At 35.2% G+C, this 230,686-nt stretch carries 197 protein-coding genes, 4 tRNA genes and 3 pseudogenes (1 of these 204 cut by a window edge); 91 read left to right on the top strand and 113 right to left on the bottom strand.

Annotated features, from left to right (window positions below; all coding sequences use genetic code 11):
- The 3 genes from E4T88_RS13145 to E4T88_RS13130 form a co-directional block, all read left to right on the top strand.
- Nucleotides 1-708 carry the end of a P-loop NTPase fold protein gene (locus tag E4T88_RS13145; protein WP_135106149.1) on the top strand. 834 nt of this gene lie to the left of the window's left edge, so the window shows 708 of its 1,542 coding nt (coding positions 835-1,542); its start codon lies beyond the left edge, outside the window; the stop codon is at nucleotides 706-708.
- 361 nt (nucleotides 709-1,069) lie between these two features.
- Nucleotides 1,070-1,699, top strand: a complete 630-nt coding sequence (locus E4T88_RS13135; protein ID WP_135106147.1) for a Crp/Fnr family transcriptional regulator — start codon at nucleotides 1,070-1,072, stop codon at nucleotides 1,697-1,699.
- A 57-nt stretch (nucleotides 1,700-1,756) separates the two neighbouring features.
- On the top strand, nucleotides 1,757-2,086 hold the full coding sequence (locus tag E4T88_RS13130) for a DMT family transporter (RefSeq protein ID WP_135106145.1): 330 nt from the start codon (nucleotides 1,757-1,759) through the stop codon (nucleotides 2,084-2,086).
- Between the two features lie 170 nt (nucleotides 2,087-2,256).
- On the opposite strand, the gene E4T88_RS18005 is transcribed toward E4T88_RS13130, so the two are convergent.
- The 5 genes from E4T88_RS18005 to E4T88_RS13110 all read right to left on the bottom strand — a co-directional run bounded on the left by E4T88_RS18005 (nucleotide 2,257) and on the right by E4T88_RS13110 (nucleotide 5,411).
- Nucleotides 2,257-2,409, bottom strand: a complete 153-nt coding sequence (locus E4T88_RS18005; RefSeq protein WP_167755459.1) for a hypothetical protein — start codon at nucleotides 2,407-2,409, stop codon at nucleotides 2,257-2,259.
- A 26-nt stretch (nucleotides 2,410-2,435) separates the two neighbouring features.
- A complete protein-coding gene (locus tag E4T88_RS13125) occupies nucleotides 2,436-3,707 on the bottom strand; it encodes a PcfJ domain-containing protein (protein WP_135106143.1) in 1,272 nt (423 codons plus the stop codon).
- A gap of 3 nt (nucleotides 3,708-3,710) precedes the next feature.
- Nucleotides 3,711-4,121 carry a PcfK-like family protein gene (locus E4T88_RS13120; protein WP_135106141.1) on the bottom strand — a complete coding sequence of 137 codons (411 nt, stop codon included), beginning with the start codon at nucleotides 4,119-4,121 and terminating at the stop codon, nucleotides 3,711-3,713.
- A 5-nt stretch (nucleotides 4,122-4,126) separates the two neighbouring features.
- Complete coding sequence (locus E4T88_RS13115) at nucleotides 4,127-5,146, bottom strand: fusion protein (RefSeq protein WP_135106139.1); 1,020 nt, start codon at nucleotides 5,144-5,146, stop codon at nucleotides 4,127-4,129.
- A gap of 70 nt (nucleotides 5,147-5,216) precedes the next feature.
- Nucleotides 5,217-5,411 (bottom strand): hypothetical protein, encoded by a 195-nt coding sequence (locus E4T88_RS13110; protein ID WP_228093916.1) that lies wholly within the window; start codon nucleotides 5,409-5,411, stop codon nucleotides 5,217-5,219.
- A gap of 344 nt (nucleotides 5,412-5,755) precedes the next feature.
- On the opposite strand from E4T88_RS13110, the gene E4T88_RS13105 reads away from it, so the two are divergent.
- Genes E4T88_RS13105 through E4T88_RS13095 form a run of 3 tightly spaced genes read left to right on the top strand, consistent with a single transcriptional unit; the run spans nucleotide 5,756 to nucleotide 8,188 of the window.
- Complete coding sequence (locus E4T88_RS13105; RefSeq protein WP_135106137.1) at nucleotides 5,756-6,190, top strand: LexA family protein; 435 nt, start codon at nucleotides 5,756-5,758, stop codon at nucleotides 6,188-6,190.
- 10 nt (nucleotides 6,191-6,200) lie between these two features.
- Nucleotides 6,201-6,938, top strand: a complete 738-nt coding sequence (locus tag E4T88_RS13100; RefSeq protein WP_135106135.1) for a DUF559 domain-containing protein — start codon at nucleotides 6,201-6,203, stop codon at nucleotides 6,936-6,938.
- On the top strand, nucleotides 6,938-8,188 hold the full coding sequence (locus tag E4T88_RS13095; RefSeq protein WP_135106133.1) for a Y-family DNA polymerase: 1,251 nt from the start codon (nucleotides 6,938-6,940) through the stop codon (nucleotides 8,186-8,188). The genes E4T88_RS13100 and E4T88_RS13095 overlap by 1 nt, the downstream gene beginning before the upstream one ends.
- Nucleotides 8,189-8,217: 29 nt before the next feature.
- Here E4T88_RS13095 and hxsC read toward each other — a convergent pair whose 3' ends face one another.
- From hxsC to hxsA2, 4 genes are read right to left on the bottom strand one after another with little or no spacing between them, the layout of a single operon-like run.
- On the bottom strand, nucleotides 8,218-9,087 hold the full coding sequence (hxsC, locus tag E4T88_RS13090; RefSeq protein WP_135106131.1) for a His-Xaa-Ser system radical SAM maturase HxsC: 870 nt from the start codon (nucleotides 9,085-9,087) through the stop codon (nucleotides 8,218-8,220).
- Nucleotides 9,084-10,493, bottom strand: a complete 1,410-nt coding sequence (gene hxsB, locus E4T88_RS13085; protein ID WP_135106129.1) for a His-Xaa-Ser system radical SAM maturase HxsB — start codon at nucleotides 10,491-10,493, stop codon at nucleotides 9,084-9,086. The genes hxsC and hxsB overlap by 4 nt, the downstream gene beginning before the upstream one ends.
- On the bottom strand, nucleotides 10,493-10,840 hold the full coding sequence (hxsD, locus tag E4T88_RS13080; protein ID WP_135106127.1) for a His-Xaa-Ser system protein HxsD: 348 nt from the start codon (nucleotides 10,838-10,840) through the stop codon (nucleotides 10,493-10,495). The genes hxsB and hxsD overlap by 1 nt, the downstream gene beginning before the upstream one ends.
- A gap of 1 nt (nucleotide 10,841) precedes the next feature.
- On the bottom strand, nucleotides 10,842-11,540 hold the full coding sequence (gene hxsA2 / locus E4T88_RS13075; RefSeq protein ID WP_135106125.1) for a His-Xaa-Ser repeat protein HxsA2: 699 nt from the start codon (nucleotides 11,538-11,540) through the stop codon (nucleotides 10,842-10,844).
- Between the two features lie 201 nt (nucleotides 11,541-11,741).
- On the opposite strand from hxsA2, the gene E4T88_RS13070 reads away from it, so the two are divergent.
- From E4T88_RS13070 to E4T88_RS13060, 3 genes are read left to right on the top strand one after another with little or no spacing between them, the layout of a single operon-like run.
- Nucleotides 11,742-12,029 carry a putative quinol monooxygenase gene (locus E4T88_RS13070; RefSeq protein WP_135106123.1) on the top strand — a complete coding sequence of 96 codons (288 nt, stop codon included), beginning with the start codon at nucleotides 11,742-11,744 and terminating at the stop codon, nucleotides 12,027-12,029.
- Nucleotides 12,030-12,037: 8 nt separating this feature from the next.
- Nucleotides 12,038-12,643, top strand: a complete 606-nt coding sequence (locus E4T88_RS13065) for an HD domain-containing protein (protein WP_135106121.1) — start codon at nucleotides 12,038-12,040, stop codon at nucleotides 12,641-12,643.
- A 40-nt stretch (nucleotides 12,644-12,683) separates the two neighbouring features.
- The gene (locus E4T88_RS13060) at nucleotides 12,684-12,860 is read left to right on the top strand and encodes a BF3379 family histone-like protein (RefSeq protein ID WP_006842770.1); all 177 of its coding nucleotides are present in this window, start codon (nucleotides 12,684-12,686) and stop codon (nucleotides 12,858-12,860) included.
- Nucleotides 12,861-12,870: 10 nt separating this feature from the next.
- Here E4T88_RS13060 and E4T88_RS13055 read toward each other — a convergent pair whose 3' ends face one another.
- The 4 genes from E4T88_RS13055 to E4T88_RS13040 form a co-directional block, all read right to left on the bottom strand.
- The gene (locus tag E4T88_RS13055) at nucleotides 12,871-13,401 is read right to left on the bottom strand and encodes an ORF6N domain-containing protein (protein WP_135106119.1); all 531 of its coding nucleotides are present in this window, start codon (nucleotides 13,399-13,401) and stop codon (nucleotides 12,871-12,873) included.
- 1 nt (nucleotide 13,402) lies between these two features.
- Nucleotides 13,403-13,822, bottom strand: coding sequence for a virulence RhuM family protein (locus E4T88_RS13050; RefSeq protein ID WP_135106117.1), 420 nt, complete (start codon nucleotides 13,820-13,822; stop codon nucleotides 13,403-13,405).
- Nucleotides 13,823-13,835: 13 nt separating this feature from the next.
- Complete coding sequence (locus tag E4T88_RS13045; protein WP_135106115.1) at nucleotides 13,836-15,074, bottom strand: site-specific integrase; 1,239 nt, start codon at nucleotides 15,072-15,074, stop codon at nucleotides 13,836-13,838.
- A 266-nt stretch (nucleotides 15,075-15,340) separates the two neighbouring features.
- Nucleotides 15,341-15,417: transfer RNA gene (locus tag E4T88_RS13040), tRNA-Asp, on the bottom strand.
- Nucleotides 15,418-15,859: 442 nt separating this feature from the next.
- Here E4T88_RS13040 and E4T88_RS13035 point away from each other — a divergent pair.
- From E4T88_RS13035 to E4T88_RS13025, 3 genes are read left to right on the top strand one after another with little or no spacing between them, the layout of a single operon-like run.
- A complete protein-coding gene (locus E4T88_RS13035; RefSeq protein WP_135106113.1) occupies nucleotides 15,860-16,588 on the top strand; it encodes a TorF family putative porin in 729 nt (242 codons plus the stop codon).
- 41 nt (nucleotides 16,589-16,629) lie between these two features.
- A complete protein-coding gene (locus tag E4T88_RS13030; protein ID WP_135106111.1) occupies nucleotides 16,630-16,998 on the top strand; it encodes a P-II family nitrogen regulator in 369 nt (122 codons plus the stop codon).
- A 37-nt stretch (nucleotides 16,999-17,035) separates the two neighbouring features.
- A complete protein-coding gene (locus E4T88_RS13025) occupies nucleotides 17,036-18,460 on the top strand; it encodes an ammonium transporter (protein WP_135106109.1) in 1,425 nt (474 codons plus the stop codon).
- A gap of 97 nt (nucleotides 18,461-18,557) precedes the next feature.
- On the opposite strand, the gene E4T88_RS13020 is transcribed toward E4T88_RS13025, so the two are convergent.
- The 9 genes from E4T88_RS13020 to E4T88_RS12980 form a co-directional block, all read right to left on the bottom strand.
- Nucleotides 18,558-18,893: a YegP family protein gene (locus E4T88_RS13020; protein WP_006843962.1), complete on the bottom strand. Its 336-nt coding sequence runs from the start codon at nucleotides 18,891-18,893 to the stop codon at nucleotides 18,558-18,560.
- Between the two features lie 156 nt (nucleotides 18,894-19,049).
- Entirely contained in the window at nucleotides 19,050-20,012 is a 963-nt protein-coding gene (locus E4T88_RS13015) for an ROK family protein (protein WP_135106107.1), read from the bottom strand.
- Nucleotides 20,013-20,124: 112 nt separating this feature from the next.
- Nucleotides 20,125-21,222 carry a methylmalonyl Co-A mutase-associated GTPase MeaB gene (meaB, locus tag E4T88_RS13010; RefSeq protein ID WP_135106105.1) on the bottom strand — a complete coding sequence of 366 codons (1,098 nt, stop codon included), beginning with the start codon at nucleotides 21,220-21,222 and terminating at the stop codon, nucleotides 20,125-20,127.
- Nucleotides 21,223-21,424: 202 nt separating this feature from the next.
- Complete coding sequence (locus tag E4T88_RS13005) at nucleotides 21,425-22,534, bottom strand: universal stress protein (protein ID WP_135106103.1); 1,110 nt, start codon at nucleotides 22,532-22,534, stop codon at nucleotides 21,425-21,427.
- Between the two features lie 182 nt (nucleotides 22,535-22,716).
- The gene (locus E4T88_RS13000; RefSeq protein ID WP_135106101.1) at nucleotides 22,717-24,009 is read right to left on the bottom strand and encodes a tetratricopeptide repeat protein; all 1,293 of its coding nucleotides are present in this window, start codon (nucleotides 24,007-24,009) and stop codon (nucleotides 22,717-22,719) included.
- Nucleotides 24,010-24,031: 22 nt separating this feature from the next.
- The gene (gyrA, locus tag E4T88_RS12995; RefSeq protein WP_135106100.1) at nucleotides 24,032-26,632 is read right to left on the bottom strand and encodes a DNA gyrase subunit A; all 2,601 of its coding nucleotides are present in this window, start codon (nucleotides 26,630-26,632) and stop codon (nucleotides 24,032-24,034) included.
- A 192-nt stretch (nucleotides 26,633-26,824) separates the two neighbouring features.
- Nucleotides 26,825-30,142 carry a preprotein translocase subunit SecA gene (gene secA / locus E4T88_RS12990; RefSeq protein ID WP_135106098.1) on the bottom strand — a complete coding sequence of 1,106 codons (3,318 nt, stop codon included), beginning with the start codon at nucleotides 30,140-30,142 and terminating at the stop codon, nucleotides 26,825-26,827.
- Nucleotides 30,143-30,188: 46 nt separating this feature from the next.
- Entirely contained in the window at nucleotides 30,189-31,787 is a 1,599-nt protein-coding gene (locus E4T88_RS12985) for an alkaline phosphatase family protein (protein ID WP_135106096.1), read from the bottom strand.
- Nucleotides 31,784-33,025 (bottom strand): lipoprotein N-acyltransferase Lnb domain-containing protein, encoded by a 1,242-nt coding sequence (locus E4T88_RS12980; RefSeq protein WP_135106094.1) that lies wholly within the window; start codon nucleotides 33,023-33,025, stop codon nucleotides 31,784-31,786. Before E4T88_RS12980 ends, E4T88_RS12985 begins: the two co-directional genes overlap by 4 nt.
- Nucleotides 33,026-33,225: 200 nt before the next feature.
- On the opposite strand from E4T88_RS12980, the gene E4T88_RS12975 reads away from it, so the two are divergent.
- Nucleotides 33,226-33,828 carry a SagB/ThcOx family dehydrogenase gene (locus tag E4T88_RS12975; RefSeq protein WP_135106092.1) on the top strand — a complete coding sequence of 201 codons (603 nt, stop codon included), beginning with the start codon at nucleotides 33,226-33,228 and terminating at the stop codon, nucleotides 33,826-33,828.
- A gap of 56 nt (nucleotides 33,829-33,884) precedes the next feature.
- On the opposite strand, the gene mfd is transcribed toward E4T88_RS12975, so the two are convergent.
- Nucleotides 33,885-37,088 carry a transcription-repair coupling factor gene (gene mfd / locus E4T88_RS12970; protein ID WP_228093928.1) on the bottom strand — a complete coding sequence of 1,068 codons (3,204 nt, stop codon included), beginning with the start codon at nucleotides 37,086-37,088 and terminating at the stop codon, nucleotides 33,885-33,887.
- A 724-nt stretch (nucleotides 37,089-37,812) separates the two neighbouring features.
- Between mfd and ilvD the strand changes: the two genes are divergently transcribed.
- The 8 genes from ilvD to E4T88_RS12930 all read left to right on the top strand — a co-directional run bounded on the left by ilvD (nucleotide 37,813) and on the right by E4T88_RS12930 (nucleotide 46,359).
- Nucleotides 37,813-39,642, top strand: a complete 1,830-nt coding sequence (gene ilvD, locus E4T88_RS12965) for a dihydroxy-acid dehydratase (protein WP_135106088.1) — start codon at nucleotides 37,813-37,815, stop codon at nucleotides 39,640-39,642.
- A 26-nt stretch (nucleotides 39,643-39,668) separates the two neighbouring features.
- Entirely contained in the window at nucleotides 39,669-41,372 is a 1,704-nt protein-coding gene (gene ilvB / locus E4T88_RS12960; protein WP_135106086.1) for a biosynthetic-type acetolactate synthase large subunit, read from the top strand.
- A gap of 68 nt (nucleotides 41,373-41,440) precedes the next feature.
- A complete protein-coding gene (gene ilvN / locus E4T88_RS12955) occupies nucleotides 41,441-41,998 on the top strand; it encodes an acetolactate synthase small subunit (protein WP_135106084.1) in 558 nt (185 codons plus the stop codon).
- 24 nt (nucleotides 41,999-42,022) lie between these two features.
- A complete protein-coding gene (locus tag E4T88_RS12950) occupies nucleotides 42,023-42,766 on the top strand; it encodes an acyl-[acyl-carrier-protein] thioesterase (protein WP_135106083.1) in 744 nt (247 codons plus the stop codon).
- A 31-nt stretch (nucleotides 42,767-42,797) separates the two neighbouring features.
- Nucleotides 42,798-43,844 (top strand): ketol-acid reductoisomerase, encoded by a 1,047-nt coding sequence (ilvC, locus tag E4T88_RS12945; protein ID WP_135106081.1) that lies wholly within the window; start codon nucleotides 42,798-42,800, stop codon nucleotides 43,842-43,844.
- 135 nt (nucleotides 43,845-43,979) lie between these two features.
- Nucleotides 43,980-44,597, top strand: a complete 618-nt coding sequence (locus E4T88_RS12940; RefSeq protein ID WP_135106079.1) for a hypothetical protein — start codon at nucleotides 43,980-43,982, stop codon at nucleotides 44,595-44,597.
- A 107-nt stretch (nucleotides 44,598-44,704) separates the two neighbouring features.
- Entirely contained in the window at nucleotides 44,705-45,673 is a 969-nt protein-coding gene (locus E4T88_RS12935; protein ID WP_135106077.1) for an alpha/beta hydrolase, read from the top strand.
- Nucleotides 45,674-45,795: 122 nt separating this feature from the next.
- Nucleotides 45,796-46,359 (top strand): 30S ribosomal protein S16, encoded by a 564-nt coding sequence (locus E4T88_RS12930; RefSeq protein ID WP_135106075.1) that lies wholly within the window; start codon nucleotides 45,796-45,798, stop codon nucleotides 46,357-46,359.
- Nucleotides 46,360-46,439: 80 nt separating this feature from the next.
- On the opposite strand, the gene E4T88_RS12925 is transcribed toward E4T88_RS12930, so the two are convergent.
- The 3 genes from E4T88_RS12925 to E4T88_RS12915 form a co-directional block, all read right to left on the bottom strand.
- Nucleotides 46,440-47,477, bottom strand: coding sequence for a glycosyltransferase (locus E4T88_RS12925; protein ID WP_135106074.1), 1,038 nt, complete (start codon nucleotides 47,475-47,477; stop codon nucleotides 46,440-46,442).
- 74 nt (nucleotides 47,478-47,551) lie between these two features.
- On the bottom strand, nucleotides 47,552-48,463 hold the full coding sequence (locus E4T88_RS12920; protein ID WP_135106072.1) for a dihydroorotate dehydrogenase: 912 nt from the start codon (nucleotides 48,461-48,463) through the stop codon (nucleotides 47,552-47,554).
- A complete protein-coding gene (locus E4T88_RS12915) occupies nucleotides 48,451-49,233 on the bottom strand; it encodes a dihydroorotate dehydrogenase electron transfer subunit (protein ID WP_135106070.1) in 783 nt (260 codons plus the stop codon). The genes E4T88_RS12920 and E4T88_RS12915 overlap by 13 nt, the downstream gene beginning before the upstream one ends.
- A gap of 295 nt (nucleotides 49,234-49,528) precedes the next feature.
- Here E4T88_RS12915 and tnaA point away from each other — a divergent pair, with 295 nt between their 5' ends.
- On the top strand, nucleotides 49,529-50,905 hold the full coding sequence (gene tnaA, locus E4T88_RS12910) for a tryptophanase TnaA (protein ID WP_135106068.1): 1,377 nt from the start codon (nucleotides 49,529-49,531) through the stop codon (nucleotides 50,903-50,905).
- A gap of 245 nt (nucleotides 50,906-51,150) precedes the next feature.
- On the opposite strand, the gene E4T88_RS12905 is transcribed toward tnaA, so the two are convergent.
- A complete protein-coding gene (locus E4T88_RS12905; protein WP_135106067.1) occupies nucleotides 51,151-51,642 on the bottom strand; it encodes a helix-turn-helix domain-containing protein in 492 nt (163 codons plus the stop codon).
- Nucleotides 51,643-52,236: 594 nt separating this feature from the next.
- On the opposite strand from E4T88_RS12905, the gene E4T88_RS12900 reads away from it, so the two are divergent.
- The 3 genes from E4T88_RS12900 (at nucleotide 52,237) to E4T88_RS12890 (ending at nucleotide 56,059) form a co-directional block, all read left to right on the top strand.
- Complete coding sequence (locus tag E4T88_RS12900; RefSeq protein ID WP_135106065.1) at nucleotides 52,237-53,871, top strand: dipeptidase; 1,635 nt, start codon at nucleotides 52,237-52,239, stop codon at nucleotides 53,869-53,871.
- A 50-nt stretch (nucleotides 53,872-53,921) separates the two neighbouring features.
- Nucleotides 53,922-54,953 carry an iron chelate uptake ABC transporter family permease subunit gene (locus E4T88_RS12895; protein WP_135106063.1) on the top strand — a complete coding sequence of 344 codons (1,032 nt, stop codon included), beginning with the start codon at nucleotides 53,922-53,924 and terminating at the stop codon, nucleotides 54,951-54,953.
- Between the two features lie 89 nt (nucleotides 54,954-55,042).
- Complete coding sequence (locus tag E4T88_RS12890; protein WP_135106061.1) at nucleotides 55,043-56,059, top strand: ABC transporter ATP-binding protein; 1,017 nt, start codon at nucleotides 55,043-55,045, stop codon at nucleotides 56,057-56,059.
- A gap of 3 nt (nucleotides 56,060-56,062) precedes the next feature.
- On the opposite strand, the gene rodA is transcribed toward E4T88_RS12890, so the two are convergent.
- The 6 genes from rodA to purH all read right to left on the bottom strand — a co-directional run bounded on the left by rodA (nucleotide 56,063) and on the right by purH (nucleotide 63,503).
- Nucleotides 56,063-57,520, bottom strand: coding sequence for a rod shape-determining protein RodA (rodA, locus tag E4T88_RS12885; RefSeq protein WP_135106059.1), 1,458 nt, complete (start codon nucleotides 57,518-57,520; stop codon nucleotides 56,063-56,065).
- A gap of 6 nt (nucleotides 57,521-57,526) precedes the next feature.
- A complete protein-coding gene (mrdA, locus tag E4T88_RS12880) occupies nucleotides 57,527-59,503 on the bottom strand; it encodes a penicillin-binding protein 2 (protein ID WP_135106058.1) in 1,977 nt (658 codons plus the stop codon).
- Nucleotides 59,485-59,979 carry a rod shape-determining protein MreD gene (gene mreD, locus E4T88_RS12875; protein WP_228093915.1) on the bottom strand — a complete coding sequence of 165 codons (495 nt, stop codon included), beginning with the start codon at nucleotides 59,977-59,979 and terminating at the stop codon, nucleotides 59,485-59,487. Before mreD ends, mrdA begins: the two co-directional genes overlap by 19 nt.
- Nucleotides 59,980-59,995: 16 nt before the next feature.
- Nucleotides 59,996-60,856, bottom strand: a complete 861-nt coding sequence (gene mreC, locus E4T88_RS12870; RefSeq protein ID WP_135106054.1) for a rod shape-determining protein MreC — start codon at nucleotides 60,854-60,856, stop codon at nucleotides 59,996-59,998.
- A 64-nt stretch (nucleotides 60,857-60,920) separates the two neighbouring features.
- Entirely contained in the window at nucleotides 60,921-61,946 is a 1,026-nt protein-coding gene (locus E4T88_RS12865) for a rod shape-determining protein (protein ID WP_006843992.1), read from the bottom strand.
- 33 nt (nucleotides 61,947-61,979) lie between these two features.
- A complete protein-coding gene (purH, locus tag E4T88_RS12860) occupies nucleotides 61,980-63,503 on the bottom strand; it encodes a bifunctional phosphoribosylaminoimidazolecarboxamide formyltransferase/IMP cyclohydrolase (protein WP_135106052.1) in 1,524 nt (507 codons plus the stop codon).
- Nucleotides 63,504-63,685: 182 nt separating this feature from the next.
- Here purH and E4T88_RS12855 point away from each other — a divergent pair, with 182 nt between their 5' ends.
- The 10 genes from E4T88_RS12855 (at nucleotide 63,686) to E4T88_RS12810 (ending at nucleotide 83,127) form a co-directional block, all read left to right on the top strand.
- Nucleotides 63,686-65,512 (top strand): DUF3858 domain-containing protein, encoded by a 1,827-nt coding sequence (locus E4T88_RS12855; RefSeq protein WP_135106050.1) that lies wholly within the window; start codon nucleotides 63,686-63,688, stop codon nucleotides 65,510-65,512.
- A complete protein-coding gene (locus E4T88_RS12850; protein ID WP_135106048.1) occupies nucleotides 65,509-67,473 on the top strand; it encodes a transglutaminase family protein in 1,965 nt (654 codons plus the stop codon). The genes E4T88_RS12855 and E4T88_RS12850 overlap by 4 nt, the downstream gene beginning before the upstream one ends.
- 974 nt (nucleotides 67,474-68,447) lie before the next feature.
- Nucleotides 68,448-69,473 carry a helix-turn-helix domain-containing protein gene (locus E4T88_RS12845; RefSeq protein ID WP_135106046.1) on the top strand — a complete coding sequence of 342 codons (1,026 nt, stop codon included), beginning with the start codon at nucleotides 68,448-68,450 and terminating at the stop codon, nucleotides 69,471-69,473.
- A 765-nt stretch (nucleotides 69,474-70,238) separates the two neighbouring features.
- Entirely contained in the window at nucleotides 70,239-70,826 is a 588-nt protein-coding gene (locus tag E4T88_RS12840; protein ID WP_185146744.1) for a DUF3575 domain-containing protein, read from the top strand.
- A 6-nt stretch (nucleotides 70,827-70,832) separates the two neighbouring features.
- Entirely contained in the window at nucleotides 70,833-72,296 is a 1,464-nt protein-coding gene (locus E4T88_RS12835; protein ID WP_135106042.1) for a DUF3868 domain-containing protein, read from the top strand.
- A 65-nt stretch (nucleotides 72,297-72,361) separates the two neighbouring features.
- A complete protein-coding gene (locus E4T88_RS12830) occupies nucleotides 72,362-73,996 on the top strand; it encodes an Mfa1 family fimbria major subunit (RefSeq protein ID WP_135106040.1) in 1,635 nt (544 codons plus the stop codon).
- A gap of 98 nt (nucleotides 73,997-74,094) precedes the next feature.
- Nucleotides 74,095-75,066 carry a FimB/Mfa2 family fimbrial subunit gene (locus E4T88_RS12825; protein ID WP_135106038.1) on the top strand — a complete coding sequence of 324 codons (972 nt, stop codon included), beginning with the start codon at nucleotides 74,095-74,097 and terminating at the stop codon, nucleotides 75,064-75,066.
- A 37-nt stretch (nucleotides 75,067-75,103) separates the two neighbouring features.
- Complete coding sequence (locus E4T88_RS12820; RefSeq protein WP_135106036.1) at nucleotides 75,104-76,402, top strand: fimbrial protein; 1,299 nt, start codon at nucleotides 75,104-75,106, stop codon at nucleotides 76,400-76,402.
- A gap of 12 nt (nucleotides 76,403-76,414) precedes the next feature.
- The gene (locus E4T88_RS12815) at nucleotides 76,415-77,353 is read left to right on the top strand and encodes a fimbrial protein (protein ID WP_135106034.1); all 939 of its coding nucleotides are present in this window, start codon (nucleotides 76,415-76,417) and stop codon (nucleotides 77,351-77,353) included.
- 116 nt (nucleotides 77,354-77,469) lie between these two features.
- Complete coding sequence (locus E4T88_RS12810; RefSeq protein WP_135106032.1) at nucleotides 77,470-83,127, top strand: cadherin-like domain-containing protein; 5,658 nt, start codon at nucleotides 77,470-77,472, stop codon at nucleotides 83,125-83,127.
- 327 nt (nucleotides 83,128-83,454) lie between these two features.
- Here the strand turns inward: E4T88_RS12810 and E4T88_RS12805 are convergent, their stop codons facing one another.
- From E4T88_RS12805 to E4T88_RS12790, 4 genes are all read right to left on the bottom strand, one after another.
- A complete protein-coding gene (locus E4T88_RS12805; RefSeq protein ID WP_135106030.1) occupies nucleotides 83,455-84,552 on the bottom strand; it encodes an LptF/LptG family permease in 1,098 nt (365 codons plus the stop codon).
- 13 nt (nucleotides 84,553-84,565) lie between these two features.
- A complete protein-coding gene (gene tgt / locus E4T88_RS12800) occupies nucleotides 84,566-85,696 on the bottom strand; it encodes a tRNA guanosine(34) transglycosylase Tgt (RefSeq protein WP_135106028.1) in 1,131 nt (376 codons plus the stop codon).
- Nucleotides 85,697-85,709: 13 nt separating this feature from the next.
- Nucleotides 85,710-87,053 (bottom strand): hemolysin family protein, encoded by a 1,344-nt coding sequence (locus E4T88_RS12795; protein ID WP_135106026.1) that lies wholly within the window; start codon nucleotides 87,051-87,053, stop codon nucleotides 85,710-85,712.
- A 107-nt stretch (nucleotides 87,054-87,160) separates the two neighbouring features.
- A complete protein-coding gene (locus E4T88_RS12790) occupies nucleotides 87,161-87,541 on the bottom strand; it encodes a VOC family protein (RefSeq protein ID WP_135106024.1) in 381 nt (126 codons plus the stop codon).
- 222 nt (nucleotides 87,542-87,763) lie between these two features.
- Between E4T88_RS12790 and E4T88_RS12785 the strand changes: the two genes are divergently transcribed.
- The 4 genes from E4T88_RS12785 to E4T88_RS12770 all read left to right on the top strand — a co-directional run bounded on the left by E4T88_RS12785 (nucleotide 87,764) and on the right by E4T88_RS12770 (nucleotide 92,878).
- Nucleotides 87,764-87,837 (top strand) — tRNA-Arg (locus tag E4T88_RS12785).
- Between the two features lie 860 nt (nucleotides 87,838-88,697).
- Nucleotides 88,698-89,381, top strand: a complete 684-nt coding sequence (locus E4T88_RS12780; RefSeq protein WP_135106023.1) for a phage tail-like protein — start codon at nucleotides 88,698-88,700, stop codon at nucleotides 89,379-89,381.
- A gap of 33 nt (nucleotides 89,382-89,414) precedes the next feature.
- Nucleotides 89,415-89,957 carry a hypothetical protein gene (locus E4T88_RS12775; RefSeq protein ID WP_135106021.1) on the top strand — a complete coding sequence of 181 codons (543 nt, stop codon included), beginning with the start codon at nucleotides 89,415-89,417 and terminating at the stop codon, nucleotides 89,955-89,957.
- Nucleotides 89,954-92,878 carry a DUF8696 domain-containing protein gene (locus E4T88_RS12770; RefSeq protein ID WP_135106019.1) on the top strand — a complete coding sequence of 975 codons (2,925 nt, stop codon included), beginning with the start codon at nucleotides 89,954-89,956 and terminating at the stop codon, nucleotides 92,876-92,878. Before E4T88_RS12775 ends, E4T88_RS12770 begins: the two co-directional genes overlap by 4 nt.
- A gap of 203 nt (nucleotides 92,879-93,081) precedes the next feature.
- On the opposite strand, the gene E4T88_RS12765 is transcribed toward E4T88_RS12770, so the two are convergent.
- From E4T88_RS12765 to E4T88_RS12730, 8 genes are all read right to left on the bottom strand, one after another.
- Nucleotides 93,082-93,645, bottom strand: coding sequence for a PepSY-associated TM helix domain-containing protein (locus E4T88_RS12765; RefSeq protein WP_135106017.1), 564 nt, complete (start codon nucleotides 93,643-93,645; stop codon nucleotides 93,082-93,084).
- Nucleotides 93,614-94,162 (bottom strand): hypothetical protein, encoded by a 549-nt coding sequence (locus E4T88_RS12760; protein WP_135106015.1) that lies wholly within the window; start codon nucleotides 94,160-94,162, stop codon nucleotides 93,614-93,616. Before E4T88_RS12760 ends, E4T88_RS12765 begins: the two co-directional genes overlap by 32 nt.
- Before the next feature lie 7 nt (nucleotides 94,163-94,169).
- On the bottom strand, nucleotides 94,170-95,360 hold the full coding sequence (locus E4T88_RS12755; RefSeq protein WP_228093914.1) for a DUF4857 domain-containing protein: 1,191 nt from the start codon (nucleotides 95,358-95,360) through the stop codon (nucleotides 94,170-94,172).
- Between the two features lie 72 nt (nucleotides 95,361-95,432).
- Nucleotides 95,433-96,104, bottom strand: coding sequence for a hypothetical protein (locus E4T88_RS12750; protein ID WP_135106011.1), 672 nt, complete (start codon nucleotides 96,102-96,104; stop codon nucleotides 95,433-95,435).
- A gap of 22 nt (nucleotides 96,105-96,126) precedes the next feature.
- Nucleotides 96,127-97,002: an ABC transporter ATP-binding protein gene (locus E4T88_RS12745; protein ID WP_135106009.1), complete on the bottom strand. Its 876-nt coding sequence runs from the start codon at nucleotides 97,000-97,002 to the stop codon at nucleotides 96,127-96,129.
- A 49-nt stretch (nucleotides 97,003-97,051) separates the two neighbouring features.
- Nucleotides 97,052-98,665, bottom strand: a complete 1,614-nt coding sequence (locus tag E4T88_RS12740; protein ID WP_135106007.1) for a DUF6850 family outer membrane beta-barrel protein — start codon at nucleotides 98,663-98,665, stop codon at nucleotides 97,052-97,054.
- A gap of 13 nt (nucleotides 98,666-98,678) precedes the next feature.
- Nucleotides 98,679-100,007 (bottom strand): DUF4876 domain-containing protein, encoded by a 1,329-nt coding sequence (locus tag E4T88_RS12735; RefSeq protein ID WP_135106005.1) that lies wholly within the window; start codon nucleotides 100,005-100,007, stop codon nucleotides 98,679-98,681.
- 52 nt (nucleotides 100,008-100,059) lie between these two features.
- Nucleotides 100,060-103,026, bottom strand: coding sequence for a TonB-dependent receptor (locus tag E4T88_RS12730; RefSeq protein WP_135106003.1), 2,967 nt, complete (start codon nucleotides 103,024-103,026; stop codon nucleotides 100,060-100,062).
- 260 nt (nucleotides 103,027-103,286) lie between these two features.
- On the opposite strand from E4T88_RS12730, the gene E4T88_RS12725 reads away from it, so the two are divergent.
- From E4T88_RS12725 to E4T88_RS12715, 3 genes are all read left to right on the top strand, one after another.
- Complete coding sequence (locus E4T88_RS12725) at nucleotides 103,287-104,933, top strand: ATP-binding cassette domain-containing protein (RefSeq protein WP_135106001.1); 1,647 nt, start codon at nucleotides 103,287-103,289, stop codon at nucleotides 104,931-104,933.
- Entirely contained in the window at nucleotides 104,926-106,524 is a 1,599-nt protein-coding gene (locus E4T88_RS12720) for an ATP-binding cassette domain-containing protein (protein ID WP_135105999.1), read from the top strand. Before E4T88_RS12725 ends, E4T88_RS12720 begins: the two co-directional genes overlap by 8 nt.
- A gap of 166 nt (nucleotides 106,525-106,690) precedes the next feature.
- Nucleotides 106,691-107,161: a pyridoxamine 5'-phosphate oxidase family protein gene (locus tag E4T88_RS12715; protein ID WP_135105997.1), complete on the top strand. Its 471-nt coding sequence runs from the start codon at nucleotides 106,691-106,693 to the stop codon at nucleotides 107,159-107,161.
- 138 nt (nucleotides 107,162-107,299) lie between these two features.
- Here E4T88_RS12715 and E4T88_RS12710 read toward each other — a convergent pair whose 3' ends face one another.
- From E4T88_RS12710 to E4T88_RS12700, 3 genes are read right to left on the bottom strand one after another with little or no spacing between them, the layout of a single operon-like run.
- Nucleotides 107,300-108,577: a TolC family protein gene (locus E4T88_RS12710; RefSeq protein ID WP_135105995.1), complete on the bottom strand. Its 1,278-nt coding sequence runs from the start codon at nucleotides 108,575-108,577 to the stop codon at nucleotides 107,300-107,302.
- On the bottom strand, nucleotides 108,574-111,675 hold the full coding sequence (locus tag E4T88_RS12705) for an efflux RND transporter permease subunit (RefSeq protein WP_135105993.1): 3,102 nt from the start codon (nucleotides 111,673-111,675) through the stop codon (nucleotides 108,574-108,576). The genes E4T88_RS12710 and E4T88_RS12705 overlap by 4 nt, the downstream gene beginning before the upstream one ends.
- A 9-nt stretch (nucleotides 111,676-111,684) precedes the next feature.
- Nucleotides 111,685-112,737, bottom strand: coding sequence for an efflux RND transporter periplasmic adaptor subunit (locus E4T88_RS12700; protein ID WP_228093912.1), 1,053 nt, complete (start codon nucleotides 112,735-112,737; stop codon nucleotides 111,685-111,687).
- Nucleotides 112,738-112,907: 170 nt separating this feature from the next.
- Here E4T88_RS12700 and E4T88_RS12695 point away from each other — a divergent pair, with 170 nt between their 5' ends.
- Nucleotides 112,908-113,786: a helix-turn-helix domain-containing protein gene (locus E4T88_RS12695; RefSeq protein WP_135105989.1), complete on the top strand. Its 879-nt coding sequence runs from the start codon at nucleotides 112,908-112,910 to the stop codon at nucleotides 113,784-113,786.
- Between the two features lie 235 nt (nucleotides 113,787-114,021).
- On the opposite strand, the gene E4T88_RS12690 is transcribed toward E4T88_RS12695, so the two are convergent.
- The 30 genes and pseudogenes from E4T88_RS12690 to E4T88_RS12545 all read right to left on the bottom strand — a co-directional run bounded on the left by E4T88_RS12690 (nucleotide 114,022) and on the right by E4T88_RS12545 (nucleotide 143,018).
- The gene (locus E4T88_RS12690) at nucleotides 114,022-114,228 is read right to left on the bottom strand and encodes a hypothetical protein (RefSeq protein ID WP_135105987.1); all 207 of its coding nucleotides are present in this window, start codon (nucleotides 114,226-114,228) and stop codon (nucleotides 114,022-114,024) included.
- A gap of 99 nt (nucleotides 114,229-114,327) precedes the next feature.
- Nucleotides 114,328-115,203 carry a hypothetical protein gene (locus tag E4T88_RS12685; RefSeq protein WP_135105986.1) on the bottom strand — a complete coding sequence of 292 codons (876 nt, stop codon included), beginning with the start codon at nucleotides 115,201-115,203 and terminating at the stop codon, nucleotides 114,328-114,330.
- A 2-nt stretch (nucleotides 115,204-115,205) separates the two neighbouring features.
- The gene (locus tag E4T88_RS12680) at nucleotides 115,206-116,252 is read right to left on the bottom strand and encodes a Gfo/Idh/MocA family protein (protein WP_135105984.1); all 1,047 of its coding nucleotides are present in this window, start codon (nucleotides 116,250-116,252) and stop codon (nucleotides 115,206-115,208) included.
- Nucleotides 116,253-116,280: 28 nt separating this feature from the next.
- Complete coding sequence (locus E4T88_RS12675) at nucleotides 116,281-117,240, bottom strand: WaaS/CpsH family glycosyltransferase (protein ID WP_228093911.1); 960 nt, start codon at nucleotides 117,238-117,240, stop codon at nucleotides 116,281-116,283.
- 5 nt (nucleotides 117,241-117,245) lie between these two features.
- Nucleotides 117,246-118,199: a WaaS/CpsH family glycosyltransferase gene (locus tag E4T88_RS12670; protein WP_135105982.1), complete on the bottom strand. Its 954-nt coding sequence runs from the start codon at nucleotides 118,197-118,199 to the stop codon at nucleotides 117,246-117,248.
- Nucleotides 118,192-119,454 carry a lipopolysaccharide biosynthesis protein gene (locus E4T88_RS12665; RefSeq protein WP_228093910.1) on the bottom strand — a complete coding sequence of 421 codons (1,263 nt, stop codon included), beginning with the start codon at nucleotides 119,452-119,454 and terminating at the stop codon, nucleotides 118,192-118,194. The genes E4T88_RS12670 and E4T88_RS12665 overlap by 8 nt, the downstream gene beginning before the upstream one ends.
- A 44-nt stretch (nucleotides 119,455-119,498) precedes the next feature.
- Nucleotides 119,499-120,464 (bottom strand): WaaS/CpsH family glycosyltransferase, encoded by a 966-nt coding sequence (locus E4T88_RS12660; RefSeq protein ID WP_135105980.1) that lies wholly within the window; start codon nucleotides 120,462-120,464, stop codon nucleotides 119,499-119,501.
- 5 nt (nucleotides 120,465-120,469) lie between these two features.
- Nucleotides 120,470-121,693, bottom strand: coding sequence for an O-antigen ligase family protein (locus tag E4T88_RS12655; RefSeq protein WP_228093909.1), 1,224 nt, complete (start codon nucleotides 121,691-121,693; stop codon nucleotides 120,470-120,472).
- A 2-nt stretch (nucleotides 121,694-121,695) separates the two neighbouring features.
- The gene (locus E4T88_RS12650) at nucleotides 121,696-122,529 is read right to left on the bottom strand and encodes an NAD-dependent epimerase/dehydratase family protein (protein WP_135105974.1); all 834 of its coding nucleotides are present in this window, start codon (nucleotides 122,527-122,529) and stop codon (nucleotides 121,696-121,698) included.
- Between the two features lie 63 nt (nucleotides 122,530-122,592).
- Nucleotides 122,593-123,180 carry an acyltransferase gene (locus E4T88_RS12645; RefSeq protein WP_135105972.1) on the bottom strand — a complete coding sequence of 196 codons (588 nt, stop codon included), beginning with the start codon at nucleotides 123,178-123,180 and terminating at the stop codon, nucleotides 122,593-122,595.
- A gap of 7 nt (nucleotides 123,181-123,187) precedes the next feature.
- Nucleotides 123,188-123,811 (bottom strand): acyltransferase, encoded by a 624-nt coding sequence (locus E4T88_RS12640; protein WP_135105970.1) that lies wholly within the window; start codon nucleotides 123,809-123,811, stop codon nucleotides 123,188-123,190.
- 33 nt (nucleotides 123,812-123,844) lie between these two features.
- On the bottom strand, nucleotides 123,845-124,909 hold the full coding sequence (rfbB, locus tag E4T88_RS12635; protein WP_135105968.1) for a dTDP-glucose 4,6-dehydratase: 1,065 nt from the start codon (nucleotides 124,907-124,909) through the stop codon (nucleotides 123,845-123,847).
- A 54-nt stretch (nucleotides 124,910-124,963) separates the two neighbouring features.
- Nucleotides 124,964-125,557, bottom strand: a complete 594-nt coding sequence (gene rfbC, locus E4T88_RS12630) for a dTDP-4-dehydrorhamnose 3,5-epimerase (protein WP_135105966.1) — start codon at nucleotides 125,555-125,557, stop codon at nucleotides 124,964-124,966.
- Nucleotides 125,558-125,560: 3 nt separating this feature from the next.
- On the bottom strand, nucleotides 125,561-126,445 hold the full coding sequence (gene rfbA / locus E4T88_RS12625) for a glucose-1-phosphate thymidylyltransferase RfbA (protein ID WP_135105964.1): 885 nt from the start codon (nucleotides 126,443-126,445) through the stop codon (nucleotides 125,561-125,563).
- Between the two features lie 54 nt (nucleotides 126,446-126,499).
- A complete protein-coding gene (locus E4T88_RS12620; protein WP_135105962.1) occupies nucleotides 126,500-128,914 on the bottom strand; it encodes a GumC family protein in 2,415 nt (804 codons plus the stop codon).
- A 21-nt stretch (nucleotides 128,915-128,935) separates the two neighbouring features.
- Nucleotides 128,936-129,736: a polysaccharide biosynthesis/export family protein gene (locus E4T88_RS12615; protein WP_135105960.1), complete on the bottom strand. Its 801-nt coding sequence runs from the start codon at nucleotides 129,734-129,736 to the stop codon at nucleotides 128,936-128,938.
- A complete protein-coding gene (locus E4T88_RS12610) occupies nucleotides 129,733-130,890 on the bottom strand; it encodes an MraY family glycosyltransferase (RefSeq protein WP_135105958.1) in 1,158 nt (385 codons plus the stop codon). The genes E4T88_RS12615 and E4T88_RS12610 overlap by 4 nt, the downstream gene beginning before the upstream one ends.
- A gap of 39 nt (nucleotides 130,891-130,929) precedes the next feature.
- Nucleotides 130,930-131,463: a UpxY family transcription antiterminator gene (locus E4T88_RS12605; protein WP_135106448.1), complete on the bottom strand. Its 534-nt coding sequence runs from the start codon at nucleotides 131,461-131,463 to the stop codon at nucleotides 130,930-130,932.
- A 427-nt stretch (nucleotides 131,464-131,890) separates the two neighbouring features.
- A complete protein-coding gene (locus tag E4T88_RS12600; protein ID WP_135105956.1) occupies nucleotides 131,891-133,099 on the bottom strand; it encodes a tyrosine-type recombinase/integrase in 1,209 nt (402 codons plus the stop codon).
- Between the two features lie 876 nt (nucleotides 133,100-133,975).
- A complete protein-coding gene (locus E4T88_RS12595) occupies nucleotides 133,976-134,797 on the bottom strand; it encodes a glycine betaine ABC transporter substrate-binding protein (protein WP_135105954.1) in 822 nt (273 codons plus the stop codon).
- On the bottom strand, nucleotides 134,794-135,675 hold the full coding sequence (locus tag E4T88_RS12590) for an ABC transporter permease (protein ID WP_135105953.1): 882 nt from the start codon (nucleotides 135,673-135,675) through the stop codon (nucleotides 134,794-134,796). Before E4T88_RS12590 ends, E4T88_RS12595 begins: the two co-directional genes overlap by 4 nt.
- A 2-nt stretch (nucleotides 135,676-135,677) precedes the next feature.
- On the bottom strand, nucleotides 135,678-136,895 hold the full coding sequence (locus E4T88_RS12585) for a quaternary amine ABC transporter ATP-binding protein (RefSeq protein ID WP_135105951.1): 1,218 nt from the start codon (nucleotides 136,893-136,895) through the stop codon (nucleotides 135,678-135,680).
- A gap of 5 nt (nucleotides 136,896-136,900) precedes the next feature.
- Nucleotides 136,901-138,070: a hypothetical protein gene (locus E4T88_RS12580; RefSeq protein ID WP_135105949.1), complete on the bottom strand. Its 1,170-nt coding sequence runs from the start codon at nucleotides 138,068-138,070 to the stop codon at nucleotides 136,901-136,903.
- 475 nt (nucleotides 138,071-138,545) lie between these two features.
- On the bottom strand, nucleotides 138,546-138,914 hold the full coding sequence (locus E4T88_RS12575; protein ID WP_135105947.1) for a VOC family protein: 369 nt from the start codon (nucleotides 138,912-138,914) through the stop codon (nucleotides 138,546-138,548).
- Between the two features lie 90 nt (nucleotides 138,915-139,004).
- Nucleotides 139,005-139,799 carry a helix-turn-helix domain-containing protein gene (locus tag E4T88_RS12570; RefSeq protein WP_135105945.1) on the bottom strand — a complete coding sequence of 265 codons (795 nt, stop codon included), beginning with the start codon at nucleotides 139,797-139,799 and terminating at the stop codon, nucleotides 139,005-139,007.
- A gap of 89 nt (nucleotides 139,800-139,888) precedes the next feature.
- Nucleotides 139,889-140,749 carry a GNAT family N-acetyltransferase gene (locus E4T88_RS12565; RefSeq protein ID WP_135105943.1) on the bottom strand — a complete coding sequence of 287 codons (861 nt, stop codon included), beginning with the start codon at nucleotides 140,747-140,749 and terminating at the stop codon, nucleotides 139,889-139,891.
- A gap of 19 nt (nucleotides 140,750-140,768) precedes the next feature.
- The gene (locus E4T88_RS12560; protein ID WP_135105941.1) at nucleotides 140,769-141,500 is read right to left on the bottom strand and encodes a DNA alkylation repair protein; all 732 of its coding nucleotides are present in this window, start codon (nucleotides 141,498-141,500) and stop codon (nucleotides 140,769-140,771) included.
- A 27-nt stretch (nucleotides 141,501-141,527) separates the two neighbouring features.
- The gene (locus E4T88_RS12555) at nucleotides 141,528-142,070 is read right to left on the bottom strand and encodes a GNAT family N-acetyltransferase (RefSeq protein ID WP_135105939.1); all 543 of its coding nucleotides are present in this window, start codon (nucleotides 142,068-142,070) and stop codon (nucleotides 141,528-141,530) included.
- 177 nt (nucleotides 142,071-142,247) lie between these two features.
- Nucleotides 142,248-142,561 (bottom strand): annotated as a pseudogene (locus tag E4T88_RS12550) (RNA ligase family protein); the annotation flags it as partial.
- Nucleotides 142,557-143,018, bottom strand: a complete 462-nt coding sequence (locus E4T88_RS12545; protein ID WP_135105937.1) for a hypothetical protein — start codon at nucleotides 143,016-143,018, stop codon at nucleotides 142,557-142,559. The pseudogene E4T88_RS12550 and the gene E4T88_RS12545, both read right to left, overlap by 5 nt.
- A gap of 325 nt (nucleotides 143,019-143,343) precedes the next feature.
- Here E4T88_RS12545 and E4T88_RS12540 point away from each other — a divergent pair, with 325 nt between their 5' ends.
- The 6 genes from E4T88_RS12540 to E4T88_RS12515 all read left to right on the top strand — a co-directional run bounded on the left by E4T88_RS12540 (nucleotide 143,344) and on the right by E4T88_RS12515 (nucleotide 147,860).
- Entirely contained in the window at nucleotides 143,344-143,748 is a 405-nt protein-coding gene (locus E4T88_RS12540; RefSeq protein ID WP_135105935.1) for a VOC family protein, read from the top strand.
- 10 nt (nucleotides 143,749-143,758) lie between these two features.
- Nucleotides 143,759-144,700 carry a helix-turn-helix transcriptional regulator gene (locus tag E4T88_RS12535; protein WP_135105933.1) on the top strand — a complete coding sequence of 314 codons (942 nt, stop codon included), beginning with the start codon at nucleotides 143,759-143,761 and terminating at the stop codon, nucleotides 144,698-144,700.
- On the top strand, nucleotides 144,697-145,170 hold the full coding sequence (locus E4T88_RS12530; RefSeq protein WP_135105931.1) for an AraC family transcriptional regulator: 474 nt from the start codon (nucleotides 144,697-144,699) through the stop codon (nucleotides 145,168-145,170). Before E4T88_RS12535 ends, E4T88_RS12530 begins: the two co-directional genes overlap by 4 nt.
- Nucleotides 145,171-145,253: 83 nt before the next feature.
- Nucleotides 145,254-145,730 carry a DUF1905 domain-containing protein gene (locus E4T88_RS12525; RefSeq protein WP_135105929.1) on the top strand — a complete coding sequence of 159 codons (477 nt, stop codon included), beginning with the start codon at nucleotides 145,254-145,256 and terminating at the stop codon, nucleotides 145,728-145,730.
- Between the two features lie 82 nt (nucleotides 145,731-145,812).
- Nucleotides 145,813-146,166: a DUF3788 family protein gene (locus E4T88_RS12520; protein ID WP_260393693.1), complete on the top strand. Its 354-nt coding sequence runs from the start codon at nucleotides 145,813-145,815 to the stop codon at nucleotides 146,164-146,166.
- Between the two features lie 359 nt (nucleotides 146,167-146,525).
- Nucleotides 146,526-147,860: a tyrosine-type recombinase/integrase gene (locus E4T88_RS12515; RefSeq protein ID WP_167755458.1), complete on the top strand. Its 1,335-nt coding sequence runs from the start codon at nucleotides 146,526-146,528 to the stop codon at nucleotides 147,858-147,860.
- 85 nt (nucleotides 147,861-147,945) lie between these two features.
- Here the strand turns inward: E4T88_RS12515 and E4T88_RS12510 are convergent, their stop codons facing one another.
- Complete coding sequence (locus tag E4T88_RS12510; protein ID WP_135105925.1) at nucleotides 147,946-148,707, bottom strand: response regulator transcription factor; 762 nt, start codon at nucleotides 148,705-148,707, stop codon at nucleotides 147,946-147,948.
- 295 nt (nucleotides 148,708-149,002) lie between these two features.
- Here E4T88_RS12510 and E4T88_RS12505 point away from each other — a divergent pair, with 295 nt between their 5' ends.
- The 7 genes from E4T88_RS12505 to E4T88_RS12475 all read left to right on the top strand — a co-directional run bounded on the left by E4T88_RS12505 (nucleotide 149,003) and on the right by E4T88_RS12475 (nucleotide 157,739).
- Complete coding sequence (locus E4T88_RS12505; protein WP_135105923.1) at nucleotides 149,003-149,698, top strand: hypothetical protein; 696 nt, start codon at nucleotides 149,003-149,005, stop codon at nucleotides 149,696-149,698.
- Nucleotides 149,596-150,360 (top strand): HesA/MoeB/ThiF family protein, encoded by a 765-nt coding sequence (locus E4T88_RS12500; RefSeq protein WP_135105921.1) that lies wholly within the window; start codon nucleotides 149,596-149,598, stop codon nucleotides 150,358-150,360. The genes E4T88_RS12505 and E4T88_RS12500 overlap by 103 nt, the downstream gene beginning before the upstream one ends.
- 34 nt (nucleotides 150,361-150,394) lie before the next feature.
- Complete coding sequence (locus E4T88_RS12495) at nucleotides 150,395-152,797, top strand: outer membrane beta-barrel family protein (RefSeq protein ID WP_135105919.1); 2,403 nt, start codon at nucleotides 150,395-150,397, stop codon at nucleotides 152,795-152,797.
- Between the two features lie 356 nt (nucleotides 152,798-153,153).
- Nucleotides 153,154-154,455 (top strand): radical SAM/SPASM domain-containing protein, encoded by a 1,302-nt coding sequence (locus E4T88_RS12490; RefSeq protein ID WP_135105917.1) that lies wholly within the window; start codon nucleotides 153,154-153,156, stop codon nucleotides 154,453-154,455.
- A 4-nt stretch (nucleotides 154,456-154,459) separates the two neighbouring features.
- On the top strand, nucleotides 154,460-156,622 hold the full coding sequence (locus tag E4T88_RS12485) for a peptidase domain-containing ABC transporter (RefSeq protein ID WP_135105916.1): 2,163 nt from the start codon (nucleotides 154,460-154,462) through the stop codon (nucleotides 156,620-156,622).
- Nucleotides 156,622-157,002 carry a hypothetical protein gene (locus E4T88_RS12480; RefSeq protein ID WP_135105914.1) on the top strand — a complete coding sequence of 127 codons (381 nt, stop codon included), beginning with the start codon at nucleotides 156,622-156,624 and terminating at the stop codon, nucleotides 157,000-157,002. The genes E4T88_RS12485 and E4T88_RS12480 overlap by 1 nt, the downstream gene beginning before the upstream one ends.
- A 41-nt stretch (nucleotides 157,003-157,043) precedes the next feature.
- Entirely contained in the window at nucleotides 157,044-157,739 is a 696-nt protein-coding gene (locus E4T88_RS12475; protein ID WP_135105912.1) for a glycosyltransferase family 32 protein, read from the top strand.
- A 195-nt stretch (nucleotides 157,740-157,934) separates the two neighbouring features.
- On the opposite strand, the gene E4T88_RS12470 is transcribed toward E4T88_RS12475, so the two are convergent.
- The 7 genes from E4T88_RS12470 to E4T88_RS12445 form a co-directional block, all read right to left on the bottom strand.
- Complete coding sequence (locus E4T88_RS12470; RefSeq protein ID WP_135105910.1) at nucleotides 157,935-158,642, bottom strand: hypothetical protein; 708 nt, start codon at nucleotides 158,640-158,642, stop codon at nucleotides 157,935-157,937.
- Between the two features lie 2 nt (nucleotides 158,643-158,644).
- Complete coding sequence (locus tag E4T88_RS12465; RefSeq protein WP_135105908.1) at nucleotides 158,645-159,586, bottom strand: relaxase/mobilization nuclease domain-containing protein; 942 nt, start codon at nucleotides 159,584-159,586, stop codon at nucleotides 158,645-158,647.
- Nucleotides 159,552-159,920 carry a plasmid mobilization protein gene (locus E4T88_RS12460; protein ID WP_135105906.1) on the bottom strand — a complete coding sequence of 123 codons (369 nt, stop codon included), beginning with the start codon at nucleotides 159,918-159,920 and terminating at the stop codon, nucleotides 159,552-159,554. Before E4T88_RS12460 ends, E4T88_RS12465 begins: the two co-directional genes overlap by 35 nt.
- A gap of 19 nt (nucleotides 159,921-159,939) precedes the next feature.
- The gene (locus E4T88_RS18000; protein WP_167755457.1) at nucleotides 159,940-160,101 is read right to left on the bottom strand and encodes a hypothetical protein; all 162 of its coding nucleotides are present in this window, start codon (nucleotides 160,099-160,101) and stop codon (nucleotides 159,940-159,942) included.
- Nucleotides 160,102-160,239: 138 nt separating this feature from the next.
- Nucleotides 160,240-160,524, bottom strand: a complete 285-nt coding sequence (locus E4T88_RS12455) for a helix-turn-helix domain-containing protein (protein ID WP_135105904.1) — start codon at nucleotides 160,522-160,524, stop codon at nucleotides 160,240-160,242.
- A gap of 124 nt (nucleotides 160,525-160,648) precedes the next feature.
- On the bottom strand, nucleotides 160,649-161,470 hold the full coding sequence (locus E4T88_RS12450) for a hypothetical protein (protein WP_135105902.1): 822 nt from the start codon (nucleotides 161,468-161,470) through the stop codon (nucleotides 160,649-160,651).
- 300 nt (nucleotides 161,471-161,770) lie between these two features.
- Nucleotides 161,771-161,844: transfer RNA gene (locus E4T88_RS12445), tRNA-Met, on the bottom strand.
- Nucleotides 161,845-162,058: 214 nt separating this feature from the next.
- On the opposite strand from E4T88_RS12445, the gene E4T88_RS12440 reads away from it, so the two are divergent.
- The 6 genes from E4T88_RS12440 (at nucleotide 162,059) to E4T88_RS12415 (ending at nucleotide 172,145) form a co-directional block, all read left to right on the top strand.
- Complete coding sequence (locus E4T88_RS12440; protein ID WP_135105900.1) at nucleotides 162,059-164,110, top strand: LptF/LptG family permease; 2,052 nt, start codon at nucleotides 162,059-162,061, stop codon at nucleotides 164,108-164,110.
- 27 nt (nucleotides 164,111-164,137) lie between these two features.
- On the top strand, nucleotides 164,138-165,355 hold the full coding sequence (locus E4T88_RS12435; protein ID WP_135105898.1) for a bifunctional 3,4-dihydroxy-2-butanone-4-phosphate synthase/GTP cyclohydrolase II: 1,218 nt from the start codon (nucleotides 164,138-164,140) through the stop codon (nucleotides 165,353-165,355).
- 53 nt (nucleotides 165,356-165,408) lie between these two features.
- Nucleotides 165,409-166,602 carry a pyridoxal phosphate-dependent aminotransferase gene (locus E4T88_RS12430; protein ID WP_135105895.1) on the top strand — a complete coding sequence of 398 codons (1,194 nt, stop codon included), beginning with the start codon at nucleotides 165,409-165,411 and terminating at the stop codon, nucleotides 166,600-166,602.
- A 301-nt stretch (nucleotides 166,603-166,903) separates the two neighbouring features.
- Nucleotides 166,904-167,974 carry a glutamine-hydrolyzing carbamoyl-phosphate synthase small subunit gene (gene carA, locus E4T88_RS12425; RefSeq protein ID WP_135105893.1) on the top strand — a complete coding sequence of 357 codons (1,071 nt, stop codon included), beginning with the start codon at nucleotides 166,904-166,906 and terminating at the stop codon, nucleotides 167,972-167,974.
- A gap of 25 nt (nucleotides 167,975-167,999) precedes the next feature.
- Complete coding sequence (gene carB / locus E4T88_RS12420; protein ID WP_135105891.1) at nucleotides 168,000-171,224, top strand: carbamoyl-phosphate synthase (glutamine-hydrolyzing) large subunit; 3,225 nt, start codon at nucleotides 168,000-168,002, stop codon at nucleotides 171,222-171,224.
- A gap of 165 nt (nucleotides 171,225-171,389) precedes the next feature.
- Nucleotides 171,390-172,145, top strand: a complete 756-nt coding sequence (locus E4T88_RS12415; protein ID WP_135105889.1) for a hypothetical protein — start codon at nucleotides 171,390-171,392, stop codon at nucleotides 172,143-172,145.
- 100 nt (nucleotides 172,146-172,245) lie between these two features.
- On the opposite strand, the gene E4T88_RS12410 is transcribed toward E4T88_RS12415, so the two are convergent.
- The gene (locus tag E4T88_RS12410; protein WP_135105887.1) at nucleotides 172,246-173,283 is read right to left on the bottom strand and encodes a tyrosine-protein phosphatase; all 1,038 of its coding nucleotides are present in this window, start codon (nucleotides 173,281-173,283) and stop codon (nucleotides 172,246-172,248) included.
- 297 nt (nucleotides 173,284-173,580) lie between these two features.
- On the opposite strand from E4T88_RS12410, the gene E4T88_RS12405 reads away from it, so the two are divergent.
- The 7 genes from E4T88_RS12405 to E4T88_RS17995 all read left to right on the top strand — a co-directional run bounded on the left by E4T88_RS12405 (nucleotide 173,581) and on the right by E4T88_RS17995 (nucleotide 179,637).
- Nucleotides 173,581-174,384, top strand: a complete 804-nt coding sequence (locus tag E4T88_RS12405; RefSeq protein WP_135105885.1) for a hypothetical protein — start codon at nucleotides 173,581-173,583, stop codon at nucleotides 174,382-174,384.
- A 346-nt stretch (nucleotides 174,385-174,730) separates the two neighbouring features.
- The gene (locus tag E4T88_RS12400) at nucleotides 174,731-177,694 is read left to right on the top strand and encodes a PEP/pyruvate-binding domain-containing protein (RefSeq protein WP_135105883.1); all 2,964 of its coding nucleotides are present in this window, start codon (nucleotides 174,731-174,733) and stop codon (nucleotides 177,692-177,694) included.
- 11 nt (nucleotides 177,695-177,705) lie between these two features.
- Nucleotides 177,706-178,116 (top strand): septal ring lytic transglycosylase RlpA family protein, encoded by a 411-nt coding sequence (locus E4T88_RS12395; protein ID WP_135105881.1) that lies wholly within the window; start codon nucleotides 177,706-177,708, stop codon nucleotides 178,114-178,116.
- A 111-nt stretch (nucleotides 178,117-178,227) separates the two neighbouring features.
- A tRNA-Cys gene (locus E4T88_RS12390) sits at nucleotides 178,228-178,298 on the top strand.
- Nucleotides 178,299-178,447: 149 nt separating this feature from the next.
- Nucleotides 178,448-179,272 (top strand): site-specific integrase, encoded by an 825-nt coding sequence (locus E4T88_RS12385; RefSeq protein ID WP_167755456.1) that lies wholly within the window; start codon nucleotides 178,448-178,450, stop codon nucleotides 179,270-179,272.
- Entirely contained in the window at nucleotides 179,259-179,474 is a 216-nt protein-coding gene (locus tag E4T88_RS12380; protein WP_260393700.1) for a TraQ conjugal transfer family protein, read from the top strand. Before E4T88_RS12385 ends, E4T88_RS12380 begins: the two co-directional genes overlap by 14 nt.
- A gap of 19 nt (nucleotides 179,475-179,493) precedes the next feature.
- Nucleotides 179,494-179,637: a hypothetical protein gene (locus E4T88_RS17995; RefSeq protein ID WP_167755455.1), complete on the top strand. Its 144-nt coding sequence runs from the start codon at nucleotides 179,494-179,496 to the stop codon at nucleotides 179,635-179,637.
- 198 nt (nucleotides 179,638-179,835) lie between these two features.
- Here the strand turns inward: E4T88_RS17995 and E4T88_RS12375 are convergent, their stop codons facing one another.
- Nucleotides 179,836-180,747 carry a GNAT family N-acetyltransferase gene (locus E4T88_RS12375; protein WP_135105875.1) on the bottom strand — a complete coding sequence of 304 codons (912 nt, stop codon included), beginning with the start codon at nucleotides 180,745-180,747 and terminating at the stop codon, nucleotides 179,836-179,838.
- Nucleotides 180,748-180,864: 117 nt separating this feature from the next.
- Nucleotides 180,865-181,785 (bottom strand): hypothetical protein, encoded by a 921-nt coding sequence (locus E4T88_RS12370; RefSeq protein ID WP_135105873.1) that lies wholly within the window; start codon nucleotides 181,783-181,785, stop codon nucleotides 180,865-180,867.
- Between the two features lie 908 nt (nucleotides 181,786-182,693).
- Between E4T88_RS12370 and E4T88_RS12360 the strand changes: the two genes are divergently transcribed.
- Nucleotides 182,694-183,704 (top strand): IS110 family RNA-guided transposase, encoded by a 1,011-nt coding sequence (locus tag E4T88_RS12360; protein WP_135105871.1) that lies wholly within the window; start codon nucleotides 182,694-182,696, stop codon nucleotides 183,702-183,704.
- Nucleotides 183,705-183,747: 43 nt separating this feature from the next.
- Nucleotides 183,748-183,927 (top strand): annotated as a pseudogene (locus E4T88_RS12355) (transcriptional regulator); the annotation flags it as partial.
- Nucleotides 183,928-183,959: 32 nt separating this feature from the next.
- On the opposite strand, the gene E4T88_RS18400 reads toward E4T88_RS12355, so the two are convergent.
- Nucleotides 183,960-184,283 carry a winged helix-turn-helix transcriptional regulator gene (locus tag E4T88_RS18400; protein WP_135105869.1) on the bottom strand — a complete coding sequence of 108 codons (324 nt, stop codon included), beginning with the start codon at nucleotides 184,281-184,283 and terminating at the stop codon, nucleotides 183,960-183,962.
- Between the two features lie 121 nt (nucleotides 184,284-184,404).
- Here E4T88_RS18400 and E4T88_RS12345 point away from each other — a divergent pair, with 121 nt between their 5' ends.
- Nucleotides 184,405-185,397 (top strand): YhdH/YhfP family quinone oxidoreductase, encoded by a 993-nt coding sequence (locus tag E4T88_RS12345; RefSeq protein WP_260393692.1) that lies wholly within the window; start codon nucleotides 184,405-184,407, stop codon nucleotides 185,395-185,397.
- Between the two features lie 498 nt (nucleotides 185,398-185,895).
- Here the strand turns inward: E4T88_RS12345 and E4T88_RS17990 are convergent, their stop codons facing one another.
- The 7 genes from E4T88_RS17990 to E4T88_RS12315 all read right to left on the bottom strand — a co-directional run bounded on the left by E4T88_RS17990 (nucleotide 185,896) and on the right by E4T88_RS12315 (nucleotide 189,814).
- Nucleotides 185,896-186,057 carry a DUF7688 family protein gene (locus E4T88_RS17990; protein ID WP_167755454.1) on the bottom strand — a complete coding sequence of 54 codons (162 nt, stop codon included), beginning with the start codon at nucleotides 186,055-186,057 and terminating at the stop codon, nucleotides 185,896-185,898.
- A 507-nt stretch (nucleotides 186,058-186,564) separates the two neighbouring features.
- Nucleotides 186,565-187,857: a PcfJ domain-containing protein gene (locus E4T88_RS12340; RefSeq protein WP_135105865.1), complete on the bottom strand. Its 1,293-nt coding sequence runs from the start codon at nucleotides 187,855-187,857 to the stop codon at nucleotides 186,565-186,567.
- Between the two features lie 11 nt (nucleotides 187,858-187,868).
- Nucleotides 187,869-188,285, bottom strand: a complete 417-nt coding sequence (locus E4T88_RS12335; RefSeq protein WP_135105863.1) for a PcfK-like family protein — start codon at nucleotides 188,283-188,285, stop codon at nucleotides 187,869-187,871.
- Nucleotides 188,286-188,420: 135 nt separating this feature from the next.
- Nucleotides 188,421-188,786, bottom strand: a complete 366-nt coding sequence (locus tag E4T88_RS12330) for a hypothetical protein (RefSeq protein WP_135105861.1) — start codon at nucleotides 188,784-188,786, stop codon at nucleotides 188,421-188,423.
- Between the two features lie 40 nt (nucleotides 188,787-188,826).
- Nucleotides 188,827-189,042, bottom strand: coding sequence for a hypothetical protein (locus tag E4T88_RS12325; RefSeq protein WP_135105859.1), 216 nt, complete (start codon nucleotides 189,040-189,042; stop codon nucleotides 188,827-188,829).
- An 80-nt stretch (nucleotides 189,043-189,122) separates the two neighbouring features.
- Complete coding sequence (locus E4T88_RS12320) at nucleotides 189,123-189,560, bottom strand: hypothetical protein (RefSeq protein WP_135105857.1); 438 nt, start codon at nucleotides 189,558-189,560, stop codon at nucleotides 189,123-189,125.
- On the bottom strand, nucleotides 189,557-189,814 hold the full coding sequence (locus E4T88_RS12315) for a hypothetical protein (RefSeq protein WP_135105855.1): 258 nt from the start codon (nucleotides 189,812-189,814) through the stop codon (nucleotides 189,557-189,559). The genes E4T88_RS12320 and E4T88_RS12315 overlap by 4 nt, the downstream gene beginning before the upstream one ends.
- 844 nt (nucleotides 189,815-190,658) lie before the next feature.
- On the opposite strand from E4T88_RS12315, the gene E4T88_RS12310 reads away from it, so the two are divergent.
- The 16 genes from E4T88_RS12310 (at nucleotide 190,659) to E4T88_RS12230 (ending at nucleotide 204,685) form a co-directional block, all read left to right on the top strand.
- Entirely contained in the window at nucleotides 190,659-190,835 is a 177-nt protein-coding gene (locus E4T88_RS12310) for a helix-turn-helix domain-containing protein (protein WP_135105853.1), read from the top strand.
- Nucleotides 190,836-191,585: 750 nt separating this feature from the next.
- Nucleotides 191,586-192,596: a sensor histidine kinase gene (locus E4T88_RS12300; RefSeq protein WP_135105851.1), complete on the top strand. Its 1,011-nt coding sequence runs from the start codon at nucleotides 191,586-191,588 to the stop codon at nucleotides 192,594-192,596.
- A gap of 6 nt (nucleotides 192,597-192,602) precedes the next feature.
- Entirely contained in the window at nucleotides 192,603-193,355 is a 753-nt protein-coding gene (locus tag E4T88_RS12295; protein WP_135105849.1) for a LytR/AlgR family response regulator transcription factor, read from the top strand.
- A 188-nt stretch (nucleotides 193,356-193,543) separates the two neighbouring features.
- Nucleotides 193,544-194,626 carry an alpha/beta hydrolase gene (locus E4T88_RS12290; protein ID WP_135105847.1) on the top strand — a complete coding sequence of 361 codons (1,083 nt, stop codon included), beginning with the start codon at nucleotides 193,544-193,546 and terminating at the stop codon, nucleotides 194,624-194,626.
- A 27-nt stretch (nucleotides 194,627-194,653) separates the two neighbouring features.
- Complete coding sequence (locus E4T88_RS12285) at nucleotides 194,654-195,259, top strand: flavodoxin (protein WP_135105845.1); 606 nt, start codon at nucleotides 194,654-194,656, stop codon at nucleotides 195,257-195,259.
- A 7-nt stretch (nucleotides 195,260-195,266) separates the two neighbouring features.
- Nucleotides 195,267-195,743, top strand: a complete 477-nt coding sequence (locus tag E4T88_RS12280; protein ID WP_221411803.1) for a nuclear transport factor 2 family protein — start codon at nucleotides 195,267-195,269, stop codon at nucleotides 195,741-195,743.
- Nucleotides 195,744-195,765: 22 nt separating this feature from the next.
- On the top strand, nucleotides 195,766-196,608 hold the full coding sequence (locus tag E4T88_RS12275; protein WP_135105843.1) for an aldo/keto reductase: 843 nt from the start codon (nucleotides 195,766-195,768) through the stop codon (nucleotides 196,606-196,608).
- A 16-nt stretch (nucleotides 196,609-196,624) separates the two neighbouring features.
- A complete protein-coding gene (locus E4T88_RS12270; protein ID WP_135105841.1) occupies nucleotides 196,625-197,350 on the top strand; it encodes a carboxymuconolactone decarboxylase family protein in 726 nt (241 codons plus the stop codon).
- Between the two features lie 49 nt (nucleotides 197,351-197,399).
- A complete protein-coding gene (locus tag E4T88_RS12265; protein WP_228093908.1) occupies nucleotides 197,400-198,413 on the top strand; it encodes an alpha/beta hydrolase in 1,014 nt (337 codons plus the stop codon).
- Nucleotides 198,414-198,436: 23 nt separating this feature from the next.
- On the top strand, nucleotides 198,437-199,420 hold the full coding sequence (locus tag E4T88_RS12260) for an aldo/keto reductase (RefSeq protein ID WP_135105837.1): 984 nt from the start codon (nucleotides 198,437-198,439) through the stop codon (nucleotides 199,418-199,420).
- A gap of 46 nt (nucleotides 199,421-199,466) precedes the next feature.
- Nucleotides 199,467-199,964, top strand: coding sequence for a cupin domain-containing protein (locus E4T88_RS12255; protein WP_135105835.1), 498 nt, complete (start codon nucleotides 199,467-199,469; stop codon nucleotides 199,962-199,964).
- Between the two features lie 1,114 nt (nucleotides 199,965-201,078).
- Nucleotides 201,079-202,173, top strand: coding sequence for an NAD(P)H-dependent flavin oxidoreductase (locus tag E4T88_RS12250; RefSeq protein WP_135105833.1), 1,095 nt, complete (start codon nucleotides 201,079-201,081; stop codon nucleotides 202,171-202,173).
- Entirely contained in the window at nucleotides 202,166-203,212 is a 1,047-nt protein-coding gene (locus E4T88_RS12245; RefSeq protein ID WP_135105831.1) for a GTP pyrophosphokinase, read from the top strand. Before E4T88_RS12250 ends, E4T88_RS12245 begins: the two co-directional genes overlap by 8 nt.
- 58 nt (nucleotides 203,213-203,270) lie before the next feature.
- Nucleotides 203,271-203,510 (top strand): hypothetical protein, encoded by a 240-nt coding sequence (locus E4T88_RS12240; RefSeq protein WP_135105829.1) that lies wholly within the window; start codon nucleotides 203,271-203,273, stop codon nucleotides 203,508-203,510.
- 151 nt (nucleotides 203,511-203,661) lie between these two features.
- Nucleotides 203,662-203,970, top strand: a complete 309-nt coding sequence (rbp, locus tag E4T88_RS12235; protein ID WP_135105827.1) for an RNA-binding regulator — start codon at nucleotides 203,662-203,664, stop codon at nucleotides 203,968-203,970.
- 154 nt (nucleotides 203,971-204,124) lie between these two features.
- Nucleotides 204,125-204,685 (top strand): helix-turn-helix domain-containing protein, encoded by a 561-nt coding sequence (locus E4T88_RS12230; protein WP_135105824.1) that lies wholly within the window; start codon nucleotides 204,125-204,127, stop codon nucleotides 204,683-204,685.
- Nucleotides 204,686-204,764: 79 nt separating this feature from the next.
- On the opposite strand, the gene E4T88_RS12225 is transcribed toward E4T88_RS12230, so the two are convergent.
- Nucleotides 204,765-213,470, bottom strand: a complete 8,706-nt coding sequence (locus tag E4T88_RS12225) for a GH36-type glycosyl hydrolase domain-containing protein (RefSeq protein WP_135105823.1) — start codon at nucleotides 213,468-213,470, stop codon at nucleotides 204,765-204,767.
- Between the two features lie 202 nt (nucleotides 213,471-213,672).
- Between E4T88_RS12225 and E4T88_RS18295 the strand changes: the two genes are divergently transcribed.
- Nucleotides 213,673-213,807, top strand: a complete 135-nt coding sequence (locus E4T88_RS18295) for a hypothetical protein (protein WP_006844260.1) — start codon at nucleotides 213,673-213,675, stop codon at nucleotides 213,805-213,807.
- Nucleotides 213,808-214,059: 252 nt separating this feature from the next.
- On the opposite strand, the gene E4T88_RS12220 is transcribed toward E4T88_RS18295, so the two are convergent.
- Nucleotides 214,060-215,055 (bottom strand): acyl-ACP desaturase, encoded by a 996-nt coding sequence (locus E4T88_RS12220; protein WP_135105821.1) that lies wholly within the window; start codon nucleotides 215,053-215,055, stop codon nucleotides 214,060-214,062.
- A gap of 398 nt (nucleotides 215,056-215,453) precedes the next feature.
- Here E4T88_RS12220 and E4T88_RS12215 point away from each other — a divergent pair, with 398 nt between their 5' ends.
- Nucleotides 215,454-215,849: a hypothetical protein gene (locus E4T88_RS12215; RefSeq protein WP_228093907.1), complete on the top strand. Its 396-nt coding sequence runs from the start codon at nucleotides 215,454-215,456 to the stop codon at nucleotides 215,847-215,849.
- 515 nt (nucleotides 215,850-216,364) lie between these two features.
- Here the strand turns inward: E4T88_RS12215 and rbp (E4T88_RS12205) are convergent.
- The 10 genes from rbp (E4T88_RS12205) to E4T88_RS12155 all read right to left on the bottom strand — a co-directional run bounded on the left by rbp (E4T88_RS12205) (nucleotide 216,365) and on the right by E4T88_RS12155 (nucleotide 223,705).
- Nucleotides 216,365-216,664 carry an RNA-binding regulator gene (gene rbp, locus E4T88_RS12205; protein ID WP_135105818.1) on the bottom strand — a complete coding sequence of 100 codons (300 nt, stop codon included), beginning with the start codon at nucleotides 216,662-216,664 and terminating at the stop codon, nucleotides 216,365-216,367.
- Nucleotides 216,665-217,388: 724 nt separating this feature from the next.
- Complete coding sequence (locus E4T88_RS12200) at nucleotides 217,389-217,598, bottom strand: hypothetical protein (protein ID WP_006844256.1); 210 nt, start codon at nucleotides 217,596-217,598, stop codon at nucleotides 217,389-217,391.
- Nucleotides 217,599-217,611: 13 nt separating this feature from the next.
- Complete coding sequence (locus E4T88_RS12195; protein ID WP_135105817.1) at nucleotides 217,612-218,592, bottom strand: alpha/beta hydrolase; 981 nt, start codon at nucleotides 218,590-218,592, stop codon at nucleotides 217,612-217,614.
- Between the two features lie 13 nt (nucleotides 218,593-218,605).
- Nucleotides 218,606-219,013 (bottom strand): hypothetical protein, encoded by a 408-nt coding sequence (locus E4T88_RS12190; protein ID WP_135105815.1) that lies wholly within the window; start codon nucleotides 219,011-219,013, stop codon nucleotides 218,606-218,608.
- 79 nt (nucleotides 219,014-219,092) lie between these two features.
- Nucleotides 219,093-219,323, bottom strand: coding sequence for a hypothetical protein (locus E4T88_RS12185; RefSeq protein ID WP_006844253.1), 231 nt, complete (start codon nucleotides 219,321-219,323; stop codon nucleotides 219,093-219,095).
- Nucleotides 219,324-219,399: 76 nt separating this feature from the next.
- On the bottom strand, nucleotides 219,400-219,681 hold the full coding sequence (locus tag E4T88_RS12180; protein ID WP_135105813.1) for a hypothetical protein: 282 nt from the start codon (nucleotides 219,679-219,681) through the stop codon (nucleotides 219,400-219,402).
- 17 nt (nucleotides 219,682-219,698) lie between these two features.
- Nucleotides 219,699-220,868 (bottom strand): OmpA family protein, encoded by a 1,170-nt coding sequence (locus E4T88_RS12175; RefSeq protein ID WP_135105811.1) that lies wholly within the window; start codon nucleotides 220,866-220,868, stop codon nucleotides 219,699-219,701.
- Nucleotides 220,869-220,891: 23 nt separating this feature from the next.
- Nucleotides 220,892-221,395 carry an outer membrane beta-barrel protein gene (locus tag E4T88_RS12170; protein WP_135105809.1) on the bottom strand — a complete coding sequence of 168 codons (504 nt, stop codon included), beginning with the start codon at nucleotides 221,393-221,395 and terminating at the stop codon, nucleotides 220,892-220,894.
- Nucleotides 221,396-221,427: 32 nt separating this feature from the next.
- Nucleotides 221,428-221,712 (bottom strand): GlsB/YeaQ/YmgE family stress response membrane protein, encoded by a 285-nt coding sequence (locus tag E4T88_RS12165; protein WP_006844249.1) that lies wholly within the window; start codon nucleotides 221,710-221,712, stop codon nucleotides 221,428-221,430.
- A gap of 610 nt (nucleotides 221,713-222,322) precedes the next feature.
- Nucleotides 222,323-223,705: an NAD-dependent succinate-semialdehyde dehydrogenase gene (locus tag E4T88_RS12155; protein ID WP_135105807.1), complete on the bottom strand. Its 1,383-nt coding sequence runs from the start codon at nucleotides 223,703-223,705 to the stop codon at nucleotides 222,323-222,325.
- Nucleotides 223,706-223,931: 226 nt separating this feature from the next.
- Here E4T88_RS12155 and E4T88_RS17985 point away from each other — a divergent pair, with 226 nt between their 5' ends.
- Nucleotides 223,932-224,069: a hypothetical protein gene (locus E4T88_RS17985; protein WP_018075088.1), complete on the top strand. Its 138-nt coding sequence runs from the start codon at nucleotides 223,932-223,934 to the stop codon at nucleotides 224,067-224,069.
- A gap of 77 nt (nucleotides 224,070-224,146) precedes the next feature.
- Here the strand turns inward: E4T88_RS17985 and E4T88_RS12150 are convergent, their stop codons facing one another.
- The 4 genes and pseudogenes from E4T88_RS12150 to E4T88_RS12135 all read right to left on the bottom strand — a co-directional run bounded on the left by E4T88_RS12150 (nucleotide 224,147) and on the right by E4T88_RS12135 (nucleotide 230,219).
- Nucleotides 224,147-224,716 (bottom strand): helix-turn-helix domain-containing protein, encoded by a 570-nt coding sequence (locus tag E4T88_RS12150; RefSeq protein ID WP_135105805.1) that lies wholly within the window; start codon nucleotides 224,714-224,716, stop codon nucleotides 224,147-224,149.
- 735 nt (nucleotides 224,717-225,451) lie between these two features.
- Nucleotides 225,452-227,245: a glycoside hydrolase family 15 protein gene (locus E4T88_RS12145; RefSeq protein WP_135105803.1), complete on the bottom strand. Its 1,794-nt coding sequence runs from the start codon at nucleotides 227,243-227,245 to the stop codon at nucleotides 225,452-225,454.
- A gap of 11 nt (nucleotides 227,246-227,256) precedes the next feature.
- On the bottom strand, nucleotides 227,257-229,422 hold the full coding sequence (locus E4T88_RS12140; protein WP_135105801.1) for a bifunctional alpha,alpha-trehalose-phosphate synthase (UDP-forming)/trehalose-phosphatase: 2,166 nt from the start codon (nucleotides 229,420-229,422) through the stop codon (nucleotides 227,257-227,259).
- 429 nt (nucleotides 229,423-229,851) lie between these two features.
- Nucleotides 229,852-230,219 (bottom strand): annotated as a pseudogene (locus E4T88_RS12135) (MarR family transcriptional regulator).
- Between the last annotated feature and the right edge of the window lie 467 nt (nucleotides 230,220-230,686).

The following is a 230,686-nucleotide window of genomic DNA, read 5'->3' as shown; positions in this document are numbered from 1 at the left end:
AAATTTTTCAGTAGCTATATTTACCATTTTGAGAATAAAACAGAAATAAAAGAAACAGTTGAAAAATTTCTAAATAGAAAACTCAATAATAGAGAAGTTCACAAAAGATACTCTTCCATTAAAGAGGATATTATAGAATTTCTCGGCATATTTATTGACTCAGATAAGATAAACATAAGACATCTTAAGAATTTGGAGACTTTTGATTTTACGATAAGTTTTTTCGATTATTATCGGAGAGAACATATTACAAGGTTGTTATATTGGCATTTAATTAATTTTTTATTAAAAATATTCAACAATGATTTATCAAAATTAAAAGGTGCATTTTCCAATCTGAAATTAGATGATAACGAATTACGGTCATTTTATAGAAGAAGAGATCGTTATTTAAAAGGTCTTATTTTGTTAGCGGATATAGAAAAAGTGAATGATCATTTTCAAGGTCAAGAAGTTGATTATTTATATAATAATAAAGATTTGAATCTAAAAATTAAATATTCGCTTATAAATGCAGGTGATTATTTTTGGAGCAATATTGAGGATGTTATATCATATGAATCAGAGGAGTTTAACACCAAGGTTAGTTCAGATCCAGTATATGGAATAAAAAAATATACCCGGGACATTTCACTTGAGAACATTGGTCAATTATTTGTTGTCGCCATTAATGAACTGGATAGAAAGGGAATGTTAATTAGAAAATAAATTCTTCTCTTAGTTTTTTGCTCCAGAAAACTAAGAGTACAGATGCTCATATTCAGGCTAGTATTATTTTCTCATCCAACGATGTGATTATAAATGCCGGAGTTATTCTTGTAGGATTTTAATATGGCAGTTAGATGCCTAGATACCTGTTCCTGTTGCCACATTCATCTTGCTGGATAGCTGTTGGACAGAACACTTCGATGCTCCACAAGTGGAAGCTCAATAGGTATTTCTGAAGAAATATGCAGGAAATAAAGCTGCTGAAAATTTTGTTGCTTTTGAATGGTATGAAGAAGGTTTATATAAAAAATATAAGGCTTACTTTGGCTATGTATTCTATATAGCCAAAAAAAAATGGCACATGAGTGTAGGACTACTTAAATTAGTAGCCCTATTTTCTTATTATAAATGCTATATTTACAATATGAATCCTTTGATAACATTGTGCAGGAAATTTGGACCTATATCTCTTGATATTGAGAAAGAACTTAATCTTAAAACTCAAAGCAAGATTTATGAAAAAGATACTTTCTTCATTAAGGAAGGGCAGATAGTATCCAGTCTATTCGTTATAGAAAAAGGTCTTGTTCGTTCATTTTATATGAAAGAGGAACGAGAGATAACAGATTGGTTTGGTTTTGAAAATATCCCTTTAGGAGCAACAATGCCTTTATTCTTCAATCGTCCTTCTTTGCAAAATATTCAATTTTTGGAGACTTCAATAATTCATTATATTTCCAATTCAGACCTCAATGTACTTTATAACAAATACAATGAGATGAATACCATTGGGAGGCGTATGACAGAAGAATTGTGTCGGATCATGGAAGAAAGAAGCTGGTCTTTACAAACTGAATCGGCTGAACAACGATACCTGAATCTAATAAAGTCCGAACCTGAAATATTACAACGTGTATCATTGGGACATATAGCATCTTATCTGGGTATTACCCAAGAAACATTAAGTAGAATAAGGAGTAAACGAATTTGACTTTTATCAAAAAATGTAGTTTCATATCATGCTATCTTTGTATCCAAAATTGATGATATGAAATACTTATATTTAGCATTAGCTATAATTTTTGAAGTTATAGGCTCTTCCAGTATGAAGGCTTCTGATGGTTTTACTAAATGGTTACCTACAGTAATAGTCGCCATAACTTATTTAATCTGTTTCTACTTTTTATCACTGACATTGAAATCGATGCCTTTAGGTTTGGCTTATGCTATATGGGGTGGTTTAGGTATAGTATTAACTGCAATTATTTCAGTTTTAATATTTAAACAATCTATGGATTTACCCGCGATTATTGGTGTAATTTTAATCGTGTCTGGTGTTTTTGTTATGAATTTCTTCTCAAAAACATTAAGTCATTAAGTCAGTTTAATAGCTATAATTAGCTGGTTGTTTAGATCTTTATTATCTATTACACTTTGTTCCACTTTACTTATGATAAATTTACTCCTGGTTTTTTGTTTCTTTTTTATCCGCTCAGGCTCATTGAAAAAAGAAAACGGACTGAATTTCAGTCCGCCTCATTGGATATTTCATTTAACAGTTGGAACATACCATGTATCCCGATAATTATTCCCAATCAGATTGAAAACTCCACCTAATCCGCTTTTTCCCGCAAACTGTTTAGCTTCTCGAATACTATCAAATTCACCTAATAGCTTAAAACCTATATATAATCGATACATGCTTTGTTTATTTTAGTTTGATAAAATTATGCTGCTAATCGTTCTTCTATAAGTGGAATATTCTGATTGACAAGATCAATTATTTGATTGTGGTATTTAGTATTCTTATTACAAATACCTCTCGATTGAATAACCTTTAGTTGAGAAATTGAAACTTCTATTGTTTCAATCCGTTTTCCATCTATACAAGCCGAAAGAATCAGCGAATCTTCTTTTGAATGGTAACTGCCGACACAATGGTGCATGGCTTTACCTTCGTTGATTATCTCTGCGACACTTTCCAAGACTCGAACATTAATTAGTCCATCTGAAAATATAAGACCAAAGAACTTGGCTTTAGCTTCTCTGTATGAATCTTCTTTTGCGAGTTTCTTTTCTATTTCTAATTGAACATCTGCTTTTACTTTTTTAGCTACATAGCGGTCATGCTCTGCTTTCAAATTATCGGGACAAACATATTTTGCATTATGCAAGTCTTTGCCAAAGAAGCGAAGTAAGTCAATATAATCGCACCAAAGGGTAGCATCTTTGATTTTGTAGTTATTACGAATACATATTTTAATCGATTGCCAATAGTTATTAATACTCTTCCATCCGCTATCCATAATACGCTTTAATAGCTTGGCATATCCTGCTTTGATTAGCGTTTCAGCTTTACTATCTGTTAGTAGTATACGGAATAGATCTAATGGTTTCTGATTGTATAAAGCTTTCTTATAGCCTGCACGTTTTAGTTCGGGTATTAGTTTTTGTGTTGGATATACTGCACCTGTATAGATCCTGTTATAAACATCAATCTCTTGTCTTAATTCCAATGGAGTATGAAATATCCACGAATCGTAATACATTGTCCCCATTGTCTGCCGAAGACGAGCAAATGTGCAATACTTCCCATTGGGAGTAATCCAACGTTGCATCACTTCGGACGCACTATATTCGGGTAGTTCTCCGATTTTGCTCGTATATCCTAACATAATAGTGCGTAGTACCTGATATCCTTTATGGGCATCAATAACAGTCATATAATAGCTGTCATTGAATGTCCGTTTGGCTGTAACTTTTACAGTCAGCTTTGATTTACAGTTCGGGCAATCACAACCTAAGATAGTTGTAATCAGTTCTCCTTCTCCTTGCCATGAGTGTCCGCACTTGGAACAGGTTACAATCCCTTTCTTTGAGCGATAACCCAGATATTCAATTGCATTATTATATCCCCATTGTATCTGTTCTTTGGTAATAGCAGATAATGTCTTGCTCGCTTCTACAACTTGTTGTTGAAATTTATTCTTTGGTTTCATAGGTCAGAATAGGCTTAGTTGGTTGGTATTGGCTGTTTGTTTAGCTGTTGTCTTCTTCTTGGGTTGCATCATCTTGTTATAGGCATCATTCTGTGCTTTCTGAATAGCGTCTTGCCGTGCCTGTTGTTTTTCATCCTCTGTCAGTTCTACTACATGGTTTACGGCAATTCGGGCATCGATCGGTTTACCAACTTCTATATTTTCTTCATCGTAATAATGCACAGCCATTGAGTAGACTTCATCATCGGTGAAGCCATTACAACCGCTTTTTTGTACTTCGTTTAAAATGTAAGTACAACAATCGTCAATGTTCTTATTCAGGTTAGCGAATGATTGGGCGAACAAAGGGTCTACAGATGCCCTTTGTTCTAAATGGGTTAATATGGTTCGTGTAAAATATGCTGTTGATTTCATAGTCGTTATTTATTTAGGTTCAATACTGTTTGTAATTCTTCTTTCTTGGTTTTGGAAAATATCCATCCTGCTTGTTTTTCATTGTTATGTGTCAGTCTAGGATTGAATTTTCCACCCATTGCTTTGAGTAAATCTTTGATTTCTTTGGTATCTCCAAACAGGGCAATTGCTTTCTCTGAATAATCAACTATCTCAAAAGAGAGGTTATCCGATTCAAATTGAAGAGTTGGTTCTTTTTCGTTTTGAATAGAAGTATTATTGTCATTATTCTTATTGATGTAAATACCATCGGGACATCCTGCCACATAGGCAAATTCATCAATCTTGTTCTTTCTGTCATATATCGGGGATTTTTCAATGATCCATCCGCTGTATTTGCTTTCTCCCAGATAATACCCTGCACCCATTGAATACTTTTCCCTGTGTTCATACTCCTCGTTATAGATTTCCAGATGGGCTGTTTCTTCAAAGTTTGGAGCATACTTTCGCATTTCGGAGAATATATCACGTTTGTGCTTGGAAAAGCCTAAAATTACAGTACGTGTGACTTTTGAGGCATAGTAGTCCGTTTGTGAGTCGGATTCATCTGCTTTTAAACGAGCCACAATGATTGCTTTAGCATCTTGGCGTAGGTTTTCATTCAGCCATTTACGACCAATCTCCCTTATCGCTTTTCTGTGTTCATTCTCTTGTCTTTCCTTTTCCTGTTCTGCATCTTCTTTAGCCTTTGCTTTGGCATAGAGTTCAATGACTTCTTCTTCGGACATAAACTCAATATTGTTTTCATCGTAATACATACCGATTCCAAACTTTTGGCTTAATGGTTTAATGATTTCAGATTGTTGCATATCAAGCGTACGGAGATTAATCAGATGATAATGATAGCCGTATTTGTCGTGTGTGGTTTTGTGGACTACATAACGGTCATAGGAGTATCCTTCCATTTGGATGATTTGGTTTTCTGCTACTGCTTTAACTTCTGTATCGGTTGTTGTTCCTGCGAACAATGAATATAATTTAGTCATGACTGTACGGTTTAAAAGATTAGAAATAAGAAAATGGAGATAAGGATGATAAAGGCTATAATTGAGAGTATCATCTTGATAAAGAGTTAAATACAAGACAGATAATCAGATAACCACCGATAAATCCTGTAATAACAGAAGTGTTTATGCTCACTTGTGTCACTATCCACATACACAGAGCCACAACTGCTATCCCTAAACCCAATTTTATGATGATTCCAGAGGTGAGGGAGTTTTGTTTCAATATTTTTCTTTCGTTTCTCATAACTGCGACTTTTTTTTTCATGCGTCATCCGTCAGGTCGGTCGTTTTTTGTTTCAAGGGCAACAAACAGGTATAGGCTTTTAGACAGGCATATTTTTTCAGATAAATACGCTCGCCTGAAAGGAAAGAGGAAGATTTATTTGAAAACCGATAGGCGTAAGAATATGCAGGACTAAAAGCCGTTCATACCTTTGCCCGATGAACAGAAAGATCGATCAAGTGATGACTCCGCAGAAAGAGGAGCAGTTATAAAAGGAGAAACGGAAGAGAAATTCTATAATATCGATATATTAATTAAGATTCTGAATTCGCATTATCTCTGTAGCTTTATGTACTTTTGTTTTGATGGATAAGAAAGCTCTTGAAATATTTCGTGCAGAAGTAAATACTGAATTATCACTGCCTATAGCTGATGGTGGAATCAAAGCTGGATTCCCAAGTCCGGCACAGGATTTTATGGATTTGGCTATTGACTTGAATAAAGAGTTGGTACGTCATCCTGCCAGTACATTCTATGGTCGTGTTCGTGGAGATAGTATGCAAGATGCGGGTGTTTACGATGGAGATATATTGATTATTGATAAATCGCTGGAGCCGCGAAACGGAGATATGGCAGTCTGCTTTGTCGATGGTGAATTCACGATTAAATATATTAAAATAGAAAAAGATATTGTTTGGCTTATACCTGCTAATGACAGCTATAACCCTATCAAAATAACAGAAGATAATGATTTCCTTATCTGGGGTATTGTAACTTACTCAATAAAAAAACAGAGGTAGTTTGCTTAATATGGATATAAAAACTTTAATAAATCGTCTACGTGTTAGGATAGAGGATGATTATTCTGAATATAGTGAGACATATTCAGAAAATATATTCGAGATAATTGACAATTATATAAATAACGATAAATATTCTGATTTAGAAAAAGCGTTTTATCTGATATTGAATCAATATCCTAATGACACGAAGAATTATTTTGTCAAGCCGAATGAAATGGTTCTTATACCAGATGTATATAATATGGGAAGTCCTGGAATAGAATATGAAGTAGATTTTGCTATTTATGGAGGTGTGTTAAATAATCCAATAAAGATCGCAATTGAATGTGATGGAATTCGTTCTCATAGACAAAAACATAGTAATAAAGACAGAAAAAAGGACGTAAACTTTCAGGCGGCAGGTTGGATTGTTATTAGATTTGGCTCAAATGAAATTCATGAAGAGTTGGCGAAGTATGAAAATCAAGAAAATTACACGTCCGATTTTTTACAGTATATAGAAAATGTAATAAATGAAACTTCGCAGATAATCACATGGAGGTCATATGCGAAAGCTGACTTTAGAAGTAGGTTAACAGGATATAAGTGGGGATTTATACTTTGCCCACTATGTGGAAAAAGCCAAATGGGAGAATTGAATCATATAAAACATGTCTGTAGGCATTGTGGTGAAAAATTCAAAAGAGAGGTTATTTCAAGTGAAAATGTAAAATATGAACATAACGGAATATTGTATTTTGATTAATGTACGCCCTGATCGACTGTAATAACTTCTTTGTTTCATGTGAACGGGTTTTCAACCCGGCATTGAACAATCGTCCTGTTGTTGTACTCAGCAACAACGATGGTTGTGTTATATCACGTAGCAATGAAGCCAAAGCATTAGGTATCAAAATGGGAGTACCATTTTTTCAAATAAGAGAGCTCGTCAAACAATATAAAGTTGCAGTATATTCTACAAATTTTACTCTTTATGGAGACATGTCTGATCGGGTAATGAAAACTTTATCCAAGCTTGTTCCTGACATGGAAATATATTCTGTTGACGAAGCTTTTCTGCATCTTCACGGAATAGAGGATATTGCCAATTATAGCAAGCGTATCATTCGGACAGTCACAAAGAATACAGGCATTTCTGTGTCAATCGGTGTTGCTCCAACAAAGACTTTGGGGAAAATAGCTAATCATTTTGCAAAGAAATACAAGGCCTATAACAATGTATGTATTATTGACAGCGAAGAGAAGCGTATCAAGGCATTACAAAAAACACCTATAAGTGATGTTTGGGGCATAGGGCGTCGCCACACAAAGATGCTTGAATATCAAGGAGTAAAAACTGCCTATGATTTAACACAAAAGACTCGATCATGGGTCAGAGATAAGATGACTGTAATCGGGGAACGTACCTGGCTCGAATTACAAGGCATTCCCTGTATTGAAAAAGACGAACTGTCGGCTAAGAAACAACAGATATGTACTTCCCGAAGTTTCGGGCAGCCAATTACTGAATACAACAATCTACTGGAGTCTATCGCTGCATTAGCCTCTCTGAGTGTAGCTAAATTGAGGAAACAGAAAACTGTAACCAAAGGTGTTTATATTTTCGTGCAAACTGATAGATTCGAAGAGGATGTATATAAACCCTCAAAAGTTGTTCCTTTGTCATTTTACACATCGGATACAGCCGAGATTATCGGTTACTGCCGTCAGGCTTTGGATTCTATTTATTTGCCGAATCTGGAATATAAAAGGGCTGGAGTTGTATTGATTGATATTACCCCCGAAGAATATGCCCTGCGGGATCTCTTTGATGAAAAAGATCGCGATAAGCAACAGCGATTAAACCAGACTTTGGATGAGATAAATAAAAAGAATGGACGTGACTCTATAAAACTTGCTATTGAAGGAAACGGTTATAGTAAGAACATCCGTCAAGAACATCTTTCAAAGCGATTCACAACTAATCTTAATGATATAATCGAAATTAATGTTTAGTTATATTTATTGGCTAATTAAGGTATATCCTATAAAAAAGGTGTAACCTTATATTCCCCTTTAGATGTAGCAAATAACCCACAACACTCAGGCTTCACTGAACAAAGACTACATTCCTCTAGATATTTTACTTTCCAATCAGAAATTGATTTGCGGGCAAACTCATGTAATGATGAGGGTAAAGAGCAAAGAGGCAGATTGAAAATTGAGACATCCAATCCCCATGTTGCAAGACTAATTACAGCTATCTCTAGTTGATCTTGAAAATCAATTGGGTCTATCCAAACTCGTTCGTGATTTTTTATGCTGTAGCCAGTATCTTCTAATCCCATAAAAGAGATATGAGTAACAAAGGGCAGATTCTTGTATATAAAATTCGATAGCTGCGGTAGACGTGGATAATTTATTTTATTGATAACAATACGGAGTTCTATTCGGATATTAAATTCAGCCAGATTATATAATCCTTTTACTGTCTCATTATATGATCCTATCGCTTGTGCAATATAATCATGATCATGCAAGTAGTCGGAATGTAGAGGAATTCCCAATAATAATCTATCATTACCAACAGATGCAAGTTTCTTCACATAGTCTCTATTTGAAAAAGCTCGCCCATTGGATAGTATATGTATTTGGGCTTCGGGTAGTTTCTCTTTTACTTTATCTATTAACAGAAAGAGTTTGTCAGCTAATAATGTAGGTTCTCCTCCTGTTATTCCAATATCAGCTAATTCAGAAGGAGCAGACTCAATAATCGCCAAATTACGTTCGAATAATAAGTCTATATCATTCCTGTTTAGCGGAGGCTGTGAGCACATCAGGCACCTATTATTACATTGTGCTGTAACAAAAAGGGAGTTGTCGTTGGAGTTAATATCTAATTCAATTTTAATCATCCGACACTATTGTTAATCCACCGTTTGAATATAGGTAATACCTCCTCTTCTCTGTTTATTAGTAATGAAAAGATATGTTGTATTATTTGCTTATGTTTCTTGCAGAAGGATGACGTTGGTCTAAAACCATACATATCACCTTGTGTTGAATGGTTTCTTACAGGATCGGCTCCGCAATAAGATTGATAAACACATTCCGAGCAGCCTGCAATAGTTTCGTTTGCCCAGATTAAAGCTATCTCCTGAGCCTTTCTTCCATAGAATATATTCTCGTAAGGATCATTGACATGTCCAAGCCGAAAAGTATTGTCTCCATGTTCAGTCAACATCCGGGATTCATCTGAAGCATACACATAACCGTCATAGTTATATACAATCACACTATTGATAATTCCGGCAGGAGATTGAAGGTCTACAAAACCGATAGAAAAAGGAGTCAATATCTTCCTCAAAATTAAAGCTGTGAATTCTTCTATAAAGTAAGTTCCGTTTTTATTCAGTTCTAAAATGTAATCCAATGCCTTCTTGTAAAAAAGAATGAACCGGTCATAATATTCATTCCAATCTGCATATTGGGAAGCCATACCATAAGGGTTTAAGGCTCTTAAGAATATACTATGAAAACCATTGTCTATATATGCGTCAATAATTTCTTCGGGATGATTCACTGATTCTTCCGAAGCTGTCATTAGAGCTGATACTCTATCTATACCTAAAATATTTCGGGCTTTCTCAATTCCTTTTACGACACGGGAGTAACTGTCAATCTTTCCTCTATTGTGATTATGTAGTTCCTCCGGACCATCAAGAGATGTCGATATCAGGATTTTGTATGTTTCACAAATAGATAAAACTTCGTCAGTCAGATTTACACTATTAGTACACAAAACATAAGTAATCTCTTTCTGGTAAATGACATTCTTTTCTTGTGTAGCTGATATTGCGAAAAGCAATAAATCAGCCATCAAAGAAGGTTCTCCGCCTTGAAACTCCATAGTTATTGAAGGCGAAGGCGATTTAAACATCAGATCAATGGATTTTAGCATTGTGTCTTTGCTCATGTCATATAATGAACCGTAGCACTCTTTACTGGATGCCTGACAATAAATGCAATTTTGATTGCATCGCAAGGTCAATACAAATATATGTAAGGATGCAAAATGATCTAAGAAAGATTTTTTTGTTCTTAGTCGGGCTGCAAGATTATCTATTAGGTATGGTATTGGTGTTTCACTGATAAAAAAAGAAGAAATAAGATCTTTATACAGTTCCTCGTTCGTTCCAATTTCTTTGTGTGCAATTCTTTTAGCTGTACCAAGAGGAGTAATCAGAAAATCTCCAACTTCATTAACAAGAATCTCATTATTATCAATGCGGTCAAATCGAAAAGGTAATAAGTAATACATTATTCTCCGGTTAACATATAATCTTCAAACTCATCATTATTAGCAAAAGCCTTGACATAAAGAATATCTCGAATATTCCTTGTCTCTTGTCCGACAATATCCCGAACTTTGTAATCGATAAAGTCCTGATTGATTTTTCTATCTAGCTGATCAACTTCCTCTTGAGTAAAAATTCCGTCTTTCTTCCTGAGTTCAATAGATTGAATGGTATCGGTTGAAATATTACGGTTTATGAGGTATAGATCCGATAGCCAATACAATACTTTTGATATAACTGTATCATTGTAAATCAGAGTATCAACTGAAAAATGTACTGTATTCTCTGTTATTTGTCTAAAATCAGTCATCTTATTTTTTCAGAAAATAAACAGTTTGTGTATCTACAATACCGTCTGCATCGATTCCTATCTTATTTTGAAAAGCAATAACTGCTTTTTCTATTTCATTATCAAATAAAGTAGTTCCTTTTGCAAAAGATCCTGACAGGTATTTTTTATCAATTAAGATATTCTTCAGTTGTGTAACATCTGTTCCGGTCATTCCTTTTTTTAAGATTCTATCGCCCAAATTAAGTTTTTCCCCCACAGCAGTTGTCGATGTTGTCTTCTTTGTTGAAGTTGAAGATGTTCCATTTGTGGTAGACGAATTACCACTGCCTGTAGATTTACTACTTGACGATTTTGTATTGGATGTTCCGGAAGATGAACCTGTAGATGGAGTATAATAATAGGATGACGACGAAGAAGACCGACTGGAGCCTCCCGAATAAGTCGAACTACTTGATCGGTGTGAAGAATGCGACCTATGTGAAGAATGTGATCTATGACTTCTATGCCCCGCAATCAGATAAGAATTATCATTTTGAAATTTCAATACGAATTTCTGAGAATTATCTTTTTTAGGACTTATTTCCGGTTCTTTTTTGCCATTATCCAAATTCAGTTTACTGATATCATAGTTAGAAGCTTCGGTATTTGTAGTTGCTACAATAGATGTTAGAGAAGTCAGAAAGATGCCTTTCAGAATTTTATTAAAGCGTGATTTCATAGATAATTACACAATTAGCTGATTCCAAGCATAAAGATATAGAATACTATTTTAACAAAGTTAGCAAATGCTAAAAAATAATCAATATATTTTTTTACAGCTTGATTATACATAAAAGCGGAGAATATACTTACTCTTTTATCTGCTTGATTCTGTATATTTGTAGAGAGAAATAAGTATCTGGAAATAATAATTCAAACAATGATAAAAGTTATAGCCGAGGATTTTATTAAAGAAGAGTACCTGGAAATAGTAAAACCTCTTTATGCTGAATTAGTTGCTAAGACTAAATTGGAAAAGGATTGTATTGAATATAATCTTTATATAGATCAGGACGATAAAACTCATTTCATCTTCATTGAAGAATGGCCCGATCATGAGGCATTAGACAGGCATTGCCAGACAAAGCATTTCAGACGGCTTGTTCCTCTGATTAATAAGCACCAAGCCAAAGAGTGCGAATTTACGATTATGGATATTTTTCAATAAGTAAAAGGATGGAGAATAAAGATATTCTGATAAAAACTCAGGAATATATAAAAGAAACTTTTCTCAAAGATGGAACAGGGCATGATTACTATCATATAGAACGAGTGGTAATTAATTCCAAAAAGATATTGAGAACAGAACATGCAGATAGCTTTCTGGTTGAACTGGCAGCTTGGTTGCATGATCTAGGAGATCACAAACTTCACGACGGTGTAGATAAGTCTGAGGAGTTAATCGGTGCTTTTCTTAGATCATTGGCCATTGAACAATCAATTATAGACAGAGTTGTCGAGATTGTTTCTCAGGTTTCTTTCAGTAAAGGGAATAAGCCATCTTCAATTGAAGCCGAGATAGTACAAGATGCAGACCGTTTGGATGCTATCGGAGCAATTGGTATTGCTCGCTGTTTTGCATATGGCGGTAGTAAGAATCGTATTCTATATAGCCCTGATGAAAAAGAGAAAGAGAAAGAGAATTCAAGTATTCAACACTTTTATAATAAATTATTTAAACTAAAGGATCTAATGAATACTGAATCCGCTAAACTGATAGCTGCAAACCGGCATTCATTTATGGAAGAATATATCGCTGAATTTTACAGGGAAGTTCAATAAGAGATCTATCTTTGCAGTTCGAATTTAAAATATGATAGTGATGAAAAATTTAGTAGAGAATTTAAGTCAATTGTTTGCTGACTTTTCAAAAGATGCAAACACTCAGGTAGAAAATGGGAATAAAGCAGCCGGACAACGTGCAAGAAAAGTGTCTTTGGAAATAGAAAAAGCTTTGAAAGAATTTCGTAAGGTATCTATCGAAGAGTCTAAAAAATAAGAAAGAGGAGCTATAGCTCCTCTTCTTCATTTTGTATATATCCCACACGCTTTCGAGGTTTATCATCCTGTTCTCTGGTACTCGCTAATTCAGTCAAAGCCTGATATATCTCATTAAACTGCATATTCGTTTCTAGCATAAATGTTTCTAACTTTTGATTAAGCTCTGCATAGCCTAAAACATATTGGCGTAAAACTACAAATGCCCGCATAATTGAAATATTGATTTCAATAGCAATTTTACTTCGTAATACAGACGAAAGCATAGATACTCCCTGTTCTGTGAATGCAAATATCTTAGTTGCTCCGACATTATAACTCGAGGGTATCACAAACTGTGATACCCCCATGTTTATCAACTCCATAGCTTCTTCCTTCGTCAATTCAAACATAAAGTCTTCGGGAAAACGCTCTATATTTCTTCGGACAGCTTGTTTTAAAGCTCGGGTTTCAACCTGATAGAGTTCTGCCAAATGAAAATCGATCATTACCCGTAAACCACGAACCTCAAATATCTTATTTTGAATAATCTGTAATTCCATATCAATTCAAAGTTTTAAATGATGATTTTCCTATGTTGGCATTGAACATTATGATCATTTCAGATTTAGCCTTTACTCTACCGTATTCACAAAAAACATTGAATACCCATTTCAGAAAAGCTTTGGTATATAGGGATTGAATACGGAAACTTAAGAAAATAATAACCTCTAGATTATAATAGGTACAAATATATTCTTCTTTCTCATTTCGGGTATACCGGTATTCTTTTGTCACATCCGGTTCTCTCAATAAGCCTTCTTTGAATATAACTTTGAGATGCTTATTGATTGTAGGTGTATATATGCCAAACAGATCAGCCATATCATTTACTGTCATCCAGACCGTACCATCTACTATTTTTACTTCAATGATTGGTCTGTCAGTATCTATATCTGTAAACTTTATATATCCTGTTTCCATAAACTCAACTAGATTAAACAATAGCATTTTTTGATTCGTAAGTTTTTAGTTTTCCAGCAATAGCATTCATTTCATTGGCTATCTTGTTATTAGTTATCCGGGCATATATTTGCGTTGTCTGGATTTTTGTATGCCCCAGCATTTTCGATACAGACTCGATCGGAATACCCAACGATAAAAATGTCGTTGCAAATGTATGACGGCTCATGTGATAGGTGAGATGCTTCTCAATACCGCACAAATCGGCAATTTCTTTGAGATAAGAGTTCATCTTCTGATTGCACATTGTCGGAAGAACTTTGTTGTTCTTTTGTTTTCCTCTATATCTCTCGATTATAGAAAGTGGTATATCCATTAAAGGAACGGTTATATCGGTATTTGTTTTAACACGCTTCTTCATAATCCATAAATTATCATCAAAATGAGGCTTTATATCGTCATACGTTAATTCGTATATGTCTGCATATGAAAGTCCGGTGAAACAGGAAAATATAAATATATCCCTTACCTTTTCGATCCGACCAATAGAGAAGTCTTTCTCAATAATCGCCTTTATCTCTTCTTCGGTCAGATATCCTCTGTCAACCTTCTCGAAATGGATTTTATAATTCGCATAAGGGTCTGCGATGATCCAACCATTGTTCTTTGCTATATTGATAATCTTCTTCAGAAGCCTCATGTTGCGCCCGATTGTATTGGTCTGGCAATTCCCTTCAATTCTAAGATAAGTTTCAAAATCCGTTAAGAAACTGTGTTTAATATCTTTCAGTTTAATATCAGACAGATTATATTTGAATTTTAAGAATGTCTGAAGCTTTTTATAAACACATTTGTATTTTTGCAGGATAGCCGGAGAGAATTTTTTACCGACCAGTTTTTCCATATCTTCATTGTGCTGACGATAGACTTCCAAAAGATAGATTGGTATGTCGTTAGGAGACGAGGAGATACCAAGAATACTGTTTTTCAAGCCTTCTGCAGAAACAATCCCATCACGATCAAATATCTCATTGTATTTTTCATTGATAAGGCTGGTATAAGAATCTATAATCTTATTGATACCTAAAGCTTCTCGACTCTTTCCGATTGCTCTGCCTGTACTTGATTCCCAAATACCTGTATTTATTGCAGCTTTTATATTAAAACTGACCTTCTCCTGAGAGATTGTAATCCGGCAAAAGATAGGTGCTGTTCCGTCCTTTTTAAGTTTGTCTCGACGGATGTAATAAATAACATTGAATGTACTTTTCATAACTACTCATTTTAAATTACAAATAAAACATTATTGTTTCTCGAATGAGTAAATCTTGCACTTCCAAAAACGACTGATACACTGCCAATTAAAGACAATTTAGGGTGAACACTTTTTCCGCTTAGGGTGAACACTTTGGGGAACGAATTAAGGCGTTCGATGCCTGCTTAATGTCTTTTTCTGGCTATATGGATAAAAAGAAAAATCCCACAATATATTGATATTGTAGGATTTAACTAACTTTTTTCGCCTATTGGCTTTAACTTTGGCGGTATGGACGGGACTCGAACCCGCGACCCCCTGCGTGACAGGCAGGTATTCTAACCAACTGAACTACCACACCATTTTATTTTTGCTTTTTTATTAGCAGCATTTCCTCTCAAATGCGATGCAAAGATAGGATAAGGATTTGAATCCTGCAATAGATTTACAAAGATTTTTTAGAATAAAATTTAACATCATTGTGTCTCAAAGGATTAAAAATAAAGAAAAATTATCGGCTTAAGTATTCTATGAAAATTTAAATGGAAAAATATAAATAAAAAAAAAGTTTACGAGAATTGATACTTAAAAAAGTAGCAACAGAAACAACATTTACAATATTGATCTCTACCAAATTTATGACTTCACTAAATATTTTTTGAAATATTTTATACTTTATTTTGATTTATAAAATATTTTGTCATATTTTTGCAAACAAATAAATCAAAAAGAAACTCATAACCCATATATCTAATCAAAATGAATAATAAAGATGAATTTTAATATCTTTAAATATTTTGATTATGGAAACTCTAATTTTAGGTAAAAAAGGTTGTCTGGCTATAGTATTATTTGCTTTCCTCTCTACTTTATCCGTAAAATCGCAATCAGTTAATATTGATTTCGGAGCCGATTTAGTAAGTTCCTATGTATGGCGCGGTTATAAGCAAGCCGGAGCCAGTTTTCAACCAACATTAAGTGCTAGTGTAAATGGATTTTCACTAGGTGCATGGGCTTCTACAGATTTTACTAGCGAAAATGGTAAAAAAGAAGTAGACTTTACTGCCGCATACGAAAATAGCGGATTTAAAATTGCTGTTACAGATTACTGGTGGGATGGAGAAGGTCAGTATCGATATTTGAGTAGTCCTCACGGAAGTAACAATGGACATTATTTAGAAACATCATTAGGCTATACACTGCCCGAATCATTCCCTTTGAATGTTACATGGAATACATTCCTATTAGGCAAAGGAAATAAGAAAGAAGATGGTAAAAATTCTTATTCTACTTACATCGAATTAGCTTATCCATTCTCTGTTGCGGGAGTAGACATGGGAATATCAACAGGATTCACACCTTGGGAAAGTGCTGTTTATGGAACAAATGGATTCAATTTCACTTCTATATCTTTAAAAGCATCCAAAAGTTTAAAAGTTACAGACTCATTTTCTTTACCAATATTTGGGCATATCATCTGCAACCCAAATCTTGAAGATATACATTTTGTATTTGGTATGTCTTTTAAGTAAGAACCTCCTTATTATAAATAAAACACTTTATCATTTTTTATATGAAAAAAATTGAAGCAATCGTTCGCAAATCAAAATTTAATGAAGTCCGCCGAGCATTACATGAAGCAGATATCGACTTTTTGTCATGGTGGGAAGTCAATGGACAGGGAAGTGCCCGTCAAGGTTTAATATTCAGAGGTATAGCATATGATGTAAATACAATAGAACGTATCTATATCGCTTTTGTTGTGAGAAATATAAATGTAGAAAAATCAATTAATGCCATTTTAGGTTCAGCTTTTACAGGCGAAAGCGGAGATGGTAGAATATTCGTATCGGCAATAGAACAATCAATCCGTATACGCACCGGAGACCATGGTGACGAAGCCTTGTACGACAAGGATGAAGAGGATGAAGAGAGTAAATAAAGATTAGGTTAAAAAGCTTTAGGTAAAAAATAAAAATATGAAACATCGATTATTCAAATACGTCACTATTATATTGTTTATAGCTATGGTTTTACCCACAGCTGTATGGGCACAGGATTCTATTACAACTGTTGCTGACTCTTTAAAAACAACAACGGCTATTCCCGTAGAAGCTGTTGCAGCAGCTACGGAAGAACCTACAGTTTTAAATTCAGGGAATACTGCATGGATTATAGTAGCTACTGTGCTTGTTATGATGATGACAATTCCAGGGTTAGCATTATTCTATGGAGGTCTTGTTCGTCAAAAAAATATTTTGAGCATCCTTATGCAGTGCCTTATGGCTACCGGTATAATTAGTATTATCTGGGTAGCTTTTGGCTACAGTTGGGTATTTGGTACTAGCTTTATGGATTCCGGCAGTCCTCTAGGTCAAATTATCGGAGGATTTGATAAGGCATTTTTACATGGTATAAAATTAGACACATATATGAGCGGAGTTGGCATTCCTGAGATTTTGTTTGCCTTATTCCAGTGTATGTTTGCAGTTATCACTCCGGCTTTGATTATTGGTGCCTTTGCTGAAAGAATCAAGTTTTCGGGTTATGTGGTTTTTATCATCCTATGGTCAATCATCGTTTACAACCCAATGGCTCACTGGGTATGGGGCGGTGGATGGCTAATGAAAATGGGTGCCATTGACTTTGCCGGAGGAACTGTGGTACATATCAATGCCGGTATATCTGCTCTTGTTATGGCTATCATGTTAGGACGCCGAAAAGGATACAGAACAATAGGTCATCCTTTTACACCGCATAACATCCCATTTGTATTCATAGGTACATCTCTACTATGGCTCGGATGGTTTGGATTTAATGCTGGTAGTGGACTTGCAGCTGACGGCTTGGCGGCGAATGCATTCCTTGTAACTCATTTAGCTACATCTGCCGCCGCTGTGATATGGATGGCCCTAGAATGGATTCTTTATAAAAAGCCAACTATTGTAGGATTTTGTACAGGTGCTGTTGCAGGGCTTGTAGCAATAACTCCCGCAGCAGGAACTGCTGATGTGCTCGGAGCTTTTGCCATAGGAGGAATTTCTGCTTTAGTATGTTTCTTTATGGTTGCTTATGTAAAACCAAAACTTAAATACGACGATTCTTTAGATGCTTTTGGTGTACACGGTATCGGTGGTATAGTTGGATCTATACTTACCGGGGTATTTGCCACACGAGCTATCACCGGCCCGGAGGGCGTTCAAGGAGCATTATACGGAGATTGGAATCAATTATGGATACAGGTTGTTGCAACTGGAGCTTCAGTTGTATACAGTGCTGTTCTAACATTCATACTATTCTTTATTGTTAATAAAACTATTGGACTGAGGGTAAGCAAAGATGACGAGTCTACCGGACTTGACATATCTCAACATGGAGAAATTGCTTACAGCGAAGAAGAATAACTAGAAATCGCACTATTAAACACAGAAAATGTACCATGCAAAGAAAATATCTTTGCATGGCATTTTTTTTTCTAAAAAGAGGGTAGGGGGCTTATCTTTACTCTGCACTCAGATCTACAACTTCAGCATCAGGTGCGTTTTTAACAACAGATGCAATACCGTTATCGCGGCTAGCTACACTTTCGTATAATTCGCTCGTTCCTATAATCTGCCCATTCGTAGCTTTTAGATTAAAATATGGTTTACCATTTTTTGATTCTAGTTTCTCAAACCGAGATTCAACCTGGCTATTTTTTCTTACAGATTCAATGCCATTTTTGCAGTTTTCTTTTTTTGTGTATCCTTCACTACTTAATATAACTTGTCCATTGCCTGCTTTAAGATTAAACTGGAATTCACCATTTTTTCTCTTCGAAATTTCAAATTTTCCCATTTTGTTGTGTTTTAAAAGTTCATATTAAAGTAAAACACTAGTTTATTATAAAAAGTTTATTATCAATCTCTATTCAACTATACTAAATTACTGATAAAAAAATAGCAGTAGAAAAAAATCTACTGCTACATATATACTTTCTATTTATAGAACTTTTTAATAGTCTTTTACTTCCCAACCTAAAGCACTTGCACCAAGTACGGCAGCATCGCTTTCTTTAAGCTCAGACATTAAAAGTTTAATTTTGTTACGGAATATAGGCAACATATTTTCTTCCATATGCTTGCGCACAGGATCAAAAATAAATTTGCTTGATTTGGTTAATCCTCCAAATAGTATAATCGCTTCGGGACTAGAAAATGCTACAAAGTCTGCAAATGCCTCTCCAAGCATCTGACCGGTAAACTCAAAAATTTCTTTTGCCAAAACATCACCTTTCACAGCAGCATCATACACATCTTTTGATGTTATTTCGTTCGGATCAAGTTCTCTTAATAAACTTGGATCTTTTCTTGTTTCAAGAAACTCTCTCGCTGTGCGTGCTACACCGGTAGCAGAACTATATGTTTCAAGGCAACCTTTCTTACCACAACCACACATACGTCCATTACGTTGAATTGTAGTATGGCCTAGTTCGCCTGCAAATCCATCGTGGCCATATACCAACTGCCCATTTACTACGATACCACTACCAACGCCTGTACCTAGTGTAATAACAATAAAATCTTTCATTCCACGAGCTGCTCCATAAGTCATTTCACCTATAGCCGCTGCATTCGCGTCATTGGTTAATGCCACAGGTACATTTAGTTTGTCTGTCAGCATCTGAGCCAATGGAATAACACCTTTCCATGGAAGATTAGGTGCAAATTCGATACAACCTGTAAAGTAATTTCCGTTTGGAGCTCCAACTCCAATACCTTTAATATTGCTTGATCCTCCAACCTGATCTATAATTTCTTGAACTCCGGCTGAGAGATTTGTTACATATTCGTTGATTTCTTTATAAGCACCAGTTTTGATAGAACCCTGATTAATGATGTGTCCACGTTTGTCTACAACACCAAAAACAGAATTGGTTCCACCAATATCAATCCCAATAGCATATGGTTTCTCCATGATTTATATTAATGTTAATTCAACAATGAAATTATTTCTATTAAAGTGTACAAATATAATGATTTCTAAGAAAATATTCGGTTATAAATCTGCAATAATATACGTTTCCTTATCATTTAGATATCTTCTGATAAATATCTAAGACTTTATTAGCAGCAGCAAATGAGCTTATCTGGGAATTAATTACTTGTTCTTCACATATCCTTAATTCCTTTTGTATGACAGCATTGTTATAAAAATTATTCTTTAACCGTTCGTTAATCGTTTCATACATCCAATAGCGAGATTGATCGTTACGTTTATGCTCAAAATAACCATTTTCTTTGACAAATGCAATATATTCATCAATCATATTCCACACTTCATCTATACCTATCTCATAATATCCGGAATAAGTCAAGACTTTAGGCACCCATCCTGATTCCGGAAGAGGAAATAGGTGTAAAGCATTCTTAAAATGGGACTGTGCTAAACGAGACTTCTCTATATTATTACCATCAGCCTTGTTTATAACAATTCCGTCGGCCATCTCCATTATACCACGCTTGATACCTTGCAATTCATCTCCGGTTCCGGCTAATTGTATAAGTAAAAAGAAATCGACCATAGAGTGTACTGCGGTTTCAGACTGCCCAACACCAACTGTTTCTATTATAATACGGTCAAATCCAGCAGCTTCACAGAGTATAATCGTTTCTCTCGTCTTGCGAGCTACACCACCTAAAGATCCGGCAGAAGGGGAGGGGCGTATAAACGCATTTTTTTCAACAGACAAACGTTCCATACGAGTCTTATCTCCAAGTATACTTCCTTTAGTCAATTCACTTGATGGATCTATAGCAAGAACGGCTAGTTTATTATTTTTTTTCAGAATATGCATTCCAAATGCATCAATAGAAGTACTTTTTCCGGCTCCGGGTACACCTGTAATACCAATTCGAACAGAATCGCCTGTATATGGCAAACATTTTTCTATAACTTCTTGTGCTATAGCCTGATGTTCTGGTTTAGAACTTTCAATAAGTGTAACTGCCTGTCCAAGAATAGATATATTTCCCTTGCGAATACCATCAACATATTCAGACACAGAATACGTTTTGCGTTTAAATTTCTTGAAGCTATTTAGATAAGGATTAATAGTCGGTTGCTCTGAAGTGCCTTTATTTACACTTAATCCTTGAAATTGTTCATCGTTCTCAATATGATCCATAAATTCTATTTTTGAATGCTACTAGTGAATAGATTTTTATAAAATCTAGAATTATAATCAAAGATAACTAAAAAAGAGAGAGGCGATATAACTTGAGTTTGTAATAATAGATTTTAAATACACAATTAAACATAATAGTAATTATATAACAAATGATAGCGTTTTAAATTTGGCTATCATTCGCTATGCTATTTTTAAGATTCTATCTAAAGATAATAAGGGCAACGTCAGAATTTATTAAAACCTTTCTAGATATACTAGGTAAAAAGATCCGACCAAAAAGATTCCGTCGTTTAGTATTTAGCATAACTATATTAATGTTTTCTTTTTTGATAAATTCATTGATAGAATCCGCCATGTTTGGACCATCGATGAGTTGATAGCTAACATTCAGTTCCGGATATTTATCGATAAAATATTTCTTCATTTCAGCAAGCTCAGCCTCAGACCATTTCTCATCTTTTTTGTTTATTACATTTACATGGGTAAGCGTTATTCTTACATTAGGATAAGGCTTCAATATATTAACTAAGAAATCAAAAGCGTCCAGATCCCTTTTCTGAAAGTTTGTAAGAAAAGCTATATTCTGAAAATCAAGAGTATTTTCAATCGTAAAGTTCTCCGGAATAGCCATCACAGGCACATTGGTCATCTCAATTATATCAGCCGTTACATTCCCTACTACATTCCTCTTATTGTTACTTAAACCTTTAGTACCTAAAACAAGTAAGAATGGTTTATATTCTTCTACAAAGTTTTCTATCTCTTCACTAATGAGTCCTTCACGTAACGAATATGAATAATTTATAGGAGGAAATTCTTTTTGTGTAATTTTCTCATCTATTTCATTACAAAAATCAAGCATTCTCCGTCTAGCTACACTTAGTACATCACTTTCATCATCTTTGTTTAAATTATCAGCAAATGGAAATGTAATTGGAAAATGTACCCGATATACATGTAGTATTTTCACTTTAGCATTCGTTTGTTGCGCTATGGTAAATGCTGCATGACAAGCCTTTATTGAGTAACTGGAAAAGTCTACAGCGACTAGAATGCGTTTTCGTCCGTCATCTATTTTAGATATCTTCTCATCATCATATCTGAATAGTTTTTTATTTTCAATTACAGATATGGCATTCATTAAATCTTCTTTATCTACACGTACGGCCAACCCTAGGCTTGTGTCGTCAGCATTTTGCGAAACATTCACAAGATGTGTGTTAATACCCCTTTCTTCCAAAACCTGCTTTAATATATAAGCTTTCTGAGGAGTATGTATGGCTATTGTTACTAATTTATCTTCTTTCATGTCTTTACCTATTTAAAGTTCGCTTCTAACAAATTTACAAAAAACTATCCACAATAAAAGTGATAAACAGCCTCAATATTAACAAGAAGCAATAAAGTTTCACCTTATTTAAACATATGATAAAACAAAAGCGTCCGGAACTAAAAAGTTCCGGACGCTTATTATTATTTATAGTATAAATATTATTGCTTATCTGATATACCTAGCTCTTTTTGAACTGCTTCATATTCAGCTGATTTATCTATATTTAATAAACTCAAGTTGTAATATACATTTTGTAATTTCATTAATGCAGGTTTGATATCTAAATCAAAATCAGCACCTCTGGCTTTCAACAAATCTCTATATTTTTCAAGATATGGTAAAGATTTCTGGTAAAAGTCTGCAGTTTGCTTATCTAACTGTGCTTGTTCACTTCTACTATTTGTTTGACCAGCTTTTTCTTTTACATCCTGAGCCTGAAGTATATACAACACGCCTAAGCCTTCAAGGGCTTTCTCACAGTTAGCATCAGCAGCGATAGCTTGTAGATATGCAGGTTCTGCACTTGCATAATTTTTTTGCTCAGCATACAATGATGCTTTTACACCTATCAATTCACAAGTATTGCTTGGATCGTTAGCAATCGCTTGATCCAAATAAGCCATAGCTTCTGCCGTCTTGCCTCCTCTAATGAACTCATTGATCAAGTTTGGTGTGAAATATTTATTACCAGGAAATTTCTTAGCACCATCATTCAATACTTGCACAAACGCAAGACTATCATTTACTTGTTGGTATTCACTAGCTAAGAGTTCATATGCATCACTTTCCTTATAAGTACTGTTCTGAACGTAAGGTTCAGCAATAATTTTCTTCAATAGTTTGATAGAACGGTCATGATCAGCCGATTGGATAGAGCTAATAACAGCATAATATTTGATAGTCTGATAAACACTATCTTGTGTATTGAAGTCACCTTTTGTATCTTCAAACATAGCTAAAGAAGGAAGCTCCCAGTATCTTTCAAAAAAGTCAGTTGCTCTCTTAAAGTCTCTCTTCTCGTTATAGTACACACCTCCATTAATATAGAACCTGTGTCCATCTCTCATATTTTTAACAATATCCTTTCTGAACTTGTTCTTTACCTGTCCTTTTTCATTTGGTATCTGACCTAGTTCATCAGCTTTGATATATGGATCATACATATTGTAAAGTCCAATATACATCTTTTCTTCATTCCCTCCTTTACCGGTGATCTCTTTTTGCATTTCTAAAGTTCGTTCATCATCAAACGCTTTGTACTCGATATCACCTGCTATTTTCCATGTTTCAGGATCATTCACAGTTTCAGGATTAGTGAGTGCGGGTTTGATTAATTCTCTTGCTTCATCAACGTTCTTCATTGCGGATTTTGCATCTTTCACAGCTTTTTTCTGGGCAAAAGAGAATCCTGCAAATATGCATAATGTTATTAATAATAAACTTCGCTTCATAATTATTTTTTTAGTTCATATATCAGTTATTTATTTCCTCATTTTCATCCAGGGTTGAGTTATTCTGGGTATCTTCATCCAACTCTATTTCGGCAAGTTCAATATCTTCTTCATCTTCGGAATCGACCTTACAAACAGATGCTATTTCATCATTTCGTTTTCCTAAATTTATGAGTCTAACGCCCTGTGTAGCACGTCCCATAGTGCGAATATCTGAAACTTTTAGACGAATTGTAATACCAGACTTGTTAATTATCATTAAATCGTTATCATCAGTAACACTATTTATAGAAACGAGCTTACCGGTCTTATCTGTAATGTTCAATGTTTTAACACCCTTACCTCCCCTACTGGTTATACGATATACAGGAATAATATTGCCATCTTCATCAAAAAGATCATTTCCTTCTTCGTCTTTATCATTCAGATTAGTACGTTTTCCATATCCCTGCTCTGAAACCACCATGATAGTATGAGTTTTCTGATCTTCTTTAGACATAGCCAACATTCCTATCACTTCGTCTTGTCCATCTTCATCTATACGCATACCCCTTACTCCGGTAGCAGTACGCCCCATCTCACGAACATCTGATTCATGGAAACGAATTGCTCGTCCATTACGATTTGCTATGAGAATTTCACTGTCACCATCAGTCATCAAGACTTCAATCACTCTGTCATCTTCACGAATAGTAATTGCGTTGACCCCATTCTGGCGAGGACGAGAATATGCTTCAAGTCTGGTTTTCTTGATAACTCCTGCTTTTGTACAGAATACAAGATAATGACTATTAATGTAATCAGTATCACTAAATCCTCTGACACGAATAAATGCCGTAACCTTATCGTCCGATTCAATATTCAGCAAGTTCTGTATAGCCCTTCCTTTTGAATTCTTGGTTCCTTCCGGAATATCAAATACACGCAACCAAAAACATTTACCTTTTTGAGTAAATAATAATATATAGTTGTGCATCGATGCCGGATAGATGTGTTCAATAAAATCTGCGTCACGTGTTTCAGAACCTTTAGCTCCTACTCCACCTCTGTTTTGTGCACGAAACTCGGTAAGAGGTGTACGTTTGATATATCCGAAATGAGATACTGTTATGATCATCTCATCATTTGCATAGAAATCTTCAGGGTTGAGTTCTTCAGATGCATATACAATCTCTGTACGACGAGCATCACCATATTTATTCTTTATTTCTATCAGTTCATCTTTGATTACCTGCATCCGAAGATCTTCGTTCGATAGGATTTCGTTCAGGTAAGCAATTAGTTTCTGTATTTCGTCATATTCATTACGAAGTTTATCTTGTTCAAGTCCGGTTAATTGACGCAAACGCATTTCAACGATTGCACGAGACTGTATCTCGCTCAGGTTGAATCTATTCATCAAACTTTCAATAGCTTCCTGAGGCGATTTAGAAGCCCTTATAAGAGCTATTACTTCGTCTATATTATCTGATGCAATAATTAATCCTTCCAGAATATGAGCACGCTCTTCGGCCTTACGTAAATCGTATGTAGTTCTGCGGATAACAACATCTATTCTGTGTTCAACGAATAATGATATCATATCCTTAAGATTCAACGTTCTAGGACGTCCCTTTACCAAAGCAATATTATTAACACTAAATGAAGATTGTAGAGCTGTAAGCTTATACAATTTATTTAGCACAACATTCGCATTAGCATCACGCTTGATATCTACAACGATACGCATTCCTTGGCGGTCAGACTCGTCATTAACATTACTGATACCATCCAGCCTTTTTTCTCCGACCAGGTCAGCTATATGCTTGATTAATTCAGCTTTATTTACCAGATAAGGAATTTCGGTAATTACTATTTTTTCATGATTACCTTCTGTCTCTATTTCGGCACGACCGCGCATAACCACACGTCCTCGCCCTGTTTCAAAAGCATCTCTTACTCCTTGATAACCATATATAAACCCTCCTGATGGAAAATCAGGCGCTTTGATATATTGCATCAAACCATCGGTATCGATATCTCTATCGTCTATATATGCTACAATAGCATCAATAGACTCTGTCATATTGTGAGGAGCCATATTCGTAGCCATCCCAACAGCAATACCCGAAGCTCCATTTATAAGCAAATTAGGTATACGTGTAGGAAGCACTGTCGGCTCTTGTAACGTATCGTCGAAGTTTAATTGAAAATCAACAGTTTCCTTATCAATATCTTTTAGCATCTCTTCGGCCAAACGACTCAACCTGGCCTCTGTATAACGCATGGCGGCGGGACTATCACCATCTACACTCCCCATATTACCCTGCCCATCTACCAAAAGGTAACGCATGCTCCATTCTTGAGCCATACGCACCATTGCAAAATAGACAGAAGAGTCTCCATGTGGGTGATACTTACCTAACACTTCCCCTACAATCCTTGCGGATTTTTTGTGCGGTTTGTTTGACGTATTACCTAGCTCACTCATACCGTAAAGGATACGACGGTGAACAGGCTTAAATCCATCTCTTACATCGGGTAATGCACGGGATACAATTACTGACATAGAATAGTCGATATATGCCGACTTCATTTCGTCTTCAATATTGATCCTGATAATTCTGTCCTCTGTTTCTGCCATTATCTTAAGTTAAAATTTTTATTTTCAAATATTTGTAAAGTACATTTACACTTTGTTTTTCTGACAATTAAAAAACATGCTAAGATACAAATTTTGTTTGTATTAGAAAACATAATAACATAAAAAAAGCCCGACAGAAACTTACTTGTCGGGCTTTTCATTATTATAAATATATCAAGTATTTACTTCCTATTATTCATTTCTTCCATGACAGTTTTTATACTTTTTCCCACTGCCACAAAAACAAGGATCATTGCGCCCCGGCTTTTTGTCTACTTGTATAGGTGCTGTCACTCTTGGTCGTTCCTGAGCTGCTTGCCCTTGACCCGGAGCCGAAACTCTTTGTTGTCCATCTTCTATATCATTACGTTCGGTACGGTAACGGCTATAGTCAGTCTTTTGTTCCGGTTCTGCCTGACGTACTTGTTCCGGTTCACGAACAGGTATCTGTCCACGCATAAGAATAGTTACAGCTTTACTATTTATACTATTTAACATGCTCTTAAACAGATTGAAAGACTCAAGTTTATAAATCAATAATGGGTCTTTTTGTTCATAGCTGGCATTCTGAACGGATTGGCGCAAATCGTCCATTTCACGAAGATGTTCTTTCCATTCTTCATCGATTGTATGAAGGACTATTGATTTTTCAAAAGATTTGATCACATCTTTAGATTGTGTTTCGTATGCCTCTTTCAGATTACAAGAGATATTATAAACACGTCTTCCGTCTGAGATAGGAATAAGAATGTTCTCGAACTTATCACCTTGCTCTTCGTAAACCTGTTTGATTACCGGATTGGCAATTTCTGCTAAACGATCCATCTTATGTTTGAAGTTCTGGATAGCCTTATCATATATCATATCGGTCAATGTATCAGGCTTGGTAGAACGGAATGTCGCTTCATCAACAGGTGGTTCTGTCGTAAACAAACGTAGCATATCAACCGTCAATCCTTCATAATCGAGATTATCGGCATGTTGCTCTGTTAAACTCACAGCTGTATCATATATCATATTCACGATATCGATACCAATACGTTCTCCCATAAGAGCATGACGGCGACGTTTGTACACAACTTCACGTTGAGAATTCATTACATCATCATATTCCAACAAGCGTTTACGAATACCAAAGTTGTTTTCTTCTACTTTCTTCTGAGCTCTTTCTACAGACTTGCTAAGCATATTATGCTCAAGCATTTCTCCTTCTTTGAATCCCATACGGTCCATCATTCCGGCAATACGTTCCGATGCAAACAAACGCATCAAATCATCCTCTAACGAGATGTAGAATACGGATGAACCCGGGTCACCCTGACGTCCTGCACGACCTCTCAACTGACGGTCAACACGACGAGACTCATGTCTTTCTGTACCGATAATCGCCAACCCTCCTGCTTCTTTCACACTTGGTGCAAGCTTGATGTCGGTACCACGACCGGCCATGTTTGTTGCGATAGTAACAGCTCCCGGTTGTCCGGCAAGAGCTATGACTTCAGCTTCACGTTGGTGCAACTTAGCATTCAATACATTATGCTTTATCTTACGCATGGTAAGCATCTTACCCAGCAACTCAGAGATTTCGACAGATGTTGTACCCACAAGTACAGCACGACCTTCCCCTACCAGTTTTTCTATTTCTTGTATAACCGCTGTATATTTTTCACGTTTTGTTTTATATATACGGTCATTCATATCCTTACGCGCGATCGGTCTATTGGTAGGAATTACAACCACATCTAATTTGTAGATGTTCCACAACTCACCTGCCTCCGTCTCAGCTGTACCGGTCATACCCGAAAGCTTATGATACATACGGAAATAGTTCTGTAATGTAATAGTTGCAAATGTCTGTGTTGCAGCTTCTACTTTAACACGCTCTTTAGCCTCTATCGCTTGGTGCAATCCGTCCGAATAGCGACGACCATCCATAATACGTCCTGTTTGCTCATCAACAATCATTACCTTATTATCGATAACCACATACTCATCATCTCTATCGAATAAAGCATAAGCTTTTAGCAACTGGTTGACTGTATGTACTCGTTCCGACTTGATAGAATAGTTTTGCATCAACTCGTCTTTCTTTTCTGCTTTTTGACTGTCAGTAAGCGATTGATTTTCCAAGTCAGATAATAAAGATCCGATATCAGGCAAAACAAAGAACAAAGGGTCATCTGAATTACCTGTAAGCAAATCTATACCTTTATCTGTGAGCTCTATACTGTTATTTTTTTCATCTATAGTGAAATAAAGATCATCTGTAACAATATGCATATTACGCATTTGTTCGCTCATATAATGCTCTTCAGTCTTCAACATAGATGCCTTTATACCCGGCTCACTAAGGAACTTGATAAGAGGCTTGTTCTTTGGTAACCCTTTGAATGAACGATATAACAACAACGATCCTTCTTCTTGCTCTTTCTTATCACTGGAAGCCATTTTAGCTTTTGCTTCAGCTAGTAATTTAGTACAAAGATCTCGTTGTGCTTTTACGATAATCTCTACACGTGGACGAAATTCTTCAAACAACTGTTGTTCACCCCTAGGTACAGGCCCGGAAATAATCAATGGTGTACGAGCATCGTCAATCAATACGGAGTCTACCTCGTCAACAATCGCATAGTTATGCTTGCGTTGAACAAGATCTGACGGATTGATTGCCATATTGTCTCGTAGATAATCGAAACCAAACTCATTGTTTGTCCCGAAAGTAATATCTGCTTGGTATGCTTTACGACGGCCTTCTGAGTTAGGCTGATGTTTATCGATACAATCTACAGAAAGTCCGTTAAACATGTAAATTGGTCCCATCCACTCAGAGTCACGTTTTGCCAGATAGTCATTTACCGTAACCACATGCACACCATTACCAGTAAGTGCATTAAGGAATACAGGCAAAGTACCTACCAGGGTTTTACCTTCCCCTGTAGCCATTTCGGCGATTTTACCTTTATGAAGCACGACACCACCAAACAGCTGTACATCATAATGGATCATATTCCATTGTATTTCTGTACCTCCTGCTTGCCAGTGATTTTGATATATAGCTTTATCTTCCTCAATACGCACGAAATCATGATCTACTGCCAGCTCTCTATCAAACTCTGTGGCTGTAACTACAATCTCTTCATTCTCAGTCAAACGGCGAGCGGTCTCTTTTACTATAGAAAAAGCTTCGGGAAGTACTTCGTCTAATACTTTCTCATACTTGTCAGTTATTTCTTTTTCCAGCTTATCTACTTCTACCCATACATCCTCACGTTGATCAATATCCAGTGATTCGATATTGGCTTTGAGTTCTGCTATTTTATTCTTTTCTGCTGCTACGTATTCCTGAACTTTTCGTCTGATCTCCATTGTCTTTGCACGCAATTCATCGTGTGACAGACGTTCAATAGAAGGATATACAGCTTTGATACGGTCTACATACGGATTGATTTCTTTTAAGTCTCTTTGAGACTTATTTCCGAATAATGATGTTAAAATGTCAGCGAATCCCATATATTTAGTTAGTTTATTTTCTTTTTATTTTATTTGTTTTATTGTACTACCAAATTAACTCCGGTAAAGGCTCTTCTTTTGCTCCATTGGGAGATCTTATACGCATTATATATGTTACCGAAGGAGCTATTTCTGTAGCTTTAATCGTCCTTCTTATTCTGGCGGGCTTAATATTATTGCCAAAGAAAATTACAGGGCTCACAATCGCATTATTACGAGTCTGCTTTTCCTTAAATGAAGCATCTTGCTCGTTTACGATTTTATAGCCGGGCTGTAATTCGACAAATAGATCGCCAGAGTTCTCTTTAGTATAGCCATTCTTGTAATATTCCATTACAGGATTCCACTGACCGTGCTGTATTTGATATGAAGTATATACTTCTTGCACGCCGGTAAATTCAGAAACAAACTCTGCCGCTTTTTCCTGTATTTCTTGTAATGATATATTTTTACTCTTTATCAGTTCCCTGTTCAGATAAACCTGTCCTTTATAGAATTTATCAACCCATTGCCCATCTCTGCCGTATATAGCCATTAAGTACATATTCAGCAATGCTTCGCAACGATTGACATAGAACTTATTTTCTGGGATATTTGAATTTGATAAAGCTGTAGACGTTGTATGTTCCGACGAATTGTAATATCCGGTAGAAGTGACAAAGATCAACGTATTTTTAAGACCAACAGTCTTTTCGACCTCGTCTAACAACTTTTCTATCTCCTTGTCAAGGCAGCTATAAATATCTTGTATCTCGTATGAATAATCGGAAACTCCGGGAAAGTTCCCTGCATAAAATGTCAAAGACAAAAAGTCAGGATTAGTGCGTTTTCCTAATTCTGCTTTAGAAAGCAGAGTCATAGCCGAAGATCGCACATTCTCATTGACAGCAGGAATTTGTTTCGCTAAAACATAAGTCTGCTTATCTCCTCCAAGAAAGTGCTGGAAAGACGATTCGCTTTGCTCGTAAGGAAAAGCCTTATATGTACTAACTTCCTTAGAAGGACGCCAATACATACTCCAAACCTTAGATGCAAAGTTTGTTGTACTACGATTATCCTGATCTACGGACCAATAAAAATCCTTATAATAAGTAGTTGAAGCCCATTTGCCGGTATAGTCATCTATCCAGAAAGCAGAATTGCCTCTTTTGCCGGATGATATCAAAGCTTGAACTATTTGAGGAGCAAAAGAGTATACGTCAGATTTTCCTTGCGATGCAACCTTCAACTCATCTGTTATAGTAGAGGTTTTGATAGCCAAAGGAGAAACTTTATCCTGTGTATAGTTACCTAAGAAAGCTTCATCTGTAAATGTCGAGACCTCTTGCTTCTTAGCTACAATGTACTTTTTATTACCTACGATACCATGATAAAAAGGTGAAGCACCAGTGTATATAGTAGCAATTGCAGAAGCATCGTCTAAATTAGGGAAATCAAATTTTATATTCTGATATACCAATCCTTCATTCAAGAGACGTTTGAAGCCCCTTTCAGAAAATGAACCTTGAAAGAGTTCTAGATAATCACCTCTCAACTGATCAATAGTTATTCCAATCACCAACTTCGGCACCTCGTGAACAGAAGTCTGTGCCTGAACAGATGTTATGGTTAATACTGCAACTAAAGAGGTTAGTATTCTTATCATTTTCGCCTAGGCAAGCTATAATCAGCTCTTTTCTTTAACTTTTTAAGTTGTAAAATATTCATCCCCGACCTTATACATAACGATAAGATGAATGGGATAAAGGCTATCTCTAATTGTTGTGGTATCAAACACCATGCCAAAAGAAAAGCCAAAAGTGCTACAAAGTTAATAAAATGATAACAACTTATGAATTTTGAAAGTGATTTTACAAAGAATAAACAAGCAACGATTAATTGAAGCGGATTTAACCACACTATATTCCAGTTTGGATTAACACATGGATGAATGGAAAAGAACATCAAAAAGAAAATTACACACCCTCCAATTCCTGCTACAATAAACAATAGTGTATCATAAATTCGCCCTAATGTAAACCACCTTTTTTTATAGACTAAGAAAGACAAGAGTATAGTAATCAACAACAAAATATAACCGGCATACAGTGGTTGTATGTGACTTTCTGATGAAACTAATTCTTGTGGCGTCAAAAGTTGCTGCTCTTTTAAAATGAAGTTTCGGTATGTCCCATCTGTATTTCTAATGTGAGCCCCTTCGTTGGCTTTCATCAAATAAGCCGGTAAAAAATCCTTTTGTTTGTCTGTGATTACCTTATCAGCATCTGCTCCAATTATGATATCTATACCGAATTTAGTCCATGGCTGTATTCCAACGCACTCCCACACTAGGTCTCTGTATGTTTGTTGCTTATCAGTTGGAGTGTATTCTATTTCTCCCTGTACATATTTCTCTACGATATCACGAGGTCGAGTTGCACAGTTATCATAGAAGAAGTTATAAAGATATTCCCTATTTTCGGGACTAGAGTTTTGAGCTAAAGCATCAAATATCTCTTGCTTTTCTTTCAAGGTCAAATTATAAACCTGCTCGGTAACTCCTACACCTCTTTGTCCATACTCTTCTATGTAATACTTGAAAGGTATAGAGCCAACCATATAATAAGTTTCTCCCTTGACAAACCTATATATGAAATTATCGCTATTGAAGTCAAATAAGCCGTAGTTGAACACTACATCTAAATGTTGTGTTGTATCACAAACCCGAATAGCCGTATGCCCAAACAAAGCATAGATCTCTTTTTCCCATGCGGAGCTAGTCAGTAAACTTATTTGAGCTGTATCACTAAGAGTTATGGGCGACCGGAATGTATTCTGCTGTGACCGTATTCCCTGCGAAAAGGATGCTATGATCAAAAAAACAATAAAGAATAGGTTTCGCATTGTATTATTAGCGGATTTTATTCACAAATATAAAACAATAAGCGATAGAATTTATTTATAAGTATATATATTTTATTTCAAGTTGTGAATTTTACTTAAAAACAAGAGTTACACAAAGAACTTAATTCAAAAACAAGAGTTTATAAACGAATATAATTCTATATTTTTGTTTCTGTTAATTATAAAATTAGGTTACAATTATGAAAAAAGGTTTATTAGCCATTGCGTTATTTTGTTTAATAAATTGTGTCTCTGCCCAGGATATACAATTAGTTTCTCCAACCAAAACAGGAGGAAAACCCTTGATGGAGGTGCTGAATGAACGTCAGTCTCATAGATCATTCGAATATAAAGAAATGCCGGCCCAAACCCTATCCGATCTTCTTTGGGCTGCTTATGGTTTCAACAGAGAAGATAAACGGACAGTTCCTTCGTCCCAAAACCGTCAGGAAGTTGATGTATATGTAATGCTGAGCTCAGGTATATATATTTATGATGCGAAAGACAATGTACTAAAGATGAAAGAGAAAGGCGATTTCAGAAAAGCACTCGGACAGCCCAACATTTCGGAGAATGCCTCATTGACTCTAATCTATGTGGCAAATATGGATAAAGCATCTAACCGCGAAGCCGGATTTATCGACAGTGGGTTTATTGCTCAGAATGTATACTTGTATTGTGCTTCAGTAGGTTTAGGTTCTGTAGCAAGAGGATCATTTACTCGCCCTGACCTACATAATACATTAAAACTTACTGACAAACAAGAAATAACATTCGTTCAACCTGTAGGATACATTAAGTAAACATCATACTTACAGAAGCTTAGAAGAGAAAGGCGCAAGCTTTTCTCTTTTTTTGCTTACAGCCCGTTTATTTCCGATAACACCATACAAGCTGTTTCCACATTTGGAATGCTCTGTATGCTCACCGAACGCCTTCCGTTCCTGTCTTTCAATTCACACTTACGAGGATACTTCTGGATGTAATTGAGTAATTTATCGAACGCTTTCGACTGATAGTATGGTGACTCCGAATTTGTAACCAAGAATAAACTCATTCTTCCATTTTTTAAAACGACCTTTTCGATACCCAGTGTTTTGGCTATAGATCGAAGCCGAACTACCAGAATCAACTCTCGACCTTCGGGTGGAATTTTTCCGAAACGGTCTTCGAGACGCTCTGTAAATTGCATTATATCCGACTCTTTCTCCATATTATCGAGCTCTCGATAGAGTGTAATACGTTCCGAATCATTTGGTATATAAAGAGCTGGGAACAAAAGTTCAAGATCACTTTCTATCTGAACATCATCAACAAAGTTTTCTCCCGAAATCTTATTATCTTCATCAGCCTCATGATAGAGCTCTGCAAACTCATCGTTTTTGAGCTCATTGACTGCTTCCGTCAATATTTTCTGATAAACTTCATATCCTAAATCTGCGATAAAACCACTCTGTTCTGCTCCAAGCAGATTTCCGGCTCCACGAATATCCAAATCCTGCATAGCAATGTGGAATCCATGACCCAGTTCCGAGAAGTTCTCAATTGCTTGCAATCGTCTTCTAGCCTCAGGAGTCAAGGTATGCAACGGAGGTGCTAATAGATATGCAAAAGCCTTCTTATTGCTTCGCCCAACACGTCCACGCAATTGGTGCAGATCGCTCAAACCAAAATTCTGAGCATTGTTTATTATTATCGTATTTGCATTAGGAATATCAATACCGGACTCTACAATTGAAGTTGCTATCAATACGTCGTATTCTTGATTTACAAAGTCTATAATAATCGATTCCAGCTTGGCGGGATCCATTTGTCCATGACCAACAGCAATGCGTGCATCAGGAACCTCTCTCTTTATTAGATCTTCAAGTTCATGTATATTCTTTATCCTGTTATTGATAAAGAATACCTGCCCGTTACGGCTCATTTCAAACTCTATAGCTTCACGAATAATCAACGGATCGAATGTGTGTACTTCAGTCTGTATCGGGTACCTGTTGGGCGGAGGCGTTGTTATTGCAGACAAGTCTCTTGCCCCCATTAACGAAAACTGCAATGTACGTGGAATAGGCGTAGCTGTCATCGTTAAAGTATCCACATTAGACTTCATTTGCTTCAATTTCTCTTTTACAGCAACACCAAACTTTTGCTCTTCGTCTATTATAAGCAAGCCTAAATCTTTAAACTGAATATCTTTACCAACAATGCGATGCGTACCAATCAGTATATCAACTTTTCCTTCTTTTAGATCGTTTAGAACCTCTTTAATTTGTCCTGCCGACCGTGCCCTACTGATATATTCTACACGGCAAGGAAAGTCTTTAAGCCTCTCTTTAAATGTTTGATAGTGCTGATAGGCTAAAACTGTTGTAGGAACCAATACTGCAACTTGCTTATTATCTGTTACGGCCTTAAATGCAGCCCGGATAGATACTTCTGTTTTTCCAAACCCAACATCGCCGCAAATTAAGCGATCCATCGGTTTGCTGTTCTCCATATCAAGTTTGACATCCGCAGTTGCTTTTACCTGATCGGGGGTATCTTCATAAATAAATGAGGCTTCGAGCTCATGTTGTAGAAAAGAATCGGGAGCGAAACTAAATCCTTCTTCTTGCCGGCGTTTGGCGTATAGCTGTATCAGGTCGCGGGCAATATCCTTTACTTTATTTTTAGTTTTCTCCTTAATCTTATTCCATGCCCCTGTACCTAATTTATTGATACGTGGCGGCTCGCCTTCTTTCCCTCTATACTTCGATATTTTATGTAAAGAGTGCAGGGAAACAAATATTACGTCATTATTCAAATAAATGAGTTTTATCAACTCCTGCATCTTCCCATTCATATCAGATCTTACAAGCCCACCAAATTGCCCTACACCATGATCGATATGTACGATATAATCTCCTATCTGAAACTGTTGAAGTTCCTTTAAAGAAAGAGCAAACTTCCCTGAACGTACCCTATCGGATTTAAGATTATATTTATGATAACGGTCAAAAATCTGATGATCGGTAAAACAGCAGATTTTTAAAGTTTCGTCAATAAACCCTTCTGATAGAGTCCTCTCCACAGGTGTAAAATTGATATTATCTCCCCTGTCTTCAAAAATAGACTTTAGCCGTTTCTGTTGTTTCTCACTGTCACTTAATATATATATAGTATAATCTTTATCTAGATACTTGTGAAGAGTCTCACTGATCAGGTCAAAGTTTTTATGAAACGAAGGTTGTATATCTGTTTTGAATTCGACAACAGCTTCTGCCTGTATTTTGTTCCCGAAATGAATATGCTTGAATCCCTTAACCAATGCATCATATTCACCTCTTAAGGTTAGCTTATTTTGTAAATCTTTCTCATATTCAGGATTATCCAGAATAGTAGAATCATTATATACACTCTCTACTTTGTCGCTAGCCCATACAAAATCCTTAAATGCAATAACCGTATCCTTCGGAATCAACTTTAACAATGACTCCCGATCCATATTCGACTTTTGCATGTCAGGGATAATCTGTATCTGGTTTAATTTCTCTTTCGACAACTGTGTTTCGATATCAAAAGTTCGTATTGTACTCACTTCATCACCAAAAAAGTCGATACGATAAGGATATTCGCTCGAAAAAGAAAAAACGTCCAGAATACTTCCCCTGATAGCATATTGTCCCGGCTCATACACATAGTCAACGTATTCAAATCCAAAACTATCCAACATCTCAGATACGAAATTACGATCGATCTCTTCATCCACCGACATCTGTATCGTATTCTTTTTCAGTATATCTTTAGCTACAGCCTTTTCGGCTAAAGCTTCCGGATATGTTACGATTATGAGGTTTTTATCTTCCACCTGCAACTGTCCCATCACCTCAGTACGGAGGATTTCATTGGCAGCATCTATCTGTCCGTACTTTATCGCCCGTTTGTATGCTGAAGGAAAAAATAAAACTTTATCCGAGTCTAAAATCTGATTCAAGTCGTGATAAAAATACCCCGCACTTTCTAAGTCGTTTAGCACAAACAAATAGCAGCTATCTGTCTTATGAAACAAAGCTGTAGCAAACATAGACGCTGACGAACCCTGCAAACCTTTAACATAGATATTTTTATGCTTAGACAATAAATCTATTATTGCGGGTATATTTTTGTGAGTCTCAAAAATCTGTTGTAGTATGGATAATTTTAGCACTGTAAAAAATTTAATTGGGATGCAAAATTAATAAAATTATTGTTGTGTTGTATTTGCAACGTGTTTATAATATGGATATAATATATAAATTTTATCAATCCGAGACATTTAGTACCACATACCAATTCAATGTAAATATTACTCTCAAAAAGTTACAAAACCCATAAAACACAACATACTGCATATCAACAATATACAAACAAAAGGTGACAAAAGTGACACTTTTTATAGAGGTTTTATACTGTCACTTTATACACACTCGAAAACCTCTACCATTAGACAATTTTACACGAATATTGTAACATCAATTACAAGTGCTGAAGCCAATCCATTAAGAGATATTTAATGACTAGTTTCCTAGTCAACTTAAAAAAAATGGGATAAAATTTGTTTTTAAAAAAAAGTTTATAACTTTGTGATCACTTTTATAGCGAAATAATGACAAATTGCTTTTTACATATCCTCAGTCTCATTGATATTCTCCTCGTCGGTCAGAATAAATGAGAAAGGTATGTATATGAAGTTAAGTATATAATAAGGAAATTAACATAGGCCTTTCTCATTCAATGGGAAAGGTTTTTTTTTAACTGTATGTATAATTATGGGATTTGAATTAAGAAGTTCGACTAGTACACAAGGACGGCGTATGGCCGGGGCCAGAGCCCTATGGAGAGCCAATGGCATGAAAGAAGAACAAATGGGAAAACCTCTCATTGCTATCGTCAATTCATTTACTCAATTTGTCCCGGGACACGTACACCTTCATGATATAGGTCAGAAAGTAAAAGCAGAAATTGAAGCTTTGGGATGCTTTGCTGCCGAATTTAATACCATAGCTATAGACGATGGTATTGCCATGGGACACGATGGAATGTTATACTCTCTTCCATCACGAGATTTGATTGCAGATAGTGTAGAATATATGGTGAATGCTCACAAAGCAGATGCAATGGTATGTATCAGCAATTGTGATAAGATCACTCCCGGTATGCTGATGGCAGCGATGAGATTAAACATCCCAACTGTATTTGTATCCGGAGGACCAATGGAAGCAGGAGAGCTTGACAATAAACACCTCGACCTGATAGATGCGATGATAAAAGCTGCGGATGATACCGTTTCCGATAAAGAAGTAAACGCCATAGAACGTGCGGCATGCCCTACATGCGGATCTTGTTCGGGCATGTTTACCGCTAACTCGATGAACTGTCTGAACGAAGCCATAGGACTTGCATTACCGGGCAATGGAACAATCGTTGCCACTCATGCAAACCGATCTAAATTATTCCAAGATGCTGCAAAGCAGATTGTAAATAATGCTTATCGTTATTACAGAGACGGTGACGAATCGGTACTTCCCAGAAATATAGCTACCAAAACGGCTTTTCTGAATGCTATGACATTAGATATAGCGATGGGAGGTTCTACAAATACGATCCTTCACCTGTTAGCTATAGCACAAGAAGGCGAAGTAGACTTCACAATGGACGATATAGACAAACTGTCGCGCAAAACACCATGTTTGTGCAAAGTAGCTCCGAATACTCAAAAATATCATATACAAGATGTCAACCGTGCAGGAGGTATACTTGGTATTTTGAACGAATTGAATAAAGGTGGGTTGATTAATACTGCCGTTTCACGAATCGATGGACTTTCTCTTGCAGAAGCTATAGAGAAATATGATATAACAAAAGCTAATCCAGAAAAAGCCGCCGAGGATTTATATAAATCAGCGCCCGGAAATAAGTTTAATCTTGTAATGGGCTCTCAAAACAGCAGCTACCCTACTCTCGATACCGACAGAGAAAACGGCTGTATCCGCAGTATGGAGCATGCATATACCAAAGACGGAGGATTGGCTATATTGAAAGGTAACATCGCCCTGAATGGATGTGTTGTAAAAACTGCGGGTGTAGATGAAAGTATATTCAAGTTTTCGGGAACAGCCAAAGTTTTTCACTCTCAGGATGCGGCATGTGAAGGAATATTGAAAGGCGATGTACAAGCCGGAGATGTTGTTGTCATCACATACGAAGGACCTAAAGGAGGACCGGGTATGCAGGAAATGCTCTACCCTACATCATATATCAAATCTAAGCACCTGGGTAAAGAATGCGCCCTTATTACAGACGGACGCTTCTCGGGCGGAACATCAGGTCTTTCTATCGGTCACGTTTCTCCCGAAGCTGCATCAGGTGGCGCTATTGGCTTGGTTAAAGATGGAGATATTATAGATATAGATATTCCTAACCGTTCTATCGATGTACGTATATCCGATGTAGAACTGGAAGCTCGCCGACAAGAGGAGCTTGCCAAAGGTAAAGATGCATTCAAACCAAATCGTAATCGTACGGTATCCAAAGCATTACGAGCCTATGCAAGTATGGTTAGTTCGGCTGATTTAGGTGGAATAAGAATCATTGAATAATACAGCACAAAATAGAGACAAATATCATGGATAAAAATAAAATTACAGGAAGTGAAGCCCTTATTCAATCTTTGTTGAGTGAAGGTGTAGATACCATATTCGGGTATCCGGGCGGAGCCATAATGCCCGTATTTGACAGTTTATATCATTATAAAGATAAAATAAATCATATTCTTGTTCGTCACGAACAAGGTGCTACGCATGCTGCTCAAGGGTTTGCTCGCACTTCGGGTAAAGTTGGCGTTGCGCTGGTAACCTCGGGCCCCGGTGCAACCAATACGGTAACAGGAATTGCCGATGCAATGATAGATAGCACACCTATAGTTGTTATATCCGGACAGGTTGCTTCTTCCTTACTAGGAAGTGATGCCTTTCAGGAAGCTGATGTAGTAGGCATTACACAGCCTGTGTGCAAATGGGCATATCAGATTCGCAGAGCCGAAGATATCCCATCGGCAGTAGCTAGGGCATTCTATATAGCGTCAACAGGAAGACCCGGACCGGTAGTTCTGGATATAACCAAAGATGCTCAGTTTGGGCAAATGGATAAATCGGAATACAAAAAAGTTGATTTTATCCGTAGCTATCAGCCTAAACCCGAAGTAAAACTATCAGAAATGGAAGTAGCTGCCCAAATAATAAACAGTGCAAAAAAACCTCTAGCACTTGTGGGACAGGGTGTTATTTTGGGCGGAGCAGAAAAAGAATTGCTTGCTTTTCTCGAAAAGGCTGGCATTCCTGCGGCATCTACGGTATTGGGACTATCTGCCATACCCTCCGACCATCCTTTACAGATTGGAATGCTAGGTATGCATGGCAATGTTGGTCCTAATCAGAAAACAAATGAATGTGATGTACTTATTGGTATTGGCATGCGTTTCGACGACCGTGTAACGGGAGATCTTAAGACGTACGCAAAACAGGCAAAAGTAATCCACTTTGATATCGATAAAGCTGAAATAAACAAGAATGTATCTGTTACAGCACGTGTACTCGGAGATGTCAAGGATACGTTACCAAAGGTGACAGAATTACTAACTCCTGCCACGCATAGCGAATGGCTTGGAGAGTTTAAAGCATGTTACCAAAGAGAGTACGACGTTGTCATAGATAGCGAACTATACCCTACATCGGGACAGTTGAAGATGGGTGAAGTTATCAATAAAGTATCCGAAGCTACAAACCACGATGCTGTATTGGTTACGGATGTAGGTCAACATCAGATGATGGCTGTGCGCTACTTCAAGTACAACCAAAGCCGTAGTGTGGTTACATCAGGAGGGCTGGGCACAATGGGCTTTGGATTACCTGCTGCGATAGGCGCAAAATACGGCACACCGGATCGTACAGTATGCCTTTTTGTTGGCGATGGAGGTATCCAGATGACCATACAAGAGTTAGGTACGATCATGCAGTATAACGTTGACGTTAAAATCATTATATTGAACAACCACTTCTTGGGAATGGTACGCCAGTGGCAAGAATTATTCTTTGATGAAAGATATTCTGAAACCCGGATGAATAATCCTGATTTTGTGAAAATAGCTGAAGCATATAATATTCCGGCAAAGAAGGTGGACGACCGCAATGAACTGGACGGAGCAATAAAAGAAATGCTGGATCACAAAGGCGCTTATTTGCTAGACGTACAGGTAGAGGTTAAAGGCATGGTTTACCCGATGGTTCCTGCCGGTACTTGCGTTACAAATATATTATTAGGGAACGAATAAGTTCATTATATTGATGAGATTCGTTAAATTTGAAACTGTCTAATATTACAGTTGTAAAAATAAATCTTATGCAAGATAAAACATTATATACGATAACTATATTTTCAGAGAATACCGTTGGTCTGTTGAGTCAGGTAACCAGTGTATTCGTTCGTCGTCAATTGAATATTGAGACTCTATCTGTTTCTGCTTCAGCCTTAGAAGGTATACATAAGTTTACCATCACTGTTTTTTGTGACGAAGATGTTGTAAAAAAGGTTGTACTTCAGATAGATAAGCGAGTAGATGTACTGAAAGCGTATTACAATACCGATGAAGAGCTTATTCATCAAGAAATCGCTCTCTATAAACTATCTACTCCCGATTTTCTTAAGATAGAATCGGTAGAAGAGCTTATCCGCAAACACAATGCGCATATTCTCGATATAAATGAAAACTGTGTTGTTTTGGAAAAAACAGGACACTATAAAGAGACTCAATATCTATTTGAAGAACTGAGTAAAAGCATTGGTGTTCTGCAATTTATACGTTCGGGTCGGATAGCGATTACAAAGTCGAAAGTTGAGAGATTAAGCGACATGCTAGCGGAGTTAGATAAAAGACATAAATCGCAAGACACAAATTAATATATCCATTCAAAACTATATTTAATGTTTGCTCCTATAGGAAGATACGAATTTACGATCGATGCATACTTAACCGATTTCAGAGGCAGAGCCACTTTGCCCATGATTGGAGGTTTTATGCTACAAGCAGCAACAAAGCATGCCGATGAACGTGGGTTTGGATACTCATCAATGACTTCTCAGCAACGAGTCTGGGTTTTGTCTCGAATGGCAATCGAGCTGTTCGAATATCCGAAAAACGATACTAACATGATAATCAAGACATGGATTGTTAGTGTAAACAGGTTGTTCACAGAGCGTCATTTTGCTTTCGAAGACTCTGACGGAAAAACAATGGGCTATGCGAGATCACTATGGGCTTCAATAGATCTTAAAACTCGTAAACCGACCAATCTGACAGAGCTGGATGGGTTGTCTGATTATATCTATACGGAAAAAGAATGTCCGATACAAGGTTTGAGCAAAATCTCAGCGTTGAAGGATGATTATGAAAAAGCGGATGAGTTTATTATAAAATATAGCGATGTGGATATCAATAAACACCTGAACAGTATGAAGTATATCGAACATTTTGTAGATGTGTTTGATATAGATATGTTCAAGGATAAAGAAATCAGACGGATTGAGATAAATTATATATCCGAAGGGCGCTACGGCTCCAAGTTGGATATATTGAAAAGAGAAGAAGAAGATTCTAATTTTATTTTAGAAATGAAAGACGGAGAAACGAGTGTATGCTCGACCCATATTATATGGAAACAATTTTGAACCTAAATATTTTATTTAATAAAAACAAATTATGGCAGAAATGAACTTTGGCGGGGTAGTAGAAAAAGTAGTTACCCGTGAAGAATTCCCTTTGGAAAAAGCAAGAGAAGTATTAAAAAATGAAACCATTGCTGTTATCGGTTATGGCGTACAAGGTCCGGGACAAGCATTAAACCTTAGAGATAATGGGTTTAACGTAATCGTAGGACAAAGAAAAGGTGGCAAAACATGGGAAAAAGCAATAGCAGACGGATGGGTTCCGGGCGAAACATTATTTGATATCGAAGAAGCTGCAGCCAAAGGTACTATCATACAATATCTATTGTCTGATGCTGCTCAGATAGAAGTGTGGCCACGTCTTAAGCCTTATCTGACTGCCGGAAAAGCTCTTTACTTTTCTCATGGGTTTGGTATTACATATAAAGAACGTACAGGAATTGTACCTCCTGCCGACATCGATGTAATTCTTGTTGCTCCAAAAGGTTCAGGAACAAGTCTTCGTCGCATGTTCCTCGAAGGTCGCGGTTTGAATTCAAGCTATGCTATCTTCCAGGATGCTACAGGTCGTGCATTCGAAAGAACTGTATCTCTGGGTATTGGCGTTGGTTCGGGATATTTGTTTGAAACAGATTTCAAACGTGAGGTATATTCTGACCTTACAGGAGAGCGTGGTACATTGATGGGTGCTATACAAGGTATCCTGCTTGCTCAATATGAAGTATTACGTGAAAACGGTCACTCACCATCCGAAGCATTTAACGAAACTGTAGAAGAGCTTACTCAATCTTTGATGCCTCTATTTGCAGAAAAAGGAATGGACTGGATGTATGCAAATTGTTCTACTACAGCACAACGTGGTGCGCTAGACTGGATGGTACCTTTCCATGATGCAACAAAACCTGTATTTGCCAAATTATATTCAGAAGTAGCAAACGGTAATGAAGCACAACGCTCTATCGATACTAACTCTAAACCTGACTATCGTGAAAAACTAGAAGAAGAACTAAAAGCTCTTCGTGAAAGCGAAATGTGGCGTACAGGAGCAGTTGTGAGAAAGTTGAGACCAGAAAATAACTAATTATTGATTTCAATATTATACGTATGAAGAGGCTGTTTTTATTCAGCCTCTTTTTATTTATTAGTCTATCTAATCCAAATTCTCTATCTTTGTTTTTTACGATTTATTATTAAGCTTAACACATATTTTAACCACATGAGAAAATTAACGATTTTATCACTTATTATCCTTTCTGCTATTATAACAACCCTTAGTTCCTGTTCGGGCTGTGTAAAACAAGCAACAAAAAAAGTTACAGAAACCGGTATAAATGCTATAGAAGGTGTTGCCGAGGCTGTAGACGAACACGGTGCCCGAGTTGGTGAAAAAGCAACAGATGCAGCAGGAAAACTTGCTGATGGTATCGGAAAAAGCCTAGACAGACAAATGAATGAGCATGCCGAAAAAGTAGCTTCGGTGATGGGTCGTACCTTGGTTCAGACAGTAGAAGGTCTGGATAAAGGAGCTACCGGACAATATTATGATCCTATTTCATATAATGCAAATATTTGCACGGGTGTAAGTCTCGATTATTTAGGTAAAATCAAGTCTAAAGCTGTAGTAGATGCCTATTTTATCATCCTCGAAAAAGGAATATATAACTGTAAAATAGAACTTGAAGGAAGTAAAGGGATATTCATTACAAAAGAAACAGAAATAGATAAGCCTATAACTGAACGGAGATATTCACTTGTCAGCTTCGCTCTAAATATAGAAGAAGAAAAAGAGTTTTTGAATACAGTTTCTGCAAAAGTAACTATTGTAAAAAAATAAAAAATCAGTATATAAAATGTTATTTATCAATATTTGAGAAAACAACAGTTAATAAGAAGCCGTTAAAAAAGAGGTTAGTAATTGATAATAATTAAATTTTTAAGATTATGAATACCTCGGATTTTTTAAAAGACCCACATTTGAGTAAAGAAACCAAAGAGTATCTGAAGGTTTTGAATTCTGGTGGAAAACCTGTTGAATCATTACCTGTATTCGATGCACGCAATGTATTGGTCGATACTCAAGCTGCAATAAAAGTAGATGTTAGTGGTATTGAGGAAACAGAAAAAGTAATATTAGTCGATGAACATGATATAAAACTATATATTGTACGGCCAGAGAAAGCTAAAGGGAAACTTCCTGTATTTATCTTTATACATGGTGGAGGCTGGGTTCTTGGAGATTATCAAACTCATAAACGCCTGGTTCGCGACTTAGTCGTTGAATCAGGATATGCTTGTGTCTTTATTGAATATAGCCGTTCGCCCGAAGCTAAATATCCAATAGCATTGAATGAATGTTATGCTGCCACAAAGTGGGTTGCAGAACATGGCGATGAAATAAATATAGATGGAAAAAGGTTAGCTATTGTAGGAAATAGTGCAGGAGGAAATATGACTATCGGGACTTGTCTGAAGGCAAAGGAAAATAAAGGACCGGATATTAAATGTCAGATTCTATTATGGCCATATTCAGACGCTGGTATAAACACCGAATCATTCAAAAAATATGGAGAAGAAAGATTCCTAACTAAATCTTTAATGATTTGGATGAGAGATAACTACTTATCAGACAGAACGCAACACGATGATATTTATGTATCCCCTGTACGTGCTACAATCAACCAATTGAAAGGATTGCCTCCTACACTCATCGAAGTTGCCGAAAATGATATATTGAGAGATGCCGGAGAAGAATTAGGGCGCAAGCTTGATGAAGCCGGAGTTGATGTTACTACAGTAAGATTTAACGGAGTAATTCATGATTGGGGTCTATTGAATGGTTATGCAGATCTACCTTCGACCAGAAATATGATAATATTCACGGCAGCTATGCTTAAAAAATATTTAGAATAACCCTTATATAGTTAGTAGGAGAATAAATAACTCTATATCATTTTTATTGTATAACAAAAACTTATTCTTATCTTTGCACCCGCTAATAACAATTATGTATAATTAAAATTAACTAGAAAGAAATGGCTACAAAGATCCGTTTACAAAGACGAGGACGTAAAGGTTATCCTTTTTACCACATCGTCATTGCAGATAGCAGAGCTCCACGTGATGGAAAATTTATTGAAAAGGTTGGTTCTTATAATCCTAATACCAATCCTGCTACGATAACTATAAATTTCGACAGGGCTTTGTACTGGTTACAAGTTGGTGCTCAACCTACCGACACTACTCGTAACATCCTTTCTGAAGAAGGTGTTTTATTAAAGAAACACTTACTTGGTGGTGTTGCTAAAGGTGCATTTACTGAAGCTGATGCGGAAAGTAAATTTGAAGCATGGAAAGCTGAAAAAGAAAAAGGTACTCAAGCAGCTATCAACAAGAACCAAACAAAAGCTCAGGCAGACGCAAAAGCTCGTTTAGACGCTGAAAAAGCAGCAAACAAAGCAAAAGCTGAAGCTGTAGCTCAAAAGAAAGCAGAAGAAAATGCAGCACAGGCAGAAGCAGAAGCTGAAGCAAGTGAAGAAGTAGTAGAAACACCTACTGCTGAAACAGAAGCTCCTGCAGAAGAGAAAAGTGCTGAATAATTTGTTTTAAACAGCATAAAAAAGGCATCCGATTGGATGCCTTTTCTTTTTTTATAAGAGATAGATATTATGAGAGTATATTATTTTTCATCCAACTTTATTTTATTCATTGCTTGCTTAATATAGTAACCTGACTCTATCTGTAAGCTGAGTTTTATTGTATTTCGCTTCATCTCATTATATTCCTCTTTTGTAAGAGACAATAAGCGTGTCTTTATTTCCGACAATGAATTTATCGAAAAACCAACCTCATGTTCTAAAACAAATGGTGCCATAGCTGCTTGATTCCAAATAATTACAGGCAAATGACAACGAATATATAATGATACTTTGTGAGGATTATTAAATTGTAGATAAGAACCAAAACTACCGGAACAAGTATCAATAGAATCACCATCCCAAACCAGTCCAAAATCACCCGTGATACTACTGATCAGATCATCACTCTGAACAAAACCTTTATAAATAAAGTAAGGATTCTTTAATTCCTGTTCTGTAGGCTCGAAACCTGTACCATAAAGATTGAAAATAAATGAATCTACATGCTTACTAAATTCGTATAAGAATAAATTTTTACGTCGACTAAGCCCTCCTGCATAATTAACAACATAGTTTTGGTCATCATTGGATCTAAAACTTGAGGTATTTTTGTATTTTGACAGATAATCCCAAATATCAAGAGTCACAGTCTGTCCTTTGTAATTATTCTCTTCCAACCATTTCGCCATACTCTTATTTAAGGCTATAATGTAATCGGAATTATTTAGGAGCGTAATTTCTTTATCTACAGTAAGCTTCTGTCTTCTAAAAGTTCCTAAATCGTGGATAAGTGTAATGATTTTAGTGTCTTTCAAATGAGCAATACCACAAATGAATGCATAATATTTTTTCATCGGATACTGAAGAAATAAAATACCTTTAGATGGCATTCGTATTACCGCTTTTAGTATCCCTGTGATATTTAAAACAAAATCAATGATTTTATTGTTGCTCGAACTTTGTTTCCATCCTATATTCTTAAACCCAATGCCTTGTAAAATTAACTCTACATCTGTTTTTGCTTTTCCACCAGCACTCTCTATTCCTTTATAGTTTCTGGATATAAAAACCTTTTTCATAGATTTATGTTAATTCATTTTACAAAGTTTATATAACTATCTAATCTTAAATTAGAAATATACCAACAATCAGATTATACTTGCAAAGCTCCTATAAGGTCTGTTATGGAATTTATATTATTCTTATCCAGATATTCTTTTATTCCATCTACAACCTTTACAGAAATTGTAGGGTCAATAAAGTTGTGTGTTCCTATCTGTATAGCAGAAGAGCCTGCAAGGATAAATTCAATGGCATCTTGCCACGATGATATTCCTCCCATACCTATCACGGGAATTTTTACAGCATTGTAAGTCTGCCAAACCATTCTAAGGGCAATAGGCTTCACACACGGGCCGGATAATCCTCCTGTAACAGTAGATAACACCGGACGTCTCTTATTTATATCTACAGCCATCCCTAGCAATGTATTGATCAGTGAAACAGCATCAGCACCTTCACCCTCTACAGCTTTTGCGATTTCTGTTATATCAGTTACATTAGGAGATAGCTTTACAATAAGGGTTTTGTTCCATACTTCACGTACAGCTTTTGTTACATCAGCAGCCGAACAAGCAGAAGTACCGAATGCCATCCCCCCTTCTTTTACATTTGGACAGGAAATATTAAGTTCAATAGCAGGTATTTTTTCGAGAGCTACCAACTTTTGAGAACATTCTACATAATCTTCTATAGTTGATCCCGAAACATTCACAATAATGTTTGTATCAAAGTCTTTTATCTCAGGGTATATATTTGAAACAAAGTAATCTACGCCTTTATTTTGCAGTCCCACAGCATTAAGCATTCCTGATGGAGTTTCTGCCATACGAGGATAATCGTTCCCCTGCCTTTCGCGAATAGTAGTTCCTTTTACAAAAATACCACCAATTCGCCCCAAGTCCATAAAGTCAGAATATTCCTTTCCATACCCGAAAGTACCGGATGCTGTCATTACCGGGTTCTTTAAATGCAGGTTTCCTATATTTATTTTTAGTTTATCCATGTCAAATTTTCTATATTAAATACGGGTCCCTCTGTACACACACAGACATTCCCTTCGCGCGTCTTCTCCACACAGCATAAACAGACTCCAAACCCGCATGCCATAAGGTTTTCGAGTGATACTTCACACTCTATTTTATTTATATTGGCATATTTGGCTACAGCCACCATCATAGGCTTAGGACCACAGGTATAAATTTTAGATATTTGAGTATTTTTTAATACAGAGTGATCCGTTACATACCCTTTTTCTCCGAAACTTCCGTCTTCGGTGGTACAATACAGTTCTCCATATTTTCTGAAATCATCCAATTGGAGTAAATCATTTTTTGATCTTGCACCTAAAAGAAATTTAGGTTTATAGCCTGCTTCCCTGAGACGTGCGCCAAGGAATAACATAGGAGCAGTACCTACACCTCCGCCAATAAGAAGAAGTTCTTGCTCCGGATTCGAAGTAGGAACTGTAAATGTATTACCTAACGGTAATAGAAGGTTTACAATATCACCCTGTTTGTACTCACACATTTTCTTGGTTCCATCACCTACAGCCTGAACGAGTAGCCATAATTCGTTTTTTTGCTTATCCACAAAGTTTACCGAAATAGGGCGTCTAAGATAGGTTGATGGAGATCCATCAACTCTCACTTCTACAAATTGCCCGGGATGCATTTCGATTAAGGGAGTTTTATCTGTTGTGGTGAGCTTAATGAGGCTATAGTTTTGGTTTAGTTGCTCATTTTGAGTAACAACTAAATCCATCATTTTTTTCATTAACCTATTATTTAGAGATAAATATTTCCTGAATTATTTCGAGTACAAAGTTAATAAAGTTTGACTTTATAATAAAATTAGGAAAGACTTTAATTTATTCACAAGTTTTACTACCTTTATGTCAAACATATCACACCAACACAAGTATATACTGTATGAAAACATTCCAAAAACACATCATTATTACTATTAAAATATCATTTTGAAATAAGAGGTTTATAATCTGTTCTTCTTTTATTCATAGTGATTATCTATATCAAGCATTTGTCTAACATACATCTAAACATAAATAATTATGGAATTGCCTTTTGCCGAACCTTGGAAGATCAAAATGATCGAACCTATCCATAAAAGCACACGGGAAGAACGTGAACAATGGCTGAAAAATGCTAAATACAATATGTTTAAGTTAAGATCGGAACAAGTGTATATAGACCTGATAACAGACTCTGGAACAGGGGCTATGAGTGACAGGCAATGGGCTGGCATGATGGTTGGAGACGAGAGCTATGCCGGAGCGTCTTCATATTACAAAATGAAAGATATGATAACGCATATTACAGGATTTGAATATGTTCTGCCTACACATCAGGGACGTGCTGCTGAGAATGTTTTATTTTCTTGTCTAATCAAAGAAGGAGACGTATGCCCGGGTAATTCGCATTTCGATACAACAAAAGGTCATATAGAATCCAGAAAGGCCATTGCGTTAGATTGTACGATAGATGATGCTAAAGACACTCAACTTGAAATTCCATTCAAAGGGAATGTTGATATCAAAAAACTTGAAGAAGCACTGAAAAAGTATGGAGATCGTACACCCTTTATTATTATAACCATAACAAATAATACGGCAGGTGGACAACCTGTATCTATGCAGAATTTGCAGGAAACACGTATGATCGCAAATAAATATGCTAAAAAAGTAATATTTGACTCAGCCAGATTTGCAGAGAATGCATATTTTATCAAGAAACGAGAGAAAGGTTACGAAAACAAGACAATAAAAGAGATCTGCGACGAAATGTTCTCATATGCCGATGCTATGACCATGAGCGCGAAGAAAGATGCTATTGTTAATATGGGAGGATTCTTTGCTACAAACCTGAAAGAATGGTATGATGTAGCCAAAATAAAAGGAATTGCCTATGAGGGATATATTACTTATGGAGGTATGAGTGGACGTGATATGAATGCTTTGGCTATAGGGTTGGATGAAAATACAGAGTTTGATAGTCTCGAAAGCAGAATAAAACAAGTTGAATATCTTGGTAAGAAGCTTGATGAATATAATATCCCATATCAACGTCCGGCAGGAGGACATGCAATCTTTGTAGATGCGTCGAAAGTATTGCCAAACATACCTAAAGAAGAGTTTCCGGCACAAACATTAGCTGTAGAATTATATCTTGAAGCGGGTATCAGAGGTTGTGAGATCGGTTATCTATTAGCAGACCGAGACCCTGTAACCCGGAAAAATCGTTTCGATGGGCTCGATTTACTACGGTTAGCCATACCACGGCGTGTTTATACAGACAATCATATGAATGTAATAGCAGTAGCCTTAAAGAATATATTCGATCGTAGAGAATCGATTACAAAAGGACTAACGATTACTTGGGAAGCTGATTTATTAAGACATTTTACAGTCGAACTTAAAAGGGTAAAATAGGAATATAATTATAGTATACAAGACAAAGAAACCTCTCGGAATATAAGAATTCGAGAGGTTTTTTATTTTTTATGGAGAATTTTATCTTATACAAAAGTGTTCTTTGATATATTTTTGAATATATAAGAAGTTACATTAGTAATAAGTAATAAAAGTGCCATTTTTGTTATTTATTAAGTATAAACATATGTATACTAATCTATTACATTAAAAATACTGTATCGAATAAATAGAAAAGTAGATATTTATAATGGCTTGTTATCAGCATTAAATGTTTCGAAAGTATTATCCGAATAATATATAATTATTTTAGTTACTTTCCGCTCAGGTGCTTTTTGATATATAACAGATTGTTTTACAATGTCTTCTTCTAATTTTTGAGGCTTCTCAACTATTATTTCCTTGCGATATTCTGGTTCAGGTTTATCGGATAGCTGAGATATTTCATTCAGAGAGAATAAATCGGGCTGAAGATTAGAATTCACCGGTATAGTTGATGTAGCGATATGCGATTTTTCTCTATTATCGGTTTTATACATTTTACCATTTCCGGTTAATAACCAATCCGAATCGATATAATCCATTTTTGATAGTATACGAGATACAACATCCAAACTAGGATTATTACGTCCATTCAGTATATGAGATATAACAGCACGTCCTAATTGCAACTTATCTGCAAAAGCTGATGGCGTTAAGTGCTCATTATCCATTATAAGCTTGATTCTATCCTTCATATTTTTGTATATTATCAGAACACAAATGTAAACTTTATATTTTACAAATGGAAAATGTTTTAGTTTATATTTGTAAATTACATTTGGATACAATGATATACTTTTGTTTTATGTATATGTGTATACAATTGAATATAGCATAAATAAACACTTCATAATAAATATATAATAAACTAATTAGTATGTAAATAAATTAATAAAATACCCTATTTAGAGGCTGTATTATTGTATATAATGAATTATAGCTAATATATCTAAATTATTACTTTATTTTATTTAAATAATTATCTGATATATATAATATTATGATATATTTATTTAAGGATTTTAATATTTTACAATTGTTTATTAAATGATCTATAGATAAGTTATATTCAAATGTAAACATTACTACATTTGAAAATTTTTGTAATCAGATGTTACAATATTAGCTTTGATAAGCTCTGAAACATTTGTAAACAACCCTGCGATTCACAAATGTTACAAGAAAGAAATACATTATGAAATACATCTTTATTAAAATGATACAATCATATCGCAGGAATAAATTAATTGAAGTATCTTTACGCTTATATAACAATAATTTATAATTCTATGAGGAAAATATCATTATTCATGTTATTTTGTTTTCTCTGCGAGATTCACATATTTGCTTGCACAAATTTTTTAGTTGGCAAATATGCGTCTGTCGATGGGTCAACAATGATAACATATTCGGCAGATTCTTACGCTCTATTTGGAGAGTTGTACCATTGGCCAGCCAAAAAATACTCACAAGGAGAAATGCTAAAAGTATATGAATGGGATTCCGGAAAATATTTAGGAGAAATAGCACAAGCTAGCCAAACATATAATGTAGTTGGTAACATGAACGAGTATCAAGTGACAATAGGCGAAACAACTTTTGGCGGACGTGAAGAATTGGCTGATCCGGATGGTATCATCGACTATGGAAGTCTTATATATATCGCATTGCAACGAGCCAAGACAGCAAGAGAAGCTATTAAAATAATGACTGACCTTGTTGCTGAATATGGCTACTATAGCGGAGGAGAGTCATTCTCGATAGGTGACCCGAATGAAATATGGGTTTTGGAGATGATTGGTAAAGGTAAGGGAAACAAAGGAGCTGTTTGGGTAGCTGTACGTATACCTGACGACTGCATTTCGGCCCATGCAAACCAATCTCGTATACATCAATTTCCTCTAAAAGATCCAAAAAATTGCCTTTACTCAAAAGATGTTATTTCTTTTGCCCGTGAGAAAGGTTATTATACTGGTAAAGATGAAGACTTTAGCTTTTCTAAGGTATATAATCCCCTGGATTTTGGAGGTCAGCGTTTTTGTGAAGCTCGCGTTTGGAGTTTCTTCAACAAATGCAATAAAGACATGGCTAAGTTTGTGACCTATGCACAAGGAAAAACTCAGGAACCAATGCCTCTTTATATCAAACCAGATAAGAAATTATCTCTTGCTGATATACAAGGGATGATGAGAGACCATTACGAAGGAACTGAATTAGATTGGACCAACGATATAGGAGCCGGTCCTTTCAAATCTCCATATCGCTGGGCTCCACTTACTTGGAAAGTAGATTCTGTGGAATATTGTAACGAACGCCCTATTGCAACTCAACAATCAGGTTTTGTGTTTACATCTCAGATGCGTTCATGGCTACCAAATTCAATCGGTGGAGTATTATGGTTTGGAACAGATGATGCTGCTCAAACTGTGTTTACACCAATGTATTGTTCTGTAACCGAGGTACCTGAATGTTATCGTGAAGGTAATGGAGATTTGTATACATTCTCTTGGACATCAAGCTTTTGGATTCAGAATTGGGTGTCAAACATGGTATATAATAAATACGATTATATGCATCCTGATTTGAAAAAGGTACAGGATGAATTAGAAGGAAAGTTCTTAGCTGAACAAAGCAGTACTGAAAAGGAGGCATTAGAATTATATAAGAAATCGCCGGAACAAGCAGTTCAATTCTTAACTAAATATAGTGAGAAGCAAGCACAGTATGCTTTTGAAAAATGGAAGAAACTTGGGGAGTTCTTAGTCATCAAATATATGGATGGTGTTGTCCGCAAAGAAAAAGATGGTGAGTTTATCCGTAATGAACATGGAAAACCATCTTCGCCACAGCGAGTAGGATATCCTAAAGATTTCTATGAGCGGGTAGTGAAGGAAACCGGAGATAAATATAAAGTTCTTTATTAAATATTCAAGCCCCTCCTACAACGAGGGGCTATTTTATACATTCAGTACTTATGTCCAAAGGATTTACATATAGTATTCTATTCGTTATAAGTATATTTATACTATTTGTTTTAAGTCTATTTCTAGGCTCTGTATCAATACCGTCGCAAGCTGTCTTTCAAATATTGCAAGGAAATGAAGTTGAGAAACAAGCTTGGACCTATATTATACTCGAATCTCGCTTACCTCAGGCCATCACGGCTCTATTTACAGGAGGAGCAATTGCTGTTTCGGGTTTGTTGCTGCAAACAGCATTTCGCAATCCTCTGGCTGATGCGGGAATATTAGGTATCAGTTCGGGTGCAAACATGGGAGTAGCAATAGTAATTCTTTTAATAGGAAATAGCTTCGGATCGGTAAATGGATTTAATTTGTCTTATTCGATGACTATTGTTTTTGGTGCTTTCATTGGTGCAGCTATTATTTTAGCTATCATCATGGGATTCGCATCTATAATAAAAAATAATGTTATGTTACTGATCATTGGTATAATGGTTGGTTATCTTACATCTTCTATTATATCTATTTTGAAGTTTTGGAGTACTAGCGAAGATGCATATTCGTTCATGATATGGGGTATGGGAGATTTTTCGGGAGTATCAAAAGAGCAATTGCCTTTCTATTGCATCGTTGTCTGTGTTAGCTTACTCCTTTCTATCCTACTAATCAAGCCCTTGAATGCTCTGTTATTAGGAGAAAGATATGCAGCAAACTTAGGTGTAAATATAAAATTTATTCGCTTTCTACTCTTACTCTGTGCAGGACTGATAACTGCAATAACTTGTGCATTCTGTGGTCCTATAGCATTTATCGGACTAGCAGTTCCACATATAGCCAGATTAATATTGGGAACATCAAACCATAAATCATTATTACCTATTACCATACTAATTGGTTCGGCAATGGCTTTGCTTTGCAATTTGATCTGTGTATTACCGGGGGCCAGTGGGGTACTACCATTAAATGCTATCACTCCTATTTTTGGAGCACCTGTAATAATATATGTAATTCTTAATCAGAAAAAAATACAATATTTCCATTAAGTTTACAAATTAATCAACTGAATATCAAATAGTTTACTTATGTAAATTAAATATTACTCACTTTTTTGAATACACTGTAGTGATTACTTATGAATAATGCAGAAGTAGTAATTAAGGCTCAAAATATTGGTATTGGCTATGCCAAATCTAAGCATAATAATATTCTTTATAACAACCTGTCATTCAATTTATATAGAGGAGAACTTGTTTGTCTGATAGGAGCTAACGGTGCCGGAAAATCGACACTATTACGAACAATTAGTGCATCACAACCAGCGCAAGATGGCGATATACTTTTCGAGGATCAAAGCATCTCATCTTTATCAGAAAAAGAATTATCACAGCGATTAGGCCTAGTCTTAACTGATAAAACTTCTGCCGGAGGATTACTTGTCAAAGAACTTATTGAGCTGGGACGTTATCCTTACACCGGATTTTTCGGTCAATTATCAGAGAATGATAAATCAATTGTTCAGAAAGCAATGGAAGATGTAGGAATATCACATAAGGCTAATTCTTATATAGCTGAATTGTCTGACGGAGAGCGGCAAAAAGCTATGATAGCCAAAGCTTTATCGCAAGAGTGCCCTGTCGTTTTGCTGGATGAACCTACAGCTTTTCTAGATATTGAAAGCCGTATAGAGATTATGAATTTGCTCCATAATCTGGCAATGTATCAAAATAAGACAATATTATTATCAACACATGATATTGATATGGCCTTGCTCCTAGCCGACCGTCTTTGGCTATTATCAAGAGAAAAGGGGTTGACTACAGGAGTAACTGAAGACATCGTATTGTCAGGTACATTAGATGATTTCTTTAAAAGAGATAATGTTGTATTCGACAGATATACAGGCAATTTCTTACCAAGAAGAGCCAACAATAGAAAGGTCTATCTTAAAGCAGATGGAATATTACACCACTGGACAAAAAATATATTAGAAAGAAACGGATTCTCATTAACTAAGGATTTGAATGATGCTATATTCCGAATTGAAGTTCAATCGTCTGAACAAGTTATAGTAGAGTATAATACAATAAAAATAGAAATTAGTAGCTACGAACAGTTAGCTTCATTTTTGAGAAAGCACAAAACACTATAATTTCTATCTACGTTTTCTTGCCATATCAATACGCAGAAATATAAATAGAAGGATTGTAAATCCCCACAAAGAAGAACCTCCATAGCTAAAGAAAGGCAAAGGGATTCCTATAACAGGGGTTAAACCTGTTACCATTCCTATATTTATCATCACATGGAAGAGAAAAATACAAGCAACACAATAGCCATAAACTCTTCCGAAAGTACTTTTTTGACGCTCTGCCAGATAGAATAAACGTAGAATCAATGCTAAAAATAATAAAAGAACAAACACCGATCCGGCAAATCCTTGTTCCTCTCCTACTGTGCAGAATATGAAGTCAGTATCTTGCTCGGGAACGTATTTCAATTTAGTCTGAGTACCATTTAAATATCCTTTTCCTAAAAGCCCTCCTGAGCCTATTGCAATCTTAGATTGATTCACATTATACCCCGCTCCCATTAGGTCATCTTCCATCCCTAAAGTGACTTTTATACGCATCTGCTGGTGAGGTTGCATAACATCTGAGAAAAGGTAATCTATTGAGCTGACGAATATAAGGCTACTAATAGCAAAAACGGCTGTCAGAAAATATACTTTCGACCAATATTTCTTCGCCAGAACCAAAAGATATACTACAAGTACACCAAGAGCGATTAGTGAAATAATTCCAAAATCAATATTTACATTCAGTAGCGAAATCAGATATGGAATTCCAAATAACGCAAGCATTCCCAATATAATATTACGAGCTGCTACTTTATCTTGCCTATAACTTACCAATAATGCGGCACAAATCAGTATAACTAAAATTATAGTAACAAACTCACCTGTAGATATTATACCTATATCTGTATCCGAATATTTGAGTCCAATTACAAAAAATGCAATGGCTGATATTCCCAAGAACAAAATAATTCCGGGTAGTCCCTCTCTATATAACATTAAAATGAAGACTGTATATACAAGCGCAGAACCTGTCTCTTTCTGCATGATGATCAGCAACATAGGGAGAAGAATAAGTCCCGCTACTGTTATCAGATTTTTAGGGGTGAGCAATTTAAAGTTATAGGTGCTCAACAACTTTGCCAGAGCTAAAGCTACTGCAAATTTAGCAAACTCGGCAGGCTGTATTTGCACCGAATCAGTTATTTTGAGCCACGATCTAGACCCTCTGATGTCTGTGGATAGAAATATAGTAGCTATAAGAAGTAATATAAAAGCTATATAAATATAATAAGCCAATATATCGTATAAGTTGCTATCCAGTTTTAATATTATGAAACCCAGAACAATTGATGTACCAATCCAAACCAATTGCATACCGGCTCTACCCGATATATCAAACATGCTGGTAGTACTTCCGTATTGATAACTAGCTCCATATATACTGAGCCATCCGCACAATACCATAATCAGGTATAATGCGATGGTAAACCAGTCTATACTGCTTTTTATATGTTCATCTTCTCTTCTGTACATTCCTTATTATTGATTTTCAGCAGGGTTTAATGAAAATGGTTCTATAGATGTTTCATCTACTGCACCATCTGTATTTGATACCGCAGGCTGAGAAAACTCATCATACTTCTTATTAGCCCTATTCCAATTAAAAAATGTTTGAGGCAAAATTGTCGTTGTTGCGATTCTTTCTTCAATATATTTATCAGAAGCTGGCACCTCTCCTTTCAGATACTTCTGAATCATCAGACGTCCGATAGGAACAGCAAATGTAGCGCCAAATCCTGCATTTTCAACAATAACACAAATAGCCACCTTCGGATTATCTTTAGGAGCAAAACCCATAAATAATGAGTGATCTTTACCATGTGGATTTTCGGCTGTACCAGTCTTACCACAAACCTCAATATCAGGTATATTAGCTCCTCTACATGTACCGCCTGTAACAGCAAGAGCCATCCCCTCTACTACATACTGGTAGTATTCTTTTTTTATTCCGGTATAGTGAGGATGCGTATATATACTGTCTAAAGGCGTATCTTGTATCTGACGCACAACATGTGGCGCATAGTAGAATCCTCTGTTAGATATACTTGCGGCAAAGTTTGCTATTTGCAGAGGGGTAGCTGTTATTTCCCCCTGACCTATTGCTATAGAAATAACATTGGAAGCACTCCAATTCTCCCTTTTAAAAGCTCTGCTATAGAAATTGGCATTAGGAATAAAACCTCTCTTTTCTGAAGGTAAGTCTACACCTAAGCGATAACCAAATCCCATATCTACCATATGATCTTTCCAAATATCAAAAGCTTCAACAGTGCTTTTATACTTTTTTCTGTTTCCTAACATCGCAGATAATCCATAACAAAAATATGAATTACAAGAAGTTGCAATAGCAGGAACTAATGACAAAGGAGAACCATGAGGGTGACATTTGGGACGACCACCCAGTGGCGGATACCCTCCTGCACACGCATATAATGTATTGGAAGTAATAATCTCTTCTTGGAGGAAAATCAATCCCTGTGTTGGTTTAAAAGTAGATCCGGGAGGATACATCCCTTGTATAGCCCTATTAAATAATGGTTTAAGAGGGTTATCTTCCAGTTCTTTATAGCTCTTACTAAAGTTACGACCCAGCAGCATAGAAGGATCATAAGTAGGAGATGTAACCAAGCATAATATCTCTCCTGTCGAAGGTTCGATCATAACAACACATCCAACTTTGTTTTGAAGAAGATACTCTCCATATGCTTGTAGATCTATATCTACAGAAAGTGTTAGATTTTTTCCCGATACGGGTGATTTGTCAAACTTTCCATTTTCATATCGCCCTTGAATACGTCCATGAGCGTCTCTTAATAAAACCTCAATACCTTTTTCTCCCCTAAGATAGTTTTCATAAGATGCTTCAAGCCCGGATTTTCCACCATAATCACCTCTTACATAGTAAGGATCATTCTCCAGTTGACTTCTGCTTACTTCTGCTACGTACCCCAGCAACAAACCTGCATTATGATAGTTATACTGCCGCAATGTCCTATTCTGAATAAAGAAACCGGGAAATTTATACAATTTCTCTTGTAATAAACCACTCTCTTGAGTTGTAAGTTGAGTCATAAACGTTTGCATTGTATATGACGAATATCCGGGATTCAAACGACGATCTTTTATGTCGTTCATGCGTTTATCAAACTGCTCCCTGGTTATATTCAATGACTTACAAAAATCTACGGTATCAAAAGGCTGTACCTCACGCGGTATGTATACTATATCATATGTAGGCTGGTTATATACAAGTATCCGATCTTTTCTATCAGAAATGACTCCTCTTGCCGGATATAATGTCCTGTTGAAGAATGCATTTCCATCTGCAAAATCCTTATATTCAGGATTAAGCACTTGTAAATTAAAAAGCTGAATTATATATATAAGAATTATGCCACAGGCTATTCCGCCCAGTACATATTTTCTTTTAGATAGGTCTAAGATGTTTTTTGCCATGAGTTTTTCTTCTTAAAAGATAAACCTTCAAATGCAAACACCAATAATGATGTTAGTAAAGTAGACAAAAGAATTCGTTGCAAAAGTATTTCCAAATTGAAATATGAAAAAGATTCAATTGAGATTAGTACAATATGGTGAATCAGTGTCAAAAATATAGCATATCTTATAAATGCACCTCCTAATAAAGACAATCTCGGGGTTTGCTCATCATAATCGTCAACCATAAAAAACAACTTCTGCACAGGCCAGCGAACAAGCCCCACAAAAGTAGAAGCTGCAGCGTTTATTCCCGGCGTATTACAGAAAAGATCAATAACAAATCCGATTAAGAAGCTTAAAAAGATAACTAAACTTTTATTAGAGCGGATAGGCAATTTTATTATAAAATATACATACGCAAAAGGGACTCCATATCCAAGAAATGAAATCCGATTTAGTACCAATACTTGTAATAATACAAGCAGTACAAACATTATTATATACTTTATATTACTGCTCTTGAACATTTTTTATTTTTTGCTCCAATTCTTTTCTCTCATCATCTTTTCCACTCAGTAAAAGAACTCTTTTCAATGATCCAAAATCTGTTGATAATTTGATCTTTAAAGAATAGAAATTATCATTCGTGCCGCTTTTATAGTCTTCAATTACACCTACAAATATACCCTCGGGGAAGATATCAGAGAAACCACTCGTTACAATAGTATCACCTTTCTCTACCTTCTCATATTTAGGATATTCAGTAAGGCTTGCGTATCGAGGGTCTCCACCTTCCCAAACTAAAGTCCCTGCTGTATTAGAGTTTAATATCTTGCAACTAAATCTACTATGAGGATTTAATACTGGCTGAACTACAGCGTAATTTAAAGTAGCATCCCTAACAACACCTACTATACCTTGTTGAGAAACTACCCCCATATCAGTCTGAACTCCATCTTTCTTCCCTTTATTGATTATAATAAAGTTATAAATCTGTGATATAGTGTTATTTTCTACACGAGCTATAATATGCGGCTCTTTTTGTCTAGTGCCCAGAGAGTCGGTAATAAATGCATTTGTCTTTAAGGAATCATTCTCAAGATCATAAATATAGTCCTTCAATTCTGCAATTTGAGACTGTAAATCTGCATTTTTCAGTAATAACTCCTCATTCTCCGACCTTAATCCAAAATAAGACAGCACGTTTCCTGAAATAGTATAAACTCTTCCAGTAAATTCGTTGGAAGAGTTAAAAAATATACTCTTTTGATAAGAGTTGCTACTGAATATAAAATAAAAACAGATTATTTCAAGGAAAATAAACACAAACCAATGGCTATTTTTTCTTAAAAAATTGATTAGGTTATGCATTCTCTGTAATTATCTATATTAAAATAGTTATGATTCGCGATTTGTTCAGAAATCACTTCTCTTTTTATCTCATCAAGAAGTTAAACTTCTCTATATTCTTTAGGGCTATACCAGTACCTTTGGCAACAGCATGTAACGGATCTTCTGCTACATGGAATGCGATACCGATTCTATCAGAGAAACGTTTGCTCAAACCTCTCAGCAATGCGCCACCACCTGTAAGGTATATACCATTGCGAACAATATCAGCATACAACTCAGGAGGTGTTTGTTCTAAAGCACTTAGGATAGCCGAATCCATTTTAGAAATAGATTTATCGAGACAGTGAGCCATTTCCTGATATGATACAGGAATATCCATAGGCAAAGATGTCATTCTGTTTGGACCATGAACGATAAAGTCTTCAGGCACATCCTCGTCAGGTAATTCTGTTAAAGCAGCACCAACTGCTATTTTAATATTTTCTGCTGTGCGCTCTCCTACTTTAATATTATGTTGACGTCCCATATACTCCTGAATATCTTCAGTAAGATCATCACCTGCAATCTTTATTGATTTATTTGACACAATACCTCCAAGAGAAATTACAGCAATTTCTGTTGTACCACCGCCTATATCAACGATCATGTTTCCTTCCGGTGCTTCCACATCAAGACCAATACCAAGTGCCGCAGCCATCGGCTCATATATCATATAAACATCACGGCCTCCGGCATGTTCTGCTGAGTCTCTGATCGCACGGGTTTCAACCTCAGTACTTCCTGATGGGATACAAATAACAATTCTTAATGAGGGTGCAAATAAACGTCCTTTGTTATTGAACATTTTTATCAGTCCGCGAATCATTTGTTCCGCAGCCGTAAAGTCAGCAATCACACCATCTTTCAACGGTCTGATTGTTCTTATGTCCTCATGGGTTTTGCCATGCATCTGTCGGGCTTGTTCTCCAACAGCTATGACTTTCCCTGTTTTACGTTCCAAAGCCACTACTGATGGCTGATCGACAACAATTTTGTCGTTATGTATGATGATAGTATTGGCAGTGCCAAGGTCCATCGCAATTTCCTGAGTAAAAGAGAATAATCCCATATTGATGTTATATTTGCTTATTTACAATTACATTTAATGTTTAAAATGACGTACTCCTGTCATAACCATAGATATATTGTGTTCGTTACAATATTCTACTGATAGATTGTCTTTTATAGATCCTCCCGGTTGAACCACAGCTGTGATACCTGTATTTCCTGCGATCTCGACACAGTCTGGAAAAGGGAAAAAGGCATCAGAAGCCATTACAGCACCATCAAGCTTAAAGCCAAAAGCATCGGCCTTTTCTATAGCTTGCTTGAGAGCGTCAACACGAGATGTTTGTCCTGTACCACCTGCACAAAGTTGCTTATTTTTAACGAGAATAATAGCATTCGACTTCGTATGTTTTACAAGTTTATTCGCAAATAGCAAATCTTCAGCTTCGGTTCCTTGTAAAGGTCTGTTTGTAACAAGTTTCAAATCTGAAGCAGCTTGTATACTAAGGTCTTTATCCTGAACCAAAACACCATTCAGTAATGAACGGAATTGTTTAGTTCCCTCTAAAGGCTGTTTTTGCACCAGAATAATACGATTCTTCTTTTGTTCTAGTATTTCTAAAGCCTCTTTATCATATTCGGGAGCAATTACAATCTCAAAGAAAATAGTATTTATTTCTTCAGCTGCTACCTTATCTATTTTTCTATTACTTATAATAATTCCACCGAAAGCGGAAACAGGATCTCCAGCCAATGCATCTTTCCATGCTTCAACTACTGTTTCTCTCGAAGCGATACCACAAGCATTATTATGTTTCAATATAGCTACAGTGGTTTCGTCAAACTCACTGATCAAACTTATTGAGGCTTCGATATCTAACAAGTTATTATAAGATATTTCACGTCCGTGTAATTGATCGAACATCGCATTGAAATCTCCGTAAAAAGTTCCTTTCTGATGCGGATTTTCTCCATATCTGAGGTGCATTGCATCATCTTCTGCGTAGCGAAATGCCGATCCTTCATAATTATCCATATAATTAAAGATCGCAGTATCGTATGATGATGATACGGAGAACGCTTCTTTTGCAAAGAATTTACGATCTGTAATATCTGATTTTCCACCTTTTTCTTCCAAAAGACTCATTAAAGGAGCATATTGATTCTTTGAAGCTACAATTACTACATCTTTAAAGTTTTTTGCAGCCGCGCGAATCAATGAAATACCGCCAATATCTATTTTTTCAACTATATCTTGTTCTCCTGCTCCTGAGGCAACAGTTTCTTCAAAAGGATATAAATCTACAATAACGAGGTCAATCTCTTGTATGTCGTACGCTTTTATTTGCTTCATATCTTCCGAAAGTTCTCTACGACAGAGTATACCTCCGAATATTTTAGGGTGTAATGTTTTAACTCGTCCACCCAAAATCGAGGGGTATCCTGTTACATCTTCCACTGCATCACAAGCGAAGCCTAGCGACTCTATAAAATTTCGGGTTCCACCTGTCGACACAAAGCGAACTCCCAAACTATCTAACTTTCTCAAAATTTCATCTAAGCCATCTTTATGATAAACTGAGACTAATGCGGTTTTAATTTTTTTCTCTAAAGACATGGTGTGTTAATATCCTTTTTTAGGGATACAAAGTTAAAAAAACTATTAGTATTACTTACCCTTTTTAGTATAATTTTTGAAGAATACATTTTGTTACATAAATCAACAAAAATTCAATATTGCGTTCACATTTTTTATATATTTACAAACAAATCTTAATTTACCTACTTAGCTTGTTAATCATGAAATTTGTCGCAATTGTAATCTTATATATAATACCTCTTTTTGCTGTATCTCAAGATTTCAGAAGTGAATATATAAAGTATAAAAGTTATAACCAAATCAAAGGTGACAAATTGATAAGAACAGATTCTGTTATATTACAGATTAATGAACGAATGGGCGATCATGATGCCGAGATACTTATCAACTATAGCAAAGGCGATAAAGTTTCTGTGGGAGATGCCTGGATAGAAGATATGCAGGGCAATATTGTAAGAAAATTAAAGAATAAAGAAATAACAGACAGAAGCTCTATTTCAAATATCTCTTTATACGAAGATGATTTTGTTAAAACTTTTGAACTGAAACACAATCAATATCCTTACAGAATTGTCTATTCGTTCAGAGTAATTTATTCTAAATTTCTTAGTCTTGCCTCTCTCAATTATACAAATTCACGGACACCTATAATCTCAGGAGAACTTGTCGCTGAAGCACCAATAGATCTGCCTATTACATTTAAACAAAGAAACACTGATCCTCCGGTTATAGATACTATAAACAATAATATCAGATATGTTTGGAAATATAATTATAGACCTCTTAAAACAAAAGAACTAAACGCTTCACCAAACAATACCGAAGCTCCCATAATACACGCTGCTCCTATCAATTTCAAATATGGAGTAGAGGGCAACAATGAGAATTGGAAATCATTTGGAAAGTGGGTATACAGATTAAATAGAGGCAGAGATATCCTACCCGCATCAGAGCAAGCAAAGATAAACTCGTTACTGTCAGGCGTAACAGATGATAAAGAAAAGGCAAAAATCTTATATCAATATCTACAGGATTATACTCGCTACATAAACGTTAGCATCAATATAGGAGGAATGCAAACATATCCGGCCAGTTATGTTTGTACCAACAAATATGGAGATTGTAAAGCTCTCACCAACTACATGCAGGCAATGCTCAAATATGCAGGAATAAAATCATATTACACATTAATATTTGCAGGAGGACAAATAGTTGACGTAGATACGACTTTCCCTTCTCAGGTATTCAATCATGCTATTCTTACAATTCCTTTCGAAAAAGATACGGTTTACCTTGAGTGTACTTCAAAAAATACGCCATTCGGATACATGGGGACATTTACTCAAGCTCGTAAAGCTTTACTTATTGATGAAAATAACAGCCATTTTGTAAACATTCCACCCTTAAACCCAAACGATATATTATGCAGCCGTTCGATTCTTGTTGATCTCAAAACGTCTAACATAAAACTTACATCAACAGCTAGAGGCGACAATTATGAAAGTTTAATCTATCTGGCTTCCGATATTAATAAAAATACGATTGATAAATATATACGAAATACTATTTTGACAGGCTCATACGATCTTATTAATTTCAATTTAGAGAAGGCTGCTTATGACAATCCTTCTATAAAGCTGAATGCTGAGTGTCTGTTTCATAATTTATTGAAAAAATATGGGGACAACTTAGTTATTGAGCCTTTTTCTATAGAGATACCTACCTACGAGACACCTGATACACGAAAAAGTGATCTCCAAATAGATTATCCAAGTTTTTATAAAGATACTATTTGCTATTCCTTACCTGACGACAAAAAAGTAAAATTGCCGGAAGATATAAATATGGAATCTGATTATGGAAAATACTCTATAAGTTATAAGCAAAAAAACAATGAAGTTTATATATATAAATCGATACTGATTTCATCGGGGAGATACAACCTTATTGAATATAAAGAATTCTATGATTTTATAACGACTGTAAAGAATAATGAACTAAAAAAAATATACCTACAGTACATATGAAAAAGACAATTACAGCTTCTATCCTATTTATAATATCTATTATAAGTGGATACTCTCAGGTCAATTATTCGCAAGAATTCGGCAAAGTCACACAGTATGAAATGTCAATGTCACAATATGAGCAAGACAAAGATGCCGAAGCTGTGGTGATATACGACTTGGGTGATTATTATTTTAGACCAGACGAAACTCGAGGCTTTTTGTTATCGATGGAACGTAAAGTAAAAATTAAAATACTGAAACAAGCAGGCACAAAATACGCCAACTTCGAAATACCTTACTATTCAGAGAATAGAGAATGGGAGTCTATCGAAAAAATAGAAGCCATAACATACAACATGGAAGGAGGACAATTAACAAAAACAATTCTCGATCCTAAAAACATATACGAAGAAAAGGTTAGCAATAATCTGAGTATAAAAAAGGTCGCATTAGCTGATGTCCGCGAAGGTTCGGTAATCGAATACAAATATCTAATTACGACTCCTTACTTTTTTAACATGAGAAAATGGGATTTTCAAAAGAAAATACCTGTTGTTTATAGCAAATTAAAATATAAAGCTATACCATACTATGAGTATACATATATACTAAGAAGTATAAATAAATTTGACGAGTATAAAGCAACACCACTAAATGACGAAATTCGCTTTGGTCATTTAGTTTATAAAGAAATGCAATATGAGTTTGGATTAAAAAACCTTCCCGCATTTAAAGACGAAGAGTACATTACTTCCGAACAGGATTATTTGATAAGTCTTTACTTCCAGCTATCTAAAATATATTATCCAAGAGGAGGCAGCAAAGAAATCATGACTACCTGGCCTGCTATGTGTGATGATTTCTTGAAAGATAATGATTTCGGAAAGTACATAAAGAATAGTGAAAAAGAAGGAAAAAAAATACTGCCCACTTTAGATATCGCAAGTAAAACACCTCTGGAACAAGTGGAGGCTATAACTAAATATGTAAAAGAAAGATATAATTGGAATGGAAACTATGGTAAACTCAGTGAATATAGTGTTTCCGATTTTATAAAAAAACAAACGGGGAATGTTGCCAATATAAACCTATTCCTAACCGGGCTACTCCGTTCTGCGGGACTAGAAGCATATCCTATAATATTAAGTACAAGAAAGAACGGATCGATAAGCTTATCTCATCCTTTTCAACAGTTCTTTAATTATACAATAGTCCTAGTGAGAATTGGAGAAAAAATATATTATCTCGACGCCACCGAACCGTTACTTTACTATAGTGATCTTCCTGAACGCTGCCTCAATGTAAATGGGCTTGTAGTAAAACCTAAATCTGAAGAATGGGTTAGTATCCGACAAAAAGAACTTTCCATTTCACAGAAGAATTTTATTCTAGATATTATTCCGGAAGAAAGTAAAATGAACGTAAAAGCCAGATTTGCCGGGAGAGGACAAAAAGCATATAATTATCGTTCAACATATCTAGGAAAAATAGAAAATTTGCAAAAAGAATTGAAAAGTAATAACAATATTGATGTAAAAGGCAATATCAATATAGATGAAAATGATGACTTAGACAAACCTTTTGTTTTCTCTTTCGCATTTGATGCTTCTGTCGAAAATTTATCGGATAAATTATTTATTCATCCATTTTGCAACTTATCCATCAGCGATAACCCTTTTAAGCAAACCAAGCGGACATTACCTGTAGATATGATATACATGCAAAGTGATTTTTATCGATCTGAAATAAATATTCCTGAAGGGTATAAGATTAATTATTTACCATCACCTTATATTGTAGATGACAACCTGGTCTCAATACAATATACAGTACAAAAAGACAATAATAAAATAATAATAAACGCAGGTTATACTCTTAAACAGAATATATATCAACCTCAAAACTATATTAGCCTGAAAATGTCTTTTTCTGAGGCAATAAAAAGGTTTTCTGAGATGGTTATTCTTGAGAAAGAGTAACTCTTCAGAGTATATATAAAACGAATAATATAAGATCTATTTTTAATAAGGGAGCAGAAGGAGTTAATCTTTCTGCTCCTTTATTTTTAATACTATATGAACGTATCAATTACGCTAATACTAGATAATCATCATTGTACACAATTGAATCAGACACCATAGAAAAAAAACAATAACAATCTATAAACCAGTAACATAAACCACAAAGAAAAAGATGTATGATACTAATAAATAATATTTATATATAAACAATTCAAAAAGATACAATAAAGTCCTATTTTTTTTATTCTTTTGTTGCTGTTTTTAAATAAGAAGTATAAAAGGGTTAGTTTTTTATCGGAAAGTGAATCTTAATAATGTATATTAAGAGATTATGTATGTGTGCATAGTAATACCCTTTCCCTCAATATGGTATAGTGAATTATAGGTAAACCTTATTAAAGCTGGAGGCATCTCTTATTTGGCTTTTTTAGGGTATATCTCGACCAATTATGAGTAATAACAAGCTCATATTCTTAAACTGTATCAACAAAGTAGCCATTATCTGGTAAAAAACAATCAGAAGAAATCATCACTTTCTATCTATTATCTTCCTTCTATAATTATTAATATTATAAAAACAAAGAAATCCTTATTTTTTTCAAAGTCAATATTTGCATCATAAACCCCATAAAACAACGATTAATGCATTTTTAACAATATAAATAGATTAAATACGAATTCGGATTATATAAATAATACAATATGGTTTTAAATTTAAGAATAATAGGATTTTAGAAAAAAACATGTGTATAATACTCAAAAAATGAAACTACACATCATTAAGCAATCTGTATTTTTGCAATTAAACAAAAGAATACACTTTAATTAGTCACAAACATTTAAGTCTTAACTCAACTTAGGCATTGAGATTATAAAAACACACTTTTTTCTTTTGATAAAATACTAAATACTAATATTATAGAGGAAATAAAATGAATAATTTAGATTTTAATAATGTGAGGGAGACAAAAATAGATAACACAGTTCATAAAAAACTAATTAATGCCATCAGAACAGTAATTGTAGAAAAAGAAACACTAACTAAATCAGACAAAGAAAAAGTAGCTTCAGTTCTTGCAGACATCCTCTGCCTTGGTAAAGAGTCGGTTTATAGAAGACTTAGAGGAGAGGTTCGCTTTTCTTTTGACGAAGTTGCATTGATTGCCAAGACTTTATCATTTTCGGTTGATAATATTATTGGGTCCCAAATAAATGAGAAAGCTATTTTTGAGATTAATTTAATAGATGCAAACCAGATAAACAGTGCATATACCAAAACATTGGAGAATGATATCAAAATCATCAAAAATATAAACAAAACCAAAGATTCAGTGTTAAAGTGTGCTTTTAGTAACCTACCTTATCTGTTTTATTTACATCATCAAAACTTATCAAAGCTCAGGCTTTTTAAATACGCTTATCAAATTAAGAAAAGTCAACCTCTACCATTCAAAGACTTTATTATTGATAAAGAGGTTTTTAACACTCAAAAAATATTAACTTCGGAACTAAAAAAAATAAGACATTCCAGCGTCATCATCAGTCATGATATATTCTCGTCTATTATTAGAGAAATCAATTATTTCTACAATCTCAATTTACTAGATGAACATGATTTAATCTCTTTAAAAGATGAATTAAACGATTTGTTAAACGAATTATATACATATACTGTATCAGGACAATATGCAAACGAAGCAGACCTATTCCTTTATTTATCGAATGTAGATATTGAATCATCGTATGTATTACTTGAAGGTAATGGTATCTCTCTGGCACATCTCGCTATTTATGGAATCAGTGGTATGAATTCTCAGAATAAAAACATTAGAAATGTTCATAATGAATGGATTGAATCATTAAAAAGATACTCTACCCTTATTACTTTTGGCGGAGAAATTCAAAGACACAATTTTTTTAAGGAACAAAAAAATATTATTAATACTATACATCCTTAATTCTACATTTTGTATATACAAAACACGAAAAGAAAATCAGATACAATTTAAAATTGACAATATACACCTTGCACAGTATTTATAAATAATAGTGTAAGGTGTTTTTCATTTACACATATCAATACTAAGTAACCGCCATCCAGCTAACCAACTAACATATAAGAATTAACTCTAAAAAAATAGTAGAAAAGCCTCTAAAATAATTAGAGGTAATTTGACTTTGTGACATTTTTTCTTCAGCAAAATAAGTTTTCACTTTATCTGAACTATTTATAAAATAAATTAAAATACATATATGTATTAAAGAATCATAAAATGCATTTACATATTAATTAAATAAATAAAACAACAATTTCTGCATTTTAACCATTACCACATATCACATTATACTATAATATTATGAAAATACATGGAAATTAGAAACTAAAAACTGCAATATTCTACAAAAATGCACATATAATAAAGTTATATAAATAGATATTTGTACAAAGCAAAATAACATAAACAGCCTTTTAATTATTTAATTTTCAATAAAGATTTTCTAAATTTTATGAAATAAAAATAAATAGTGGCTACATATAATAGAATAAAAGATTACAAATATGCGCAAATTTTATATTAAACGCGGTTTAGATACAAACTGTAGAGATAAATGTTGCTATAACAGTAAAGAAATAGAGTTAATCGATTTCATTTTTTATAAAATTACAGGAAATGCCTTTCGAATTTATTAACAAAACACTGGTCATTATATATATCAAGAAAATGAATATTTATCAACAATTAAGAAGTGCCTGTTTAGCCTTTTTGATTTTTTTTAGCTTTTCTACTGTTGTAAAAAGTCAGGAAATAGCTATAAAAACAAATCTAGCTTATTGGGCAACCACAACGCCTAACTTAGGGATAGAAGTTGGTTTAAGTAAAAAGAGTACGCTAGAAATTGGCGGAGGATTAAATGTATTCTCTTTTTCCGATAATAAGAATTTTAAGCATTGGCTTGTTCAACCCGAATACCGTTGGTGGTTTTGTGAATCATTTAACGGACATTTCTTAGGAATACACGCACATGCTTCTCAATTCAATGTGGGAGGCTGGGATATTCCTATCGGACGTTTAGATGTCCTTAAAGATAAAAGGTATGAAGGTTATCTATACGGAGGCGGTATAAGTTATGGTTATCAATGGGTAATCAGTAACCGTTGGAATTTTGAATTCAATATCGGAGCCGGTTATGCTCGTATTCATTATGATGAGTATCCATGCGAAGAATGCGGTACAAAGTTAGATGAAGGAAATTATAATTATTGGGGAGTAACCAAGCTAGGCCTATCTTTTATTTATTTCTTAAAATAAAGATTCATGAAAAGAACTATAATCTTAAAAATATATTTGTTTGTATCGTTGGCAGGATTTATAATACCTGTACACTCACAAGCGCAATCCGAGCAAGTTAAAGTATCTGGAGAGCACTTTATTAAACAAGATAATAAAGTTGCCATTAAAATGGATGTCATTCTGGATGAAATACATGTAAATAGAAATGACATGGTTATTTTAACTCCAATACTTAAGTCTAATCAAAACAAACTGGATAGTCTAAGCCTCCCTCCTGTCGTTGTAACAGGGAGCTTACGAAATAAAATATTGAATCGTAACAGCGCATTCGGAAAAGATCTTCCTTTTAGTACTGAGCCTAATGCTATAATAAAAAGAAATAACAACACAGCTCAATCCGTAGACTATAATGTATCTGTACCTTACAGAGCATGGATGGACGATGCTTCCATATCTATGTTGAGAACAATCTCTGGTTGTGCAAATTGTTATACCGTATCAGACGATCAGCTAATAGCGCAAAACATACTACCAAAAAGAGATCTAGCATCTTATCAACTCTCATTTATTGTGCCTGAAGTAGAGGTAAAAGCTCGAAAAGACCGACATACTGCAACATTTAATTATATTGTCGATCGTTATGAGCTACTTCGTGATTTCGGAAACAATCAGAGTGAGTTCGATCAAGTAGACAGAGTTATTGGCGAAATACAAAACAATAATGATCTACAGATAACTGAATTTAGTATCGCAGGATACGCTTCTCCCGAAGGCGGATTTGAGCATAACAAAGTACTATCAGAAAACAGGGCTAATTCTTTTGCCGACTATCTTGTTACAAAATTTGGCATCACCCGCAATAAATTTACTGTAGAGGGCTTTGGTGAAGATTGGGCAGGGTTGAAAAATGCTGTTTCTGCATCTAATTTATCTAATAAACAAGCTATTTTAGACATAATAGATAAGACCTCGAACCCTGATGCTCGCGATGCAAAACTAAAGAGGTTATCGAATGGAGAAACCTACCGTACATTATTGAACGAATATTATCCTCCATTACGCCGTACAGAATATGCTATTGCTTATGTTGTTCGTCCATTTAATGTTGAAGAAGCCAGACAGATTATTAAAACAAATCCAAAACTACTTAGTTTGAATGAAATGTATCTGGTAGCCCATAGCTATCCAACTAGTAGCAAAGAATTTAGAGAAGTGTTTGATATTGCAGTAAGATTGTATCCTGAAAGTGATATCGCTATAATGAACTCTGCCGCTGCAGATATTGAAGGTAAAAATCTAGATGCTGCGATTGACCGTCTAAATAAAATAGAACGTAATCCTAAAGCTTGGAATAACCTTGGTGTAGCCTATATATTAAAAGGAAATACAGAGAAAGCTTTAGATTATTTTGCGAAAGCAGCCGATAGTGGCAGCGTCGATGGAAAGAAAAATCTTGAAACACTACAAAAAGCAACCAATATAAAATAAATATAAGCAAAATATTTAATTGTAAAATTTCAGAAAGTAAAACATGACGTAATAATTTAAAAAGAATGAAAAAAGCAAAACTATTCTTAATAGCTGTACTAGTCCTAGGGCTTGCTTTTACAGCCTGTAGCGATGATAATAATTTAAATTCACCTACTGAACAAGAGGCTACTACAAATGTTAGTATCACTCTTAGTATGTCTTCGAACACAAGAAAAAGTTTACCGGACGACTATCGTTTGATTGGAGAATGGGCGGGAAGAGATGACATTACCAAAGTGGCTATTTATCTTATTGACGGTGCTTCCGTAACTGCTCAATCTTTTAATGTAGGAACGGATTATAAAAAAGAAGTAATAAGTGGGCAGGTGACTCTAGTTCCTCAAGAATCGGCCGCCATTAAAACAACTGCCGGAGTTAAAAAGGTTTATGTATTAATAAATGGAACGACAGAGGTTGAAAATGCTTTGGCTAAAACACCTGTTGCTGAATTCGAGAATGCATATGCTCAAGCTGCTTTGTATATAGCTAATTCGGGTACAAGTACAACTGTAAGTACTTCTGCCGAAAAATTAGCTATAAAAAATGGAACAACAGACGAGAAAATTCTAATGACTTGTGTTGAACCTAAAACAATTGATGTCGTAAATAATGTGTCTGCTGCTGAAACTACTGCCACTGCATCTCCTAAAAACCGTGTTAGTCTAGTTGTAGAAAGAACTGTTGGACGTGTTATGGTATCCACAGAAGGACTAACTTATGATGTTCCTGCAGGAAACGGTTCTACCATCTTAGGTACAATTTCTGAAATCAAATGGGTATTGGCACAAGGAGAAAGCTCTCTTTATCTTCAACGTAAAGCTGATTTCGCAACACCTAATTTTGGATGGGTACCAACTACCGATGCTCAATATTGGGGTACCGAAATTACAGGTTCCAGTTCGAAATATGATTACTCAGGTTTATTCGAAGAATATGATCCAACAACTCAGTTTGGAGGAACTAATGTTGCTACTATGAGTGACTATGCAACAAATCCATCATCGGCTATAACTGATGAATTAGAAGCTAGCTTATCCGGTAAATTTATCCTGCCAAACACTCACGCCTATGGAGCCGGAAATGAATCCGGTTACAAGAAGGGTAACACTGCATATGTTCTTATCAGAGCTAAATTCACTCCTTCTGCTGCGGCTTTTGCTGACGGAGAAACTTATACAGCAGGTGATGACTTCTTCGTAGGAGCGAATGGTAAATTTTATGTGAGCGCTGCAAATGCAGTAACACCAAGCAAAGGTGGTGTAACCGGACAAACTGTAGCAAGATATGTAAAAGGTAAAGTATTGTATTATGCATGGGTTAATCCTGATAATATTCCTACATGGTATAATTCTCCGGTTGTAAGAAATAATGTATATCATATCCATATTACAGGATTTAAAAATTTAGGAACTAACTGGAATCCATTGTTCCCTGAAGATCCCAATAATCCAAAAGGAGAACCGGTAGATCCATCAAATCCGAATGGTCCTAAAAAACCATTGAATCCCGATCCTAGGCCAAACGTACCAGGTGTAGAGGAACCGGAAAATCCAGTAGATCCAACAGATCCGTTGACTACTCCTGAAACATGGATGAGTGTAGATGTTACAGTATTGCCTTGGCAACTTCATTCTTACAGTATTGATCTGGGAATCTGATTTATAGAAAATTTATAATTCTAATTATATCTGGGGGAAGTAAGGATTCCTTTTTCCCCCAGTCTTTTAAAACATCAATTATATACAAAATGCAACAAATGAAGAATTTGCGAATTAAGATATTGATGACCGCGTTAACATTAAGCGCAATTTTTTGGGGGTGTGATTCTCTTATTTATGACGACTTAGAAGACTGTCCCCAAGGTGTATATGTGAAGTTTTTTTCAATGACACCTTGTGCTGTAGATTCAACGTTCATAGGTGAAGCATCATCACTCACAGTGTTTGCGTTTGATGAAGAGGGTAAACTTGTAACTTCAGTGAGCAAGCAGAATGTAACTCTTAACCGCGATTTTGAAGTGCTTGTTCCTGTTTCGAACGGAAACTTCTCATTTATTGCATGGACAGGAGTAAACGAAAACTTTACAAGAAGCACTTTCTCTTCAGGCATTACAACAAAAAAAGATGTAATGTTAGCTATTAAGTCATCAGAAAGTAGAGCGGCTAGTTTAGGCAATACTGAACGCATTTGGCAAGGTGAAAGCCCAACGGTATTTTTGCCCGATCCTGAAAAAAGTGGATCACTATATAAGCATACTAAAATCAATTTGCGCGAGTTAACCAATCGTGTTAAAGTGATTGTCGAATTTGATTCAACAATCACAGAGTTAAAGCCTCAAGATTTAGCTGTGGCTGTATCATCGGCTAATGGAACTATAAATATAGATGGTTCTATGCCATATAATTCCCCTGTAATATATTATCCTCAACAAAATACTGTTTACACAGATAATAGTGTAACATGGAATTTCTCTATTTTAGAGCTTGTTACCGGATATCATAATAATTTGACTATCAATTATCCCAAAACAGGTCAGCAAGTATTTAATGGAGACCTTATAGGTAGTATTTTGATGAATACTATTAATGGAGGAATTAATTTGAATTGTGAAAACGATTTTACAATAAAATTTGTACTTAAAGATTACTGTGCAGAGTGCGGGACAAATTTCAGTTGCGCAATCTATGTAAACAACTGGCTTGTACATAGCTATAGCACAGATTTATAATTATAAAGCATTCTTTGCTTTAATAATCTATATGATTATGACAAGATTATACTTAATATATATATCGCTTTTAGGACTTTCATTATCATTTGCAGGTTGTGATTCTCTAATTTATGATGATCAAAAGAACCCGCAATCCGAGCCGGTAGTTTATCTCTCGGTAACTAAAGCCCAGGCAGAAGGATTAGAGACTTTGAATGCAGATGATGTAGAGTATGAAGACCGGGTTCATGACTTGGCTATGCTGGTCTTCGATTCATCTAGCGGTACAAAGGTGGGTGAATACTTTGATGAAAATATTCCTATTTCAGAAAAAGACAAGTCTTTTATTGTACAACTGAATCCGGGGCCCGGTCAACGTGATTTTTATTTTGTAGCTAATATGCCCATAGCAGCCTTAAAAAGCATAACCACGCGGTCTGCTATGGAATCATATATGAATACCTTTAGAGATTTAGACACAGACTTATATCTAAATGCTACTGAAACAAAAGGGTTCCCAATGTCTCGAATATACAAGAATCAGACCATTACTCAAGGCGGAAATATTTACTCACCCCTACCCTTTCGTCCTAATGGCGAAGACAGAGTAAAACTTATTCGAGTACTAGCAAGACTAGAGGTAAAAATAGACGGTTCTACAACTAATTTGGGCGTAAAAAGCATATATTATAAAAATGCTTACCGACAATTTAGTCTACAATCTCCGTTAACACCAATCGTACCGATTTATTACGAAGATAAACCTTTAAAAAAGGTAGATAATTCGTTTATATATTACATGCCGGAGGCTCTGATGTCAGCTCCTAGCTGGTCTGCAAGTTCTCATAAGCCTGTCAATTACTTTGTTATTGAAACATTGAACGGTACGTTATACGAAATTCCGATCATAACATATGACGGTACCATAGCTGAGAGCGATTATTTGTCTTTTGCCACAGGAAATCAAACAGAAAAACCAGATTATAATATTTACCGTAATCATCATTATTTTTTTAGTATAAAAAAATTACAAACAATCGAGATCATTTATAGTATAGATCCATGGAAGATCAAGCAGAGCGCAACTTATATGGGATATGGCTACAATGTAGGAATTGATGAGGACGGAAAAATAACAATAAGCAATACAATAGAAGCTTGTGCTCCGCATGACATTGTGCTGAAGACAGTCGCACCATTCAAATTTTCTGATAATACGACCGAAAAATCGTTTAATAATTTTGATCCTACTGCATCTGTAGGATATACCCTAAGCACTATTCCTAGCGTGGGAGATGGATCATACCTTCAGGTGTATTACAACGATGCATTGGTAAAAACTTTTAGCAAATAAAAGATAAAGACTATGAAAAAAATAATATATGTAACATTCTTTCTGAGCCTTTTCTTTGTTGCTTGTTCAAATGAAGAGACGCCGGAACCAGGATTCGATAACAATAATATAGAATTGTCTTTAAGTGTAAATAATTACATTAAAAATATAACGAAAGCCGAAAGTGATGGAACGGAAGAAGAGCAGACTGTAAATGATTTATATGTATTCCTTTTCCCGACTACAAGTTCTCAGACGTTAATTAAATATTATATTTCAGGAGTAACATTTACCGGAGGGTCTTGGAATAGTAGCACAAAGAAAGTCTCATTGAATCTCACACAGGCTGAGGCTGGTAATAGAAATGTATATATAGTAGCAAATTGCTCTACAATTAAAACAAGCCTTGATGGAGTATCAGCTATAGAAGACCTACAAGCTATTTGGCAAACAGTAAATAACCCATGGTCTGCGAACATTACAACCCCATTGTTAATGTCCGGAAATAAGACTCATGATTTCAATACGAACTATCAACTCAATAATGTATCATTAGTTAGGGCCCTAGCAAAAGTTCAACTGAATGTAAAACTTTCTGCGCAGCATTATAGTACTCCTGTAGTAGACAGCAAAGCTCAATATAGTTACAAATACATTGATTTCGATAAAAATACGTATGTATTTAAACCATCTACAAAAACAGATAATCTTGTAAGCTCCAATGACTGGACAGCTTGGAGTGCAACTGGCTCAGTTTCATCCTATACTTTAGATCAAGGAAATGTTACAAACTTGACATTAATCACTTATATAAATGAAAGAGATAATGCAAGTAGTGCCATAGAGATAAAATTACCATATCAGGCTACGGGTCCATTACCTCCTCCTGAATTTGGTGATGAAACATATAAATTGTTACTGCCATCGAAGATTGAGCGTAATCACTGGTATGTATATGATGTGGAAATTTAAAAATTAATACGAAGGTTTGCAATATAGCCACAAAAGTAAATTAATGATAGATTGGTTAAAAGCTGAATATAAAACATCAGGGATACGATCCAATAAGTCTGTTAATTATTTGAATTATGAATAAAAAATACCATACTCAGGTTTATCCGAATCAAAGTTTGAAAGTTGAAAGATACTTTTTTACTCATCATAAAAGATCAAACCTTTATCTATTATTTCTATTATTGTTTTTTACAATATCTGTATCATATATTCATGCTGAAGGTTCCGGTAACTGGAAAGGCTCTGCAACAGTAAGTCGTCTAAGTTCGTTGTATGTTCCCGGAAATACTGCAGGAAATACAGGCTACGATACTCGCGGAAGCATGATGAGGCCTAGTGCAACTACGAATTATGATACGAATCACCGCTTCTATGTTTATGTAAAAGCGGGTGAAACTGTCTACTTTAGCTTTAAGAGTTCGACCACCAGCAATTTTACTTGGTATTATGATAACTCATCGACAGGATATAATACATTTTTCCCTTCAGGACTTTCAGGTTCAGGACAAACGGCAGTTACAACAGCTAATAGTAATTTACAAGGAAGAACGAGTACCAATACAAGTCTGACACAGGCTCAAGCTTTTCTCGGCCCCTCTGCTTTAACGTCGGGAGGTTATCCTACCACAGGAACCGCAAGTGCTACCAATACGAACGCAGGTGGTCAATTTACAAACAATACCGGTCAGGATAGAGCTTTTTGGGTAGAAATGGCTAGTCCGGGTAACACTGGTTGGGAAATTACCGATTGGGATGTTACGGTTGCCTCCGGAACGACCAAGCGTCCAGGCCGTGTATATTGTAGGTATTGGAGTATTTATAGTGGCCTTCCTACTACAGCCGGTCAAACAAATAGTTCTTCGTTTCACGATGATTTTGGATTCTATGTACCCGTAGATAATACATATTCTGCACAAACAGACGATTATTATATTAAGTATGTCAATTTTGGAAAATCGAATGCGGGTTATGTCGTATTTTTTGCTAATGACTCCGGACCACTAAACGAGAAATTAGGGAATGGAGAACCCAATATTGAAGAAAACCGCAAGTCTATTAAAGGAACATCCAATCGCTATCAATATCCTTTATTTGTTGCAGAACCGGATGAATCTATTTGGAAAACTTCACGAGGTCCGGTTGCAACTACAGACGTAAGATTTGGAAGAAAAGCGGATGCTACAGGTGGAGAAGCATATTTTATCGTATATGTGGATACTCCCGGAATTCTGGATATCCTAGTAGACATTGATGGCTCAGGAAGTTACTCTACTGGTGATGTTCGCCTTTTCAGATACTTTAATGATGCAGGAACCTATGATGTGTATTGGGATGGGAAAGATGATAATGGCAACATTGTTCCGGCAGGGACTGTTATTAAGCTATTCACATCAGCAAATTTCTTTCCGGTCCATTTCCCTGTCTACGATATGGAACAAAGTCTTGGGATAACAATGAAAAACATCAGACCGGTAGATATGAATAAAGCCACGGTTAAACTGTATTGGGATCATAGTAAAGTTTACACAGGGGGTCCCGGTAACAGAAATACCAATTGGTTTACAGTTCCAGCTAATCAATCCGGCACTTTTGCTAATAATAATGTACAATCTCCGGCTATAAATACTACGGGGGCTGATAGCCCTGCGAATATCTGGTGGGCTAGTGGAAATAATGGTATTGGGAATGAAAATACATTTAATGTTTATGCAGGGTCATGGATGGAAACGATGGAGTTGAATTTTACATTCAACTGGGATAAGTCTGATATAGAAGTCGTCAAAACAGTTAGCAACTCTACGCCGGCCATAGGAAGTGAGGTTACTTTCACGATCAAAGTAGCCAACAAAGGTATGATGTATTCTCAGAATATAACGGTAGACGATTTATTACCTTCGGGGTATGAATATGTAAGTCATACAGCCTCTATGGGCTCAACTGTTACACCTTCACCTATAGGAAGTAATGATCCCGAAGTTTGGAATCAACAACAAACGACCTATGATCCAATTATCGGAATATGGACTGTATATGATATACCATATGATGCACTTGATCTAAGCAAAAACGAAAGAGTATTAACTATTAAAGCGAAGGTACTCAAATCGGGTATATATAATAATACAGCAGAAGGATATCCGCAGACAAAAGAATCAGATCCAGATCTAAGCAACAACATTTCAACAGTTACGATAAATCCAACGAATACAACGAATGCTGTTAATGATATTAATGTAACACAAGAAAACAAATCAATCAGCGGAAATCTATTGACCAATGATTTCGATTTGGAAGGACATACCCAGACCGTTACTTCTACAGGTTCTTTCACAACAGTAAACGGTGGAACAATTGCAATAAATGCAAATGGCACTTATACATATACCCCTGCTAATGATTTTATCGGAACCGATTCTTTTACTTATACTGTATGTGATGATGTTCCTGCACCTCTTAAAGCATGTGCAACAGCAACAATTACAATCAATGTTATTCCAGAACGAGACCCATCGATTAATAACAATGTTGTAGCAAATGACGACACAGGTGTTACCGAACAAGATAAGCCTGTATCCGGGAATCTTCTAACGAATGACTTTGACCCTGACGGAGATAATCTAATTATAAATACAACCCCGACAACCCCTCCTTCACATGGTACAGTTACAATATCATCAGACGGAACATACGTCTATACTCCAGATGCTGGCTTTAAAGGTGTAGATACTTTTGTATATGAAGTATGTGATGATGGTGACCCTGCAACATGCGACAGAGCAACAGTAACAATTACTGTATTACCAAAAAGTGATAAGACAAATCATACCTATGCAAATGATGATGCATATTATAGTGAAGTAAATAAAACAGTAAATGGAAACGTATTACTGAATGATTTTGATCCCGAAGGCGATAACCAGATAGTAAACACTACTCCAGTTAATGCTCCGGTTCATGGATCTTTAGTTCTAAATATTGATGGTACGTTTACTTATACTCCAAATAATGGATTTACAGGAACAGACAGTTTCGTATATGAAGTATGCGATAATGGCACTCCCGTAGCTTGTGACAAAGCGACTGTATACATTCACGTAAATCCAGAACCAGTATCTCCAAATACAACTTATGCAATTGATGATATTAATATAACGTATAAGAATACATCTGTTGGTGGTAATGTATTGACCAATGACTTTGATCCGGAAGGAAACTCACAGACTGTGACCAATAATGGATCAATAACTACTACTAAAGGTGGAAACGTTATACTAAATGCTAATGGAAGTTATTTGTATACTCCAAAGAATGATTTCGTAGGAGAAGATAGCTTTACATATACAGTGTGTGACAATGGTGTTCCTCAAGCATGTGACCAAGCGACAGTAACAATCAAAGTAATTCAAAAAGCAGATCCAACAATAAATAATAACATCATAGCGAATGACGACGAGGCCGTTACCAGAAAAAACAGAAGTGTTTCGGGCAATGTACTAACCAATGATTTTGATCCTGATGGTAATAATATGATTGTTAATACAACTCTGATAACTTCTCCTACTAATGGTTCGGTTACAATAGCTGAAGACGGAACATATACATATACTCCTAATACCGATTTTGTAGGTCAAGATTCTTTCGTTTATGAAGTATGTGATAATGGTGATCCTGTAACTTGTGATCAGGCTACAGTGACTATAACAGTAATATCAGACCAAAGTGGTCAAGTAAATTATACTTTTGCACGCGACGATGTTTTCTACATTGATGGGAAAAAAACATTAAACGGGAATGTCCTGGATAATGATTTCGATCCCGAAGGAAATGAACAAGTCGTAAATACAACTCCTGTGAGCAGTACTTCCAATGGTACTCTTACTTTAAATGCAAACGGAACATTTTCTTATGTTGCCAATGACGGATTTAAGGGAACAGACAGTTTTATATATGAAATATGCGATAATGGTACACCTCAGGCATGTGACCGTGCAACTGTTTATATTGTAGTAAATATACGTAATTACTGGCACGGTACAGTTGATACAGATTGGGCAAAAGAAAATAACTGGACAGCCAACTATGTTCCTGTATCGGGAGAAAATATTGAATTTGCAACCGTTTCCAATAACGGATCTTCAGGAAGTGGAAATGGTGCGGGAGCAGCTGTTAATGATCTGTATTTAGATAAAGACCGAATTATTGGAGATCTTACCAATAACTCCGATATGAACCTCGTAGTAACGCCCCAAAATCAATTGACGATAAACGGAACCGTCAATGACAGTAACTCTGATAAAGGGACTATAATCGTAAAAACATCTCCGGATGAAGCTACAGGCACACTTATTTTTACCAATCCAGCAACGAACTTAGCAGTAAATGCTACTGTCGAATTCTATAACAAAGCATACGAATGTTCTACTTGTGGTTACTATAAGAGACAATGGCAATATTTCGGGATACCGGTAAATAGCTCTGAATTTCCTTCTACCGGAGTAGAAACTGTAAACCAATGGGTAGAGCCTTACAGCGGAGACAAATGGCGTCCTGCACCATATAGCCCGGATACTCAATTAAAAGCATTCAAGGGCTATGAAATGACCAATAGTGCTACTTCTTTACCTGACAAAATATATAATTTCACAGGTACACTAAATGTAGGTGATGCGATTGTGCCATTAACAAAAACATCGAATGTGAATTATTCAGGCATGAATTTGATCGGTAACTCATATACAGCAGCAATCCCAATCTCAACAGATGCAATTACTTTTGGCACCGGACTATTGGAAGAAGAAACTGTATACTTATTCAATACCGGAACTCGTGACCAATGGCGTAAGCTAAATGGATCTACTGCTACCGGTATTAGCGGAGGACAATATCAAGCTGTACCATTCAGCTTGGCTGGTCAAGCAACTTTACCTGATAGGATCTTATCGATGCATACATTCATGTTGAACGCTAAAACATCCGGTTCGATAACTTTGAAATACGCTAAATTAGGAAAGAACGAATTGATTAATCAATCAGCATGGCGTTCATTAAAAAGTAGCAATAGCGAAGCTTATCCTCATATTATTATGGATGTAATAGGTGATTCATCGGCCGACCGCGTATGGTTGTTCGAAAATCCGGCAACTACAAACGGATTTGATAATGGTTGGGATGGATACAAGTTACTAGAAAATGGTTTGACTCAGATTTACGTATCAGGTACAAATAAAGAGAAGTTCCAAATAGCAACAGTACCACAAATAACAGGTACAGCTTTTGATGTAAAAACTTCAATAAATGAAAATTATACATTAAACTTATCTGTTACTCCGGATATAGAAAATCGTAAACTATACCTTCGAGATTTAACAACAGGACACATATATCCTATTGTTAATAATGGAGAATATGCGATTAATGGAAAAAGTAGTTTAGATAAAAATCGCTTCGATATTGTTTCCAGTAACTCTGTACTAACTGACGATGATGAAGGTTCAGCATTAATCAATATTACGGTAAATAACAATGTTATCGTAGTGACCAATATGTCTGAAGTCGACTGTCTGGCTATTGTATATGATCTGAACGGTAAAAAAATATTTAGTAAAAACGTTAAGAAATATAGCTCCGAAAGCTTCACTGACGGTTACTTTATTCAAAACAGCATTTATATAGTTAAAGTAGCAGATAATAAACAGACAGTAAAAAAGACTAGCCGGATATTTATGAAATAAAAGCTGGGGTAATAATTCTGATTAAAACGGAAAATAAAGAAAGAGACATTCTTAAAATATACTATCAACCAAGATAGTAGTGTAGTTTTGTAAAAGTTTTTGAGAACCTATGAGTCGTGAGATTCGTAGGTTCTATTTTTATTATTAATAATTAGAGATTCAGTGCTGAGCGATATTTGACCTTTACTTACAAGGTAATTCATCGAATATTTTGTAATATACCATAAGCTCCAATCACTTATTACAAATGACAGAGAAGCTAAATAAAATAAACTTGGATAAGATTCAGTTATTTGTATAGTCTACAAAGAAGAAAGAATGCAGATATTAATTAGGAGCCTTAGAATATAAGTATGCAGCTATAAACATAAATACAATATTAGGTATCCATACAGCCAGCATTGGGGGCATTGTACCTGAAACAGCAAAAGAAGAGCTTACCGTCTGAAACATAATATAGGTTACACTCAACCCTAATCCGATTCCAATATTAAGCCCCATTCCACCCTTCATTTTCCGAGCAGATAATGATGCGCCTATTATGGTGAGTATAAATGCTGAAAATACTGATGCGAATCGCTTATGGAATTCTATTTCGAATTGAGTAATACTTACCCCTCCGACATTAGCCAATCCTTTGGCCTTTTGTCGCTGTATATACGAATACAACTTAGGCGTTGACATTTGCTCAAAGTCATTTACAGACACAAGAAAATCACTCGGTATAACATTCAGTGTGGTATCTATCCGAGTCCCGGTTGTGATTTTTTCTTTCATACCATGAAATTCGCGTATAGAATAATTATTAAGAACCCAGTGATATGCTGTATCATATTCTATTCTGCTTGCAACCAGTCTCGATTTTAGTTCCTTGCCTTCAAATTTATCTAAAGAAAGATTATACCCTAGTCGTGTTTTATTATCAAAACGTTCGATATAAAGAATAACTCCTTTATCTACCTGCATTTGTATACGACTTGCATAATCGACACTTTTATCCTTTATATATTTGTTCTGAAATTTTATACGGGTTTCGTTGGCTGGTGGAATTATAAAACTACTTAGAATGAATGATCCTACTGCGATAATACCTGCAGAAATCATATAGGGCTTCATCAATCGTTTGAAACTCATCCCATTTGATAACATTGCTATGACCTCAGAATTATCAGCAAGTTTGGACGTAAAAAATATTACCGCAATAAACACAAATAAAGCACTGAAAAGATTAGTGTAATACGGTACAAAATTCATGTAGTAGTCGAATATGATCGCTTTTAAGGGAGCATTATTACTTAAAAACTTATCAAGTCGTTCGTTTATATCAAACACTACGGATATAGAAATAATAAGAATAATTGAGAATATGTATGTTCCCAAAAATTTCTTTATTATGTACTTATCAAGTATTGATAGTATTTTCATTCTATTCAGTTAATCACAAACGTCTTGAAACATTCTCAATCATCATTCTTTTCCAGCTCAAAAAATCACCTGCTATTATATGCTGACGGGCTTCTTTGACAAGCCATAAATAAAAAGCCAGATTATGTATAGAAGCGATCTGTAATGCTAGAATTTCATTCGTTATAAATAAGTGACGAAGATATGCTTTTGTGTACAAAGTATCAACAAATGAAGCTCCATTTTCTTCTATTGCAGAAAAATCTTTAGCCCATTTCTGATTTCGCATATTCATAATCCCATTGCGAGTAAATAATTGTCCATTACGTCCATTACGTGTGGGCATTATACAGTCAAACATATCTACTCCACGTTCTATCGCTTCGAGAATATTGGCCGGTGTACCGACCCCCATCAGATAACGAGGTTTATCCTTTGGTAAAATCTCATTTACAACCTCTATCATTTCGTACATCTTCTCTGTAGGCTCTCCAACAGCTAACCCTCCAATAGCATTCCCGTCCGCACCTTTAGAAGCTACATTCTCTGCAGCTCGTCTGCGTAAATCAGGATATACACATCCCTGTACAATAGGAAATAATGCTTGTTTATAACCGTATTCACATTCGGTTTCATTAAAACGTTTTATGCATCTATCAAGCCATCGTTCTGTAAGGTCTAGCGATTTTTTTGCATAAGTATAATCTGCATCGCCAGGTGTACATTCATCGAATGCCATCATTATATCAGCGCCGATAGTACGTTCGATATCCATTACGTATTCAGGAGTAAATACATGTTTAGAACCATCGATATGAGAGCGAAAAATGGCACCTTCTTCAGTAAGCTTTCTATTATGAGCCAAAGAAAAAACCTGAAATCCCCCACTATCGGTCAAAATAGGCTTATTCCAACTATTAAATTTATGTAAGCCTCCTGCTTGTTGTAAAATATCTAACCCCGGACGTAAATACAGATGGTACGTATTCCCTAAAATTATTTGTGCCTGTATATCATTCTCAAGCTCAGTCATATGGACGGCCTTTACAGCACCTTGCGTCCCCACGGGCATAAATATAGGAGTCTCTATTTGTCCATGATCTGTCGTTATCAACCCTGCGCGAGCACTAGACTGATCATCGGTATATTGAAGTTCAAAATCCATTCTATTTTTTTATTCAAATCTGAGATGTTCTGGCTTGTTCTGTATCTTCAGATTCTTCATCTTGAGCCAGATCTTTGAGTTGCACTAAAACTATCGAAGCCTTATTTTTCTTTACTACAGTAAACTGATAGTCCTCGGCTTCAAGCTTGTCGTGAGTATTAGGAATACGACCAAACTTATCTATTAAATAGCCGGCCAATGTATCGTATTGCTTATCTTTATCGATAGGATGTGGTAATTCATCATTAATATCGGATATAGCTGCCGTAGCAATTACAGAATATGTATTATCTCCGGTTTGTTCTACAAAAGGAATTTCATTGTCATACTCATCTTGAATCTCACCTACCAATTCTTCGAGAATATCCTCCATCGTAATTACCCCTTCTACCCCACCATATTCGTTAAGCACCATTGCTATTTGCTGATGCTTTACTTGAAATTCTTTCAGTAATTGACCAATCCTTTTAGTCTCAGGAGTAAATGAAACAGGACGAATAATAGAACGTATATCTACAGTTCCATTTATCCGCATTTTTTTCAATATATCTTTTAGATGAACAACACCAATCGTGTTATCTATATTATCTTCATAACATGGAATGCGGGAATATCCTTCTTCTATTACAAATTCCAGCGTTTTCTCATCATAATCGTTAGCATCAATAGCCACAACTTGAGTACGAGGAACCATTATCTGACGTGCTGTCCGTTCTGAAAAATCAAATGCATTTTGAATAATATCAAATTCGGCACTATCTACATTTCCGCTTTCCTTAGCCTGATCAACAAGATAGCGCAGCTCGTCACTACTATACACTTCTTGCTCCGAAACAGTATGTAGTCCGACTAGTTTCAGTATAAAATTGGCAATACCATTTAGCATCCATATAAATGGGCGACACAGCCAATAAAAAGCATGCAAAGGATATGCTACAGCCAATGTTGTCTGTTCCGAACGCTGTATTGCCAACGATTTAGGAGCTAATTCGCCTAAAACAATGTGGAGTACAGTAATAATAACAAATGCCGTAATAAGAGAAATAGTAGAAAGAATATTCGGTGCAAGTTCCAATCCGAATAGCCCTATTAATTCTTTTATTATTTTAGAAACGACAGGCTCTCCAATCCACCCTAAAGCCAAGCTGGCAATAGTAATACCAAACTGAGTAGCTGCAAGATATGCATCAAGGTGTGAAACTATACGCTTTGACAGGATTGCAGTACGACTACCTGCCTGAGCTTTCAGTTCCAGTTGAGAAGATCTTACTTTGACAATTGCAAATTCGGCTGCAACAAAAAAACCATTAAGAAAAACAAATAAAAGTGTAATTAGTATCGATATGACAATGTCCATATTTTTATATGAATGGTAATAGCTACAAAGATAATATAAATGTATATTTGTTTAACAAAAACGAATAAATCAATATCAATTAGTATTAATAAATTGTTGGAAATATATCATCTATTGATAGGTAAAACTTCAATCCAATAATCATCGGGGTCGTTTATAAAATAAAGTCCCATACTATGATTTTCGTAACAAACACACCCCATCTCTTTGTGATATTCTCTGATTTTATCATAATCACCATCTACTCTTATACATAAGTGGCTTTCATTTTCTCCCAATTCATAAGCTTGAGGATGGTCTCTCAGCCATGTTAATTCTAAAGAAAAAGGGCTAACACCATCTCCCAAATATACAAGAGTAAAAGATCCGTCTGAAGCCTCTTTACGCCTTATTTCGTTCAAGCCCAATGCTTTTTTATAAAAACTGATGCTTTTATCCAAATCTGTTACATTTATATTGAAATGATCAAATCTTCCTTTTATTTCCATAATTCTTTTTCTTTTAATAAGAATACAAATATAATATGAATAAAATAAACGGTTGACTTTATCTCTTGTCTTTTGATAATCTTTTACATATAGATTATTATAAAGATTTGATTTACATACATCTAATTTATTGAAGCACTAAAAATTGAAAACTTTTGAAATAAAATCTTTTTCTTTTTATAAAAAGTACTATCTTTGCACTCGCTTAAAAGCAAAAGGTGAGGTCCCGTAGCTCAGCTGGATAGAGCAACAGCCTTCTAAGCTGTGGGTCAAGCGTTCGAATCGCTTCGGGATCACAATACAGCAATTATAAATAGCTATATATCACAAGATGTATAGCTGTTTTTTTAGAAGACTATAGTGAGTATACACCAGAGATTTATTACAACATTTTATTGCAAACTTTTACGCTTGATTTATTAAACTACCTAAATAGCACAAGCGATACTATATATTGAAGACATAAATAACAAGAGAAAAAGAGATGAGACATGTTCGCAAACAACAAACCAAATTTATTTTGTATCATTAAATAGATCTGTCACAGAAGACATCAACAGTCTAATTATAAATAAGATAAGAATAAACAAAAAAAAATATCTCCTGTTAAGAGATATACTTTAATGTGTAATATGCTGATAACGTGTATTATATATATTCGTGGATCTATCTAAATTAAATTTATGAACATATTGCAGATTATGCCTTTTTCTTTTTTATGTCTTTTAATTACTTAAATTCAATTTATTTTCTAATTTTGTAATTAATTAAATATCTCTTAACAGGAGATATACCCTATACGATAAATTTTTGCCTTTGCTCTATACATTACATTTGTTGATTAAAGAAAAATCAATGAGATAGCAAACTTTAGAAAAATAAATTATAGCATAATGTTTCTTTTCCACTCCAGACATTTACACGAACTATATATATCCATACAAAAGTTTCAATACCCTATAAAACGGGGTAACCACTTGTTTGTCTTTAATTTGTTTGTCTTTAATATTTGTTGTCATCCCATTTATTTTCAACCGCCGCTTGGGAAAGTATTCGGAAGAGAATATAGGGTATTGAAGTTTTTATACGGGATAGAATTATATATGCAAAAAATGAGTGATTAATTATTTCATTATAAAACTAAAACATTTACTAAATGAAACCAACAAACTTCAAACTAAACAGAAGCAAACTGAAAACATTATTCATAGTTATAATGTTAGGAGCTTCTTCCTTATTACGTGGACAGGTAACCATCGGTTCGGGATATGAACCAAATTCAAATGCGTTACTCGATTTACAGGAGAATTCCGACCACAGTTCTACAAAAGGGTTACTGCTACCACGCGTTTCACTTTCATCAACAACATCATTTTCTCCTTTACTAGCGCATGTAGCAGGAATGACTGTGTATAACACCGCTACGATAAACGATGTAACCCCCGGATATTATTATAATGATGGGACTAAATGGATAAAACTTTTTGCGGAAGTTTCAGCAGTTACACCTAAATTCTTTTATATGCCATCTATTGTGCTACCGACAGATACCGCAGACCCATCTTATAACACAGCTACACAAGAGTTTACTGTTGATTTATATACTCTTTACAGAGAACAATTCGAACTGACTAATTCAGCGTCGTCTATCAAGGGTGCGGGTGCAACAACTTTACCTGTGTTAGCTAGTAATGACTTAGAGTATTTCATTCCTTATTATGATAATACGGTTTTCCAGAATATCACATTAAGTAATACAGGGATTTTGAAATACAAACTTTTCGCACAATTTACTTATTCCGAAAAAACGTTTATGAACATTGTTTTTAAGGTTAAATAACAATAGTTTGTACAAAATAAAGATTAGTAAATTATGAAAATATTTTATGCATTAATATTTTGCGTATGCACCATTTCTGCATTTGCGCAAAACAATATAGTAAAGGATGTAAAACAAGAGACTAATGGAAATTATTGGTTTCGTAGTGCCACAATAAATGTTCGTAACTATGAGACTAAAGCTGAAGTATTGACGCATACCTTTAATGACACCACATCTCTAAAAGGGATAAACAAGCTGCCATTTCCCATTCATCCCATATTCTTATCGGTATATATACAATCGGGAAAGCTAGCTGCTTGTACTCTGTGGAACAACCTCGCGGAATATAATGTAATCAATGAGGGAATGTTACTATTGCCAGCTAAAGAATCTGAGAAGGAAATAGATCCAAAACCAGAAGATAATTTTTCTTCTCCATATTCCTTATCTCCTCTGTACACTTTGACTATAGAAGGAAATACTGCAACATTTACTTTTCCAGAGATTTATGGAAATAGTGATTATAACTTCCCATTAGAGGGTACATTGACTATTGTTCTTGTTAAAGACGAATCTTATAAAAATATATTATGACAAAAAGAATTATTTATATATTCTCTTGTTTGTGTATAAGTTTACTTAGCTCGTCACAAATTGGAGCACAGACTTGTAGTCCCAACTTCACTGTAAGTACCCAAATAAAGAATTCTACCTGCTTGTCGAATGGAGAAATAACCGTAACATTGGGTGGAGATACCACAAATATTTTTAATGTGCAATACGGACTTAGTTCAGAGGGCGGTTTTTCTATAAATCCTCAAAGTGATCATGTGTTGCGAAATATACCTCCCGGTACATATCAACTGACTGTTCGAGCTTTTTGTAAAATAGACAGTGAGTATAGTACGGTTAAAAATCTCTCAAATCTGGTTGTAGGAGGTAATTACAAAGTACCGGAAGTATCGCTTAATTCTGATGTCTCACGTAAATCATATCTAGGATGTGGTACAGGTATTATTGCGCTGAATGTTACCAATGGCAGTGGAAATTTTGAGTTTACTATTACCTCGGCACCCGCAGGGGTTGCTACTCCGCAGACGGTGACGCCCACAAAGAGTGGAAATGTTTACACATTTCCTAACACAAATTACCCTGCAGGGAATTACACCGTACAGGTAAATGACGGATGTTATACATCAGTAAGAGATTTTACATTGGGTACTATTTCTGGATTTCCTACTTTTAGTAACCTTACTCAAACTGCTTTTCTCCCCGATTTGGATAATACTCAAGGTTCATGTGGATATGTAAAATGGACTGCCTCTTCTAATGAAATATTGGCTAATCCTGATTATAAAAGATATTATAATGATAGAATGTATGAAATAGGAGCAGCTCCCGCCGGACAGATACCAACCCAATGGTCAGACTGGAACAGTACTGCGTCTGGCGGAATGTTATTGAATATATCTCCTTATAATATAGCTAATTTTTATTCATCAAATAGTCTTGCTATTTATATACGATTGAAAGGTTGTAATGACATTTACAAAAGCTTCACTACGAATATAAAAAAACCTACGTATTTCACTTATTCTATGCGTGATCGCAATTGCAATAACTATACATATACCGTAAGACCATGGACAGATTATGATGGATTATTTTGTTATCCATTACATATTGTAGTAAAAAAAACAACAGGGGGAGATATCGTTTATAATAATCCGAACTGGTTGAACAGTGTCAACTCGAATGATATAATGACATTAGAGTATGATACTCAGTATACTGTTACGTGTACAGATCAAAATGGAACAGTAGTCACGAGTTCAATTTCCGCTATAAACCGGAACATTTCATTTACAACCAATAGATTTGATTGTGACAGTTATCAACTAGTTTATTATCTACCAACCGGAACCCATAAGTGTATACCTGTTGAGGTGACTATTACCGACCCCAATAATGTGGTGGTATGTACCCAAACCCTAACTAATACTGCGACTAATTATTCTTGCCCTTTAGAGTATGGTAAAACATATACATTCACTGCAGTTTATGCTGATGGATTTACTTATACTACTACACGTAATATAGCATCCACTCTACCGACAAGTTATGCATTGAGCACAAGCAGTTCGTACGATGATAAATGTACTGTAGATAAAGGACGCTTATATATATCCGCAAATGCAGGCTGGCCAATAGGAACGACTTTAACAATAACAGGACCGACTGGATATGTTTCACAATCGGCAACAATGACATCGTCATCTGCCTCTTATACTATGCCTGCAACAAACTTACCTCCGGGAACTTACACTCTCACAGTGAATCATGGTTGCGGAAATCCTATTGTCTCGACCTTCAATAATCCGGGGATATATAACTATAAAGATCTTGGATATACTAGTCAACAAACTTGTTCGGGGATGAAAATAACTCCAACGGGTACTATAACGTATAAACGTAATCCTACAACTACATATTACCGCTTAACTAGTGGTCCTACGGGATATGATAAAACAGTAATTGCCCCCGGCGGATCCTTTACTTTCTCTGCACCGGGAACTTATGTGCTAGGTATATTAACCGATAATAATTCTACCGCTTGTGTTATTGGTGATACAACGATTGTTTATACAGCTCCACCGTTAGATCTCGACCCTAAGGCTACTTCGGCATATGTATGTGTAGGAGGAACAACCGGAAATATTTCGGTGAAAGCTATGAATGGAGTTGCTCCTTATACCTATCAGTTGTGGAATGCAGATAATACAGTGAAAATATCAGGTGTTGCAGATATAACAACCAGCGGTATTGCTCATTTTACTTACGGGCTAGCAGATGAGACTTATACAATTCGTATCAACGACCAATGTGGAAACGCATTTAAGCAGCAGATAATGATATCAAACCTAGAGACGGCAAAAATAGTATATGCGAGTTCAAATCCGATTTGTACAGGAGGAACAATACAGCTTAAATGCATAACTCTGGGGAGCACTAATTATACATGGACAGGACCAAATGGTTTTACTTCTGATATGCAGAATCCGACTATTAGCAATGTAGATACAAATATGACAGGTTGGTATAAAGTATCAGTTACACCTGAGTTTTGTGGTATAGCGAAACTCGATAGCATACATGTTACAGTGACACCAGCTTTGCTACCCACACCGAGTACTGCAGACCAATCTTTAGAGGTATGTGTACGAGAACAAGTAACTCTAACGGCAGAAGTGACAGGTGGAGAGGGATTCTATACCTATCAATGGCAATCGAGTACAGATGGCATATCTTGGTTTAATATAGCCGGAGCTATCAGTGCTTCCTATATTCCTCCGACACAAATAAGATCAGGAACATATTATTATCGCAGAATAACCTCCGACACGACTTGCGGTACAACCTACAATCTGATAAAAGTAAATGTAAAGGGGTGCTACATACTTGTAAATCCAAATATACGCAATAAAATAGAGCGAAAAAAAGACGGGACTTTCTGACCTTAGCCCGAATAAAACTACATATTTAAAGATGCAGAGTAAATAGTCTTTTTCTATTTACTCTGCTTTTATATCATTAAATAATACCAGCTTTTTTTTGTCTATTATTTGATATTAAGAATGTTAAGGTATTATCAAAAGGTATTGGTTGTATATAAAAAGAGTATGCTCAAAAAAACGAACATACTCTTTTCACTTATAAATCAAGAAAGCACGATATAAAGGACTGGTATTATAAGCCCCAATAGTAGGTACCATTTGCCCCGTCCACTAATACCATTTTTCCCTTTTACCATAATAAGACCTGACAAGGCAAAGAAAATGAGAGATACGGCAAAGAAATCTGCCATTACACTCCAGCCCTTTACTTTATTGTAATGAAGCTTATTTATCCAATAAACGAACTGTCGTTTGCTATGCTTTTCGTAATCCAGCATTCCACTTTCCGAATTGTAAACGCCGACTCCACCGTCTAGCATCAATCTAAGATGCTGATCATCTATCGATAGAATTTTCCGCAAAGGCGGAACATCTTTCCTATCGTTCCACCAATATGTCAACTCTTGCGAATTGAGTTCTTTTTCAGCTTGCAGAGTTACCTCTTCGGTATGAAAAGCCGGGTCTTTTCCGTTCATATGATTCAATAGAATTCCCGAAATCGCATAAACAAGACTGACTCCAACCATCAGAAATCCTAAATCTCTATGGATAATCCTTGCCCAACGGCGCAATGTTCTACTGCTCGACGATACTGAATTCTTCTCCATCTAAATAGTAAATGGCGTAATAATCTTTATTGTTTTTCTTCATCCAATCACGCATCTCGCTAATATTAGCAAGTTCGGCCTGGCAAGTTTCAGCAGAACCGTCTTCCTTCACTTTCTTTTCGTTGACATCTTTTTCGTACTGATCTATATATTCTTTAGTCAAACGACGTTCTTTTAAGACTCCGGTGATTGCTAATTCAGAACCTACTAATTCGCGATTAAAACCACCTATATTTCCTTTAGCTTCTACCCGCATAGATACATTTTCGTTGTCACCTACAATAAAGCAACGTTTCCCCGAATGCTTACATGTGTGTGTTACACTACCTTTAACTATTACTTTTTTATTTACTAATTGGTCTGCCTCAGCCAATAAGCTATCTAATGGATACATGGCAAGACCCGATACTTGAGCTACAGATGTCGAATCTGTATCATTTTCTTTATTATCTGTACTCTTGCTTGTGCAAGAAACTAAACAAATAGCCATATAGGCTAATAACATAATTTTTTTCATATACACTTTATTTATTTTTTGAATTAGGCAAGATTAACAAAGCTACTAAGCCAGCTATACCAGTTAAAAAGATATATATTCCATTAAAAATCTTCCTTTTAGGTGAACGCGTTATAAAAATAACTGTCAAGAATGCTATAATTAGATTTACTGCAAAGCCATAAATCCCTATATAGTGAAAATAGGGTTGTATATAGCTAGTCTCTGATTTTTCGAGAGTTAAATATACAGGAAATGTCCATTTAGAAACAGCATCCCACCTACCGGGCGTACGGTCAATAGTATGCTCTCCAATTCTTTTTAGGGTTTCGGCATCTAATGCATAAATCTTTTTAGCAAAAGGTGTCACGACGGAGACAGTCCAATCAAACATATTACCCATCAAAATAACTTCGTCTTTTTGCATATCTATCGGATCGATATCCAATTTAACCGTCTTATAATTAGCTCCATCATTTTCGATAATAAATAGTTCGCCTTGTTTGCTGAAAAGAAACCCATAGAATCTTTTATCGGCAACTTCCAGCATCGAGAAATATGAAGCCTGTATCTTTTCACCTATTTTTGTATTCTTTATATAAGGACGGTTGTTAACCATCTTCATATGGAATAATTGATTGTTAGCATCCAACACAAAATATCCTTCATCGTAAGGCTTACGTGGATTTGGATTTCCTATAAGCCATTGAGCGGGATACTGAAACCCTTCTTTGTCGAGAGCCTGTTGAAAAAGCCTACTTTTTTCAACTTCCAATGTATTGGTTTGCGCATCTATAAACTCAATGTTATTTTTAAGACGAAACACATCGTTCGGAATTTCTAATCCTACACGCTTAGGCATAGTTTCTAATAAAATATAAAGCCCATTGACAGGAGTATTTATATCTGAAGGCTTGTATTTATAAACAACAGATTTAGATCGGAGTAACTGCGGGGTTATTTTTTGCCCATTGATACTATCCGGCAATTTCCCATCAGTCATCAACTGACGATAATTCAACATTGGCATCAGGGAGTCGAACTGCGCTGTATTATATTTGTTCCCCTTCAAATCTTCCATCGGGAACTTTTTATTTTTGTAATCTATTAAGCCAATATCTTTCAGTATTGTACTGTAATAGGCAAAAGGATATTGGTCTGAGTTATATGTTGCTTTATTTACCAAAGCAGGAATTGCCCACATTCCTATTAAGGTCATGAACAGGAGTATAATTATATAAATAATATTTTTAAACTTCATTTCTGTAACTTTCTATCAATTAATATTCCGTTATTGTGCCCCATCTTTAAACCGATACATAGAATAGAAGGGAAAGAAAAAGCAAAGAACCATTAAAACTACAAGATATGGCATAAATGGTATATAGGCTCCTGAAACGGAGCGGATGAATAGGAAGGAAAGAAAGCCAATAGAGGCCAATGTATATCCTATTCGTTGACGCCATACGGGTTCAAGGCTTATCCATGCAGCAAGTAAGTATCCAAAAACACCAGCAAACAAATATGGTAGGTTTCCCCATATCATTGCTTTTATAATTTCTGAAGGATAATAGAAAAAAAAAGAAAACGATAAGACTAGATAGCTTAACAAAAAGATAAACAATAAGATGCCTATTCCAAAAAAGAGTAAGACAGACATAATTTTTGTTTCTAACATAGGTAAATGCAAAGTCAATTTAAGACGCTTGTCATGCATTTCAGGGGCAAATTGAGAAACACCTAATAAAAGACCAGCCAAAAGAGGAATCCATTGTGTAAATCCGGGGAGAATAGGCATATCTTTAAGTATCACTGTTGACCAAATTTGTACAGCGCCTCCAAGACGAAATTGTTGTCCTGTGTTTATCAGTGTGTAAATAATCAGAGCAACGAAGATAATTCCAATTAAGGTAACCACACGTCGGGTTTTAATCCATTCTTTAAATAAAAGAGCTTGTATCATATCTATTATATTCTTTTTCTTATTAATATTTACCTGTCAAACCTATAAAAGCGTCCTCTAATGTCAATGCTTCCTCTTTTACCTCAGCAACAGCAAAAGGAGCTAGTTTTTGATTCACAGCTTCTATTCCGTCAAAGGAATAAGTTTCCCAAACCAATCCGATCTTTTCTGTATTCCATAATCCATCTACAACACCTATCTCTTCAGTCTTGGCTGTAAAGCGATAGCGTTTAAATTTATTTATGATGTAACTTGTAGGTTGGTGAAGTAATATTTTACCATAATCGAGAATAATACAATCATCGATAAGCATTTCCATATCTTGTATTATATGGGATGTAAGGAAAATTGTTTTATCTTCGGCTGTCGCATATTCTTTCAGATATTCGATGAACAAGCGGCGATAGCCGGGATCTAATCCCATAGAGAAATCGTCGAGAATCAGCAAATCGGGGTTTTGCGCAAATAGTAATCCGAGAGCTACTTGTGAACGTTGCCCGCAAGACATCGTACTTATCTTCTGAGTTTTAGTTACCTGTAGTTTTTTCAGCAATTCATAATACGCATCTCTGTTCCAATTTGGGAAAAAACTACTATAGAATTTCTCTATTTGTACAACATTAAAATACGTATGCTGTATATGTCCTTCGAGCAAAAGACCTATACGAGCTTTGGTCTGTGGCGTAAAGTGATCCATTTCTTCACCAAAAATTCGACACACACCTGCTTGTGGGCGTAGATATCCGTTGAGGATATTTATAATTGTGGTCTTTCCCGTTCCATTTTTTCCGAGCAATCCTAATATCTTACCTTTCTTGACTTCAAAACTCAAGTCTTGGTAGATAAGTTTTGTCCCATAATAGTGTGTTATTTTGTCACACTGAATAATTGTATCCATAATTGGTTCTTTTATGATAGTTGTTCTTAGTGATTCCTTATTCTATTTATTAAAAGCCAACTCCTACCGATAGAGCGAGCTCATTAAAAGTTTTACCAATGTATTTGGTAGAAAAGGCATTTGTCAAAGCATAATTAAATTGTGCATACCCTTTTATCTTGCCTGGAAATAGTCTTGAATAACGAAAGGTTACATTTCCTCGGACACGGTCTGTCGTCAGATATTCGAATTCCCGGTAGATATAACGATCTAAACTAACAGAGGTAGATCCCTGAGTGGAAGAATCATAAGTTCCATCCTTCTTTTCGTTACCTCCTCCTGAAATATAACCGAATCCAAGAGTTAAACTATACTGATTTAATGATTTTATAATATTACGACTGGCGGACATCCCTACATTCCATTGATTTATATCTTGTTTGCGGTAATTCGGATAAATAGAAACAGTTTGCTTCATATTATTTGCTTCTCCATTAATCTTCAATATCCATATAGGAGAATAATCTTTTACGCCAAGATATGCGGTATACCCAGCACTAAATTCCCAGATTGTTTTATTCAACATTTCTTCTTGGCTCGAATAGTCAATCAAGGTAGTTCCATTGGGTAGCGTAGTATCTTGATGTGAATTTTCATAGTTCTTGAGCAATTCTCTACTTATATTAAATGAAAGTATGTGGCGATCGTTACTATTTAGCAATGTCAAATTTGCCCGATACTCATTTATTTTAGAAGTATGTTCTGTATATACGACAGACGATGTGCCACGCTTACCATAATATCCGTCTCTCCACTTCAAAGTCAATTCATTAAAAAATAACATGTTAGGAGATAATGTAAAATTTAATTGAAGGGATGCTCCTTGAAACTCTTCAAATAGAGGTTTGAAAGTATTAGCCTCTGTATAACCATCACTTTTACTGAATCGTACCTGATGCCCATAAAAAACACCAAAGTCTATCAATGAGTTAAACTGTTGATCGGTATTCCCATATGATTGAAAACGTATTTCTTCGATCCTACGTCGATATGTATAATTAATACCAGCTTCCCAAAATGGAGATATCCGGTAAGCAGCTCCTAATGTGAGTATCAAGTCTATTTCTCTGTTTTCATGACGAAGATCTTTAAATTTGGCATAATTAGAAGTTTTATAATCTAATTTTGTTCCTACATTAAATCCTCTGGCAAGTTCCGTACTAAATGCCCCTGTCAGATGATATATATCCAACGCTTTTTTCCCCTGCGTACTATCTGCATATTCCACTATGTTGAATGGGCTTACATAAGGATCAATAAAGGTAGCTCCCCCCATATTTTTGCCTTCAAAATGACTATAATTTACATTCCCATAAAATACTGTTTTGGAATTTAATCGATATAAAGATTTCACATCTGCTCCAGATTGGAAACTTTTATCAGACTGAAAGTAGTTTCTTAACTTACCATTTTTCTTATTAAAATAAGCTTCTGCATAAGAAAGATTGTCGATAGTAATAGAATGAAGCCCGGCTGCATTATCAGAATACAGCCAGGGATTTGATTCTTGTACATACTCATAACTTTCCCATCCTGTTTTTTCGTATTGCGCAATTAGCTTTTTGGGTATACAAAATCCAACCAGAAGCAAAAGAATCGTTATATTATGTACTTTTTTAGCCATTATTTTTTGTGTATTAATCTTTCAGCGAAGCTTTCTTACGTTGATGAAAGTCGTTTGTTGAATTATTGGTATCTTTATATATAATGCGCGCACCATTTTTAATTGAAGCTTCGGCATCGATTGTACTTGGATCAGTTGTTCCATCTTGTTGATCAGTTGTTCCCAATGAATAATTATAAACCAATTTCCCTGCATTACTTTCAACTGCTTCCGTTGCTTCTTTATCTACATTACGGTATATTGAGTACCCAAAACCATTAATCATTGTTACATAGCCCGCATCAACGGTAGAGGTTAGTCGCTTAACGCCGTCAACTCCTTGTCCTTTTATTTCTACACCATCAAGAATCCATTCTACCGGAATCTTTAAGCTTACTAATGCCGTACTTCCGAAATAATCTTCTTTTTTTGTTGCATCACTGGCAAATGCTGCCGGAGTTGTTCCTTGTGTATTAAAAATGAAGAATGTTGGAGATATAGTACTTAAAGGCCATGCATTACCCGCTCCATAAACAGATGCTGATAAGTAATGACTTGTAGGAATAACAGAGGCAGGAGAAGGATAAGAAGTCGTATTTGTATATTGTCCCGAGATATCATATGTACAATAATATTCAGAGTTCGCTAAATTTACCGAATTACTATAGGTTGTAGTATTGTCTACTGCATTTTTTAAAGCAATTACAATTTGCTTACCGGACGCTATTTTTACCGGATTCTTAAAATACCATATAGCAGCTCCTGCCGGAACCCATCCCTCTGCCTCATATGAAAGCTTTCCGTTCGAATAGTATTTATTAGCAGATGTAAAATTATAAGGTATAGTTGTACCTAACGCCGTATTTTCTAAGCTCAAATCAATACTTGAGTTATTATACAAAACAACGTATGCATCATTCTGAAATTTTCCCGATCCATCATTCTTTTGACATCCTCCAACATATAATTCTTTGATAACTATTTGTCCTGTCTTAGATGCATTCAATTTTAATTCAACCGGGGCGGCACTAACCCAATTATTTCCAATCGTAAGATTCGATTGGCCATTCAGAACATAAGAGCTTCCTCCAACGGCCCTATTATCAGTCGCTGTTACCTGATAGATACCTGTAGAGACTTTAAAAGATGCCTCCCCCGAAGCGTTTGTTGTAGACGTATATGCTGCTTTCGTAGTTGCATTAACGAGTGTAACAATAACATTTTCAGATGAAGTGTAATCATCCGGATAAACCAGTTTTACAGCCACATCATAAGTTTGGTATTTATCATCATCAGTGTCACTACAAGAAGTTCCAATTGTAAGAACTGCTATTAGTAAGAAAAATAATTTTTGTAAATTCATAAGTTACTTTTTATATGTTTATATTTATTTTACATCTTTCTCAACCATCCTTTTACAATTTGATACGAAGAGTTAGTCCGTAATAAAATTCAGGTAAATAACCTGAGCCGAATAAAGAATATTCACTGTTATTTTGTTTATTCTTAACCTTTGCAACATTATTAAAAAAGTTATTTGCCAGAAATGATATTGAAACATGATCACCCAACTCTTTTGTCACATTCAGATTCGCCGAAAAATATGCGGATATATCTGTAGGTTTGAAATAGTAATTGACATTTGACCGAACCACCATTCTTGCCAGCTCGTTGAATAAAGCGGAATCATTATCTTTGGCCCATAAGAACTTTTCTTTAAATGGGATTTTTGTATTCATATCATCCAAGCTCACATAATATAAAGGATAAAGAGCAACAAAATAGTCCCCTTTATAAATATTTGTCTCTGAATTTGAAGGGATGTAATCACTTCTATTGTCTATTACAAAACCTCGTGAGCCTGTAGATGATTCACTCAATTTTTGCTTATAATCGTACAAGCAACTTTCCAATCGAAGAGATACTATGAGGCGTATTGCTGGTATATGAGTACTTATCGAAAGATTATTTGTTATTTTTTTAGAGAGGCTGCCATTAGCAACATCATCTGTACCTTCATATAGACCGATATATTTATAAGGATTTCCATCAGCCATATTTTGAGAAAGGCTGGGCGAATATGCTATCAACTTTGTTTTTAGCCCCTTATAATAGTTGTAAGATCCATCTACTTGAAATGAAGTATGAATAGAGGGAATTTTTCCGAAATTAATTACCCATTCCAGCCCTCTTTTCGAAAAATCAGATTCATTGTAATAATAACTATTGGTCTTAAATGTATTCCTTTCTTTATAAGCTAACTGTTGGCTAGGCAAATTTCCTGTCAAATCTGAAACAGTAACTATTCCGGTAGTCTTATCTATTGCGTATGAACGGTTAGCTTCAGGAATTAAATTATTGTCAAGTGCTGTCTGATCTGTAAATTTATAAGAATACGGAGTGTATAGGGTAGCATCAGCATAGGGGGCTATTGTCTTACTATTATAGGCTAATAACGAAATATCTACTTGTCCAATACGAGTATTGAATTCTAATTCTATTAAACGGCTTCTTTGCCATTTAAGATTAGGATTGTAAATAGTTGTACTGGGCATCGTATTGTATGCGTAATACGTTGTGTTTTCTGCCGTTGTACCTGGTGTAAAAACCAATCTATCCTGATAGGTAGGAGTTGGATTTAATATATATGAAGAAGGAAGCTTTACAGCATCTCCAAATCCTGCACGTAAACTCATTAAAGAAAGAGTGTTGTTGGGACGATTCCAGAATATATATTTTGCACTAACCCGAGGTGACAAACTATTAATTGTTCCGTACTCAGATTTACTTATATATGTTAAATCACTTCGAAGACCAATTGATGCCTTTAATGAAGTTTCCCTAGGTAAGAGAAAAGCTACCTCATTTTCGGCAAAAAGAGCCAGATTATTTACTGCAGACTGATCGCTATATTTATATTCTCTCCATGTAGGAGCATAGCGCATATCGGTATAATATATTCCCTTGCCTAGATTTGTAGTCCGATTAAAATCTGATCCAAGCATGAATCGATTAGTAACATATCCGAATTTTCGTACCCAATTAGCTTTCATCTTTGCCGTAAACAAAAGAGGTTTATTATCTTCTCTTCTTGTTGTATACCAATATCCTCCGGGGATCAGTATAATCTCGGCATTGGGGTTGATGTCATAAAAAGAACCGATAAAATAACCAGATTCTGATGTATGAATAGCAGCAGTTGAAGTATTACTGTCCTTGTTTTCTTTCTTCTCACTTTGTAGATCCGAATAATTAAGAGTTCCCGAAAATTCTAATTTAGTAATCCACGGTTTGTTAAGTAGCCAATCTAGCTTCATATTCAACCGAAGTGCATTATCTCTTTCTTTAGTATAAGTGTCTACAAAAGCATCCGGATCTCCTTTCGAATTGTAGCCTCCAACATTCCCGGTCAAACCCAAAGAAAAATTTAAAGGATTATTCCGATATGAATTAAATACCTTGGAATAAATCAGAGATAGATTGTTCCTGACATAAGTCGTATAAGGCGAAGCTATATCGGAGTTGGATTTTGTATGCTCAAAACTCGTATTAAGTACCCCCCACTTCTTTCCTAGGAGGAAGCCTTTATCGAAAGCGATAGATTTTGTATTCGGCTTGGTACTTAGTTCTATATTTAATGGCGATTTGCCTTTCTTGGAATTTATACGTATCATCCCATTAGATAAGTCTCCATGCTCGACAGAAGGAACTCCGGTTATAACCTCTACAGACTCAATATTATTTGAAGCGATATTGCGGGTATCAGCCCCCTTTACTTCTTTTATAAATTGACTATTGTTGGATATTCGTACACCATCGACTTCAACTACTGTTCCAAAAGAAGATAAGCCTAGTTCACTTCCTCCGTTAGAGCGAAGATTGAAGCTATCAGCAGCACCCCTAACGCCAGCTAAATGTGTTTTTTTACTGGTTTGACCCCCAGGTAAAAGAGCTGCTATTTCAGTGATATTCAACACTTGTATCTGATCCAATGCTGCTCGTTCGATAGTATAGGCTGTTGTAAGATCTTCCACTTTCTTCTCTGCAGTAACAACTATTTCATTCAATAGTAAGTTATCCTCTGCCAAATAAAAAAGCAGATCGTTTTTATTCTTATCTACTTGTATTTTGAATGCTTTTTTCTCATATCCCAAAATAGAAATATTCAGCTCAAAAAATCCCTCCGGAATATTTTTAATAGTGAATTTCCCTTCAATGTCGGAAGTAACAGCTAAGCCAAGATCTGAGATAGAGATTGTAGCATACTCTATGGGCGTCTGATGTTTCTTGTCTAAGAGTTTTCCCGATATAGTGTAGAACTGGCAATATGCAGATTCAATAATGCATAAAAATAAAAAGCAGAGTAATAAACTCTTTTTCATTGATTTTATAAAATATTAGAAATGCAAATTTAGTTGTTGAAAGAAAGGCCTTCAATCGCATTTTCTTGGTATTTTAGGTCTAATTAATAACATATAGTAGGTATCTCGACTCTGTTTTTATAAAATAGCTATTAATATTACCTAATTTGTTTCTTGTAGTATAAAACCAGGATTGAGGAAAATCATTACTATATGTTGTAACAACATGGAGTAATTCATTATCTTTGTTGATGAATGAACGAAAATTATAGATAATCATTATGAGTTCAAATCAAGATAATGCATCCCGATGGCTGAGTAAAAAAATAGCAGAAGCCAAAGGTTCATATATTGTAGCTGCGGTATTTACTATTTTAAGTGCGATATCTTTTATCGTTTTTTGCTGGTATTTATCACAATTTGCAGCCTTATGGCTTAATCGAGGATTACTTCAGCCAGACCCTCTCCTATATTCATTAGTGTTTCTTACGGCTAGATATATCTTTGCTCATTTTGCTTCAATATTCAACTATAAAGCAGGAAATACGATTGTATCCAAAGTCAAAAAAGATCTATATCCCATATTATTAAACAACAATAAATTAGACTCTGTAGCAAGCACTCTCTACATTACCAGAATTTGTGAGGATTTGAAACCTTTTTATGCCTTTTTTATTCCATACGCAATGGCATCGCTTTTGGTTAGTGGAATGATACTTGTTGTTAGTTTTTGGATCGAAAAATGGGTTGGTCTTACACTGTTGGTTTCATTGATTGTTATCCCAATGCAAATGATAATAATAGGCATAGGTGCCGAAGCTCTTCATAAAAAACACATTAATCTCTTTTTGAAATATTCAGCTGTATTTTATAATCGCCTTCAGACTATTGCCGAAATAGTTAATTTAGATAACTTCAGACCTCAATATAATTTCTTGTCGGAAAAAAGTAAAGAGTTAAATAAAGCTACAACTAACGTCATGCGAGTTGCTATTTTATCGTCAGCAGTATTAGAGCTATTCGTTACTATTTGTATTGCTGTCGTTGCAATCTATTTAGGGATGAGCCTTCTCGGTATTATGACAGGACCTAATTACGGAAAAGGTTACGACTTTCAGATTGCATTATTTTTACTAATGATGTCTCCTTATTTTTTCTTTTATTTACGGAAATTCGTGAGTGCCTATCATGACAGAAATAGAGCTGTGGCTGCAGCAAAATTATTAATACCAATATTAAATGAAGGCATCGACACAACTTCAATCAATATCGATCTTCAGTTTAACAATTTAGCTATTAACAATTTGAACTTCGCTTATCCCGATTCACCGGTGAAAGTTCTACACAATATTAATGTACAATTTCCTTCAAAAGGACTAGTATTAATAAAGGGAATTTCGGGCTCAGGAAAATCAACCTTGCTAAAAATATGCTCCGGAAGCCTGTGTTTACAGGACAATAGTATTTCAGTAAACGGAAAGGATACTAAGTATTCGCAAAAGTGGCTTAGAACCAATTCTTCATACATGAATCAATTTCCTTTCGTTTTTGACGAAACTTTGAGATATAATGTTTTCTTAAAAAATGAAACGAATAAATCACAAAAACATCCTGAGTTTTTAGATAAAATACTTGCTAAAAAGGACGATGGTTGGGAAACTAAACTAAGTCATAATGGCAAACAACTGTCAGGAGGAGAAAAACAATTAGTTACACTTGCCCGAATGATGTTGTATCCAAAACCAATAGCAATATTGGATGAACCTACAGCCAATCTGGATCCGGATACAATCGAAATTATCATTCCGGAGATAATGAAATTAGCAGAAGACCGATTGGTTATAGTCGCTTCTCATGAGAAAATGTTCGATAATGTAGCTAATACAATCGTAAATTTAAACTGGGGGGAGCAAATGAGTCATGAATAAATTTATAAGAGTATATATATTAAAGCCTTTAGCAGGCAAATGGTTGCGAGGTACATTTCTTCTACTATTGTGGACGATCTCTTTTATTGCCCTTCCTGCTATATCCGGATGGTTTTTGGCGATCTGTAGTGTGGTGTTTGTTACTGCGAGCACTACTTTTTCGTATCTGGTACCATCTGCTATAATCCGTTTAATGGCATTTTTCAGAACGGCTGCAAGATACTTTGAGCGATTGGAAAACCACAAAGCCACACTAGACGCTCAACAGAGCTTGCAATTGAGAATTTTTCAGTCCGTGGCCAGATTTCCCTATTTCAAAAAACAGGTAAATAATAATTCAACACTACTAGAGAACAGTACACATGGAATCGACCAGATATTGAACCACATTCTTTTGTGGCTTTTACCTTTTACAGCACTAATCTTTTCACTCAGTATATATTTTTTCTTTCTTATTTTCTTTTCTCAAGTCATTGCAATAGAATTTTTGATTTCATCTGCTATTCTTTTATTTATTATTCCTCAATTAATTTTCAGGAAAAACAGAAAACTCTATGAAGAACTAAAGATATGCCGCGAAGAGAACAATCTGCTTCTTATACAAAGCTTTAGAGGGAGAATAGAAATATCGAAATACAGTTTGGAAGAGAAAGTTATCGAACAATACGAACAACGGCTATTACGCCTCGAGCAATTGGAAGACAAGTTACAAACCAATTCATTCTGGTTGCAGCTAATTGCGGGACTCGGTTTTAGTTATATTGCATCGCTTTTACTATGGAGTTCATATGGTAATGGTATAGATGCACCTACAGCCATCGGGATATTTTTCGGTATTATGGCACAGGCCGAATTGGCAGAAATGCTATTTTCGGGAAAATCGGAAAAGAGTGCTGTTGCTCATCAAGTTGAAGATGTTGATAGGATTATCAAGGATGGGGAGAAACCTCTGGAAACTGTAATCGTACATTCAAAAATGGAGAGCCTAAGTCTTAAAAATGTGAGTGCAATGATCCCCGAGACATCTGTGACTACTTCAGAGGTGTCATTAGAAATAAAAAAAGGTGAATGGATTTCACTATTCGGAGAGACTGGAAAAGGAAAAACGACTTTGTTAAACAGCCTTTTTTATCCTGAATACCGTAGATGTGGATCGTTAGTATGGAATAACGATATTGAATTGTCACATCTACCTGTTCCTGAATGTATTTATGTTACCCAAAAAGCTTATTTATTAACGGGAACATTGCGCGAAAATTTTGAAGATCATCCGGACGAAGCTATTGAACACGTACTAGATACAGTAGATCTTACTAGCTGGCGTTTATCGCTTCCTGATGGACTAGATAGCTGGTTAGGAGAAAACGGCGAAATTCTGAGTGGTGGGCAGCGTAAGAAATTACTTCTGGCACAAGCCTTGCTTAAAAAGCCACAACTATTAGTTGTGGATGAACCAACAGCCGGTATTAGCTCCGAAAATGCTATTGCTATATTTCAGAATATAAAACGTGAATATCCCGACATTACAATTTTAATGGCGACTCACCTAAAAGATTTTGAATATGTATCAGATAAAATTGTAAGGATATAAACGCTCTTAGACAGTTATAAATATTTACTTAAGGTTTTTATTTCTTTTTTCAAGTTATATCCTGAGATCGCAACATCTGGCCTATCATTTTTTATTATATCTGCACCATAAAGACAATCCTAAAAATAAATATTTTTGTAATATACTAATATAAAAAACTATTATCATGCAAGGAAGAATGAAGCATCATCAGTTATCGAAGATAGAGATAGATGATGTATTGAAAAAAGCAGAAGTTGGACGCATAGGTACACACAATGAAAATGGGTATCCATATGTTGTTCCTGTACATTTCATCGTCTATGATGAAAAAATATATATCCACGGACTGATTAAAGGACAAAAGATTTCAAACTTGACTAAAAATGATAAGGTTGGATTTGAAGTGGATGAAATGGGTGCAATCATTCCTGATAACGAAAATGTTTGTGATACAAATACTGCATTCAGAAGTGTAATTATCTTGGGTACAGCCAAAATGGTAGAAGATAAATCGCTCAAAGAAAATGTGCTACATGCTGTTGTTTCAAAATATACCCCTCAATTATCTCATTTGAGCTTTCCTGAAAAAATGCTGAAAGCAACGGGTATTATAGAGATAAATCCAATTGAAATCACAGGGAAATATTATAAATAAAAGGACATTTAATAAAAAATGTCCTTTTACTATCAAGGGATTTTGTAACAATCTAGATATTTTCATTCATTATCAATGAAATGAATTATTATATAAGATCATACAGCCCTATCAAAAACAGGTATTAAATAAAAAAAATTAGCGCCCGGTTACTTGCAAATACTCAATCCGTTTCTTTTGATAATTAGCGTACGATTCAACATACTTATCTCGATTCTGTTGTAATAATGTCTGGGCATCTAACACATCCGTAAGAGTTACTGTTCCGGCTTTATAATACTGATTATTAAGACGCAAGTTTTCTGTAGATTGCTCAACACCATCTTTTGCTAACAATATTTGCTTATAAGTATTATCCAATTCATTTTTTACATTCTGCATTTGTAACAACAGTTGTTCTTCGATATCGATCTTATTGTTTAATGCTATCTTTTCTTGTATTTTCTGCTGCTTGATAGCATGAGAACCACCCCACCATCCGGAAATTGGAATATTGACAGAAACAAAAACGGCACCATTTGTATTCCATTTATCCATAAAGTTATCTCTGGAATATGTTGCACCAACAGCCACTGTGGGTAAATAATCAGCTCTTTTTATTTTAGTCTGCAGCTTCGAGGCTTCTACGTTTTTATCAAGGAGTTTTGCTTCTGCTCTATTGGGTAAAACATTTTTATGATCCACATAATATTTTATAGACGATTCTACGTCTTCAATATTAGGAACCTGTATATCTAAAGAATCTGCTGAACTCAAATCCATAGCCATTTGCTGACACAAAGACATTTTCACCAATTTGATATTATTATCTAGATTAATACGATTACTTACTACTTCATTCTTTTTTAATTTTACCTTCAAAACATCGTTATTGGTAATCATTCCTGTCTGATAAGACAACTCTACATCTTTCAACAACTGATCTACCTGACTGTCTATAACATCCAGAGTTCTTCTCTTTTCATACAAAGAAACCAATTGCCAGTAAAGATTCTCTGTATTCAGTAACATATCATTTTCGGATAGTTTAGCCTGATATTGGCTTACCTGAATTCCTAAGTCAGCCAATTTATTACCATTGATTATTTTGCCTCCGGCAAAGATCGGTTGCGTCGCTGTAATACCAGCACTCATCCCATTCTTAAGAAATCCGATCGGGGCTCCTCCCATGTTCATCGTAACCAAAGGATCTTTAGCCGAGAATCCAAATGCTGAAGCACTGACCGATGGAAAATAATTAGTAAATGCATCCTTTTTCGTTTCTTTGGATGATTCGATTTCCAACCGACTATTTTTAATTTTTCGATTGTTCTCGATAGTTAATTGCTTGCAGTCTTCGAGACTATACTTCGTCTGTGCAGATATAAATACAGTTATCATACACATTGTTACTATTGTTATATATTTTTTGATCATAATTGTTCGGTTTCGTCTTTAGATATATTTTTATCTTCATGCTTATAAATTAGCCAATAAGCAAGGGGTAATAATGTAAGGATAAATATCATGGAGAAAATAGTTCCAAAACTGATAACTGTTCCCATCGGGCACCAAAGCGGGCTCTTACTTATGATCATAGGAATAACGCCCATAGATGCGGCAGCTGATGTAAGGAATATAGGGCGCATCCGTCGTTTTCCGGCCTCCAATGATGCTTCAAATACTGTTTTACCATGTTTATGCCTTAGCTCTTCGGTATAATCGTACATAATAATTCCATTACGAACGATAATACCAATTAGGCTCACAATTCCCAATACAGCCGTTATACTAAAGTCTACATTCATCACCTTTAAACCAATAGCCGCACCAAAAATGCTCAAAGAGGTAGAGGCCAAAACGAGTGTAGCTAAACTTATCTTTTTGAAGTGAAACACAAGTATGAAAAAGATGATAACGATTGAGATAGAAAGAGCTTTAATCAGCTTTGGCATTGTCTCGCCATCAGATTCCTTTACTCCTCCATATGAAATAGAAACACCTTTAGGTAATGATTTTGCAGTCACTGCATTCACAATCTCCTCTACCTTTGGTTGAACCAGTCCCGATCTTTCTCCTCTCTTTAGATCAACGAAAACGGATAGGGTGCGTACTCCGTTTCTTCGGTTGATTTGACCTTCAGTCCAGCTTGCTGAAACATCAGCGATCTGGCGTAAAGGGACACTTGGTGATAATAAACCTGCAACATACTCATTCGATACATCCTCGGCCACAGGATCTTTATTCTCCCATTTGGATTTCAATACAACAGGCAATGAATAATCATTTTCCCAGATATTAGTGATTGGTGTTCCCCCGAAACGGGAAGCTAAACCTAACGCCAAAGTTCCTTCATTTACGCCCAACCGATTAGATTCTACAGGGTCTAGTGTTATCTTTATACCGGGCAACGGCTCCTCATAATTTGTATAAATTCTGATCGGTTCATCCAGTTTCTTTAATTTAGTCATTAAAGTGTCTGCCACTTTCTTCAGATCGGCTATATTCTCTCCCGATATACGAACGTCAATGTCAGCATCTACTGATTCGTACTCTAATTGTTTGAATTTTACAAAGGCATTCGGATAATGATAGGCATATTGAGTGGAATACTTATCCAACAACAATTCTGTATCTTCATTAGATGTTGTATTTACAATAAACTGAGCAAAATTAGGTCCTCCCACTTTAGGAGCATAAGCTGTCTGAAAACGAGGAGATCCCGTTCCGATAAAAGACGTTACAGAAACAACAGTTTTCTCCTTCCTCAAAACCTTTTCAAGATCCTGAGCTATTACTTCTGTCTGTTCCAGAGAGCTACCGTTCGGTAAATATATTTCAACTGCAAACTGGTTCCTCTCAGCTATAGGCATGAGCTTCTGTGGAACATTGGCAAACATGTAAATACCCGATATGATAGAAATGATACCTATCGTAAGAGATATCTTCGGGTATTGAAATACTTTTTCCAATAGCAAATTATATCCGTTTTGTAATTTATCTAAGAATGTTTCTTTCTGCTTCTTACCGGGCTGATGTAATCCATTACGTATAAAGAAATATTGTAGGAATGGTATAAAAAGAACAGCCACAGCCAAAGATACACCCAACGTAATAAGTACAGTCCAAGGAAAGAGCTTTACAAAGTCGAGAAACTGTCCTGTAAGCATCACCAAGAATGGAAAGAAAGTAAGACTGATTGCCAGTGTTGCCGAAATGATGGCTTTAGCATATTCTTTGGCACTTTCTATCGATGCCTGCCAACGAGGAATACCATGATCCAATTTTTCAAGATAGCTGTCTACAACTACGATCGAATTATCTACAATCATACCCAATACCACGATTAGGGCAGCCAATGTCACCGTATTAAGCTCCATGCCAAAAGCAAGCATCAGCCCTAAAGAGATAAAGATAGATATAGGAATGGAAGATGCCGCAACGCCGGCAACCCGTAAGGGTAATAATATCATTGTTACGAGTATAACAGCTACAATAGCAATCATTAACTCTTTTAGGAAAGTTGTGATAGAATGAGCCACAACTTGAGGTTGATCGGCTACACGATAGATATGAATATCACTAGGAATATCATTCTGGAACTGCTCGAGAACCTTTTCGACATCTTTTCCATATTGAATAACGTTATACCCTTCACGCATTTCAGTAGATAGAACGAGACACTTTTTACCATTGTTGGTAGTATAGCTGGTAGGTTTAGGGTATTCGCGAACGACTTTCGCTATATTTTTCAATCGAATATGATTTCCCTGAGCATCTGAATAGATAATTTGTTCTTCCAAATCCTTCTCAGATTGATAGGGTCTCTCGATATGTATTGGCACATCCATATCACGATTATCAATCTTACCTGCAGTAGTAATAAATCCCTTCGTGATAAGCGTCTGATAGAGGTTCAATATATTAATACCATATGCTGCCAGTTTTTCTTTTTCAACATATATACTTATCTGTTCATTTTGTTCACCATAACGACGCAGATTGGAAACAGATTCGATAGTTCGCAAACGGTCTTCGAGATTTTCTAAATAAGTTTCCAATTGACGATAAGTTTTGGTCTCCGATTCAAGCGTTATTAGTAATGCCGAAGTATCTCCAAAATCATCATTAGCAATAAGAGCCAAAACTCCTGAAGGTAATTGCATTTTGAAAAACATCAATCCATGTTTTATTTTTGACCATACCTCGTCCTTGTTATTTACATCATCATTCAGCTCTACATATACATAGACAATCCCATCTTTGGAATGTGAATATGTCTTCGATTTCTTTACTTCCTTGTATGTAAACAAGAAATTCTCAAGAGGTTTAGCCAATTGCTCTTCTACTTCGGCAGAAGTGGCTCCGGGGTACACTCCCACTACAACTCCCTGACGGATTGTAAATACAGGAAATTCCTGTTTGGGCATCACATTAAGGGCATAAATTCCAAATAGACTTAACACTATTACAATGAGCAATATAATCTTATTATACTTCATTGCCCAGCCGATAATACCAGATTCTGATTTCATATCTTCTTCTTATTTAGCTATTTCGACTGTTACACCCGGACTTACATTCTGATAGCCTTCAATGATTAGGTTATCCCCATCTTGCAGTCCCTCCTCTATTACAACTCCATTACCGATCAGTTTACCTTGAGTTATTTCTCTATATACGGCCTTATTTTGGTCGTCTTTTAACCAAACAAATTGTTTACCGGAAAAGTCTACCTGTATGGCTTTTAACGGAACTATAATATTCTTTTGACCTGAGGCTTCTGATGGATTTATTAGATAAGCTTTGCACACCATTCCCGGCATAATCTGTGAGTTGGGATTATTTACCTGTACCTTGATATCGTAGGTATGTGATAACGGATTTGCAGATACTCCTTTCTCCTGAATCTTGCCTTCAAACTCAGCATCATTCAACGCAGATATTTTTATCCGTGAAGATTCACCAATCTTTATTGCTGAAATTTCGTTCTCGGGAATAGCTATTTTTATTTTCACCGAATTTATAGTTACCAAATTATAAATTGGAGTACCTGGAGCGACATTAGCACCGGCTTCTTGATAGCGTTGACTTACTACACCAGATATGGGAGCATACAAATTACAGTCTTGTAAATTCTTACGGGTAATTTGCTCATTAGCTTGCGCCTGCTCTAACTGAGTCTTCGCCTCTATATATTTTATTTCGGGAAGGCTGTTATTCTTATAGAGAATAGACAAGCGATTATATGCATCTTGTGCCTGATTAAGAGTCGATTTTGCTGCATTGTGCATACTTTCAATAGAACTTGTATTCAATCGGGCTAACAATTGTCCTTTTCGAACATTTTGCCCTTCCTGTACATATACTTGTTCAATATTTCCATTTACTTGAAAACTAACATCAACCGCATTCTCACCTTCTACAGTTCCTATATACTCTTGTTGGTATATATCATCACTATACTTTATTGTTTGTATTTTTACCGGAACAGGTCTTGAATTGGCTTCTTCACTCTTTTTTGCGGAACAGGAAACCATTCCTAAAAATAGAAGACACAATACCGATCTACTAAAAAATAATTTCAATTTATCCATAACTTTCATTAAAAAGTAATTTTACAACTATTTATTTCTGTCGCAAAGATCTCTTTATAATATGGTTCTGTCTAAATCAATACTACGCCAAAAATGTTCAAAACTTCGTTTTTTATGCAGTTTTCAACATTTATTTATATTTTTAGGACCAAAATGAAACATATAAGATCATGAATAAGGAAAATTATGCTAAAATATCGCTGGATGACTTTAAAGATCAAACCTCAAATCACGGAATAAAGAACTTTGTTATATCCGATGATGGTGCTAATATTGATGATTATGCTTTTGATCTCAGATATCCGCAAATTATGGAAGGAATAGCTTTTGCTATTTGTGTGAAAGGTACCGGACGAATCAAAATTAACTTACGCGAGTACAAAATTGAGCCTTGTACTATTATTGTTGTTCTGCCTAATTATATTTTAGAATTGATAGAGCAAAGTGAAGATTTAGTTGTAGAGTTCTTATTATTTTCTTTTGACTTTATTTCCGATATCAAGTTAATTATAGATATTGATATTCCTAAAAAAATAGATCAGATGGCTTGTTTAAAGATAAGTGAAGAAGAAACGAATGATTTATTGGAATTGCATGCCTTTATTGTAAAGCGTTACAAAAGAACAAATTTTCTTTACAAAGAAGAAATTGCTAGAAGTTTATTGCAGACATTAATTTATGAAGTTTTGCAGCTTTATCAGGACAAGAAGATTGACCATAAGGTATTGACCCGCAAAGAAAAATACTTACAAAGTTTCATCAGCTTGTTATTTGAATATCATATGAAAGAACGTAGTGTTCGCTTCTATGCAGATAGAATGTTTATTACGCCCAAATATTTATCTCAAATAGTGAAGGATGCTAGTGGTATACATATCCAACAATGGATAGACGATATGGTTATTATGGCAATTAAAGCTTTACTAAAGAGCTCAAATATGACTATCTTACAGATATCGGAGGAGATGAATTTTCCAAATTCTTCCTTTTTTGGCACCTACTTCAAAAAGAGAACTGGCCTGACACCTTTACAATATAAGAAGAATTAAGATTTTCAATAAAATATATCGAACGTTATATAGATAATCCTTAAAATAAAAAAACCGCCCTACTTATCACAAGCAAGACGGCTAGAATAATTTAAATTCAAATTTGCGTAAGAAAATATAGTCGAACTTCTGTATTTCTTGGATTGGAGACTATTTTGATTCTACACGAGATCTGATTAATTATTTAATTGATCGGTTATATATAAATGTATAATAATGGAATAGACAATATATTTTAGACTATTTTAATATACATAGGAGCACCAAAAGAGTTTTTTTCCAAAATTTTTATTTCCCCATTCAGTTCCATTTTAGTTATCAAGCTGTATACCCTCAATTTTTCTGCTCCTGAATATGCTATTATATCAACAACAGAAGCCTCATTACCGCACCTCTCAAGATAGTCCAGAATCTTGAGGCGGTCTAAATTTGCATAATTCATATTTCAGTGTAATTCTTGCTTATTTCGTTTTTAATGGTAAGCAATTTCTATTCAGACAAACAGAGATCAAACAGTAAACTAATGATAATCGGAATAATATCACTTTATTAAACTCACCGTTTCTCTGATATTTCTTTCTGAGGAAGCACCAAAAACAACGGATTGTATATTCAGAGCATTAATAAATTCATAGGCTTCAGGGGCACTAATTGCTCCGGAAGCAAGTGTGCTCATTGCCATAAGTTGATATTTTGAAGAATCATTATTTCGAATTGTATCAACATACGCTTCTACCGAAGGGGACATAAGGTAACCTATCTTATTAATAGAACTGCATATAACAACCTCCTCTATTCCCCACTCAGATAGTTTTTGCTTCAAATAAGGCATATTTTGAGTAATAAGCCCCGGAATCAATTTATATTTCTTACGAACATAGTCGCAATATGCTTCAAATATATCTTTTGTTCCATATCCAAGAAGAAGATCTGTTATGATGTTTTGCAGGAATAATACTTTAACATTTAATCCCTTAAACATTTTTACTTCGGCATCTATCAACATCTGCATCATCTTTATAGGATCTTTTCCTAATACAGCCATTCCTCCTTTGGCAATCATAGACAATGCTCCTACTGCTGAGTTATTAGAAAATATTACTTCATTGATTGCAGGAAATATCCCTTTTTCTGCAACCAGATTTGCATATTTGTGTGGATAAGGAATTGAAGGATACCATACAATATCATTATATTTTGATTTATTCTGACGAAAATATTCGCATATATCTTTTGCGCGATCATTACTATTAAGCATAACAGCTCCAATACCATTTTTGAAAGCAAGATCATATACTTTGTAGATATTCTTTATATCATGAAATTTTTCGGAAAGTTGCTGAGCTTTCTCTTGTGACATGTGATTAATCCCGAAAAACTGATTATCCCCAAAGATGACTTTATCTATTCTTTCCATATTTAATCTTGTTTATTTTTATTATCATAGTCATTGAACATGTCGTGCACCAAACGTTGCGTATTATATCCGTCTTCAAATGTACATTGGGTAGCACCAACGATCTTACCGGCTAAAACACTGTCAGCAAAATGATATAATTGTCTAGTAAATTCATTTCCTCGAACGTAGAAAGGAACAGGTTTAAAGATATCTGTGATGTATATAGTATTCCAACCTTTTCTATAATTATGACCTAAGACAGGTTCATTTAAAAATATCTTCATTTCATACTGGTCTACCAGTAATTTCCCATTTGTACCAAATATTTCAATTTTGTTACTAGGTTTTCTATAACTAGAATCACTCCAATTCACGTATAATGTCCCAACACACCCGTTATCGTATATTAAAGTACTTGAAACCATATCCTCCACATGCTTCGAATATATTTGGTTCATGCTGGTACCAATAACTTTATTTGGAACGCCTATTATATAATTAATAAGGTCTAATACGTGGACAGCCATTTCATAAACGGCCCCGCCCCCACTCTCTCTTTTACCACGCCAGCTCTCACCTGTTTCGGGTTTTGAAATAGTGCAACTGAACATTTCCGATTTAAACCTCACAATATCACCGAGTAAGCCTTCTTTTATATATTCTCGGGCAATTGTGAACATATCATTAAAGCGGTTTACATACCCAACTTGATTAATTAAGCCTTTTTTGTTGAACATTTCTTGTAGTTCATCTGCCTCTTGGGTGGAAAGAGTAAAGGGTTTTTCGCAAAAAACATTAATTCCCTTCTCACAAGCATATTTACATATTACATAGTGATAATTAGGTGGGGTACAGACGATAATAGCATCCGGCATTGTTTTATCAATCAACTCCTTGTAGTCTGTAAATACTTGAAGCGGTGGTATGTATTTTTTCAATAAGTCCAATGTAATTTTTGAAGTATCGGAAACTGATACAATATTTACATTAGGGTGTGAATTGATAATAGAGAAATGGGTAATACCCATTCGCCCCATTCCGATAATAGATAATTTTATTTCTTTCATTGTGAATTTATTAAAAACACAGAATTATTTATTGGATTATTTCTTTTACGAAATCTATAATATTCCGCCTACGAGGTATTACATCTGAAGGCAACATCTGTTTGTATTGTTCGACTATTTTATTATCTACTACAGACGAATTATCGCATACGATTGTATTCTCTTGATTGAAATATCCGCTTTTAAATATATTTCTGTTATTCGTTATTATTTTTGTTCCACAGCTCAAAGCCTCAAAGCATCTCATAGTAATACCACTTTGTTTAGGATGAGCAAAATCAAGCGTGTACTTTGATTTATATAATACATCTACATATTGGTCATACGACAATGTTTTAAGATGTATATATCGTCGTAGTTTAATGTACGTAAACGGATGTCTGATAAAATTCAGAGCCATTGTTACATAATTACTTTCATGTAGATATACGTATGAATTCGCGGGCTGGAACAGATGCAATATTTTATTGGTATATGACAAGCGTTCGGAATGTATCTTTTGTATTACAGATATATCATATACTCTTTCTACATTTTTCTCCTGCTTTTCTATTGCAGAAAACAATTCTATTATTTTGACATCATAGCTCTTTGCATCATGATAATCAAACGTATAAAAATTATCGACCAAGCGATACCAAGAGAGTGATAAAGGATGAAAGGCAAAAGAATCGAAATTATAACCAACTATACATGAACACTTTTTATATATTTCATCTATCAGTTTTTTATCTATTCCGTATCCTTTCAAAATGATACAGATATCATATCTTTCGTCTTGAAGGAAGTGGCGAGTTATATGATTGTATGTTTTTCTATATAACGTTTTAGTTATGCCTATTTTCCACAGAACTTTTGTGAATAAATTATCCGGATAACGATCATTGCATATTCTCACATCATAACCACATTCGTTCAATCCGGATATTATCTGATTGCCCATCGAATAAAAACTTAATGGCATGATGAGTAAACACCTCTTTTTCATTTTATTTATATTGTTAGCAGGGTGCTGATAAAGGATTGTATAGAAAATTCATCGAAACGAACGTCGCTATCTTTTATAGGTTCTTGTATGAATTCTTTGATACCATCAAAATTCAATTCGTCAAAAACAAAAAAGCGGTTGGAAGAATAAAATGACTCACCAATAGCACGCTTGTTATTCGTTATGATCTTTTTCCCTGCGCACATATTTTCGATGAATCTCATTGTGTATCCAGACTGTTTATGATTGGCAAAGTCGAATGTCGCTATTGAATATTGTAGTAAATGAATAAAATGAGATCGAGAAATGCTTCTTAGCTTAAGTCCTCTAGGGATAAAACCTTTAATCAATAATTGAATTATTACAACAGGTGTACACTTAATATACTTCTTGAAGCGAATATCGTTTTCTTTACAATATCTTTCGAATGCCTGAATAGCCCTATACCGATCTGGTTTAACCAAATTCCCTACCATATATACATCAGTATCCGGCTCTACAATAGGGAGATTCTGAAAGTCTCTTACACAAAACAACGGTAGATAGTTCAGTCCATAGTTTTTAGCATCTACAGGATCGAAGGTACAAACTTTATCAAAGTATGGAATATAAGGAATATAATTAAACACAGGAGATAAAGCATCCCATGTATATAATATGAACTTCGACTCTGGATGATTTTCTCTCAATTTCAGTATGTTGGGGAGAGAAAACAGACGAATATGCAGGAATATAATATAGTCATATTGGTTATTTTTTTCCTGCTCTATTATTTCAGCATAATACTTTTCATGCTTGTTCTCATATGCTTCAGTTGACAATGTGCGTAGAATTTTATCTTTTATTTTACGTAATTCCAAAGGATAGTAGGAGACTGAATGTCCTTGTGATTCCATTTCTTCAGTGAGCGCCTTTACATAATTATGGTAAGGTAGCCCGATAAACAATATTTTACCCATTTTTTGTTTTAAACTTGTTACGATTTTTGTAAATATAAACTGCACCGAAAAGGGTCGGCAATAAATAAGATATATTCTTAATATACACCATTATTGTTAAGTTAAACAGGTGCATAGAGCCAGTTATAGCGATAATTGCTATAGCAGAAAATACTCCTACAAGTCCAGATATTAGCAATGAAGTGAAGTTTTTCCATGCATTTAAAGTAGCAGATACCGAGTAGTATAATAATTGTGACATTAAACCCGGAATCAACAAAAACACATAGTGAGTATTGCCTGAGTGACTTGGAAATAATATATCTACCAATGGTTGAAGTGAAGTAAGTACGGCAAGAACTACACATATACCATATCCCATCAAGACTAATGTATAATTACGTACATGCCGCCTGAATTCTGCCATTAATCCATTTTCATATGAATAAATGATATTGGGAAGGAAAAGGTAATTAATGGATGTTGGGACTAAAACAAATAAAGAAGAGAATATAAAAACAAGATAAAAATTACCTAATTCTTCCACATTCAGTATATATGCTATAGACCAACGTTCGATCTGAATATTGACAATTGTAAATATTCCAATCATAAATGGGACAAATCCTAACGATAGAATATACTTAATTACCTTTCTGTCAAAACATATTTTATCCGGTCTTAAACTTTTATGCATTAATAATGCCAGGACAACAAAAACTATCGGTTGCATCATAATACTAATGATACCACCCATAATACCGTAAAGATAGACAAGAGGAATTAAGGCTATAGATATAATACCTGAGATGAGATTTCTGATATTAATATCTTTAATCATCTTTTTCACAGTCATAGTATTTGTCAGCCAAGTAGATATCAAAGAAAATAGGCCTGCAATGAACGTTAAAATCAGATACCGGGGGCTGATCAGTAATTCAATATCTAATATGCTTAATATAATCCATATAAGCAATAAGGCTAATGCTATGACACCAAAAAGGCTAAAGAGAATATTATTAACCTTCGTTTGATCACTGGTCTTCTTATAAGCAAAAACCCTATATCCACCGTTTAGGAACCCAAACTGTAAGAGTCCAATAAACATTATACATGTTTGAATAAGACTGATTATACCCAGTTCTCTCATATCCATAACACGCATGAATACCATAGAACGGATAAAGTTGATGGCAGAAGTAAATAAATTTATTAGAATAAATAAGGAACTTGAACTAAATATAATCCGCTTTATTGCTTTGATATTTATTGACATTTTGATCTAAATAGGTGCTTTTAGTTTCAGTATAATTAAACGAATCATTCCGAAACAAGCTTTTTTATAAAAGAGCTTAAGTAAAATTCTTCAAATCTGGCAAACGGATCAGATAATGGTGTCTTCAGAAATTCTTTTACACCATTAAAATCTAAATCATCATAGACAAAAAATCTGTCAGGAGAGTAAAAAGGCTCATTTAAAACATTCCGATTGTTTGTGATGATTTTCTTTCCGGTACACAAATTCTCCATCACTCTCATCGTATAGCCATCTTGTATGTGGTTTGCAAAATCAAATACAGTTGATGAGCGTTGCATCATGTCGATAAATGTATCATTGCTAATTGATGATGTATGAAGATACTTGAGAGACTTCCCTTGCAGCAAAACTTTTATATTTTTACGTAGCGTTCCTTTTAAATACCAGTTGAAACTGATTTGTTCTTTTTTGCAATATTCTTCAAATTGCTTAATTGCATCATACCGTCTGACATTAGCTAGGTTCCCGACCATATATACATTATTCCATTCGACTTCGTTTTGCTTTAGATTCTGAAACTTCCGTACGCAAAAGAGTGGTAAATAGTTTATGCCATATTGTATTGCATCTTGTCTATCGAAAGTGTATGCTTTATCAAAATAGCCCAAGTAATCAGATATATTGATTCCCTTTCTTATGTATCCATTGGCAGCATCCCATAAATACAATATAAATTTTGCCTGCGGATGATCATTTCTTAAGTTTTGTAAGCAATCGAAAGAGAAAAATGGCAATAACAAAAATACAATGTCATATTTATTGTCTTTTTCTTTTACAACAATTTCCTGATGTCTCGAATGCTGCACTTCCTTATCCCATTTCTTAGAAATTAGATTTCTTAGTTTCGTAGCCGGAGAAAATGATACAACATTATAAAATGTGACATCATATCCGGATAACTGAAACTCTTCTATCATTTCCCGCGTATATATTTGATAGTCCCAACCGATGAACAATAGTTTTTTCATAACAATTAATTATTTATTGTCTTTGCATCCAGTCCCGAATAAACGAAAAGTAAAAAAAATGGAGTCATAGCTAAAGGCTCAGAGCTTAGGGATAAAATCAGTAGAATAGACATTAGCCAGCGATTTTTGTATAAGATATTCTGTCTTATTAATGCCCATAAATACCACAAAGAAAACGGGATTCCCCATATATACATTAGACTTATTATGCCATTTGTTGTTCCACTATCTTTCGTTTTTGAACCACTTAATTTACCTTGCCAGGCAATTTTACTCCTCATCTGCTTAAATCGATCGGTATTAGCGCCAATCCCAATCACAGGATTCTCGGCTGCGATACTCAATCCTGCAATTATATCTGCCTGACGAGCAAAAAAAGAACCGGACTGGGCACCAGCAACTTTTTCTTCAACATTTACAGACACAATATTATTCCACACAAAAAAAAGTGCAATAATAGTTGTACAAAGGATAGATACAGAACTGTACAGATTTCGCTCTTTATAAAAGAAACGAGCCGAAATATATCCCAGAATGATAATGGCGATAAAGTATCCTGTGGTAGATTTTGTCAAATAAATAGTCAATAATGTTGCTACAATCCATACTTTCTGCCTAAAATAGAAGATCTGGATTAATAAAAAGATATTAAGATATATTTGAAAAATTCCCGGCTCCCAGAAAAAACCATAAAGCCTCGAAGATAAACCTTCGATATCCAGTCCTTTATAAAAAAGAAAAGCAATATGACTTACGGACCTTTTATCCCCATAACTATCTATAAATGTATACTTTGAAAAAAGATCAGGGGTAAAAGTATAAAGTAAAAAAGAAATCAATCCTAAAACGATGAAAATTTTTAATAAAATAGTAACATCGGCAATCAATGCATTTATTCCTTCATACTTATAATAAGTATAGACAAACAGACCTGCAATAACGCTAGATAATGCGGCTAATGCAGCACTATCAAGATCCCCTATCAGTATAGTTTGTGATACTATTATTACAAGAAATGTTGTTATGAATAGCCATAATTTTGAGGAAACATATTTTAATGTTATACCATTATTCAATCTGTAAATTTTCAGACCATATCCGGCTATTATCAACAAACATATAGGATTTCGAGGAAACAAATGGTTACCGCCACTGATCATCATCACTAAAAATAACAGGATGACTCCAAGCCAATCTCTTCTCTCTATAACAAGTGGACTAGAAGTCATATTTATTTATTAGATAATATCATTCTGATTTTGGTATCGTTGCCATAAACACATGGAGAATCATAGTCTCTATCTGGAAACACACCATATTCAAGGCTGATATCCAAGTTGTTTTCTTTAAGAAAGGTTTCCACGCGCTCGCCTAAACTCATAGGTTTGCCTGAACAGCAATTAATTATACCATAAACATCTTTCTGAGTAATTACGGCTGAAATCTGTAATGCTAACTCTTCAATTTCAATAAAATCATATTTGTTTTTGCCCGATGTAAACGGAAAATTTTTCTTTCCTTCAAGTACCGCTGTTCTGATTTTAGCGAATATAGAATTACTCTTCAAATCATCGCCTACAATATAGTATGCTCTGATCCACTGCAAGATACAATCGTTAGATTTGGCATATAATTGTATGCTACGGCGTAAAGCATCTTTTGCTATTCCATAAGGTGATATTGGATAACAAGGTGTGTCTTCTTCAATGGCACCTTCATAATAACCCACTTCATGCATCGTACCCATTACAGCAAGCTGTTTCAATCCACCATCAATCAACGAACACATAAATTTGTAATGATTTGACACATCTCCCATATGATTAGATGAATTATGTACAAACCCATCGCGCCATGCCATATGTAAACAAACGTCGGGGGTTCCAAGCTCGTCATAAGCATTAAGATATGAACCTGATAAAATATTATATTCTAGCAAAGTGGCACGCTTGTCCACTTCTGTCAATCGGACATCGCAAGCCGTAACTTCATGTCCTTGATCCAATAATTTGCACACGACGTGACGACCAATGTAACCATTGGCTCCGGTAACTAAGATTTTCATATTAAAAACGATTTTGTGATTCTAGGAATATTATATGTGTAGAAAGACAGAGAAGAAAGTATATTAAATAAAATTACCGTCTCTGTCCGTTTTTTCCCAATTCTGAGTATCGGGGTTATAACGTTTTACGATGCGGGCGGGATTACCTACAACAACGCAATAGTCAGGAATATCCTGTTTAACAAATGAATAAGCACCTATGACACAGTTTTTTCCAATTTTACAGCTTATTATACACACATTACGCCCAATCCAGGTTCCGCTACCAATAACAACCGCTCCTGTATATCTAACTTCTTGATCCCGGATAAACCTATTTATATCATTATATGCATGGGTATTGTCAGAAATATAAACATTCTCAGCAGTCTCAACTCCATCTTCAAGAATAATGCTTTGTAGAGCATATATCTCAGAAAATCGACCAATCCTGACCTTGTCTTTAATAACAAGCTTTGAATCGGAACGATTCGAAGATACTGCAAACCAAACCTTGTCTCCTATCCATAAATTACTACCGAGATATATGCGCTGAGGATTCCAAACTTGAGGATCAAAGATGAAAACATTTTTCCCAAATTGTGCGAAATTATGTTGATTCAGTAAAATGAATATTTTGCATTTTAACTTTCGTAATTTTTCGTGTAACATAATATCTTCAGATAAAATTTCCCTTTTTATCAGTCTTTTCCCATTTTTCAGTCTCGGTATTGTAACGTTTTATTATATAAGCAGGATTACCGACAACTACACAATAATCAGGAATATTCATTCTGCTAACAAATGCTCCGGCAGCAATAATACAATGTTTCCCTATTGTGGAACCTATTATACAAACATTTCTTCCAATCCAGCAGTATTCTCCTATCTCAACAGCATTTACAAATTTGATCTCTTGCTTAACAATTGGGATATTGATATCATCATAAGTATGAGTATTATCAGAAATGTATACATTATCGGCAGCTCGAACTCCTTTATGTAACGTAATTGAGGTATGTGCAAATATCTCGGAAAACCGTCCGACTTTGACTTCATCTTCTAGTATCAAATACGGATTTTTGACTTTTGAATAAAACTGTCGAACGACACCTAACCACACAAAATGTTCTATTGCACAATTCTGACCTATATAAATACGAGCGGGATTCATAATCCGAGGCTTAATAATAGTCGTACCTTTGCCTAATGACCCAAAAAAAGATCGCCAGATAGTTCTATATAGCAAACTATTAATCTTTATAATTCCATAATAATATATATCAAATAAATTCGCTTTCATAAATATGTTAAAATGTAAGTAAGTATTTGAATTTTATTTTTCATTATACATGCTTTCGTAATATTTTTGATATTCTCCGGAAGTGACATTATCCATCCATTCCTTATTATCAAGATACCAACGCACTGTAATCTCTATGCCTTCTTCAAATTGGAGACTAGGCTCCCACCCGAGTTCGCGCTTGAGCTTACTTGAATCAATAGCATAACGTAAATCATGTCCTTTACGATCGGTTACGTATGTAATCAGATCCAGAGAATGATCTTCGGCATTACCCAATAAACGATCGACAGTCTTAATAATAACCTTGATTATATCTATATTTTTCCATTCATTAAAACCTCCGATATTATAGGTTTCAGCATTTTTTCCATGATGGAATATAACATCAATAGCACGGGCATGATCCACAACATAGAGCCAGTCACGTACGTTTTCGCCTTTTCCGTATACAGGTAGTGGCTTCCGGTGAATAATATTATTGATAAATAAAGGAATTAACTTCTCCGGAAATTGATAAGGACCGTAATTGTTAGAGCAGTTTGTTACTATTACGGGCATGCCATAAGTATCGTGAAATGCACGTACAAAATGATCGCTACTAGCTTTGGATGCTGAATATGGACTATGAGGGTCATACTTGGTCTCTTCTGTAAACAGTGTATCATCAAACATCAGAGCACCATATACTTCGTCGGTAGAGATATGATAAAACTGCTTACCTTCATAACCTTCGGGCAATGTTTCCCAATATAATTTTGCCGCTTGCAGCAGGGTAAGAGTACCCATCACATTAGTACGAGCAAAAGTAAATGGATCTTTGATTGAACGATCAACATGACTTTCAGCAGCCAAATGAATAATACCATCTACGTTATATTGCTTTAATAGCTGCATAACGAGATCGAAGTTGCAAATATCTCCTTTTATGAACGTATAGTTGGATTTATCTTCTATATCCTTGAGGTTAGACAAATTGCCGGCATAAGTGAGGTTATCGAGATTGATAATATGGTATTCGGGATATTTGTTCACAAACAGACGAACAACGTGTGAACCTATAAAACCAGCCCCTCCGGTAATTATAATATTTTTCATTTTTATAATCAATTGATTGTTTGTTAAAATAATATACTATCAGCATAGGTATATTTATATACTTACGGATGTCTCGGTATAGTAATCGATGTTGTAATCAAATAGTTCGGTTGCATCCTTGAGAAATGGGTGCCGAGTATCCTTTTCAGAAAGAATTATATCTTCAGGAGCTACAATCCAATCGATACCAATCTCCGGGTCATTCCATGCAATAGCCCCCTCCGATTGCGGGGAATAAGAATTATCACATTTATACTGAAATACAGCTTCATTGCTGAGTACGACAAAACCATGAGCAAAACCACGAGGAATAAATAGCTGACGGTGGTTCTCTCCCGATAGTTTCACTGCAACATGTTTACCAAATGTAGGCGAATTGCGGCGTATATCTACCGCCACATCCAATACTTCTCCTGCGATGACACGTACCAACTTACTCTGTGCAAAGGGCGGTTTTTGAAAATGCAAACCCCTTAAAACTCCGTAACACGATTTAGACTCATTGTCCTGCACAAAACGCACTGTGCGAATCGATGGATTAAATTCAGTTTGATTGTAGCTTTCAAAAAAGTATCCCCTGTCATCTCCGAATATCTTCGGTTCTAGGATCACTACATCTTTTATTTGAGTTGTTATTATATTCACCATTGCTTATTGTTCTATTTCTTCTATCATTTTCAGTAGATATTGCCCGTATTGATTTTTGATCATTGGTACAGCCAGAGTACACATCTGTTCTTGGTTAATCCATCCTTTTTGCAAAGCAATACTCTCAAGGCAAGCAATCTTCAAGCCTTGTCGTTTTTCTATAACCTCAACGAATATAGATGCTTCTGCTAATGAATCGTGAGTACCGGTATCGAACCAAGCAAAACCACGCCCCAGAGTCTTTACTTTAAGGCTTTTATCTTGAAGGAACTTTTGATTAACAGTCGTGATTTCCAACTCTCCACGAGCAGATGGCTTAATGTTTTTTGCGACATCTACCACTTTGTTTGGATAAAAGTAGAGTCCTACAACCGCATAATTGGATTTAGGCTTCTGAGGTTTTTCTTCAATCGAGAGACAATTTCCCTCTGAATCAAATTCGGCAACACCGTATCGTTCCGGATCATCAACCCGATATCCAAATACTGTAGCAATACCTTCATCCTCTGCATCTCGTACAGCTTCCTTGAGTGATGCGGAGAAACCTGTTCCATGAAAAATATTATCTCCCAGTACCAGACAAGCTGCATCATTTCCGATAAATTCTTCACCGATAATAAAGGCTTGTGCCAGCCCGTCAGGTGAAGGCTGTTCTGCATATTCAAAATGCACACCATAATCTGACCCATCGCCCAATAAGCGTTTAAATCCGGGTAAATCGACAGGGGTTGATATGATTAATATTTCTCGTATTCCGGCAAGCATCAATACCGATATGGGATAATAAATCATGGGCTTATCATAAATGGGAAGGAGTTGTTTGCTTACACCCTTCGTTATCGGATATAATCTTGTACCCGAGCCACCAGCCAATACTATTCCTTTCATCTTAAAGTTTTTTTTATTAATTTTCTATTATGTGTATATATATAAGTCAGATCGTTATTTATCTCTTTTCTTTGTTTGATTATTGGATCCGTAATAACCATATTGATAGCCATAACGATACCCATATTTATGGTATCCGATACCACTGGTCGTACCATTCAGGATCAGAGCCATATTCTTGAAACGTTCTTCCTTATAGATGTTATTCAAATCGGAGAGCATGCTTCGTTCTAACAATCCTGCACGAACAACAAAAAGAGTTCTATCTGCAAGCCTTTCAATAATTTGGGTATCTGCTACAATATCTATTGGTGGACAGTCAATAAATATATAATCATATTTACTACGTATATCGTTTATCAATGTTTCTAAACGTTCGTCAAATAATAATTCTGTAGGATTCGGAGGAATGGTGCCCACCGGTAAAATACTAAGATTTGTATATTTTTCGTCGACAATAATTGTATCATATATATTATCGATTTGTTTCCCAAGATAGTCACTCAAACCCTGCTTCGGTGAGTTAACAAAAGAGGAAGTAGAAGCATAGCGCAAATCACCATCGATAACCAATACTTTTTTACCTTTTATAGCCAAACTGATAGCCATGTTTATTGTCAGGAATGTTTTACCACTCCCTGGATTAAACGATGTCAAGATAATTACATTCAAATTATCTTTCTTAGCTGTCATAAACTCAAGGTTTGTACGTAAAACACGAAATGCTTCATTGATGACATCTTTATTTTCTTCTTTTACAACCACTTTACTCTCTTCAGGTTGTTTTTTCCAGAATCGCCAGCCACGTTTCTGTGGATAGAAAAGAGGAATTTCTCCGATAAAAGGCAAGATCAGATTATCCAAATCTTTCCGTCCCCGTATTGTAGAATTCGTATTCTCTCGAATAAATATTATCACTACCGGAATAAGGAGACCTAATACAAAGGCAACCAATAATATATTTCTTTTCTGTGGTGCTATCGAGTTCAAATTACCATAAGGAGAGGTTATCATACGTGTATTGTATGCAATAAAGGCCTGAGATAATTCATTTTCTTCGCGTTTCTGTAATAAAAATAAATAAAGAGCTTCTTTTACTTTCTGTTGTCGTCCTACAGAAAGCAAATATTTTGCTTGATCAGGGTTGGCTGCTATTTGAGCTGTTGTTTCTTGTTCGTTGCTTTGTAAATTCTTTGTTTGAGTATTTAAGGTTACAATCAGATTATCTATCGATGAAACAATTGCTTTACGCATAGATTGAAGAGACTGATCTAAGTCCACGACCAAAGGATTCTGTTCGCTGCTATTAGAGACCAAATTGTTCCGCTGCAATTGAATGGTATTGTATTCCGTTATTTGATTTTCAACGCTAGCACTCTCGATACCTGAATTTGCAGGAATCAATTGATTGTTATTTGTAGAAGTCATCAAATGGTTGCGCATATAACGAGCCATTGATAATCGGGTATTTAAATCCAACATAAGATTACTTGTCTCCCTCGATTGTGCCATATACATGCTGGAGGCGGCTTCTACGTCCGGCACCAAATTTTGTCTTTTGTAAGAAGAGATATCTTCATCCACATCACCCAATTCGCGTTCAATTCCACTCAAGCGATCAGTGATAAAGAGACTGGTACTAACTGTTATAAGGTTCCTGTCTTTCACCCAATTTTCTTTATAAACGGATATTAATGTATTCAATACATCTTCAGCCCGTTGTGTGGAAACATCTTTATACGACAGATCGATAACAGTTGCTTTTTCCTCGCTTAAAGATGCTGTCAGATTCTGTTTGAATAAATCCGTAGCACTATATAAGTTAGTACGGGAAATATATATCAGAGGCATCTCATTTTTAGTGTAATACGAAGTTGGGACTACTATTATTTTCCCTAATGGGGTGTCGATCGTATCATTAAACTTGCCTTTGATTACGTTGTTAGCAATATCCTTATTATCAGATGTAAAGTCAGAGCACTCAAATGTCCCATCAGCCAACAATTTTATAACAAGCTCTGCAGATTCATTATCTGCCAAATCGGCAAAAGAAACTGTGATTGGGAGATCCGGACCGTATAAGACTTTTTTGTAAAAGGAATCTTTAATCTGATAGTTTACATCCAAATGCAACCGCTTTACTGTTTCCAGAATAATAGAGGGTGACTGTATAGCGATCAACTCATTGTTTACGTTTGTATTGGGTTGAGACAGCCCAAAGTCAGCAAACATAGAAGCTACATCACTCGATATGGATTGACTTTTCGAGTCTTCTTTGATAAGGATAGAAGCTGAACGAATATATATTGGAGGAGTTGTTAATATATAAAAAGTTGCAATACTAATTGTTATAAAAAGAGATATTACAAACCAACGCCACCTGAAAAGGCATAAATATAATAAATCTTGTAGACGAATAAGATCTTCCGTCTGTTTCTGCTCTGTTTTATTATGTTGAACTGAAGTCATTTATGTTTATGTTTTCTTTTTTTATTTAACAATAAGTACAGTGAGTGTAGTTATTAAAGAGGCCACTGACAGCCAAAAAGAAGTGGATATGACATTGTTGCCATTAACGGTTGATTGACGTGCCCGTGTTTTATTAGGTTCCACATAAACTACATCATTTTGTTGTAGATAATAGACAGGTGAGGCATACATATCATGTCCCGAATTTAGATTCACTTTATAAGGAACCTGCTTACCTGCCGTCTGCCGTAAAACGAGAACATTTTCACGTTTTCCATAAATTGTTAGATCTCCAGCCATTCCCAGCGCATCGAGTAAAGTTATTTTATCTCGCTCTATATTATACCTTCCTGGAGTATTGACCTCTCCTAAAACTGAAATAGAAAGGTTGGCAAACTCTACAGTCACAACCGGATCTTTGATCAGGTTATTTGATAACAGCTGATTTTTTATATAACTTGCAATCTCTTCTCGAGTCATTCCATCAACATGTATTTTGCCTAATACCGGAAAATCGATTTCACCCGATGAGCTTACTGTATAACTTGATATTTGCTGATTTTGATTCAGAGATGGGCTTTGCGACTGTCCTACACGATGTGCCACGATAGGCAAGTTAAATAGTTCTGCTAACTGGGAATCCTTGCTACTTATCACTATTGATATCTTATCATCTGTCTTTATTGTTATTTTTATCGGGTTCAGTATTTCCCCCGGTACACCTTGCTGTAAGTCTTGAAAGTAGCTAATATTTTGTGTTGATCCACAAGAATTAAAGATGATGGAAGCCATCAACACAAATAAGAAATGTTTTATTCTCATAATTTATAAATGGATTGTTTTTTGAGATTATTGTCTGTTTCGACGATAGAGAGCTTTAGTTCGTGTCTTTTTATTTTGAATGCCAGCCACATATTACCCAGCATCCATAAAATGATGTTGATAATCAAAAGTAGGCTTACGTCAACATATTGCGATAGGATGATATTATACAAAGTAAATATTAACGATACTGAAATTATAATTATCATTGCTGCTCGCTGACAGATTCCTGCCGCTAGAAGCTTATGATGTATATGACTTTTGTCAGGCATAAAAGGATGCTTTTTCATACGTATGCGACTTATAAAAACTCGCATTACATCAAAGCATGGAATTATTAAAGGAGCAAATGCCAATACAGCGGGATTGAACGAAGCTGTAATATCTACGGGTTGGTTTAATATCTTTATACTAAGAATACATAAAATGATTCCTATTGTCAAGCTACCGGTATCTCCCATGAATATTTTCTTCCCATGATTAACATTGCCAAAGACGTTGTAATAAAAAAATGGAATGAGAGCTCCCAATGCAGCAAAAGCTAGCATCGCAAAAAGCCACTGTTCGAGGTAGATATAAATTAGTCCGTAAAAAAGCAAAGCTGCTCCACTCAGTCCAGAAGCCAGACCGTCAATACCATCAATAAGATTGATTGAGTTGATAACAAATACAATGACTAAAATAGTTAAAGGATATCCTATCCATTCCGACAATCCGTAAATGCCACATATACCATACAAATTATTTATCCATACTCCTCCGGCAATTAATATAACGCCACATAATATCTGAATAATAAATTTAGTACGATAACGAACACCGATCAAGTCATCCGCAATTCCGACTAAATAGAGTATTGTGCTGGCGCAGAAGCCAAACAATAATTCAGGAACGTTACTTCCTTCTTGCTTAAGAATATCCGGTTCCCCTAAAATAAAATCAAGACCAAGCAATAAAGAAATAGAAAAGAAGATAGCAGGATTGAAAGCTAGGCCTCCAAGCCTGGGGATCATTCCATGATGAATTTTTCTCTCATCCGGTAGGTCAAACAACTTTTTTCGAAAAGCAATAAGCAGAATATTTGGAATTAGTATCCATGCAAAGAACATGCAAAGAAAGAAAACCAAACCGATATTTATAATCCAGTAATACATTCTATGAAAATTAAAATTAGATTAGTTAATTATTCCACCTTATGATATAACTTCAATCAGGTCAGTTTCTATCTCGGCAGTTACAACAGCAGCAATACCTTGTATAAGAACTACCACTCGCCTACTTCGCACACCTTTCACTTTCACAAAAACACCTTCAACGCCATCAAAAGGACCGCCAAGTACCCGCACCAAAGTTCCTTTTCTCAAATCGACTTCCTCTGGTTTTAGGTAAGTCATTTTTTCGTGGCAAATACTCGCTACAGCAATGAAGCGTTTCATTTGATCATCAGGAACTATAATTTTTTCTTTACTTCTCGAGTCAATAATGTACTGAAGGTATTCGGTTTTTGACTTGACCTGTTTAATAGCTGTTGGCGTGGCGTGAACAAAGATCAGATTCGTAATAGCAGGAACCAATTCTCTCACTTTACGACCATTTTTCATAGTGAGTGTATAATGCATAGGAATAAAACTCCGAATGCATTCCTTATCCAATAATTTTTTTGTATCCATTTCTTTGCGGAATATCGCACGCATAGCGTACCAACTCGGAATCTCTTGCTTGTACATAAGAATGAATAGTGTGCTATTATCTGGAACTTTATAAGGTTTTATTTCAGATATGAGCATAGCTCTGGTTCCATGAAATATTACAATATAATGTATTCCAATTAGTTATAGATATAAAGTGTATAATACAGCAGATTTTTTATTTATTTACAACACACTTATGTGTTAAATAAAAATTCTCAATAAGTAGTTATGATCTCGCTGTATGCACATCTCTTGCTAAGAGATATGTTTTTATTGTATTAGATTATCTATCAAGTATATACGCAAACGGATAGAAAGCTTTCACTAAACATTTTTATATTTTAAATAATTTCCTTAAAAAAAGCTTCAGAACTATCTTCTTGTTTTCAATATTTTGTATACTTTTGCAGTATTAAACATATCTCTTAGCAAGAGATATCTATATTTAAGAATCATTTTAATACTACAATAGAGATTTAAGTATCATATTATTAGCCCTGTCTATTATAGATGTATCTAATGCTGCTAGATAGATCTGTGTGGTTACTTCTGAATCATGCCCCATTCCTTCACTTATTACCGTAACAGGAATATTCTTACTTTTTGCTATACTAGCCCATGAATGACGAGCCACATACATAGTTAAAGGAATAGATAGTCCTAATTTACTTCCAATAATTTTCAAATTACGGTTTATAAGGCAAGACGCATTCTTGTATTGACTTCTTTCATCTTTCTCGGCACTTTTAATAATGGGGAGTAAGTATGAAGACTCATTAGGAGGATACTTATCTACAATATCCTGCATACACTGCTCCCATTTAATAAATAGTTGCTGACCTGTCTTTTTTCTGCGATATGACAACACTCCTCCACTAAGATCTTTCTTCTTGAGGTAAGCCATATCCACAAACGACATTCCTCTTGTGTAGAAACTAAATAGAAACATATCACGCACATAATCCAATGTTGGGTAAGGAGCCAGATTCAAATCTCTTATTTGCTTAATGACTTTAAAAGAAACTGCTCTTTTAATGGTTTTTTCAATGCCGGTATATACATATTTGAATGGATATTTCTGTTCTGTCAAACCTTTCTCCACACTACGATTATACACAGCTCGAAGTATCCTCATATAAAATGATGAACTATTCTGACTTACACCATTAGATCTTAAGTAAGCCTCATACTCTGTCATTAGCTCCGAATTAATGTCGTAAGGATATAAATCCTTTCCATTTCTAAAATGCATAAAACTATTTAAGGTAGTTTTATATGTCTCACTAGTTCTAATTCTACCAAATTGTTTGAGTCGGACAATCAACTGCTGCATAAAGACAAAAAAGGAAGTCCCTCGAATCTGCTTTTCAAAACTTGAGACAACTTCATCTACGGTATAAGAAACTCCTCTTTTACTAAATACGTCTATAATATTTGCAAGCCTTTCTGTATCCAACACTATCTTTTCTTCTATAGACAGGAGATAATTCTTTCTGTTTTCATCAAACAGAGGCAGGATAATATTTGCACCACGTTTGTTCCACTCACCAGGAAAGATTTTATAATCTGTATTTATCTGCCTGGTTACTCGATTATGAATAAGTTGATAATAGAGCGCACCTTCCCTATTTTCGACAATGGAAGGTCTGATTTTCACTTTTACTGATGTCATGATTTACTAATTGAAAACTAATTATTTATATTACTTTGCTTTGTTTTCTTTCAACAAATATGAATAGGCAGAAATTTAATCGCCTATTGACTTGGATCCCAATAATAGAATCTTAGTATATTTCTATACTATCAGATATACCTATTTGAGACTTGTCATATTTCACCAAAAGACACTATTCACATATTGGAAAAGGAAATTTTGCTATTTTCCTCTTCCAAAAATGTATAGGATGAAAACTTTTGGTTTCTTTTTTATAACGCTCCTCACAGTTTAGCTTTTAATTGAATTTGAAGGATAGTTTAAATTCGCGATTGGCATACTGTTGCGATTATGTTTCTTGAAGTCAGTTCTTCTTACTGGTCTTACTATATCTTTGCTTACTCCGATAATAATTCTATACATTTATAAAAGTCTTTTTGATGTTTCTATAACTGAAATCTCTTTCAATTTGTAAAACATTAGGTACAATATAATTTCGAAGAAACGGTATTCATTCAATCTTATTTATACATCTCTAAATTTATAATCAAACATAATCTCTGATTTTTTTAAGATTAAACCGTAAGTCAAAAGGCTTTTTACAACCCATCAGAACAGCTTTTTTTCGAATCGCAAATTTAATACATTCCCTTGTCTGGATGGTTTATTTTTGGCTTTTTAAGATTTCTTTTTGAGGCCTATCGGTAAGTTTGTATTCATTTTTTAGCATCTCACATGTTTTTGCGGTTCGTTTACATAATTGTTGTTAAGGATGATTAATTTTCATTTACCCCTAATCATTAATTGTTTTTGAAAATATGAAAATGCTCATTTTGCAGTATAGTGTAGTTTTCTATTTTTATATGTAAAAGTTCCCTCCTCCACCCACCGTTTTTAGTACAGAAAAGGCCGGTGTTTTTCAAAAAATACTTTAGCTCCAATCTCAGGATTCTTCTCCATACTTACATCAATTATCAGTTCGTGTAATAGCTTGTCTTCTAATTTAAAACTCTCAAAAAAAGCAGCAATTTCGGGCTTGTCTTCTTTAAACCCGCGCCGAGATATAACCTGAATATTATCTGTAGGATATATACCTTTTGGATCACTCAATTTTTTGAGTTCAAATTCAGTCCACATAAAATGTGGTTTCCAACCTGTTATTACAATCCACTCTTTATTTTTCTCTGCCTTTTTCAAGGCTGTTATCATAGACGTTTCGGAAGAGGAAATCTGAGAGTAATCGAGATTATAAGCGGTTATTGCTTTTTCTGTATTAGCATGGATTCCTGCTCCTGAAGCAATTCCATAAATTTTCTTGTCAAACTTGTCTTTATTTTCATTCAACTCTTCTATAGACTCTATATTAACGTAGGCAGGAACAACAAGCCCGGTTACACCATCGTCAAAAACAGTTCCTAATAAATCTAGTTTATGCCCGTATTTAGCCCAATAATCTTTTTGTGTATGAGGAAGCCATGCATCCATATATATATCAGCATCACCACGAGATAGAGCTGTATAAATTGGACCTGGTTCTATACGCTTTAAGGTTACCGTATATCCTTTATCCTCTAACATAACCTTTGCCAAATATGTAATAGCGATACCCTCCGCCCAATTCGGATATAGTATCAGTACATCTTGCTTATGACGAGGCTCACAAGATGTAAGACCGAGCAATAAGAATGAGAGTAGAATGTATATTATCTTATTCATTTCTGTTCCTCCTTTTCTTTACCTAAAAGTTGTGTCATTCTATCTAATATAATCGCTAATATTACAATACAAAACCCTGCTTCGAAACCCAAAGCAACATCGGCCTGCTGAATACCCGCATATACACTTTCGCCCAGTCCTCCGGCTCCTACCATTGAGGCAATAACGACCATCGATAGAGACAACATAATTACCTGATTAATACCAGCCAAAATAGTCGTCATGGCTAATGGCATTTGCACTTTGAACAAAGTCTGACGTCTTGTACAACCAAAGGCAACAGAAGCTTCTACAACCTCTTTCGGTACACTCTTTATTCCCAGAGCTGTCATCCTAACAGCCGGAGGCAATGAAAAAATAACCGTGGCCAAAACACCCGGCACATTACCTACCGAAAAGAATAAAATTGCCGGAATCAAATAAACAAAAGCGGGCATTGTTTGCATAAAGTCTAGTAATGGGCGAATTATAGCATAGGCTTTTTTATTGTATGCGCACCATATACCTAGAGGTATGCCAATCATCAACACAATAAGCGTTGCTACCAATACCAGGATAAACGTATCCATTGTTTGTTCCCAAAAGCCCATCCAGTAAATAAGCAGAAGCCCTAAAACACAAAAGAGTGGGAATCCTATCAGTGTTGCTATATTGTTTTGCCAGGATTTATGATTTCCTAAGGATTTCTTTTTAATAATAAAAGCGATCAGTGCCACAATCGCAATAATCATGTAGAACGGAACATACCCGAGTAATTCTTGTAACACATCAACGCTATTATCTATCATAATGGTTATCTGACGAAAGAGCGGTGCTGCTGTATCTGACAACCAATCTACAAAACGTTCTATATACTTACCTATATCTAGTTTATTCATATTTAACTTGCATTTTCTATTATTTCTTTAACAGCTTCTTCGTCATATCCTGTAACCATAGCTACTACATCAGAATATCTTATACAGCCTATTAGCCTCTCATTACAGTCAACTACAGCCAAAGGATATTTTTGATTTATAAACAATGGGAGCATATCCGATACAGAGTGATCTTCCATTACTTTAGGAATATCCATCAATATAGATTCCAAACCCTTTTCTCCGGCAGCAATTTTACGTTCAACATCTTTTTTTCTTACATAGCCCTTAAACTTGTTATCCTCGCTTATAACTGCCACAAATCGTAAAGTGTGACGCTCCATCAACCTCAGTGCCGATGCCAAACCATCCTTTGCTAACTGCACTCTTGCTCTAAATGGTTCCATTATTGTAGAAGCTGTTATAATTTTAGATAAATCAACATTTCCGATAAAAGCTTTTACATAATCATCGGCAGGGTTCATCAAGATATCCTCGGGGCTACCTTGCTGAACAATCACCCCATCTTTCATAATCGCAATAGTGTTTCCTAACTTTAAAGCCTCATCAAGGTCATGTGTAATAAAGATGATGGTCTTTTTAAGTTTTTGTTGAATATCCAACAGATCGTCTTGCATTTGTGATCTGATCAGTGGGTCTAATGCGCTAAAGGCTTCATCCATTAAAAGAATCTGAGAATCGGTAGCTATGGCTCGGGCAATTCCAACACGCTGCTGCATTCCACCACTCAGTTGATAAGGGTATTCATTCTCATAGCCTGACAGACCAACTATTTTTATTATTTCTTTTGCTTTTTTATAACGCTCTTTCAGATTTATATCCTGAATCTCGAGGCCAAAAGCAACATTGTCTATTATTGTCTTATGAGGTAAAAGTCCAAAATTCTGAAACACCATTCCTACTTTTTTTCTGCGAAGATTTAACAACTTAGATTTATTCATTTTTGTTATATCTTCTCCATCGATAGAAATGCTACCTGATGTAGGTACATTCAACATATTAAAGCACCTGAGCAAGGACGATTTTCCACTACCCGACAAACCCATTACAACAAATATTTCACCTTCTTTAATCGAAAGACTTACATTATTGACTGCAATTGTACATTTTGTTCTTTGGTGAATTTCTTTTTTTGATTTTCCGCTTTTCAGCATTCTTAGAGCTTGCTTCTTGGCTGTTCCAAATATCAGAAACAAGTTCTTCATTTCTATTTTATTCATATTTATTATTGATTAAAATAATATCCTATATTTATATTAAAGCGACTATTCCATCTGGCATTTGCAGTCCCTTTACCTAAACCTTCTCCAAAGTTAGATGTCAGCCACGGTTGATTTTTACCCAAAGCGAAATCAACATACGTATATATGGGCCCCATAGAGACAAGTGCTCCGGGAATAAGGTGTTGTGTATTAAAATATTCTTTTTTATGTTTATCGACTATCGAATAGTCTATATATGGTTGTATATATTTTATAAATTTTCTGTTAATAGGTATCATGTATGCTAATCCTAGAACATAAATATTTCCTTTAGCCGCAACATCATAAGCTGCACCATAAGCAGCCATCTGGAGGATGTCCAGTTTTTCTTTATTATTACCCTGAGCATTATAATTATATGAGATCAACTCTCCTTTAAAATTCCATTTATTATAATCAGCGACTACATGTAGTGCAGTACTAATTCCCCATTTTCGACTATTGAGCTCTTTATTATATATACTTCCTAGTTGTCCGGAAACGCCGAACTCGATATTTTCATTCAATTTATATCGGGCTCTTAAATTGAATTGATCCAATTCTCTGATATTTGCATCCGCCAGGGTATTACCGACATAACCTGTAGTAGGAACAACAGCATAAGAATACCTTCCATTGCCAACATCATTATCCAAAGTATTATCCGAGATAGAACCCTTTGGAGCTGCTTGTCTGAAATAAGCAAAATCAAAATGCCATTGACTTAATTGATATGATAAGCCTATCCCTGTGTTATAAGTATCTTCCAATCCCATATAATAGGGAATCTGAAACCACCACGAATGGGACGCAAAATCTCCTATTCCGAAAGGTTTTTGAAATACACCTCCTTTAATATATAGATTCTGATCAATTTGGTATCCGATATAACCATGATGTAAGAAGTGGGCTTTAGAATCGGGATAGAAACGATATTGAAAGCTTAAATCAAATCCTGATTTATGGGCATCGGCTGACAAATACCACGTATCGAGTTTTATGTAGGTATTTAAAGCTTTATTACTTTTTTCATAATTCTCTACTGATGTGTTAAAACGAATTGCTCCACCCAATTTGAAAAAATCTTCTTTTTCTTGTGCTCTCAGAGAAGACTCAAAAATGGTTATAGCACAAATAAATAATATCCTTTTCATTATCTGACGGATTGATCATAAGAATACCTTCTTTGAAATAATCAAAGAAAATAATCATTTTTGAAATGCTATCTTGCAAAACAAAGGGGCATAACGCTACTAGTTAGAAGTCAATTTAAAAAGACTTGATACTACATTATGCGATATTAATAAATAGAATCCAGAGCATAGATACGACTGTATGCCAAAGAATTTCGGTCTTGATTTTATTAAATAGTCAACTCTAGATTATTAGAAGATTTTCTCCTAACTGGCGACAAAGTTAACAAAAAACTATAATTACGGAAAGGATTTGCATGAATAATCGAAGAACAGGTTTCATTTTGATAGTATAAATAGGCATATTTTTCAGGAAAACGAAGAGAGATAAGGACACTTTTTAGTAGTTTTTAATTTTGCTGAAAACTATAAATAAACAGAACTGACAGAATATAAAATCTTACCAGTTCTCACCTATAAAGATCTATATTTTCAGCTATTTATCCGAGTATAAACCTATACTGTTTCCTTCACTGTCGATGAATGTAGCAAAGTACCCTACCCCTTCGGCTTCAATCTTTGTTTTTGGAATAATTCTTTTCCCTCCGCTTTTCACGATATTATCTAATGCTGTTTCGATACTTTCAACAGAGAAACTTATCAAAACCCCATCTTTTGAAGGGTTAAAGTCCGGCGCGTAAGATATAGCTCCGGGACATTTACCTGATTCTTCGGGAAAGAATGCCATTTTCTCATGACCGAAGTCCATAGCGTTAAAACTTATGCCCAGTACCAATTCGTAGAATTTTACAGCTCTATTGAAATCTACAGAAGGGATTTCAAAAAATGCAACTAGCTTTTTCATTTCATTTTTGATTTTTAGTGAATAAATATTGACAATACAAAGCTAAAAGTTGCATTTCCCTTATACTTGGAAAAAAAGGACATCTATCTTTTAAAGAGAAAAGTAGTCGGAATATGGATCACATATCGCAAGATATTCACCCGGAGTATATCCCGAAAAATGTTTGAATTCACTTATCAAATGCGATTGATCGTAAAACTCACAGATGTATGCAAGCTCTGTAAGATTTGTAGAAGGTCTGGTTTGTAAAATATATAATGCTCGTTGAAAACGGATTATCCGCAAGAATTCTTTAGGATTCAACCCTACATATTCTGTAAAGATACGTTTGAATTGCTTATAACCTAGACAGCTGATACCAGCCAAGGACTCAATTCCTACATGCCCCATATTAACAGCATTTACTGTGGCTTGCATTCGCCTCAAATTATATTCTTTGGAATGAAAATATTGCTTCTTCAAGAATGATTCAATCATTTGGACGCACACTCTATTATCGTATGTATCCAGAAGTAGTTTACCCAGCTCCAATATTTCAATATTGTCGAGTAAGTCAAGCGCAATAGACTGTTCTTTAAATTCGTGCATCGGCTCTTTGAAAAACATGCGTGCTCCAAATGCATGAAACGTAACGCAAATCATATCAGTAATACCTGATTGAATAAGGTTGGAATATGTAGTAGATTGTCCACTAATAAACATCTGAGGTAAAAGACTATTATTACACTCTATTGACAGAGGGCTTCCCCGATGAAAGAATAGATTGATGTTCCCGGTTGGTATTATACCTTGCACATGATTTGCCGCATTTGCTTTTAAGAACCAATAGTTCTTAATGTAAGGCGACAATTCAATACTGGGCTGTACAATTTCAAAAGAGTCCATCGTACAAAGATAGTTAACCTCAACTTTGATAAATTGTAAAAAAGGGACATTTATAAGCAAACTGAATCTATAAAAGGAAATCGTCAATTTTAAATTTTTCTGATCATTTCAAATTGTTTTCCTTTCACTTCAATATTCTTTGCTTTTATAAAATTTGTCATCGAATCACATGATACATCCGTATTCACAATTTTCAGAATCGAATTTTTATTCAAATTTAAAATCTCTTTTAATAATAGAGATGCAATCCCCTGCCTTCTATATTTTTTGTCAACAGCTATTTGAGTAAGATCTCCCGATATAGGTTCGAAAACACAGTATCCGACTATTCGTCCATCGACAAATACTCCCAAACAAATAAAATCATCAACAGCCCGCTGTATAGATTCAAAACTATTCTGCCACGAAGGAGTAAAATCCCAAAATTCAGTAAACAAATCCAATTGATCGATACTTATCCGTTTAACAGAATATAAAGTATCTGATTCTTTTATAAGATTGCTTATATGCTCATTTGTTTGCATCGCATAATAGAATTCACGAGTTACTTCAAATCCAAGATTTCTGTATACGGAAACAGCTTTCGTATTGTGTTGCAACACTTCTAGCAAATATTGTTTAATCCCGGCTTCTCTTAAAAATGGTATAGAATATTCAAAGACCTGAGTAGCTAAACCTTGTCCTCGATATTCTTTCAGAGTTCCTGTTCCCGTATCGTATGCTGTGCGTATTCCTTTGAAGTCTCCAATTCCATTTAAAGTAAATACAACTATTTTATCTCCATCAAATGCAGCAAATGACAATTCAGGATCAAATCCACGCCTTTTAAGCATAGTTTGGAGTTGTACCTTATTGATTTGTACTTCATAGTTGGCAAAAGCTTGATTAAAAGCTTCATATATTACGTCGAAGTGTATATCTTTCAAGGACTTTACTTTTATTTCCTTCATATCTCACTTAATATCATTTTCACTTTTTCATAGCTTCTGCTTTCATATTTGCGGGCATTTTTTCTATAGCATAACGTAAGGCTGTACGAGGCATTACTGATTTATGTTTCATCACATAATCAAACACTCTTTTCTGATAGGCTTCACTTTTTTTCTGTGTTTCGCTGGCTGCTTTCAGCATCCAACCATATCCCTTTTGTACCAAATCATCTTTATCTAAGAGCAATATATCTGCAATTTCAAACACATCATCTAAAAATAGACCTTTACGGGCAGGAATAATCAATGTAACGGCTGCTGCCCGCTTTACCCAACGACTAGAAGATTTTGCCCATTTTTTCAGTTCTGATATATATTCGGGATACATCATCACGAATGTACCGATAGTATGATTACAGAGAGTATCGCAATCAGCCCAGTTATTAACGTAGTTGTGTAACCAATATTCGAAAATCTCAAAATCAGCAGGTTCATATTGTTTATGTAAAGATTCTGCCCAAATGCAAGCAACAACCGATTCTTCCAAGTAGCCGGACTGCCACAGCTCTTCACACAAGTCGAATATCTCCTGTTTAGAAAGTCCCTTCATCTGTTTAAGGCTCTCCTTCGCTATTTTAGTGACTTCCCCCATTCGCACACCATGTACCTTAGCAGCTTCCCCTTCTTTGAAAAATCGAGAGCTAGTATTAAGTGTACTTTCATCAATACACATTATCAATGACTGACGAACCTGTTCTACTATATTATCCATTTTTAAATGATAAGCAATTAAACGATACTAGTTATTTGGCCTTTTAATTTCATAAAGAACATGCTTGCACAAAGGGTTCTGTTTTTCTATTTTGGGATGATCAAAATACCCTTGAAGATGCATACCAATTCGTTTCATTACTTTTTCAGAATCAATATTTAGAACAGAGGTAAATGATACAATCTTATCGAAATTTAAAATATCAAAGCCATAATTAAGGCATGCTGTTGCAGCCTCAGCAGCTAATCCTCTCTTCCAGAATTCCTTTCTAAATCTCCAACCTATTTCTACACATGGCGTAAAATAAGAGTCAAAAGTAGGGATGGAAAATCCGGTAAATCCAATAAATTCTTCCGTAGATTTTTCCTCAACCACAAACAGTCCAAAATTATGTTTCTCAAAGTGTAACTTAATTCTATCCATAAAATCGAGAGTTTCTGAATAAGATAAAGTCTTAGGAAAAAACCTCATAACACCCTTATCCATATTCATTGCTGCAAACGGCTCAATATCTGAATCTTTCCAATGTCTTAATCTCAACCGATCAGTCGTTAAAATATAATCTGTCATTTTCTCTTTTAATATCAATTGATGATGATAGTTATGCTATTCTTTGAAGACAAAATATCTTTTTTTAACTTATATTTACCGACAATAGATTTGTAAAACAAAGTTATCATAATTTTAATCCTTAATATCTTTCATAGTAAAAGAAATAAGTACTTCTTTATTATAAAGCTACTGCCCTCATGCCAACTTAGCTCGCTTCCAATTGCGAGTCCAGTGCTCACCAGTTTTCACATGACCTTTGCGGACGTATTTGAAAACATTATGCATGAATTCCGAAACGGGATATTCTCCAATATTGCGAGAGACAACACCAACTCGGGGACTCTAGGAAAATCAAATATTGATGCATAAAACTTCACTTCTTCCCATGAAAGTCATTTATCCATCTGGCGCGCGGCGAAAATAAAATAATGTTCTTCGATACGTTTATACTCAATAGAGTGAAGAGCATAAAGGTTTTCTCCCAAAAGCTCTATATCTCCTAAATCATTCTAAAAACATCTTATTTAAACTTGGATCAAAAAAAGACAGATTATATATAACAGATTCTGAGTAACCCTCTCTTGTAATCTTAGCTATCCATGTAATTACAGATGGACTAGTAACTACATGAGATATATTTATAGATACGTCCGGATATTTGCTCTGTATCTCCACAGAAGACGCTGACAAATCTTTAGTCAATATAGCATATTCTATTTCAAAATGTTTTTTATACGGTTCACTCAGGGATCCTGTTCCTACTATATCTTTAGAATCAGCTAAGTCTAGTAATACTCCATCAGCTTTGACAGGAATGCGGCTACCGTTAATAGTAACAGAGGTTATGCCAAGTAAATTGTAATCCGCCTTTTGCTCCGGAGCGTTATCTTCACTGCATGAAAAGAAGGTAAAAACGGTAAGAATTAACACAAAACAGTGACACAAACTAACTTTTATATTTTTCATTAGAATTTATTATTTAGTAGTTAACTTTATATCTATAAATTATTGGATCTTAATCCAAGGTTATTTTTTAAAATCGCACAAAATTAACTATTATTTAGTAAATAAACGTGAATTTTAATATAATTTCCCATAGAAACATTTATTATCCATGTAACTTACTGTTAGTGAATTTAAAAGATTATAGATACTAATTTTTAGTATTACGTTCTCCTCTATTCTTTACTATACCTGTATATTTTTTACAATTGAAAAAACTTGCTGACATACTGTTGTCATAATGGGGTGATACATTTGTATTGTAGTTAAATTTTTAAACATCAGAATTATGAAAATCAAACCTTACCTGTCATTTAATGGCAATGCAGAAGAAGCACTTAACTTTTATACCGAAGTATTTAATGGTACTGTCGGAGAAATTTTTCGCTATGGAGAATATCAGGCAATGGAAAGTCCTGCCGAATACAAAGACAAGATAATCCATTCCGACCTTGACTTTAATGGCTGTACTATAAGCATGGCTGATATTTTACCGGACACAAAGGCTAACTTTGGTTCTTTGGGGCATACACTCACTATATTTTGTGACACAGAAGAACAACTGAAAGACATTTATACTAAACTAGGCGTAGGTGGGCAAATAAAATGTGAACTTAGCCAACCACCTTATGCCAAACTTTATGCCGAGATTATCGATAAATTTGGCGTACTTTGGGCATTGATTATAGAGTAAAAATGAGAACATGAATAAAGAGTTAAACCGACTTGATCGCATATCGGCACTACTGATACAATTACAGTCACGCCCCGTTGTCAAAGCGTCTGAAATGGCAGAACGCTTCGACGTGAGCCTGCGCACAATATATCGTGACATGCATACATTGTCTGAAGCTGGAGTGCCGATATGCGGAAATTCGGGAGTTGGTTATTCTTTAATAGAAGGCTACAGGTTACCTTCTCTCATGTTTACAAAAGAGGAAGCAATTGCTTTCCTCACAGCCGAAAAAATTATTGAGCAACTTACCGATACCCAAAACAGCAACTACTTTCGCCAGGGAATGGATAAGATACGAGCTGCTTTACGATCTGTGGACAAGAAATATCTCCACGATATGGACGACAGTATAGCGGTATATAAAAGTCGGAATGCGGGAGAAAGTCTACCAAATATAATGCAAACGATCTTAAATAGTATAAACGACAAGTTGGTCATAGAAGTAGACTACACGAATGCAGACGAAAGTAAGACCAGAAGAGCATTGGAAGCTGTGGGCATAACTTATTCATACCCTCGCTGGTATCTATCCGCTTGGTGTCACTTACGAAAAAAGTACCGAATATTTAGGCTTGATCGTATAGGCAACATAAAAACAACAGAAGATAAACATACAAAAGTTCATCCTGCTCTGGAATCGCTTCTCGGATGTGATGATCCTCAATGTTTGACCGAAGTTGTTTTACGTACAAGTAAAGAGGTTTCTAAACATTTTGCCGACCGATGCTATTTTATGGGACTGACCGAAGAGAAAGAACTTGCAGACGGACGGATAGAACAAATCTACATGGCTTACTCGCTCGAAGGACTAGCTAGATGGGTGTTGGCAAATGCCGATACAACAACGGTTGTTAAACCCGTTGAAATAAAAGAGATTATTAAACAAATTATTGAAAAATTAGACTTATGAAAATAAATAGCACAGAGATAAAAAATCTCGAATCGATAAAGACAATTGCAATTTCGCATACAGGAGATTATTCAGGTATTGGAAACGTATTTGAGAAATTAGCCGCATGGGCAGGAGCCAATAATCTTTGGGAGGCTTCTCCTAAAATGGCCGGAGTTTATCATGATGATCCAATGAATACCCCTGTCGAAAAATTACGTTCGGAAGCCTGTTTGGAAGATCTTTCGGACATCGAACCCGAAGATGGGATGAAACGCTATACAATAACTGGTGGCAAGTATTTTGTAATGCAGGTAGAGGTTACAATGTCCGAATATGATGAAGCCTGGAAGAAGGTATATGTGGACATTAACGAAAAAGGATATGAATGTGACTCAAGAGACCACTATGAGTTATATGTGAGTTGCGAAGGTGATGTGCAAGATCCCAGTGCTCCATGGATAGTAGAATTATGCATTCCTGTGAAATAAGCACCTTCACAACAAAATAACAATATGTAGAATAGCTGTGTAGTATATGTTTAGCACAGCTATTTTTATATTATCTTTAAAAGATGGGAACAGAAACACCCTTAGTAGACAAAGACTATCTATTATTAAAAACTGAAGGTAAAGGAGCTTGGACTTTTGTTGAAATACCTGAAATACCTATGCCTAAAACATCTTTCGGAATGCTAAAAGTAAAGGGAAAGATAGATGATTATGCGTTTTCCAATACACACCTAATGCCTATTGGGAATGGACATGTGGGGTTGGCTGTTAGAGCTGAAATAAGGAAAAAGATAAAAAAGCAAGCAGGAGATATAGTACATATCACTATTTATGAGGACAAAACATCTTTAATAATCCCTCAGGAATTACTTCTGTGTTTGGAATATGAAGATGGAGTTCTTGGAAAATTTGAGATTTATACAGACGGGCAGAAAAAAGCATTTATAAATTGGATTAATTCTGCAAAAACGGAACAAACTAAAGCAGATCGGATTGCCAAAACTATCAGCATGATACAAAAAGGAGAGAAATTCTATTAACCAATATAAGCGATGGAAGGACAAATGCTATTAAGAGATGCGGATATATTCCCATCAGACAAGATTCTTGAAGATGCACTAGGTGAAGGGTAACGCATTAGTGTCTTTTCTTGAAGCTGTTACAAACAAAGAATATGCTCTAACCCTCGAATGGAGATACTATAATGATGGTAAAGCATGGCTAGGTAAGGCAGTGTATAAGAAAAAAACTATCTTTTGGCTTTCTGTATGGGAAGGCTTTTTCAAAACGAGCTTCTTTTTTACGGAAAAGCACCTTGAAGCAATTGCAAAACTTGATATTTCGGGAACAATCAAGGATGAATTTGCCAAGGCAAAAACTATTGGGAAACTAATTCCGATGATTTTTGATGTAAATAAAGAGAATCAGCTTGGCGATTTATTGACGGTAGTTTGGTTCAAGAAAAGTCTGAAATAAAGAATCTATAAAGAACTTTTCTCAATCAAAGCATTATCTCATATAATAAAAAAAGACTTACAGTTCTTTGTAAGTCTTTTTCATTGTAGCGGGACCGAGAATTGAACTCGGGACCTCATGATTATGAAAAATAAAACAACCTATTTTATGATATTTTACATTTCTACTTTTTATTTATTAATAATTAATTATCAATGATTTGATTGAATATTTTTCAAGTTTATTTTTGTAATATATATGTATTTTTATCTATATTTGCACGAGTAGTATGTACATAGTATGTACATTTATTTATCTTAAATAAAGGACTTGAATGCTATTAAGGGATAGTTAGTATGTACATTAATAGACACAACCATATGAAAGAAAAAATAGAAACCATTAACCAAAAACAAAAAGACAATGTAAAAGTTGCAAGCTTTTTAGATACAAGAAGAGCCAATTATGATGGGTTGTATTTTGTCAGAACTAGGGTTACTTTGGTGAAAAAGCAAAAATATTATCCTACAGGAATAGCTATGACTATTCAAGACTGGCAACGGTTACCTAAAGCTAGAGAATCTAAGCTTGTAGAGGCTAGGCGAAGTATAGAAGCGTCATCACAAGTAATATTTAATGCAGTTAAACAGCTCTGCGAATTTAATGCCTTTAGCTTCGACAGATTAGAGACATTGTTAGGTAGAGGAAATAAACAGAGTGTTAATACAGCTTTTAAACATAAGATTCAGAAACTAATTGATGCAGACAAACTAAATACTGCTGAGTTTTATCAGGGTGCTTTAAATGCTTTCGTTTGTTTCAAATGTGGTAAGTGGTGTAAACGAAAAGAAATGCAGAAATGTAGTAAAGATATTCAAGAATTAACTTTTCAGGATATTACTGCTGAACAAATGCAACGATTTGAGAAAGAAGCATTAGAACATGGATATACGAAAACAACTATTGCTATGCGTATGCGTGCGATGCGGACAATTTGCAATATTGCTTTAAGTGATGGTACAATAAGACCGAGTGATTATTGTTTTAAAAAAGGCTCTCAAAACTCATATACCATAAAAAAAACAGGTAGCAGAAAAATAGCATTGACATTGGATGATATTAAAATAATAGCAAATGTTGCTATAAAAGAAAGGAATCGTAAAATGTCAAGAGATTTATTCTTATTTTCTTTCTGGGCTAATGGAATGAATTTTGCAGACCTGATTCGTTTAAAATGGTCTGACTACAGCAGAAAGACAAATGAATTTACGTTTATTAGAGAGAAGACAAAGAGTACCGCTACGGAGGATCTGTATATATCTTTTCCTTTATTTCCAAAAATGAAAGAAATTATTGAAGAGTGGGGTAATAATATGAATAAAGAGAGTTATGTCTTTTCATTTCTGAAAGGTGATGAGTCATATGCTGATGAAATAAGACTGACAAAGAATATTACTTATGTTGTTAATAGTAATATTAAAAAACTTATCAAGTCTATAAATGATAATTTACCCGAAGAAAAGCATCTTCCTGAGAATGTAAGCACATATGCGGCTCGGCATTCCTATGGGACAATATTGGCTCATAACAGAGTGCCTGAATCTTATATTGGTTTTGCTTTGGGACACTCTAATAAATCAGTAACAGGTTCGTATATTGAAGGATACAGCATAGAAGACAGGCTTCAATATAATTCCTTACTACAGTTTCAATAAATAATTATCTTTGAATAGCCTATATAGTTGAATAGTAGACCGATATAATAAAATTAGAGTAACCCCCGACTATAGGAAAATGAGCTTATATTATATAATTATTATGAGCAAATACGATAGCTTCTGTAATATTTTTTACATTAAGTTTTTGATAAATATTTTTCTTATGAAATTTAATTGTATTTATATTAAGATAAATTGTTTCAGCTATTTGTTTATTTGATAAACCTTGTGCAGAAAGCTTAAGTATAACGTTTTCTATCTTTGATAGGGAAACAACTTCGGTCGATCTCCATCTTTTTCCTTCAAAGGAATATCTCAGTCTATGTAGACCCCCAGATTTATTAATATATACGTTTCCAGATTTTTTTTCTGTAGATAGCATTACAGAACATAGAGCTAGCCATATATTACCTTTTGGTGTTAGCAATATAGGTGTTAATTTATGATTAATCATTGTTGTTGATTTGTTCTTTTGAAGTAATCTAAAGTCATATGAAATTGTAAATTTAAGTCTGTCTTCTATTGGTTGTTGATAAAAAAAAGCAAATCCTTTTTTATTTATTTCAAGTAACATATCTATATCTTCTTGGGGTAAGTTTTTTTCATAAAATGAATATCCCATTTTTAACACATCTTCTCTTAAATAACCATTTAAAAATAAAGGATTTTGAGAAACGTATAAGAATCCTCTACTTAAATAGTTAATAACATATAGGCTTTCCCCTGATACTCTACTCATTGCATCTAGGGTATCAATGAGTAGTTGTGATATTTTATAATAAATAGTACCATTGCACTCTTCATCAGTAACCCCTTCAAAAAAATCGTCTAAATTGAATAACATAAATTCTTCATTTTAAATAGATATGTAAAGATGGATTATAGTATTTTTAGTAAAAAAAGAAAAACTACCCAAAAGGGTAAAGGTAGTTATTATTTAATAAAATATTTTTGTATACATAAATAAAACAGAACTCATATTCAATAAATGCTCGTTTTTTAGTGATTTTCAAATGTTTTCTGTGTGTTTAAAATTTGATTTTCATATTATTACGGCTGTATTTGTGATTGGTCGCTAATCATCTACTTCAAACTTTATTCTGTAAGTTTCTAATAAATAACAATTTAAAGTTTTTATCATGGAGCACTTAATACGACAATTTGAGAATTTTTCTTTATGGAGGTTTTCCAATGCAAGTTTAAAGGAGGCTTCAAGTTTTATAATTGAAACAAATTATAAATCTCATTTGGGGTATTATCCTACAACTATAAAAAGGGAAATTGAAGAGTTATATAAGAGAGAAAAATGCTGGCTTCAAGATTCATTTTTTTATGGAATAAGAAATAATCAAGGAAATATAATAGGAACTATTAGAACTTTAAGATGGACTAAAAAATATGTTTTACCAATACAAGCAGTATTTGATATTAATATTGACAATATTCAAGAGAAAGAAACTAAAACGCCGAATATCTGGCATATTGGTTGTTTAGCTATTGACTCTTTTTCTTTAGGGAAGGCTAGTTCTGTTATTTTAAAAATATTATTGGTACAAGCATTATTTCATATCTGTTCTAATGAATCAATAATGTTTGCAGAGTGTGATCGTAAATTATATGAGAAAATAAGATTGCTAGGTATATATATGCTTCAAGCAGGAGAGTCTAAAAATCATATTGGTTCTGAAACAATTCCTGTCTATAATATATCAAGAAATTTAAAACCTTTTCTATGGAAACAACAAAGGTATCTTTATATAGCAGAAACAGAATCTATATTTCAGATGAAGAACAAGAAAGAATACGAAACTACCGAATTCTTGTTGGAGGAGTAGGTTTGGCGAGTGGAATAGTAGAATGTGCATTAAGACTTGGTTTTGAGAATATATGTGTCATTGATGGAGATTGTGTAGAGGAGTCTAACTTAAATAGACAGAATTATTTAATGTCTGACATAGATGAGTTGAAAACTAAGTCAATATATAACAGATTAAAAGCGATAAATCAAAATGCTAATATAACATATCATTCAATATTTCTGACAGAGGAAAATCTTGAAGATTATGTATCATTAGATGCATATGATATTGCGATTAATGCTCTTGATTTTACATCGAATGTTCCTTTTCTTTTTGACGATGTATGCCTAAGTCACAATATTCCAATATTACATCCTTATAATTTAGGGTGGGCAGGTTGTGTATTTATCATAAATAGAGAAAGCTTGAAGTTAAATACATTTTATGATACATGTGAAGGATTTGAGGCATATTTTGTCTCCTATGTAATAACACATTTGAAACACTTGAATAATCGAAAAAAATGGTTGGAAGAAGTGCTTGAGGCTTATTCACTAGAAAATAGAGAATTATCTCCCCCACAATTGGCTGTTGCCTCTTGGATTGTAGCAGGGATGTGTACCAATATCCTATTTAATATAGCAACAGGTAAAAATATTAAATTGTTTCCTGAATTTTATTTTGCATCAATTATGTAATTGACATCCTTAATTTAATAATAAAAACAAGTCTGTGAAAAATAACGTATTTATAATGAGAGTATTATTTCTTATCTTGCTTCTACTCATTGTTCCTTTGTTACATAGTCAACAAATCAAGAATTTTCGTTTAGAAGGTGTATTGTTTGATACATCAAAAAGAGCAGTAGATTACGCAACAGTTACAATTCTTTCTGAGGTTGATTCTTTGTACGTTAAAGGAAATATTAGCAACGAAAAAGGTCAATTTAGAATTGAAAATATTCCATCCGGAAGATACATACTATCTGTTACCCATTTATTGTATAAACGCAAATACGTTAATATCGAAGTACAAGAAAATACAATACTTGACTCCATTCTAATGGTGGAAAATGTGGTTGGATTAGATGCTGTTACAGTTACGGCTAATGTTATTCAACAAAAAATTGATAGATACGTAGTATTCTTACAAGGAAACCCGATAACAAAAGGAAATAATACAAAAGAGGTACTTACATTGTTACCTGGTGTTACCAATGAAGAAAATTCCTTAAAAATTAATGGCCGAGATGTTTCCGAAATTTATGTTGATGGACGAAAACTAAGGGATAGAAATGAGTTAGATGCAATTCAGGCTGAAAATATTGATAAAGTCGAAATTGTACATATGAGTGGTAGTGAAGAGAGTGCTTCGAGTATGGGAGGGATCATTGATATCAAATTGAAGAAGATGTCTAATGGAGGATATTATGGATCTGTTTCGAGCGATTTTTCTGTACATTTCAAAGGGGGACATTATTCAGATAATATAAATGCATCATTGAATTACAGGAATAAAAATCTGAGTATATATAATTACACATATTTTGGACATTTAAAAAATATTAGTCAATATAATATTTACTCCCATTACAAAGAGATAAATAAGTATATTGATATGCAGACCGATGGTAAAGGTTGGACAAATTCTTTCTCTGATAGATTGAGTTTAACCTATGATATTACTAACAGACATAGCATAGGTGGTAATTTTAGATTGGTAATAACTAACGGAGAGCCTATCAATAGATCAGAGTCTACGGTTAAAAACAATGTTGGTGAAAGGATAGACAGATCTGAATCGATAATAGAAGAAAAGTTAAGAACTAGGCAATATCAGGCGGCCTTAAATTATGATTGGATATTAGATGATAAAGGTTCAAAAATAAAATTTATTATTGACTATTTGAGATACAATAATAAAAGGATACGAGGTAACAGATATTTATACAATCTGGATAAAGATAATGGGTATGAAGAGAATACTAGTGATCGATTAGATGATAGAACTGATATGCTAGAAATAGATACTAGGTTGGAGCAAAGAATAAGTGATAAATCGCAACTAGATATTGGTCTTAATTATAGTTTGAATAATTCAAAACAGTTTTTAGACTATAAAAAATGGGAAAATAACATTTGGGTGTCTGATCTTGATCTTAGTGATAATTATAAGCTGAAAGGACAGAATTATGCAGGTTTTGCTTCTTTTTCATCGATGATTACAAAAAAAATTACTTACAAAGTGGGTATTAGAATACAGGAAAACAAAATTGAATACAATTCTGTAAAAATAAGCAAGCAGAATTCTAAAAATTATTGGGGCATATATCCTACGCTTAACTTAATGTATAATATTGATGAACAAAAAGGAAACTCAATAAGCCTTTTCTATCAAAAAGCTATGGATCCAATTCCATATAGCGCGATCACGCCTGTGGTAATCTATAATAATGAATATTTATATACTAAAGGTAATCTAGATATAAAACCTGTAAATTATCACCTTATTATGTTAGGAGGAGGGATTAATGGTCAATGGAATATTAATTATCTATTCGGATTTAGTGAAGATGTTTTGTTCTTTAAGACCTTCCAAGACGAAAAAGATCCATTAGTAACCTATACTATGCCTGTTAATGATGGTAAGAATTATATGCAAGCCTTGTCTCTGGATAGAACCTTTAAAATAGCAAAATGGTGGAGTTTAAAAGCTATTGGACGAATACAATGGCTAAAATATGAAGGAGTAGATATAAATTCATCAAGTTGGAAACCTTATTTAGCGATTAATAATAATATGGATTTTGACAATGGCTGGGGTGGGAATCTCTCTTACTATTTAGAACCGACTTATAAAACACAGGATAGAATATATAAAACAGTACATGGTATAAATGGGAAAATATATAAATATTTATTGGATAATAAATTATTGTTGAATTTAAACTTTACACTGTATCGACATAATAGAAGAAGAATTACAAATACTCTTGATATATGGTCAAAAAGGCACTATACAACAAATGAAACTGGATTTATGATTAAAGTCATTTATAACTTTAATGGAGGCAGAAAAGTAACAACTAAGCAAAGCAAGAGTATACAAGATTATTATGAGTATAAAGATAATTAAATAGATGTACATCAATCAAGGGAGTAACTCGAAAATCCTATAAAGAGTAGAGATAATATTATTTTTTTAATCATGGAAGAGAAAAAAGTATTAAAAGTTAATGAGGATATAACTCCTCTAACTTCAGATGAAGAAAACTCGTTTAAAGGTGGATATGGAGTTGTGGAAACGGATCTGATCAAACCTAGATGGGGTAGTAACAATGACAATTGTAGCAATAGTAGCCTTAGCAATAATGACAATTGCAAATGCGATAATTGTGGAAGTGCTAAGAGTAATATGTCTTACTATTAACAGTGAAGTGAAATACCCTCAAATGAGGGTATTTCACTTATTGAAAAAATAAAGTTAATATCATGAAATGGAGTAAATATAATTCAACTATAAAAGCAGGAGATGAAAAATATATATTATATAATTGTAGAACTGACAAAATTTTAATTCTTACAAAAGAACTTCATACAATTATTTCTCAAAATAATTTAGATAGGATTAAATTACTTCATCCTGATTTCTATACCTGCCTTATAACTAAATCTTTTATAATAGATAATTATAAAGATGAAGTTGAAATAACAATACAAGATAGGGAGAAACAATTAGATTCTGATGTGTATTTTAGATTAACTATAAATCCAACTCTTGATTGTAATTTACGTTGTTGGTATTGTTATGAAACACATCAAAAAAACAGTCATGTTGATGATAAGACAATGAATTCAATAAAGAAATTGTTAGAGAATAAAATTAAAACTTTACAATTAAAGACTTTGGCTATTTCTTTTTTTGGAGGGGAGCCATTGTTAAAATTCAATAAAACGGTAAAACCTTTGATTAACTTTGCTCAAGAATTATGTAATGGCTCTGAAACCAAATTGAATATTGGATTCACAACAAATGCAGTTTTACTTACATCTAATATTGTAGATTATTTGTCTTCATTAGACGTCATAGGATATATTCAAGTTCCATTTGATGGAAATAAGAGTTTGCATGATGCGATAAAAAAAATGTCTAATGGTAAAGGGACTTACGATATCACTCTGAAAAACATTAAATATGCAATAAAAAAAGGTTTGCATGTTAATATACGATGTAATTACAATATTGATAACCTTAACTGTTTTATAGATCTTATAGATGAATTTAAAGATTTGGATAAGAAATATTATGATTCATTTCATTTTAGTTTTCAACCTGTTTGGCAAACGCATGATGGGGGGCTAAAAACCTCACCAATATTAAAAAAGATAAGATTTGCTTTAGACACATTTGGAATGAAACATGATGGAAACAGTGAGAATGGAGGCTTGGGAACATCTTGTTATGCAGATAGAGGGGATAGTATAGTCGTAAATTATAATGGAGATGTATATAAGTGTACATCTCAAGATTTTATTCAAGCTAAGCGAGAAGGGATACTAAACGAAGATGGAACAATAACATATAATAAATATTATCAAGGTAGAATGAATTCTAGGTTTTCTAATCCAATATGTAAAGATTGCTCTATTTTGCCAATTTGTAGTGTATGCTCTCAAAAAAAAATTAATCAGTCTCTGTATATATGCCCTGGTAACATAGGTGAAGATGATAAATTAGATATAATTCAAAGTAGGATTCAGATAATAAGTAATAATAGGATTACATTAACTTAAGGGTATGAATTTTTCACGACAATTGGATAGTATAGACTGCGGTCCCGCTTGTATTCGTATGATAGCAGCATATTATGGTAAAAAATATTCATTAAACTATCTTCGGAATTTATCTTTCCTATCGTCAGAGGGAGTCTCAATTGCCGGAATACGAGATGGTCTAGAAGCAATAGGTATGACCGTAAATAGTTTCAAACTGCCCCTAGAAAGATTGTGTGAGTTCAAGCTTCCCGTAATTTTGCATTGGCATCAGAACCACTTTGTCGTTCTTTATAAAATAACTAAAAATAAATATTATTGGATTGCAGATCCTGCTTATTCCAAATACAAGTTATCTGAAGAGGAGTTTTGTAAAGAATGGAGTCATGGGGGGCAAGGAGTGATTTTAATTCCCACTCCTACTGATTTATTCTATCAAATGATACCTCCTCCAGAGAATGATTCTATAAAGAAATTTTTATTAAAATATCTACTTCCTTTCAAAAATGAGATGTTTCAGCTAAGCTTGGGGTTATTAGCCGGAGTTATTGTTTCACTAATAATGCCTTTTTTGACTCAAGCAATGGTTGATAAAGGAATTGGGGAACTTGATATAGGTATCATATTAATTATAGCGATATCTCAGCTATGTTTGTTTCTGGGAAGTTATGCTATTATTCTTTTGAGAAATTGGATTGTCCTTTATTTGGGTACTAGGATTAATATTGATATAGTCTCTGATTTCCTAGAAAAAATAATGCGCCTACCTATGAAATTCTTCGATACTAAGTCTACGGGAGATTTTCATCAAAGGATTGCGGATCATTCTAGATTACAATCTTTCGCAACCTCAGATACTCTTCTGACTGTTTTCTCCCTATTATCTTTCTCTGTTTTTTTTGTCATTATTGGTCTCTATAGTCTAAAAGTTTTAATAGTTTATACATGCTTTACAGTTATTAGTATACTGTGGATGCTTTATTTTTTGAAGAAAAGAAAGGTTGTTGATTACAAACTATTTAAAGTAAGAACTGAAAATCAGAATTCCATATTAGAGATTATAAATGGAATGCCTGAAATTAAACTTAATAATTTTCAGGATTATAAAGCAAAAGAATGGAAAGATATACAAGAGAAACAATATAAAGCTGATATTGATTCTTTAAAGGTAAATCAAGTACAATCGGCAGGGTATTCATTGATAAATCAGGTTCGAAATATTACAGTAACTTTTCTTGTTGCTGTTTCTGTTGTGCAGGGACATATTACTTTAGGTATGATGATGAGTATCACATATATTATTGGTCAAATGAACTCTCCGCTAGAACAATTAATCGGATTTGTAAGAAATTTTCAAGATTCAAAAATTAGTTTGGAAAGAGCCGGAGAGATCCATATTTTAGAAAATGAGGACAATAAGGTCGAATATCAAAAAATACCAGATTCTGTTTCTAACATAAAATTGGAGGACGTCTATTTTCGGTATGGTCCATTTTCGGATAAAATGGTTTTAAATAATATAAATTTATTAATTCCTAAAGGAAAAGTTACCGCTATTGTAGGAGAAAGTGGTAGTGGAAAAACGACCTTGCTTAAATTACTACTTAAATATTATCAACAGACAGATGGAGAAATACTTATAGATAATTATGACATAAATAATTTCTCATCTGATGAATGGAGGAAAAGATGTGGTATAGTTATGCAGGAAAGCTATATTTTTTCTGAAACTATTTTGAGAAATATTGTTTTAGGTGCTGATCCTATTGATGAAAATAGATTAAAGGAAGCTGTTAAAATTTCTAATTTACAGGAATTTATAGAAAATAAGCCCTTGAAATTATATACAAAAATAGGCAAATCAGGTCTAGGCATCAGTGGTGGGGAAAAGCAACGTATTATGATAGCAAGGGCTGTTTACAAAAAACCTCAGTATTTATTTCTGGACGAAGCGACAAGTTCTCTAGATGCTGATAATGAAAGTATAATTGTCCAAAATTTAGAGCATTTCTTTAAGGGAAGGACTGTTGTTATTATAGCACATAGATTAAGTACTGTCAAGAATGCAGATCAAATTGTAGTCTTAAAAAATGGGATTATAACTGAAGTAGGTAACCACGAGCAATTAATTCGAAAAAAAGAAGTATATTATAAATTAGTTTTTAATCAATTAGAATTAGCTAAATAATGAGTAATACAAATCAAAAAAAAAATTTCTTGATACGTTATGGTATATCTATTATTTTAGTTTTTCTAATTTTAATAGCAATTGCCATTTCGAAAAAAATTCCAGTTAGTCAAAATGTAAATATTGAAGTTGTAAAGACAAATATGGCTTCATATTTAGGAATTATGCAAATACCAATAAAACCAAAACAAATAAATCACCAAGATTCAATTATATTAAATATAGAAAATAAGTCAATAACGTTTCGAGTAGATTCTATTGATGAATCTTTTAAAATATTGTATCTATACAATAATAATGAAGAAAAGCTTCCTGACGTATTTAATGCAAAACTTAAAGGTGAAGATAAAAAACTTTGGGATATTATCTTTATTTATTAGCTAAGTAAAAATGCAGTTCAATCTTATTAAATTAAAATATCATGAAAGTACCTCAAGTTATTCATCAAATCTGGTCAGGAATAAGTGATCCTTTGCCAGAAAATTTTAAACGATTAGGAGATACATGGAAACGTGATTATCCAGATTGGAAATACGAATTCTGGGATAATAAACGCATGAATGATTTTGTGAAAAAATATTATCCTCAATATTGGTACGTATATAATAAATACCAATATGATATACAACGATGGGATGCTATACGTTACCTTATTCTAAATAAAATTGGAGGGATGTATGTAGATTTTGATTATGAGTCTATAAAACCGATGAACACTCTCCTTAAAGACAAAACGTGTTGTTTCTCTTTAGAAAAAGATTTTATATCTAACCATTTTCGCATCTTCAACAATGCATTAATGCTTAGCACTCCAGGGCATCCGTTTATGGAAAGAATAGTAAAATATGTATTTTCTAGAACTCTTTTGACTGACGCTAAATATGCTTCTAAAAGCATGGCTGTATTTAATACTACTGGTCCATACGCCTTAATTCGTCTCTATGATACATTAACAGATCAAGAAAAGGAAGATGTCTATCTCATACCGGCGGTCTATGTATCGCCTTTTACAGGTAATGAGGCAGAAGAATTTAGATATGGTGTTAGAAATAAAGAATTCGAGGAATGCGTAAAAGAAGCTTATGCTATTCATTATTTTTTTAGCAATTGGGCCTAAAACTAAAATAAAACAAGTCCTAGCATTTTCCTATAAAATGAATAAAGAGGGGTGACAAAAAAGGACTATCCGAAATTGTAAATGAAAACTACAGGTTGAAACCTGTAGTTTTCATTTACACAATATTATGGACTCTGTCAAAACTAAGTTAAAAGACACACCCTTTATTTACAAATTACATTGCTAATGGCAAATCTATTTTGTCAATTTTTCTAACTTTTTATTAATCAGCTGTTCCTCCTTCTCATTTTGTTCCTTTATCGTTTGATTATACACTTTCCTTCTAATTGTAGCTTCAAAATCAATCACTTTCCTCTGTATACTATCACGGTATTGAGATCTTTCAGCGTAGGATTTGTTCAAATAAAGTAAATGCTCCTGAGAGACACCTCCTCTCATCTGTATATACCTGTATTTAATATCATTATGCTTCAATCTCTTGTTTTCCTGTAACTGGTCATAATTGTAATACAATGAACATCCAATACCTAAGATTAAGATAACAAGAGCAATAAACGTTTTACTAGACTTGAAATCAATCGAATATCTGTTTTCCACTATACTCGGCTTTTTAACAAGTTCGTTTAACTCTGCAATCTTCTGGTTCAGGAATTCGGCAGAAGCTTTATTAGCTTCTTCCTGTAACTGAGTCGTAACACTGATGATAATATTTATGAATTTTTTCAGATCCTCTTCATCAATCGCTTTTTTAGCATTGTCAACAGTATCGGCTATCTTATTCAATAAGTCTGCCGTTAATGGCGAATCAGCAGGATTATCATTATTGTTTGGACTTGTGTTCTCCTTAATAACAGTAATATCCTCTCTAATTTCCGATATAGTCTGAACAAAACCTTCCATTACAATCTGTAACTCCTCATTGTTATCTATATTATTTTTCATAATTAAATTCCGTTTTTAAATTTTCGTTTTCGATCCCTCTTATTTTGCTCATACTGCATCCTTTTAGCAAACTGTTCGTCTTCATAATTATCCCCATGAACTTCAAATGTGGATAAAGAGCTTATCCCATGAATCAATGACCCCAGAAGGCTCGCACCCAGATTCTGGGGCTTATCTTCTGATATATTCTTGACAGGTTCAACCATCCTTTGATTTTGAGCGTTCTCTTGCAATCTAGTATTGATCTTCGAATAACTGAAGCTGCGGTCTACTTCCGAGCCTTTAAATGTTACCTTTCCTTTAGTAAAAGAAATACCCTGTATCTCATTTGTTCGCCCTTTACACTTATAAGAAAGAACAATTCCTTTTTCTTTCAACAGTTTTTCAAAGTCAGTCCAATTGGTAGATTTAGACAAAACATCTTTTACTGTATTGTAAACCTGATATTTGGTTTTATCCTTACCTCTCAGCTTTTGTCGCTTTACTTTATCCTTTCCTTTACCATAGGTCAAGCCGTATTTATCTTTCAGCTTTTTACAGACCGCTTCATTCCTGTACCGGTCGTTTTTATCACTGATAACTTTGCCGTTATTATCGATGCGGTTATATACCAAATGAACGTGGGGATTACCGTTGTCAAAGTGGCGTACTAAAATATACTGAGTGTCTTTAACACCCATATTTTCCATATATTCTTTGGCTAATGTAACCATAGCACCATTTGTCAACCTCTTCTCATCATCAGGCGAATAACTTAACGAGATATGCCCGACAGGATGTTTAATATTAGGCTTTATGAGGCGTTGAGCATTGAAACTCTGGACTATGTTATTGACATTCCCCAACAATACACCATCGGCTGAAATTAGCTTAGCATCCTGCTTATTCATCACATAATTGACACATCCTTTAAATGCTGCTCTTTTCATAACTTTTCCAATCATTTGAGAGTTGGTTTATGATACCGACTATTATACCCCGAAGGTTAATCACATCAGAAGCCACATTCTTGAATCCTTCTCTATTGGCAACCCTTGCCAACTGATTCAAGTTGTTTGCTTCTCCCGAGAGTTTACGAAGTATATCCGCATCGGATTTACTGATACGCTGGACTACTTTTCCAGTCAGTAAGACTGAACGGACAAATTTACTCAGGCTTACCCCTGCATCTTTTGCCCTTTTCTTCAAAGCCATGTACTCAATACCCGAAAACCGGGCACTGATAACTTTATCTTTGAGCTTTCTTTTAGCTGTATTTTTATATGAATCTTTTATCATAATTTCAACTGTATTTTAATTATTTCTTCTCTTCAAAACTGCGACCAACGGGAGCGGTTTTCCCCTCCGCCAAAGGCGGAGCAAGGTAGGAAATGTATACATTTCCATAACCTTGCCACACACTTTCGATAAAGGCTTCGCTTCCGATTGGAATAGCAGGATTCTTCAAGAACTGATACACAAAACTTAGGACTTTGGTTTATGTGGATATACCGACTAAACCATCAGAACCAAGCAACCCAGAACACCAACAACTCATCGGTCGGGGATCGCCCAGCGGCAAGGGGGGAGACCACTCCTCCCGACAAGCGAAAAAGAGTTATTTCTTCTTGGATGAGATAATCCGATTAGCAGCTTCGTTTTGCAACTCTTGTTTTGTCCGGATAGGATTTTGCCTTAACCAATCTTCCAATAGCTCTTTTTCAAAGTAGATCATCTTACCTTGTGGTTTATAATGCGGAATTACACCCTTTGATGTGAGTTGATATAAATAACTCTTAGATAAGTTAAGGAACTTACTTGCTTCTTCAAAAGACAATATCTTTTTAAGAGCATACAAATGTTTCTCTAATGCGGAAACCCTCATTTCTAAATTTTCATTCATAGCAATATGAGTTTATAACATTAATAAATGGGGTTGCGCATACCCCTGTTTTTTGTCGACAAGGGCAAATGTAAATTGATATTTAAGGAGTTATGTTTGAGAGGGTAAAAGTCTCAATGTATTCTCAATGTTCTTGCAGTTCTTTGATATACTTGTCTATGATATGAGAATCTTTTGGCGGGTAATCTTGGTTTGTACTAACAGTACTGGAGATATTATCCTGATTTAGAAATACTCCTTTTTCGGATGTAAGGAATATCTTATTTTGGGCACATACAGCTTGCCAACTGCTTGTTATATAACAGCGTTTATTTAATTCGTTAAATAGATAGATAAGGAGTTTGTTTTTCTTACTGGCAATCCTCAATGGCTGTTTTGTTGTACAGGATAGGATTTGCTGTACAATATCAATAGTCATTACAGTATCTAATACCTTTATTTTATTGATACATTCTACAAGAATTTCTATCTGTTTTTCATTAAGGGTAGATTTAAAGTCTTTTATTATGATTTCAGGTTGTAGTGCTTGTAATTCCGGTTCACGTACTTTATCAAACTTATTAGTATTCACTTTAAATAGTAAATCGAATGTTGTATTTATTTGACTTTGTTTTTCTGTGGATAGATTCCCATAAGATACTCGATTCTTATACACCGAAAACTGCTGGTCAAGATATTCTTTTTCCTCTTCTTTGCTCATATTATTATATTCAATCACAGTTCTCATATAATGAGGAGTAAACTGAATATCTTTGAATAGTAACGTAAGAAAACTAATCCAACTCAATATAGCTACAAAGCCAAAGAGAATACACGCTAATGGAAACCAAAGGTGGGCTAAGAATGTGTTTTTCTTTTTCAATAACTCATATTTATTCATCAAAGAACTCCATATCTTTTGATTAGCTTCTTTTTGGGAATATTTAATATAAGCTAGTTTGTTCATATAGCTTTGATTTAATTATTTCAAAGCTAAATAAAAGATGACGAAGAGCAAAAAGATAAGCTTATTTTACTGCGTTTTTCTCAATTTTGTATGTATATAAGATGTACATTTGCCTGCTGCACATAAATAATTATCAGTTTTATTTATATCTTTCCGATTATCAGAACTAATAAGACTTATTTTTCATCTTTGTTTTTCTTTCTCTTAGTTGCTGATTTATAGGGGAAAGTAGTATGTACATAGTATGTACATCAAAAATAAAAGAGACTTACAATATTTTGTAAATCTCTCATTTTCAAGTAGCGGGACGGGGACTTGAACCCCGGACCTCATGATTATGAATCATGCGCTCTAACCATCTGAGCTATCCCGCCATCATCTTGTTAGCGGGTGCAAAAATAGAAGTTTATTTCTTATAAAACAATACTCACAGCCGAAATTTGCAAAAATATTTAATAATTATATCGGAAATAGCTCATATACAAAGCCTAATTACCTAATAAAATTTAAGAATAATATCTTTCACTCCAATATTACTCTTTACATTCTTCTTTTTACTACTTTTGTACCTGATTTAGTCAATTGTTAATGCTAAGGATAAAGAGGTTATACACATTCATTCTTCAGACATTTTTCCCCGTCTTCATGATGACTTTCGGGATATGTTTGTTTATTGTCTTGATGCAATTTCTATGGAAATTTGTAGAAGACCTTGTCGGCAAAGGACTTGACAACGTAGTGCTTGCCGAACTTTTCATGTATGCAATCCTCAGCCTTATCCCTCTTGCCCTCCCACTCTCTTTGTTGCTAGCCTCTCTTATGGCTTTTGGAAATTTGGGTGAACGACTAGAACTATTAGCAATAAAGGCATCCGGGGTTTCACTCTTAAAAACGATGAAGCCTCTGATTATATTCATTTCGTGTGTAGCTGTGGGAGCCTTCTTCTTCCAAAACGAAGCTATGCCACGCATTCAGGTAAAACTCCGCTCATTAATGATATCTATACGGCAAAAATCTCCGGAGTTGGATATTCCTGAAGGATCATTTTATAGTGGAATAACAAATTACAGCCTTTACGTAAAGAAAAAAGAAAAAGAAACCCGAATGCTGAAAGATGTAATGATCTATGATACATCCGAGGGGTTTGATAATATGTCCGTATTCGTTTGCGACTCGGCTCTTATGAGCATATCGTCCAACAAAGATTTTCTTTTGTTGAACTTATATTCGGGACAGCGATTCGCGAACTTTTCACAATCCGGACTTAACGAAACACGTCAAAACAATCAGTTTGTTCCATATAGTAGAGAGAATTTTAAAGAAAAGAAAATAGTTATTCCATTCAATAGCGGATTTGATAGAATGGACGAATCTAATCTGGAAGGAACACAAATATCAAAAAACATTCTTCAATTAGGGAATTCCATAGACTCTCTTAGTTCCACGCTTGACAGTGTAAACGTACACGACAGGCAGGTAATAGGAAAAAACACCTATTTAACGTATCGCAATTCTGATGCATACAAAAAGGTGGAAACAGGAGAAACCGCTTTACCGAATAAGGAGCAAGCGAATGAACCTTTGAAGAAAAAATCTATAAATACAATAGATTTTGACTCATTGATAAATACATATAGCAATGATGAAATATCAAGGTATGTGGGTTTTGCTGCAAACGAAGCCGAAAGCAGCAGGTTCAACATCATGGAGACCACGCAGAAAATAAACATGCAAAAGAACATACGTATGCATAAAGTTGAATGGCATCGCAAATTCGTATTATCTTTTGCCTGTCTCATCTTCTTCTTTATCGGAGCACCATTGGGGGCTATTATACGAAAAGGAGGATTAGGTATGCCGGTAGTTGTCTCTGTACTTCTATTTATCGTTTATTATATCATCGATAACATCGGCTACAAAATGGCACGCGATGGAGTTTGGGAGGTTTGGCAAGGTATGTGGCTAAGCTCATTTGCCCTTTTCCCATTGGGCGTATTCCTCACATATAAGGCAATGAACGACTCTGCTCTATTCAACCCCGAAGCTTATGGAAACTTCTTCCGAAAAATATTGGGCTTAAAGAAAAAGACAATATATGAAACAGAGCAATCGGTTGACATTAATACTGTTCCCGATCTTGCTTCTCTCAATGCAACTCCCGATCAGATTGCGTATATCCAAGAGATGAGTGTTGAGAATCTGAAGGACATAGCGAAGAATCATAAAGAGTATAGTTACGACGAAGACACCTTACAACTCGTATTAAGCGTATTGAAAGATAAGGGTGCCAGCTTCTTTGATGTGAAAGTAAAAAAGATAAACTATGTAGAATCTCGAAGTATATTTAATGCATTTATGAAAAATGCGAAAATAGCCATGCTTATTTATTTGGTTATTATACTATTCGCTATATTGTCAGTGATAATAAAGCTTAGCTTTATCATGTCGTCTTTGATAGTAGTAGCGTATGCTGTATTTTTCATAAAATCATTCATTTGTTACTTCGACTTCTACAGATCTATTGACAAAAAGACAAGAAAAAATATGTTTGGTATCATTGTTGGTTCTTTTATATTTATCTGGGGATTCTATCCTTATTTAAAGAAGAATATAGAACGTGAGATGGTAAAAATTAAATGACAAAAACAGACTGGAAATAATATAATAATGGATAAGATTAAACTGGACACAGTAGAAGAAGCAATTGACGAAATTAAAAAAGGCAATTTCGTTATTGTAGTAGACGATGAAGATCGTGAAAACGAAGGCGATTTAATAATTGCAGCAGAAGCAATTACTCCGGAAAAGATAAACTTCATGGAGACACATGCCAGAGGTTTGATTTGCGCTCCGCTGACATCAGAACGCTGTGACGAACTAGATTTACCAATGATGGTGACCAACAATACCTCTATGCATTCTACTCCCTTCACTGTATCAATCGACCTATTGAAAAACGGTGTTACAACAGGGATATCTGCATACGACAGGGCGCAAACAATATTGGCTCTAACAAAAAAAGAAACTAAGCCGGAAGACTTTGGTCGTCCGGGACATATATTCCCATTACGTGCTAAAGATAAAGGTGTACTAAGCCGTATTGGACATACCGAAGCAGCTGTAGACCTGGCACGTTTAGCAGGACTATATCCTGCCGGAGTATTGATTGAAATAAAAAAAGAAGATGGTGAAATGGCTCGTCTGCCTGAACTGAGAAAGATGGCAGATGAATACAACCTCAAACTTATATCTGTTGCTGACCTGATACGATACAGGCTCGGAAGAGAGTCTCTTATAGAAAGAGGAGCTAAAGTAAAAATGCCAACTGCATATGGAGATTTTGAACTAATTCCTTTCAAACAAAAAGCAACAGGATTAGAACATGTAGCCATTATAAAAGGAACATGGGATAAAGATGAACCGATACTCGTTCGTGTACACTCATCTTGTATGACTGGCGATATTTTTGGATCGAAACGCTGCGAATGTGGCGAGCAACTTCACAAATCGATGGAGATGATACAAAAAGAAGGAAAAGGGGTTGTCATCTACCTCAATCAGGAAGGTCGCGGCATTGGCCTGATGGCAAAAATGGAAGCATACAAATTACAGGAAGAAGGTTACGATACAGTAGACGCCAACCTACACTTGGGATATCGTGCCGATGAGCGCGATTATGGCGTTGGTGCTGCAATTCTTCGCGACCTGAATGTATGTAAAATGCGGTTACTTACAAATAATCCTGTAAAAAGAAAAGGTTTGGAATCCTTTGGGCTTACTGTTGTAGAAAATGTACCGATCGAAGTTACTCCTAACCAGTATAATGAGTTTTATATGCATACTAAAAAAGAACGCATGGGCCATGACTTACATAATGTAGATTAATCTGTTATGTAATTATAGAAATAAGAATATCATATAATCAAAATCGATAGAAAATGACACAAGTATCAGCACGCATAGCGAACCTTTCTGTATCAGAAACTTTAGCAATGTCGCAAAAGAGCAACGAATTGAAGGCTCAAGGAATCAATGTGATCAACCTAAGTGTTGGAGAGCCTGACTTTTATACACCGGATCATATAAAGGCGGCTGCAAAAAAGGCTATTGATGATAATTTTTCATTTTATTCTCCTGTTCCCGGATATCTTTCGTTGCGACAAGCAATAAGTAAAAAACTGGAGACAGAAAACGGATTGAGTTATAAGCCTGAACAAATTATTTGTTCGAACGGAGCCAAACAAGCAGTTTGCAATGCTGTACTAAGTGTTGTTAATCCGGATGACGAAGTCATTATACCTGCTCCATGCTGGGTAAGCTACATAGAAATGGTAAAACTTGCAGAAGGTAAGAGTATTGTTATACATACAGGTATAGAGCAAAACTTTAAAATACCTCCGGCTGAATTAGAAGCTGCAATTACACCTAAAACAAGAGCTATAATACTATGCTCACCTTCCAATCCTACAGGAAGTATATACAGCAAAGCAGAATTGAAAGGTCTGGCTGATGTATTGGCTAAACACCCTAATATAATCATAATCTCTGACGAGATATATGAACATATAAACTATACAGGCAAACACGAAAGTATTGCCCAGTTTGAAAACATCAGAGAAAGAGTAGTAATTATAAACGGTGTATCTAAAGCGTATGCAATGACGGGATGGCGCTTAGGATGGATGGCCGCCCCACAGTGGATCGCTGCAGCTTGTAATAAGCTACAAGGTCAATACACTTCGGGAGCATCTTCTATTGCTCAGAAAGCAGCAGAGGCAGCATATTTAGGCGGACAGCAATGTGTGGAAGATATGCGACAGGCATTTGAACGTCGCCGTGACCTAATCGTAAAACTAGCTTCCGAAATAGAAGGTTTTAAAGTAAACAAACCCGAAGGAGCTTTCTATTTATTCCCTGAATGCAGCTACTACCTTGGCAAATCATACAACGGAAGATCGATCAAAACATCGGCCGATCTTGCCATGTTCCTTTTAGAAGAAGGACATGTGGCATGTGTTGGTGGACTTGCTTTCGAAGCTGCAAATTATATCCGTTTCTCATATGCAACATCTGATGAAAATATCATTGAAGCAATGAAACGAGTTAAAGAGACTCTGGCTAAATTAAAATAAATCAATTTATATAGCTAAGAAGTGGAGATAAGTAATTTATCTCCACTTTTTTATTTAAAATAGATCAAGTTTATGAAAAAAGAAAAATTATAATTTCAAAAAGGCACTTTATCTCATTTTTTATACTTAACTTTGTACCTCAGATATTCGCTTGAGATATTTAGAATATTTGAAATAATGAGAAAGAAAAAGATACAATATTTACTATTATAATAAAAGGAACAGATATGACAGATATCCCGTTCCTTTTTTTTTATCTTTGTAAATAGCTTATTTAACCACATATTTATATAAACAAACGATGCATTTAGACAAACCAGTTCAACTAATTCTTGATGACGGAACAATTTTCGAAGGAAAGTCATTCGGCTCTGAAACCGCAAAAGCCGGAGAAGTTGTATTTAGCACTGCAATGGTAGGCTATACAGAAAGCCTTACCGACCCTTCTTATTTAGGTCAGATACTAGTTGTCACATTTCCTCTTGTTGGTAACTACGGGGTTCCCGATGATACCCTTACCGACGGTATTTCCGATTTTTACGAATCGGAAAAAGTACAAGTAAGCGGACTCATCGTCTCAGATTACTCGCACGAATACTCTCACTGGAATGCTAAAAAAAGTCTGGGAGACTGGTTAAAAGAGCACGACGTACCGGGTATTTATGGCATTGATACGCGTGAGCTAACAAAGATACTCCGCGAAAAAGGTTCGATGAAGGGAAAAATCGTTTTCAAAGGTGCAAACGAAATTGAGTTTTATGATCCAAATATCGAAAACCAGGTTGCAATAGCGAGTTGCAAAGAAGTGCTGACATACGGCAACGGAGAGAAGAAGGTAGTTCTAGTAGACTGCGGTGTTAAGCATAATATCATACGCAGCTTACTAAAGAGAAACGTAACAGTAATACGCGTGCCTTGGGATTATGACTTCAACCAGTTGGAATGGGATGGATTGTTTATCTCAAATGGTCCCGGCAACCCTGATTTTTGCGAAGAAACTGTAAAGAATATTCGTAAGGCAATGGAAGGAAGCAAACCGATCTGCGGAATATGTATGGGCAACCAGCTGCTTTCTAAAGCAGGCGGAGCAACCATATATAAATTAAAGTATGGACATCGCAGTCATAATCAACCCGTAAAGATGGTTGACTCGACTCAATGCTTCATCACTTCACAAAACCATGGCTATGCGGTAGCGAATGCGTCATTAAGTGCAGAATGGGAACCTTTATTTATCAACCTGAATGATGGAACGAACGAAGGTATCAAGCATAAGACTAAACCATTCTTTTCGGCACAGTTTCACCCAGAAGCATGTAGCGGCCCAACAGATACAGCCTTTATTTTCGATTTATTTATTGAAAAATTATAATCCACTATATAAAAAAGCAGCTTAAATGGATATAAATATAGACGTAAAAAAAGTATTAGTCCTTGGTTCGGGTGCATTAAAAATTGGAGAGGCCGGAGAATTCGACTACTCCGGTTCACAAGCCCTGAAAGCCCTGAAAGAGGAAGGAATTGAAACTGTACTTATCAACCCTAATATAGCAACAGTACAAACTTCGGAAGGGAGTGCTGACAAAATATATTTCTTGCCTATTACTCCATACTTTGTTGAGAAAGTTATCAAAAAAGAAAAACCGGATGGAATCCTGTTAGCTTTTGGAGGACAAACAGCACTCAACTGTGGAGTACAACTTTTTCAGGAAGGAATTCTTGAAAAATACAATTTACGAGTTCTCGGAACGCCTGTACAGGCCATCATGGATACTGAAGACCGTGAATTGTTTGTAAAGAAACTAGATCAGATAGATGTAAAAACCATCAAGAGCCATGCCGTTGGCACAATTGAGGATGCAGTAAAGGCAGCTAAAGACTTAGGTTACCCGATCATCATCCGTGCCGCTTATGCCTTAGGCGGATTAGGTTCAGGCTTCTGTGACAATGAACAAGAGCTACGAGCTCTTGCAGAAAAGGCCTTCTCCTACTCTTCTCAAATTCTTGTTGAGAAATCGCTCAAGGGCTGGAAAGAGATCGAATACGAAGTGGTTCGTGACAAGTACGGCAACTGTATGACTGTTTGTAATATGGAAAACTTCGACCCGCTCGGAATCCATACAGGAGAAAGTATTGTTGTAGCACCATCGCAAACATTAACGAACGATGAGTTTCACAAGCTTCGTGAATTATCCATCCGCATCGTAAAACATATAGGCATAGTTGGAGAATGTAACGTACAATTTGCCTTCGATACAGAATCGGAAGATTACAGGGTAATCGAAGTAAATGCACGTCTGAGCCGCTCTTCTGCTCTTGCATCTAAAGCTACAGGCTATCCTCTGGCTTTTGTTGCGGCAAAATTAGGTCTGGGATATGGATTGTTCGAATTGAAAAACTCTGTTACAAAATCTACTTGTGCATTCTTCGAGCCGGCACTCGACTACATTGTGGTAAAAATACCTCGCTGGGATTTAGGTAAGTTCCATGGAGTATCTAGGGAGATTGGCTCTAGTATGAAATCTGTAGGCGAGATAATGGCAATAGGACGTACATTCGAAGAAGCGATACAGAAAGGTCTTCGTATGATCAATATCGGCATGCACGGATTTGCGGCTAATAAGCCTCTGGAAGTGGATGACCTAGATGAGTCACTCAAAAACCCGACAGACAAACGTATATTCTGCATCGAAGAAGCATTCAAAAGAGGATATACTGTAGATCAAATCCATGACCTGACTAAAATCGATAATTGGTTCTTACAAAAACTGAAATACATATATCAATGTTCTAAAGAACTTGAAAAATATGACGATGTGCAGTCTCTTCCTTTAGACTTACTACATACATCAAAAAAGATGGGATTCTCTGATTTCCAGATAGCTAAGATTGTATGTAAAGAACCTACTCTTGTAGAAAGAGTTCAGCACGATGTGCGCCGTATACGTAAAGAGAACGGAATAGTACCTTGTGTAAAACAAATAGACACATTGGCAGCAGAGTATCCTGCTCAAACAAACTACCTGTATATCACATATAATGGTAGAGAAAACGATGTAAAATACTTAGGAGATCATAAATCTGTAATCGTTCTGGGCTCGGGTGCATACCGCATCGGTTCTTCGGTTGAGTTTGACTGGTGTTCGGTGAACGCCTTGCAAAGTATCCGTAAAGAAGGTTATCGATCGGTAATGATCAACTATAACCCCGAAACGGTTTCTACAGACTATGACATGTGCGACCGCCTATACTTCGATGAACTTACATTTGAACGTGTAATGGATATCATCGAACTCGAAAATCCTCATGGAGTAATACTTTCGGTAGGAGGGCAGATTCCGAACAACCTTGCAATGCGCCTTGACGCAGCTAAGGTAAACATATTGGGAACTACAGCTAAAAGCATCGATAATGCAGAAGACCGCCACAAGTTCTCGAGTATGCTCGACCGCATAGGTGTAGATCAACCTCGCTGGAAAGAACTAACATCTCTGCAAGACATCAAAGGCTTTGTAGACGAAGTTGGATATCCTGTGCTGATACGTCCATCATACGTACTGTCAGGTGCAGCGATGAATGTATGTTCTAACGATCAGGAACTGGAAAACTTCTTAGGGTTGGCAGCCGAAGTTTCGAAGAAACATCCGGTAGTAGTGAGCGAATTTGTTGAAAATGCAAAGGAAATAGAGATAGATGCTGTAGCCAACAAAGGTGAAATCATAATGTACGCAATCTCTGAACACGTAGAGTTTGCCGGAGTTCACTCGGGAGATGCTACAATACAATTCCCTGCTCAACGCCTATATATAGAAACAGTAAGACGCATAAAGAAAGTAGCCCGCAAGGTAGCTGAAGAGTTACAGATATCAGGACCTTTCAATATGCAGTTCTTAGCCAAAGACAATGAGATTAAAGTAATCGAATGTAACTTGCGAGCATCCCGCTCCTTCCCTTTTGTTTCTAAGGTTTTGAAAATAAACTTTATCGAACTGGCTACCCAAGTGATGCTTGGCAAAAAAGTAGAGAAACCGAACAAGAATGATTTCGATCTTGACTATGTAGGAATCAAAGCTTCTCAGTTCTCTTTCTCACGTCTGCAAAAGGCCGACCCTGTATTAGGAGTGGATATGGCTTCGACCGGAGAAGTAGGTTGTATCGGGGATAACTTCTATGATGCCATGCTTAAATCAATGCTGTCTGTAGGTTACAAGATTCCGAAAAAGACCGTATTGTTCTCAACCGGCCCGGCTAAATCGAAAGTAGAGTTGCTCCAAGCTGCAAAACTTCTACACCAAAAAGGATATGAATTATATGCAACCGGAGGTTCACAACGATTCCTTGTAGAAAACGGAATTCCTGCAACTCAGGTATTTTGGCCAAATGACAATCAACAGCCAAATGCATTGGAAATGATACACAACAAACAAATCGACCTAGTCGTAAATATTCCTAAGAATTTTACCACCAGTGAGCTCGACAATGGTTACAAAATCCGTCGTGCAGCGATAGACTTTAATGTACCATTGCTTACCAACTCGCGCCTTGCATCAGCTTTTATACAGGCATTTTGTAAGATGAATGTGGATGAGCTTGAAATTAAAGCTTGGAATGAATACGATTAATTGATCTGAATTGACAAATATTAGAATAGCCTGACTATAAAATCAGGCTATTTCTTTTTGGTCTTTTCATTCAAAGGAATCATCACACAAATAAATGTTTTACAACCAATACTAAACTTTTAAAACTACCGTTCATAATATATTATTTTTTAGAATCTGACATATATGAAAAAAACTCTTGCCCTTGTTCTCTTTAGTTTACTTTGTCTGAATTTTAGCATCAATGCCCAAACAAAAAAGTTGATTATAGAGATAAATTCTATACAATCGAAAGAAGTAGTTAGTCTGAAATATAATTCAAAAAATCAATTAATATATATCGAAGAAAAAGGGCCGATTATTTTTCGGGAATTCACTCTAAAATATGACAAAAATGGGAAACTAGCCGAATGCCTTATAAACAGAGATAGAGGCGAAGCTATTAACAATTCTAAATTTATGTATGATAATAACGAATACATTACCGAAGAAGTTAAAAGTAGCGGTAAACAGCTCCGTAAAATAACAGAATATAATAAGATTTATACAGATAACTCAGACAGATTGAGTAAAACAACATTTGAAGATGGGAATCTATGGGAAATGTTCTCGTACGACAATCACAATAATCTTGTAAAATATTCAGTTCACTCAATTTCGGGTAAAAAAGATATAGTGGTTGATTACTCTTTTGATACGAAGAAGTCTATCTTTTCCAGCATAGAAGGTTTACCCCTCTGGTTTTGGACATTACATATGAATAATATGAAATGGTGTAGCGACTTTTTAGGTCACAACAATGCTATTGAGGCTACTACACTAGACTCGAGGTTTGGAACTGACACCAAGGACATTACATACGAGTACGATGCTGAAAACTATCCTATCAAACAATACTATGATGGAGTATTAGCTAAAGAATTCAAATACAAAGCTATTTAGAGAGAAAGATGTGAGTTAAATGTAATTTCAATATTCTCCGTCATGTTCAACGGAGTGAAACATCTCCGACTACATCGACTTTTAGACTAGCGTCTTTTTATCAAAATAAATACAGCTCACGCATTTTTTCAATATCCACATTCAGAATATTCTTCAAAAATGCATCTATTGTACTATGCTCTTTTTTAATCGTATCTAAGCCTGATTTCAAAAATTCAGGTTTGACTTCAAATAAAGACTTCAATGCCGGAGAGGCATTTTTATATTCGGCATATTTATCTGCTAAGTAGGAATTAGAAAGCAAATAGTCGTCCAATATAGTTTCTTCATCTACCCCCAAAGACGATAATACAAGAGCTACCGCCATACCTGTACGGTCTTTCCCGGCAGAACAATGAAACATAAGAGGAATATTTTCTTCATTTTGAAGCAAGCTGAACAACTTTCGGTATCTGTCTATACATATCGGATCTGTAACCAAAAGAGTATTCATTCCTTTCATCAGGGTGTCCGCTTCATCTACTGAAAGTTTATACAAATCATCTTTAGAAGTTGCTACAGTCATAAGATTTCCGGGACTTATACACAAGGGATAGTTCTGTTTTACCGAAACCGGATTTTTATCCGGAGCTTGCATCATTTCTTTTTCAGACCTGAAATCTACGATAGAAACCAAAGGAATAGAAGCCAGATAAGCCAAGTCTACATCATTCAGATTATGAAGATCATCTGAGCGAAATATTTTACCCCATTTCACGCGGCGGCCGTCTTGTGTTTTGTAACCTCCTAAATCTCTAAAATTATATCCTCCAGCCATTGGCAAATGTTGCTCGGATAATACAACTTTTTCGTTGGCTGTGGCTAACACAAAGTAGTACCTCATTGGGTCTGATATAGTCAAAGAAAAAACACCCCTGCCCTGCCCTTTTGCTATTGGTTGGGTATAATCAATATCTTCAAGCGAAGTTCCTGCAAAGAGTGACCATTCGTCAGAAAAATCAATTTTTAATGATGCTGACTTTGATATTTTATCTCTAATTATTGATGTATATTTTGTTATGCCCGACTCAAAATATTGAATACTATCTAACTCTCCTCTTTCTTCATTCGATGCAATCGCAAATCTATCCCAAGTCATAAAATATCAGTTTATTGATTTATCTTATCTATTTTATGCAAGTTAATCAAAATACCGCTGGGCATAATTATTGTTTTCACATTATTAACTGATTATTAAATTATGTTATATATCACACTGATCGCAAACGGGAATTACATAGGGCAAAACCCTTGGGAATAGGTCTGTAGAAGTAATAAGAAAGAAGAAATTAATCATTACTAAACATATAATAAAAAGTTAAAATAACATTTCATATTAAACCTCAAGAAGTTATATACATCTAAGTATCATGAAACAATTAAAAATCGAAAGATTATGAAAAGGTTATTTTTATCATTAGCTATATTGGCTTTTACTTCGCTAACAATAGTTAGTGCACAAGAAGGAAGGCGTAGTAAACGGGGATTTTCTTTACCGCAGGAATTAAACTTAACTTCCGAACAGCAACAAAAAGTGGATTCTGCTAATAATGAATTCAGAGCAAAAATATCGGATTTGAGAAGTAATTCAAATATTTCGAAAGAAGATAGAAGGACTAAAATTAAAGAACTAAGAAGAGAACATCGTGATGCTATAAACAACATTCTGACTCCTGAACAGCAAACAAAGCTGAAAGAACTGCAAAGCAAAAGGGAGAAGGAAATGAGTATGAGAGGCAAAAGGCACGACAGGCAAAGAGAATTAGCAATACAATACAAGAAGGACTTGAAGGACCTCAACCTTACGAATGAACAAAAGCAACAAATAAGAGCAATAAATGAAAACTACAGAACCAAATCGAAAGAACTAGCACTACAACATCGTGAAGATTTGAATAAAATCTATACCCCTGAGCAACAAAGCAAACTAAGAGATATCAGAAAAGATTTCTCAAAGGACAAAACTTTTACTTATGGAAGTAGAAAAGGCATGAAATTAGATAATGCCAGTGTAGAAAAATTAAATGCTTTAAAAGAAAACTACATTAAAGAAAAAAAAGCTATAGAAATGAGCCGCATTGCTCCGGCTGCCCAAAAACAAAAGCTATCTGATTTGCGTGAAAATTTCAGAAAAGAAAGACGTCAGATACTTGCAGATGCGCAAAAGGAAAAGGCTAATAAACAAAATACTCCGGCATAACACATAATACAAAAACTATTTCAATATTCGTAAAACGTCAACTTCCGGTTGGCGTTTTTATCTTATATATATACCACCGGATTATTGAATTGCGAGAAAGTTCACAAAGAATAATGAGAATATTTTATAAAAGCACAAAAGGTATCAGACAATTAATGAAACAATATCAAAAGTGTTACTTTTGTCACCTTTTCGACAGTATAATCTAGATATCAGCCATTTACAAACAATAACATTTGTCACCTTTTGTGAAGATATACCTCCGAATTGTAAACTTTTGAAGCAAACCGCTAAAAAGTAAGCGCTGCTTGATTATATTTGTTCTCTTAATTGATAAAACCATGACATGGAGAAATTACCCGATATAAAAGCTTTCCGATTCAAGGATACATCTTTTGCCAATCTGATGACTAAACGTATTTTTAATGTCTTGTTGATAGCAACGAAATACGATTCGTTTATGTTGGAGGATGATGGGCGTATTGATGAACAGATATTTAATGAATATACATCACTTAATCTAAACTATCCGCCTCGTTTTACTCAGGTATATTCAGAAGATGAGGCCATACGGAAAATAAGTGAAAATCATTATGAACTGATCATTCAGATGCCAAATATGGATGATACGGATATATTCTCTACAGCAAAGCATATAAAAGAATTATATCCTGAAACACCATTCATTGTACTCACGCCTTTCTCTAAAGAGGTATCAAAAAGACTATCGTCGGAAGACTTATCGGGTGTTGATTACGTGTTTAGCTGGCTTGGCAACCCCGATCTTTTACTGGCTATAATCAAGCTAATAGAAGATGGTATGAATGTAGAACATGACACAGAAAGTGTAGGTGTACAAGTTATACTCCTCATCGAAGACTCTGTACGGTTTTACTCTTCAGCCTTACCCACTCTGTTCAAAATTGTAATGGAGGCATCAAAAGAATTCTCGAAAGAGGCTTTGAACGAACACCAGCAAATGTTGCGTATGCGTGGACGCCCTAAAATTATGCTGGCTCGTACTTTCGAAGAAGCGGTTGACATCTATAAGAAATACTATAACAACATCTTAGGTGTTATTACCGATATGAGTTATGCTCATGGCGGGACAAAAGATAAGTTAGCCGGCTACAATTTTGTAAAATGGATGCGGAAGCAACGGCGATTTGCACCAGTGGTTTTTACCTCATCAGAAGTTAAAAACAAAGCTTATGCTGATGAGTTAGGCTGTAGTTTTATTGATAAGAATTCAAAGAGTTTTCCTCGGGATTTGAAAAAGCAGGTGGTCAACAATTTCGGATTTGGAGATTTTATTATAATAGATCCTGAGACCGGAAATGAGATTATGCGAATACGCAACCTGAAGGATATGCAGAAGAATATATTCAATATTCCGGATGCATCGATAGAGTACCACCTTTCACACGATCATTTTTCCCGTTTCTTCTATTCCAGAGCCATGTTCCCTTTGGCTGAGTGGCTAAAGCGTATTGCGGTTACAGATTTTAGCAGTATGGAAGAGGCGCGTCAGATTATATACGATATGATAATAAAATATCGTAAGGTTAAGAACTCGGGAATAGTTGCCACATTCGACAAAGATCGCTTCGATGAGTTTTCTAACTTTGCACGAATGGGTGACGGCTCTATAGGCGGTAAAGGGCGTAGTATCGCTTTTATTGATAATATAATAAAGGAACACTTAGAGTTAAATGAGGATAACAAGATTTCGGTCAAGATTCCTCGTACAGTAGTATTATGCACCGACATCTTTGATGAGTTCATGGAGACCAACGACCTGTATCCAATAGCATTATCAGACAAGTCGGATGATGAAATATTAAGATGTTTCTTTCGAGCGGGCTTACCGGATCGCCTTATCGAAGATTTCATGGTCTTTCTGGATTCAATAGATGCTCCAATTGCCGTACGCTCTTCTAGTCTGCTTGAAGACTCGCACTATCAGCCTTTTGCGGGTGTATATTCAACATATATGATTCCTTTGATGAAAGACAAGTATGATACACTCGGATTGCTTAGCAAGGCTATAAAAGCAGTGTATGCTTCTGTTTTTTACAAAGACAGTAAAACTTATATGACTGCAACACAGAACCTGATAGATCAGGAAAAAATGGCAATAGTGATACAAGAGGCTGTAGGGACTAACTACGAAGATCATTTTTATCCAACTATATCAGGTGTGGCACGATCATTGAATTTTTACCCTATAGGGAATGAACGACCCGAAGAAGGTATAGCCAACATTGTATTAGGTTTGGGTAAATATATTGTAGAAGGAGGTTCGAATCTGCGTTTCTCACCGGCACATCCACACAATATTGTACAGCTGAGTTCCGTAGATTTGGCCTTAAGAGATACTCAACGCTTTTTTTACGCTTTGGATACAAAGAATATTCAAAAGGAATTTACAACGAATGATGGTTTTAACCTTTTGAAGCTAAATATAAAAGATGCAGAAAAAGATGGCTCTATAAAATATATATCATCGACGTACGACCCTGTTGATCAGGTTATATATGATGGATATTATGATAGTGGTCGAAAGATAATATCGTTTGCAAACGTTTTACAGCATAATGTTTTCCCTCTTGCTGAAATTCTACAGCAAGTTTTAAAAATTGGACAATCGGAAATGGGACGTGCTGTAGAGATAGAATTTGCTGTAGATCTGAAAGAAAAAGGAGAAGGGATATTTTATCTGTTGCAAATAAGACCAATAGTACAAAATAAAGAATTGCAGATTGAAGATTTGTCTCGGATAAAACCGGAGGATGAGATATTACACTCGAATAATGCTTTAGGCCACGGAATTATAAGTGATGTGCATGATATTATCTACGTGAAAACAAAGAATTTCAATGCAGCTAACAACACAAAAATAGCGACAGAGATTGATAAACTGAATGCTGAATTTTTGGAGAAAGAGAAAAACTACATACTGGTAGGTCCCGGAAGATGGGGAAGCAGTGATTCTTGGCTAGGTATTCCGGTTAAATGGCCTCAAATATCGAATGCTCAGGTGTTAGTTGAGCTTACCTTGGATAACTATAAAATAGAGCCAAGTCAGGGTACTCATTTCTTTCAGAACCTGACATCTTTTGGCGTTGGATATTTCTCTATCAATCCGTTCACATCTAAAGATGGTTTATTTGATGAAGATTATCTGAATAAACAACCTGCGGTCTTCGAAACTGATTTTATACGACATGTTCAGTTTCTAAATCCGATGGTTATAAAGATAAATGGAAAAAAGAACATTGGAACCGTACTGAAACCCGAACAAATATAAATTAATTGTTTATGAGAATAATAATTGGGATAATCTTACTTCTATCTTTTGTTGCTATTGGGCTGAAGGCTCAAAATGTAGGGCTTGCAACTTATTATGGCAAGAAATTTAATAACAGGAAGACAGCCAGTGGCGAAATATACAAAAAAGACAGCATGGTTTGTGCTCATAGGACATATCCTTTTGGCTCTCTATTGAAAGTAAAGAGTTTAAAGAATGATAAAGAAATAATTGTCAAGGTTATCGACCGAGGTCCTTTTAGGAAGAAATGCATAATAGATTTATCATATGCTGCAGCGAAAGAGCTCGATATGGTACATCATGGTTTGATGAAAGTAGAGGTGTCGGAATATATTAAACCGATTCAAGATACCATTAAGTCGGATAGCATCGCTATGATAAAAAATCCGCTTGTAGAGTGATACTGAGTGTTAGATATTTAGTATATTTGGAGGTAAAATTTGCGATTAATCACACAAAAAATCTTGTATCTTGAATAAAATATTATATCTTTGCAGTCGCTAACTCAAAATGGTTCCTTGGCCGAGTGGTTAGGCACCGGTCTGCAAAACCGTCTACGGCGGTTCGAATCCGCCAGGAACCTCTGGATATGTTGAAGGAATAGAAAGAAAAATTCTATTCCTTCTCTTTTTCAAAGACTTACGTCCTCTGTGGTGGAAGGACTAAAAGGATAAATTTCATAGATTTTCAGCTTTTGTTGTACAATTGTTAGACTAAAAAACGATGTGCAACATGAAAGCAACCCTAAAAATTCTTCTCCGTAAAAACTATGTTACAAAAGAAGGTAAACGTCAAGTTTGTCTTCGTTATACAGCTTACAGACAATGTACTTTTATCGGATTGAATATTTCTGTTTTACCCCAGCATTGGAGTGAAAAGAGATTAGCTGTATTATCTGGCGATGAACGCTTCCTTTTCTATAATGAACTAATTAAAAAGATGTACCATAAAGCAGATGGTATTATAATTGAGAATTATTTAAAGCCTCTCCCCGTCTGTGAATTTATAAGTAAGCTAAAAGATCAAAATTATGGCAATACCGATTTCTATGTTTTCATTGAAAAAGAAATAGAGTTGTTAAAGGCGTCCCGTGCATCAGGAACAATTTCTAACTACAATAAACTTATCAATACCATGAAAGAATGGAAACCAAGCCTTTCTTTCAGCGAAATTACCTTGGAGTATATTCAACTTTATCATAACCACGAAATAGAAGTAGGCAATCAACTATCTACCATCTATAAGAAACATGCTAACTTTAAGTTTCTCATAGGTCTTGCTATTGATAAAGAAATGATAAAAAAAAACCCTTATGATAAATTTGAGATAAAGAAAAGTATCAAAGCGCAGAATAATGATGTCCTGACAGAAGAAGAATTACAGAAGCTACAAACAGCCTACGATGAAGATAAATACAAAGAAGGCAAGAACGAAGTTTTACGCGAATTTTTATTTAGTTGTTATACCTCTTTATCCTTTGCCGAATTTTCAGAAGTGACATACGGCGATTTAAAACTCATTAAACTCAAATCTAAAGAAGCATATCCCTTGGGATGATCAGGGAACTGTTTTTGCCCCGAATGACCTGTATCCGATGACAAAGAGAACATTCAGGCTTTACTATACCTCTCTTGGTACGAGCAGGCAGGTTGTGGACGTGTACATCGTTAATTCTTTTGGGAGGGTAATACAAAAGAGTTTCAGCTTCACCAATAATTCGACCAATACCGGTCGTAGCGACGTAAATTTAAAGTATTAACAATTTAAATTGCTGACAAATGGGCATGGCAATAAGCTTCTTTGTATATCAGGTAGTAGTATGGGCAGTTATTGTCTATAAACTAAGAAGAGCTCCGACGGATAAAGAACTATGGGATTATCCCAATAAATTATTATCCAATGTGTATAATTTCGATATTTGAAAATCTAGTCCAAAGCCATATTACTTGGTAGTTTGGCTTTGGATAATGATTCAGTTTAGGACTTACTATCGGAAGACTCGGCTAATACTCACGGCCGATAGTCAGCAACTTAATTTATTTCGCACTAAAATGTTTTTCCAAGGCTGTCGGTATACATAATAAAACTCCAGTATTTCACCCGGACTTTTCTTGTTTGTTTTATGTATGAGACAATATTGGAAAGATTAACCTTTGATTTTCAAATATTTTTGATTCACTACTCAATACAAATAAGGTAGAGTTTTCCTCTTTTGACAATTCAATGTTATACTTCTTATTATCTATAGGCATAAAATACATAACTACATTTTGTGTTTTTTCTGTATGCATTGCATGAATTACCTCCTCTATTTCAACGTTTTGGGTAGATAAGATATCATATAAGATAAGATCATTATCTTTATATTCAGCTATAACGATTGTATCGAGAACTTCAACGTAGTAAAGGTTCTCTTTAAAGCTGAATTTGTCAAAATAGTTACAGTAAAACATGACTAATCCTGCATTGTCAACCATTGAAATGTTGAATAGAGGAATTGCATTTTTTGCTTTTGTATAAAGCAGCCGGTGGTCAGACTGATTATTTACGTCCAGCTTTCTAATAATGTATTTGTTTCTTACAAAATCTATCTTTCGGGTAGCGACATATTCGTTAGCAGTATTAAACCCAAACAGAGTGTAATAATCTAGAACACTATTATTCGCAAACAAATAGATCATATCGGATTTGTCTTTCCATTCATCTAATACTTTCTCCATGAGAAATTTATTCAGCCCTAACTTTCTATACTCTTGGTCTGTGGAAACCGTACCTAATTGTATAAACCGTTTCTTTTTTCCCAGAACAATAAAATCAATCACACTGACGGTAATATGAGAAACCATCTTATTACCGTCTAATAAAGAATACAGCAGGCAACTGTCTTGCCAATAGCCACTGATGTACCACTTTTCAAAATCGAAACCCCAAACCTTTTGCGTTAATGTATGCAAACAGTTTCTTAGTTTTCCATCGTTTTTATAATCAGTGATGTAATTGTATTGCTTGTTCCTTATTACTACTTTTTCCATAGTCTTATGCCTCCTTTCGTTAATTTTACTTTTCTGCCACTACAAACATTTCATTATTAGAAGTGAAGTTCTTATGACTTGAGATAGGCCTTCGTCTTTCGGTTCTACTCTTGAATTTTATTTTACAATAAAAGAGCTTGCATCCGACAGATATTTCATTTCTTCACTCATCCGGCTCAGTGCTTCGGAAAATGCTTTGTCATCCAATCCGGGGTTGAAGCGAGAGCCGCATTGTTTTTTAAGTTCACTGCTTGCTGTTTGTTGCCGTGAGGCCTCAGAATACAATTTGGCCAAATCCTGGTAAATATTGTCAGGATTGCTAATTATACTTTGCCAGCTGCTTTCCAATTCTTTCATATAGTTATTAGCTGCATTGCAGTCGCATTCTAACGACTGCGCAGGAAAAGTATAAGCAGGTTGCTCACTCAATCGTTTCGTGTTTGTTGGAAAAATGATACCTTCGGGCAGTTCACCCGCAAACTCTTTTTTATAATCCTGCTCTCTGTATAATTTGCGAATTACATTTTGCTTGTGAGCATAACTCACACTTATTTGGTCTTTGGCATTTTCATCCAACCCAAACATCCAGGGAGTATGTGCTTTTTCGAGGAATAGCGTATTGAGTACTTGAACCGGCAGTTTTACGATACCGCTGCTTGCTTGGTATTCAACACTATTCTCATCGTAAATATTATCAACACTCTTGTCCTGTACGTTTTCCATCACATAAAAGTTAGCATGTAGCATGTAGTTCGAAAGGGTGGGATTCATTATCGTAACAGATTTATTGCTATTGACCTTGGTTACAAAATTAACAGAATTACCCTTATATGTCAAGGTGTGTTTACCTTGAGTGATGCCAATAGGCAGAGAACTTTTAGCCGGAATAGTATATTCTTTGTCGTCTATTTTGATAATAATATCTGCTTCCAGTGGGTTATCTGCCAAATATTCCCATACTGGCTTCGAATTACTACAGGCTGAGATAAATATAACTGAGAAAATAAGTAGGATTCGGTGTAGCTTGCTTGCACTCATTCTTTTTAACGTTAAATCAATTTAGTTTTATGAATATCAAATCAGTCTTTCTTTATGCAATCTTTCTAGGTAATGATTATGATCGCAATTTATGATACACTTGGAAGTAGATCATTTATACTGGATGATATTTAGTTGAATTTCAAATACAAAAGTAGAGTGTAGAAAAATAAATAAAGAGGAATTACTAAATAAAAATACGCTTATTATACTGAATTTACAATAATTATTTCCCCAAAATACTGATTTAAGAGTATCCTGGAAGAACTTTTCTCGACTTAGGAGTTTTCCTACTCTTGCTGAAACCTTAAAAGGGATTTTCATAATGCTTTTAGTCATTAAGTTTTACATCTAATTTTTTTGCAATCTGAACAAAAGTTTTGATTGGAGGCTGTACTTCGTTGGTACATGATCTTGAAATAATAGCTTCATTTTTTTTCTAATTGTTCAGCTAACCATTTGCTACTTAAATTCTTCGATACAAGTATTATATTTAGTCTATTTATTGTTTTTTCACTCATAAAAGTTGCATTTTATACAAATGTGTTGATTTTATTAATATATTCCTATAAGAGAGCATTTAAATAAAACTTTGTAAATACCAACGATAAGAAGTTTTTCTATGTCTTGCTGTATGGAAAAAGAGAAATATAAGGTCTATGTTACTATTTGGAACTCATTCTTTTATTTCATTTTGATAAAACCTTATGATTTGCGTTATTCAATAAGGAAAAGGAGGGTAACAAGTAAATCAATCTGGAAGTTAGGAAAAACTTATGTTACTATCGTGATCTTGTTACTTTATCTTGAATTAGACCTATATAAGAATTTAATCTGAGAAGATATTTAAGGTTTTTAGGATATATTCAAGTGCCTTTCCAAAGAGTAAATCATTAAATCATTTTACCATGAAAGAAAATTATTTTATTGGAATTGACGTAAGCAAAAAGAACTTGGATTGCTGTCTATTATGTAACGGAATTGTAATTAGACAAGATGTTATCTCAAACCACCCAAAGAGTATAGAAAGCTATATTTCAATCATTTGTATTGAAGAAAGCACTGATATTGAGCAAATAGTTGTATGTGCCGAATATACCGGATTGTATATCTATCCTTTAGTAGTAGCCTGCCAAACTAACAGTTATAAACTTTGGTTAGAAGATCCAACACAGATAAAATATAGTTCCGGATTACAACGAGAAAAAAACGATTTAATAGATGCTAAACGTATTGCTTTATATGCTTTTCGATACATTGATAGGATAAAATTATATAAGAAACCCTCAGCCAGTATTGAATCAATCAAATTATTATCTGCGGAATTAAATATGCTATGCGTTGATAGGGCTAAATATCAGGCTCAGTTATCTGATCAAAAAGAGTATATGCCAGATTATATCTATAAATTGAAGTCTAAAAGACTGAATTTACTTATCAAAGAGTTAGATAAAGCGATAAACAACATAGAAATTGAGATTGAAAATATCATAAAGAATGATGTTTTGCTATCCCGACAAATGGAATTATTATTAAGTATTGAAGGAATCGGGAGTAAAACTTCTGTAAAAATGATACTGGAAACCCAAGCCTTTACAAAATTTACCGATAGTCGAAAATTTTGTTGTCATGCAGGAGTTGCTCCATTCAGTTACTTATCCGGCAGTAGCCAACATTCAAGGAATCGAGTTTCTCAAAGAGCAAATAAAAGTATTAAAACATTGCTTCATCTGGCAGCATTGTCAGCACTCCAGAATAAAGATAGTGAACTACGAACTTATTATGACAGGAAGATAGCTGAAGGAAAGAATAAAATGTCTGTATTGAACGCAATAAGAGGCAAACTTATTACCCGCATGTTTGCTGTTATTAGAAACGATCAGTCTTATGACTTTAATTATGCTAACCAATTTGCATAATTAAATCATTGTTCGTGGTTTTGCGAACTATATTGATGAAAGAATGGCAAAACAAGAATTGACAACAGAACAGGAACTGCTTGCCCGCTTTGCCAAAGCGCTGGGACACCCTATACGCATTGCTATATTGCAAATGCTGGCACAACAGATTCGCTGCTATCATGGAGATATGTCGGAAATCTTTCCGGTGGCAAAAAGTATTTGCGAACAGCGGATCAAGGAGTATTGGGAGATGGAGTGAAATTTTGAAGATATTTATTTCTGTTGCCTCTCTAAATATATATACCCCCACTTTCTCATTTCTTTTATAATGGGATAAATAGTCTCTCCATATTCGGTTAAATAATATTCTACACGAGGGGGAATTTCATTAAAAGATTCCCTTCGTATTATACCGTCCCTAACCAATTCATTAAGTTGAGTTGAAAGCATCCTTTCGCTAATAGTCGGTAACGAACGCCTTATTTCGCTAAATCTGTTTATATTTCGTTGGATTAGTACTATTATAGTTGTCTTGCATTTTCCCTTTATAACTTTTAAGAAAACATCCGAAGGGCAAATATATTCAGGTTCTACCATTTTTTTTAATTATTTTTCTTCTGTAAATCAGTGATACGGAACTTTTGTTCCGTAACGGAATGTCTTGTAAGTTATTGTTTTATAAATAATAACGCTGTAAATTTACACAAAAAAGATGAAAATGGACTACAAAGCATTATTAGTAACAGAAAATAACGGTGCATACGACAAGAAAATCGTCACGTTAAACACGAATGATTTACCCAAAAACGATTTGCTGGTAAAAGTAAAATATTCATCAATAAATTACAAGGATGCCCTCTCATCAAGCGGAAACAAAGGAGTAACAAAACACTATCCGCACGTTCCGGGAATAGATGCAGTTGGTACTGTTATAGAATCCGCATCAGATAAGTTTGCCTTAGGAAGTGATGTATTGATAACAGGATACGATTTGGGTATGAATACATGGGGAGGATTCGGAGAATATATTTCTATTCCTCAATCTTGGGCTATATTATTGCCGAAGGAGTTATCAGCTAAAGAGTCCATGTCTTTCGGCACAGCAGGTTTAACGGCAGCCCTGTCAGTAAACTACCTTACAGAGAATGGAATATTGCCCGATAATGGAAAAATTGTGGTAAGTGGTGCAACAGGTGGAGTTGGTAGTATTGCCGTATCTATACTTGCAAAATTAGGATATGATGTAACTGCTATTTCAGGTAAAGATGAGCATTTATTTCTCACACAAACATTAGGAGCAAAAGAAGTCATCAGCAGAAATGAATTTATAGAAAGCTATAATAAAAAAACATTAGCAAAGCCTTTATTTGCAGGTTCGATAGATACAGTCGGAGGAGAAATATTATCGGGAATGCTTAAAGCAAGCCAATACGAAGGGGTAGTTACCTGTTGTGGAATGGTCGCTTCTGCCGAGCTTAATACAAGTATTTTTCCTTTTATATTGCGTGGAGTGCGTTTAATTGGCGTAGATTCAGTGGAAATATCTATCTCAAAAAAAGAAGAGATATGGAAAAAACTTGCGAAAGAATGGAAGCCGTCTAACCTTGAAAAAATAGTAAAAGAAATATCCCTTCATGATTTGCCTGAAACACTTGATAATGTTCTGGATGGCAAGGCTAAAGGTCGTTTTATACTAAAACACGAGGATTGAGTATGAAATAAGCTCACTGAGTTAGTCACTGGTCGTCGGGGAACGCCCCGACTGGATTTCTTTGTGGCACTGGCAATTATGATCGAGGGCTTATCTGGTCTTGACGGTCATAATAAAAGTAGAGGCAAAATGAAAAAAATTAAGACTTGGTATCCGAGTAGGTAAAGCCTACGCACTGCACTATAACCTACATGGGTTATCGAATAATAGGTATTGAATATAAAGCAATTAGATTCATTTTGTATAACAAATATAATTTTCACCTGAACTGGTACGTTTTGTTATTGAATAGGGTTACAACGATATTCTTTTATTTCCCATTTATTCATACGTGTAAAGGTAGCCTATTTATTAAAAAAATAGTTGAATTTTATTTGGAAATCTCATAAGAATAGTAATCAGGCAGATTATCTGCCCATCTTATGTTATCGATAAACTTTTTGTTATATATCCTATCCTTATGAATATTCCATTCTCACAACATTCGATTTTTCCCTATTAGAACCGCATTATGCGGATGGCTGTATATTTGATATACAATTGATAGTCCTTAATATCCTTACTGTTTTTCCTTGTCAGGTTATTAGATATGATGGGTATGGATATGTTATGATCACTTCCGATAATTGTTTCTACGTTTTGTTTTATTTCCTGTTTCATAATCTGTATCTATTTTATTCAATTGCATATTGACCTAAAAATCCTCCGCATGGAACAACTAAAATATCCCGATCTATCAGGAAGATGTCTGCCTTTTTGAAATACAGGTTCTCATGTCCTACAGCATTAGGCACATATCCAAAATTTTCATGGGGTTTGAATGGACGTTCTGCCTGGAATATATGCCCTCCTTACCAAAATTCATTGGTTTTCAGCTTTTTGATGACAACCGTTTTTAGTTTATTCTCCAACTTCCATTTCCTGATATAGTAATTACCCAATCATATTCTTTGCTCTAGTAAACAAGAATATTGTATTTGTATAACAGTATATCAGGTATTTTATAATCTTGGCTTCTGTAGCTGATGGATATAATTACCTATCGGTCTGTTTCAAAGCCTATCTGATAATGTTTGCTCTCTGTCCTGTTTAGGATATACACTTTGCTTTTATAGGTGATTGCTATTTTATTTGCTATCATACTGTTGACTATATATTAAGTAAATCTTATGCTGCTAATCTTTGCTCAATAAGTGGAATGTTGTTTTCTACAAGTGCTATTATCTGTTTGTGGTACTTTGTATTCTTATTGCATACCCCTCTCGATTGGATAACTTTTAATTGAGATATGGATATTTCTATGGTTTCAATCCTCTGTCCATCTATACAAGCCGAAAGGATAAGTGAATCGGCTTTTGAGTGATAAGAGCCTACGCAATGGTGCATCATCTTTCCTTCAGTGATAATCTCGGCTACACTTTCGAGTACACGTACATTGATAAGCCCATCGGAGAACATCAACCCGAAGAATTTTGCTTTGGCTTGTCTGTATTCTTCCTCTTTTGCCAATTGTTTCTCTATCTCCAAAAGTGCATCTGCTTTTGCTTTTTTGATTACATAGCGGTCATGCTCGGCTTTCAAATTAGCAGGGCATACATATTTCGCATTATGCAGGTCTTTACCGAAAAAGCGTAAAAGGTCTATGTAGTCGCACCATGCAATAGCATTTTTGATGGTATAACCGTTTCTGATACAAATACGGATAGACGCCCAATAGTTATCTATTTTACGGCTCTTGTCCTTCAGGAAAAGTTCGAACAATTTACCTTGCTTCGTTTTAAGTAGTGTCTCCATTCTGCTGTCGGAAAGTAGGACACGATAAATATCAAACGGTTTTTGCTTGAATAAACGGTTTTTGATTCCTGTACGTTTCAGTTCGGGTATTCGCTTTTGCTTGGGGTAAATCTCTCCTGTACTTATTCTATCATATATATTGAGACAATATTTATTGTTTGCACTCTCGCTACGGAGTTCCAATGGGGTATAGGATAACCACAAATCATAATACATCGTACCCATTGTTTGACGAAGACGTGCAAAAGTGCAGTGTTTCCCATCAGGTGCAATCCAACGTTGCATTACTTCCGAATAGTTATATTGGGGTAATTTGCCGACTTTGGTTACATAGCTTAACATAATTGTTCTTAATACCTGATATCCTTTGTGTGCATCAATCACGGTCATATAGTAACTGTCATCAAATATCCGCTTTCGGCTTGTCTTGACTATCAGTTTTGATTCACAGTTCGGACAATCACACCCTAGAAGGGTAGTTGCTAGTTCTCCCATCCCTTTCCATGAATGTCCGCACTTGGTACAGGTAATAATCCCTTTTTCATTTCTGCGTCCTACATATTGGATAGCATTATCATATCCCCATTGTATTTGCTCTTTCGTCAGTGTAGGCAGGGTTTTACTCGCTTCGACTATTCGCTGTTGAAATTTATTCTTTGGTTTCATAAGGTGCTGTTTTAAAAATCAAATAGACTTGGTTGTTGTGGGACAAGAGATACCTTTTTTGCTTTCTTTACAGGCTGTCTCATCTTGTTGTAGGCTTCGTTGTGTACTCGCTCTATGGCTTCTTTTCGTGCCTGTTCTTTCTCTTCTTCGGTAAGGATAACCGTATGGTTCACCACTACATCGCAATTGATCGGGTTGCCAATTTCAATATCGTCCTCATCCCAAAAATGAACAGCCATGCCAAAAATCTCATCGTCCGTAAAACCGTTACAGCCACTCTTTTGGACGGCATTTAAAATATAGGTTATACAGTTGTCTATGCTCTTGTTCTCTTTGGTCGTATATACCCATTCGAACTGCGGATCACTTGCTGCACGTTGTTCCAAATAGGCTTGTATGGTATTCTTGAAATGATTGGTTGATTTCATGTTGTTGATATTTATGAGGCAGGAATTTCTACCCCTGGTTGTACATTCGTTTATTTTTTTTCTATTTGCCCAAAATTGATGATGTTTTGCAATTCCTCACGCTGCTCTTTTGAAATATCCACCCTACCCTGCTTGCTATTCTCCTCTATGGATCAGTCTCGGATTGAATTTTCCTCCCATCGCTTTAAGCAGGTCTTTGATTTCTTTGGTATCTCCGAAAAGGGCAATTGCTTTTTCTGAATAATCGACAATCTCATAATTTAGATTATCAGTATTAATATTTGTTTTTATTGATGTGGCTGTTAGCAGTCCTACCTTAGCATGAATATTCTCGGACTCTAAGTATTTAGTACCATTAAATAGAGGTGCATATTTGCGAAGTTCCTGTACACTGTTCTTTTCTGTTTGCGAAAATCCAAGTATCTGATAATTTACTTTTGAATAGTTCTGATAATCCAAGTTGGGATCATAGTCACACCCTTCCTTATAGGCAACAATCATAGCTTTTGCATTAGTTGGTAAGTTATTGTTTAACCAGTTTCTACCAATATCTTGAACTGCTTCTCTCTATTCTCTTTTTCTCGGCTATTTTCGCTTCTAATCGTTTTATTTCCTGCATTTTCCTGACAAGTTCGGCTACTTCTTCATCTGCTAGGAACTGAGGGTTTTTATCATCATAATAAGTGCCTATTCCAAATTTTTGGCTTAATGGTTCTATAATTTGAGTTCTAAAACTCGTTAACTCGCGTATGTTCAATATTTGATATTGATAACTATTATCCAATTCGTAAATTTTAATAACTACATTTTGTCATGATAATTTGTTTTAAAGGGTGATTAGTCTATTCTTATGTATCTTCTCAGTCTGTTAGAGAATCTTTGTTCATAGTCTTTTATTGCTTGCTTTAGCTTCTTGTATTCTTCGACCTCTTTATCATATTTGAATGATATATCGTTTAGAATCGCTGTAATTTCGCTTATCAGGTAGTTTATTTCTTCGCTAATGGTTTCAATGGTCTTGGCACTATCCAATCGTTTGTTATCATCTGTTGAGATAGTAAATCCGTAATTGGATCTATCTATGTTGCCGTTGCCTGATGTATTCTCACTTTTGTACATCCGTGTCAGGCTATCTACACTAATATTGATGGTGTTGCCCGACAAACTGACAAAGACATCTTTGATAACTTCTTTTGCTGATTTTATCAATTTGACATTTACCATTTTTCCATCATACCGGGCAATTATGGGTTTTATGGCTTTTAATGCAGTCACAAATAATTGATATACCCTTTCCGTTGGTACTTGGCTGTAAATTCTATTTTTCTGTATGGTTCTGTGTAATACATATTTACTGATTTTAAAGGATGAATAATGCGATCAATGAAATAAGGAGAAGTAGAAAAAGAATAGAGAATATCAATTTGATAATCAGCTTTATTATTCGCCATATCAGACGAAATAGAAGATAAAAGGCAAAGAGTGCCACCACCCACCCGAAAGACACCGTAACGGAAGTTAGAATCCATACTAGGATACCTACTAAGGCTACCACCAACACCAATTTTATGCTAGATGGAAAGTAGGAAATATTGTTTTCTTTATTTTTTTCTGTTCTTCTCATAATCATCGACTTTTTTTTTATGCAGGGACGGAGCCAGTGAGGTTTCTATTGTTTTATAGGCGGCAAAAGGTCAGATTGGCGGTATGACAAAATTTTTTGGGAATAAATACGCTCGCCTGGAGGGAAAGAGGTAGATTTTTCACAAAACCCTTCAGGGCGTCAGAATTTTAGTTGTACCGGGAATATGGAATACCTTTGCCTGGAGAAAAATAGAAATCTCTACTGGCCTGTTCCTAGCCTAATGAGGAGATGGTTATTAGAGAAGGGCGGAATAAAATGGAGGTTAAAGAAAAGTTTTACCGTCTCATTATCATTTGTTAAAAAGCATCAATTTTACTTTGCAGAAATAATGTTGATGAATTATTGATGAAACAAAGAAACTAATAAGTGTAACAACGCTGAATGAATATTTTTGGCATGAATATTTATATTCTTAATTTACTATTATTTACTCCCTGTTGGCTTTCTCACAATTGTTCAAGCCATTATCAAAGACCTCTGGATTCAGCGATGCTTTTGAATTTGGAGTATCTAAGTGTATAAACTCCTATCGATACAATTCTCTTAATCTCAAAATGGTTAACAGCCATCTTTGGTATTGTACTCGTTCCTTTAGATTTGCAAATCAAAGTCCATCCATATTGCAGAGAAGACCGGGATGATACAAACAGGAGAGCATATCGTTAATTATCAGGACAAAGAGATGTTGCATTTGATTTTTGTATTAGAGAAAGAAAAATAGTTTAACAATGTTACGAGTGATACGTTCTATAGAATTAATGAGAGATTCTAATATGAATATTACAGAAATAGCTTATAGCATTGGCTATTCTAGCCTTTCTGCTTTCAGCAATGTTTTCCACCAATTGACCAATATGCGTCCAAAAGATTTTCAGACAATAGTTTCTTTGAAAGCCAGATATTAAAAAAATCTTGTTTAGTGTTAAGGGCGAAAAACTCTTCGTTTAATAATATATTTATTACTTTACATTTGGCAAGACACAAGAGAATGTTTTATCAGCTATTAATCAATAAATTAGATGTATATTGTTTTTCAATAGGTAACGATTTAGAAACCAGCTTGGTTCTTAGATATGCTTAATTTTCTCACCATATTAAAGAGCGACTTATCTTTTGTAAAGATAGAAAATAATCCTTATTTTGCTCCGATTTCTTAACACATTTATTTCTGTTGATTTGTCCCGACAGATAATTCAATTATCCCCCTAATATAAAATCACATGAAATAATTACCCTTGTATTAGAAAAATAAAACAATAGCGGATTCGCTCGTTTAGATATAAGATAACGTTTGCTGAAAGTCTCGATGTCGAAAACTGGTAAATTTCAAAAAGAAGTAAGACATATGCACAATGTTCATGCTATACAATAGTATAGGGATTCCTTTATTTCCAGAGCAACCAAAAGAATCAAAATGGAGTCTTGTGTAAAACAAACTTTATAAATCTGATTTGTTAATGGTTAAATATCAAGAAGGGAAAAATTACTCTAATTGTCTTTGTTCGGGAAGCAAATGATCTATCTGTTTTCGTCATCCCCTCCTATTTTTTCGCTTTGTTACCCAAAGAGATATTCTGAATAATCTGTGTTTTTATCTTTATACTTTTAGTTGAAGTAAAGAACAAATAAACTATTTTTGTATAAAGCCATTATAGATGAATATATTAGGTAAATACTCAACAGGTAAGCTATTACTGATTAGCTTTATCAGTTCCATATTGGTGGTCTATCCCAATATTACATGGCTGCCGTGGGAAGTGGGTAAGTTGGACGAGAGTCAGAGAATATATCATATTTTATTTTTTGCTCTCCGTTGCATATTCTATACCATTTTTATTTTTTTGTTAATAAAAATAAATCTGAAAAAGATACAAACCACTTCTTTCCCAAAACGTTTGGGATATAATTCTCTGATTAGCATTCTTGCCTTTGGTGCTTATGTGGGGCTATTCTCTCTTCTTCATGTAAGAATTGTACATTTAGGAAGTTTAGTGCTGTTCCAGTTCTTTCTTATCTGTATCTTATGCACTCTTGCGGTCTATATTTACCTCTTGTATATCGCACAGCGAAAGCAAGAGCAGGAGATAGAACAACTCAAAATAGAGAATTTGCAAAGTAGGTACGATGCACTTACCAATCAGATCAATCCCCATTTCTTCTTCAACTCATTGAATGGACTAACGGCATTAATCCGGAAAAAGGATGATACTGTAACGCTTACATACGTAAATAAACTGTCGGATGTATTTCGTTATATTCTACAAAGCGATAAAAAAGGGCTAGTAACATTGGGCGAAGAGTTAGGGTTTGTCAATGCCTTTCGTTACATGATGGAAATACGCTTTGCTAACAAGCTAAACTATAAAATCAAGGTCATGGAAGAAGATTTAGCATATAAGCTTCCGATTCTATCAATTATGCCCCTTTTAGATAATATTGTTGTTCACAACATTATAGATAGTGATCATAAAATGGAGGTAAGCATTTATCTGAATGAAAAAAAAGAACTAGTAATATCAAACCCGATATTTCCGAAACTTTCTCCACCTGAAACGAATGGAACAGGATTAAAAAATCTGGAAAATCGTTTTTCCCTACTGATGAACAAACAAATAAGAACTGAAAATAACGGAGTTCTATATAAGGTGTATTTGCCATTAATATAATTAGTTATGAGGATATTGATAGTAGAAGACGAAACAGCAGCTTACGAAAGTTTGGCAGATATTCTGAAAGATATTGACCCCACTATAGAAGTAGTGGGAAATACTGAAAGTGTGAGACAAACTATTCAGTGGTTGAACACTAATTCTGAACCCGATTTGATCCTTATGGATATTCACTTGTCAGACGGTTCTTCATTTCTGATATTTGATAATGTTGAAGTAGATATTCCGATTATTTTCACAACAGCTTACGATGAATATGCGATAGAAGCCTTTAAACTCAATAGTGTGGATTATTTGTTAAAGCCCATCAAGTCCGAAGAATTAGAGCGTGCACTAAATAAGTTTAAGAAATGGACACGTACAGAGGTTGTTGAATACTTATCAAGATTGACACAATTAGTTCCGACAAAACGTTATAAAGAAAAGCTTCTGATCCCCATAAAGGATAAGCTACTACCCATTGATTTGCAAGATGTATCTTATTTCTACACAGCGAATAAAAACACGCTAGTGTGTATGAAAAATGGGTATACCTATCCTTACTCCACTACATTGGAACAGATCTTCTTATCCCTAAATCCAACGGATTTCTACCGTGCTAATAAACAATATATCATAGCCCGCGATAGCGTCAAAGATATAACCATTTGGTTTGACAATCGCTTGCTCATTACCCTCGATGCTGATGTTCCGGAACGTATTTATGTCAGCAAGAATAAAGCAGCCGATTTTAAAACATGGGTAGTAAGTGAATAAATAAGTTCATTCTACATATAAAAAAGGAATTCTTTTATCATTAGATAGAAGGATTTTTTTATTCGTATTCGCCTTTAGTATCTATTGTTTCGTGTTCCTCCGTTTTGTAATACTAGTAGCTTGTTTTTATTTGATCTTTATATCAGTAAAATAGATATTCAATTATAAATGCCATAATAAAAGATAGTATGAAAAATAGTGCATTGACAGTAATAGTCAGTCTTCTCGTCTTGTCGAGTTGTTACCAAAAAAGTAAAGAAAACGAAAATGGTTTATTAGTAATAAAAGAACAAGGTAGTTTTACAGTGGGCGGAAGTGTAATACAAAATGAGGGCACATACGATGCCGATAAATTTGACAATTTCAAACCTTACCCCGAAGGACAAACCTATCACGGCGACCATGCTTATGTCTTTTACCAGATACCAGATAATGCACGCTCATTACCTCTTGTTTTTCTTCATGGTGCAGGGCAATCTGCAAAAACATGGGAAACAACAGCAGACGGTAGAGAAGGGTTTCAAAATATATTCTTACGTAAACGATTCAGCACCTATCTGGTAGACCAACCTCGAAGAGGAAAAGCCGGGCGAAGCACTGTTGCATCCACAATTGAACCCATAGCCGATGAGCAGATGTGGTACGAGATATTCCGCATTGGGAAATGGCCTAATTATCACGAAGGAGTCCAATTTCCAAAAGATAAGCAAAGCCTTGAAAACTTCTTCCGTCAGATGACACCAAATACCGGGTCGTTTGATAATGAGGTTATAAGTAACAGTATGTCTGAACTATTTAATAAAATAGACTCCGGCATTCTTATAACACATTCGCAAGGAGGTTTACCGGGATGGATTACCGGGATAAAAAATCAAAAAGTGAAGGCTATTGTAGCTTATGAACCGGGTACTTATCCATTCCCCAAAGGAGAACTTCCTGAGCCGATAAATGGACGAACCGGAATATTGAATGGAGTCGAAGTCTCAATGGAGGACTTTATGAAACTCACTAAAATTCCTATTATAATGTATTTTGGTGACTATATTCCAGATGAAGTAACTCATGAATTGGGGGCTGAAAACTGGCGGACACGTCTGACTTTAGGACGACTCTTCGTCGAAGCAATCAATCGTCACGGTGGCGATGCTACTTTAATAGAATTACCTAAAATAGGGATAAAGGGCAATACTCATTTTCTGATGTCTGACCTGAATAATATTGAGATTTCTGATTTGCTTTCAGAATGGTTGAAAGAGAAAAAACTTGATTGAGAAAGAAGAAAATATAAACAAAAAAACATGAAAAATTTACTTTTAACTCTATTCCTGATGTTGATAATATTTCCAATGTCGGCATGTACTGGCGATGATGATAATCTTCAGACGGAAGAGGAACAAACGGAGACTGATCCGATAGATCCAAACTCTAAAATTCTCATTGCCTATTTCAGTTGGGGAGGAACTACGCAACAGATTGCCGAGAATATTTCAACACAGACAGGCGGAACTTTATTTAGAATAGAAACAGTAAATCCTTACCCCACCGAATACACACCATGTACTGTAGTGGCAAAGGAGGAAAGAGACAATGGCATTCACCCCGAATTGAAATCTGTTGTAGAAAATATGGCAGAATATGATATAATCTTTGTTGGTTGTCCTGTCTGGTGGCATACAGCACCAATGGCTATTTGGTCGTTTTTGGAAAGTGAAGGTTATGACTTTTCAGGAAAAACAATAATCCCATTTTGTACCTATCAGGCAACTTATAGAGATGAGACACTAGCTAAAATAGTTGAACTTACACCCAACTCAAAACATCGAAAGGGTTTTGGCACTACTGATAGAAATTCTGACGTAGCGCCTTGGTTAAAAGAAATTGGCATTATTAACTCACAAAAATAATCATATCATGAAAATAGGAATATTAAACAGCAGTATGAAAGTATCAGTTTTGATACTAGGTTTATTGATGATGAGTGTGCATTGTTTATACGCACAAACTGAGAAGTATGATGAGAGTACGAAACAGGAACTCATTAATTTGTCCAAGCAAAAATGGCAATGGATGGCAGAGCGTAATGTAGATTCTTTAGATGCTCTTTTCCATGAGAAAGCAGTTTTTGTTCATATGGGAGCAACAATGACAAAAGAACAAGAACTCAACACCATCAAAAGTGGAGGGATTCAATATAAGCATGCGGAAATTCAAGAAACATCAGTGCGTTTTATTGGTAACACCGCTATCGTTTTGGACAAAATTCGTTTAACAGCTATTGTTGGTGGCAATGAAGTTGTCAATCCATTTATGGTTACGGAAGTATATGTAAGAATAGAAGATCAGTGGAAATTAGGATCACTTTCGTTCACCAGATTAATGGGAAATTGAAAAAATATAAAATAGAATCAATATGAAAACAATAAAATTAAACAATGGCATTGAAATACCGGTTTTAGGTTTTGGAGTCTATCAGATAAAACCCGAAGAAACAGAAAATGCAGTATTAGAAGCATTACAAGTAGGTTATCGCTCCATTGACACAGCAGCAGCGTATGGTAATGAAGAAGCCGTAGGACGAGCTATCAAAAAGAGTGGTATTCCTCGCGAAGAATTATTTATTACGACAAAGCTTTGGATAAGCGATGCCGGATACGATAGTACTAAGATTGCTTTTACCAGATCTTTAGAGAAACTGAATCTTGATTACCTCGATCTTTATTTGATTCACCAACCCTATAATGATGTACATGGCGCATGGAGAGCAATGGAAGAGTTATATAAAGAAGGAGTAATCCGTGCCATTGGAGTTAGCAATTTTCAACCTGACAGACTGATGGATTTGATTATCCACAATGAGATTGTCCCTGCTGTTAATCAGGTAGAGACTCATGTATTCAATCAACAGCACGACAACCAATTATTCATGGTAGAAAATGGGGTGCAGATTGAATCGTGGGGCCCATTTGCTGAAGGTAGAAACAATATGTTCTCTAATGAATTGTTAACTGCCTTTGCAGAAAAATATAATAAATCAGTCGCTCAAATAGTCCTTCGTTGGCTAATTCAGAGAAATGTGATTGTTATTCCTAAGTCTGTTCGCAAAGACAGAATGATTGAAAATTTCAACATTTTTGATTTTGAATTAAGTGTGGATGATATGGAACAAATTAAAACGCTCGATACAGGCAAAAGTCTCTTTTTCGATCATCGCGATCCGGCAATGGTAAAATGGTTAGGCACAATGGATAGATAGAAATAAATCAGAGACAATGAAGAAGTATAATTTATGCGTAATGATAATCCTAGTATTATTGGGAATATCAGGTAATATAAATGCACAGGATAATATATTAGATCAAAAACAAGAAAAGATAGTTATCATATCAGCATTTGCAGCCAAAGGCAAATTAGATAAATTAAAAACGGAATTAAATGCAGGACTTGATGCCGGATTGACAGTCAATGAAGTCAAAGAAGTTTTGGTTCATATCTATGCATATAGCGGATTTCCGAGGAGCTTGCGAGGGTTGCAAACATTGATAACTGTTTTGGACGAACGCAAAGCCAAGGGTATTAACGATAATTGGGGACGTGAAACAACTCCCATAACAGATACCCGTGACAAGTATGAGCGGGGTAAAGAGATACTAACTGAACTTACAGGAGTGAAAGTAGAGGGAAGACCGCAAACGGGTTATGCTGCTTTTAGTCCCGAGATAGAGACATTCTTGAAAGAACATCTCTTTGCCGATATTTTTGAGCGGGATGTGTTGACCTACTCTCAGCGAGAAATGGTAACCGTTTCAGTGCTTATAAGTATTGGAGGTGTAGAACCCATGTTAAACTCTCATATGAATCTTTGCTTGAATGTAGGAATAACTCCTGATCAGTTACAGCAAGTGTTGAGTATAATAGAGAAGTATGTGTCGGAGGAAGATACAGGCTCGGCAAGACAAATATTAGCAGATATACTTAAAAATAGAAACCTGAATTAACAATCAAACTCTTATGAAAATAATAAAATCAATTTTAATAACAACCCTTATGACAGTAAGTATAATATCTTCAGCTCAAACTAATCCGAATAATCCATTTGGTTTGGTTTATGAAAATGCAATAACTGAAAACGTAAATGGAAAAGTAAATATTCATTCCATTAGTTACAAATTGAATGGAATTGATATTGCGGCTAATGTGTACACTCCTGCCAATTATAGCAGTACACAAAAATACCCAGCAATAGTGTTAGCTCACCCTAACGGTGGAGTAAAAGAACAAACCACAGGGTTGTATGCTCAACGTTTGGCTGAAGCTGGTTATATAACCATAGCGGCCGATGCTGCTTATCAGGGAGCTAGCGGTGGAGAACCTCGTAATGTAGACAAACCTGCAAACCGCATCGAAGATATTCATGGCATGGCTGACTATATCGGTCAATATCCGGGAGTTGACGTAAATCGCATCGGTATCTTAGGTATCTGTGGTGGCGGCGGATATACACTAAAAGCGGCACAGGGTGACAAACGTTTTAAGGCTGTTGCAACACTCAGTATGTTTAATTCAGGCGAAGTAAGACGCAATGGTTTTCAGAACTCTCAATTAGCTACAATTCAAGAACGATTACAACAAGCATCGGACGCTCGCGGTCAAGAAACCGCAGGTGGAGAAATCTTATATACAGGCACGACTAATCCCTCGGACGAAGAAATAGCTAAAATACCTACCGATTTATATAGAGAAGGATTCATTTACTATTACAGAACGAACGCTCATCCAAATTCGACTTTCAGATACACCATGAGTAGCCTCATCGACTTAATGACTTTTGATGCAAACACCAATATGGATCTGATAAACCAACCCCTATTGATGATTGCGGGAAGTAAAGCCGATACAAGATATATGACAGATGAAGTATTCAAGAATGCAGCAAATGCCAAAACTAAAGAACTGTTTTTAGTAGAGGGAGCTACCCATATACAGACGTATTGGAAGTCTGAATATGTGAATCAGATTGTAAATAAGTTAGTTGATTTCTTCGGTAATAATTTGAAATAAGAACAATAGTAATACAGAATAAAATGAAGACAAGAAAGTTAGGTAATAATTTAGAGGTGTCGGCAATCGGTCTTGGATGTATGGGTATGAGCTTTGCTTATGATCCGCTACCGGACAAGAATGAAATGATTTCGTTGATTCATTCTGCTTATGAGATGGGCGAGACATTCTTTGACACAGCAGAGATTTATGGACCATATACGAATGAAGAATTGGTTGGAGAGGCAATATCCTCCTTCCGGGAAAAAGTAGTATTGGCAACTAAATTCGGATTCAAGATTGTTGATGGTAAGCAAGCTGGAACCAATAGTCGTCCCGAGCAAATACGCAAAGTTGTAGAAGAATCTTTGAAAAGATTGAGAACTGATTATATCGATCTACTTTATCAACATCGTGTAGATCCCAATGTACCAATTGAAGATGTTGCAGGTACAGTAAAGGACTTGATAAAAGAGGGTAAAGTCAAACACTTTGGTCTATCAGAAGCAGGAGTAAATACAATACGCCGTGCCCATACAGAACAACCTGTTACTGCTGTTCAGAGCGAATATTCGTTATGGTGGAGACAACCGGAAGAAGAATTGATTCCTACACTAGAGGAATTGGGTATAGGTTTAGTTCCTTTTAGTCCTTTAGGAAAAGGATATCTGACAGGAACTTTAACAAGTAATTCAACTTTCGGTAAGAATGATTTTAGGAGTATACTTCCACGTTTCACACAAGAAGCTCTTACAACCAATCGAGCCATAGTCGATTTATTAGCAAAAATAGCACAAGAAAAAAATGCAACTCCTGCACAAATAGCTTTAGCATGGCTGTTGGCTCAGAAATCATGGATTGCTCCCATTCCGGGAACAACTAAATTGGACCGCTTGCAAGAAAATCTGAATAGTGTTGATATTGAATTAACATCAAAAGAATTGCAAGAAATTGATATGTTAAGCTCTAAAATCACTTTAACTAAAGATCGCTATCCTGAAGAGTTGGAGCGAACAACAGGTTTATAAATAGAATTTGCCATCTGATGATGGTGAAATAATACATCAAACAATTATGAAGAAAATACACATTGCGTTATTAACATTAGTCACAATACTGTTGAGTTCTTGTAGTGGTTCAGAATGCAAAAAACAGAGATCAGATAGCAAACAAGTAGAAAGAGGTCTAGTCTTTAAAAAAGGAGAAAAGCTCCCGAATACATCCTTTACAGGTAATGCATGGTTGTACTCTTTGATCGATTCTGATGATACTAATCAGAATTCAGTAGGAAGCGTCACCTTCGAACCTGGAAGTAGAACATTTTGGCACTCTCATCCAGCAGGACAAATAATATTGGCTATTGATGGTGTCGGCTATTATCAGGAGAAAGGAAAGCCAATAGAAATCATACATAAGGGGGATGCTGTTAAGTGTCCACATAATATTCCACATTGGCATGGTGCGAGTCCTGATGGCGAGTTTATTCAAGTAGCAATTACAGGACGAGAAAATGGCTCAACTGTTTGGTATGAAGCTGTTACAGACGAAGAATATAATAATTTCAAAGAATAAATACGCCTAAAAAAATATTGGTTATTTCATCCAGTCCTCGTAGGGGAGGTAATTCCGATTACTTGTGCAATCAGTTTATTCGTGGAGCAGAATAAGCAGGTCATGAAGTTGAAAAAGCTCATAGAACAGGAAGAAATATATGAGAACTAAATTTTTGTTATTAGTTATTATAGGTCTATTGTTTGCAAACAATTCAATAATTCTCGCTCAGATGGTAAATAGGAGCTAATTGTAAGAAGATCAAAACATAACAAGTTCGTCTATTTGCATCTTGTTACCTATCTTGATTTGGTAACTGAAGTCTGTCCAAGATTTGCTTAGATTCAAATTTTACAAACTTCCTAGATCTAAGTAAATTTGCTAGTTTCAAGTCTGTTACCTATTGAAGTGTTACGATTTGCGTATATGCCTTTTCTTGTGTTTTTTTCATGTCGCAAGACATCGGAATTATTCTTTCTGTCTGAAAATAAGCAAGTAACAAAGATATTTTTGTTGACAGGTAACGATTTTGAAGCCAGCTTGGTTCTTAGATATGCTTAATTTCCTCACTATACAAAGAGCGACTTATCTTTCGTAAAGATAGAAAATGCTTTATACTAATGTTTGTTTTTCTGTGTTTTTTTTCTAATTATCATTGAATAGTTGTTGAAACCTATAGATAAGAATTCTGTTGTATATGAATAAGCTTTTCTATACAATCATGATTTCTTCAATAGGTATTCTGCGTGTCTCTTTGGGCTTTCATAAGAATATATCCTTTCATATGATCCCTTATTATTCCGGAATTTTATTGTTTTCGGTGAGATTCAGGTTGAGAGTATTGCCAAAATGAACGAGCATACCAATGTTTATGCTAAAGTTACTAATAAAGCTATATAAGGAATATTTTAATAAGATATTGTAAAACAACAAATAAGTCGATTTATTTCCGTATCTTCACATATTGAGCAATCTGGTTTTTTATTGTATCTTTTCTTCACAATGATTTGCTCCGCCTCTGCTAGCGGATCTTCCCATCGTCAAAATCGATAACAAAATCAACTTTCTTGTTTATGGTATTAATCAGTTACGAGAATGTGTAATGCTTTTGTCGTGACACATTTTTGTAAATAAGATGAAATCATTTTTTATCGGGAACATGGAAGTTAAACTTCCGGTTATCCAAGGTGGAATGGGTGTCGGCGTATCTTTGTCCGGTTTAGCATCAGCGGTAGCCAATGAAGGAGGGATAGGAGTTATATCGTGTGCCGGTTTGGGACTTATCCATAAAGGTCACGGAAGTTTTATTAAGAGCAGTATCTGGGGGCTAAAAGAAGAGTTGCGTTTAGCCAGAGAAAAAACAACCGGCATAATAGGAGTCAATATAATGGTGGCTTTATCCAATTTTGCAGATATGGCGCGTACCGCCATTGAAGAAAAAGCGGATATCATATTTGCCGGAGCAGGACTACCGTTGGATCTACCATCTTATCGGACGGTGGATAGTAAAACCAAGTTAGTCCCGATCGTTTCTTCCGCCCGGGCCTCAAAAATAATCTGTGAGAAATGGTATAATAATTATGGTTACCTACCTGATGCAATAGTTGTAGAAGGCCCGAAAGCAGGAGGGCATTTAGGATTCAAAAAAGAGCAAATTGATGATAACCTGTATTCTCTGGAACAGATAATTCCCGAGGTTATAGAAACAGTCTCATTATATAAAGAAATAAAAACGATCTCGGTTATTGCCGCAGGAGGGATATCCTCAGGAGGAGATATGTACCGTTTTATAGAAATGGGGGCATCTGCTGTACAAATGGGAACAATATTTGTTGCTACAGACGAATGCGATGCTTCAGAAGCCTTCAAACAGGTTTATCTTACAGCTAAAGAAGACGACTTAATGATAATCAACAGCCCCGTAGGGATGCCCGGGCGTGCCATTAAAGGAGAGTTTCTCAAACGTGTTGCCGAAGGATTAGAAGTTCCTAAAAACTGTCCTGTACATTGTATAAAAACCTGCGATTATACTAAGAGTCCCTATTGTATAATGAAAGCATTATTTAATGCGGCTAAAGGCGATATGAAAAAAGGATATGCTTTTGCCGGAATAAATGCTCATCTGGCTCAGAGAATAAGTAGCGTTAAAGAAGTTGTGTGCAAATTGAAAGAAGAATTTGCTATAGCAGAAAAAGTAGCATTATCAGCAATAGTTCTACCTCATGGATGATAATTTGATAGAAGAAACCGTCAAAAGATACATCAGAGAATATGATCGTTATAAAAAGCTGTCCGATATAGTTTTTGATATATGCCAGATCATAGTCGAAAAGAATCTGACTGTCAGAGCTACTGTTCAACACAGAGCTAAAAGTCCGACAAGTCTGGCCGAGAAATTAAGGAAAAGCGGCAAATACCAAACTGTAAATAGTGTATTTGAAGGAATTAGTGACCTTGCTGGCGTTCGCATTATAACTTACCAGGAAACAGACAGGCCGAAAGTCGTAGAGGAGATTCGGCGAACTTTTATTGGCAAGGGTAATGATGAAATCAGAATTGAAGTTAAAGACATGAATGGCGATAATGGCAAATACTATAAAGCGACTCACTGTCAGGTAGCTTTACCTTCCGAATATCTGACAGACAATTTCAATTTAAAAAATACAACATGCGAAATTCAGGTTTGCAGCCTGTTGTCGCATGTATATAATGAAATTGAACATGACTTGCAATATAAGCCGCGAACAGGAAATTTATCAAAAGATGAAAAGCTTTTGATCGATCAGTTAGGTCTTATAACAAAATCGGGAGATATAACTATTCGACGGTTATTGGAAGCTACAAATGAAAGATTGAAACTTCAGGAAGGTGAGTTTGTCGATGTACATGATTTTGCCGTGAGGATGGGAGAACACCTGAATCTAGGGGAATTATTTGCGAATAATGCGGGACTGTTATATGATGAGTTTTTAAATTCAAAATTGGATTCTCCTGAAACAATTATCTCCGAGCTTCTTAATAAAGACGAAACTCTGATTGATGTTGCAAAATATGAATATGACAAACTGTCCCAATATATAGCAAGAAGAATGATAAATATAACAATAGATAAAACATCTTCAGACCTCTTGTTATTAGTTCTATTAAGAAAAAAGTTTACAACTATACTTGAAGATCATTCTGTTATCACTGAAAGTGATCGTTCATCCCGCTTATTGCGAATAGCTCAAATATATAAAGATATGGTTTCTGAAAAACAGATGAAATGATAGCTATTGAACAAGACTTTCGTATATGTAAAAATAAATAAGGCAAATCAAAACAAAAATGGCAACAAGACAAAGCTCTTCGATAAACAGGAAAGAGGGCGAGATAACCCGCTCTGAAAGGACTTCAGCCACCCAGCAGGCTGAATCTGTATTGAAAAATGTAAAGGAAAAAAATGGGTCTGTTATCCATGTCATAATTAGCGACAGGACAACAATCGAACTCCCGGCCCATTTGTCCCAGGAGGAAATAGATGCCCGAGTGGATAAATATATCAGATTGCATAAATCAAAAATATAAATCACAGAACAGCTATTCCTATATAAACAAAGATATTTTAGAAATAAACATGGTAACATTCAATTTGGAATGTGGTCCAAGAGGCATGATGAATGCTGTAAGGAGCCGTCTAATCAATAAGGATGTCCAATAATAATTAATAATAAAAAGAATGAACATTTACGTATCGAATCTAAACTTTAGCACAACAAGCGAGAGTTTACAGGAATTATTTACAGCCTATGGCGAAGTAGAATCTACTAAGATTATTACAGACAGAGAAACCGGAAAATCCCGTGGATTCGGCTTTGTTGAAATGCCTAATGATGCAGAAGGTCAAAAAGCTATTAATGAGTTAAATGATGCTGATTATGAAGGCAAGACGATCACTGCAACTATTGCTCGCCCTAAAACAGATAGAGCTAGCGGAGGTTACAACAACCGTGGTGGAAATGGTGGCTACAATGGAAATCGTTACTAATCAAACGAATTGATCTATAATATCAAACGGGTAAGTAATTATACTTACCCGTTTTCTGTACTTGTTTAGAATATAATTGAATGATATCTTCTAGATACTTCATCTTCAAACAGCCCTAAATAAATCAGTATATTACAGTCAAATAAACACTCCAATGAAGATATATGTCAAATATATGGTTAGTCGTCGTTGCATAATGATGGTGAAATCCAATCTTGAGGAAATTGGGATCAAATATTCCAGTGTTCGGTTGGGGGTAATAGAAACTATAGAGAAAATTTCAATTGACCAACAAGAGCAGCTTCGAACAATACTATTGAAATCGGGACTTAAATTGATGGATGATAAAAAGGCAATCCAAATAGAACAGATAAAAACTATAATTATAGAACTGATACATCACGCTAGAGAAGAACTAAAAGTCAATTTTTCTGATTATCTGAGCGAAAAATTAAATAATAACTACACTTATTTAGCCAATTTATTTTCGGAAGCAGAAGGTGTTACTATTGAACATTTTATTATTATACATAAAATAGAAAAGGTAAAAGAATTAATTCTTTATGATGAATTGAACCTTACCGAAATTTCCTACAAATTACATTATAGCAGTGTCGCTCACTTGTCCAATCAACTTAAAAAAGTGACAGGATTGACTCCTACTTTTTATAAAAACCTTAAGAATAAACGCCGGAATAATATAGAAAACTTGTAAAACCTCCTCCAAAGGCTTTAATTTGACCTTTTGAGGAAGTTTTTTCTATTTTATTGAGGCTATACAATTTCATATCTTACTACCTAATCCAAACCTCAACAAAATGTTCTTCATAATCATTTTTCATACATAAAGTGTTTAAATTATCTTGTTTCTGCCCATCTAAAACAAGATAAGGTTCTATTGCAGAGTCTTTGATGCGATTGAATGTGATGAGATAAACAGTCTCTTGAAAACGATAATGTATTTTGTAACTATCCCATTCTTTTTTCAGATGAGGTGTTAGATGTAGTTTATCTCCCACACGATTGATGCCTAGCAATGCTTCCATTAACAGCCGATAGATCCACGATGCCGAACCTGTATACCATGTCCAGCCGCCTCTTCCGAGATGCTGAGGATTTGTGTACACATCGGCAGCTACCACATAAGGCTCAACTTTGTAAATGGCAATAGCTGCCGCTGTAGCCCCATGTTGTACCGGATTCAGTAAATCGAAAAGCTCCCATGCTTTATCTGTTTCTCCCATCATGGCAAAAGCCAACGCTGTCCAGATGGCTGCGTGAGTATATTGCCCTCCGTTTTCACGGACTCCCGGAATATACCCTTTTATATAACCCGGATTTAGAGATGATTTATCAAATGAAGGTGTAAACAATCGGATGAGTTTGGCCTCTCTTTCGACTAGCTGCATATCAACTTGCTTCATGGCCATTGCCGAACGCTCCTTATCTCCTGCACCACTAATTACCGACCAACTTTGAGCAATGGAATCAATCCGGCATTCTTCATTCAAAACAGAACCGAGAGGACTACCGTCATCAAAAAAGGCTCGACGATACCATTTGCCATCCCAAGCATGTAACCTGATGTTTTTTTGCAATTCTTTTGCTTGATCTACACAATACTGAGCAAAAGATTCATCATTAAGAAGCCTTGCCACATCCGAAAACTTGGCTAATACATCATACAAAAAGAAACCGAGCCAAACACTCTCGCCTTTTCCTTCTTTTCCAACCAGATTCATACCATCGTTCCAATCGCCACATCCCATGAGAGGTAAGCCGTGTATGCCAAATTTAAGACCATACTTAATACTCCTCACGCAATGTTCATAAAGAGATGCAGATTGGGCTGAATGATTGGGCTGATCGTAATATGATTCTTCGTCTGCCCGTAGCTCCCGGCCTTCGATAAACGATACGACTTCGTCTAAAATCTCATTATCCCCAACAGTCGAAATATATTGACATGCAACATAAGGCAACCACAAATAATCGTCCGAAAAATGGGTTCGTACACCTCTATCCATCGGAGGATGCCACCAATGTTGCACATCGCCTTCGGTAAATTGATGCGCGGCTGCACGAGGTATTTGCTTCCGGGTTATATCGGGTTCAACATGAACCAGAGCCATTACGTCCTGTAACTGGTCGCGGAAACCATAAGCTCCTCCCGATTGGTAGAATCCCGAACGTGCCCAAATACGGCTACTCAACGTTTGATAAAGTAACCAACCGTTAGCCATTACATTGACCGAAGAATCAGGAGTGTCTACTTTGATTCCACCAAGTGTTTGATTCCAATAGTTGCGAACACTATCTAATGTTTGTTGTGAAGATCCTATTTGTCGATAACGGCGGACTAATTGCTTCATCTCCTCTTTATTCTGAGCAAATCCTAACTTGAAACGAGTCTCTTTAGTTTTCCCCTCTGCTAAATTAAAAATAACTTGAATGACTCCACAAGCATCCATGCCTGCTCCTGTTTTTCCTGATAGACGAGTATGCTTCATCGCTTCAGGATCAGATAAACTTCCATTTTGCCCAATAAATTCTTTTCGATCGCCTGTCACCGTTCGGGTCTCATTGACATCTATAAAAGCAATCTTTCCTGCGAAATCTGAGTTATAGAAATTATGAGCAAAAAGCACCCCTGTTTCTATATCGACCTCCGTCTGAGTATGTAAAAGACTTTTGGATTTTTTCTCTGCCAACGCCCATTCATAATAGCCGGTAACAGATAAGTTCCGCGGACGATTGGAGATATTCTTTATTTTTAAGATTGTGAATTTTATAGATGTGTCCAAAGCCACATACATCCACAGTTCTGATTTTATTCCATTTTCAGTATGCTCAAAGACAGTATAGCCAAAACCATGTCGAGTAACATAAGGGGTATTTCCTCTTGCAGGATATGGTGTTGGAGACCAATACTGTCCGGTTTCTTCGTCGCGAATATAAAAGGCTTCACCCGATGAGTCCAGAATTGTATCGTTATGCCAAGGTGTAATACGGAACTCATGTGCATTTTCGCCCCAGGTATAAGCGCTACCGCTTTCAGATACCACCGTTCCAAAATGTTCATTTGCCAATACATTACACCAAGGAGCGGGTGTCGATTCTCCCGGTTTTAATGTAATAACATACTCCTGCCCATCGGGCGTAAATCCTCCAAAACCATTAGAGAAAATTAAATTACGCTGAGCTAATTCAGTTTCTACTGTTGTGTTTACAGTACGTGTTGGTTTTAATATCGAAGTCTGAACATCTGTAGTTAACTTCCCTTCCATTTGGTCGAATAATGTCCCTTGCTCATCATCTATTACAATTCGGGCAACGGACTGAAGAAGCAATATATCTTCATGTGGCATATGCTCTATCCGTCGAACATAAATGCCACCTTGCTTTTCTAAAAACGTAGCATCTACGCCACTATGTATCAGGTTTATTATCTCATCATACAATGATTGGCGATACACCGATGTGTCTTCATTCAATATAACAAGATCAACTATTAACCCCTTCATTCGCCAGTAAGCATGTGCCAAAACCAATTGACGTACCAGCTCTATATTTGTTATATCCTTTATTCGCAATAACACTAACGGAATATCACCAGAAATACCATAACTCCACAATCCGTTTTGTCCGCGTCTGTTGTTTTTTAGGATATTCGGATCTGTCCTGAACAAAGGGTTAGCATAAACCAAAGCTCCTGCCATTTTAGCAAAAACCTGAGCTTCGGTCTCGGTAATATTAAGTTGATAAAGAACCACCTGACTGTGAGTCCATGCCAATTCGAAAGCACGATCGGTCATACGGATGTTCTGGTATTTATCCGATAGGGACAATGCCCCCTGATGCGTGTCGGACATGCCAAGTAGCACATATACTTTTACACTCTTTCGGGCTGGAATAATGATCGACCGTCGCAATGCAATACAGGGGTCAAGAACAGAACCCTCGCTGTTTGATAAGGTTCCGGATTGCCTCATTGCCAAAGGCCTTGCCAATGAATGTCCACGACCAATAAAAGAAGCCCTGTCTGTTTCGCATGAAACGTCATTTTCCTGATCTTGCCCGGATAAAAGCAAATGCAGTAAGTATGGTGGTGTTTCTTCCTGCGAACGGGGACGCCGGGTACACAATATGGCCGAGGCTGCTGCATTGAATTTGGTTTGTACAAATAAGTTATTGAAAGCAAGGTGTGCTTCATCAGCATCTTGCGATGATATAACCACTTCGCTGTATGTAGTCAGCTCTACTCTCCGGGGCTTATTGGTATGGTTGGTTAAGGTTATTCGCCTCAGTTCCATATCATCCTCGGGTGAAACACATATGGTTGTTCTTACTTCCAATTTAGAATGTTGTTGTTTAAATTCGGCATAAGCCTGAGTGAATTTTACGCTATAATCATCAGAAGAACTTGGTATCGGTTGGTTCCCGATCGACCAGTATTCTCCTGTATCAACATCGCACAAATAAACAAACAAGCCATGACAACCTGCCGTTGCATCTTCACGCCAACGGGTGACTGCTAAATTATTCCATCGACTATAGCCTCCGCCACCGTTATTTATCATTATCTGATAACGTCCGTTAGACAAGAAGTTAACTTCAGGCGGTATGTTTTTATTGTCAAAAACTCGAGTGTAATATACACTATTGGATAACAGTGGATTAATTCCTTCAATCTCAAACTTAGAATCATCCGATATAACATCGATCTTTATATTATGAGGATTTTTCTCCTGTAACAGAGGTTCAAAAGCCTTAATCATCGGGCAAGACATAAAACGCTCCTGCATCTTATTTCCTTTCATTATGTTGGATATCGATACAAGTCCCATACCTTGATGATGTGCCATATAGGAATGAACAGCTATGCTTGTTGCATTTAACGGCAGATGAGACGGTGTATAATCAACAGCCTCATAATAACCATACAAGCCTTCAAAGCCATCATCGGTAAGCCGTTCCAAATTTTCGCACGCTTTTCGCGAATTAACCATCAGAGCCAGAAGAGTGGCATAAGGTGCAATCACCAAGTCTTTTGACAAACCTCGCTTCAATCCCAAACTTGGTATTCCGAAAGCTTTATATTGATAATTGAATTGAGTATCGGTACGATTTAATCCTGATTCTGAAATTCCCCAAGGGATACCGAATTTTTTACCGTATTCGATTTGTTCATAGATGACTCCTTTGTAGGTTTGATCGAGCAATGTTTGCTCATAATTTGGCATAACCAGCAGTGGCATCAGATATTCGAACATAGAGCCACTCCATGAAACTAATATAGGTTTGCCCTGCGAAAAAATCAGTAATCTGCTCAGCGAAAACCAATGCTCTAACGGAATTTGTCCTTGAGCTATGGCTACATAACTACACAAGCGTGCTTCGGAAGCTAGCATATCGTACGAACCTTGATCCATCCGTTGTTCGATGACATTATATCCGATCGAGAATAACTTCTTTATTGGATCATATAAAAAGGCAAAATCCATTTTGGCAAAACTATCACTTTGCTGTGCTAGAACATTGAGAATTTGTATTCTTTGTTTTGCATTCTTTATTGCGTTTTTCAGGCAAGCCTGCCATTGTGTAAAGCATTTTATTTCTCTATCAGCAAATAGATTCTCTTTGCCAGAGAATTGGTCTAATACAGATTGAATTTGTGAACAAATACCGGTAGCTTCTAAATTGGCTATTTGTGTTAACGTAGGCACATAATCTAAAGCTTCCAGTGCAGAGATTATATGATTCATCTGTACATCTTCAATACTTTCTCCCGATCTTTCAACAGGAACAGGAAGTGATATGGCAAGCCAAGGGGCAAGAAAAAGCATTTCGTCAACATACTCTTTACAGTTTTTCTTTAATACCGCACCCCATGAGTTTAGTATGGCATCGTCGGATGATAAAGTATTATTGATCTGTTCGATTTGTTGTTCTGCCGATTTTAAAAGGGCAAACGCGGCGGTTAAAGTCTCGGGCAAAGGTTTAAACAATTCCTTTTCGAATAGAATCAAAGCCTTATTTTTGCAGTCAATGCTTCTCATTGTCTGTACAGTGTCAAGCATCCCTTCGAAAATAACAGGCTTGTAAATATTATCTTCTTCCAATTCCCTTAGCCCTTGAGCAAGTGTAAGCAAATGTCCTGCCAGATTACCACTATCTACACTCGATACATACAACGGAAGCATTGGCTCAAGTGTTTCGGTATTATACCAATTATACAGATGCCCCCTGTGTTTTTGCAGTTTTGTCATTGTATCGAAAGTCAACGTTGTTCGTTCTACAAGCTTTCCGGCTGTCAGGTATCCTAAATCAAAGGCGGATAAATTGGCTAATAACGACAGACCAATATTGGTAGGAGAAGTCCGGGAAGCAATAGCAGGATTGGGTGTCTCCTGAAAATTGTCGGGTGCTAACCAGTTCTCCTTTTCATTAACAAATATCTCGAAAAAATGCCAGGTTTTACGGGCTATACGGTGTAGTAAAAGATCTTGTCCATCTGTTATGTGAGATATTTTGGGGCTTGTGGGACAACTTGCGCGCCAAGCGATATATGGAGCAATTATCCATATAAATAAAAACGGAGAAACGTATAGCATGATAGGGTTGTACATACCTAACGATATTCCGCAGAAGATAGCCATTACCGGCGAAAACCACATTCTATTATAGAATCCCGATAGCGTATTAACTGCTTTTTTCTCTACATCGGCAGAGGTTTGCCATTGCATCAGATGTTTATGAGATATAGTGAGCCGCCAAAGAGTGACAATAATTGCTTTTACACATAGATAGGCTTCGTATGGAAGAACAACGAATGCAAATAAAACCTGTTTAAATTGATGCATGCTCTTTTCTAAGACCTCCCATAAATGGAGTTTCCACGATTGGTCCTTTGCTTTGCGTAAAGAGTTGGTTATATTCTCCAATACAAAAGGAAGAGCGGTAATGAGAAGAATCAACAATAGACCTGCCCAAAGTTTTTGAGGAAACAATGTTGTAAATCCGATCAAAAATAACAATGTTGCAGGCGAGACTATACTTCGACGTAAATTATCAAGTATTTTCCATTTGCTTAAACTCGAAATAGGATTTCGGGAAAAACCTTTACCCGAATTAGGAATGCAAGGCAATATCCATTGTAAGATTTGCCAGTCGCCCCGTATCCAGCGAAAACGACGGTTTGCATCCATATTATAACCCGAAGGAAATGATTCGGAAACTTCTATATCACTAACAAGTCCGGAACGTATATAGGATGATTCCAACAAATCATGGCTAAGTATTTTGTTCTCAGGAAAACGGTTGTTTAAGCTGGTTTCAAAAGCATCTACATCATAAATACCTTTACCCATATAAGAACCTTCGTGAAACACATCTTGATAAACATCGGATACAGTTTGTGTGTAAATATCAATACCCGAGTCGCCTGTAAACAAGCGTGAGAAAGGGGAACATTGACTGCTGACAAGATTGGACGAAACGCGAGGTTGAAGAATACCATAACCCCGAATTACAACATTGCGTTTCACATCAAGTTCTGCCTGATTCAGCGGGTGAGCCATTGTTCCTATCAGCTTATGAGCAGTGTCGGGCGATAATTGTGTGTCTGCATCTAAGGTTATCACATACTTAAAGCTTAGCAATATAGACAGTTCTTCTTCAATGCGTGAGAAGCAGTTGTTTTCCGTTCCTCTTAGTAATGAATTAAATTCCATTAGCTTACCTCTTTTTCGCTCATATCCCATCCATGTTTTTTCTTTCGGATTCCGTTGACGGGGACGGTGAAATAGATAGAACAAAGTGCCGTTATCAATCCTGTACTTTTTATTGAGATTTTCAATCCCTAAACGTGCCCGGTTGAGCAAGAGATCATCGGAGGCCTCTTTCTCGTTAGGAGCATCTGGAAAGTCTGTCAATAATCCAAAATGAAGGTTGGTATTTCTATTCGATAGATAATGAAGTTCCAATTGGGAGATAAGACTATCAATATTTTCTTCATTCGAAATGATGGTTGGGATAACAACCATTGTACGGTATTGGATCGGTATCGATTTGGAAAAATCGAGCCGAGGTAGAATATCCGGTTTTGCAAAAAGTGTAATTATCCAATTGACGAAGAATACTGCAAACTGGCTAATGAAAATAAGAAAGAGAAATGATAAAATTATGAAATGCCAATGTGTTATTGATATTTCTTTAGATTGAAAGACAGAAACAAATAGGATAAATCCTAGTAGAGATAATACAGCTATAGATCCGGCATAAACAGCTAAGGGAGCACCTCTTAATACATTTTTTATTCTTGTCGAGACAGTCTTTTTTACATCAATTTCTTTTTCGAGTAAATATTTTCCATCACCTATTAAAAAATAGCCTACATGAGCTTGTCGTGTGCCTGTATCTTTATACAATTGGGTTAATGTAATTGCAGATTGAGCGATTTCAATCTCTGATCTAAGGCTGTTTTGTGCTAATGATTCTATAATATGTCTATAATGGTCACGAGTATTAAAATCCATAGATCCATAAGTTCCGGAGGGATCTTTAAGTAAGATTTGCTCTACAATACTTTGTTTTTCAACAAATATTTTCCAGTCGGTTGTATTTATAAACCGGAGACTATTTATGATATGACTAACAGATAATTGATTTGCTGCCTGATTTTGATTTTCCTGATAGATCAGTTCGTCTATAAAAAGCCCGTCCTCCGCCAGTTTTTGTTCAAGCCAATTCCGGGCTATCTGTAATGTCGAATTTTGAGACGATAACCGTTGACTGAATTCCGATACAAAAGAACCGGATGTCGGGATATCGGAATGGGACATATCAGCTACTATCTCAATCAATTTGGAGGGCTTTTTGAGAGCGGTATCTTCCAACTTGTCGACCCACAGTTTTGCTGTATCTCGATGTTTCGTATTTAACTGTAATCGAGTTGCAATACGTTGCAAATTTTCGATTAACGCCAACCGTAACATAATAGGAATTGCCCATAACTCTCCTATCTTGAGGGCAGATTTTATTTGGTATGTCTTATAAAAAGCAGAAAGCGATTCTATATCAATCTGAGAATCTGTATGGGAGATGAGTTCTATGACTGAAGAATATATACGGGGTATCCCTTTATATTCACCTTTTAAGAGACAAGGAAGTTCTTGGTTATACTCCTTGGGGTAGTGATGTCGGGCTAATAAAATATGCTCTTCAATTAAATAAAAATTGTCGATCATCCATTCGATAGCGGGAGTTACATAACTTCGATTGCTACTTGTTAACATTTCATTATTGAAATCGTACAGAACACCATCATTATAATCTAATTGCTCTCGCAGATAATTACTCTGTGTACTCCCTGTTGCCTGATGATCCTCTCCAAGTGCTTTCGAATACTCTGCCAACTGTTCTGTATTAAACAATTCACCGTAAAAAGGTTTATTATTGACTTTGTTTTGGAATTTCTTATAACTTCTAAAATCTAACATATTTGTTTCTTCTGTTTATTTTAAAAGGTATGCTGATTTATGGGTGTTTGTGTTACATAATATCTTCAATAAGTTACATAATTCTTAGGTAAAGTCATCAAAAGTGTTGAAACTATTAATTATGTAACTTATAGTTTTAATTATGTAATATATTTTCGATAAGAAATCCTGATCTTGAAAAATTATTTAAAACAAAAAAACTATGTCAAAAGAAGAAAAAGGAAAAGATAGAGCAGACAGAAAAGCTCCTCAAAAGAATCTAAAAGAGAAACGAGCGGATAAGGCTAATAAGCGAGCAGAAAAGAATCGCAAAGGGTTGGATGACTTGAAAAAATAACGATTAGGGTCTGGGCATTGTTTATAGTTGGTAACAATTATACTTCTTCGTTTTGCGCTATTCTGCTAACTACAATTATAATCGAATCGACGTATTTTAACATTTATACATGATGGAATTCTTTAATATGCTCTTATCTGTGTTTGATTGACTTTATTTATTCAAATTCGACTTTCTGTAATAACTTCTTAAATAAGAGTTTATCTTTCACCTGTATTGCCACGAATAATGACAATACTTCGTCCAATGGTATTATTTCACAGCAGGTTGTACCCATTTGAAAATATAAGAATCGACTGGAATAACCAATCGTTCTGATATTTTAGACATACGTGCAGGAAGCTTCATCAGAAAATCACGGGCACGTTCTGCTTCGTCTGTTAATCCTGAAATTTTATCTATCTGCCATTTATCTATCAGTTTTTGCATAATATCTACGTAATCAGTGGCAGTATATACCCCGATGCGCTGTGCAGCATTTGAAAACTGTTCGAAGGCAGTACTTATTTTCTCTTTCGATTCTCTCAGGAAATGAGCGAGCATAACAATCTTTTGTTTCATCATATATTGGAAAGCAAGCATCATTTCACTCGGGTCTACCTCAAATATACGCTTTACAAATTCGCTGTAAGCATGGTGATGCCTCATTTCATCACTTGCAATACGTTTACACATTCTCGACAATTTTTCATTACTCATTTTTTTAGCTATTTCTGCTACACGATTGTGCGAAATGAAGGTTGCCAATTCCTGAAAACTGGTGTATACAAAGTTTTTGTAAGGATCTCTTCCTGTTCCAATATCAAAGCCGTCATTGATCAGATGTTGTGTAGTCTGCTCAATCTCTCTCATATTCACTCTGCCGGATAAATAAAGGTATTTGTTTAATAAATCGCCGTGACGGTTTTCCTCTCCTGTCCAGTGCCTGATCCACTTTGACCAGCCGTTGCGCTTTTCTCCGTCTACATTGTCTATACCTTCTACATCCATCAGCCACGATTCATAAGTGGGCAAAGCCTCCTCGGTGATGGTGTCCCCGACCAATACGACCCAAAAGTCGTAAGGAAGTTCTTTGGCCAGTTCGCGTAATTCTTTTACATCCTCAAAAAAAGTTTCTTTTTCTGAGTCGGGGAGATAATCAGACGGTTGCCATATTTTTTCAACAGGAACCAAAAACTGAGTAATAAAATGATCTACATTTTTTTCTAAGAAGTGCATAACTTCTAAACGGATATTTGTAATTGACATTGTACTATATTAATTAATGCCTTCTACATCTGATCTTTCCTTTTTCTCAAATGTTTCTGAGAGGAGTATATCTTTCGCAGTAAAAGGCTGATGTATTGTAAAGGTAAAATTATTTTCAAGCACTAATAGTAAATTATTATATTTTGTCATTATCTACAAGTTATTAATAGTTAAACACCTATCATGTAAGCGGCTGAAATGAATTTCCATGAATTTTATTTTACTCGTTTCTTTATGAAAGATTTATAGTGAATTACTCTGTTGAATAAGGTTATAAACTATTTGTACTTCAATCTAGAACTGATAAACAATATTCGTTAATTTGTTGTGAAATAACCAACTAATAATTCTCTCAAATGTTTATTATAATACGAATATATTATTTAAAACAAAAACAAATGAAAAAAATTATCATTTTTACAATTATGCTGATAGGCATATCGCTACCTGTTTTTCTTCACGGGCAAAATGTAGTAATCAGTGAAAAGACATCATCTGAAATAACTAAAATTAAGGAGAAAGAAGCAAAAGAAATTAAGAAGGCGGAGGAACAACAAGAAAAAAATATTGAAAAGGCGAAGAAACAACAAGAAAAGAACAATAAAAAATCATCTGAAAAAGCGAGAAAAGATGCAAGTAATGATGTAGAGAAAAGAGCCAATAATGATCAACAAAAATTAGAAAAATCTACTCTCAAGGCTATCGAAAAAGCAGAAAAGTCAAAAATGAAAGCCCGACAAAAAGCTGATCGTAAAATAAAAGAAATTCAAATCAAGGAAGGTGTCGTTCTTTAAGAAGTTTAAATTATTAGTAGGTTAATTAACAGTAATTTATTAAACGAAATATATGTAATTACTGTTTTAATATAGCGAATGTAAGATGTTTGCATAATATTACATTTCTTAGAGAGAGGCCCGCCGGAAGACGATAGCCTCTCTCATCTATTAAAAGCGTTTTCTTCATCACGTTTTCCTATATCTTTTTAAATTAGGTTATGACCAGTACTCCTCCCGATCTGACAAATAAACAAAAAATCAAGATCCGAAGTATAGTTGTTTCTACACCTAAAAAAGAGTGGTATTGTAGATCAATATACAGCTCTACTTATAAAAAACAGAGTTCAAAATATTGGAGTACATATTGTTCAATGTTGTATCTCTACGCTGAAAGATCTTATCTAAAATCAATCTATCAGCAACTTATTTTCTATAGATATTTTTTACTAAGATAAAAATATGATCGAGAGTAAATAAAATAAGGTAGCCCGATTGAGCTACCTTATTTTTATATTCAATCTGTAAAATATTTGTCAATATCTGTTGTTATAACCTCCCCTATTGTTACCATAAGAGTTGTTACTTCTTTCCTGACGAGGTCTTGCTTCTGAGACTGAGATAGTTCTTCCGTCATATTCAACTCCATTCAGTTTTGAAATTGCTTTATTTGCATCTTCGTTGTTGTCCATTTCAACAAATCCGTAGCCTTTAGACCTGCTGGTACTACGATCCATAATAACTTTAGCTGAATTAATAACTCCATACTCCTTAAAAAGAGTGTTTAAATCGGCATCGTTAACATCGTAACTCAAACCTGCGATAAAAATGTTCATTGTAAAAAAATTATAAAATAAATAATCAGAAGAGAATTACGGCAAATAAGCACTTTAAACTAAAAATCTGTGGAATTAAAGGATAAGTATGAAATTTGTAATAAAAACTCAAATCTTTAATACAAAGATACGTCTAAGTATTTAAAGATTACTTCCTTTTTGCTATAAAATACTGACATATAGTTAATTATTGTGTTTTTTATGCGAATAGCAAATATTTTAACTAACAAACACAACCCCATTTTATATTTATAGAAATTTTTCGGTATTTGTGCCTGCTAAGAGATTACATCCGAATGAGAATTCAATGGATTGGGGATAAAAACATTTATAAGTATTTTACTTATGCTTCTTTTCATTGTAGATTCCTTATTGTGGTTTAAACGATTAAAATATGACAGATGGAGTAAATAAGAATTAAATGAAAGTATTTATTGTATCCAATAACAGGGTAAAGCAATAGGAAGCTTTATGTAGGTAAATTACAGATATACCATGTGTGTAATACTACAGGCGCATTATATATCTTTATGGACTCGTTAGATGTGTAATTCCTATTATATATGGATAAAATTTGATCGTATGGGTATAGATCAGAGGTCTCTAGCTTTATTCCTAATCTTTGTAAAACATACGGCAAATACCATTTAAGGAATAATTTCCCTAAATGGTATTTTTATTTACCGTATTTCATTTACCGGAAGAATCGAAAAAACATTCTTTTTTATTTTTCAGTTTTCACCTCTACTCGATCTTTTAAATATCCGGCTTCGTTTTTAACAATATCGGTTATATTCTTTAAATCTTTCTTTGATTTCCTGAAAAATTTGTTGGCATTGTCATAAATACAGTCAAATTGCCCATCGTCTTGCAGCTTACGAATTAAATACCCTGCTAAAGAGCCAATTACTAGACCAAATAATACTTTTTTCATAACTATTTTTTATTTATTTGAGATAATATTTTAATATACCTGCCGAATATATGACCATCGAACGTGTTTGGGGTGAGGCTGCTAACCCATTCAATAGCCCGAAATCATGAATTACACCATTGTAACGGATAGTTGTAACATCGACTCCTGCTTCATCGAGCTTACGCCCAAACGCTTCGCCCTCATCCCTCAATATATCATTTTCTGCCACCTGTACGATGGTAGGTGGTAATCCCCTAAGTTCATCAATAGAAGCCAAAAGAGGTGAAAGGTAAATCTCTTTACGTTGTTTTAAATCGGCTGTATACTGATCGAACATCCATTTCATCATTGATGCAGTCAAAAATCTTTGTTCACCATACATTTTGTACGATTCTGTATCGAAATCAGTATTTGTCACGGGCCATAATAAAATCTGAACTTTGATAAATGAATCATTATTTTTCTTTGCCAATAAGCTGGTAGCAATAGCCACATTTCCTCCGGCACTATTTCCGACCAGAGCCAGACGTTTACTGTCTATATTTATTTCGTCTCCATGCTTTGATACCCACTTGATAGCTGCATAAATTTCATTGATAGCCTGTGGATACTTAGCTTCTGGCGAAGGGTTATAATTTATGAAAACAGCGGCATATCCCGATTCTATGACTAAGTCGCGTACCATCCGTTTATGCGTATTATAGTCACCTAAAATCCACCCACCTCCATGTATAAAAATAAAAGCGGGTAGTTTTTTTGTTATTCCCTTAGGACGAACAATCGTTAGTTTTACCGGATAATCTTTATCTGTAATTATTTTTTCAGATTCTTCAATCCCTGATAAATCTACTTTCACTCCATTCTGTGCTGTTACAAGAACATTGCGGGCATCCTCTTTCGATAATGTTTCAACAGGAACTCCATCATTCAGCACTTTTAAATATTTTTTTACTCCAACACTCAGATGATTATCAGAAAGATAATCATCTTCTTTTTCTATTTGTTCTTCCATGTATTTCTTCTTTTTAGATTGGAATTATAAGATTCAGTTTTTTCTCATCATTTCTCTTTACAGTCACACTAGTAGTGCCCGGAGCAATAAATTCAACACCTCCAACCTCATAAAAGACGGCAAAAGACAGAGTCGTTTTGGATTCAAATAGATTTAATTCTGTAAAATTTAAACTGAATGTCGCAACACCATTCTGATCTGTTACAACATGTTTGTCCGCGTCTGCACTTTTTGTAGAACTATCTACTTCCGTATCCTTGTATAAGTAAACAGTAGTATTGGGTTGGATAGTACCCACTAAGTTCTTTACTGTAACCTGCACATTGGCACCTAATGCCGGAGCATTGTCGTCATCGTCTCCGCAAGACATAAAACCAACAGCCGTTAATATCATTATACTTAGAATCAGTAACTTTTTCATATTATATTCATCTTTGAGATAAGTCAACCTTTTTATTTATTGTGATCGGTTGGCATTTTCACATAGTCCGAATATAATACTATTTTACCGGAACATCTTTCTTTATAACAGTTTTGATGGTATCCGACTTTGTATTATTCCATGAATCTTTTACATTGCCGACACCCTCTTTTGTTTTATCAACGGCTTTATCGACAGATTCAGTGACCGATTCTTTTGCGTTTTCATAATCTTTCCCGGCGCCTCTTGTTGTATTGCATGAAACGAATACAAATACTGAGATAGACAGTATACTTATAATCTTTTTCATTTTTCTTTGTTTAATTTGAAATAAGCCGACCTCTTTATTTATTCTGATCGGTCGGCATTTTCACCGTGTTGGGATGTCAATCTAATTTTTTCTTAACATCTTCCTTTATATCTTTGACGTCTTTCTTTATATTGCTCTTGATTGTATCTGCTTTTTTATCAACAGCATCTTTTGTCTGATTCCAGGAATCTTTTACCTCCCCGGCATCCTCTTTTGTTTTATCAGCCGCTTTATCAATAGACTTATTTACAGAATCTTTCATATTCTCAAAATCTTTGTCTGCTCCAGTTTTTGTATTGCATGAGGAGAGTATTAACACGCATCCTGAGATAAACAGTATACTTAAAATCTTTTTCATTTTTCCTTCTTCTTTAATTATTCAATATATAAAATTACGGCACGGTTCCATTCCATTACATCGAATGGAGGATTGGTCTGACCTTCCCATTCAACAATAACACGGTCCTGATTTATCCCGTATTTGCCGGTCATGATGTCAGCCACATTCTGAGCCCTTTGTCTGGATAATTTTTCATTTATAACTGCTGTTCCTGTTTCTTTATCGGTATAACCGATAACCCTGACTTTCTTATCCGGATTTTCTTTCAGATATTTGGCGACATTATAAACATTGACTTCCTGATGGGATTCTACCTTTACCTTGTTAATGCCAAACAGGACAACATTATTGACCGGTTCTTCACTGACCTGTACTTCCCGGATAACTTCTTTTACAACCACAGTAGGTTCTGTCTGTTCTACCGGACGCTGCGCCAATCTTGCCATATCGGCACGCTGCATATTAATGGTATTGTTCAACTGGTCTATCTCTGATTGGTCCCTCAATATAGCTTCGGTAAATACGGCTTTCTTTCCGACTGTGAAGATTAGGCTGGCAGAAGCTGTTCCCAAAAGATCATAACCTCTTTTGCTTCCTGTGCGTTGGTCAAAATCATCTTTAAGCAATTTACCTGATAGTTCAATATCAAGGGCAACACGAGGAGAAAATCTGAAACGGTTAATGATACCTGCATCAAATGTTACACTGTTCACGTGATTGCTATTGCTTGCATACTCAGGTAGTTTTTTGTAGTCCCAGCCGTAAGCCCAGCCCACACCGATATAAGGAATGAAAGCGTAAATACGGTCGGCATTATAAGGCATCAGGTAATCGGTCACATTCAACATATAATTTAGTTCGGCGCTCACGTACCTGTTGCGGGTCATCAGCGATGCATCATTATTGAAAGTATGTATGTTTGTTCCTCCCGATAGTTTGATACGAGCTCCGGAATAAGGGTTAAACCATTTTCCGAATTGAAAATTAGGGGTTACCGTCATCCGTCTCCAAAAAGTAGCATCTACATCTTTGTCTCCGAAATAGATATTTGAACCGGCCCCGGCTCCGATAAACCAATTATCCCAGAAACCGTTATCAACAAATGTGGTATTACTACCCGCTTTGGTACTTTGACCTTCTTTTTGCTGTGCGGATAAGGTAACCGCTGAAAGTGTAATAATAAAAAGTAGTAGAATCTTTTTCATAATTTATTCGTGTAATTATTTATTTAAAATTTGTATCCATATCCAATCAGGATTACGGCACAGTCGTTGTCTCCTAATATAAATCGGGCCTCAGCATTCAAAAAGAACCTGTCATCTACTTGGTAGGTAATACCTCCTCCCAGATTGAATGCTAAATCTGTTTCTGCATGAGAATCAGTTTTTTGTTCTGTTCCCCCGATTATAACTGATTGTTTTCCATAAAAATTATTTTGTATACCCAGACCGGCTAAAGGGTAGACGGATATTCTTTCCTCTGAAAGATTGAATACATAATGGACATTTAACATAACGTCTAATCCTGTTACTTTATCTTTGGGGAAATAAAATGTAATATCGGGAGCTATAAGTACATTATCCAAGATACTATATCGTCCCTGTACACCGATTGCAAAACGTTTATAATCGGTTTGATAACCTAAACTGCCAATAGCAGCTTTGTCTCCTTTTTGGGCGGAAAGACTAAGTCCTGTAGCTATGCAAGCAAGTAATAATATGATTTTTTTCATAATTTATTTTTTATTATTTACAACTAAATAATCTAACCGTTAGATTTACCTCCGGACTTATTATTGCGATTATACCCGCCAAATAAAGATAGTATCCATAAAAAGACAACTGCACCGACAACTGACACAATCAGCATTCCTACAATCCCACCCCAATTTATACCTAGTACGCTGAAAAGAAATCCGCCTAAGACCGCTCCGATTAAACCCACTATCAGGTTTACAATTAAACCGAAACCACGTCCTTTTGTAATGTAACCGGCTATAAAACCTGCAAGGACGCCAATGACTATTGAACCAATGATACCTAATTCCATTTCCTTTGTTTTTAATTATTATTTGATTTTCAGTCAACCGGAAGTGATGGAGCATAGCGGTGTTGACAATCCGGCCAATGCTTTTATTTTTTCATACATAATACTCAGATTATGCTTTAAATTGTATCTGACAGATATCTGTCTTTCTATAGTTAAAACAATTGAAAAATAGATATGACTTGTTAATCTGTGAATTATGTAATTAATAAGCAAAAATGTATAACAAAATATATTAGGCAAATTATTTCCTTTATAAGCTATTCAATACATTTTGCATATGAATGGAAGGATGAGAATCGGGTCTCCAAATCAGAAAAAGAAGACAGCTTTAATTACAGAAGGAAATAGTGTCATAGGTTATAATATAGCTACTAGCCTGGAATCTACTGGAAATTGGAATGTTATCCTCATATCTTCCCAAAAGCTTTCTTATACAGGAACATTCAAATTTATCTTCCTGAATTGTCGATCGTATTACACAATCGATCTATAGAAGGATAACAATAAAAAGTTAGTTAATAAATAAAAAAGAGGATTTTAACTAATCCTCTTTTTTATTTATTAATTTCTAAAATTAGGTTATAGTGAAATTTTATCAGAATATCCTCGTTTAAAAAGGATCGGTTAAAAGGCTTGTCCTGATTAATTTCTTATTGACAAACTCTTCAGTACCGAATTCTGATAATTCTCGTCCATATCCTGATCGCTTTGTTCCCCCAAATGGTAAATCAGCTTGGGTCCATGTCGGATGATTTATAAAAACCATTCCGCTATCTATTTGATCAGCTATTAGTTTCCCTTGTCTTATATCACTTGTGAAAATTGACGCACCTAGCCCATAGCTAGTGTCATTTGCCAGACTAATTGCTTCCTCTACAGTTCTTACTTTAAATAATAATGCAACAGGACCAAATAGCTCTTGAGAATAGACAGGATTATTCTTATTTATATCGGAAAGAATGGTTGCTTCCATATAAGCTCCGGAACGATCTATCCGCCGTCCACCCAATTCTATTCTGGCTCCGGCTTTAACCGATCTGTTTATCTGATCTAATAAGTTAGTCAAAGCTTCTTCACTTACTAATGGCCCAAGTTCCGTTTCATTATCCATCGGGTCCCCCACTTTTAGGGCCAGTAAAGCCGCTTTAAACTTATTGAGAAATTCAAAATAGACAGACTCCATTATAATAAAACGTTTTGCAGCAACACAACACTGTCCTGTATTATTCATTCGGGCTATTACTGCCCAGTAAATGGTTTTATCGATATTGGCATCATCTAATACTATAAATGGGTCGCTACCTCCAAGTTCTAAGACTGATTTTTTAATATTTTTTCCTGCAGCTTCTGCTAAACTGGCTCCGGCCTGCTCACTGCCAGTCAGAGAAGCACCCTTAATTCTCTCATCGGCAAGAAGCCTTGATATCTTGTTGCCAGGTATCAATAAGTTTATATACAATCCATGTGGAGCACCTGCTTCTTTAAATATTTCGCTCAATGCTATTCCACACTGAGGAACGTTAGAAGCATGTTTTAAAAGAATAGTATTCCCTATCATAATGTTGGGGGCAGCAAAACGTGCAACCTGATAAAATGGAAAATTCCAAGGTTGTACCCCCAGTAAAACTCCTATCGGACTGTAGCGTATTAATGCTTCTCCATATTTAGGTCTTAAAATCTTATTCGCAAGAAATTTTTCAGCATTTTCAGCATAATAATCAAAGATATCCGCACTAAGTTCTATTTCTGCTTTACTTTCACCAATCAGTTTCCCCATTTCGGTAGTGATTAGTTCAGCAAGGTTTTCTTTTCTTATTCGTAATATTTGTGCTACTTTATGCAATAGTTCCGAACGTTGTTTATAAGTTGTTTTTCGCCAACTCTGATAAGTAATATCTGACTGGTTGATAACAGTCTCTATTTCATCTTTCGACATTTCATCAAATGATTTCAGCTTTTCATTTGTTGCTGGATTTACTGTTTTTATTGACATATGAATTTGTCTAACACATTAGGTGTTAGTTCATAAAGGTAGTTCTCTTATACCCCAGATATATTACAACTAATCGTTTATTAATTACATGTTTTACAGATTATCGATATTAGAATATAATTGTCATTCACTAAATATGTAAAATATGTAACTCATTTTACTTTTTATGTAATAATATTGGATTTAATAATTCTCATCTTTGGATATAATTAATATTTTAATAGTTATGTCAAAAGAAGATAAAGGAAAAGACCGGGCGGATAAAAAAACTCCTCAAAAAAACTTGAAAGAAAAGCGAGCGGAAAAGGCTAATAAACGAGCAGAAAAAAACAGAAAAGGATTAGATGATTTGAAAATTAAATAATATTTTTTTTTAAAACATTAGAAGTGCTATCTATTTTGCGGTATACCCCTATTGCTTTATGTGTTTATAATTGAATATTATAGAATTAACAGGTTTTCAATATTGGTTTCTCTTTTTTGACCATGCATCTTATAAAATGATAAAGTAGTACCTGTTATTTTCTTAAACTGGTTTGATAAATGGCCAATACTACTGTAATGCATTTTGAAAGCAATTTCCGAAAAAGTTAATTCATTGTATTGAATGAGTTCTTTAACATGTTCAATTTTATGCATAATGATGAAATGCGCAATTGTAAAGCCTTGCGACTCTGTAAATGTATTAGATAAATAAGTGTAGTTCAGGTTTAATTTATTACTTAGATAGGTTGAAAAGGGAATCTTTAATTTATTTTCTGAATAATATATTGATTCTATGACTGCTATTTTTATCTGCTCGATCACTATATCCTTCCTGTTTTCTATCAGTTCTAATCCGCTTTTAGCCATGGCTAGTTTGAGCTGGATATTTTGTTCATGTGTTGGATGTGTGGAAAGATTAACAATCCCTAAGTCAACGGTAATATAATTGAGTTCCAATTTCTTTAACTCTTGTATTACCACTATTTTGCATCGTTGACTTACCATATGTCTAATGTATATTTTCATAATGGTAATATTTATTTGTTTTTTGATAAAAGAGAGTAACTGAACTTCTTATTCCAATCTCATTTTATGATTGGCTTATAAAAACATCAGATTCTGCGAAAAGTGGTGTAGATATATAGAATGAAGAAAAGAACACTATACTATTATAAACAATTAATTAAGCCTTATTGTTTCAAATAATTTAAAATTCAGATATTTAATGAGTTATTCCGGCTAAATTGAATAATCTTGTAGGAGTTGACATCAATAAGATTTGATCTTTATCATGAACATCGAGGAATACCCATTAATGTCAGTCTTTCGAATAAAGAACACAATTGAAAAATAGGTATAGCTTGTTAAGCTGTGAATTATGTAATTAATAATCAGAAATGTATAACAAAATATATTCGGGAAATTAGTTCCTTTATAAGTTGTTTATATATTTTCTCCCACAAGTGACGCTTTAAGTACAAATAATTCACTAAATGCATTTGGTTTTCTCCTGCAATAGGAATCTGTCACAGTTTACAACCCCAAAACGGAACGAGCCAAAGAATACATCGATTTTGAAGAATGAAAGGCATATACTTAATTAAAAATGTCGTATCAGGCTCGAAAGATCCTTTAAAAATCGTTAGTGAATGTGAAACAAATACATCATATCGGGAAAAAGATATAAATAAAAAGAGAGGTGACGGTAAATGATAATCGTTGCCTCTATTCTATTGCTTATAAAACTCTGCTGATTCAGTCTTAAGGTTTAATAAAATTGATATATTTTCGTTCTTCAGAGAATAGCAAAGCTGTATCTATCAACGCCAGATGAGAATAGGCTTGAGGAAAGTTACCGAGCATACGTTTGGTTTCGAAATCCAAATCTTCACTAAACAACCCCAGATGATTTGAATATTCCAGTAACTGATCAAATATTTTCCGGGCTTCGCCTTTCTCTCCAATCATAAACAATGCACGAGTTAGCCAAAAAGTACAGATAGTAAAAGCAGAAGACGGCAAACCAAAATCATCATCGACTTTATATCGATACATCAATCCATTATGGTATAATTCTTCTTTTATACGTTTTACTGTCTTTATATAGCGATCATCGTTTGCATCTATAAAACCATATTGTTCCATCAAAAGCAATGATGAATCCATATGCGTATTATCATATGCTTGAGTAAAACTCTGAATCTGATCGTTCCATCCATTCTGCATCACATCTTCTTTTATAGCCATCGCTTCTTTTTGCCATGCTGATACATAGTCAGTCTGATTTAAAAGTTTGGCTATCTCTATTGCTCTGTCAAGAGCTACCCAACACATTACCTTCGAGAAGACAAAATTCTTTTCGATGTTACGAAACTCCCATATACTCTGATCAGGATTTCTCCAAACAATATAAACCGTTCTGATGATCGATTTAACAACTTCCCACATTTCTTCCAACTCGCCCAATGTGCCAGGAAAACGGAAATAATAGCTATGTATAACATCCATCAAATAGCCGAAAGTGTCATTTTGTTTTTGGAAATATGCAGCATTTCCAATTCTTACCGGTTGGGAATTTTCATATCCTGCCAAATGTGGCAGTATCTCTTCTTTTAATGTACGACTACCATCTATTCCATACATAATTTGTAAAGAATCTGATTTAGACTTCAATATATCCTTCACAAAAGACATAAACCGCTTCGCTGTTGAATGATGCCCAAGTTCTATCAGGGTTTCTATAGACATCGATGCATCACGAATCCAGCAAAATCGATAATCCCAGTTGCGAACTTCGCCTATTGTTTCCGGAATACTGGTGGTAAGAGCTGCCATAATAGCTCCGGATGACTCATAACACATCAGTTTAAGAGCCAACAGACTGCGACAGATATAGTCGTTGTATTCGATGAATTTTCGGGAACGATTATTCCAGTTCAACCAGTAAATCTTTGTACGCTGATATTCGAGATAGGCTCGGTTGATATCTATATTCGCTAGTTTTTGACTATACGACAATAGCATATACTGGTCTTGCTCCAGAATAATTTCTTCTTGATTTAATATGGTGTCAAAATCAATACTTGAATATAAATAGATATTATCATTTCCATCTACTAAAGAGAATGTTCTTATAAAGTAGGCAAACTTTTTGTGTATGACCGAATCTCTGGCATAATTCATTACAGGAGTATAATTTATCCTAAAACGTGGTTTACCATCAATGAGTCTTATATAACGATAGATTTCGGAAGGGATATAATACTCGTCTCCACGGGTCTTGTATCTCGGCATAAAATCGAGTACTTCAAATACGCCCTCATCAGAAGCAAAGCGAGTACAAAGTATATTTGTTTCTTTAAAGTAATTTTGTGTAATACGATAACTATCAGAGACAATGAATGAAAAACTCCCGCCTTTATCTTTATCTAATAATTTAGAAAATACAGATGGAGAATCGAATACCGGAAAACAAAGCCAATCGATACTTCCTTCTTTTGAAATTAAAGCAGCAGTTTTACAATTTCCGACTACACCGTAATCTAGATTATCCATAAGCAATTAAATTATTTTATTAGTTTTTTCAAAAAATCAATGTTTAAAGTTTGTTTTGGAATATTATACCGCGCTGCATTTGATGGGTCTCCTACTTTTATCGTTATAGCCGTATCCGGCAATGCCATAAACATTTCTTCATCAGTTGTATCGTCCCCTATAGCCATCACAAAATCGTATTCACTTTGACTGATTAGCCTTAAAGCTTCTGAGCCTTTATTAAATTCGCCTGACTTAATTTCTACAATTTTATTTCCTTTCATTATCTGTAAATTCTGTCTTGATGCTGGATTTATTAAGGCATTTATCAACTGTGTTACACGCAGTTCGGCTAACCAGACATCAACATCCCGGTAATGAAAGACCAAGGCCGTTTCTTTTATTTCAAGTTTCGAACGAGGAGTCTTTTTTACTGTATGTTTGATTATGTCTATTATCTCTTGATCCCATTCTATTTTCTGCCCTTTACTTTTCCATATACCATTCTCTTTGTAAAACATACCATGTTCGGCTGCCATATCTAATGGCAAATGTCCTAACCAATCTTCTAGAGTCTGTTTATCTCTACCACTACTTATTATCATTCTATTATGGCTATCAGCACACATTTTTTTCAAAAGATCAATAACTTCAGTCGTTGGTGATGCTTTCATCGGATTGCGATGAAATGAGACTAATGTGCCATCGTAGTCTAAAATAATCAGACGTTTTTGAGCTTTTTGGTATGCATCTTTTATTTCATTGAAGTTTTTTCGTACGATTATTTTCTTTTGTAATTCTTTATTTTTCTTTTTTACTGAAAACAATTCATCTATAAAATCTTTAGCCCATTGTCCAACATGTTGAGAAGAAATAATCTCTTGCATATTTGATATAGCTGCTTTTTGTTCCTCTTCCGGCATTTCCAATGCTATAAGAAGAGCATTCTCTAAATCCTTTATATCAGTTGGATTCACTATCAGCGCATCAGATAACTCAATAGATGCTCCGGCCATTTCACTTAAGATGAGTACACCTTTCCCTTCTCGTTTTGTTGCAATATACTCTTTTGCAACAAGGTTCATCCCATCCCTAAAAGGATTAACTAGACATATATCCGATATATGATACAAAGCTGTTATCTCTTCGAAGACGAATGACCTATAAAAATAATTGATTGGTTGCCATCCTGCTGTCGCATATTTACCATTGATGGCTCCTACCTTCTGGTCTATATCTTCTTTCAGCTTTGCATAAATATCAACATTGTCTCTTGATGGTGCTACAATCATAATGAGACTAACTTTTCCTCTGTATTGCGGTTGGTTTGCTAAGAAGTCTTCAAAGCACCTTAAACGCATAAGAATACCTTTGCTATAATCCAGCCTATCTACAGATAATATAAGTTTGCTGTTGCCAAACTCACCACGTAGTTTCTCTGCTTGTTTCTTTATATGAGGATTTAATAAAGCATTATGATACATATCATAGTTTATTCCCATTGGAAAAGCATCCACATCTACGATTCTGCCATCTAAATGAATTTCATCGAGCTTACAATCTAATTTCAGTACTCTATAAACAGCACTAATAAAATGCCTCATATATCCATGCGTATGAAAAGCAACAAGGTCAGCGCCCAACAGACCGTTTAAAATGTCACTTCTTTCAGGTAAGCACCTAAACAATTCATAAGAAGGGAATGGTATATGGTGGAAATAACCAATACTTACTTCAGGCATTCTTTCTTTTATCATTCGAGGTAAAAGCATCAATTGATAGTCCTGAATCCAAACAATATCATCAGGTTCTATTATATCCTTCGCTTTTTCACAGAATAAAGCATTCACTTCTTTATATACAGTCCAGTAGCAATTATTGTATCTAACATTGCTGAAAAAGTAATGAGAAAGCGGCCAAATTACACTGTTACTATATCCTTCATAATAATTTTCTATTTGTGAAGGAGTAAGATTAACCGAATGAAAGTTGAGATCAGTTAGTTGTTTGTCTATTTTCTGCTGTTCATCGACATCTTCAAGATACATTCCTGTCCAACCAACCCAATGTGTTTCCATATTTGTCTCTAATGAGTTCAGTCCGGTTGAAAGGCCTCCTGGGCTGGGAACAACCTTGTACTCATTTTCCTCTTCCACCACTTTTAGTGGTAATCTATTGGATATAATAATCAACTTCATAATACATATGTTTATATCGGGCAGGGCGGTCCGATTATTAAAAACAGAATAATTCTCTCGAACACAGACGGATGTAGTAAACCTATAGAAATTTTATTATCCTCTGATTAATTATCATACGAAGCCAAAAAGACGAACCTAAATTCTTTTAAGAAAACTGAATTATATATTGGCTATATTTCGGATTAACTCCGTATAAATAAGATGTCTACCGAATAAGTAGATTTTAAAGAGGAGAAAAACAAGGTCGTTCTCAATGTATTCAAGACTCTTACAAAGATAATAAAATTTGTCTAACCCATAAAAATACATAAAAGTTAGATTTTAACTAAAAAATATAACTTGCTAATATGTAGTTATTTTGTTGTATATTTACGACGTGTTTTATAGTAGAAAAAAGAGAAAAGAGCTAATCACAAGATCACAATCTTATCGTTTTATAATAGACCCGAGCGTTTCGGGAATATCAAACTCAGCACATTTTATGGATTCAAGTTTTTTCTTGCCCAAATCAGTCAATATAAAAGCTTATCTTCCTAGCCGACAATACGTCGGATAGTACCTTTCTTTTCGACCGACTTTATCACTTTCGATGTATTCGAATTAGTCAGACCCAATACGCTAGCCAATTCATTTGATGAATATTTTTGAGTATTTAGAGAACATAGCAGCATTCCTTCATTCAGGCGAAGATCATATAATTGTTGAAAGTTTAATTCAAAGTCATAAATCGCCCGATACACATCTCTGACCTGACATTGTGTTTTTACTTGCGAATTATCTATATTGTCTGCCATTTGGTATATGCAAGAAAAATAGCTATTGCGTCGTCACCTGCCGAAGGATATAACAGCGTGGTCGTTGCCCATGCTCCTTGCGGAGAAATCTCATAGAGGCTGACCAATTTGAAAAAGACACCCTAACAAATACTATTTTAAATCTCTAGATAATTTCTTTCCATATCTTGCTAAATTAATAAAAAAAACCGCGCGAAATATCACATCTCACACGGTTTAACAAAAACTTTTACAAAACTACACTGCTTCCGATATCTGATCGGTAGCATTTTTTATTTTCGCCATTTTTCTATTTTACAATAGAAAAAGAATGCCCGCAAGCTACTTCTACTTATATTTGTTTTGTAGCTATTAACAATACTTTAAGACGAAATACTTAGTAATCTCTTTTTGGCATAAAGTTCCAATAGTCGATATTAGTTATTATCTCTACAGTAACCTTGCGATCTCCTTCACGCACGATATGC

The sequence above is a fragment of the Dysgonomonas mossii genome, assembly GCF_004569505.1.
Lineage (GTDB): Bacteria > Bacteroidota > Bacteroidia > Bacteroidales > Dysgonomonadaceae > Dysgonomonas.
Note: the sequence above shows the minus strand (reverse complement) of the source record. Positions and strands in the feature narration are given on the sequence as shown.

Excerpts from the sequence above, each read along its gene's own strand:
- E4T88_RS13095 (WP_135106133.1), top strand. The coding sequence starts at position 6,938 with ATGTACGCCCTGATCGACTGTAATAACTTCTTTGTTTCATGTGAACGG.
- E4T88_RS12505 (WP_135105923.1), top strand. The coding sequence starts at position 149,003 with ATGGAGCACTTAATACGACAATTTGAGAATTTTTCTTTATGGAGGTTT.
- E4T88_RS12485 (WP_135105916.1), top strand. The coding sequence starts at position 154,460 with ATGAATTTTTCACGACAATTGGATAGTATAGACTGCGGTCCCGCTTGT.
- E4T88_RS12940 (WP_135106079.1), top strand. The coding sequence starts at position 43,980 with ATGAGAAAATTAACGATTTTATCACTTATTATCCTTTCTGCTATTATA.
- E4T88_RS13135 (WP_135106147.1), top strand. The coding sequence starts at position 1,070 with ATGAGTGTAGGACTACTTAAATTAGTAGCCCTATTTTCTTATTATAAA.
- E4T88_RS13030 (WP_135106111.1), top strand. The coding sequence starts at position 16,630 with ATGAAAAAAATTGAAGCAATCGTTCGCAAATCAAAATTTAATGAAGTC.
- E4T88_RS12805 (WP_135106030.1), bottom strand. The coding sequence starts at position 84,552 with ATGAAAATACTATCAATACTTGATAAGTACATAATAAAGAAATTTTTG.
- hxsA2 (WP_135106125.1), bottom strand. The coding sequence starts at position 11,540 with ATGAAATCACGCTTTAATAAAATTCTGAAAGGCATCTTTCTGACTTCT.
- gyrA (WP_135106100.1), bottom strand. The coding sequence starts at position 26,632 with ATGGCAGAAACAGAGGACAGAATTATCAGGATCAATATTGAAGACGAA.
- E4T88_RS12460 (WP_135105906.1), bottom strand. The coding sequence starts at position 159,920 with ATGATAAAAGATTCATATAAAAATACAGCTAAAAGAAAGCTCAAAGAT.
- E4T88_RS13065 (WP_135106121.1), top strand. The coding sequence starts at position 12,038 with ATGGAGAATAAAGATATTCTGATAAAAACTCAGGAATATATAAAAGAA.
- ilvB (WP_135106086.1), top strand. The coding sequence starts at position 39,669 with ATGGATAAAAATAAAATTACAGGAAGTGAAGCCCTTATTCAATCTTTG.
- E4T88_RS12895 (WP_135106063.1), top strand. The coding sequence starts at position 53,922 with ATGTCCAAAGGATTTACATATAGTATTCTATTCGTTATAAGTATATTT.
- E4T88_RS12905 (WP_135106067.1), bottom strand. The coding sequence starts at position 51,642 with ATGAAGGATAGAATCAAGCTTATAATGGATAATGAGCACTTAACGCCA.
- E4T88_RS12590 (WP_135105953.1), bottom strand. The coding sequence starts at position 135,675 with ATGAATAAACTAGATATAGGTAAGTATATAGAACGTTTTGTAGATTGG.
- E4T88_RS12665 (WP_228093910.1), bottom strand. The coding sequence starts at position 119,454 with ATGTCAATAAATATCAAAGCAATAAAGCGGATTATATTTAGTTCAAGT.
- E4T88_RS12275 (WP_135105843.1), top strand. The coding sequence starts at position 195,766 with ATGAAAACAATAAAATTAAACAATGGCATTGAAATACCGGTTTTAGGT.
- E4T88_RS12575 (WP_135105947.1), bottom strand. The coding sequence starts at position 138,914 with ATGAAAAAGCTAGTTGCATTTTTTGAAATCCCTTCTGTAGATTTCAAT.
- E4T88_RS12170 (WP_135105809.1), bottom strand. The coding sequence starts at position 221,395 with ATGAAAAAAATCATATTATTACTTGCTTGCATAGCTACAGGACTTAGT.
- E4T88_RS12155 (WP_135105807.1), bottom strand. The coding sequence starts at position 223,705 with ATGTCAATAAAAACAGTAAATCCAGCAACAAATGAAAAGCTGAAATCA.
- rbp (WP_135105827.1), top strand. The coding sequence starts at position 203,662 with ATGAACATTTACGTATCGAATCTAAACTTTAGCACAACAAGCGAGAGT.
- E4T88_RS12215 (WP_228093907.1), top strand. The coding sequence starts at position 215,454 with ATGAAAAAAATTATCATTTTTACAATTATGCTGATAGGCATATCGCTA.
- E4T88_RS18005 (WP_167755459.1), bottom strand. The coding sequence starts at position 2,409 with ATGTATCGATTATATATAGGTTTTAAGCTATTAGGTGAATTTGATAGT.
- E4T88_RS18295 (WP_006844260.1), top strand. The coding sequence starts at position 213,673 with ATGTCAAAAGAAGAAAAAGGAAAAGATAGAGCAGACAGAAAAGCTCCT.
- E4T88_RS12345 (WP_260393692.1), top strand. The coding sequence starts at position 184,405 with ATGGACTACAAAGCATTATTAGTAACAGAAAATAACGGTGCATACGAC.
- E4T88_RS13105 (WP_135106137.1), top strand. The coding sequence starts at position 5,756 with ATGGATAAGAAAGCTCTTGAAATATTTCGTGCAGAAGTAAATACTGAA.
- E4T88_RS13110 (WP_228093916.1), bottom strand. The coding sequence starts at position 5,411 with ATGAGAAACGAAAGAAAAATATTGAAACAAAACTCCCTCACCTCTGGA.
- E4T88_RS12595 (WP_135105954.1), bottom strand. The coding sequence starts at position 134,797 with ATGAATAAGATAATATACATTCTACTCTCATTCTTATTGCTCGGTCTT.
- E4T88_RS12175 (WP_135105811.1), bottom strand. The coding sequence starts at position 220,868 with ATGAAAAAGATTCTACTACTTTTTATTATTACACTTTCAGCGGTTACC.
- E4T88_RS12220 (WP_135105821.1), bottom strand. The coding sequence starts at position 215,055 with ATGTCAATTACAAATATCCGTTTAGAAGTTATGCACTTCTTAGAAAAA.
- E4T88_RS12645 (WP_135105972.1), bottom strand. The coding sequence starts at position 123,180 with ATGTTACACGAAAAATTACGAAAGTTAAAATGCAAAATATTCATTTTA.
- E4T88_RS13100 (WP_135106135.1), top strand. The coding sequence starts at position 6,201 with ATGGATATAAAAACTTTAATAAATCGTCTACGTGTTAGGATAGAGGAT.
- E4T88_RS12230 (WP_135105824.1), top strand. The coding sequence starts at position 204,125 with ATGAAGATATATGTCAAATATATGGTTAGTCGTCGTTGCATAATGATG.
- E4T88_RS12480 (WP_135105914.1), top strand. The coding sequence starts at position 156,622 with ATGAGTAATACAAATCAAAAAAAAAATTTCTTGATACGTTATGGTATA.
- E4T88_RS12930 (WP_135106075.1), top strand. The coding sequence starts at position 45,796 with ATGGCTACAAAGATCCGTTTACAAAGACGAGGACGTAAAGGTTATCCT.
- E4T88_RS12820 (WP_135106036.1), top strand. The coding sequence starts at position 75,104 with ATGACAAGATTATACTTAATATATATATCGCTTTTAGGACTTTCATTA.
- E4T88_RS12255 (WP_135105835.1), top strand. The coding sequence starts at position 199,467 with ATGAAGAAAATACACATTGCGTTATTAACATTAGTCACAATACTGTTG.
- E4T88_RS12400 (WP_135105883.1), top strand. The coding sequence starts at position 174,731 with ATGGAGAAATTACCCGATATAAAAGCTTTCCGATTCAAGGATACATCT.
- E4T88_RS12465 (WP_135105908.1), bottom strand. The coding sequence starts at position 159,586 with ATGATTGGAAAAGTTATGAAAAGAGCAGCATTTAAAGGATGTGTCAAT.
- E4T88_RS12855 (WP_135106050.1), top strand. The coding sequence starts at position 63,686 with ATGAAATTTGTCGCAATTGTAATCTTATATATAATACCTCTTTTTGCT.
- E4T88_RS12700 (WP_228093912.1), bottom strand. The coding sequence starts at position 112,737 with ATGGATAAATTGAAATTATTTTTTAGTAGATCGGTATTGTGTCTTCTA.
- E4T88_RS12300 (WP_135105851.1), top strand. The coding sequence starts at position 191,586 with ATGAATATATTAGGTAAATACTCAACAGGTAAGCTATTACTGATTAGC.
- rfbC (WP_135105966.1), bottom strand. The coding sequence starts at position 125,557 with ATGGTGAATATAATAACAACTCAAATAAAAGATGTAGTGATCCTAGAA.
- E4T88_RS13005 (WP_135106103.1), bottom strand. The coding sequence starts at position 22,534 with ATGAAAGAAGATAAATTAGTAACAATAGCCATACATACTCCTCAGAAA.
- E4T88_RS12690 (WP_135105987.1), bottom strand. The coding sequence starts at position 114,228 with ATGAATTATGCAAATTTAGACCGCCTCAAGATTCTGGACTATCTTGAG.
- E4T88_RS12310 (WP_135105853.1), top strand. The coding sequence starts at position 190,659 with ATGTTACGAGTGATACGTTCTATAGAATTAATGAGAGATTCTAATATG.
- E4T88_RS12260 (WP_135105837.1), top strand. The coding sequence starts at position 198,437 with ATGAAGACAAGAAAGTTAGGTAATAATTTAGAGGTGTCGGCAATCGGT.
- E4T88_RS12835 (WP_135106042.1), top strand. The coding sequence starts at position 70,833 with ATGAAAAGAACTATAATCTTAAAAATATATTTGTTTGTATCGTTGGCA.
- E4T88_RS17990 (WP_167755454.1), bottom strand. The coding sequence starts at position 186,057 with ATGAAACAGGAAATAAAACAAAACGTAGAAACAATTATCGGAAGTGAT.
- E4T88_RS12265 (WP_228093908.1), top strand. The coding sequence starts at position 197,400 with ATGACAGTAAGTATAATATCTTCAGCTCAAACTAATCCGAATAATCCA.
- secA (WP_135106098.1), bottom strand. The coding sequence starts at position 30,142 with ATGGGATTCGCTGACATTTTAACATCATTATTCGGAAATAAGTCTCAA.
- E4T88_RS13000 (WP_135106101.1), bottom strand. The coding sequence starts at position 24,009 with ATGAAGCGAAGTTTATTATTAATAACATTATGCATATTTGCAGGATTC.
- E4T88_RS12840 (WP_185146744.1), top strand. The coding sequence starts at position 70,239 with ATGAATATTTATCAACAATTAAGAAGTGCCTGTTTAGCCTTTTTGATT.
- E4T88_RS12790 (WP_135106024.1), bottom strand. The coding sequence starts at position 87,541 with ATGGAAATAAAAGGAAGATTTGATCATTTCAATATAAATGTAACAGAT.
- E4T88_RS12335 (WP_135105863.1), bottom strand. The coding sequence starts at position 188,285 with ATGAAATCAACCAATCATTTCAAGAATACCATACAAGCCTATTTGGAA.
- E4T88_RS12685 (WP_135105986.1), bottom strand. The coding sequence starts at position 115,203 with ATGGAAAGAATAGATAAAGTCATCTTTGGGGATAATCAGTTTTTCGGG.
- E4T88_RS13055 (WP_135106119.1), bottom strand. The coding sequence starts at position 13,401 with ATGGAATTACAGATTATTCAAAATAAGATATTTGAGGTTCGTGGTTTA.
- rodA (WP_135106059.1), bottom strand. The coding sequence starts at position 57,520 with ATGTACAGAAGAGAAGATGAACATATAAAAAGCAGTATAGACTGGTTT.
- E4T88_RS12770 (WP_135106019.1), top strand. The coding sequence starts at position 89,954 with ATGACAAAAAGAATTATTTATATATTCTCTTGTTTGTGTATAAGTTTA.
- mfd (WP_228093928.1), bottom strand. The coding sequence starts at position 37,088 with ATGTTTGCTACAGCTTTGTTTCATAAGACAGATAGCTGCTATTTGTTT.
- E4T88_RS12435 (WP_135105898.1), top strand. The coding sequence starts at position 164,138 with ATGGATAAGATTAAACTGGACACAGTAGAAGAAGCAATTGACGAAATT.
- E4T88_RS12765 (WP_135106017.1), bottom strand. The coding sequence starts at position 93,645 with ATGGAGAAGAATTCAGTATCGTCGAGCAGTAGAACATTGCGCCGTTGG.
- E4T88_RS12760 (WP_135106015.1), bottom strand. The coding sequence starts at position 94,162 with ATGAAAAAAATTATGTTATTAGCCTATATGGCTATTTGTTTAGTTTCT.
- E4T88_RS12510 (WP_135105925.1), bottom strand. The coding sequence starts at position 148,707 with ATGTTATTCAATTTAGACGATTTTTTTGAAGGGGTTACTGATGAAGAG.
- E4T88_RS12845 (WP_135106046.1), top strand. The coding sequence starts at position 68,448 with ATGAATAATTTAGATTTTAATAATGTGAGGGAGACAAAAATAGATAAC.
- E4T88_RS12915 (WP_135106070.1), bottom strand. The coding sequence starts at position 49,233 with ATGAAAAAAATGATGGATTTAGTTGTTACTCAAAATGAGCAACTAAAC.
- E4T88_RS12710 (WP_135105995.1), bottom strand. The coding sequence starts at position 108,577 with ATGATCAAAAAATATATAACAATAGTAACAATGTGTATGATAACTGTA.
- E4T88_RS12745 (WP_135106009.1), bottom strand. The coding sequence starts at position 97,002 with ATGGATACAATTATTCAGTGTGACAAAATAACACACTATTATGGGACA.
- carA (WP_135105893.1), top strand. The coding sequence starts at position 166,904 with ATGCATTTAGACAAACCAGTTCAACTAATTCTTGATGACGGAACAATT.
- E4T88_RS12985 (WP_135106096.1), bottom strand. The coding sequence starts at position 31,787 with ATGATAAGAATACTAACCTCTTTAGTTGCAGTATTAACCATAACATCT.
- tnaA (WP_135106068.1), top strand. The coding sequence starts at position 49,529 with ATGGAATTGCCTTTTGCCGAACCTTGGAAGATCAAAATGATCGAACCT.
- tgt (WP_135106028.1), bottom strand. The coding sequence starts at position 85,696 with ATGGATTTTGAACTTCAATATACCGATGATCAGTCTAGTGCTCGCGCA.
- E4T88_RS13015 (WP_135106107.1), bottom strand. The coding sequence starts at position 20,012 with ATGGAGAAACCATATGCTATTGGGATTGATATTGGTGGAACCAATTCT.
- purH (WP_135106052.1), bottom strand. The coding sequence starts at position 63,503 with ATGTCTTTAGAGAAAAAAATTAAAACCGCATTAGTCTCAGTTTATCAT.
- E4T88_RS12530 (WP_135105931.1), top strand. The coding sequence starts at position 144,697 with ATGAAAATAAATAGCACAGAGATAAAAAATCTCGAATCGATAAAGACA.
- E4T88_RS12525 (WP_135105929.1), top strand. The coding sequence starts at position 145,254 with ATGGGAACAGAAACACCCTTAGTAGACAAAGACTATCTATTATTAAAA.
- hxsB (WP_135106129.1), bottom strand. The coding sequence starts at position 10,493 with ATGTATTACTTATTACCTTTTCGATTTGACCGCATTGATAATAATGAG.
- E4T88_RS12385 (WP_167755456.1), top strand. The coding sequence starts at position 178,448 with ATGAAAGCAACCCTAAAAATTCTTCTCCGTAAAAACTATGTTACAAAA.
- E4T88_RS13120 (WP_135106141.1), bottom strand. The coding sequence starts at position 4,121 with ATGAAATCAACAGCATATTTTACACGAACCATATTAACCCATTTAGAA.
- E4T88_RS12585 (WP_135105951.1), bottom strand. The coding sequence starts at position 136,895 with ATGAATAAAATAGAAATGAAGAACTTGTTTCTGATATTTGGAACAGCC.
- E4T88_RS12240 (WP_135105829.1), top strand. The coding sequence starts at position 203,271 with ATGGCAACAAGACAAAGCTCTTCGATAAACAGGAAAGAGGGCGAGATA.
- rbp (WP_135105818.1), bottom strand. The coding sequence starts at position 216,664 with ATGAACATTTTTATCGCAGGTTTGAGTTACGATGTTAACGATGCCGAT.
- E4T88_RS12865 (WP_006843992.1), bottom strand. The coding sequence starts at position 61,946 with ATGGGATTATTCTCTTTTACTCAGGAAATTGCGATGGACCTTGGCACT.
- mreC (WP_135106054.1), bottom strand. The coding sequence starts at position 60,856 with ATGCATAACCTAATCAATTTTTTAAGAAAAAATAGCCATTGGTTTGTG.
- E4T88_RS12560 (WP_135105941.1), bottom strand. The coding sequence starts at position 141,500 with ATGGATAATATAGTAGAACAGGTTCGTCAGTCATTGATAATGTGTATT.
- E4T88_RS12565 (WP_135105943.1), bottom strand. The coding sequence starts at position 140,749 with ATGAAGGAAATAAAAGTAAAGTCCTTGAAAGATATACACTTCGACGTA.
- E4T88_RS12295 (WP_135105849.1), top strand. The coding sequence starts at position 192,603 with ATGAGGATATTGATAGTAGAAGACGAAACAGCAGCTTACGAAAGTTTG.
- E4T88_RS12200 (WP_006844256.1), bottom strand. The coding sequence starts at position 217,598 with ATGAAAAAAGTATTATTTGGTCTAGTAATTGGCTCTTTAGCAGGGTAT.
- E4T88_RS18400 (WP_135105869.1), bottom strand. The coding sequence starts at position 184,283 with ATGGTAGAACCTGAATATATTTGCCCTTCGGATGTTTTCTTAAAAGTT.
- E4T88_RS12815 (WP_135106034.1), top strand. The coding sequence starts at position 76,415 with ATGAAAAAAATAATATATGTAACATTCTTTCTGAGCCTTTTCTTTGTT.
- E4T88_RS13060 (WP_006842770.1), top strand. The coding sequence starts at position 12,684 with ATGAAAAATTTAGTAGAGAATTTAAGTCAATTGTTTGCTGACTTTTCA.
- E4T88_RS12610 (WP_135105958.1), bottom strand. The coding sequence starts at position 130,890 with ATGTATTACTGGATTATAAATATCGGTTTGGTTTTCTTTCTTTGCATG.
- E4T88_RS12415 (WP_135105889.1), top strand. The coding sequence starts at position 171,390 with ATGAAAAAAACTCTTGCCCTTGTTCTCTTTAGTTTACTTTGTCTGAAT.
- E4T88_RS13050 (WP_135106117.1), bottom strand. The coding sequence starts at position 13,822 with ATGGAAACAGGATATATAAAGTTTACAGATATAGATACTGACAGACCA.
- E4T88_RS12580 (WP_135105949.1), bottom strand. The coding sequence starts at position 138,070 with ATGAAAAGGATATTATTTATTTGTGCTATAACCATTTTTGAGTCTTCT.
- E4T88_RS12165 (WP_006844249.1), bottom strand. The coding sequence starts at position 221,712 with ATGGAATTAGGTATCATTGGTTCAATAGTCATTGGCGTCCTTGCAGGT.
- E4T88_RS12180 (WP_135105813.1), bottom strand. The coding sequence starts at position 219,681 with ATGAAAAAGATTTTAAGTATACTGTTTATCTCAGGATGCGTGTTAATA.
- E4T88_RS13025 (WP_135106109.1), top strand. The coding sequence starts at position 17,036 with ATGAAACATCGATTATTCAAATACGTCACTATTATATTGTTTATAGCT.
- E4T88_RS12830 (WP_135106040.1), top strand. The coding sequence starts at position 72,362 with ATGAAAAAAGCAAAACTATTCTTAATAGCTGTACTAGTCCTAGGGCTT.
- E4T88_RS12290 (WP_135105847.1), top strand. The coding sequence starts at position 193,544 with ATGAAAAATAGTGCATTGACAGTAATAGTCAGTCTTCTCGTCTTGTCG.
- E4T88_RS12370 (WP_135105873.1), bottom strand. The coding sequence starts at position 181,785 with ATGAGTGCAAGCAAGCTACACCGAATCCTACTTATTTTCTCAGTTATA.
- E4T88_RS12285 (WP_135105845.1), top strand. The coding sequence starts at position 194,654 with ATGAAAAATTTACTTTTAACTCTATTCCTGATGTTGATAATATTTCCA.
- E4T88_RS12430 (WP_135105895.1), top strand. The coding sequence starts at position 165,409 with ATGACACAAGTATCAGCACGCATAGCGAACCTTTCTGTATCAGAAACT.
- E4T88_RS12925 (WP_135106074.1), bottom strand. The coding sequence starts at position 47,477 with ATGAAAAAGGTTTTTATATCCAGAAACTATAAAGGAATAGAGAGTGCT.
- E4T88_RS12750 (WP_135106011.1), bottom strand. The coding sequence starts at position 96,104 with ATGATACAAGCTCTTTTATTTAAAGAATGGATTAAAACCCGACGTGTG.
- E4T88_RS12475 (WP_135105912.1), top strand. The coding sequence starts at position 157,044 with ATGAAAGTACCTCAAGTTATTCATCAAATCTGGTCAGGAATAAGTGAT.
- E4T88_RS12190 (WP_135105815.1), bottom strand. The coding sequence starts at position 219,013 with ATGAAAAAGTTACTGATTCTAAGTATAATGATATTAACGGCTGTTGGT.
- hxsC (WP_135106131.1), bottom strand. The coding sequence starts at position 9,087 with ATGATTAAAATTGAATTAGATATTAACTCCAACGACAACTCCCTTTTT.
- E4T88_RS12675 (WP_228093911.1), bottom strand. The coding sequence starts at position 117,240 with ATGAAAAAGAGGTGTTTACTCATCATGCCATTAAGTTTTTATTCGATG.
- E4T88_RS12340 (WP_135105865.1), bottom strand. The coding sequence starts at position 187,857 with ATGAAACCAAAGAATAAATTTCAACAGCGAATAGTCGAAGCGAGTAAA.
- E4T88_RS12440 (WP_135105900.1), top strand. The coding sequence starts at position 162,059 with ATGCTAAGGATAAAGAGGTTATACACATTCATTCTTCAGACATTTTTC.
- E4T88_RS12490 (WP_135105917.1), top strand. The coding sequence starts at position 153,154 with ATGAAATGGAGTAAATATAATTCAACTATAAAAGCAGGAGATGAAAAA.
- E4T88_RS12410 (WP_135105887.1), bottom strand. The coding sequence starts at position 173,283 with ATGACTTGGGATAGATTTGCGATTGCATCGAATGAAGAAAGAGGAGAG.
- E4T88_RS12695 (WP_135105989.1), top strand. The coding sequence starts at position 112,908 with ATGAATAAGGAAAATTATGCTAAAATATCGCTGGATGACTTTAAAGAT.
- E4T88_RS12455 (WP_135105904.1), bottom strand. The coding sequence starts at position 160,524 with ATGAATGAAAATTTAGAAATGAGGGTTTCCGCATTAGAGAAACATTTG.
- E4T88_RS12145 (WP_135105803.1), bottom strand. The coding sequence starts at position 227,245 with ATGGATAATCTAGATTACGGTGTAGTCGGAAATTGTAAAACTGCTGCT.
- E4T88_RS12730 (WP_135106003.1), bottom strand. The coding sequence starts at position 103,026 with ATGAAAAAGAGTTTATTACTCTGCTTTTTATTTTTATGCATTATTGAA.
- E4T88_RS12720 (WP_135105999.1), top strand. The coding sequence starts at position 104,926 with ATGAATAAATTTATAAGAGTATATATATTAAAGCCTTTAGCAGGCAAA.
- ilvC (WP_135106081.1), top strand. The coding sequence starts at position 42,798 with ATGGCAGAAATGAACTTTGGCGGGGTAGTAGAAAAAGTAGTTACCCGT.
- E4T88_RS12640 (WP_135105970.1), bottom strand. The coding sequence starts at position 123,811 with ATGAAAGCGAATTTATTTGATATATATTATTATGGAATTATAAAGATT.
- E4T88_RS12660 (WP_135105980.1), bottom strand. The coding sequence starts at position 120,464 with ATGAAAAAACTATTGTTCATCGGTTGGGACTATCAAATATATACGCGG.
- E4T88_RS12655 (WP_228093909.1), bottom strand. The coding sequence starts at position 121,693 with ATGACTTCTAGTCCACTTGTTATAGAGAGAAGAGATTGGCTTGGAGTC.
- E4T88_RS12555 (WP_135105939.1), bottom strand. The coding sequence starts at position 142,070 with ATGACAGATTATATTTTAACGACTGATCGGTTGAGATTAAGACATTGG.
- E4T88_RS12975 (WP_135106092.1), top strand. The coding sequence starts at position 33,226 with ATGAAAAAAGGTTTATTAGCCATTGCGTTATTTTGTTTAATAAATTGT.
- E4T88_RS12535 (WP_135105933.1), top strand. The coding sequence starts at position 143,759 with ATGAATAAAGAGTTAAACCGACTTGATCGCATATCGGCACTACTGATA.
- E4T88_RS12670 (WP_135105982.1), bottom strand. The coding sequence starts at position 118,199 with ATGGGTAAAATATTGTTTATCGGGCTACCTTACCATAATTATGTAAAG.
- E4T88_RS12270 (WP_135105841.1), top strand. The coding sequence starts at position 196,625 with ATGAAGAAGTATAATTTATGCGTAATGATAATCCTAGTATTATTGGGA.
- E4T88_RS12620 (WP_135105962.1), bottom strand. The coding sequence starts at position 128,914 with ATGACTTCAGTTCAACATAATAAAACAGAGCAGAAACAGACGGAAGAT.
- E4T88_RS12980 (WP_135106094.1), bottom strand. The coding sequence starts at position 33,025 with ATGCGAAACCTATTCTTTATTGTTTTTTTGATCATAGCATCCTTTTCG.
- E4T88_RS12330 (WP_135105861.1), bottom strand. The coding sequence starts at position 188,786 with ATGATTGTTGCCTATAAGGAAGGGTGTGACTATGATCCCAACTTGGAT.
- E4T88_RS12360 (WP_135105871.1), top strand. The coding sequence starts at position 182,694 with ATGAAAGAAAATTATTTTATTGGAATTGACGTAAGCAAAAAGAACTTG.
- E4T88_RS13070 (WP_135106123.1), top strand. The coding sequence starts at position 11,742 with ATGATAAAAGTTATAGCCGAGGATTTTATTAAAGAAGAGTACCTGGAA.
- E4T88_RS12920 (WP_135106072.1), bottom strand. The coding sequence starts at position 48,463 with ATGGATAAACTAAAAATAAATATAGGAAACCTGCATTTAAAGAACCCG.
- E4T88_RS12715 (WP_135105997.1), top strand. The coding sequence starts at position 106,691 with ATGCAAGGAAGAATGAAGCATCATCAGTTATCGAAGATAGAGATAGAT.
- E4T88_RS12615 (WP_135105960.1), bottom strand. The coding sequence starts at position 129,736 with ATGAGAATAAAACATTTCTTATTTGTGTTGATGGCTTCCATCATCTTT.
- E4T88_RS13125 (WP_135106143.1), bottom strand. The coding sequence starts at position 3,707 with ATGAAACCAAAGAATAAATTTCAACAACAAGTTGTAGAAGCGAGCAAG.
- E4T88_RS12515 (WP_167755458.1), top strand. The coding sequence starts at position 146,526 with ATGAAAGAAAAAATAGAAACCATTAACCAAAAACAAAAAGACAATGTA.
- E4T88_RS12605 (WP_135106448.1), bottom strand. The coding sequence starts at position 131,463 with ATGTACAAGCAAGAGATTCCGAGTTGGTACGCTATGCGTGCGATATTC.
- E4T88_RS12795 (WP_135106026.1), bottom strand. The coding sequence starts at position 87,053 with ATGGACATTGTCATATCGATACTAATTACACTTTTATTTGTTTTTCTT.
- E4T88_RS12810 (WP_135106032.1), top strand. The coding sequence starts at position 77,470 with ATGAATAAAAAATACCATACTCAGGTTTATCCGAATCAAAGTTTGAAA.
- E4T88_RS12950 (WP_135106083.1), top strand. The coding sequence starts at position 42,023 with ATGTTTGCTCCTATAGGAAGATACGAATTTACGATCGATGCATACTTA.
- E4T88_RS12405 (WP_135105885.1), top strand. The coding sequence starts at position 173,581 with ATGAAAAGGTTATTTTTATCATTAGCTATATTGGCTTTTACTTCGCTA.
- E4T88_RS12850 (WP_135106048.1), top strand. The coding sequence starts at position 65,509 with ATGAAAAAGACAATTACAGCTTCTATCCTATTTATAATATCTATTATA.
- E4T88_RS12315 (WP_135105855.1), bottom strand. The coding sequence starts at position 189,814 with ATGGATTCTAACTTCCGTTACGGTGTCTTTCGGGTGGGTGGTGGCACT.
- E4T88_RS12680 (WP_135105984.1), bottom strand. The coding sequence starts at position 116,252 with ATGAAAGAAATAAAATTATCTATTATCGGAATGGGGCGAATGGGTATT.
- mrdA (WP_135106058.1), bottom strand. The coding sequence starts at position 59,503 with ATGGCAAAAAACATCTTAGACCTATCTAAAAGAAAATATGTACTGGGC.
- E4T88_RS13115 (WP_135106139.1), bottom strand. The coding sequence starts at position 5,146 with ATGACTAAATTATATTCATTGTTCGCAGGAACAACAACCGATACAGAA.
- E4T88_RS12225 (WP_135105823.1), bottom strand. The coding sequence starts at position 213,470 with ATGTTAGATTTTAGAAGTTATAAGAAATTCCAAAACAAAGTCAATAAT.
- E4T88_RS13045 (WP_135106115.1), bottom strand. The coding sequence starts at position 15,074 with ATGAAAAGTACATTCAATGTTATTTATTACATCCGTCGAGACAAACTT.
- E4T88_RS12250 (WP_135105833.1), top strand. The coding sequence starts at position 201,079 with ATGAAATCATTTTTTATCGGGAACATGGAAGTTAAACTTCCGGTTATC.
- E4T88_RS12375 (WP_135105875.1), bottom strand. The coding sequence starts at position 180,747 with ATGGAAAAAGTAGTAATAAGGAACAAGCAATACAATTACATCACTGAT.
- E4T88_RS12755 (WP_228093914.1), bottom strand. The coding sequence starts at position 95,360 with ATGACCTTAATAGGAATGTGGGCAATTCCTGCTTTGGTAAATAAAGCA.
- E4T88_RS12725 (WP_135106001.1), top strand. The coding sequence starts at position 103,287 with ATGAGTTCAAATCAAGATAATGCATCCCGATGGCTGAGTAAAAAAATA.
- E4T88_RS12245 (WP_135105831.1), top strand. The coding sequence starts at position 202,166 with ATGGATGATAATTTGATAGAAGAAACCGTCAAAAGATACATCAGAGAA.
- carB (WP_135105891.1), top strand. The coding sequence starts at position 168,000 with ATGGATATAAATATAGACGTAAAAAAAGTATTAGTCCTTGGTTCGGGT.
- E4T88_RS12735 (WP_135106005.1), bottom strand. The coding sequence starts at position 100,007 with ATGAATTTACAAAAATTATTTTTCTTACTAATAGCAGTTCTTACAATT.
- ilvN (WP_135106084.1), top strand. The coding sequence starts at position 41,441 with ATGCAAGATAAAACATTATATACGATAACTATATTTTCAGAGAATACC.
- meaB (WP_135106105.1), bottom strand. The coding sequence starts at position 21,222 with ATGGATCATATTGAGAACGATGAACAATTTCAAGGATTAAGTGTAAAT.
- E4T88_RS12775 (WP_135106021.1), top strand. The coding sequence starts at position 89,415 with ATGAAAATATTTTATGCATTAATATTTTGCGTATGCACCATTTCTGCA.
- E4T88_RS12780 (WP_135106023.1), top strand. The coding sequence starts at position 88,698 with ATGAAACCAACAAACTTCAAACTAAACAGAAGCAAACTGAAAACATTA.
- ilvD (WP_135106088.1), top strand. The coding sequence starts at position 37,813 with ATGGGATTTGAATTAAGAAGTTCGACTAGTACACAAGGACGGCGTATG.
- E4T88_RS12185 (WP_006844253.1), bottom strand. The coding sequence starts at position 219,323 with ATGAAAAAGATTATAAGTATACTGTCTATCTCAGTATTTGTATTCGTT.
- E4T88_RS12150 (WP_135105805.1), bottom strand. The coding sequence starts at position 224,716 with ATGAAAATATACATTAGACATATGGTAAGTCAACGATGCAAAATAGTG.
- rfbA (WP_135105964.1), bottom strand. The coding sequence starts at position 126,445 with ATGAAAGGAATAGTATTGGCTGGTGGCTCGGGTACAAGATTATATCCG.
- E4T88_RS12500 (WP_135105921.1), top strand. The coding sequence starts at position 149,596 with ATGGAAACAACAAAGGTATCTTTATATAGCAGAAACAGAATCTATATT.
- E4T88_RS12650 (WP_135105974.1), bottom strand. The coding sequence starts at position 122,529 with ATGAAAATCTTAGTTACCGGAGCCAATGGTTACATTGGTCGTCACGTC.
- E4T88_RS12395 (WP_135105881.1), top strand. The coding sequence starts at position 177,706 with ATGAGAATAATAATTGGGATAATCTTACTTCTATCTTTTGTTGCTATT.
- E4T88_RS12140 (WP_135105801.1), bottom strand. The coding sequence starts at position 229,422 with ATGAAGTTGATTATTATATCCAATAGATTACCACTAAAAGTGGTGGAA.
- E4T88_RS12890 (WP_135106061.1), top strand. The coding sequence starts at position 55,043 with ATGAATAATGCAGAAGTAGTAATTAAGGCTCAAAATATTGGTATTGGC.
- E4T88_RS12570 (WP_135105945.1), bottom strand. The coding sequence starts at position 139,799 with ATGGACTCTTTTGAAATTGTACAGCCCAGTATTGAATTGTCGCCTTAC.
- mreD (WP_228093915.1), bottom strand. The coding sequence starts at position 59,979 with ATGTTTGTACTGCTTGTATTATTACAAGTATTGGTACTAAATCGGATT.
- E4T88_RS17985 (WP_018075088.1), top strand. The coding sequence starts at position 223,932 with ATGTCAAAAGAAGATAAAGGAAAAGACCGGGCGGATAAAAAAACTCCT.
- E4T88_RS12195 (WP_135105817.1), bottom strand. The coding sequence starts at position 218,592 with ATGGAAGAACAAATAGAAAAAGAAGATGATTATCTTTCTGATAATCAT.
- hxsD (WP_135106127.1), bottom strand. The coding sequence starts at position 10,840 with ATGACTGATTTTAGACAAATAACAGAGAATACAGTACATTTTTCAGTT.
- E4T88_RS12900 (WP_135106065.1), top strand. The coding sequence starts at position 52,237 with ATGAGGAAAATATCATTATTCATGTTATTTTGTTTTCTCTGCGAGATT.
- E4T88_RS12545 (WP_135105937.1), bottom strand. The coding sequence starts at position 143,018 with ATGAAAAATATAAAAGTTAGTTTGTGTCACTGTTTTGTGTTAATTCTT.
- E4T88_RS12450 (WP_135105902.1), bottom strand. The coding sequence starts at position 161,470 with ATGAACAAACTAGCTTATATTAAATATTCCCAAAAAGAAGCTAATCAA.
- E4T88_RS12470 (WP_135105910.1), bottom strand. The coding sequence starts at position 158,642 with ATGAAAAATAATATAGATAACAATGAGGAGTTACAGATTGTAATGGAA.
- E4T88_RS12280 (WP_221411803.1), top strand. The coding sequence starts at position 195,267 with ATGAAAATAGGAATATTAAACAGCAGTATGAAAGTATCAGTTTTGATA.
- E4T88_RS12705 (WP_135105993.1), bottom strand. The coding sequence starts at position 111,675 with ATGAAATCAGAATCTGGTATTATCGGCTGGGCAATGAAGTATAATAAG.
- E4T88_RS12935 (WP_135106077.1), top strand. The coding sequence starts at position 44,705 with ATGAATACCTCGGATTTTTTAAAAGACCCACATTTGAGTAAAGAAACC.
- E4T88_RS12540 (WP_135105935.1), top strand. The coding sequence starts at position 143,344 with ATGAAAATCAAACCTTACCTGTCATTTAATGGCAATGCAGAAGAAGCA.
- E4T88_RS12825 (WP_135106038.1), top strand. The coding sequence starts at position 74,095 with ATGAAGAATTTGCGAATTAAGATATTGATGACCGCGTTAACATTAAGC.
- E4T88_RS17995 (WP_167755455.1), top strand. The coding sequence starts at position 179,494 with ATGGGCATGGCAATAAGCTTCTTTGTATATCAGGTAGTAGTATGGGCA.
- rfbB (WP_135105968.1), bottom strand. The coding sequence starts at position 124,909 with ATGAAAAATATTATAATTACCGGAGGGGCTGGTTTTATAGGTTCACAC.
- E4T88_RS12600 (WP_135105956.1), bottom strand. The coding sequence starts at position 133,099 with ATGACATCAGTAAAAGTGAAAATCAGACCTTCCATTGTCGAAAATAGG.
- E4T88_RS13130 (WP_135106145.1), top strand. The coding sequence starts at position 1,757 with ATGAAATACTTATATTTAGCATTAGCTATAATTTTTGAAGTTATAGGC.
- E4T88_RS12740 (WP_135106007.1), bottom strand. The coding sequence starts at position 98,665 with ATGGCTAAAAAAGTACATAATATAACGATTCTTTTGCTTCTGGTTGGA.
- E4T88_RS13035 (WP_135106113.1), top strand. The coding sequence starts at position 15,860 with ATGGAAACTCTAATTTTAGGTAAAAAAGGTTGTCTGGCTATAGTATTA.
- E4T88_RS13020 (WP_006843962.1), bottom strand. The coding sequence starts at position 18,893 with ATGGGAAAATTTGAAATTTCGAAGAGAAAAAATGGTGAATTCCAGTTT.